This is a genomic window from Paraburkholderia sp. (assembly GCF_047605525.1).
Taxonomy (GTDB): domain Bacteria; phylum Pseudomonadota; class Gammaproteobacteria; order Burkholderiales; family Burkholderiaceae; genus Paraburkholderia.
Window position 1 is genome coordinate 57,097 of record NZ_JASGFN010000013.1, and the last position, 187,166, is coordinate 244,262.

Annotated in this window: 166 protein-coding genes and 2 pseudogenes (1 of these 168 running past the window's edge); 104 read left to right on the forward strand and 64 right to left on the reverse strand. The window is 63.8% G+C overall.

Annotated features, from left to right (window positions below):
• Both QM685_RS19480 and argE read left to right on the forward strand, forming a co-directional pair.
• A protein-coding gene (locus QM685_RS19480; protein ID WP_415118308.1) for a DUF1028 domain-containing protein crosses the window boundary here: on the forward strand, nucleotides 1-188 show its 3' portion. 499 nt of this gene lie to the left of the window's left edge; the window shows 188 of its 687 coding nt (coding positions 500-687); the start codon falls outside the window, past its left edge; the stop codon is at nucleotides 186-188.
• Complete coding sequence (argE, locus tag QM685_RS19485; protein WP_415118310.1) at nucleotides 181-1,344, forward strand: acetylornithine deacetylase; 1,164 nt, start codon at nucleotides 181-183, stop codon at nucleotides 1,342-1,344. The genes QM685_RS19480 and argE overlap by 8 nt, the downstream gene beginning before the upstream one ends.
• A gap of 43 nt (nucleotides 1,345-1,387) precedes the next feature.
• On the opposite strand, the gene QM685_RS19490 is transcribed toward argE, so the two are convergent.
• Together QM685_RS19490 and QM685_RS19495 are read right to left on the reverse strand one after the other, a co-directional pair.
• Entirely contained in the window at nucleotides 1,388-1,957 is a 570-nt protein-coding gene (locus tag QM685_RS19490; RefSeq protein WP_415118628.1) for a YdeI/OmpD-associated family protein, read from the reverse strand.
• An 82-nt stretch (nucleotides 1,958-2,039) separates the two neighbouring features.
• Complete coding sequence (locus QM685_RS19495) at nucleotides 2,040-3,248, reverse strand: cytochrome P450 (protein WP_415118312.1); 1,209 nt, start codon at nucleotides 3,246-3,248, stop codon at nucleotides 2,040-2,042.
• A 434-nt stretch (nucleotides 3,249-3,682) separates the two neighbouring features.
• Here QM685_RS19495 and QM685_RS19500 point away from each other — a divergent pair, with 434 nt between their 5' ends.
• From QM685_RS19500 to QM685_RS19510, 3 genes are all read left to right on the forward strand, one after another.
• A complete protein-coding gene (locus QM685_RS19500; RefSeq protein WP_415118314.1) occupies nucleotides 3,683-4,192 on the forward strand; it encodes a cytochrome P460 family protein in 510 nt (169 codons plus the stop codon).
• A gap of 135 nt (nucleotides 4,193-4,327) precedes the next feature.
• On the forward strand, nucleotides 4,328-5,617 hold the full coding sequence (locus QM685_RS19505) for an MFS transporter (RefSeq protein WP_415118316.1): 1,290 nt from the start codon (nucleotides 4,328-4,330) through the stop codon (nucleotides 5,615-5,617).
• Nucleotides 5,618-5,719: 102 nt separating this feature from the next.
• Nucleotides 5,720-7,231, forward strand: a complete 1,512-nt coding sequence (locus tag QM685_RS19510) for a M81 family metallopeptidase (protein WP_415118318.1) — start codon at nucleotides 5,720-5,722, stop codon at nucleotides 7,229-7,231.
• A gap of 101 nt (nucleotides 7,232-7,332) precedes the next feature.
• On the opposite strand, the gene cobF is transcribed toward QM685_RS19510, so the two are convergent.
• Both cobF and QM685_RS19520 read right to left on the reverse strand, forming a co-directional pair.
• A complete protein-coding gene (gene cobF / locus QM685_RS19515) occupies nucleotides 7,333-8,094 on the reverse strand; it encodes a precorrin-6A synthase (deacetylating) (protein ID WP_415118320.1) in 762 nt (253 codons plus the stop codon).
• A gap of 51 nt (nucleotides 8,095-8,145) precedes the next feature.
• The gene (locus QM685_RS19520) at nucleotides 8,146-9,357 is read right to left on the reverse strand and encodes an HD domain-containing protein (RefSeq protein WP_415118322.1); all 1,212 of its coding nucleotides are present in this window, start codon (nucleotides 9,355-9,357) and stop codon (nucleotides 8,146-8,148) included.
• Nucleotides 9,358-9,750: 393 nt separating this feature from the next.
• On the opposite strand from QM685_RS19520, the gene QM685_RS19525 reads away from it, so the two are divergent.
• From QM685_RS19525 to QM685_RS19540, 4 genes are all read left to right on the forward strand, one after another.
• Nucleotides 9,751-17,661: a hemagglutinin repeat-containing protein gene (locus tag QM685_RS19525; protein WP_415118324.1), complete on the forward strand. Its 7,911-nt coding sequence runs from the start codon at nucleotides 9,751-9,753 to the stop codon at nucleotides 17,659-17,661.
• 74 nt (nucleotides 17,662-17,735) lie between these two features.
• Nucleotides 17,736-17,951 (forward strand): hypothetical protein, encoded by a 216-nt coding sequence (locus QM685_RS19530; protein ID WP_415118326.1) that lies wholly within the window; start codon nucleotides 17,736-17,738, stop codon nucleotides 17,949-17,951.
• Nucleotides 17,952-18,154: 203 nt separating this feature from the next.
• On the forward strand, nucleotides 18,155-18,592 hold the full coding sequence (locus tag QM685_RS19535; protein WP_415118328.1) for a hypothetical protein: 438 nt from the start codon (nucleotides 18,155-18,157) through the stop codon (nucleotides 18,590-18,592).
• A 72-nt stretch (nucleotides 18,593-18,664) separates the two neighbouring features.
• Entirely contained in the window at nucleotides 18,665-20,407 is a 1,743-nt protein-coding gene (locus QM685_RS19540; protein WP_415118330.1) for a ShlB/FhaC/HecB family hemolysin secretion/activation protein, read from the forward strand.
• A 65-nt stretch (nucleotides 20,408-20,472) separates the two neighbouring features.
• Here QM685_RS19540 and QM685_RS19545 read toward each other — a convergent pair whose 3' ends face one another.
• Nucleotides 20,473-21,381: a LysR family transcriptional regulator gene (locus tag QM685_RS19545; protein ID WP_415118332.1), complete on the reverse strand. Its 909-nt coding sequence runs from the start codon at nucleotides 21,379-21,381 to the stop codon at nucleotides 20,473-20,475.
• A 127-nt stretch (nucleotides 21,382-21,508) separates the two neighbouring features.
• Between QM685_RS19545 and metE the strand changes: the two genes are divergently transcribed.
• The 3 genes from metE to QM685_RS19560 all read left to right on the forward strand — a co-directional run bounded on the left by metE (nucleotide 21,509) and on the right by QM685_RS19560 (nucleotide 25,961).
• Nucleotides 21,509-23,803, forward strand: coding sequence for a 5-methyltetrahydropteroyltriglutamate--homocysteine S-methyltransferase (metE, locus tag QM685_RS19550; protein WP_415118334.1), 2,295 nt, complete (start codon nucleotides 21,509-21,511; stop codon nucleotides 23,801-23,803).
• A gap of 113 nt (nucleotides 23,804-23,916) precedes the next feature.
• Nucleotides 23,917-25,164: a serine hydroxymethyltransferase gene (glyA, locus tag QM685_RS19555; RefSeq protein ID WP_415118336.1), complete on the forward strand. Its 1,248-nt coding sequence runs from the start codon at nucleotides 23,917-23,919 to the stop codon at nucleotides 25,162-25,164.
• Between the two features lie 116 nt (nucleotides 25,165-25,280).
• Nucleotides 25,281-25,961 carry an epoxyqueuosine reductase QueH gene (locus QM685_RS19560; RefSeq protein WP_415118338.1) on the forward strand — a complete coding sequence of 227 codons (681 nt, stop codon included), beginning with the start codon at nucleotides 25,281-25,283 and terminating at the stop codon, nucleotides 25,959-25,961.
• A 65-nt stretch (nucleotides 25,962-26,026) separates the two neighbouring features.
• Here QM685_RS19560 and QM685_RS19565 read toward each other — a convergent pair whose 3' ends face one another.
• The 8 genes from QM685_RS19565 to QM685_RS19600 form a co-directional block, all read right to left on the reverse strand.
• Nucleotides 26,027-26,389, reverse strand: a complete 363-nt coding sequence (locus tag QM685_RS19565; protein WP_415118340.1) for a RidA family protein — start codon at nucleotides 26,387-26,389, stop codon at nucleotides 26,027-26,029.
• Nucleotides 26,386-27,819, reverse strand: coding sequence for an FAD-dependent oxidoreductase (locus tag QM685_RS19570; RefSeq protein WP_415118342.1), 1,434 nt, complete (start codon nucleotides 27,817-27,819; stop codon nucleotides 26,386-26,388). Before QM685_RS19570 ends, QM685_RS19565 begins: the two co-directional genes overlap by 4 nt.
• Nucleotides 27,816-28,124, reverse strand: coding sequence for a (2Fe-2S)-binding protein (locus tag QM685_RS19575; RefSeq protein WP_415118344.1), 309 nt, complete (start codon nucleotides 28,122-28,124; stop codon nucleotides 27,816-27,818). The genes QM685_RS19570 and QM685_RS19575 overlap by 4 nt, the downstream gene beginning before the upstream one ends.
• Complete coding sequence (locus tag QM685_RS19580; RefSeq protein WP_415118346.1) at nucleotides 28,102-29,205, reverse strand: NAD(P)/FAD-dependent oxidoreductase; 1,104 nt, start codon at nucleotides 29,203-29,205, stop codon at nucleotides 28,102-28,104. Before QM685_RS19580 ends, QM685_RS19575 begins: the two co-directional genes overlap by 23 nt.
• On the reverse strand, nucleotides 29,202-29,996 hold the full coding sequence (locus QM685_RS19585; protein WP_415118348.1) for an ABC transporter permease: 795 nt from the start codon (nucleotides 29,994-29,996) through the stop codon (nucleotides 29,202-29,204). Before QM685_RS19585 ends, QM685_RS19580 begins: the two co-directional genes overlap by 4 nt.
• Entirely contained in the window at nucleotides 29,993-30,910 is a 918-nt protein-coding gene (locus QM685_RS19590) for an ABC transporter permease (RefSeq protein ID WP_415118350.1), read from the reverse strand. Before QM685_RS19590 ends, QM685_RS19585 begins: the two co-directional genes overlap by 4 nt.
• A complete protein-coding gene (locus QM685_RS19595) occupies nucleotides 30,907-31,971 on the reverse strand; it encodes an ABC transporter ATP-binding protein (protein ID WP_415118352.1) in 1,065 nt (354 codons plus the stop codon). The genes QM685_RS19590 and QM685_RS19595 overlap by 4 nt, the downstream gene beginning before the upstream one ends.
• An 87-nt stretch (nucleotides 31,972-32,058) precedes the next feature.
• On the reverse strand, nucleotides 32,059-33,087 hold the full coding sequence (locus tag QM685_RS19600; protein ID WP_415118354.1) for an ABC transporter substrate-binding protein: 1,029 nt from the start codon (nucleotides 33,085-33,087) through the stop codon (nucleotides 32,059-32,061).
• Nucleotides 33,088-33,227: 140 nt separating this feature from the next.
• Here QM685_RS19600 and QM685_RS19605 point away from each other — a divergent pair, with 140 nt between their 5' ends.
• The gene (locus QM685_RS19605) at nucleotides 33,228-34,127 is read left to right on the forward strand and encodes a LysR substrate-binding domain-containing protein (RefSeq protein WP_415118356.1); all 900 of its coding nucleotides are present in this window, start codon (nucleotides 33,228-33,230) and stop codon (nucleotides 34,125-34,127) included.
• Nucleotides 34,128-34,261: 134 nt separating this feature from the next.
• Here the strand turns inward: QM685_RS19605 and QM685_RS19610 are convergent, their stop codons facing one another.
• Complete coding sequence (locus QM685_RS19610; RefSeq protein WP_415118358.1) at nucleotides 34,262-35,236, reverse strand: Bug family tripartite tricarboxylate transporter substrate binding protein; 975 nt, start codon at nucleotides 35,234-35,236, stop codon at nucleotides 34,262-34,264.
• A gap of 44 nt (nucleotides 35,237-35,280) precedes the next feature.
• Nucleotides 35,281-36,180, reverse strand: coding sequence for a TauD/TfdA dioxygenase family protein (locus tag QM685_RS19615; protein ID WP_415118360.1), 900 nt, complete (start codon nucleotides 36,178-36,180; stop codon nucleotides 35,281-35,283).
• Nucleotides 36,181-36,585: 405 nt separating this feature from the next.
• Between QM685_RS19615 and QM685_RS19620 the strand changes: the two genes are divergently transcribed.
• Complete coding sequence (locus QM685_RS19620; RefSeq protein WP_415118362.1) at nucleotides 36,586-37,344, forward strand: SDR family NAD(P)-dependent oxidoreductase; 759 nt, start codon at nucleotides 36,586-36,588, stop codon at nucleotides 37,342-37,344.
• A 54-nt stretch (nucleotides 37,345-37,398) separates the two neighbouring features.
• Here the strand turns inward: QM685_RS19620 and QM685_RS19625 are convergent, their stop codons facing one another.
• Nucleotides 37,399-38,124 (reverse strand): alpha/beta fold hydrolase, encoded by a 726-nt coding sequence (locus QM685_RS19625; RefSeq protein WP_415118364.1) that lies wholly within the window; start codon nucleotides 38,122-38,124, stop codon nucleotides 37,399-37,401.
• Between the two features lie 384 nt (nucleotides 38,125-38,508).
• Here QM685_RS19625 and QM685_RS19630 point away from each other — a divergent pair, with 384 nt between their 5' ends.
• Together QM685_RS19630 and QM685_RS19635 are read left to right on the forward strand one after the other, a co-directional pair.
• The gene (locus QM685_RS19630) at nucleotides 38,509-39,483 is read left to right on the forward strand and encodes a Bug family tripartite tricarboxylate transporter substrate binding protein (protein WP_415118366.1); all 975 of its coding nucleotides are present in this window, start codon (nucleotides 38,509-38,511) and stop codon (nucleotides 39,481-39,483) included.
• Nucleotides 39,484-39,635: 152 nt separating this feature from the next.
• Nucleotides 39,636-40,535, forward strand: a complete 900-nt coding sequence (locus QM685_RS19635; protein ID WP_415118368.1) for a TauD/TfdA dioxygenase family protein — start codon at nucleotides 39,636-39,638, stop codon at nucleotides 40,533-40,535.
• Between the two features lie 21 nt (nucleotides 40,536-40,556).
• On the opposite strand, the gene QM685_RS19640 is transcribed toward QM685_RS19635, so the two are convergent.
• Nucleotides 40,557-41,534, reverse strand: coding sequence for a Bug family tripartite tricarboxylate transporter substrate binding protein (locus QM685_RS19640; protein WP_415118370.1), 978 nt, complete (start codon nucleotides 41,532-41,534; stop codon nucleotides 40,557-40,559).
• 159 nt (nucleotides 41,535-41,693) lie between these two features.
• On the opposite strand from QM685_RS19640, the gene QM685_RS19645 reads away from it, so the two are divergent.
• Nucleotides 41,694-42,596 carry an SMP-30/gluconolactonase/LRE family protein gene (locus QM685_RS19645; protein ID WP_415118630.1) on the forward strand — a complete coding sequence of 301 codons (903 nt, stop codon included), beginning with the start codon at nucleotides 41,694-41,696 and terminating at the stop codon, nucleotides 42,594-42,596.
• A gap of 27 nt (nucleotides 42,597-42,623) precedes the next feature.
• Here the strand turns inward: QM685_RS19645 and QM685_RS19650 are convergent, their stop codons facing one another.
• Together QM685_RS19650 and gcvA are read right to left on the reverse strand one after the other, a co-directional pair.
• Nucleotides 42,624-43,526 carry a TauD/TfdA dioxygenase family protein gene (locus QM685_RS19650; RefSeq protein WP_415118372.1) on the reverse strand — a complete coding sequence of 301 codons (903 nt, stop codon included), beginning with the start codon at nucleotides 43,524-43,526 and terminating at the stop codon, nucleotides 42,624-42,626.
• A gap of 226 nt (nucleotides 43,527-43,752) precedes the next feature.
• Entirely contained in the window at nucleotides 43,753-44,685 is a 933-nt protein-coding gene (gcvA, locus tag QM685_RS19655) for a transcriptional regulator GcvA (RefSeq protein WP_415118374.1), read from the reverse strand.
• A gap of 400 nt (nucleotides 44,686-45,085) precedes the next feature.
• Here gcvA and QM685_RS19660 point away from each other — a divergent pair, with 400 nt between their 5' ends.
• The 7 genes from QM685_RS19660 to QM685_RS19690 all read left to right on the forward strand — a co-directional run bounded on the left by QM685_RS19660 (nucleotide 45,086) and on the right by QM685_RS19690 (nucleotide 52,794).
• Nucleotides 45,086-46,060 carry a peptidyl-alpha-hydroxyglycine alpha-amidating lyase family protein gene (locus QM685_RS19660; protein ID WP_415118376.1) on the forward strand — a complete coding sequence of 325 codons (975 nt, stop codon included), beginning with the start codon at nucleotides 45,086-45,088 and terminating at the stop codon, nucleotides 46,058-46,060.
• A 120-nt stretch (nucleotides 46,061-46,180) separates the two neighbouring features.
• On the forward strand, nucleotides 46,181-47,683 hold the full coding sequence (locus tag QM685_RS19665) for an aldehyde dehydrogenase family protein (RefSeq protein ID WP_415118378.1): 1,503 nt from the start codon (nucleotides 46,181-46,183) through the stop codon (nucleotides 47,681-47,683).
• Between the two features lie 230 nt (nucleotides 47,684-47,913).
• Nucleotides 47,914-48,699, forward strand: coding sequence for a 2-keto-4-pentenoate hydratase (locus QM685_RS19670; RefSeq protein WP_415118380.1), 786 nt, complete (start codon nucleotides 47,914-47,916; stop codon nucleotides 48,697-48,699).
• Nucleotides 48,700-48,777: 78 nt separating this feature from the next.
• Nucleotides 48,778-49,662 (forward strand): isocitrate lyase/PEP mutase family protein, encoded by an 885-nt coding sequence (locus QM685_RS19675; protein WP_415118382.1) that lies wholly within the window; start codon nucleotides 48,778-48,780, stop codon nucleotides 49,660-49,662.
• Nucleotides 49,659-50,159: a tripartite tricarboxylate transporter TctB family protein gene (locus QM685_RS19680; protein WP_415118384.1), complete on the forward strand. Its 501-nt coding sequence runs from the start codon at nucleotides 49,659-49,661 to the stop codon at nucleotides 50,157-50,159. Before QM685_RS19675 ends, QM685_RS19680 begins: the two co-directional genes overlap by 4 nt.
• Nucleotides 50,160-50,165: 6 nt before the next feature.
• Nucleotides 50,166-51,725 (forward strand): tripartite tricarboxylate transporter permease, encoded by a 1,560-nt coding sequence (locus QM685_RS19685; protein WP_415118386.1) that lies wholly within the window; start codon nucleotides 50,166-50,168, stop codon nucleotides 51,723-51,725.
• Nucleotides 51,726-51,813: 88 nt separating this feature from the next.
• On the forward strand, nucleotides 51,814-52,794 hold the full coding sequence (locus QM685_RS19690) for a Bug family tripartite tricarboxylate transporter substrate binding protein (RefSeq protein WP_415118388.1): 981 nt from the start codon (nucleotides 51,814-51,816) through the stop codon (nucleotides 52,792-52,794).
• A 45-nt stretch (nucleotides 52,795-52,839) separates the two neighbouring features.
• Here QM685_RS19690 and QM685_RS19695 read toward each other — a convergent pair whose 3' ends face one another.
• Complete coding sequence (locus QM685_RS19695; RefSeq protein WP_415118390.1) at nucleotides 52,840-53,712, reverse strand: SMP-30/gluconolactonase/LRE family protein; 873 nt, start codon at nucleotides 53,710-53,712, stop codon at nucleotides 52,840-52,842.
• Nucleotides 53,713-53,878: 166 nt separating this feature from the next.
• Nucleotides 53,879-54,769: a LysR family transcriptional regulator gene (locus QM685_RS19700; protein WP_415118392.1), complete on the reverse strand. Its 891-nt coding sequence runs from the start codon at nucleotides 54,767-54,769 to the stop codon at nucleotides 53,879-53,881.
• A gap of 342 nt (nucleotides 54,770-55,111) precedes the next feature.
• Between QM685_RS19700 and QM685_RS19705 the strand changes: the two genes are divergently transcribed.
• The 5 genes from QM685_RS19705 to QM685_RS19725 all read left to right on the forward strand — a co-directional run bounded on the left by QM685_RS19705 (nucleotide 55,112) and on the right by QM685_RS19725 (nucleotide 60,092).
• Nucleotides 55,112-56,008, forward strand: coding sequence for a TauD/TfdA dioxygenase family protein (locus QM685_RS19705; protein WP_415118394.1), 897 nt, complete (start codon nucleotides 55,112-55,114; stop codon nucleotides 56,006-56,008).
• A gap of 120 nt (nucleotides 56,009-56,128) precedes the next feature.
• Nucleotides 56,129-56,983, forward strand: a complete 855-nt coding sequence (locus QM685_RS19710) for an SMP-30/gluconolactonase/LRE family protein (RefSeq protein ID WP_415118396.1) — start codon at nucleotides 56,129-56,131, stop codon at nucleotides 56,981-56,983.
• 68 nt (nucleotides 56,984-57,051) lie between these two features.
• Nucleotides 57,052-57,906, forward strand: a complete 855-nt coding sequence (locus QM685_RS19715; RefSeq protein ID WP_415118398.1) for an oxidoreductase — start codon at nucleotides 57,052-57,054, stop codon at nucleotides 57,904-57,906.
• A 106-nt stretch (nucleotides 57,907-58,012) separates the two neighbouring features.
• Nucleotides 58,013-58,981: a Bug family tripartite tricarboxylate transporter substrate binding protein gene (locus QM685_RS19720; protein WP_415118400.1), complete on the forward strand. Its 969-nt coding sequence runs from the start codon at nucleotides 58,013-58,015 to the stop codon at nucleotides 58,979-58,981.
• A gap of 142 nt (nucleotides 58,982-59,123) precedes the next feature.
• A complete protein-coding gene (locus QM685_RS19725; RefSeq protein WP_415118402.1) occupies nucleotides 59,124-60,092 on the forward strand; it encodes a peptidyl-alpha-hydroxyglycine alpha-amidating lyase family protein in 969 nt (322 codons plus the stop codon).
• Nucleotides 60,093-60,121: 29 nt separating this feature from the next.
• Here QM685_RS19725 and QM685_RS19730 read toward each other — a convergent pair whose 3' ends face one another.
• Nucleotides 60,122-61,093 carry a Bug family tripartite tricarboxylate transporter substrate binding protein gene (locus QM685_RS19730; RefSeq protein ID WP_415118404.1) on the reverse strand — a complete coding sequence of 324 codons (972 nt, stop codon included), beginning with the start codon at nucleotides 61,091-61,093 and terminating at the stop codon, nucleotides 60,122-60,124.
• 311 nt (nucleotides 61,094-61,404) lie between these two features.
• Between QM685_RS19730 and QM685_RS19735 the strand changes: the two genes are divergently transcribed.
• The 3 genes from QM685_RS19735 to QM685_RS19745 all read left to right on the forward strand — a co-directional run bounded on the left by QM685_RS19735 (nucleotide 61,405) and on the right by QM685_RS19745 (nucleotide 63,659).
• Nucleotides 61,405-62,394, forward strand: a complete 990-nt coding sequence (locus QM685_RS19735; RefSeq protein ID WP_415118406.1) for a peptidyl-alpha-hydroxyglycine alpha-amidating lyase family protein — start codon at nucleotides 61,405-61,407, stop codon at nucleotides 62,392-62,394.
• A 62-nt stretch (nucleotides 62,395-62,456) separates the two neighbouring features.
• The gene (locus QM685_RS19740; RefSeq protein WP_415118408.1) at nucleotides 62,457-62,816 is read left to right on the forward strand and encodes an NIPSNAP family protein; all 360 of its coding nucleotides are present in this window, start codon (nucleotides 62,457-62,459) and stop codon (nucleotides 62,814-62,816) included.
• A gap of 6 nt (nucleotides 62,817-62,822) precedes the next feature.
• Complete coding sequence (locus tag QM685_RS19745; protein WP_415118410.1) at nucleotides 62,823-63,659, forward strand: 2-keto-4-pentenoate hydratase; 837 nt, start codon at nucleotides 62,823-62,825, stop codon at nucleotides 63,657-63,659.
• A 156-nt stretch (nucleotides 63,660-63,815) separates the two neighbouring features.
• Here the strand turns inward: QM685_RS19745 and QM685_RS19750 are convergent, their stop codons facing one another.
• A complete protein-coding gene (locus tag QM685_RS19750; RefSeq protein WP_415118412.1) occupies nucleotides 63,816-64,976 on the reverse strand; it encodes a porin in 1,161 nt (386 codons plus the stop codon).
• 62 nt (nucleotides 64,977-65,038) lie between these two features.
• Nucleotides 65,039-65,896 carry an SMP-30/gluconolactonase/LRE family protein gene (locus QM685_RS19755; RefSeq protein ID WP_415118414.1) on the reverse strand — a complete coding sequence of 286 codons (858 nt, stop codon included), beginning with the start codon at nucleotides 65,894-65,896 and terminating at the stop codon, nucleotides 65,039-65,041.
• 459 nt (nucleotides 65,897-66,355) lie between these two features.
• On the opposite strand from QM685_RS19755, the gene QM685_RS19760 reads away from it, so the two are divergent.
• From QM685_RS19760 to QM685_RS19785, 6 genes are read left to right on the forward strand one after another with little or no spacing between them, the layout of a single operon-like run.
• A complete protein-coding gene (locus tag QM685_RS19760; protein WP_415118416.1) occupies nucleotides 66,356-67,264 on the forward strand; it encodes an NAD(P)-dependent oxidoreductase in 909 nt (302 codons plus the stop codon).
• A 53-nt stretch (nucleotides 67,265-67,317) separates the two neighbouring features.
• Nucleotides 67,318-67,899 carry an amino acid synthesis family protein gene (locus QM685_RS19765; protein ID WP_415118418.1) on the forward strand — a complete coding sequence of 194 codons (582 nt, stop codon included), beginning with the start codon at nucleotides 67,318-67,320 and terminating at the stop codon, nucleotides 67,897-67,899.
• A gap of 17 nt (nucleotides 67,900-67,916) precedes the next feature.
• Nucleotides 67,917-68,909 (forward strand): 2-hydroxyacid dehydrogenase, encoded by a 993-nt coding sequence (locus QM685_RS19770; protein WP_415118420.1) that lies wholly within the window; start codon nucleotides 67,917-67,919, stop codon nucleotides 68,907-68,909.
• A 59-nt stretch (nucleotides 68,910-68,968) separates the two neighbouring features.
• Nucleotides 68,969-69,844, forward strand: a complete 876-nt coding sequence (locus QM685_RS19775; protein WP_415118422.1) for an MBL fold metallo-hydrolase — start codon at nucleotides 68,969-68,971, stop codon at nucleotides 69,842-69,844.
• Complete coding sequence (locus tag QM685_RS19780) at nucleotides 69,841-70,254, forward strand: tripartite tricarboxylate transporter substrate-binding protein (protein WP_415118424.1); 414 nt, start codon at nucleotides 69,841-69,843, stop codon at nucleotides 70,252-70,254. Before QM685_RS19775 ends, QM685_RS19780 begins: the two co-directional genes overlap by 4 nt.
• Complete coding sequence (locus QM685_RS19785) at nucleotides 70,197-70,640, forward strand: tripartite tricarboxylate transporter substrate-binding protein (RefSeq protein ID WP_415118426.1); 444 nt, start codon at nucleotides 70,197-70,199, stop codon at nucleotides 70,638-70,640. Before QM685_RS19780 ends, QM685_RS19785 begins: the two co-directional genes overlap by 58 nt.
• A 44-nt stretch (nucleotides 70,641-70,684) precedes the next feature.
• Here the strand turns inward: QM685_RS19785 and QM685_RS19790 are convergent, their stop codons facing one another.
• Entirely contained in the window at nucleotides 70,685-71,707 is a 1,023-nt protein-coding gene (locus QM685_RS19790; protein WP_415118428.1) for an amidohydrolase family protein, read from the reverse strand.
• A 114-nt stretch (nucleotides 71,708-71,821) separates the two neighbouring features.
• On the opposite strand from QM685_RS19790, the gene QM685_RS19795 reads away from it, so the two are divergent.
• The 6 genes from QM685_RS19795 to QM685_RS19820 all read left to right on the forward strand — a co-directional run bounded on the left by QM685_RS19795 (nucleotide 71,822) and on the right by QM685_RS19820 (nucleotide 77,858).
• Entirely contained in the window at nucleotides 71,822-73,066 is a 1,245-nt protein-coding gene (locus tag QM685_RS19795) for an acyl-CoA dehydrogenase family protein (RefSeq protein WP_415118430.1), read from the forward strand.
• Nucleotides 73,067-73,078: 12 nt separating this feature from the next.
• On the forward strand, nucleotides 73,079-73,993 hold the full coding sequence (locus tag QM685_RS19800; RefSeq protein WP_415118432.1) for a VOC family protein: 915 nt from the start codon (nucleotides 73,079-73,081) through the stop codon (nucleotides 73,991-73,993).
• Nucleotides 73,990-74,490 carry a flavin reductase family protein gene (locus tag QM685_RS19805; protein ID WP_415118434.1) on the forward strand — a complete coding sequence of 167 codons (501 nt, stop codon included), beginning with the start codon at nucleotides 73,990-73,992 and terminating at the stop codon, nucleotides 74,488-74,490. Before QM685_RS19800 ends, QM685_RS19805 begins: the two co-directional genes overlap by 4 nt.
• Before the next feature lie 63 nt (nucleotides 74,491-74,553).
• Nucleotides 74,554-75,825, forward strand: coding sequence for an MFS transporter (locus QM685_RS19810; RefSeq protein WP_415118436.1), 1,272 nt, complete (start codon nucleotides 74,554-74,556; stop codon nucleotides 75,823-75,825).
• A 22-nt stretch (nucleotides 75,826-75,847) separates the two neighbouring features.
• Complete coding sequence (locus tag QM685_RS19815; protein WP_415118438.1) at nucleotides 75,848-76,711, forward strand: fumarylacetoacetate hydrolase family protein; 864 nt, start codon at nucleotides 75,848-75,850, stop codon at nucleotides 76,709-76,711.
• 22 nt (nucleotides 76,712-76,733) lie between these two features.
• Nucleotides 76,734-77,858 carry an amidohydrolase family protein gene (locus QM685_RS19820; RefSeq protein ID WP_415118440.1) on the forward strand — a complete coding sequence of 375 codons (1,125 nt, stop codon included), beginning with the start codon at nucleotides 76,734-76,736 and terminating at the stop codon, nucleotides 77,856-77,858.
• 74 nt (nucleotides 77,859-77,932) lie between these two features.
• Here QM685_RS19820 and QM685_RS19825 read toward each other — a convergent pair whose 3' ends face one another.
• Nucleotides 77,933-78,697, reverse strand: a complete 765-nt coding sequence (locus QM685_RS19825) for a MarR family winged helix-turn-helix transcriptional regulator (RefSeq protein ID WP_415118442.1) — start codon at nucleotides 78,695-78,697, stop codon at nucleotides 77,933-77,935.
• A gap of 106 nt (nucleotides 78,698-78,803) precedes the next feature.
• On the opposite strand from QM685_RS19825, the gene QM685_RS19830 reads away from it, so the two are divergent.
• Together QM685_RS19830 and QM685_RS19835 are read left to right on the forward strand one after the other, a co-directional pair.
• Nucleotides 78,804-79,931, forward strand: coding sequence for a porin (locus QM685_RS19830; protein WP_415118445.1), 1,128 nt, complete (start codon nucleotides 78,804-78,806; stop codon nucleotides 79,929-79,931).
• 135 nt (nucleotides 79,932-80,066) lie between these two features.
• Nucleotides 80,067-80,843, forward strand: a complete 777-nt coding sequence (locus QM685_RS19835; protein WP_415118447.1) for a glutathione S-transferase family protein — start codon at nucleotides 80,067-80,069, stop codon at nucleotides 80,841-80,843.
• Nucleotides 80,844-80,889: 46 nt separating this feature from the next.
• Here QM685_RS19835 and QM685_RS19840 read toward each other — a convergent pair whose 3' ends face one another.
• The 3 genes from QM685_RS19840 to QM685_RS19850 all read right to left on the reverse strand — a co-directional run bounded on the left by QM685_RS19840 (nucleotide 80,890) and on the right by QM685_RS19850 (nucleotide 84,497).
• The gene (locus tag QM685_RS19840) at nucleotides 80,890-82,524 is read right to left on the reverse strand and encodes a bifunctional 3-(3-hydroxy-phenyl)propionate/3-hydroxycinnamic acid hydroxylase (RefSeq protein ID WP_415118449.1); all 1,635 of its coding nucleotides are present in this window, start codon (nucleotides 82,522-82,524) and stop codon (nucleotides 80,890-80,892) included.
• 86 nt (nucleotides 82,525-82,610) lie between these two features.
• Nucleotides 82,611-83,585, reverse strand: a complete 975-nt coding sequence (locus tag QM685_RS19845; RefSeq protein ID WP_415118451.1) for a VOC family protein — start codon at nucleotides 83,583-83,585, stop codon at nucleotides 82,611-82,613.
• A gap of 63 nt (nucleotides 83,586-83,648) precedes the next feature.
• Nucleotides 83,649-84,497, reverse strand: a complete 849-nt coding sequence (locus tag QM685_RS19850) for a fumarylacetoacetate hydrolase family protein (RefSeq protein ID WP_415118453.1) — start codon at nucleotides 84,495-84,497, stop codon at nucleotides 83,649-83,651.
• A 175-nt stretch (nucleotides 84,498-84,672) separates the two neighbouring features.
• Here QM685_RS19850 and QM685_RS19855 point away from each other — a divergent pair, with 175 nt between their 5' ends.
• Together QM685_RS19855 and QM685_RS19860 are read left to right on the forward strand one after the other, a co-directional pair.
• Nucleotides 84,673-85,374 (forward strand): TetR/AcrR family transcriptional regulator, encoded by a 702-nt coding sequence (locus QM685_RS19855; protein ID WP_415118455.1) that lies wholly within the window; start codon nucleotides 84,673-84,675, stop codon nucleotides 85,372-85,374.
• A 676-nt stretch (nucleotides 85,375-86,050) separates the two neighbouring features.
• Nucleotides 86,051-86,605: a hypothetical protein gene (locus QM685_RS19860; RefSeq protein WP_415118457.1), complete on the forward strand. Its 555-nt coding sequence runs from the start codon at nucleotides 86,051-86,053 to the stop codon at nucleotides 86,603-86,605.
• 639 nt (nucleotides 86,606-87,244) lie between these two features.
• Here the strand turns inward: QM685_RS19860 and QM685_RS19865 are convergent.
• Nucleotides 87,245-88,216 (reverse strand): GlxA family transcriptional regulator, encoded by a 972-nt coding sequence (locus QM685_RS19865; protein WP_415118459.1) that lies wholly within the window; start codon nucleotides 88,214-88,216, stop codon nucleotides 87,245-87,247.
• A 143-nt stretch (nucleotides 88,217-88,359) separates the two neighbouring features.
• Here QM685_RS19865 and QM685_RS19870 point away from each other — a divergent pair, with 143 nt between their 5' ends.
• A complete protein-coding gene (locus tag QM685_RS19870) occupies nucleotides 88,360-89,037 on the forward strand; it encodes a DJ-1/PfpI family protein (RefSeq protein ID WP_415118461.1) in 678 nt (225 codons plus the stop codon).
• Between the two features lie 234 nt (nucleotides 89,038-89,271).
• Complete coding sequence (locus QM685_RS19875; protein WP_415118463.1) at nucleotides 89,272-89,724, forward strand: zinc-finger-containing protein; 453 nt, start codon at nucleotides 89,272-89,274, stop codon at nucleotides 89,722-89,724.
• A gap of 52 nt (nucleotides 89,725-89,776) precedes the next feature.
• Here QM685_RS19875 and QM685_RS19880 read toward each other — a convergent pair whose 3' ends face one another.
• The 5 genes from QM685_RS19880 to QM685_RS19900 all read right to left on the reverse strand — a co-directional run bounded on the left by QM685_RS19880 (nucleotide 89,777) and on the right by QM685_RS19900 (nucleotide 94,429).
• Nucleotides 89,777-91,108, reverse strand: coding sequence for an MFS transporter (locus QM685_RS19880; RefSeq protein ID WP_415118465.1), 1,332 nt, complete (start codon nucleotides 91,106-91,108; stop codon nucleotides 89,777-89,779).
• Between the two features lie 78 nt (nucleotides 91,109-91,186).
• Nucleotides 91,187-91,939, reverse strand: a complete 753-nt coding sequence (locus QM685_RS19885; protein WP_415118467.1) for an SDR family NAD(P)-dependent oxidoreductase — start codon at nucleotides 91,937-91,939, stop codon at nucleotides 91,187-91,189.
• Nucleotides 91,940-92,005: 66 nt separating this feature from the next.
• Nucleotides 92,006-92,386: a RidA family protein gene (locus tag QM685_RS19890; protein ID WP_415118469.1), complete on the reverse strand. Its 381-nt coding sequence runs from the start codon at nucleotides 92,384-92,386 to the stop codon at nucleotides 92,006-92,008.
• Nucleotides 92,383-93,273 (reverse strand): alpha/beta hydrolase, encoded by an 891-nt coding sequence (locus tag QM685_RS19895; RefSeq protein ID WP_415118471.1) that lies wholly within the window; start codon nucleotides 93,271-93,273, stop codon nucleotides 92,383-92,385. Before QM685_RS19895 ends, QM685_RS19890 begins: the two co-directional genes overlap by 4 nt.
• A gap of 40 nt (nucleotides 93,274-93,313) precedes the next feature.
• On the reverse strand, nucleotides 93,314-94,429 hold the full coding sequence (locus QM685_RS19900) for a porin (RefSeq protein WP_415118473.1): 1,116 nt from the start codon (nucleotides 94,427-94,429) through the stop codon (nucleotides 93,314-93,316).
• 197 nt (nucleotides 94,430-94,626) lie between these two features.
• Here QM685_RS19900 and QM685_RS19905 point away from each other — a divergent pair, with 197 nt between their 5' ends.
• From QM685_RS19905 to QM685_RS19940, 8 genes are all read left to right on the forward strand, one after another.
• Entirely contained in the window at nucleotides 94,627-95,358 is a 732-nt protein-coding gene (locus QM685_RS19905) for a GntR family transcriptional regulator (protein ID WP_415118475.1), read from the forward strand.
• 260 nt (nucleotides 95,359-95,618) lie between these two features.
• Nucleotides 95,619-96,668 carry a taurine ABC transporter substrate-binding protein gene (gene tauA, locus QM685_RS19910; protein ID WP_415118477.1) on the forward strand — a complete coding sequence of 350 codons (1,050 nt, stop codon included), beginning with the start codon at nucleotides 95,619-95,621 and terminating at the stop codon, nucleotides 96,666-96,668.
• Entirely contained in the window at nucleotides 96,665-97,444 is a 780-nt protein-coding gene (locus QM685_RS19915; RefSeq protein WP_415118479.1) for a taurine ABC transporter ATP-binding protein, read from the forward strand. The genes tauA and QM685_RS19915 overlap by 4 nt, the downstream gene beginning before the upstream one ends.
• On the forward strand, nucleotides 97,444-98,340 hold the full coding sequence (locus QM685_RS19920) for an ABC transporter permease subunit (protein ID WP_415118481.1): 897 nt from the start codon (nucleotides 97,444-97,446) through the stop codon (nucleotides 98,338-98,340). Before QM685_RS19915 ends, QM685_RS19920 begins: the two co-directional genes overlap by 1 nt.
• Before the next feature lie 169 nt (nucleotides 98,341-98,509).
• Nucleotides 98,510-99,439, forward strand: coding sequence for a TauD/TfdA dioxygenase family protein (locus tag QM685_RS19925; protein ID WP_415118483.1), 930 nt, complete (start codon nucleotides 98,510-98,512; stop codon nucleotides 99,437-99,439).
• Nucleotides 99,440-99,487: 48 nt separating this feature from the next.
• On the forward strand, nucleotides 99,488-100,540 hold the full coding sequence (locus QM685_RS19930) for an ABC transporter substrate-binding protein (RefSeq protein ID WP_415118485.1): 1,053 nt from the start codon (nucleotides 99,488-99,490) through the stop codon (nucleotides 100,538-100,540).
• 85 nt (nucleotides 100,541-100,625) lie between these two features.
• On the forward strand, nucleotides 100,626-101,456 hold the full coding sequence (locus QM685_RS19935; RefSeq protein ID WP_415118487.1) for an ABC transporter ATP-binding protein: 831 nt from the start codon (nucleotides 100,626-100,628) through the stop codon (nucleotides 101,454-101,456).
• On the forward strand, nucleotides 101,453-102,331 hold the full coding sequence (locus QM685_RS19940; RefSeq protein ID WP_415118489.1) for an ABC transporter permease: 879 nt from the start codon (nucleotides 101,453-101,455) through the stop codon (nucleotides 102,329-102,331). Before QM685_RS19935 ends, QM685_RS19940 begins: the two co-directional genes overlap by 4 nt.
• Nucleotides 102,332-102,390: 59 nt before the next feature.
• Here QM685_RS19940 and QM685_RS19945 read toward each other — a convergent pair whose 3' ends face one another.
• Entirely contained in the window at nucleotides 102,391-103,188 is a 798-nt protein-coding gene (locus QM685_RS19945; protein WP_415118491.1) for a sulfotransferase family protein, read from the reverse strand.
• Nucleotides 103,189-103,639: 451 nt separating this feature from the next.
• Between QM685_RS19945 and QM685_RS19950 the strand changes: the two genes are divergently transcribed.
• Nucleotides 103,640-105,046, forward strand: coding sequence for a selenium-binding protein SBP56-related protein (locus QM685_RS19950; protein WP_415118493.1), 1,407 nt, complete (start codon nucleotides 103,640-103,642; stop codon nucleotides 105,044-105,046).
• Nucleotides 105,043-105,750 carry a hypothetical protein gene (locus QM685_RS19955; protein WP_415118495.1) on the forward strand — a complete coding sequence of 236 codons (708 nt, stop codon included), beginning with the start codon at nucleotides 105,043-105,045 and terminating at the stop codon, nucleotides 105,748-105,750. The genes QM685_RS19950 and QM685_RS19955 overlap by 4 nt, the downstream gene beginning before the upstream one ends.
• A 28-nt stretch (nucleotides 105,751-105,778) precedes the next feature.
• Here QM685_RS19955 and QM685_RS19960 read toward each other — a convergent pair whose 3' ends face one another.
• Entirely contained in the window at nucleotides 105,779-107,023 is a 1,245-nt protein-coding gene (locus tag QM685_RS19960) for a DUF1479 domain-containing protein (protein WP_415118497.1), read from the reverse strand.
• A gap of 103 nt (nucleotides 107,024-107,126) precedes the next feature.
• Here QM685_RS19960 and QM685_RS19965 point away from each other — a divergent pair, with 103 nt between their 5' ends.
• The 3 genes from QM685_RS19965 to QM685_RS19975 all read left to right on the forward strand — a co-directional run bounded on the left by QM685_RS19965 (nucleotide 107,127) and on the right by QM685_RS19975 (nucleotide 109,081).
• Nucleotides 107,127-108,119, forward strand: a complete 993-nt coding sequence (locus tag QM685_RS19965) for a helix-turn-helix domain-containing protein (protein ID WP_415118499.1) — start codon at nucleotides 107,127-107,129, stop codon at nucleotides 108,117-108,119.
• Between the two features lie 122 nt (nucleotides 108,120-108,241).
• The gene (locus tag QM685_RS19970) at nucleotides 108,242-108,394 is read left to right on the forward strand and encodes a DUF6496 domain-containing protein (RefSeq protein ID WP_415118501.1); all 153 of its coding nucleotides are present in this window, start codon (nucleotides 108,242-108,244) and stop codon (nucleotides 108,392-108,394) included.
• Between the two features lie 24 nt (nucleotides 108,395-108,418).
• Nucleotides 108,419-109,081 (forward strand): UdgX family uracil-DNA binding protein, encoded by a 663-nt coding sequence (locus QM685_RS19975; protein WP_415118503.1) that lies wholly within the window; start codon nucleotides 108,419-108,421, stop codon nucleotides 109,079-109,081.
• Nucleotides 109,082-109,117: 36 nt separating this feature from the next.
• Here QM685_RS19975 and QM685_RS19980 read toward each other — a convergent pair whose 3' ends face one another.
• Nucleotides 109,118-110,023, reverse strand: a complete 906-nt coding sequence (locus QM685_RS19980) for a DUF72 domain-containing protein (protein WP_415118505.1) — start codon at nucleotides 110,021-110,023, stop codon at nucleotides 109,118-109,120.
• A 117-nt stretch (nucleotides 110,024-110,140) separates the two neighbouring features.
• Here QM685_RS19980 and QM685_RS19985 point away from each other — a divergent pair, with 117 nt between their 5' ends.
• Nucleotides 110,141-110,764 (forward strand): zinc-binding dehydrogenase, encoded by a 624-nt coding sequence (locus QM685_RS19985; protein ID WP_415118507.1) that lies wholly within the window; start codon nucleotides 110,141-110,143, stop codon nucleotides 110,762-110,764.
• A 21-nt stretch (nucleotides 110,765-110,785) separates the two neighbouring features.
• On the opposite strand, the gene QM685_RS19990 is transcribed toward QM685_RS19985, so the two are convergent.
• Nucleotides 110,786-111,286, reverse strand: coding sequence for a MarR family winged helix-turn-helix transcriptional regulator (locus tag QM685_RS19990; protein ID WP_415118509.1), 501 nt, complete (start codon nucleotides 111,284-111,286; stop codon nucleotides 110,786-110,788).
• Between the two features lie 213 nt (nucleotides 111,287-111,499).
• Between QM685_RS19990 and QM685_RS19995 the strand changes: the two genes are divergently transcribed.
• A complete protein-coding gene (locus QM685_RS19995; RefSeq protein ID WP_415118511.1) occupies nucleotides 111,500-112,585 on the forward strand; it encodes a Rieske 2Fe-2S domain-containing protein in 1,086 nt (361 codons plus the stop codon).
• Nucleotides 112,582-113,547: a PDR/VanB family oxidoreductase gene (locus QM685_RS20000; RefSeq protein ID WP_415118513.1), complete on the forward strand. Its 966-nt coding sequence runs from the start codon at nucleotides 112,582-112,584 to the stop codon at nucleotides 113,545-113,547. The genes QM685_RS19995 and QM685_RS20000 overlap by 4 nt, the downstream gene beginning before the upstream one ends.
• A 38-nt stretch (nucleotides 113,548-113,585) precedes the next feature.
• On the opposite strand, the pseudogene QM685_RS20005 reads toward QM685_RS20000, so the two are convergent.
• Nucleotides 113,586-113,854 (reverse strand): annotated as a pseudogene (locus QM685_RS20005) (hypothetical protein); the annotation flags it as partial.
• Nucleotides 113,855-114,243: 389 nt separating this feature from the next.
• On the opposite strand from QM685_RS20005, the gene QM685_RS20010 reads away from it, so the two are divergent.
• The 7 genes from QM685_RS20010 (at nucleotide 114,244) to QM685_RS20040 (ending at nucleotide 120,848) form a co-directional block, all read left to right on the forward strand.
• On the forward strand, nucleotides 114,244-114,402 hold the full coding sequence (locus QM685_RS20010; RefSeq protein ID WP_415118515.1) for a hypothetical protein: 159 nt from the start codon (nucleotides 114,244-114,246) through the stop codon (nucleotides 114,400-114,402).
• 53 nt (nucleotides 114,403-114,455) lie between these two features.
• Complete coding sequence (locus tag QM685_RS20015) at nucleotides 114,456-115,211, forward strand: 4'-phosphopantetheinyl transferase family protein (protein ID WP_415118517.1); 756 nt, start codon at nucleotides 114,456-114,458, stop codon at nucleotides 115,209-115,211.
• A 197-nt stretch (nucleotides 115,212-115,408) separates the two neighbouring features.
• Nucleotides 115,409-116,416 (forward strand): cytochrome c oxidase subunit II, encoded by a 1,008-nt coding sequence (coxB, locus tag QM685_RS20020; RefSeq protein WP_415118632.1) that lies wholly within the window; start codon nucleotides 115,409-115,411, stop codon nucleotides 116,414-116,416.
• A gap of 29 nt (nucleotides 116,417-116,445) precedes the next feature.
• A complete protein-coding gene (ctaD, locus tag QM685_RS20025; protein ID WP_415118519.1) occupies nucleotides 116,446-118,443 on the forward strand; it encodes a cytochrome c oxidase subunit I in 1,998 nt (665 codons plus the stop codon).
• 1 nt (nucleotide 118,444) lies between these two features.
• Entirely contained in the window at nucleotides 118,445-119,086 is a 642-nt protein-coding gene (locus QM685_RS20030) for a cytochrome c oxidase subunit 3 (RefSeq protein WP_415118521.1), read from the forward strand.
• Nucleotides 119,083-119,496: a hypothetical protein gene (locus tag QM685_RS20035; protein ID WP_415118523.1), complete on the forward strand. Its 414-nt coding sequence runs from the start codon at nucleotides 119,083-119,085 to the stop codon at nucleotides 119,494-119,496. The genes QM685_RS20030 and QM685_RS20035 overlap by 4 nt, the downstream gene beginning before the upstream one ends.
• On the forward strand, nucleotides 119,496-120,848 hold the full coding sequence (locus QM685_RS20040; protein WP_415118525.1) for a c-type cytochrome: 1,353 nt from the start codon (nucleotides 119,496-119,498) through the stop codon (nucleotides 120,846-120,848). Before QM685_RS20035 ends, QM685_RS20040 begins: the two co-directional genes overlap by 1 nt.
• Before the next feature lie 12 nt (nucleotides 120,849-120,860).
• On the opposite strand, the gene QM685_RS20045 is transcribed toward QM685_RS20040, so the two are convergent.
• Both QM685_RS20045 and QM685_RS20050 read right to left on the reverse strand, forming a co-directional pair.
• Complete coding sequence (locus QM685_RS20045) at nucleotides 120,861-121,250, reverse strand: Fis family transcriptional regulator (RefSeq protein ID WP_415118527.1); 390 nt, start codon at nucleotides 121,248-121,250, stop codon at nucleotides 120,861-120,863.
• Nucleotides 121,251-121,443: 193 nt separating this feature from the next.
• Nucleotides 121,444-122,184, reverse strand: coding sequence for a 3-ketoacyl-ACP reductase (locus tag QM685_RS20050; RefSeq protein ID WP_415118529.1), 741 nt, complete (start codon nucleotides 122,182-122,184; stop codon nucleotides 121,444-121,446).
• Between the two features lie 410 nt (nucleotides 122,185-122,594).
• Between QM685_RS20050 and QM685_RS20055 the strand changes: the two genes are divergently transcribed.
• Entirely contained in the window at nucleotides 122,595-124,292 is a 1,698-nt protein-coding gene (locus QM685_RS20055; protein ID WP_415118531.1) for a Na/Pi cotransporter family protein, read from the forward strand.
• Between the two features lie 348 nt (nucleotides 124,293-124,640).
• A complete protein-coding gene (locus QM685_RS20060; protein ID WP_415118533.1) occupies nucleotides 124,641-124,913 on the forward strand; it encodes a hypothetical protein in 273 nt (90 codons plus the stop codon).
• A 161-nt stretch (nucleotides 124,914-125,074) separates the two neighbouring features.
• On the opposite strand, the gene QM685_RS20065 is transcribed toward QM685_RS20060, so the two are convergent.
• The 5 genes from QM685_RS20065 to QM685_RS20085 all read right to left on the reverse strand — a co-directional run bounded on the left by QM685_RS20065 (nucleotide 125,075) and on the right by QM685_RS20085 (nucleotide 130,053).
• Nucleotides 125,075-125,476: a DUF3597 domain-containing protein gene (locus tag QM685_RS20065; protein WP_415118634.1), complete on the reverse strand. Its 402-nt coding sequence runs from the start codon at nucleotides 125,474-125,476 to the stop codon at nucleotides 125,075-125,077.
• Between the two features lie 117 nt (nucleotides 125,477-125,593).
• Nucleotides 125,594-126,466 carry an isocitrate lyase/PEP mutase family protein gene (locus QM685_RS20070; RefSeq protein ID WP_415118535.1) on the reverse strand — a complete coding sequence of 291 codons (873 nt, stop codon included), beginning with the start codon at nucleotides 126,464-126,466 and terminating at the stop codon, nucleotides 125,594-125,596.
• 56 nt (nucleotides 126,467-126,522) lie between these two features.
• Entirely contained in the window at nucleotides 126,523-127,950 is a 1,428-nt protein-coding gene (locus QM685_RS20075) for an MFS transporter (protein WP_415118537.1), read from the reverse strand.
• A gap of 71 nt (nucleotides 127,951-128,021) precedes the next feature.
• A complete protein-coding gene (locus QM685_RS20080) occupies nucleotides 128,022-128,726 on the reverse strand; it encodes a GntR family transcriptional regulator (RefSeq protein WP_415118539.1) in 705 nt (234 codons plus the stop codon).
• Nucleotides 128,727-128,958: 232 nt separating this feature from the next.
• Nucleotides 128,959-130,053, reverse strand: a complete 1,095-nt coding sequence (locus QM685_RS20085; RefSeq protein ID WP_415118541.1) for a porin — start codon at nucleotides 130,051-130,053, stop codon at nucleotides 128,959-128,961.
• Between the two features lie 973 nt (nucleotides 130,054-131,026).
• On the opposite strand from QM685_RS20085, the gene QM685_RS20090 reads away from it, so the two are divergent.
• The 5 genes from QM685_RS20090 to QM685_RS20110 all read left to right on the forward strand — a co-directional run bounded on the left by QM685_RS20090 (nucleotide 131,027) and on the right by QM685_RS20110 (nucleotide 137,255).
• Nucleotides 131,027-132,793 carry a tannase/feruloyl esterase family alpha/beta hydrolase gene (locus tag QM685_RS20090; RefSeq protein WP_415118543.1) on the forward strand — a complete coding sequence of 589 codons (1,767 nt, stop codon included), beginning with the start codon at nucleotides 131,027-131,029 and terminating at the stop codon, nucleotides 132,791-132,793.
• 583 nt (nucleotides 132,794-133,376) lie between these two features.
• On the forward strand, nucleotides 133,377-134,726 hold the full coding sequence (locus QM685_RS20095; RefSeq protein WP_415118636.1) for an MFS transporter: 1,350 nt from the start codon (nucleotides 133,377-133,379) through the stop codon (nucleotides 134,724-134,726).
• A gap of 82 nt (nucleotides 134,727-134,808) precedes the next feature.
• Nucleotides 134,809-135,834 (forward strand): amidohydrolase family protein, encoded by a 1,026-nt coding sequence (locus tag QM685_RS20100; protein WP_415118545.1) that lies wholly within the window; start codon nucleotides 134,809-134,811, stop codon nucleotides 135,832-135,834.
• A 2-nt stretch (nucleotides 135,835-135,836) separates the two neighbouring features.
• On the forward strand, nucleotides 135,837-136,520 hold the full coding sequence (ligK, locus tag QM685_RS20105; RefSeq protein ID WP_415118547.1) for a 4-carboxy-4-hydroxy-2-oxoadipate aldolase/oxaloacetate decarboxylase: 684 nt from the start codon (nucleotides 135,837-135,839) through the stop codon (nucleotides 136,518-136,520).
• A gap of 72 nt (nucleotides 136,521-136,592) precedes the next feature.
• The gene (locus tag QM685_RS20110) at nucleotides 136,593-137,255 is read left to right on the forward strand and encodes a substrate-binding domain-containing protein (protein ID WP_415118638.1); all 663 of its coding nucleotides are present in this window, start codon (nucleotides 136,593-136,595) and stop codon (nucleotides 137,253-137,255) included.
• 34 nt (nucleotides 137,256-137,289) lie between these two features.
• On the opposite strand, the gene QM685_RS20115 is transcribed toward QM685_RS20110, so the two are convergent.
• Together QM685_RS20115 and QM685_RS20120 are read right to left on the reverse strand one after the other, a co-directional pair.
• Nucleotides 137,290-138,264 carry an ATP-grasp fold amidoligase family protein gene (locus tag QM685_RS20115; RefSeq protein ID WP_415118549.1) on the reverse strand — a complete coding sequence of 325 codons (975 nt, stop codon included), beginning with the start codon at nucleotides 138,262-138,264 and terminating at the stop codon, nucleotides 137,290-137,292.
• Nucleotides 138,265-138,360: 96 nt separating this feature from the next.
• Entirely contained in the window at nucleotides 138,361-139,293 is a 933-nt protein-coding gene (locus tag QM685_RS20120) for a GlxA family transcriptional regulator (RefSeq protein WP_415118551.1), read from the reverse strand.
• An 828-nt stretch (nucleotides 139,294-140,121) separates the two neighbouring features.
• Between QM685_RS20120 and QM685_RS20125 the strand changes: the two genes are divergently transcribed.
• The 6 genes from QM685_RS20125 (at nucleotide 140,122) to QM685_RS20150 (ending at nucleotide 148,808) form a co-directional block, all read left to right on the forward strand.
• A complete protein-coding gene (locus tag QM685_RS20125; protein ID WP_415118553.1) occupies nucleotides 140,122-142,449 on the forward strand; it encodes a polysaccharide biosynthesis tyrosine autokinase in 2,328 nt (775 codons plus the stop codon).
• A gap of 58 nt (nucleotides 142,450-142,507) precedes the next feature.
• A complete protein-coding gene (locus tag QM685_RS20130; RefSeq protein WP_415118555.1) occupies nucleotides 142,508-143,626 on the forward strand; it encodes a glycosyltransferase family 4 protein in 1,119 nt (372 codons plus the stop codon).
• A gap of 19 nt (nucleotides 143,627-143,645) precedes the next feature.
• Nucleotides 143,646-145,133: a hypothetical protein gene (locus QM685_RS20135; RefSeq protein ID WP_415118557.1), complete on the forward strand. Its 1,488-nt coding sequence runs from the start codon at nucleotides 143,646-143,648 to the stop codon at nucleotides 145,131-145,133.
• Between the two features lie 69 nt (nucleotides 145,134-145,202).
• On the forward strand, nucleotides 145,203-146,213 hold the full coding sequence (locus tag QM685_RS20140) for a glycosyltransferase family A protein (protein WP_415118559.1): 1,011 nt from the start codon (nucleotides 145,203-145,205) through the stop codon (nucleotides 146,211-146,213).
• Between the two features lie 23 nt (nucleotides 146,214-146,236).
• Nucleotides 146,237-147,553, forward strand: coding sequence for a lipopolysaccharide biosynthesis protein (locus tag QM685_RS20145; RefSeq protein WP_415118561.1), 1,317 nt, complete (start codon nucleotides 146,237-146,239; stop codon nucleotides 147,551-147,553).
• Nucleotides 147,554-147,614: 61 nt separating this feature from the next.
• On the forward strand, nucleotides 147,615-148,808 hold the full coding sequence (locus QM685_RS20150; RefSeq protein ID WP_415118563.1) for a glycosyltransferase family 4 protein: 1,194 nt from the start codon (nucleotides 147,615-147,617) through the stop codon (nucleotides 148,806-148,808).
• Here QM685_RS20150 and QM685_RS20155 read toward each other — a convergent pair.
• Nucleotides 148,784-150,067 (reverse strand): O-antigen ligase family protein, encoded by a 1,284-nt coding sequence (locus tag QM685_RS20155; RefSeq protein ID WP_415118565.1) that lies wholly within the window; start codon nucleotides 150,065-150,067, stop codon nucleotides 148,784-148,786. The two genes, QM685_RS20150 and QM685_RS20155, sit on opposite strands and share 25 nt — an antisense overlap.
• A 640-nt stretch (nucleotides 150,068-150,707) precedes the next feature.
• On the opposite strand from QM685_RS20155, the gene QM685_RS20160 reads away from it, so the two are divergent.
• From QM685_RS20160 to QM685_RS20175, 4 genes are read left to right on the forward strand one after another with little or no spacing between them, the layout of a single operon-like run.
• The gene (locus QM685_RS20160) at nucleotides 150,708-152,228 is read left to right on the forward strand and encodes a mannose-1-phosphate guanylyltransferase/mannose-6-phosphate isomerase (RefSeq protein WP_415118567.1); all 1,521 of its coding nucleotides are present in this window, start codon (nucleotides 150,708-150,710) and stop codon (nucleotides 152,226-152,228) included.
• A 41-nt stretch (nucleotides 152,229-152,269) separates the two neighbouring features.
• On the forward strand, nucleotides 152,270-153,652 hold the full coding sequence (locus QM685_RS20165) for an undecaprenyl-phosphate glucose phosphotransferase (protein WP_415118569.1): 1,383 nt from the start codon (nucleotides 152,270-152,272) through the stop codon (nucleotides 153,650-153,652).
• Nucleotides 153,653-153,654: 2 nt separating this feature from the next.
• Entirely contained in the window at nucleotides 153,655-154,716 is a 1,062-nt protein-coding gene (locus QM685_RS20170) for a sugar-transfer associated ATP-grasp domain-containing protein (RefSeq protein ID WP_415118571.1), read from the forward strand.
• Nucleotides 154,717-154,766: 50 nt separating this feature from the next.
• The gene (locus QM685_RS20175) at nucleotides 154,767-155,114 is read left to right on the forward strand and encodes a hypothetical protein (RefSeq protein WP_415118573.1); all 348 of its coding nucleotides are present in this window, start codon (nucleotides 154,767-154,769) and stop codon (nucleotides 155,112-155,114) included.
• A gap of 12 nt (nucleotides 155,115-155,126) precedes the next feature.
• Here the strand turns inward: QM685_RS20175 and QM685_RS20180 are convergent, their stop codons facing one another.
• The 6 genes from QM685_RS20180 to QM685_RS20205 all read right to left on the reverse strand — a co-directional run bounded on the left by QM685_RS20180 (nucleotide 155,127) and on the right by QM685_RS20205 (nucleotide 160,692).
• Nucleotides 155,127-156,023, reverse strand: a complete 897-nt coding sequence (locus tag QM685_RS20180) for a DMT family transporter (protein ID WP_415118575.1) — start codon at nucleotides 156,021-156,023, stop codon at nucleotides 155,127-155,129.
• Nucleotides 156,024-156,125: 102 nt separating this feature from the next.
• Entirely contained in the window at nucleotides 156,126-156,524 is a 399-nt protein-coding gene (locus QM685_RS20185; RefSeq protein ID WP_415118576.1) for a hypothetical protein, read from the reverse strand.
• Between the two features lie 31 nt (nucleotides 156,525-156,555).
• Nucleotides 156,556-157,227: an RraA family protein gene (locus tag QM685_RS20190; RefSeq protein ID WP_415118578.1), complete on the reverse strand. Its 672-nt coding sequence runs from the start codon at nucleotides 157,225-157,227 to the stop codon at nucleotides 156,556-156,558.
• Entirely contained in the window at nucleotides 157,224-158,276 is a 1,053-nt protein-coding gene (locus tag QM685_RS20195; protein WP_415118580.1) for an amidohydrolase family protein, read from the reverse strand. Before QM685_RS20195 ends, QM685_RS20190 begins: the two co-directional genes overlap by 4 nt.
• Before the next feature lie 53 nt (nucleotides 158,277-158,329).
• The gene (locus QM685_RS20200; protein ID WP_415118582.1) at nucleotides 158,330-159,652 is read right to left on the reverse strand and encodes an MFS transporter; all 1,323 of its coding nucleotides are present in this window, start codon (nucleotides 159,650-159,652) and stop codon (nucleotides 158,330-158,332) included.
• Between the two features lie 140 nt (nucleotides 159,653-159,792).
• A complete protein-coding gene (locus QM685_RS20205) occupies nucleotides 159,793-160,692 on the reverse strand; it encodes a LysR family transcriptional regulator (protein WP_415118584.1) in 900 nt (299 codons plus the stop codon).
• 231 nt (nucleotides 160,693-160,923) lie between these two features.
• On the opposite strand from QM685_RS20205, the gene QM685_RS20210 reads away from it, so the two are divergent.
• On the forward strand, nucleotides 160,924-162,240 hold the full coding sequence (locus QM685_RS20210; protein ID WP_415118586.1) for an MFS transporter: 1,317 nt from the start codon (nucleotides 160,924-160,926) through the stop codon (nucleotides 162,238-162,240).
• Between the two features lie 5 nt (nucleotides 162,241-162,245).
• On the opposite strand, the gene QM685_RS20215 is transcribed toward QM685_RS20210, so the two are convergent.
• On the reverse strand, nucleotides 162,246-163,169 hold the full coding sequence (locus tag QM685_RS20215; RefSeq protein ID WP_415118587.1) for a LysR family transcriptional regulator: 924 nt from the start codon (nucleotides 163,167-163,169) through the stop codon (nucleotides 162,246-162,248).
• A gap of 142 nt (nucleotides 163,170-163,311) precedes the next feature.
• Here QM685_RS20215 and QM685_RS20220 point away from each other — a divergent pair, with 142 nt between their 5' ends.
• The 5 genes from QM685_RS20220 to QM685_RS20240 are packed head-to-tail and all read left to right on the forward strand — an operon-like array spanning nucleotide 163,312 to nucleotide 169,228.
• Nucleotides 163,312-164,649, forward strand: a complete 1,338-nt coding sequence (locus QM685_RS20220) for an MFS transporter (RefSeq protein WP_415118589.1) — start codon at nucleotides 163,312-163,314, stop codon at nucleotides 164,647-164,649.
• A 27-nt stretch (nucleotides 164,650-164,676) separates the two neighbouring features.
• Nucleotides 164,677-165,852 (forward strand): L-rhamnonate dehydratase, encoded by a 1,176-nt coding sequence (locus QM685_RS20225; protein ID WP_415118591.1) that lies wholly within the window; start codon nucleotides 164,677-164,679, stop codon nucleotides 165,850-165,852.
• A 44-nt stretch (nucleotides 165,853-165,896) separates the two neighbouring features.
• The gene (locus QM685_RS20230) at nucleotides 165,897-167,219 is read left to right on the forward strand and encodes an MFS transporter (RefSeq protein WP_415118593.1); all 1,323 of its coding nucleotides are present in this window, start codon (nucleotides 165,897-165,899) and stop codon (nucleotides 167,217-167,219) included.
• A gap of 37 nt (nucleotides 167,220-167,256) precedes the next feature.
• A complete protein-coding gene (locus tag QM685_RS20235; protein ID WP_415118595.1) occupies nucleotides 167,257-168,258 on the forward strand; it encodes a 4-hydroxythreonine-4-phosphate dehydrogenase PdxA in 1,002 nt (333 codons plus the stop codon).
• A gap of 4 nt (nucleotides 168,259-168,262) precedes the next feature.
• Nucleotides 168,263-169,228, forward strand: coding sequence for an amidohydrolase family protein (locus QM685_RS20240; RefSeq protein ID WP_415118597.1), 966 nt, complete (start codon nucleotides 168,263-168,265; stop codon nucleotides 169,226-169,228).
• 22 nt (nucleotides 169,229-169,250) lie between these two features.
• Here QM685_RS20240 and QM685_RS20245 read toward each other — a convergent pair whose 3' ends face one another.
• On the reverse strand, nucleotides 169,251-170,267 hold the full coding sequence (locus QM685_RS20245) for a LacI family DNA-binding transcriptional regulator (protein WP_415118599.1): 1,017 nt from the start codon (nucleotides 170,265-170,267) through the stop codon (nucleotides 169,251-169,253).
• Between the two features lie 204 nt (nucleotides 170,268-170,471).
• Here QM685_RS20245 and QM685_RS20250 point away from each other — a divergent pair, with 204 nt between their 5' ends.
• The 6 genes from QM685_RS20250 (at nucleotide 170,472) to QM685_RS20275 (ending at nucleotide 178,271) form a co-directional block, all read left to right on the forward strand.
• Nucleotides 170,472-171,623 (forward strand): ABC transporter ATP-binding protein, encoded by a 1,152-nt coding sequence (locus QM685_RS20250; RefSeq protein WP_415118601.1) that lies wholly within the window; start codon nucleotides 170,472-170,474, stop codon nucleotides 171,621-171,623.
• 120 nt (nucleotides 171,624-171,743) lie between these two features.
• A complete protein-coding gene (locus QM685_RS20255) occupies nucleotides 171,744-172,997 on the forward strand; it encodes an ABC transporter substrate-binding protein (protein ID WP_415118603.1) in 1,254 nt (417 codons plus the stop codon).
• A 103-nt stretch (nucleotides 172,998-173,100) separates the two neighbouring features.
• Entirely contained in the window at nucleotides 173,101-174,006 is a 906-nt protein-coding gene (locus QM685_RS20260; RefSeq protein ID WP_415118605.1) for a carbohydrate ABC transporter permease, read from the forward strand.
• Nucleotides 174,007-174,058: 52 nt separating this feature from the next.
• Entirely contained in the window at nucleotides 174,059-174,910 is an 852-nt protein-coding gene (locus QM685_RS20265) for a carbohydrate ABC transporter permease (RefSeq protein WP_415118607.1), read from the forward strand.
• Between the two features lie 61 nt (nucleotides 174,911-174,971).
• Entirely contained in the window at nucleotides 174,972-176,936 is a 1,965-nt protein-coding gene (locus tag QM685_RS20270; protein WP_415118609.1) for a beta-galactosidase, read from the forward strand.
• A gap of 144 nt (nucleotides 176,937-177,080) precedes the next feature.
• A complete protein-coding gene (locus QM685_RS20275) occupies nucleotides 177,081-178,271 on the forward strand; it encodes an arabinogalactan endo-beta-1,4-galactanase (protein WP_415118611.1) in 1,191 nt (396 codons plus the stop codon).
• A gap of 37 nt (nucleotides 178,272-178,308) precedes the next feature.
• Here the strand turns inward: QM685_RS20275 and QM685_RS20280 are convergent, their stop codons facing one another.
• The 5 genes from QM685_RS20280 to QM685_RS20300 all read right to left on the reverse strand — a co-directional run bounded on the left by QM685_RS20280 (nucleotide 178,309) and on the right by QM685_RS20300 (nucleotide 183,796).
• Nucleotides 178,309-178,641 (reverse strand): hypothetical protein, encoded by a 333-nt coding sequence (locus QM685_RS20280; protein WP_415118613.1) that lies wholly within the window; start codon nucleotides 178,639-178,641, stop codon nucleotides 178,309-178,311.
• A gap of 195 nt (nucleotides 178,642-178,836) precedes the next feature.
• Nucleotides 178,837-180,195 (reverse strand): MFS transporter, encoded by a 1,359-nt coding sequence (locus QM685_RS20285; protein ID WP_415118615.1) that lies wholly within the window; start codon nucleotides 180,193-180,195, stop codon nucleotides 178,837-178,839.
• Between the two features lie 419 nt (nucleotides 180,196-180,614).
• Nucleotides 180,615-181,601 carry a succinylglutamate desuccinylase/aspartoacylase family protein gene (locus QM685_RS20290; RefSeq protein WP_415118617.1) on the reverse strand — a complete coding sequence of 329 codons (987 nt, stop codon included), beginning with the start codon at nucleotides 181,599-181,601 and terminating at the stop codon, nucleotides 180,615-180,617.
• A 29-nt stretch (nucleotides 181,602-181,630) separates the two neighbouring features.
• Entirely contained in the window at nucleotides 181,631-182,371 is a 741-nt protein-coding gene (locus QM685_RS20295) for a class I SAM-dependent methyltransferase (RefSeq protein ID WP_415118619.1), read from the reverse strand.
• A 339-nt stretch (nucleotides 182,372-182,710) separates the two neighbouring features.
• Nucleotides 182,711-183,796: a tartrate dehydrogenase gene (locus QM685_RS20300; protein WP_415118620.1), complete on the reverse strand. Its 1,086-nt coding sequence runs from the start codon at nucleotides 183,794-183,796 to the stop codon at nucleotides 182,711-182,713.
• 132 nt (nucleotides 183,797-183,928) lie between these two features.
• On the opposite strand from QM685_RS20300, the gene QM685_RS20305 reads away from it, so the two are divergent.
• Nucleotides 183,929-184,852, forward strand: coding sequence for a LysR substrate-binding domain-containing protein (locus QM685_RS20305; protein WP_415118622.1), 924 nt, complete (start codon nucleotides 183,929-183,931; stop codon nucleotides 184,850-184,852).
• Between the two features lie 9 nt (nucleotides 184,853-184,861).
• Here QM685_RS20305 and prpR read toward each other — a convergent pair whose 3' ends face one another.
• Nucleotides 184,862-186,808 carry a propionate catabolism operon regulatory protein PrpR gene (gene prpR, locus QM685_RS20310; protein WP_415118624.1) on the reverse strand — a complete coding sequence of 649 codons (1,947 nt, stop codon included), beginning with the start codon at nucleotides 186,806-186,808 and terminating at the stop codon, nucleotides 184,862-184,864.
• 237 nt (nucleotides 186,809-187,045) lie between these two features.
• Between prpR and QM685_RS20315 the strand changes: the two are divergent.
• A pseudogene (locus QM685_RS20315) lies at nucleotides 187,046-187,166 on the forward strand (2-methylcitrate synthase); the annotation flags it as partial.

The following is a 187,166-nucleotide window of genomic DNA, read 5'->3' on the forward strand; positions in this document are numbered from 1 at the left end:
CCGCGCTCCGGATCGTCGATGCGCCTATCTGGCCGGTCGTCGATCTGCGCGTCGACTGGGCGGACGACGATCCGATCGGCCGGCTCGACGCGCTGTGGCAGGCGTATCGGCCGCAGATGCAGGACTATATCTCGCGCGCGTTGAATCCGACGGCGGCGCCCAGCTACGGCGTGCCCGGCGATGAGTGAGCTGTCCAGCCGTGAGCTGCTGGCGCGGCTGATCGGATTCGCGACCGTCAGCCGCGATTCGAATCTGGAACTGATCGCGTTCGTGCAGCAATACCTCGCGGATTTCGGCGTGCAAAGCGAGCTGTTCCACAACGCCGCGCGCACCAAGGCGAATCTGTTCGCCACCATCGGTCCGGCCGACCGGGGCGGCATCGTGCTGTCCGGCCACACCGATGTGGTGCCGGTGGACGGGCAGGCATGGACCGTGGAGCCGTTCCGTCTCACCGAGAATGACGGACGCCTGTATGGACGCGGCACGGCCGACATGAAGGGCTATCTCGCGTGCGTGCTGGCCGCGGTGCCCGGCTTCCTGAAGCGGAAACTGGAACTGCCGGTGCATCTCGCGTTCTCGTATGACGAGGAGGTGGGCTGTCTCGGCGTGCGGCCGATGCTGGCGGAACTCGGAAAGCGCGCACCCCGGCCGCGTTTATGCCTGATCGGCGAGCCGACCGGACTGAAGCCGGTGCTCGGCCACAAGGGCAAGCTCGCGATGCGTTGTCACGTCAAGGGCGCGGCGTGCCATTCGGCGTACGCGCCGCACGGCGTCAACGCGATTCAATACGCGGCGCGCCTGATCAACCGGCTGGAAGAGATCGGCGACGAACTGGCGCGGCCCGAACATCACGATGCGCGGTTCGATCCGCCGTTCTCGACGGTGCAGACCGGCGTCATCAGCGGCGGACGCGCGCTGAACATCGTGCCGGCCGAATGCGAGTTCGATTTCGAGGTGCGGGCTTTGCCTGGCTTCGATGCCAACAGCGTGGCCGACAAGCTGCAAGCCTATGCGGAAGCCGAACTGCTGCCGAGGATGCGTGAGGTGCAGCCCGATACGGATATTCGCCTGCAGGCGTTGAATGCCTATCCCGGGCTTTCGACCTCGCCCGACAGCGACGCCGCGCGCCTGCTCGCGATGTTGAGCGGGTCGAACGAATACGGAACGGTGGCGTTCGGGACGGAGGGCGGACTGTTCACGCAGGCGGGCATTCCGACCGTGGTCTGCGGACCGGGCAGCATGAATCAAGGTCATAAGCCGGACGAGTTCGTCACGGTCGAGCAACTGGGCCGCTGCGATGCGATGTTCGCGCGACTGGGGCAGCATCTCGGGAGCGCGGGCTAGACAGTGTCGTCATGAGATTGCGCGTTCCCTACGTAAACAGACCTTAGGGATAGAAGGTTTCGCCACGGTTCAGCATGTCGACGAATTCCTCGATCTTGCGCGCCCGTGTTGCGGGCTTTTTGGCATTCTGTATCCGAAACAGGATGGCGTAGCGGTTGCGGCTGTTCAGTGTTGCAAAAAACGTCCTGGCTTCGGGATTGGCGTCCAGGGCGACCCGCAGGTCGTCCGGCACCGTCGAGTTGCTGGCGGACGCATAAGCCATGTCCCAGCGACCGTCTTTCCTGGCCTTCTCGATTTCCCGCATGCCCGGCGCACGCATTCTGCCGGCGGCGATCAGTGCTTCAGCCTTGTCCTTGTTGAGCCTGGACCAGATGCTTTTCGCGGAGCGTCGAGTGAAGCGCTGTAACCAGTATTCCTCGCTGTCGGCCTGCTTCCGACCATCAATCCAGCCATAGCAGAGAGCGCTCTCCAGCGCCTGTGCGTAAGTCAAGGTCGGTTGTCTGGCGCCCTTCTTCGCGAGGCGCAGCCATGTCCCGGTCGAAGTCCCCTGGTTTTGCGCCAACCAGTTTTCCCATTCGTTCTGGGTAGCAAATGTCAGATGCGATTCAGTCATGGCAATGAACCGGGTGGTTGAGTTCATGATCGGTCAGCCATCTTCACCTGGTCCGGCAGCGAGCGTGCGTTCATCCTGCGCATCACGTTGCCGCGGTGAGCATGCGCAGCGACTGCACCCCGCGCAGGTTATTGCGCGGATGCCATGCCAGCCGATTCAGATCCACCGGCTGCATGGCGGGAAAGCGGGCAAGCAGGTCGCCGAGCGCCACTTCCATTTCGAGCAGCGCGAGCCGTACGCCGAGGCAATGATGAATACCGCTGCCGAACGCCAGTGACGGCACGCTGGCGCCGCGCTCGAAATCCAGTCGATCGGGGTGGGAAAACACCGCGGGATCGCGATTGGCCGCTCCGGTCAACATGAACACGAGGGTGCCGGGCGCCAGCGTGACGTCGTGGATGACTACTTCTTCGAGCGCCGTGCGCACCAGCATCTGAACCGAGCCGTCGTAGCGCATGCATTCGGCGACAGCCTTCGGGATCCATGCCGGCTCGCGCTTGAGCAGTTCGAGCTGGGCCGGATGACGGAACAGTGCGATGACGGCATTGCCGATCATGTTCGACGTGGTTTCGTGGCCGGCAATGAACAGCAGGATCACGTTCGAGATGATTTCGGCGTCGCTCAACGTCACGCCCGCGTCTTCGACGCTCACCAGCGAGGAAACGATGTCGTCGCCCGGATTCATGCGCCGTTGCTCGACCACATTCCGGAAATAGCGTTCGAGTGTGAGCGCCGCGTCGTTGGCCGCCGCCAGTGTCGCTTCGTCGAGCGGAGCGAGATCGAATGCGGACACGAGTCGGCTGGCGGCTGCGCCGAGCTTTACGCCATCGGCGGACGGAATAGCCAGCAGACGGCAGATGATTTCGATCGGCAGGGGCAGCGCATATTGGCTGACCAGATCGAATTCGCGCGCGGCACCGATGCGATCGAGAAGATCGCGACTGGTGGCCTCGACGATTTCTCTCAGCTTTTCGATCTGCCTCGCATTGAAGGCCTTCATCAGAAGCGTGCGCAGCCTCGTGTGCGAAGGCGGGTTCATCATCAGAAACGTGCGGCTCAGCGCCTGAAACACCGGGTGCTGGGTGGCGGCGTCGCCGTAACGCGTGCGCACGCTTTGCAGATAGGTCTTGCCCATGCGCCGGTCGCGCAGCAACGCATCGATGATCTCGAAGCGCCCCGTGACGAGTAGGGACGGCGCCACCGGCAGCAGCGGCCCCGCTTCACGCACCTTCTCATACACGGGATAAGGATCGGCGAAAAAGGCGGGCGAGGAAAAAGTTGCGAAATGCATCGTGCGGAATGTCCCAGGAAAGCGATTGACGGTCGGCGACGCCGGCGCTCCAGCGAGAACAGTGAGTGAGCCCAATTATTCCACTGTCCGCGGCACTTTTGTCAGTGCCACGCGCGCAACACCTCTCCGCGTTTCCTTTCTCTTTGTATCGCAAGGTATCCGCAACGTAGAACGATACATAACGTTGCATTCAGGGGCCATTGCGGACACAAGCCAGATACGTGCGCCGGGTCTAATGCGTCGGTGCCGGTCGGGCTGGCGACTGCCGGGACTTCTTTTCAAAGCTCTTTTACATAAAGGAACGAGCCATGTCTGATCGGATCGACACGCGGCGCCGTCGGCTGCCCGGCACGACCGCGGGAGGCATCGAAAGCGTTTGCCGATGCCGTGATCGACGTTGCGCGTGTCCGACCGGACGCGAAGGAGACAGGCAAATGCGAAGCATTCGGACTGCACATGTCGTGCTCGGCGCGGCGCTTCTGCTCGGCGCGGTGGCGGATCAAGCACTGGCGCAAAGCGCGCCCTCGGCGCCGTCGCCGATTTATGGCGTCACGATTCCGGACGGTTACCGCAAGTGGCAAATGATCGCCCCGGCCGAAGAAGCCGCGCCGCTCGACGAACTGCGCGTCGTGCTCGGCAATCCCGCCGCGGTGAAGGCGATCGAAAACGCGACGCTGCCGTATCCCGACGGGACGATCCTCGTCAAGCTCGCGTACAAGCGCAAGCAGTCGCCGGAATTTCCATCGGCGACCATTCCCGGCGCGCCCACCACGGTCCAGGTGATGGTGAAGGACTCGCGTCGCTATGCGTCGACGGGCGGCTGGGGTTTCGGCCGTTTCGTCAACGGACAGCCGGTCGACGCGGCGCAGCATCAGACCTGCTTCGCCTGCCACGCAGCCCGCGTGAAGGATCGGGACTACGTGTTCACGCGTTTTGCACCGTGACTTCGCGAGGCCGGCGACTGTGTTGCTCATCAAGCAACGATATGTGAACTTAGTTGCTCTTGTTAGTCCTGGTTTGCGCTGCCAACATGAACTCGACCTGCATGACGGATCCAGCGAGGAAACCAGGAGACACACATGTCAGCAATCTATCCATCGGCCGCCGGCAACCCTGCGTCAGCGCTCTTCAGCAAGCTCAACTGGCGGCTCCTGCCGTTTCTGATCGCCTGCTACATGTTCGCGTACCTGGACCGCGTCAATGTCGGCTTCGCGAAGTTGCAGATGCAAAGCGATCTGGGTTTCTCGGATGCCGCATACGGGGTGGGCGCGGGCATCTTCTTTATCGGCTACGTTCTCTTTGAGTTGCCGAGCAATCTGATGCTGCCGAAAATCGGCGCCCGGCGTACGTTCAGCCGCATTCTCGTGCTGTGGGGGATCACGTCGGCCTGCATGCTGTTCGTGCGCAGCGTGCCGGCCTTCTATGCGATGCGTTTCCTGCTCGGCGTGTTCGAGGCGGGCTTCGCGCCCGGCATGATCTATTACCTGTCGTGCTGGTACGGCCCCGCCCGCATGGCACGCGCGATCGCGCTCGTGTTCGTGGCTGGCCCGCTCGGCGGCATTGTCGGCGGCCCGGTGTCCGCGTGGCTGATGACGCGTCTTGCCGGCGTCGGCGGGCTGGCCGGCTGGCAATGGATGTTCGTTGTCGAAGGCCTGCCCTGCATCGTGCTCGGCCTGCTGACGCTGCGCGTGTTGCCGGACCGGCCAGCGGACGCGCGCTGGCTCGGCCGCGCCGAACAGCAGTTGCTGGAAGACGAGACCGCGCCGACCCCGCATCACGCGGATTCATTCAAGGCGGTGCTGAAAAGCCCGCGCGTCTATGCGCTCGCGTTGGCCTACTTCAGCATCATTTTTCCGATCTACGCGATCAGCTTCTGGCTGCCGACGCTGCTCAGGGAGCAGGGCGTGAACGACACCCTCCGCCTCGGCTGGTACACCGCGATTCCCTACGTTGCCGCCGCTGTCTGCATGTATCTCGCGGGGCGCCGCTCCGACCGCATGGGCGAACGGCGTCTCCACTGCGCGATCCCGGCGCTCGGCGCCGCGCTGTGCCTGATCGCGACGGTTCTTGCCGACGGCAATCTGGCGCTCGCGCTCGTCGCGCTGACGTTGGGAACCGCGTGCCTGTGGATGGCCTATACGGTGTTCTGGGCGATTCCTTCGGAACTGGTCAAGGGCACCGCGGCGGCGGGCGGCATTGCGCTCATCAACACCGTCGGTTTGTCCGGCGGATTCTGGGGCCCCGCGGTGCTCGGCTGGACCAAAGGATGGACGGGCAGCATGCATGCCGGTCTCTTCGTGATGGCGGCGAGCGCCACGGTGGCGGCGCTTCTGATCCTGACGGGCAAGCTGACGCTCAAGCAGGACTAGCAGCCATCGAACCGCTATGCGACGGCTTCTTTAAAGACAAGGAATCGTTATCCGACTACAGCGGCGCCGCGTTGCGGTGTCGTTCGAAAAAAGGTGAAGCACATGAAAATCCTCATCGCCGGTTTCCAGCACGAAACCAATACCTTCGCGCCGACCAGGGCGTCGTGGTCGAGCTTCGTTCAGGGCGAAGGCTTCCCGCCGATGGTTCGGGGCGCCGACGTATTCGGCCTGCGCGACGTCAATGTGCCGATCGGCGGATTCATCAAGGTCATGGAGGCGAACGGGCACGAACTCATACCGGTGATCTGGGCGGGCGCGAGCGCATCGGCCCATGTGACGACGGATGCGTTCGAGCGGATCGGCGGCGAAATCATCGCCGCGGTCGGGAAGGGCGGTTTCGATGCGATCTATCTCGATCTGCACGGCGCGATGGTGACCGAGCAGCACGACGACGGCGAGGGCGAACTGCTCGAGCGGGTGCGGCGGATCGTCGGCGACAGGATGCCGGTGGTCGTGTCGCTCGATCTCCATGCCAATGTCACGGCGCGCATGTTCTCTCTCGCCAGCGCGCTGGTGGCCTACCGCACCTATCCGCACGTCGATATGGCGGAAACCGGCGAACGGGCCGCGCGGATTCTCGACGACCTGATGCGGGAGCGGCGTCCGCTGCATGGCGCGCTGCGGCGCGTGCCGTTTCTCATCCCCGTGAACGGCATGTGCACGCTGGTCGAGCCGGCCCGCGGGATGTACCGGTTACTGGCGGAGATCGAGAAGCGGTCGGTCGTTTCCGTGTCGTTTGCGCCGGGTTTTCCGGCGGCCGATTTCCCCGAGTGCGGCCCGACGCTCTGGGCGTATTCCTTCGACGAGGCCGCCGCCGAACGGGCCGCCGACGCATTGCTGACCCGGATCGCCGGCGAGGAAGCGCGCTGGGACGTGCCGTTCCTGACGCCCGACGAAGCCGCGCTCGAAGCGATCCGCCTGAGCGCGACGGCGACGCGGCCGGTCATCATTGCGGACACGCAGGACAACCCCGGCGTGGGCGGCGACTCGAACACGATGGGGCTCGTGCGGGCGTTGCTGCGCAACGGGGCGACCGGCGCGGCGGTCGGCGTGATCTGGGATGCCGACGCTGCGGCCGCCGCGCATCGCGCGGGTGTGGGCGCGCGCATTTCGCTGTCGCTGGGCGGCCGCTCCGGTGTGCCCGGCGATGCGCCGCTGCGAGCCGGGTTCGAGGTCGAGCATGTGTCGGATGGGCGCTTCCGTTTCGACGGCCCGATGCTCAACGGCATGCAGGGCGAGTTGGGGCCGACCGCCTGCTTGCGGATCGACGGCGTGAGGATTGCGGTGAGCACCGTGAAGATGCAGGTTTTCGACCGCAACCTGTTTCGCGTGGCGGGCATCGAACCCGAACGGATGAAGATCCTCGTGAACAAGAGTTCGGTTCACTTTCGCGCCGATTTCCAGGCGATCGCCGAGGCGATTCTCGTCGCCAAAGCACCGGGCCCGATGGCCGCCGATCCGGCCGACCTGCCGTGGGAACGTCTCGCTCCCGAGATGCGCGTGCGGCCGCTGGGGATGCCCTTTGGCGCGTTGAACCGGGTGAGCGCCGGCTGAACCGTCGAATGCCTGATCGAAAAACCCGTCGACGCGCTGGGGCTCGAGACGTGGATCAAACGCGCGCCTGGGTATGGTGGTTGATGAATCGTCACCCACCGCTATTCATCTTCCGCGTCGCCGCGCCGTTTCAGCAGATAGGTGTCCATGATCCAGCCATGCTGCCGGCGAGCTTCTGCTCGAATACGCTCGATATCGTCCACGACGTCGCGCAGCCTGCCGGCGATCAATAGCTCGTCGGGCGTGCCGACATACGCGCCCCAGTAGATGTCCAGGTCTTCGTCGATCAGCCGGCGCATTGCGTTCTGCGCATCGAGCATCACGACAACGCTATCGACATGGTTCGGAAATCCTTCCGCGATGCGCCGGCCGTTCGTGATCTCGATGGAGTGCCCGATCGCATTGAGCGTGACCCGGTGCTTTGCCGCCAGCGCCTGCACGCTGCTGATACCCGGAATCACCTCATATTCCAGCTCGTGCCGGCCGCTGCGGGAAATGGCGCCAACGATCCGTATCGTGCTGTCGTACAGCGATGGATCGCCCCAGACCAGAAAGGCGCCGCACTCGCCGTCGGACAATTCTTCTGAAATCAGCCGCTCGAATACCTGTTGCTTGTCGCGATTCAAATCTTCGACGCTGCCGGCGTAATTGCCGGCTTCGCGCCGGCGCTCGGGGCTGGTGGCCTCGACGATGCGGTAGCGGTGCTCCTTCACATAACGCTCGATGATTTCCTTTCTTAGCGCGACGAGTTTTTCTTTCGTGGCGCCTTTGTCCATGACAAAGAAGACGTCCACCTGATTGAGAGCATTGACTGCCTGAATGGTCACGTATTCAGGGTTTCCGGCCCCGATGCCGATGATCATTATCCGTTTCATGGAATGACTCCAGCTTTTCAACGAGCAATGGCGCGAAAATCAGACCCGCTTCAGCACGAGCTCACACGGCACGCCAAATTGTTTTTCGCAAACGACGGCCGCCCGTTTGACCGCGTGAGCCGGCACGAACACATAGAACCGCCACAGATCCGCGTAGCGCTGCTGCAATGCGCCTATCTCCGCCGAGGTCGCGTTACCGGCATCATCCAGGCGCTCCACGCCCCGAGTGGTTTCGACCGGTACCGCGGCCTCCTTCATCGCCGAAAGCGCCGGGCAGTACAGCACGACGTCGGAGAACGGCAAACCCAGCATGTGCGCCAGTTCCACTTCGGCTTGCCGGCGACTCGCGCGCGACAGATGGTAACGCGCCACCCATTGCTCGCGCTCCGGGAGCGGCACGCTGGCGCCGGAGACGACGTAACCGCGCTTCAACAGGTCCCGGCTCAGGCTACGCCGCGCCAGCGCGGCCGCATCGGCCACGCCGCAATGCTCGAGCCGCTCGAGCAAGGTCCAGTCGTTTAGCGACAGCAGATCCTGTTCTGCCAGCACGCCGTGGTCCACTGCGATCTCCACCGCCTTGGAGATCATCGCGCCCGCTACCACCTTGGTGTGATGGTAGTAAACGCGCTCGGTGAGAAAGTACCGGAGTCTGAGCACGCCGATAATTTCCGAGCGCGCATCCGGCCGATCCATGCCGTGCCTGGCCAGCCTGATCACCAGCCGATCGCCGTTCTCGGCGAAGCAACTGAATATGCGGTCGTCGTAGGTCTGCGAGAGCCCGGTAAAGAAGCTGTCGCGACGCAGATAATCGAGCAGGTCCGCGTCGATACTGCCCGAGACGATATCTTTCGCCCAGGCCGGCGCGCTCTGTGGTGAAGGCAGGCCAAGCAGGCTGCCCACGATATCCCGAATGCCCAGCCGTGCCAGAGCCTCGCCAGGCTCGCCCGAGAACATCTGTTGCAGGCGCGTTCCTTTGTCGTGTCGCGCAAAGAGACGCCGCTCGTCTTCCAGCGTGTGCCCGAACGGCACGTGAGTGACATCGTGCAGTAATGCGGCCACGCCGATTGCCTGTTCGAGGTCGGTGTCGACAGAAAGACCGGAACGGCGCAACGCTCCCACGATCCGATGCGCGAGCGCGCAGACGCCAATGGAATGATCGAAGCGCGTGTGCAGACCGCCCGGATAGACGAGGTACGCGGTGCCGAGCTGCTTGATGCCGCGCAGCCGCTGCATCGCGGGCAGGTCGAGCACCGCCGCCTCGAGACTGCCTAGTTCGATATCGCCGTGGATCGGATCGCGTAGCAACATACCTGGAATACTCCGCTTGCAAGGCAGGCCGTTCGGCCGGTGAGTGGGGTGAATCCCGACGCTGCGCCTGACGGTCGGCGTATTCGTCAGCGAGCCATTACGTTAGCCGGCCAGAAGCAATGAAGGCGGTTTGATGCCGCCTTTTTCAATTGCGCGGCGAGAAACAGACGTTTAGTCATTTTACATATTTCATCTGCATATATTGGCGATGCGTGTCCATCAGACACGTCCTGTTTTCAGTTTCCGTTGTTGCTTCGCACTGCATTGACAGTTTTTGACTTACCCGGGCGGCGGCTCGAAGTATTTTCCTGCAAGTCAAAAAACACGCTACGCGGAATGAATAAGAACATGTTCAGGCTGCTTTTCAGCCGGTGCCGGGGTATGCCCGTCGCTGTTGCGGAAACCGCCATTGCCTACGGCAACGCGAGTCAGAACGAAGTCCGTTTTCCAGCCGCACCGCGGCCCATCACACTGTTCGCCATGCGTCGCGCCGCGTTTGCCGCGCTGGTGCTGTGCGGATTCGCACCTGTCCTCGCGGATGCGCAGATCGTCCCTTCAGGCGCGCACGCGCCGAATGTCATCAGCACGGCAAATGGCTTGCCACAGGTCAATATCAATAAGGCTTCGGGTGCGGGCGTTTCCCTGAATACGTACTCGCAATTCGATATACAGAAAAACGGCGCGATCCTGAACAATTCGCCCGTTATCACATCCAGTCAACTCGCCGGGCAAATCAATGGCAATCCGAACTTCGGGCCGCATGATGCCGCGAAGATCATCATTAACCAGGTCAACAGCAATAACCCTTCGTTGCTGCGCGGCTACGTCGAGGTGGCCGGACAGAAGGCCGCTGTGGTGATAGCCAATCCGTCCGGACTGGTCGTGGACGGCGGCGGCTTCATCAATACCTCACGCGGTATTCTCACGACCGGCAATCCGTTGATCGACGGCAGCGGGAATCTCACCGGCTTCAATGTCACCGGCGGCACCATCGCGGTCCAGGGTACGGGCTTCAATGCCTCGAACGTCGACCAGGTGGACCTGATCGCCCGCGCGGTGCAGGCCAATGCGGCGATCTACGCGAATACGCTGAACGTTACGACCGGCGCGAACAGGGTCGATTACGCGGGTCTGAATGCGACGCCCATCGCAGGGACGGGGGCCGCGCCGGCCGTGTCGATCGACGTGTCGCAGCTCGGCGGGATGTACGCGAACCGCATCACACTCGTGAGCAACGAAAACGGTGTGGGCGTAGCGAACGCCGGCACGATTGCCGCGCAGGCCGGCGAGCTCACGCTGACCACTTCGGGCCAGCTTGTGCAGACCGGCCGGATGACTGCCAGCGGTAATGCAGGCATCAATGCGGCCAGCGTTGCCAATAGCGGCACGATCTACGCGCAGCGGAATACCGTCATCGGTACGGCGGGCGCGCTGACGAACAGCGGCGCGATTGCGGCACAGCGAAATACCACGATCAATGCGGGCTCCGTCAGTTCGACCGGCGCGCTCGGCGCGGGCGTGAACAATGACGGCTCGGTCGGCAATGCAGGCGACCTGGATGTTGCGACTTCCGGCCAGTTGAGTGCGACCGGCGAGGACGTTGCGGGTGGCAATGCAACGCTGACGGCACACGCAGGCGATCTGAACCTTGCGGGTGCGACCACGAGCGCAGGGGGCACGGTCAATGTCCAGGCAACGGGCGCGCTGGTGAACGATCACGGCACGCTCACGGGCGGCGCGGTGACGCTCAACGCGGGCAGCCTGTCGAACCAGGGTGGCTCGATTGTCGCGCCGGATCTCGCGCTCACCATCGGCCGCACGCTCGACAACAGCGGCGGCGACATCGAGGCGAACCAGCTTGCGCTGGGGGCAACGGACCTGCTGAATCGCGGCGGCACGATCACGCAGTATGGCGCGTTGCCGATGAGTTTCGACGTCAGTCGCACATTCGACAATTCGAATGGCGGTTTGCTCCAGACGAACAGCACGAACCTGACACTTGCCCCTGCGGCGCTCGACAATGACGGCGGTACGATCCTCGATGCCGGAACGGGCACGCTGACGATTGCGCCAGCCAACGGCGCGGGCGCTATCTCGAACATCGGCGGCCAGATCATCGCTGCCGGCCGGATCGTGGCGCAGGCGGGGAGCCTGAATAACACGAGCGGCGTACTCGCCGCACAAGGGAACATCGCGGCGAGCATCGCGGGCGATGTGCGCAACACGCAGGGCGCGATACGCTCGCTCGCGTCCCTGTCACTCATCAGTGGCGGTGCGCTGACCACGACGAACGGACAGATCCAGTCCGGTACGGGCGTGGCAGGCGACGCCAGCACGCTCGCCATCCAGGCCGCGTCCATCGACAACACAGGCGGACTCGTCAGTAACCTCGGCACGGGCGATGCGACCGTGCAGGGTGGCAACCAGACCGTTAACAGCAGTGGCGTGATAACGGGTCACGGCGATGTCGCCATCACGGCAACCGGCACGCTTACGAACACGAACGGGCAGATCGGCGCGACGCATGATCTGTCCGTGAAGGCAGAGACACTCATGGGCGGCGGCGCGTACAGCGCGGCCCATGACGTGGCGGTGACCATACAGGGCGACTTCGCGTCGAGCGCGGATTTCCAGTTCGGCGCCGGTCACGACCTGGCCTTTACCCTGCCCGGTACGTTTAACAACGGCGCCACACTGGAAGCGGTCAACAACCTTGGCATCAACGCGGACGATATCGAAAACAGCGGCGTCATGATGGCCGGCGGCACGCTCATCACGCACTCGAACACACTGGAGAATACGGGGGCGATGGTTGGCGGCAGTGTCTCATTCAACGCAGCGCAATCGATCACGAATGTCGGACCCGCTGCGCTCATCGGCGCGACGGACAGCAACGGCACGCTCGAACTGCTCGCGCCCGACATCGGGAACCGCGACGACACGACCCTGACCGATACGCAGGCGACCACCGCGATCTACGGTCTGGGCAAGGTCGTGCTGGCGGGTGGCAGAAATGCGGACGGCAGCTACAGCAGCGCGAACCTGATCCGCAACCAGTCGGGGCTGATCCAGTCGGGCGGCGACATGGTGCTCGACGCCGCCCAGGTCACGAACACCCGCACGACGATGACCACGACCGGCTTTAACCAGCCAGTCGATCCGGCCATGCTCGCGCAGCGCCGCATCAGCCTGTCCGGTTGTACCGCAATCGACATGGCTGCGTGCTCCGGTCAGCAGGTGGGCTGGCCCGCCCAGCCGGATCCGAACCTCATCGGCGGCGCGTACATCGAGCCGCCGCACGGCGGCCAGTGGAATAGCGGCTACCAGTACACGACCTATACGGGCGTGGCACTGGCAAACCTGATCGCGTCCATCAGCCCGCAGGCGCAGATCATCGCAGGCGGCGATCTGGACGCGTCGAACGTGGGCCTGTTCCAGAACGACTGGAGCGCGGTCGCGGCAGCGGGCAACATTGCCGCGCCCGTCACGCTCGACCAGAACAGCTGGCAGGGCCAGACGGCGCCCGCGGTACAGGTGACCTATTCGGGCTACTACCACTACAACAACTACGACAACTCCGAACGCGACTGGACTTTACCGTTCGGCGATGCGCCGTTTGCCGGCTCCCATCCGGGCGGCTACAGCCAGGCGGCACCCGCCGATATCCGCTATTACGCGCTGCCGGGCTACGAATCGACGTTTGTCGCGGGCGGCACGCTCTCCGGCACGGGCGTGAGCATCGACAACACGGCGGGTAACGCGACCATTCCGTCGCCCGGCCTCGTGCCGGGCGAGTCGGTGAAGGGTGTCGATATCGGCGCGGTCAGCGGTGCGGGGCCGGTCGATCCGGTCATCGCGAGCGCGACCGCGGTGAACGTCCTCGGTCACCTGACGATTCCGCAGGGTGGGCTGTTCAGGCGGGATACCGCGCCGGACGCGCCGTACCTGATCGAAACGAATCCGGCCTTCACCAGCCGGGGATCGTTCATCTCAAGCGACTACTATCTCCAGCAGCTTGGCCTGAATCCGCAGAACGTGGAAAGGCGCCTGGGTGACGGCCTGTACGAGCAGCAGTTCGTGCGCAACCAGATCACGTCGCTGACGGGCAACGCCGTACTGGGTCCCCATACCGACCTCCAGTCGATGTACCAGTCGCTGCTTGACGCGGGCGCATCGCTCTCGAAGTCGCTCGATTTGCCGCTCGGCATGAGTCTGTCACCGGACCAGGTGGCGGCGCTCACCAGCAACGTGATCATCATGCAGACGGAGATCGTCGACAGGCAGTCCGTGCTGGTGCCGGTCGTCTATCTCGCGAAGGCGAGCCAGCGGAACATGAACGGGCCGCTGATCGCCGCGACCGACATCGACCTTCAGAACGCGCAGACCTTCACGAACAGCGGCACGGTACAGGCAGGCAATGCGCTGTCGATTCAGGGCCAGCAGATCGGCAACGCGTTCGGCACGCTGCAAAGCGGCGGCCTGATGTCGCTGACGACCACCGGCAATGTCGATCTGACTTCTGCGACCGTGAACGCCGGCAGTCTCGCGCTGAACGCGGGCGGCGACCTGATGCTCAATACGGCGGTGAAGACTGTTGATCAGGTGAGCGCGACGGGCGCGACGCGCACCACGATCACGCTCGGCCCGATCGCGAACCTGAACGTGGCGGGCGATGCGGCCATCGTGACGGGCGGCAATGTCGAGCAGAACGCGGGCAACCTGAACGTGGGCGGGTCGCTCGGCATGAGCGTCGGCGGAAACTGGGATCTCGGCTCGGTACAGACCGGCGAGCACAAGGTGGTCGCGCGCGCCAATGGCATATCGGACACGAGCATCAGCCGCACGACCGGCAGTTCCGTGAATGTCGGGGGCGTATCGACAATCGGCGTGGGCGGCGACCTGACGGCGACGGGTGCGGATATCAGCCTGGCTGGCGGCGGCGTGATTGCGGCAAAGGGTGACGTGACGTTGCAGGCGGCGAAGGCCACGTCGACCATCGACAGCAACAGTTCGGGCAGCGACAGTCACGGCAGCTATTCGGAGTCGCTGCACCGGTCGGCCGATGTGCTCACGGCGACCACGCTCAATGCGGGCAATTCGCTGACCGTGGCGTCGGGCCACGATATCAACGTCACCGGCAGCACGATCAATCTCGACCAGGGAACGGCGACGCTGGCGGCAGCGAACAACGTCAATATCGGCGCGGCCACCGCGACCTATGTCGACAATTCGCAGGAGCAGCACAGCCACGGCAATGTGGTGAGCGGCAAGGAAGTCTCGAGTTCGCGCGATACGACGACGACGCTTTCGCAGGGCAGCATGATTTCGGCAGACGGCGTGTCGATCTCAAGCGGCAACGATCTCAACGTGGCGGGCAGCACGATCGTCGGGACGAACGATGTCGCCCTGAGCGCCGCGCATGACGTGAACATCACCACGACGCAGGATACGAGTCAGGGCAGTTCGTTCCACGAGGAAAAGAAGACGGGCTTCGGCGCGATGAGCGGTGGTGGATTGAGCCTCAACTACGGCACCAGCGACACGAAGGAGACCACGCACGACAGCAGCGTGACGAACAACGGCAGCCTCGTGGGCAGCACGAACGGTAACCTCTCGATTCAAGCGGGCCACACCCTGCACGTGACGGGCAGTGATCTCGTGGCAGCCCGGAATGTCACGGGGACGGCGGCCAGCGTGATCATCGATGCGGCCACCGGCACCGCGCACCACGACGAAACCCGGGAGGTGAAGCAGAGCGGTTTCACGCTCGGCCTGTCGGGCAGCGTGGGCGATGCGATCAACGGTGCGTACCAGCAGGGCCAGGCGCTCGCGAGCGGCAACAGCAACGGACGCGCGGAGGCGCTGCATGCGATTGCGGCAGGTGGCGATGTCGCGATGGCGGGCATCGGGGCGGCGGGCCTCGCGGGCGGGGCGGCAGGGCCGAACGCGCCGGGCATCGGCGTGCAGTTGAGCTTCGGTTCCAGCCAGAGCAAAAATACGTTCACCGAGGACCAGACGACGCAGAAGGGTTCGAACGTTCAGGCGGCCGGCACCGCGGCCTTCGTGGCGACCGGCGACGGCACGCCCGGCAGCGGCAACCTGACGGTCGCGGGTTCGAACGTGAGCGCGAACGATGTCGTGCTCGCCGCGAAGAATCAGGTCAATATCGTCAACACTACGAACACGGACACGACTGCCAGCACGAACAGATCGAGCAGCGCGAGCGTCGGTGTGTCGTATGGCACGCAGGGTTTCGGCGTCTCGGCGTCAATGTCCAATGCGCACGGCGATGGCAACAGCGACGCCGCGATCCGGAACGCCTCGCACGTAAGCGGCGCGAACAGCGTGACCGTCGTCTCTGGGGGCGATACCAGCATTATCGGATCGCAGGTCAGCGGCAACCAGGTGACCGCGCAGGTTGGCGGCAACCTGAACATCCGGAGCGTGCAGGATACGACAGTGAGCACCGCACACCAGAGCAGCGCGGGCGGTGGCTTCAGCATCAGTCAGGGCGGCGGCAGCGCGAGCTTCAGCGCGCAGAACGGGCACGCTGATTCGAACTACGCGCAGGTCAACGAACAGGCGGGCATTCAGGCGGGCAGTGGCGGCTTTGATATCAACGTCAGGGGCAATACGGACCTGACCGGCGCGGTGATTTCGAGCACCGCCGATGCGTCGCAGAACAGCCTCACGACAGGCACGCTGAGCTACAGCGATATCCGGAACCAGTCGCATTACAGCGCGTCGAGCAACGGTGTCAGCGCGGGTGTGGGTGTTGGCAATACCGGCAAGGCTCTGGGGCCCGGTTCGGTAAGCGGCTCGGGCGGCGTTGTGCCGATGATGTCGCAGAACGGGAACGGCGACGAAAGCGTCACAACGCGCAGCGCGGTTAGTGCGGGTGCAATCAATATCACGGACGGTGTGAAGCAGACGCAGGACGTGGCGGGCCTGAGCCGCGACACGACGAACACCAACGTTATTGTGTCGAATACGCCGGACGTCAATAACCTGCTTTCGCAGCAGGCCGATACGATGCAGGCGGCGCAGGCGGCGGGCCAGGTTGTGGCGCAAGGGATCGGTGCATATGCCGATGCGCAGCGCCAGTCGGCGGTTGACCAGGCCACGGCAGATGCGGCGAATGGCGACTGGGCCGCCTATGCTACTGACGTGGTCAACGCGAAGCAGTGGGATGAGGGTGGGGACAGTCGCGCGATATTGCAGGCGGCAGGTGGCGCGCTCATCGGTGGCCTCGGGGGCGGCAGCGTATTCACCGCGGTCGGCGGCGGACTCGGCGCGGGCCTTGCGTCAAAAATGGCGAATCAACTGGATAGCCTCTCAAAGGGCGTTGCGGCGGAGACCGGTTCGGGCCTTCTGGGCAACCTTGCCGGGAACGTGGTGGCGAACGTGGGCGGCGCACTGGTCGGTGGAGGAACAGCGGGAGCGGTAACCGCAACGAATGTGGATCTCTACAATCGTCAACTGGATACCAGGGAGAAATCCCTCGCGCAGCAATTGGCCGATGCGAGCGACGGAAAGTACACTGTGACGCAGATCGAGGACCAGATGCGTCAGATGGATATGAGCGCCAACGGCACAACTACGTCGGGCTCGCCCGCTACCTTGGTAGGCCAGACGCCCAGCGATTCCGGCGCGCGGTGGATGTCTGCCGGTACAACTGCAAATGGACAGCCGGTCCTGACGCAAATACCTGCGCCAACTGATTCCGCATTGCAAAGCTATATTCTGGCGAACTACAACAGCGTTTCACCGGGACAAGTGCCTGGCGAATTTACGTACCCGTCGAGTAACAGTGGTGGTTCGATCAACGTTACGGGACCGTTCACGAACTTCGATCAATCGGATCTTAATTACGTGCGCAGCACTACTGCAGACGCGGCTTCGATGGTTTCGACCAATGCGGGACGAGTTAGCGCTGCTGCTGCGGCGGCCTCAAAGATTCCTTCGCCTTACTCAGGCATTCTAGAAGGAATCGCTTTTGGAGCAACGGTTACAGGTGTCACCGCAGACGCAATACAGCAGCTTGTGCAACCAGACGTTGGACAGTACACCTTCTCAGGAGCGGTGGGAGTTGCCAATGCAAAATTGTCGGACAAAATTCCTGCACTTGGCCCAGCATTTAACGAAACGGCGAATGCAATTACAAACAGTAGCACGGGAAAGAATGTGCAGACGGCGTTGGATGGCTATTGGAATAGCTTTTACAACTACTGGAGCGAGAAGCAGTGAGGATTAAGCCAATTGAGGACGGGAACCTGAAGGGTTGGGTTAGAACGGGTCTGATATGCATTGGGTTTCTTATAATGTACCTAACTTACAAGTTTGTTCCACCGGCACCATTTGGTGGATTTATTCTTCTATTCGGATTTGCTATTGCACTTGTTGGTGGTTTCACATCGAGAGCGCATCTTCTTCATATCAAGCCCTTCGATAACAGCTACAAGAAGGCACGCAAGAGCTACGAAGCTCCGGACATGGACGGCGAGGCTAATGGTGATAGCTCTGAAAAGAAGAAATGAACATCCCCACAGGAATTTTTGTGGCTTACCTGGACGTCTTTCGCGCATGGAGCGGGAGGGAGGCCGCCCTTGGCGGAAACGCAACTGCCAAGACGCCCCCGCCGCGGACCAGTCGAATGGTTTCGGGATTCGGCGCTAAACCACCTTCCTTCCAGCGGAAAAGCTGACGCTACTCACCACATTTTTGCTTGAATTTTTCAAACATGGACAGAATTCCACTCTTCCCGCTGAACCCCGACCACCGCGATTTGTTCGTATTCGCGCAGATTTCGTGCTACTTGCTTGCGGCCATCCAGTTTCTCAGCTTAATCGGCATTCCTACCACTCTCGCACCGATTTTCGATCTGCAACATACAACCCTACCGGATCGTATCGTGGTGATGCTGAATGCTGCGGCAACAAATGCAATTTTTGCAGTGGGCTACTGCCTCCTCGCGCGTTTGCTGAGAAACTGTACGCTACTGACGTGGCGTGTAGCCGTTGCTCTGTTCAGCGTCAATGCGTTGCTCATCGGCATATCTCTGCTCGTAAAGCCAGCGCTTCTTGGTTTTTGCACGGCAGCCTTGACAATTGGAGCTGTGGCGACGCTCTACGCTGGTCGCCACAATGTTATTTCAATAATTCAGAATATCGAAATATAGTAGGTGTGGTTTTCGTCCAATCTCCGCACCCAATCGGGTGTGAAGAGACCATCAAGCTATAACCCAATCATTATGAACGTCAGAAAGAGGCTGGCGGCGGTGCCGCTCACAGCCGTGCTATCGCTCGCCCACGCGCAGCAGACCGCGCCCGATGTAGCAGCAGCGGCCCGCACGAACGCCGGGCAGCAACAGCAACTCCAGCAGCAACGCGACGCGCAACAGCGCGCGGCAGCGGTCGCCGCGCCCGTTGTACGCTCGGCTACGCCCGAAGCAGGAGAATGGCCGGTACTACCCGTCGAAACACCGTGCTTCCATATCGACTCGTTTTCAGTCGAGGTGCCGGACACACTGCCCGAGGTAGCCCGCGCAAAAGGCGCATCTGCGCTACCAACGGACCCCTTCGCGTTCCTCTATGACTGGCTACGTCACTACGAAGGCCAATGCATCGGCAACCAGGGCCTCGACATGCTGACCAGGGGCCTGCAACGCGTGATCCTGAGCCGCGGCTACATCACGACGCGTGTCCTGTTGCCTGCGCAGAACCTGTCGAAAGGCACCGTGAAATTCGCCCTCATCCCTGGCGTCATCCGCAATCTCAAGTTTGCCGACCCGCATACGCGCGGCACATGGAAAACCGCCTTCCCCGCACGCGAGAGCGACGTGCTCCAGTTGCGCGATCTCGAGCAGGGGCTGGAACAGATGAAGCGCGTCCCCAACCAGGACGCGACCATGCAGATCGTTCCCGGCGACTCTCCCGGCGAGAGTGACGTGGTGATTACCGTCAAGCGTTCGAAGCCCTGGTCGCTCGTGGTCTCGGCGGACAACGCAGGCACGAACGAAACGGGCCGCTACATCGGCAACGTAACACTTGGCCTGTATAACCCCCTCGGCCTGAACGACATTCTCTCGGCAGGCTTCAACCAGGATCTGCAATTCGGCAATCACGACCTCGGCACACGCGGCTGGAACGCCTCGTATTCGGTGCCGTGGGGTTCCTGGACCGGCACGCTGTATGGCTACACGAACACCTATCACCAGCAGATCGCGGTGGTCAACGGCACGTTCGTGGCGAACGGCAATGCGCAGACGGTGGGCCTGAAACTGGAGCGGGTTATTCACCGTAGCCAGAACGATGTGTCGGGTGTCGAGTTCCAGCTCATCAAGCGCTTTGGTGCAGGCTTCGTCGAGGACACCGAAATCCCGCAGCAGCATCGCGACAACACGTTCATCGAGGCGGGCATCACCAACCGGCACTATTTCGGCGCGGCGCAATTCGACGGCACGCTTGCGTACCGCCAGGGTATCGGCGCGTTCGGGGCAATGCCCGATATGCCCGGTGGACCGACCTACTACTTTCATATGGCGACGCTCGACGCGAACCTCTCGGTGCCGTTCAAGCTAGCAAGTCAGTCGTTACGCTACGTCGGAACCCTGCATGGGCAATTCACCAACGGCGAATTGAACTACCTCGACGACCTGACTATCGGTAGCCGCTATACGGTACGCGGCTTCAGCGGCCAGACGATGCTCGCGGCGGAAAAGGGTTTCTACTGGCGCAACGAACTCCAGTATCCACTCGGACAAACGGCGCAGGTTCTCTATGCGGGCCTTGATTACGGCCGCCTATGGGGGCCTTCGGCCGCCAGTCTCGCCGGTACGCAACTCGCGGGCGCGGCTATCGGCCTGAAGGGTTCGGTGCCGGCGCGCGTTGGCAGCTACAGTTACGACGTGTTCGCGGGTACGCCGGTCTACGCGCCGTCCGGCTTTCCAGCGTCAAGCGTCACGCTTGGTTTTCAGTTGACCGGACAGTTCTGAGGAACCCGATTCCAGCCGTAACCTGCACGCACCCGATAGCGCAACGCATGGGTTAGCCGCCGCCCCTAACGTCGGACGCGCGGCGCACTGTCTTTCGAACTGCGCGCGAGTTCAACGAAAGCGTGCAGATAGTCGATGCCGGAATCGGCCTCCCGCGTGCCCAGAAAGATCTGCTTCGAGATTCCGCCGCGCCCGAGTTTCAGGCTGACCAGCGGCATGCGGTCGGCGTATTCGTCGGCGAGCCATCGCGGCAACGCGGCGACGCCGCGGTTGCTCGCGACCATCTGCAACATGATATCGGTGGTCTCGATGGTTTTGTGGCGGCGAGGCATGACGTTCGCCGGCCGCAGGAACTGATTGTAGATATCGAGCCGGTCTGTTTCGACCGGATAGGTAATCAGGATTTCGTCGACGAGTTGTTCGGGCTTCACATACCGTGCATGCGCAAGCCGATGCTGTTCCGAAACCACCAGCACCTGCTCGTAATCGAACACCGGATCGAAGCGCAAGCCTGGCCGTACGAGAGGGTCGGGAGTGACGAGCACGTCGATGTCGTAACCCAGCAGAGCCCCTATGCCGCCGAACTGGAAGCGCTGCTTCACGTCGACGTCGACGTCGGACCAGCGCTGCAGATAAGGCGAGACCACCTTCAGCAGCCACTGGTAGCACGGGTGGCATTCCATGCCGATGCGCAGCGTGCCCCGCTCGCCGCTCGCGTACTGCTTCACGCGCGCTTCGGCGTGCTCGAACTGCGGCAGCATCCGGTTGGCGAGATTCAACAGATATTGCCCGGCCTGGGTGAAGCGCAGGTTGCGTCCGTCGCGATCCCAGATCGGCGTACCCAGTTGCTGCTCCAGTTTCTTCACGGTATGGCTGAGCGCCGACTGCGTGAGATGCAACGCAGTGGCCGCCGCCGTCAATGATCCCTGCCGCTCTATTTCACGAATGACGACCAGATGAAATCGTTCCAGCATGATGAGGCCCGCCAGGATTGAACATGAAGAAAGTTAATGGATTGATGAAATAATGCCATTATCTTTCATGGGACAACGATCTTATCATTGCTGTCAGGACTTTCAATCATCGCAAATGGCAGCGCTCATGATCACGACACACAATCTCGGTTTCCCGCGCATCGGCGCAAAGCGCGAACTCAAGTTCGCTCTCGAAAGCTACTGGAAAGGCCAATCGTCGCGCGACGAGCTGAAGACGCTGGGCGCGCAGTTGCGTCAGCGTCACTGGGAAAACCAGCGCGGCCTCGACCTCGCGCCGGTCGGCGATTTCGCGTTCTATGACCAGGTGCTCGACATGAGCTTCACGCTCGGCAACCTGCCGGAACGCGTGCAGGACTTTCACGGCGACGCGCTCGACAACTATTTCCGCGTCGCGCGCGGCCGCTCGGCGCAAGGCGCCGAAGAGCACGCCGCATGCTGCGGCGGTGTCGCGGCGGGCGAAATGACCAAGTGGTTCGATACGAACTACCACTACATCGTGCCGGAATTCACCGCATCGACGAACTTCTCGCTTGACGCGTCGCGTCTCGTCACGCAACTGGCCGAAGCGCGCGCCGCCGGCGTGAATGCGAAGCCGGTGATCATCGGGCCCGTCACGTATCTGTGGCTCGGTAAGGCGAAGGACGATTCCGACCGTCTCGCGCTGCTGCCGAAGCTGCTGCCGGTGTATGGCGCGCTGCTCGATACGTTCGCGGCGCAGGGCGTCGAATGGGTGCAGATCGACGAGCCGGCGCTCGTCACCGAACTCGACCCGGCGTGGCAACAGGCTTTCGTGACCGCGTACGAAGCACTGGAAACGCGCCGCGTGAAGCTGCTGCTCGCAACCTACTTCGGTCAGTTGCAGGACAATCTCGCGCTGGCGTGCAAGCTGCCGGTCGACGGCCTGCACATCGATGCGATCAATGCGCGCGACGAAGTCGCGAAGGCCGCGCGCGAACTGCCGGCCGAGCGCGTGCTGTCGGTCGGCGCGATCAACGGCCGCAACATCTGGAAGACCGATCTCAGCGCCGCGCTCGAATGGCTCGAACCGCTCGCGAAAACGCTCGGCTCCCGTCTGTGGATTGCGCCGTCGTGCTCGCTGCTCCACGTTCCGGTCGACCTCGACAGCGAACAGAAGCTCGATCCGGAAATCCGCTCGTGGCTCGCGTTTGCGCTGCAGAAGCTCGACGAACTGAAGGTGCTGGCAGCGGCGCTCAATCAGGGACGCGCCGCGGTCGCCGACGCGCTGGCCGCCAACGCCGCCGCAATCGAAAGCCGCCGCACCTCGCCGCGCGTGCACAATCCTGCGGTCAAGGCGGCAGTCGCGAAGATCGACGCGGCACTCGGCAAGCGCTCGAGCGTGTACGGCGACCGGGCGACGAAGCAGTCCGCGATCCTGAATCTGCCCGCCTATCCGACCACGACGATCGGCTCGTTCCCGCAGACCGCGGAAATCCGTCATGCTCGCAGCGAATACAAGGCCGGCAGGCTCGACGAAGCCGGCTACAAGGCCGCGATGCGTCGTGAAATCGAACGCAGCGTGCGCGAGCAGGAATCGCTCGGGCTCGACGTGCTCGTGCACGGCGAAGCCGAACGCAACGACATGGTCGAATACTTCGGCGAGCAGTTGAACGGCTACGCGTTCAGCCAGTTCGGCTGGGTGCAGTCGTACGGTTCGCGTTGCGTGAAGCCGCCTATCCTGTTCGGCGACATCAGCCGTCCGAAGGCGATGACGGTCGAGTGGATCACCTACGCGCAGTCGCTCACGTCGAAACCGATGAAGGGCATGCTGACCGGCCCGGTGACGATCCTGAACTGGTCGTTCGTGCGTGACGATCAACCGCGCTCGCAGTCGTGCTACCAGCTCGCGCTCGCGATCCGCGACGAAGTGCTGGACCTCGAAAAGGCCGGTGTGCGCGTGATCCAGATCGACGAAGCCGCGCTGCGCGAAGGTTTGCCGCTGCGCCGCGCGCAATGGAACGAGTACCTGCGCTGGGCGGTGGAGTCGTTCCGCATCACCGCGAACGGCGTGCGCGACGAAACGCAGATTCACACGCATATGTGCTATTCGGAGTTCAACGACATCATCGCGTCGATCGCCGATATGGACGCCGACGTGATCACGATCGAGACCTCGCGCTCGGATATGGAGCTGCTCGATGCGTTCGACAACTTCAAGTACCCGAACGAAATCGGGCCGGGTGTCTATGACATCCACTCGCCGAACATTCCGAGCGAGCAGCACATCGTGCAATTGATGAAGAAAGCCGCCGAGCGCATTCCGGCGGAGCGCCTGTGGGTGAACCCGGACTGCGGTCTGAAGACCCGCCAGTGGGAAGAGGTGATTCCGGCGCTGACGAACATGGTGAGCGCGGCGAAAACGCTGCGCGGCCACGCGCAGTAACGGCGGCGTCCAGTCCGCGGTGTGCCGGCCGGCGCATCGCGGACGCCATTTCTTTCACACTCTCGTCCTGGGCTGGTCCCGGGACGCTTCATTTGATCCATACGCCATCCATCATGTTTGAACGCAGCCGCTATACGATCGAGCAGATCGATCCGGAAATCCATGCCGCGATCCAGAAGGAAAACCAGCGTCAGGAAGACCACATCGAGCTGATCGCTTCCGAAAACTACACGTCGCCGGCCGTGATGGCCGCTCAGGGCTCGCAACTCACGAACAAGTACGCGGAAGGCTATCCCGGCAAGCGCTACTACGGCGGCTGTGAATATGTCGATGTCGTCGAGCAGCTCGCGATCGACCGCGTGAAGCAACTGTTCGGCGCCGAAGCCGCCAACGTGCAGCCGAACTCGGGCTCGCAGGCCAATCAGGGCGTGTTTTTCGCGATGCTCAAGCCCGGCGACACGATCATGGGCATGAACCTCGCCGAGGGCGGCCACCTGACGCACGGCATGGCGCTCAACATGAGCGGCAAATGGTTCAACGTCGTCAGCTATGGGCTGAACGCGCAGGAAGACATCGACTACGACGCGCTCGAAAAGCGTGCGCATGAAAGCAGGCCGAAGCTGATCATCGCGGGTGCGTCGGCGTTCGCGTTGCGGATCGATTTCGAGCGCATCTCGCGTGTCGCCAAAGCGGTCGGCGCGTACTTCATGGTCGATATGGCGCACTATGCGGGCCTGATTGCCGCGGGCGTCTATCCGAACCCGGTACCACATGCCGATTTCGTCACCACGACCACGCACAAGAGCCTGCGCGGCCCGCGCGGCGGTGTGATCCTGATGAAGGCCGAGTTCGAGAAGCAGATCAACTCGGCGATTTTCCCGGGCATTCAGGGCGGTCCGTTGATGCATGTGATCGCCGGCAAGGCTGTTGCGTTCAAGGAAGCGCTGTCGCCGGAATTCAGGTCATATCAGCAGCAGGTCGTCGACAATGCGCGCGTGCTGGCCGAAACGCTGATCGCGCGCGGACTGCGCATCGTGTCCGGCCGCACGGAAAGCCACGTGATGCTGGTCGATCTGCGCGCGAAGAACATTACGGGCAAGGAGGCAGAGCGCGTCTTGGGCGCGGCGCACATCACGGTCAACAAGAACGCGATTCCGAACGATCCGGAAAAGCCGTTCGTGACCTCGGGCATCCGCCTCGGCTCGCCGGCCATGACGATGCGCGGCTTCCGCGAAGAAGATGCCCGCCTCACGGGCAATCTGATCGCCGACGTGCTCGACAATCCCCATGACGAAGCGAACCTCGCGCGCGTGCGCGAGCAGGTCGCCGCATTGACGCGGCGCTTTCCGGTGTATCGTTGAATGGTGCGGAGCGGCCATCCGCTTCCCGTGTGTCGAGGCCGGCACGTGTTTGCGCCGGATATCCGGTGCGGCATCGAAACAGCACGGAGCCGGCCCCTTCAGAGGAGGGAAACGCCATGACATCGACGTACGAAAGAAAACCGCTTGCGCTGCCGGGCGGTCATCGCAAGGTTCTGCTGCATTCGTGCTGCGCGCCGTGCTCCGGTGAAGTGATGGAGGCGATGGTCGCGTCGGGCATCGACTTCACGATCTTTTTCTACAACCCGAATATTCATCCGCGCAAGGAATACGACTTGCGCAAGGACGAGAACATTCGCTTTGCGGAGAAGTTCGGCATTCCGTTCGTCGATGCCGACTACGATCGCGACAACTGGTTCGCCCGCGCGCGTGGGATGGAAAACGAACCCGAGCGCGGTATCCGCTGCACGATGTGCTTCGACATGCGGTTCGAGCGCACCGCGCTCTACGCGCATGAACATGGCTTCCCGGTGATGACCAGTTCGCTCGGCATCTCGCGCTGGAAGAACATGCAGCAGATCAACGATTGCGGTATTCGTGCCGCCGGCCGTTATCCGGGCTTGAGCTATTGGGACTACAACTGGCGCAAGGGTGGCGGCTCGGCGCGCATGATCGAGATAAGCAAGCGGGAGTCGTTCTATCAGCAGGAATACTGCGGCTGCGCTTACTCGCTGCGCGACACCAATCTGCACCGCAAGGCGAATAACCGCGAACCGATCCGTATCGGTGTTCAGTTCTATAGTCAGGACGACCCGAAGGACAACGGACAGGGTGACTGACGGTTGCGCCGCCGTATCCGGCGGCGAATACACTCCACCGGAACGGACACGAGACCGGCATGTCGTCAGGCCACGGCCGTCACGCTGAACTCCACCAGCAACTCCGGCAATCCGAGCGTCGCCTGCACCGTGCAGCGGACAGGCAGGTGTTCGGGATCGATCCAGTCTTGCCAGACGGCGTTCATTCGGTCGAACAGCGCCATATCCTTCAGATAGATCGTGACCGACAGCAGCCGTTGCCTGCTGCTGCCCGCCTGCTGCAATAACGCATCAATGCGTCCGAGCGCTTCGGAGGCCTGCTCCTCGATGGTGCGCGCATGCGCGGCGCCAGACGACGTTTGTCCAGCGAGAAAGAGAAGATTGCCCGCGCGCACCATCTTGCTCATGCGCGCATTGCCGGCGGTTCTTACGATAGGGGACGCATTCATTTGGGTACGAACTCCGTGGGTTGTGCCGCGTTGAGATCGGGGGTATGAGACGCGGCGAGATCGCCGAGGCTCACCGGTTTGATAGGCGGCCGGATACGGTAGTAGCCGATGTCCGCCACGGGTTTCGCGTGTACTTCGGCGAGCAGTTCGGCGACGGTCAGCCCGCATAGACGTCCCTGGCATGGCCCCATTCCGCAGCGGGAGAACGACTTGCTCTGGTTGGGTCCGGTGCAGCCGAGACGGGCCATTGCCCGGATGTCGCCGGCGCTGACTTCCTCACAGCGGCAGACGATGGTTTCGTCGGCGGGGCGGCGAAATGTGTCGGCCGGACGGTAGAGCGTGTCGAGGAAAGGGCGCACCGCGCGGTGCCGGTCGAGTTGCCGCCGCAACGGCGCAGCCTGCTCATCGCGCGCATCGCGGCTCAGCGCGCCAAGCCGATGCGACACGGTCAGCGCGGTCAGCGCACCCGCCGTGCGGGCCGCGATTGCGCCTTGGATGCCGCCGCCGTCACCCGCAATGAAGAGGTTCGGCACCGTCGTTTCGCCCCATGCATCGGTGCACGGATGCCAGCAAAGCTGGGCTTCGTCCCAGCGATGATCGCAGCCGATCGAGCGGGTGAGCTGCACGTTGGGCACAACGCCCTGATGCAGCAGGACGACGCTCGCCGCGAGCCTCGACGTGCGCCCCTTCGCGGTGTATTGCACCGATTCCGCGCGCCCATCGCCTGCCACTGAAAGCCCTGTCACCCGGCGAATGTGCGGAATGCCGCTGCGCCGGATCGCGTTCAGCAAGCGCCGGCCCTTCGCCAGATACGCGGGTGTACGCAACGCGCCGGGCAGCTCCGCGAGCGCGCGCCAGTAGTTGCGCGCGGGCGTCGTATCGAGGATCGCCGCCGGCGTTCGGTCCGCCTGAATGAGCTGCCACGCAAACAGATACATCAGCGGTCCGCTGCCCGCCAGCACGACCGGCCCAGCGGGCAGCATGGCTGACGATTTCAACAGCGTCTGCGCGGCGCCCACTCCCATGACCCCAGGCAGCGTCCAGCCCGGCAGCGGGCACGGCCGTTCGTAGGCGCCGTTGGCGATGACCACGGCTTTCGCCCGTATCTGTCCGCTTGCCGCGGCGTCGCCGCGACGTGTGAAGCTGATTTCCAGCGCGCGCGTGATTTGCCACGCGAGTGTGTCGGGCCAGTAGCGCAGCGGCGCTTTAGCGAAGCGCGCGACCAGCTCCGCGCCGTCGGTGTAGTCGTCGCCGAGCAAGGCCGCGTCGGGCAGCGGCGAGCGGCCGACGTTGCGATAGATCTGGCCGCCCGGCAGCGGGTTTTCGTCGAGAACCAGCACGTCGAGGCCCGCCCGCGCCGCGTCGAGCGCACACGCCATGCCGGCCGGGCCCGCGCCGACGATCACGAGGTCCGCCGTTTCGATCGTCATACGAGGGCCCTCGCGCCAGCCATGGCTTTGACTTCCATTCCGTCGCGCACGCGCACCATGCAGGCCTGCTGGTTCGGCAGGCCATCGATTTCGACGAGGCAATCGAAGCACACGCCCATCATGCAATACGGCGCGCGCGGCGCCGCGCCCACCGGCGTGTGACGGAAGACGCCGACTCCGGCATACAGAAGCGCGGCTGCCACGTTGACGTATTCCGGCACGTCCACATGGCGACCGTCGACGACGATCCGCACCGTGCGGGTCGGGGCACCGTCGATCCGACTAAACAGCGAAACGTTTTGCATAGAAGTAGTCCAGAAGGGAAGGACGTTGACCGCCGAGCAGCCACGCCACGAGCAATTCGCAATGCGCGGCCGCGAGCGTCACGCCGCTATGGCAGGTGGCGATAAACGCACCGGGATGCGTGACCGATTCTTCGTAGACGGGCATGCTGTCGGGCGTCATCACGCGGAGCGCACCCCATGCGCGCACGACCCGAACGTTTTTCAGCAGAGGGAGCTGCGTGACGGCCTTGCGGGCGATGTGCGCGACGATCTCGGGCGTCACGCCATCGTTCATGCCGACGTCTTCCGCGGATTCGCCGAGCAATACCGATCCCTCCGCCGTCTGTCTCACGGAGAGCGTCGGGTACCGGAGAAACGGACGCACGCGCTCCGTCACGAGGATCTGGCCGCGCAGCGGAACGACCGGCGCGCTGAGTCCGACCATCGGCGCGAGTTGCCGGTTGCCGAGACCCGCGCACAGCACGACGCGCCCGGCCTCGAGCGTGCGCTTGCCGGTGTCGACGCGAAAGCCGCCGTTCGCGCGTTCGATCGACTGCACCGGCGCCTCCGGCACGTAGTCGCCGCCGGCCCGCGCGAATGCGAGGAACAGCGCACGCAGCGTGTAGAGCGGGCTCACGTGGCCGTCGTTTTCCGAGTAGACCGCGCCGGCCACGCTCTGGCCGATCTCCGGGATGCGTTCGGCCAGTTGCCGGCGGTCGAGGACGTCATAGGTGAGACGTGCATCCCGCGCGTGTAACTGGCGCAGCGTATCCACGCTGCCTTGCAGCGCGTCGTCGGTCATCGCGATGCTGATGCCGCCCGCGCGCGAGTAGCCGAGATTGAGCGACGATGCTTCTTCCAGCTCCGCGGCGAACGCCGGCCACAGCAGCGCGGATTCGAGCGACCAGCGGCCGTAGTCGACCTGCTTCCTGCCTTTGCCCGAGACCCAGATCAGGCCGAAGTTTCCGCGCGCGGCGCGCACGCTGGAATCCTCTCCATCGAGCACGATCGTTTTCTGGCCGCGCTTCGCGAGCCCATAAGCGATCGCCATGCCGACCAGACCGCCGCCGACGATCGCAAAGTCATATTCCCGTTTCATCAATGCTTCCCCATCAGAACCTTGTCGAGCCCCACGAGCCGGTCGAGCGCGAACATCAGGCCGAGCGTGACGGCCATGATCACCGTGGCGACCGCCGCGACCATCGGATCGACGGTTTCAGTCATGCTCATGTAGATGCGCACCGGCAGCGTGATCGTGGTCGGCGCCGCGATGAAGATCGTTGCGGTCAGTTCGTCGAAGCTGCTTGCGAAACCCAGCACCCAGCCGGCGGCAATACCCGGTATCAACGCCGGCAACGTGATGCGCCGGAAGGTGGTCCATGCATTGGCGCCGAGCGAGACGGCGGCGTGCTCGGCATCGCGCGTCGTCGCGACCAGCGACGCCATGATGAGCCGCAGGCAGTACGGAAACACCAGCATCACGTGCGCCATCACGAGCGAGACGAACGATCCGGACACGCCGATGCGCGTGAACAGTTGCAGCAACGCCACGCCGATCACGACGGGCGGAATCATCAGCGGCGAGAGCAGCAGCGAATTGATCGTGTCGCGACCGGCGAAGCGATAGCGCGTCAACCCCAGCGCGGCCGGCACGCCGAGCATCGCCGCGAAGGTGGCGGAGAGCGTCGCGAGCCACAGACTGTTGGCAAACGCCTGCGTGAAATCCGGGTTGTCGATGAGCGCGCTGAACCAGCGCGTCGAAAAATGAATGGTCGGCACGCTGATCAGATTGCCCGGCGTGAAGGCGACCAGGCAGACGATCACGAGCGGCGCGATGAGGAATACGGTGAACGCGGCATGGAAGCCTAGCGCAATAGGACCGTTGCGATTCATGATGCGGCCTCTCCCAGGCGACGCTTCACGCGTCGCTCGATAACGCGGCTGTACAGCGCGATAACGCCGAGATTCAGCACGAGCAGGCAGAGCGCGATCGCCGCGCCCATCGGCCAGTTCATGCTGTGCAGGAACTCGTCGTAGGCCGCCGTCGCGACGACTTTCAGGCGCCGCCCGCCGATGAGCGCGGGGGTCGCGAATGCGCTCGCGCTCAGTGCGAACACGATCAGGCTGCCGGACAGAATGCCGGGCGCGGTCTGCGGCAGGACGATGCGGCGCCAGACGGTGAGCGGGCCGGCGCCGAGCGAAATAGCCGCATTGGCGATCTGCGGATCGATGCTCTGCAGCGAGGTCCAGACGGACAGCACCATCAGGGGCACCAGTGCGTGCACCAGCACGATCACCACGGCCGGAAACGAGAACAGCATCTGCGGCGCCGCGTCGACCAGATGCAGCCCGACGAGCAGCCGCGCGACGACGCCCTGACCGTCCAGCAGGATCGACCAGCCGAGCGTGCGCACGACGGCTGAGATGAACAGCGGCCCCAGCGTGAGAATCAGGAAGAAGGCTCGCCAGCGAGCCGACATGCGGAAGATGAACCAGGCCTCGGGTACGCCCAGCACGATCGTTCCGGCGGTCACGCTGAGCGCGAGTCCGAACGTGCGTAGGAATATCTCGTGATAGTACGGATCGGCGACGATCTGCGCGTAGTTATGCCACGAGTAGACGTCGAGCATGCCGCCCGAGGCCGCGTCGAAGCCTTGCAGGCTCAGTACGCCGACGAGCGCCATCGGCACGATGAGCAGCAAGGCGAAGAGGAGCGTTACCGGCGCGACGAGGAGCGGGCCGTTCGGCAGCCTGTTGCGCGTTGCGTTCGCCCGCAGCGGCCGGATCATGGGGCGGGCGGCGCTCATTGCGGCGCCCCGGCGGGGTGCGGTGCGAGCGGACGCAGCGCGGTGCTGGACCAGTCGAGGCCGACCGGGTCGCCGACCTGTGCCACGTGGCCGCCACCGTTCGCCAGTTGCACCTGCAGCTCGCCGATATCGGTGTGCACGCTGACCGACCAGCAGTTGCCGTGAAACGCGCACGCGCTGACCCGGCCGTCCACGTGTCCCGCGCCGCTTGCGACCAGCTCGATGCGCTCGGGCCGCAGCGAAAACGCGTATTCGCCGCAGGCATGCGGCGCGTCGAGCGGCAAACTCGCGGGCCCCACCTTGAACACCCGCGCCACGCCGTCGTAGGTCACGTGTCCGCGCAACACATTCGCACGACCGATGAAGTCCGCGGCGAAGAAACTGCCGGGATCGTCGTAGACGCCGGTCGGGGTATCGAAACGGACCACCGTGCCCTGGTTGAGCAGCGCGACGCGGTCGCTGATTGCCAGTGCTTCAGCCTGGTCGTGCGTGACCATGATGGTGGTCGTGCCGACCTTCCGCTGGATGGCGCGTAATTCCGCCTGCATGTCGTGGCGCAGTTTCGCGTCGAGATTGGACAGCGGCTCGTCGAGCAGCAGCAACGGCGGCTCGATGACCAGCGCACGCGCGAGCGCGACTCGCTGACGCTGCCCGCCGGACAGTTCGCGCGGGTACTTCGATGCATGGCGGCCGAGTTGAACCAGCTCGAGCGCATCGACGCACCGGCGCTTGCGCGCGGCCCGCTCGACGCGCCTCATCTGTAACCCGAACTCGACGTTCTCCGCGACCGTCATGTGAGCAAACAGCGCGTAACTCTGGAACACGATGCCGAGGCCGCGCTTCGCGGGCGGCGTGCCGACCAGCGAGCGGCCTTCGAGGCTGATGTCGCCGGCCGTGGGTTCGACGAAGCCGGCGATCATCTGCAAGGTCGTCGTCTTGCCGCAGCCCGAGGGGCCGAGCAGCGAGACGAACTCCCCGCGCGCGACGTCGATGCTGAGGCTGTCGACCACGACAGTCTCGCCGTACTGCTTGTTCAGGCGTTCGATCCGTAAATAAGTCATGACCTGGTTAGACCCTGGAATTGCTGTAGCGACGACGGAAATGCACCTTGGGGGCGTCGCCCGCCGCCTTCGGATACCGGCAGCCGGTCAGCGTTCTATGTCACGGTTCCATTGCTGCGTCCACGTCGCGCGCTTGTCGTTGACCACGTTCCAGTCGACTTTCAGCATCTTCGCGACGGCATCCGGAGAGGCCACGCGCGCGGCAACCGTCGGCGTCAACCGGGTGAGTTTGTTGACCGGAGCGACACCTTCTTCGTCCGCGTAAAGCGCCTGGATTTCCGGCGACAACGAGAACTGGATGAACTTCTGGGCGAGATCGTTCGGCGCGTCGTGTTTGACCGGGCACATGCTCAGACCCAGTACGACCGCGCCTTCCTTCGGCGCGACGAACCTGACCGGCACGCCCTGGTTGCGCAGCGCCTGGGTGCGGCCGTCACCCCATGCGGCAAGCGCAATGCTGTCCGTCTGGAACAGCTCGGAGATTTTTCCCGGCGATGGATCGAACGACAGCACGTTCGGCGCGATCGATGTCTTCACTACGTCGAAACCGGGCTGGATGTTTTTCTCGCCGCCGCCATTCAGACGGGCGAGCACGATCAGTGTCTGCAGACCATAGCCGTTGCTGATGGTGGGAAACGCGACCTTACCCTTGTAGCGCGGGTCGGCCAGGTCGTGCCACGAGGTCGGCGGCGCCCATCCCTTCGCGGCAAACAGGCGTTCGTTGTAGACGAGACCAGTCGCATTCAGCCCGAACGTCACCGCCTTGTTGCTCCTGAAGCGGGCTACGTCGAACAGGTTCTGGTAGACCGGCGCATCGGTGAGGGTGTCGCAAAAGCCGAGCTGGATCGCCTGATACATCGGACCGTCGTCGAGAATCGCGACATCGAGGCTTTGCTTGCCTTTTTGCGCCTGAAGCCGCGCCATGGTCGTCGTGGAGTCGCCCGGAACGACGACCACCTTGACGTCGTTGGCCTTCTCGAACGGCGGAATGATCTTTTGCCGCAGGAGCTGTTCGAAGGATCCGCCGAACGCGCCGACGTACAGCGTCGTTTCAGCGTGGGCCTGCGCGGCGGCAAGAACACCGGCGAGCATGATCGGGACGATATGTTTGCGCATTGAAGTCTCCATCGATATCGAAATGTTATGCTGCTGTTTATCCGGCTTGATCCGCCGATGGAGACAGTTTTGTGCGCCGAATTGATGCGGTCAAATCAGAAATTTGTTAAAAGCAATGCCTGAATGTTATGGGGTAGGGAATGAAAAACCGGCAGCTCGAGGCGTTCCGGGCGGTGATCCTGCGGCAATCGATCACGCGGGCAGCGGAAATGCTGCACATCACGCAGCCCGCCGTGACACGCCTGATCCTCGATCTGGAGGCGGAAATCGGCTTCGTCCTCTTTACACGCGAGAAAGGCAGGCTATTTCCCACTTCGGACGCGTTGCTGCTCTATCAGGAAGTGGAGCGCTCATTTGTCGGCGTCGAGCGTATCGCGCACGCGGCGCAGCAGATTCGCTCGCTGACAAGGGGGTCGCTGAACATCGCGGCGGCGCCTGCGCTGGCGTTGAATCTGCTGCCGGAGTGGATTACCGATTTCACCCACGCACACGAAGGGGTGACTGTGTCGCTGCTCATTTACGGGACGAGGCTGGTCGGAGAGCTCGTGGCGAGCGAGCAGTGCGACATCGGATTCGTGACCTACACGACGTGGCAGCCGGGGGTGCGGCTCGAGACGCTGTTCAGCGCCGATATGAAATGCATCCTGCCCAAGGGGCACCGGCTTTCGCGCAAACGGGTCATCGTTCCCGAGGACCTGGCCGGCGAGAAGTTCATTTCGTTTCCGCGCGAATACGACACGCGCCGCATCGTCGACGATATCTTCGCCGCGCGGAAGATCGAACGCGTGATGAGCGCGGAGTGCCAGTTATCGGCCGCGATAGCGACGTTCGTGGCACGAGGCGCTGGGGTGTCGATCGTCGATCCGGTGTCCACCGACTATCTGACGGACGATGTGTCCGTCCATGACTTTGCGCCTGCGATCCCGTTTGAATACGGTGTCGTGACGTCCGACCGGCAGCCACCGTCGCGTCTCACGTGCGCTTTCGCGGAGTTCGTGCGAGAGAGAGTGCGGGAGCGAACAGGTCATTCTCGTGCGTGATTCGTCACCGGCGCTTGCGCGATGGCGCGTTTGCGGGATGCGTGTCCCGCGAGGATCATTCTCGCGTTGCCGGGCGGGTCCGGCGACGTACGCAGGGCAGCAGTTGAAAGCTGAAAGCGGATTGCCGTGAAGCATCAGTTCAGCGTGCCGACACCCGCATCCTTCAGGATCTTTCTCCACATGTCCGTCTCGACGCGGATGCGCTTGCGTAGTTGATCGGGCGTGCTCGGCGCCACGGTGATGCCGCGCGCCCGCGCGTACGCCTGGATACTGGGCGCGGCGAGTGCCTTGACGAGCCCGTCGTGCAGCTTGTCGATCACGTCCTGCGGCGTGCCGGCCGGAGCGAGCAGCGCGTGCCACGTCGTCATGACATAGCCCGGCACGCCGGATTCGGTCATCGTCGGCACATCGGGAATCGGCGCGAGCCGACTCGGTCCCGTCACGGCCAGCGGCCGCACCGTGTTCGCCTTGATGAAGCCGAGCGAACTCGACAGGCTGCCGAACACGAGATCGGCCTCGCCGGTCAGCACCGGCAACGCCGTGTTGCCGGGATAGGTGACGTTGACGGTCTTCGTGCCGGTACGCGCCATGAAGAGCATGTTCGCGAGATACAGCGGGCTGCCCACGCCGGCCGTCGACACGTTCAGCTTGCCGGGGTGCTGTTTCGCGTACGCGATCAGCTCCGCGAGCGAATTGGCCGGCACCTTCGGATTGACGACGAGCACGAAGCCCGATTCGGCCATCAGCGAGATCGGCGCGAAATCTTTCTCGACCGAGAACGACAGGTCGCGATAAAGCAGCGGGTTGACGGTCAGTTGCGTGCCGAGCCCCCACAGAAGCGTGTAGCCGTCCTTCGGCGCGTGCGCGACGAGCGCGGCCGCGATATTGCCCGCGGCGCCGGGCCGGTTCTCGATCACGACGGATGTGTGGAGCGTCTTGCCGAGTTCCTGGCCCACGGCGCGCGCGAGGGGATCGGTTTCGCCGCCCGGCGGAAACAGCAGGATCAGGCGGATCGGATGATCGGGATATCCGGCCAGCGCGGGCGCGATCGCGCCGGCCCCGATCGCGCAGCACAGCAGAACGGCTAGGGCACGGCGCAGGCTGTGCATGATCGTCTCCTGTCGAACCTTTCGACGCAATCGCGTCAACCCGCTCAAGCCGCCGCGTCCGCCGGCGACGGCGCGCGCTTCCATGCCGGGTCGTCCATCACGGTCGCGCGATGCATTTCGCGGCGATCGGTCGGCGGCGAATAGCGCAGGCCGCGATGGATCAGCGTGCGGTTGTCCCACATCACGAGGTCGCGCACGGTCCAGCGATGCGTATAGATGAACTGCGGCTGTGTTGCGAACTCCATCAGCTCGCGCAGCAGATCGAGGCCTTCGGGTAGCGGCCAGCCGACGACGCGGCACGCATGCACCGACAGATAAAGCACCTTGCGGCCCGACACCGGATGCGTTTTCACGAGCCGGTGGATCGAGGGCTTCAGCGCCGCGCGTTCCTCTTCCGGAAACTCGGTGAAGCCGCACAGCGCACGTGTATGGAGAATGTCGAATTCCGCCGACAGATCCTCGATCGTTTCGCGCAGATCGTCGGGCAGCGCGTCGTACACGACGCGCATGTCGCCGAATTGCGATTCGCCGCCGCGCGAGGGCACCGAGTAGTTGAGCAGGAACGAGTAGCGCGCCGGGATCGGCTGATACGACTGATCCGAATGCCAGCGCCGGCTCACGAACGTGTTCATGCGGCGGTGATCGCCGGCCTTGAACGTTTCGTTGTCTTTGCCGACGTTCGAGATGTCGCTGATGCGCGGTTGCAGACGGTGTTCGTTCTGGCGCGTCGTGTACTGAACGGAAATCTGCACGGGGCCGAAGTTCTCGCTGAAGGCGAGCAACTGGTCGTCGTCGATCATCTGCGCGGGGAACACGAGTACCGGGTAGCGTGCGATCGTCTGGTCGAGTTGTTCCGCCAGTTCCGCGGTGAGCGGCTGGCGCAGATCGAGACCGTGAATACGCGCCGCGATCGGCGGCTGGATTTCCTCGATCGTGAAGTTCATGTGTGCCTCTGCTGTGGATGTCCGCTGTGTTTGCCCGCGCCAGGGGCGCCGACGGCTCTGCAAGATGGCGCTAGCGTAGGCGTGCGCGGCCCGATGCCACAAGCGAGATTAAGTCACAGCCCGTGTGATGGAGAGCATCCGGTGCCGGCATGCGGTCTGCCCGGCGGACACAGGGAACACAGCGGGAACACACAGCGGGAACACACAGCGGGAACACACAGCGGGAACACACAGCGACGGCAGGCCCACGCCCGTCACGCGCGGCGTGACTTTAACTCGCTTGTGCCGCGCTTCGGACACCGCCTAGCATCAGGAAGCGGCGCGGACCGGCATCGGCGCCATGACCGATGCACCGGTTCTACGCGATTACGCGATCACGCGATCAGCCACTTGAAAGGGGACGACATGGATCTGGAACTGCGCGGCCGCACGGCACTCGTCACCGGCGCGAGCGTCGGCATCGGCACCGGCATCACGCGCGCGCTGGCCGCCGAGGGCGTGCACTGCGCGATCGTCGCGCGCCGTCGCCCGCTGCTCGACGAACTGGCCGACAGCATCGCCGCGAGCGGCGCGCCGAGGCCGGTTCCGATCGTCGGCGACCTGACGGACGAAGCCGATCTCGCGCGCATCTTCGCCGAAGCGAACGCGGCGCTCGGACAGGTCGATATCGTCGTGAACAACGCGGGCGGTTCGCGGCCCGCCGAGCTCGACTGCGGCGAAGACGTCTGGGACGAAGCGTTCGCGCTCAACTTCACGGCGGCGCGCAAGCTCACGCATGCGGCGCTGCCGGGCATGCGCGCGCGCAAATGGGGGCGGGTGATCAACATCAGCGGCTCGATGGAGCCGCGCGGCATGAATCCGAGCGGGCCGGCCAAGGCGGCGCTGCATCTGTGGGCGAAGAGTCTGTCGCGCGAAGTGGCCGCCGACGGCATCACGATCAACACGATTCCGCCCGGCCGCATCAACAGCGAGCAGATCGCGCAGCGCCTGCATCCGACCGCCGAATCGAAGCAGGCTTTCATCGCGCGCCATGTTCCGATCGGCTATTTCGGCGATCCGATCGACATCGGCTATCTCGCGGCGTTTCTCGCTTCGCCGCGCGCACGCTATATCACCGGCGACGTGATTCCCGTCGATGGCGGCATGCATTACTACGCGCATTGAGCGTGAGCCGCCGGCACATGACGCTTTTCGTCGTCGACCGTGCCAGCGAACGCGCTAGCGGCTGTGCTCGCGCAGGAACGCCCGCACCCTGGCCACCGCCGAGGGCACGACGTCGGCGGGTTCCTTCCAGGGGGTGACCGTCAGCGCATGCGGGACCAGTTCGGCGAGTTCACGCGCGATCACGGCCGGATGTTCGAGGTCGTTGCCGGGCAGGATCAGCATCGGTGTCTTGCACGATGCGACGAATTCGCGTGTGACGCTGAGCACGAATTCACCGCTCCACATGCGCCGGCCGAAGTCTTCGAGTTGGGCCGGCGCGAAGCCGGCGCCTCCGGCGAGCAGATCGTCGGCCCATTTCCGCCATGAATTGGGCATCGTCCGGCGGTTCGCTGTGTCGATGCCGATCGGCTGCTGCAGCACCAGCGAGGCGACGCGCTCGGGCGCGAGACGGGCCAGGTTCAGCGCATACGACGCGCCGATACAGCAGCCCATCACATGGCAGCGTTCGATGCCGAGATGGTTGAGCAATCCGAGGTGATCGGCCGCGTACTGGTCCCACGGATTGCCGTCTGTCAGCGGACCGCGCGAGGCGCCGGCGTTGCGCTGGTCGAGCGCGACCACGCGAAACTCGTCGCCAAAAATCTCGGTGGGGTTGAACGCCATGCGCTGCCAGTCGGCGATCGTCGCGCGCATGCCGCCCGGCGGCAGCAACAGCAACGGAAAGCCGCGGCCACGCTGTTCATAGTGGATGAAGACATCGCCTTTCTGATAGATCGTCATGCGGTTCCCCGTCGGGTGCACCGGCGCGCTTCGATCTGCATGAATCCGCTTCCATGCGCGAGCCGGTTTGCAGTTCCTGGCTGGTTGTTCCCCGCTGAAGATCACATGTCGGCGCGCTGGACGGCAAGAGGTTTTTTTGCACGCCGCTCATGATCTTTCGATACATCGCGAACGGGTATGCGGTCATCGCACATCGGTCGTGACATAAACGCGCCTGTCCCCCTTCTTGCAGCGCCTTACGATGGCGCACGCCCGTTTGCACGGCAGCAGACGCGGCGCGCACGGCGTGCGCATCGACGCGTCGGACCATTACGAAGACGAAGCGCTTGCCGCGGCATGCATCGACACACATCGGCACGCCGCGGCAGCGCAAGGAGGCGCGCGATGATTTCGCGGCGGGATGTGCTGGGCGCGCTGGCCGCGTTCGGATGCCTCGGCTGGGGCCTGTGCGCGCAGGCAGCCGGCTACCCCGATGCGCCGGTGCGTCTCGTGCTGCCGTACACGGCCGGCTCGGACGACGTGCAGGCGCGGCTCGTCGCGCGCACGCTGGGCCGCTGTCTCGGCCAGCCGGTCGTGGTCGAGGCACACCCCGGCGCGGGCGGCAACATCGCCGCGCACTATGCCGCGCACGCCGCCGCCGACGGCTACACGATGCTGTTCGCGATCAACAGCCTGCTCGAGGTCAACCCGCTCATGTATCGCGATCCAGGATTCGACCCGCTCGCCGACTTTACCCAGATCAGCCCGCTCGCGGAGCATCAGTTCATGCTCGTGGTCAATCCGCGCGTGCCGGCGAATACGGTGCGCGAGCTGATCGACTACGCGAAGAAGAATCCGGGCAAGCTGACCAACGCGACCGCCGGCGCCGGCAGCGCGCTCTATCTCGCGGGCATGCTGTTCATGACGCAAGCGGGCATCGGAATGGTCAACGTCCCCTACAAGGGCGGCGCCGACGACACGCTGGCCGTGCTCGCCGGCGACGTCGACATGGAGTTCGGCGGCATCCCGAACGTCGCGCCGTACGTGAAGGACGGCCGCCTGCGCGCGCTCGCCGTGAGCGGCACGCAGCGCTCGCCGCTCTATCCGGACCTGCCCACGGTCGCGCAAGCCGGCGTGCCGGGGTTCGACTTCACCGCGTGGAGTTCGCTGGCCGTGCCCGCCGCGACGCCCGCCTCCGTCGTGCGGACCTTGCGCGCGGCCGTGGCGAAAACGATGGCGGACGCGAACCTGCGGCGCGATCTCGACAAGCTCGGCTTCGTACCGCTGGCGGGTTCGGGCGACGACCTGCGCCGCCGCATCGAAACGGAAAGCGCGCAATGGCGCCAGGTGTTCGAGCATGCCGGCATCGAGCCGTCGTGAGCGCGGCGCCATTGCCTTGTTCCCCCCTGCGCTCGGGTCTTGCTGTCCATCCTTCTCACAGGCCGTGTGATCTAAATTAGCTTGTGAGCGCGGCGCGCCGGCCTCTACGATAGCCGCAGCGAGTTCCCACCCCACGGGATCGAGGAGGACATATGGGTTTTACCGTCGAAGTCGTGCACCCGCTGCTTGCCGCGCGCATTCATGGACTGGACCTGAGCCATCCCGTGTCGCTCGAAGACGTCGAAGCAATCGAGCAGACGAGCGGACGCTACCCGGTGCTGATCTTTCCGAAACAGCAGATCACCGACGATCAGTTGCTGGCTTTCAGCGCGAATTTTGGACCGGTGCATACGGCCATGTCGTATCAGACGCGCAAGGACGAGCATCGCCTGCAGCCGAAGATCACCGACATCTCGAACGTGGGCAAGGACAACCAGACCTTCCGGCGCGGCGACCATCGCCGCATGAACACCTTCGTCAGCAAACGCTGGCACACCGATGCATCGTATGAGCCGATCCCGGCGCGCTATTCGTTCCTGCTCGCGTATACGGTCGCGAAGCAGGGCGGCGAGACGCAGTTCGCCGACATGCGCGCGGCCTACGACGAGATGCCGGAGGATCTGCGTCCCGTCGTCGAGAATCTGAGTTGCGAGTACAACATCCTGTGGGCGCGCATGCTGAGCGGCTATACCGAGTTTCCCGACGACGAGCGCGCGAAGCTCGCGCCGTCGCAGCATCGGCTCGTGCGCCGTCATCCGGTCTCGGGCCGCAAGTCGCTGTATCTGTCCGGGCATGCGACGCATATCGTCGACTGGCCGATTCCCGAGGGACGCGATCTGTTGCGCGAGCTGATGGAGTACGCGACGCACCCGCAATTCGTCTATACGCATCGCTGGTCGGTGCGCGATCTGGTGATGTGGGACAACCGCGTGCTGATGCATCGCGGCCGCCGCCATATTCCGGAATCCGATCCGCGCGAGATGCACCGCGCGACCGTGATGGACGATCCGGCGTGGACGCGCGAACGGCGCGCGGAGAGCGTGCGCGCGTGAGCGGTGGCGCGGGCTGCCGGTTTATTGCGGCTTGATGCCGGCCATCTTGAAGAGTTCGCGCCACATCGGCGCTTCGGCCTGAATGCGGCGCTCGATTTCTCCGGGCGAACTGCTGAGCGGCGTGAAGCCGAGCTGTTCGAGGCTGTGCCTGACGTCATCCTCGGCAATCGACTTGACGACCGCGTCGTGCAGTGTCGCGACGACGGCAGCGGGTGTCGCCTTCGGCACGGAGATGCAGTTCCATACCGCGAACTCATAGCCGGGCAGTCCGGCTTGCGCGATGGTCGGCACGTCGGGCAGCACCGCGACGCGCTGCCGGCCCGTCACGCCGAGCGCGCGCAGCTTGCCGGTGCCGAGGTGCGGCAACACGTTCGGCACGCCGCCGAACTCCATGTCCGCGAATCCGCTCAGCACCGCGACCGTATCCTCGGCGCCGCCCTTGTACGGCACGTTCTCGATGTTCACGTGCGCTTTCGACGTAAATTCGAGCGCCGCGAGATAGAGGTTGCTGCCGATGCCCGCGGTCGCGTTCGTCAGCTTGCCCGGATGCGCGCGCGCGTATTCGATCAGCTCGGGCACCGAGCGCGCCGGCACGGAAGGATTGACGACCAGCACGAACTGCTGCTCCGACAGCAGGCTCACATGCCGGAAGCCGTCCGGCGAAAAACCCGGTTCGCGGTAGAGCAGCGGATTGGCCTCGAAGATCGCGCTGATGCCGAGCAGCATCGTGTAGCCGTCGGGCGCCGAATTCGCGACGTAGTGGGCCGCGATGTTGCCGCCCGCGCCGGGATGCGCTTCGACGACCACGGGCTGCTTCAGATACCTCGAAAGCGCTTTCGCGACGATGCGCGCCTGCACGTCGTCCGATCCCGCCGCATACGGATTGATGAAGCGCACGGGGCTCGACGGATAGTCGGCCGCGTGCGCGTCGCGCGGCCATCCGGCGCCGAGCAGCACGGGCGCGGCGAGCGCGGCCAGAAAATCACGTCGTCTCGTCATCGCGGTTCGTCTCCTGCTGGTTCGGCGCGGCACGCATTGCGATGATGCTAGGCAGCCGGCCAGCCTCGTGACAAGCGAGATTAAGTCACGTGAAAGGTGACGCAGGCCGTGCAAAAAAGTCTCTTGCGGCTGTCCGTGCGCCATGCGAGCGTGTCCGGCATGTTCAGCGTCCCCAAAATCCAGACCGAAGTCTTTGCGCGACTGCCCGACAGCCTGCGCGTCGTCGATCGACCGGAAGTGCGCTTTGGCGTCGCGCGCGATTCGTTTCTCGAGGGCCCGGCATTCGATCGCGACGGCCAGCTCTATTGCGTCGACATTCCGTATGGACGCATTTTTCGCGTCGGGCGCGATGGCCGCTTCGAAGTCGCGTGCCAGTACGATGGCCGGCCCAATGGACTCGCGATTCATCGCGACGGGCGCATCTTCATCGCCGACCAGTTGCGCGGCATCCTCGTGCTCGATCCCGCGCGCGGCGTCGTCGAGCCGGTTGTCGAACGGGACGGCTACGAACCGTTTCGCGGCCCGAACGATCTGCTCTTCGATCGCCGGGGCGACCTGCTGTTTACCGACCAGGGCCAGTCGGGATTGGACCGCCCCTATGGAGTGCTGTACCGGCTGCACGCCGGCGGCCGGCTCGAACGTCTGCTCGAACATATCCCGAGCCCGAACGGGCTTGCGTTGAGCCCCGACGAACACACGGTGTATCTGGCCGTCACGCGCGCCAACGCGATCTGGCGCGTGCCGCTCGACGGCTCCGGCAACGGCGCGGTCGCGCGCGTCGGCAACTATATCCAGTTGTCGGGGGGCACCGGGCCGGACGGCATCGCGCCGGCGCACGACGGCGGTCTCGCCGTCGCGCATATCGGCCTGGCGGCCGTATGGCTGTTCGATCGACTCGGCGAACTGATCGCGCGGGTGCAGTCATGCGCGGGCGCGCAGCCGACCAACGTGGCGTTCGATCCGCGCGACGACAGCATGCTCTACATCACCGAAGCGGCGTCGGGACAGATCCTGCGCGCGCGCGTGCCGATGCACGGCGCGGCGCTGTATTCGCATGCATGACGGCCCGCACCGGTATGGCAAGCGCATTCAGACCACACTCGCCGTCTCGACCTTCGCCTTGCGCGACCACGTGAGATCGTCGAGCGTCGTTGCGCGATGCATCTCGCGCACGTCCGTTTCGGGGATATGCGGACGGCCGCGATGCATCAGTGCGCGGTTGTCCCACATCACCAGATCGCGTACCGACCATTCGTGCGTGTAGACGAACTGCGGCTGTGTGGCGAACTCCGTGAGTTCGCGCAGCAGGTCGCGTCCTTCGGGTTCGGGCCAGCCCACCACGTGCGACGCGTGGCTCGACAGGTACAGCGATTTGCGGCCCGAAACCGGATGCGTGCGCACGAGCTTGTGGATGCACGGCGCGAGCGCGCGGCGCTCTTCGTCGGGGAAATCGTGGAAGCCGGCCGCCGCGCGCGACTGCATGATGTCGTAGTGGCAGTCGAGGTCTTCGACCACCGCGCGCAGGTGCGCGGGCAGTTCGTCGTAGGCCGCGCGCATATCGGCGAACTGCGTCTGGCCGCCGAGCGCCGGCACGACGTACGACAGCAGCATCGAATAGCGCGCGGGCAGTGGCAGATACGACGCGTCCGAATGCCAGCGCCGGCTCGTCAGGTTGTTCATGCGGCGGCGGTCGCCGGCCCTGAAGGTCTGGTTGTCCTTGCCGAGGTTCGAGATGTCGTTGATCATCGGCGCGAGACGATGGTCCTCCGGCCGCGTCGTGTACGACACGGCCACCTGCAGCGGGCCGAAGTTGGCGGCAAACGCCAGCAACTGGTCGTCGTCGATGTACTGCCGCGGGAAAATCAGCACGGGGTAGCGGCCGCTGATCTGTTCGATCTCCGTGATCCGTTCTTCGCTGAGCGGTTGCGACAGATCCAGGCCATGGATTCGCGCGGCGATGAACGGATGGGCGGCTTCGACGGTCAGGCTCATGATGTTCCTTGTGACGGATGAGGTCCCCCCGCCCGCGATCATCCGCACACGATGCTATGCACAGGCCGCGGCGAGGACTGGTGTCATCGTAGGTGCCGGTGCCTGTTCGTCACAAGCGAGATTAAGGAACAGCGCGTGTGAGGTGGCTTGTCGTGCGCGCAAGGTGAGGCGGCGCGCGAACGGCAATCCGCCCGCGCGTGCGGTGCGAAGAGATCGACGCGCGCCGCTAAAGCACGTCGGCATGCTCGCCGTATTCGACTTCAGCGACCGTCTTGCGCACTTCGGATTTCAGCCACTCGGAGAAATGCACGATCGCCGGCTGGCCCGATTTCATTTCGGTATGGACGAGGTAATACGAGCGCCCCGTCTTGACCCTCTGCTGGAATACCGGCTGCAGACGCTTGTTGCCGATGTCCTCCTGCACGAAGATCGTCTGCGCCATCGCGAGCCCGAGGCCGTCGATGGCCCCCTGATACGCGAGCCCCGAATACTCGAGCCGCAGTCCCTTGTAGCCGTCCACGCGGGTCGCGCCGTTCGCCTTGAGCCAGCGCTGCCAGTCGTCGTAGCGCGCGGCGGCGTGCAGCAGCAGGAACGGTTCGAGATCGTCGGCGGTGTTCAGTTCGTGTCCCGCGAGCAGCGCCGGACTGCCGACCGGAATCAGTTCCTCGTAGAACAGGTGCTCGCACACGAGCCCCGGCCATTCGCCCGTGCCGAGCCAGATCGCGACGTCGATGTCCTCGTCGTTCGGCGAGACCGGCTCATGCGCGCTCTCCACCTGCAACGTGATCTCCGGATACATCTTCTTGAAACGCGCGAGACGCGGAATCAGGAAGCGCATCGCGAAGGTGGACAGCACGCCGATGCGCAGCGACGCATTGTCGGGCTGCGCATAGAAATACTCGGCGGTCGCCTCCTGGATCTGATCGAACAGGATCTGCAGGCGCGACGCATAGGCGGCCCCGCGCTTCGTCAGCACGACCTGCTGGTGACCGCGCTCGAAGAGCTTCGCGTTGAGGTAATCCTCGAGCTTCGACACGTGCCGGCTGATGGCGCTGTGCGTGACGCACAGTTCTTCGGCGGCGCGGGTCATGCTCTGGTTGCGCGCGGCCGATTCGAAGGCGCGCAGCGCGTTGAGGGAGGGTAAGCGGCGTTTGGGCATTGTGTGTCTCCTCACCATGCCGTGCGGGACAGATGCTTGCGCGTGAAGAGCAGGGACGTGACTTCGATGAACGGGGCGCGCCAGCGGATCCGCATGCGTGCCGGCTGGATTCGGCATGCGCGTGTGACAAAAACAGACTCGCACTCGCGCACGCAATAATCAAGGTAGGGTTTCCATTGACGGGGTTATGGACAGGCCTTCCGTCGAGAATGGTCATAGCCACTGTTCCAAAAAGTGTCTTGCCGCGCGTTCCGGCAGCGTGTGATTCTTGGACATGGCAAGCAATATGGCGCGCGCCGCGACGAAGAGCGGCATCTGCCGCGCGCATGCAAACACGCCCATCGCGAACGCGCGTCCTCTCGCTCGAATCGACGCGCCGTTCAGACAGGAAATCGAACCCATGAGCACAGTCGACGCAGTCGTAGGCAGCGGAGAATTCACCTATCGGATCGTGGAAGACTGGGCGAAATTGCCGGACGGCTGGCAGCTTCATGACGTGGCGGCGGTGGGTGTCGACAGCAAGGACCAGGTGTTCGTGTTCCATCGCGGCGAGCATCCCGTGATCGTGTTCGATCGCGCCGGAAATTTCCTGCGCGCGTGGGGCGACGACCTGTTCGTTCACGCGCACGGCATCCATATCGGGCCGGATGACATGCTGTATCTGACCGATGACTACGATCATTGCGTGCGCAAGTGCGCGCCCGACGGCAAGCTGCTGCTGACCATCGGCATTCCGGGAGAGCCGGCGCCCTACATGAGCGGCACGCCGTTCAATCGTTGCACGCATACCGCGCTCTCGCCGCGCGGCGACATCTATGTGTCGGACGGCTATGGCAATGGCCGCATCCACCAGTATTCGCCGGACGGCAGGCTGCTGCGCTCGTGGGGCGAGCCGGGCTCGGGCAAGGGGCAATTCAATCTGCCGCACAACATTTCCTGCGACGAAAACGGCTGGGTTTACGTCGCCGATCGCGAGAATCATCGCATCCAGGTCTTCGACGGCAACGGCCGTTTCGAGACGCAGTGGCACAACCTGCACCGGCCCTGCGGCATGTACATGCCGGTCGGCAAGTGTCCGCTGTGTTATGTCGGCGAGACCGGTCCTTATTACGCATTCAATCGCGGCGCACCGAATCTCGGTCCGCGCGTGAGCATCCTGTCCAACAAGGGCGAACTGCTCGCGCGCATCACGACCACGCCGGCCGCCGGAACCGGGCCGGGACAATTCCTCGGACCACATGGGCTCGCGGTCGATTCGCACGGCGACATCTATGTCGGCGAAGTGTCGTATACGGCGTGGCCATCGCTCTTTCCCGGCGTCGACGCGCCGGCGGGGCTGCGCTGCCTGCAGAAGTTCGAAAAGATTACGGCTTGACCGCCACTGCCGCCGCGCTGCCGGATGGCCCGGCGCCGTGCCGCGCCACGCGTGGACCCGAAACATGGGCGCGCACGGGCGTCGGCTTCGCGGGGCGCCATTACTCGTAACGGAGGCACTATGCAAACCCTGACTACCCCGCTCACGGAACTGCTCCCCGAAGTCTCACGCTTTCTCGACAATGAAGTGCTGGCGGGCGTGGTCGGCGGCCGGGACGTCACCGCGGCCGATGGCGCGACCTTCGAGACCCTCGATCCGGGCACCGGCGAACGGCTCGCGACGGTGACGGCGATGAGCGCGGCCGACGTCGACCGCGCGGTCGGCGCCGCCAATGAGGCCTTCGCGCGCTCGGGCTGGGCCGCGATGCCGGTCAACGAGCGCGCCGTATGGCTGCACCGGCTCGCCGACGAAGTCGAGAAACGCAAGGCAATCATCGGACAGATCGAGGCGCTCGACGCGGGCAAGGTCGAGCAGCAGGCGCAGGGCGACGTGCAGACCTTCGTCGATACGATGCGCTATTTCAACAACCTGTCGCAGAACGTGCGGCGCCGCTCGGCGGTGCCGGTGTCCGGCTACGAAGCATGGACCACGCGCCAGCCGTGGGGCGCATGCGGCTTTATCGTGCCGTGGAATTTTCCGTTCGTGCTGATCGGCTGGAACATTTCGCCGGCGCTCGCGGCGGGCAACACCGTCGTCATCAAGCCCGCCGAGGACACGCCGCTGTCGGCCATCTATCTGGCGCGGCTCGCCCGCGAGATCGGTTTTCCGGACGGCGTGATCAATGTCGTCACGGGCTACGGCGAGACGGCGGGCGCCGCGCTCGCCGGTCATGCGGGACTGCGCCGCATGTCGTTTACCGGTTCGCCCGAAGTCGGACGGCTCGTCGCCGAAGCTTGCGGACGCAACCTCGTGCCGTGCAAGCTCGAACTCGGCGGCAAGGGCGCGGCGGTCGTGTTCGATGACGTCGACATCGAGGACACGGCGAACAAGCTGGCGCGCGCAATCACGTTCCACTCGGGGCAGGTCTGCTGCGATGCGACGCGCTGGCTCGTGCAGGAATCGATCTACGAGCGTTTCGTCGACGCGAGCGTGGCCGCGTTGCAGCGCACGAAGATCGGCTACCAGCTCGACGCCGGCGCGCAGATGGGGCCGGTCGTCAGCGCGAAACAGCGCGAGCGCGTGCTCGGTTATCTTGAGCGTGGCCGCCAGGAGGGCGCGCATACGGTCCTCGAAGGGGGCGTCGCGAGCGTGCCCGGCCGCGGTGGGTTCTACGTGAAACCGGCGTTAATGGCGGGTTCGCTCGGCAACGTCGCGGCCCGCGAGGAAATCTTCGGACCGGTGGCCTACCTCGCGCCGTTCAAGGACGAATCGCAGGCCGTCGAGCTCGCCAACAGCACCGACTACGGGCTCGCCAACAGCGTGTGGAGCCGCGACCTGACCCGTGCGTCGCGCGTCGCCGAGGCGATGGTGGCCGGCAATAGCTGGATCAACGCGCACAACCTGTTTCCGCTCGGCGTGCCGTATGCCGGTGTGAACAGGAGCGGCATGGGCGGCGGCGTCAACAGCGTGGAGACGCTTTTCGATTATTGGCGCAGTCAGTCGATGGTGCGTCCGCTCAACTGAGGCGTCGCTCGAACGCAGGGGCGCTCGAAATTCGCACGGCCGCTGTGACATAAATAACGTTGCGGCGGCATCCCCGCTTGCGCACACTTGACCAGAACCGGCCTATCGTCACCTCGGCAGGTGCGGCAGGTGCGATAAGCGGCACCCGGCCGGAAGCGGGCAAGAAGCAGAAAGACGCAGAAAAGACGTGGCAGCAAGCAGAAAAAAACAGGGAAAACTCGGGAGACAGAGTGGCTATTCCAGACACAACCCCAGATGTAACCCCGGCAACCCGTATCGCCCACACCGTCGCCTCGCTGCTCGGCGCCCGGCGCACGAGCAGCACGCTGGCGATGCTCGCGCCACCCTATGCGCCGAATTCGCCCGAGGAAGCCTTCGCGGTGCAACATGAGATGACGCGCCGGCTCGGTGCGCGTATCGGCGGCTGGAAGGTCGGCTACGCACCCGGTGTGCGCCTCACGCATGCGCCGATCTACCAGGATGCCTGCGTCGCGAGCGGCGCGTCGGTTCATCTTCCTTATGCCGACGCGCCTGCGATCGAGGGCGAGGTCGCCTTCGTGCTGAGCCGCGATGTGCCGCCGCGCGCCACGCCGTATTCCGATGAAGAAATCGCCGACGCGGTCGACGAAGTGTGCGCCGCGATCGAAGTCGGCGCGCCGCGCCTGCGCAACTTCATGGAAGCACCGATCGAGCACAAGATCGCCGACAACATGGGCAATGGCGCACTGGTCCGCGGCAGCGGCACACGCGCGTGGCGTGCGATCGATCTCGCGGCGCTGCGTGTGCGCGTCGAGATCGACGGGCGCGTCGTGACCGATCTCGTCGGCGGCAACAGCGCCGGCAACCCCTTCGATGCGCTGGTCGCGCTGGCTAACGCGCCGCACCGGCGCGAACCGTTGCAGGCGGGCCAGACCGTGATCAGCGGCACCTGCACGGGGCTTTATGCGGCTCATGCGGGCAACCAGGCAAAGGTCGTGTTCGACGGGCTCGGCGAAGCTCGCGTGACACTCGTCTAACCCCACGCGCGGGCCGCATCAGCGACAGGCGACAGACAACATGCGGTGCGCGCCGAACCGGAAAGAGGAACGCTTCCGATGGGATCCCTGACTCAACGCCAGCGCCTGCGCGCGATCCTGGAGAGTGAACGGTGCGTGACCATGGCGACGGTGTTCGATCCGGTCTCCGCGCGTCTGGCCGACCAGCTCGGCTACGAAGCCGCGCTGATGGGCGGATCGCTGGCCTCGTACGCCGTGCTCGGCGCGCCCGACCTGATCCTGCTCACGTTGAGCGAGCTCGCCGAGCAGGTGCATCGCTGCACGCGCGTCTCCGACGTGCCGCTCGTCGTCGATGGCGACCACGGCTATGGCAATGCGCTCTCGGTGATGCGCACGGTGCACGAACTCGATCGCGCGGGGGCGGCGGCGCTCACCATCGAAGACACGCTGCTGCCGCGTCCGTTCGGCTCTTCCGGCGCGGTGCGGCTGTCGCCGTTCGACGAAGCGGTGGCGAAGATCGAGGCCGCCGTCGCCGCGCGCGGCGATTCGGACCTGCTGGTGATGGGGCGCACGAGCGCGGCCACGGTGAACGGCATCGAGGATGCGCTCGCGCGCTTCAAGGCGTTCGAGGCCGCCGGCGTCGACGCGCTGTTCCTGCCGGGGCCGCGCAGGCGCGAGGAGATCGACGCGATTTCCGCGGCCGTGAAACTGCCGCTTCTGATGGCGGGCGCGCCGGCGCCGCTCTGCGATTCCGCCTACCTGGCCACTCGCCGCGTGAAGGCGTGGTCGGCCGGCCATCAGACGTTTTCGGTGGCGCTCAGGGCGCTTCACGACAGCATGCAGGCGGTGAAGGCCGGCGCGCTCTCGCTGGAGCTGCCCGGCCAGGCGTCGAAGGCCTTGCTCGAGGAGGCCACGGGCGTACCCGCGTTCGACGCGCTGACGCGCCGCTTCCTCGGCGCATCGCAGCAGGAGAGCACACGATGAGCGCGCAGACGGCACGGACGGAAGAGGGCGGCGCAGTCGAATACGTCGATACGAAACGCCGGGACTACTACAGCGGCATGCTGATGCTGCTGGTCGGGCTCGGTGCGATATACGGCGGCGTGCGCTACAGCATCGGCAGCCTGAGCCAGATGGGGCCGGGCTTCTTTCCGGTCGCGGTCGGCGCGGCGCTCGCCTGCACGGGCATCGCGATCGCGCTGGTGGCGAAATACACGCCCGCGCAGCAGGGCGAGCGCAAGCTGCCGCCCGAACCCAAGGCGTGGTGCTTCATCCTCGGCAGCCTCGTCGCGTTCGTCGTGCTCGGCCACCACGGCGGCCTTCTGCCGGCGACTTTCGCGGTCGTGTTCATCTCGGCGCTCGGCGATCGCCAGAACACCGTCTGGCGGGCGCTGCTGCTCGCGGCGGCGATGACCGCGCTGTGCGTGGCGGTGTTCTGGTGGGCGCTGTCGCTGCAGTTTCCACTGTTTCAATGGGGCTAGACGATCATGACCCAGTCTCTCGTCGATCTCTGGTACGGCTTCGGCGTCGCGCTCCAGTGGCACAATCTCGCGTGGTCGTTCTTCGGCGTGGTGGTCGGCAACCTGATCGGCGTGCTGCCCGGCATGGGCCCGCTCTCCGCGATCTCAATGCTGCTGCCGCTCACCTACACGCTGCACCCGGTGCCGGCGATCATGATGCTGGCCGGCATCTTCTACGGCTCGCAGTACGGCGGCGCGATCGGCGCGATCCTGCTGAACCTGCCGTGCCACCCGCCGCACGCGGTGACCTGTCTCGACGGCTATCCGCTCACGCGCCAGGGCAAGGGCGGTACCGCGCTGGGCATCGCGATGATCTCGTCGTTCTTCGCGGCCTCGTGCGGGATTGCGCTGATGGTGTTCGCGTCGCCGCTCCTCGTCAGCATCGCCTTCAAGTTCGGGCCGGCCGAACTGTTCTCGATCATGCTGCTGGGCCTGCTCGCGGGCGGCACGATGTCGCGCGGACCGGTGTTGAAGGGCGTGGCGATGACGCTCTTCGGTCTGTTGATCGGCATCGTCGGCACCGACGTCAATACGGGCACGATGCGCTTCACGTTCGGCTTTCCGCGGCTCGGTGACGGCGTCGAAATCGTCGCGCTCGCGCTCGGCCTGTTCGGCGTGGCCGACTTTCTGCGCAACGTCAACCGGCTGCAGGTGGTGAGCGGCGGGGCACGCGTGGGTCTGCGCGACATGCGGCCGAGCTGGAAGGAGCTGAGGCAGGCGTTCCTGCCGATGGTGCGCGGCACGTCGGTCGGCGCGCTGTTCGGCGGCATGCCGGGAACCGGATCGACGATTACGACCTTCATCGCCTACGCGCTCGAGCAGAAGATCTCGCGCAATCCGAAGAAGTTCGGGCAGGGCGCGATCGAAGGCGTGGCGGCGCCGGAAGCCGCGTCGCACTCGAAGACCCAGGTCGACTTCATTCCGACGATGAGCCTCGGGATTCCCGGCGACGCGGTGATGGCGCTGATTCTCGGCGCGCTGATGATCCAGGGCATCCAGCCCGGCCCGCAACTGATCACCGAGCACGCCGATCTGTTCTGGGGGCTCGTCGCGAGCTTCTGGGTCGGCAACATCCTGCTGATGCTGCTGAACGTGCCGCTGATCGGCATCTGGGTGAAGTTTCTGCGCGTGCCGTATCGCTATCTGTTTCCGTCGGCGCTGCTGTTCATCGCGGTCGGCGTGTACAGCACCAACAACAGCCTGTTCGAAGTCGGCGAGGTGCTCGCGTTCGGCGTGATCGGCGCCGTGCTGCTCGCGCTGGAGTTTCCGGTCGCGCCGATCCTGCTCGGCTTCGTGCTCGGTCCGATGGTCGAGGACAACTTCCGGCGCGCGGTGCTGCTCTCGCGCGGCGATATCGGCATCTTCATCCAGCGGCCGATCAGCGCGGTGTTCATCTGCGCGTCGGCATTGCTGATCCTGTTGCAGGTCGGCTTCGCGATTCGCGGCGCGGTGCGCCGGCGCAAGGCACGGCCCAGGAAATTTCGTGTGACGGGGTCGTCGCGGCCTACCTCGCAGGACAACCTGTAAGCAGGCCCATCCCGAATGCGGCGGCGTTGCGTGTGGACGGCCGTCGTCATACCGACAGGACACACCGAACAGGTCCGGAGACAAACCCATGCTGACGCGGCGCCGGCTTCTGATATCACTGGGGTCCCTCGGTGTTGCGCTGCTGCCCGGCTGGCTGCCGGCGGCGCGCGCCGACTATCCGGACAGCCCGATTCGCATCGTCATCGCGTTTCCGGCCGGAGCGGGCGAGGCCGAGGCACGCATCGTCGCCAAACGGCTCGGCGAGGTGCTCGGGCAGCCGGTGATCGTCGAGGCGCATCCCGGCGCCGGCGGCAACATCGCGGCGGCCTACGTCGCGAAATCGCGCGGTGACGGTTATACGTTGCTGCTCGGCGTGAGCACGTTCTTCGAAACGAATCCGCTGATCTACAAGGACATTGGCTATCAGCCCGCCGATCTGCAGCCGGTCAGCGTGATCTCCGAGCAGCCGTTCGTGCTGGTCGTCAATTCGTCGCTGCCGGTTCATTCGCTGCGGGAGCTGATCGACTATGCGAAGCAGCGTCCGGGCAAGGTGACCAATGCGACCGCGGGGCTCGGCAGTCCGCTCGACCTGATCGCGAAGGAGTTCATGGTGCGCACCGGCGCGCGGATCCTGAACGTGCCGTACAAGGGCGGCGGCGAGGACACGCTGGCCGTGCTCGGCGGGTTCGCCGACATGCTGTTCGGCGGCGTCGCCGATGTGACGGGCGGCATCCAGTCGGGCAAGATGCGCGCGCTGTGCGTGACGGGCAACCGGCGTCTGCCGCATTTCCCCGACCTGCCCACTATCGCCGAAGCGGGCTTGCCGGGCTACGACTTCACCGTCTGGAACTGCCTGTCGGTGCCGTCGTCGACGCCGCCCGCGATCGTCGAAAAACTCCATGCGGCAATCGTGACGACGATGGCCTCGCCCGACGTGCAGACCGGCTTCGACCGGATCGGCTTTTTCCCCACCAGCAGTACCGGCGAAGAATTGTCGAAGCGGATCGTGTCGGAAACCGAAGTATGGCGCGCGGTGCTGAAGAAGTCGGGAACGTTGCAGCAGCAATGAGCGTGGGCTGAATCGCGTGCGTGGAAAACCCTCGACCCTCACCCGTCACGACAGATCGCAGGCGAAGGTAGGCTCCGCGAGCCCGCGCACGCCGGGCTTGATCGCGAGCAGGCTGCCCGCCAGCGGTTGCCTGGCCAGCTCTTCCTGCGACAGGCGCTGCGACGCGGTCGTGATGTACAGGATGTCGAGTTCGGGGCCGCCGAACGTGCAGCTCGTCGGATTCTGCACCGGCATTTCGACGACGCGCTCGATGCCGCCGTCCGGCGCATAACGCGTGACGCGCCATCCGCCGTATTCGGCGAGCCAGATGAACCCGTCTTCATCGACGGTGGCGCCGTCGGGCACGGCGGGCAGCGTGGTTTTCGCGAACTCGCGACGCTCGCCGGGTTCACCGGAGCCGGGATCGAGCGGATACGCGAAGATCGTCTGCAGATCGGAGTCGGCGCAGTACATCGTGCGGCCATCGGGGCTGAAGCAGGTGCCGTTGGGCACGCGCACGCCGGTCGCGACACGGGTGGCGCCGCGGCCGTCGACGCGATACAGCTCGCCGACCGGTTCGCGCGTGCGGTCGTTCATCGTGCCGACCCAGAAGCGGCCCTGCCGGTCGCATTTACCGTCGTTGAAGCGCAACGCGGGATCTTCGGCGCGCTGCTTCGCAATGCGCGTCAGCTCGCCCGTGTGCGTGTCGAGATAATGCAGCGAGCGCGACGCGACGAGCACACGGCCGTCGCCGCACAGCGCGATCGAGCCGACGAGGTCGGGCATCGGCCAGTAGCGCATCGCATCGGTGGCCGGATGCCAGCGCTGGATCGCCGGCCGGCGGATATCGATCCAGTACAGCGCCTGTTCGGCCTCACTCCATAACGGGCATTCGCCGAGGATGTCTGTGGTTTGCGTGACGCGTCGGATGGCGCTCATGTTGGCCTCGCTGCGCAGGGATCGGAGGGCGGTGGAGCGTGCGGACGGGATGGCTCCGCGGTCCGATTCTACGAGCCCGTCACGGGCACTCAAGCGCAATAAACGCACACACGATGTGACCTCGTGGCGTGTTCGCGAGACCGGCATGCGAGACCAGTACTCGAAGTCAGTGACGCGTGTGTTCGCCGCGCAGGATCTCGACGAACTTGTCCGCGTGGTTGCCTTCGCGATCGAACGCGGAGCGCACGATGCACGGCGTGAGCGTGATCGCCTGGGCCAGCGGCCGCACGACGAGATCGGGCCATGCCCCCGCGCTCGCGGTGTATTCGTCGACGATCGCGATGCCGGCGCCCGCCCGCACGAGCGAGCACGCGACGTCGGTCTGGAATACGTCGATGCGCGAGCGCAATTCGAGCCCGGCGTCGCGAAAAGCCGCGCTCACGATCTTGCCGAACAGGATGCCCGGGTGATGAGCGATCAGCGGATAGCGCGCCACGTCGGCAAGCGTCAGCGACGGCCGGTGTTCGAGCGCATGTCCCTGCGGCAGCACGCAGGCCATTTTGCCGGACGTGAACACCTCCACCTTGAGATTGACGTGCTGGATCGGCATCACGGCGACCGCGACGTCGACCTTGTTGCTGAGCACTTCGATCGCCATGTCGTTGAGGAGCGTCGTGTGATAGACGATGCGGATCTTCGGATAGCGCGCCACGAAGCGGGAGATGGCAAGCGGCATCATCGAGTAGCTGAGGCAGGGGCTCGATGACAGGTTCAGCGTGCCGGTCGCGCCCTGCGCGAGATCGCGTGCGAAGTTGTTCACCTGGAGGGCATGCTCGTAGAACTCGTCCACCTGACGGAACAGCGCGATGCCTTCGGGCGTGGGAATCAGCTTGCCCCTGGCACGGCTGAACAGCTTGAGTCCGAGTGTTTGCTCGGTATGCGAAATGATCCGGCTGACCGCGGGTTGTGAAATGAACAGCAGTTTCGCGGCGCCGTTGATCGACCCGGTCAGCATGACCGAGCGGAAAATTTCCATCTGTCGCAGCCGGAAGTTCATGGTGCCTCCATGCGTACGGGGAAGAGCGACTCGTTCCATTCGATGCCTGCCGGGCCGTGTGCGCCCGCTGCACATCGGCTGTGATCAAAGCGCACGCGGCCTGCGTGTTCATCGATAACTAGCGTACAGCACTGTAGGTGCGCGTCCAGTCGGGTTCGTGCTGATACGCGTTCGAGCGGCCGATGCCGAACGCCCGCACGTCACGCGCGCTGTGAATAAATCTGTCTTGTGAGGACGAAATCGCCGCGCCTACGATAACGATGTTCCGGTGTGCGACAGAAAACCCATGCAGGCGATACGCATCGCAGCAGTCCAATGGCAAACGTAATTGAGGAATGACCCATGAGTCTTGACATCGAAGCCGTGCATCCGACGGTCGCCGCGCGCATCCATGGACTGGATCTGACCCGGCCGCTGAGTGACACGCAGATCGAAGAGATCGAGCAGGCGAGCGGCACCTATCCGGTCCTGATCTTTCCGGGCCAGTACATCGACGACGACCAGTTGCTGGCGTTTGCCGCCAGCTTCGGCCCGCTGCAGCCGGTCGTGTCGTTCCATACCGCGGTGGCGGATCACCGGCTCTCGCCGATGGTCTCCGACATTTCGAATCTGGACCGCGACAACCGCACGTTTCCGGCCGGCGACCGCCGCCGCATGAACTTCCTCAGCAGCCGTCGCTGGCATACGGACGGTTCGTATCTGCCGACGCCCAACCGCTATTCGATGCTGCTCTGCTACACGGTCGCGAAGCTCGGTGGGCAGACGCAGTTCGCCGACATGCGCGCGGCGTACGACGCGCTGCCCGGGGAATTGCGCGAGATCGTCGAGGACCTCGTGCTCGAGCACGACGTCATGCATTCGCGCGCGGTGGCGGGCTTCACGGAGTTCGACGAAGCCGAGCGCGCGCGCTTCACGCCGACGCAGAAGAAGCTCGTGCGCCGTCATCCGATTTCGGGCAGGAAGTCGCTGTATCTGTCCGGTCACGCATCGCATGTGGTCGGCTGGCCGGTGCCCGAAGGGCTCGATCTGCTGCGCGAACTGACCGAGTTCGCGACGCAGCCGCAGTTCGTCTATACGCACCAGTGGTCCGTGCGCGACCTCGTGATGTGGGACAACCGCTCGCTGATGCATCGCGCGCGCCGGCACTATCCGGACACCGACGTGCGCGAGATGCATCGGGCCTCGACGATCGACGACCTGTCGTGGTCGCGTCCGAAGCGTAGCGAGACCGTCGAGTAGACGCGGCGAACAGCGCGGCAAAAGCGCCGCAAGAAGCGCCGCGTCGCGATCCTCCCGGCGGCGGCCATGCCGTCGGGAATCCGGACTGCAAGGTCCTTCTCTCATCCAGCCGAGGTCACCATGCCGGGACCGCACACCCAAACCATTCTCACTGGTCTGTCGTTCGCCGAGGGCGCGCGCTGGCGGGAAGACAGACTCTGGTTTTCCGATCTCTATACGCATTGTGTGCAGACCGTCGATCTCGATGGACACACGCAGGTGATCGCGCAAGTGCCGCAACGTCCGTCCGGGCTCGGCTTCCTGCCCGACGGCACGCCGCTCGTGGTGTCGATGCTCGATCACCGGCTGCTGGCGATCGACAGCGACGGCTGCACGCGGCTCGTCGCCGATCTCAGCGAAGTCGCGGGCGGTCCGTGCAACGACATGGTGGTCGATCGCCACGGCCGCGCGTACGTCGGCAACTTCGGCTACGACAAGAACAACGGCGCCGAATCGCGGCTCACGCGCATCATCCGCGTGGACCCGGACGGCTCGATTCATCCGACCGGCGCCGAGGTCAGTTTTCCGAACGGCATGGTGATCACGCCCGACGCAAAACATCTGATCGTCGGCGAGACGTTCGCGCACCGGCTCAGCATGTTCGATATCGATGCGCGGGGTGATCTGCACGGCCACCGCTATTTCGCGGAGCTCGAAGGCTGCAATCCCGATGGTCTCGCGCTCGATGCCGAGGGCGCGGTGTGGGTCGCGGATCCGTTCGGCAAGCGTGTGCTGCGTGTGTTCGAGGGCGGGCGCATCGAACGCGAGATCACCTTCGAGCCGGGACGCGGCGCCTATACGTGTGCGCTCGGCGGCCCGCGGCGGCGTACCCTCTACATCGTGACCAACACGTCGAGTGGCCCGCAGATGGCGCAACTGCGCGAATGTTGCATCGAAACCGTCGAAGTCGACGTACCCGGCGCGGGCTGGCCATGAGCATCGGTGCATCCGGCACGGTGTGTGCGTTGCGATTTCGCGCGATCCCGTATTGAAGGAGCGTTTACATGTCCGATTCGAATGATTCCACGCTGGTCTGGCTGATCACCGGCTGTTCCACTGGCTTCGGCCGCGAACTCGCGAGCGCCGTGCTCCGGCATCGCTGGCGCGCGGTCGTGACGGCGCGCGACCCGGCCACGATCGCCGCGCTCGCCGATGCTTTTCCGCAGCAAGCCATCGCGACCCGGCTCGACGTCACGCGCCCGGACGAAGTCGCGGCGGCCGTCGCCCGGGCCGAAACCGCATTCGGCCGGATCGACGTGCTCGTCAACAACGCCGGCTACGGCTATCTCGCGGCCGTCGAGGAAGGCGAGGACGACGAAGTGCGCGCGATGTTCGAGGCGAACTTCTTCGGCGCGGTCAACATGATCAAGGCGGTGCTGCCGTCGATGCGCGCGCGGCGCTCGGGTCATATCGTCAACGTGACGTCGGTGGGCGGTTTCATCGGCAATCCGGCGAGCGGCTATTACGCGGCGACCAAGTTCGCGCTGGAAGGTCTGAGCGAATCGCTCGCGCGCGAGACGGCCGAACTCGGCATCAAGGTGACCGCGGTCGAGCCGGGGCCGTTCCGCACCGACTGGGCCGGCCGCTCGCTGAAACAGACCAGCAGGCCGATCGAAGATTACGCATCGATCGCGGGCAAGCGGCGCGTGCAGGTGGTCGAGCGCAACGGCAAGCAGCCGGGCGATCCCGCGCGGGCTGCCGAAGCGATCATCGCCGCCGTGCAGTCGCCGACGCCGCCCGCGCATCTGGTGCTCGGGCGCAGCGGTCTGGAGATGGTCCGCGGCAAGCTGGCGCGCGTGGCCGCCGATCTGGACACGTGGGAAGCGACCACGCTGTGGGCCGACGATCCGGTGACATGAGGTCCGCACTGCCGTAGCCGATGCGCCGGATCGCGTGAAAAGGCCGGGCCCGCGCCGCGTACGGTCTGACTGACTACTACAATCACAAGACTGGAAGGAGGCAATCATGATGAGGAGACGCAGGTTCGTGGCGGCGCTCGGCGCGCCGGTGCTGCTCGGCTGGATGCGCGTGGCGCTGGCGGCGTTTCCGGACAATCCGATCCGGCTCGTGGTCGGATTCCCGGGCGGCTCGGGCGAGGCCCAGGCGCGTATCGTCGCGAAGACGCTCGGGCAGATTCTCGGCCAGCCCGTGATCGTGCAGGGGCAGGGCGGCGCTGGCGGCAACATCGCCACGGCCTATGTCGCGAAGTCGCGCCCCGACGGCTACACGATGCTGCTCGGCGTGAGCACGTTCTTCGAGATCAATCCGCTGATCTACCGCACGCCCGGTTTCAAGAACAGCGACCTGAGGCCCGTTTCGCTACTGTCGGAACAGGAGTTCGTGCTGACGGTGCGCCCGCAATTGCCGATTCACTCGGTGAAGGAACTGATCGACTACGCGCGCGCGAACCCCAACAAGCTGACCAACGCGACGGGCGGCCTCGGCAGTCCGCTCGACCTGTGCACGCGCGAGTTCATGTCGCGCACGGGCGTGAAGATTCTGAGCGTGCCCTACAAGGGCGGCGGCGAGGATACGCTCGCGCTCCTCAGCGGCTTTGCCGACATGATGTTCGGCAGCGTCACTGACGTAACCGGCAATCTCGAGTCCGGCAAGCTGCGCGCGCTCGGCGTCACGGGCATCAAGCGGCTGAAGAATTTTCCCGACGTGCCGACCATCGCCGAGGCCGGCGTGCCCGGCTACAACGTCACGATCTGGACCTGCCTGTCGGTGCCCGCCGCCACGCCCGCCGACGTCGTGGCGCGGCTCCAGGACGCCTCCGCGAAGGCGATTGCCGACCCGGCCTGCCGCGCGAGCCTCGAGCAGATGGGACTCTTTCCGCTGCATCTCGACGGCGATGCGGTCCAGCGCCGCATCGAACTCGAAGTGCCCATGTGGCGCGAGATATTCCGCAAGGCCGGCGTCGAACCAACATAGTCTTCACGGCCGCGCGAGCGCATGAGCGCGGTCATATGCGTTGTGAAAAAAAGTGGCTTGCGAGGCTTCCACTCGAATGTGATCGTTGAGAGGCGTGAGCAGCGTGCTTTTCCACTTGACGGTCCACTTGAGGACAACGCAAATGAGTCGACTTTATGGAAGCGGGGAATATACGTATCGGATCGTCGAGAACTGGGCAAAGCTTCCGGACGGCTGGCGCTTCGGCGACGTGGCGGCAGTCGGTGTCGATCAGGACGATCAGGTTTATGTGTTTCATCGCGGCGAGCATCCCGTCATCGTGTTCGATCGCGGCGGCAACTTCCGGCGCTCATGGGGCGACGGCATCTTCACGCGCCCGCACGGGCTGCATATCGGCCCGGACGGCGCCATTTATCTGACCGACGACGGCGATCACTCGGTGCGCAAATGCACGCCCGAGGGCAAGGTCCTGCTGACGCTCGGCACGCCGGGGCTACCCGCGCCGTTCATGAGCGGCACGCCGTTCAACCGCTGCACGCATACCGCGCTCTCGCCGCGCGGCGACATCTACGTGACGGACGGCTATGGGAACGGCCGCGTGCACAGGTATTCGCCCGACGGCAAGCTCATCGGGTCGTGGGGCGAACCGGGCTCCGATCCGGGCCAGTTCAATCTGCCGCACAACATTGCCTGCGATGAAGACGGCTGGGTCTACGTCGCCGACCGCGAGAATCATCGCATCCAGGTCTTCGACGGCGAAGGGCGCTTCGAGACGCAATGGCACGATCTGCACCGGCCGTGCGGCATGTACATGCCGGCGGGCAAGTGTCCGCTCTGTTATGTCGGCGAGACAGGACCGTACTGGAGCTTCAATCGCGGCGCACCGAATCTCGGTCCGCGCGTGAGCATCCTGTCGAACGATGGCGAACTGCTCGCGCGCATCACGAGTACGCCGGCCGCCGGAGCCGGGTCGGGACAATTCCTGTCGCCACACGGACTCGCGGTCGATTCGCGCGGCGATCTCTATGTCGGGGAAGTCGGCTACACGGCGTGGCCGTCGCTCTTTCCCGGCGTGCCGGTGCCCGGGCAGGGCCTGCGTTGTCTGCAGAAGTTCGAGCGGGTCGACGCTTAGGTTTCGTGCACCTCATGCCGGTGCGTTGCTCACATCGGCGTAATCCCCGCCTTCTGGAAGATCGAGCGCCACGTCGCACTTTCGGCGGCGATGCGTTGCGCGACGGCTTCGCTCGTGCTGCTGACGGGAATCAGGTTGATCTGCGCGAAGCCCGTCTGCACTTCCGGGTCCGCCATCGTCCTGACGAGTGCCGCGTTGAGCTTGCCGACGATGTCGGGCGGCGTCGTGACGGGCACCGACACGCAGCTCCATACCGAGAAGTCGTAACCGGGCACGCCGGCTTCCGCGATGGTCGGCACGTCCGGCAGATTCGCGAGGCGTTTCGAACCCGTCACGCCGAGCGCGCGCAGCTTGCCGGCCTTGATGTTGCCGACCACGTTCGGAATGCCGCCGAACTCGAGATCCGTGAAGCCGCTCATCACGGCGAGCGTGTCTTCGCCGCCGCCCTTGTACGGCACCGGGGTCATCTGCACGCCGGTGCGCGACATGAACTCGCGGTTCGCGAGATCGAGCGGGCTGCCGGGGCCCGCGGTCGCGACCGTCACCTTGCCCGGATTGCGTCGCGCATAGTCGATGAGTTCGCGCACGTTGGCGACGGGCAGCCCGGGCCTTGCGACGAGCAGGAACGGTTGCTCGGACAACAGGCTCACCGGCGTCAGGTCGCTGAGCTTGTAGCCGATGTCCTTGTAGATGAGCGGATTCGTTTCGAAGAACGTGCTCACGCCGAGCAGCATCGTATAGCCGTCGCCGCGCGCCTTGGCGACGTAGGCGGCGCCGATGTTGCCGCCGGCGCCGGGATGCGCCTCGACGACGATCGGTTGTCCGAGGTATTTGCCGAGCGTCTTCGCGACGAGGCGCGCCTGGGCTTCCTGGGTGCCGCCCGGAAACGGAATGATGAGACGGATCGGGCTGTCCGGCCAGGCCGCCCATGCGTCGCTGCTTGCCCATGCGGCCAGCACGGGCGCGCCGAGTGCGGCGAGGAAGGTGCGTCGTGAAATCATGGCTGTGTCCCCTGCGTGGGTCGGTTTGTATCGCTTGTCGCGCCGCTTGTTGTTCAAGCCATGCTATCGGCGGATGTAAGGTATTTACAAGCGAGATTAAGTCACAGACCGCATCACAAATCCGGACCCGCGACAGCGGCCTGGGCGCGATGTTTTCGGGCCGCGCGAGAGACGCTTCAGGTCATACGGGACGTGCAAAAAAATCTCTTGCGACAGTGCTTCGCGACGTGTGACTGTTACGTATCCCCGATGCGGCGCGAGAGATTCGCGCGCCGCATTCATGCGAGCAACTGTCTGCGAGGATCGCACTCATGGCAACCATAGTCGGCGGCGGCGAATTCACCTACCAGACCGTGGACGGCTGGGCGAAGCTGCCCACCGGTTGGGAAATGGGCGAAGTCGCCGCGGTGGGTGTCGATCGCCACGACAACGTCTATGTGTTCAATCGCGGCATGCATCCGATGATCGTGTTCGACCGCAACGGCAACTTCCTGCGCTCGTGGGGCGAGGGTGTGTACGTACGCCCGCACGGCGTGCATATGGGCCCCGACGACACGATCTATCTGACCGACGACGGCGGCAGCGCCGTTTACAAGTGCGATCTGCACGGCAAGACGCTGATGACGATCGGCCTGCCCGGCAAGCCGACGCCGTTCATGAGCGGCCAGCCGTTCAATCACTGCACGCACACGGCGCTCGCGCCGAACGGCGACATCTTCGTGTCCGACGGCTACGGCAACGCGCGGATCCACAAGTACACGCCGGACGGCAAGCTCATCAAGTCATGGGGCGAGCCGGGTTGCGAGCCGGGCCAGTTCAACCTGCCGCACAACATCTCATGCGACGAAGACGGCTGGCTCTATGTCGCCGATCGCGAGAATCACCGCATCCAGATCTTCGACAGCGACGGCCGCTTCGAAACGCAATGGCACAACCTGCATCGGCCCAACGGCATGTACATGCCGCGCGGCAAATGTCCGCTGTGCTATGTCGGCGAAACAGGACCGATGTACGGCTTCAATCGCGGCACGCCTAATCTCGGGCCGCGCCTGTCGATCCTGTCGAACAGGGGCGAGGTGCTGATCCGCATCCAGAGCACGCCGTCGGCCGGCACGAACCCGGGGCAATTCCTGTCGGTGCACGGCGTGGCTGTCGACTCGCACGGCGACATTTACGTGGGCGAGACGTCGTACACGTCGTGGCCGCTGCTGTTCCCGGACAAGCCGATGCCGGCGCGGCTGCGCAGCCTGCAGAAGTTCGCGCGCATCGCGCCGCAAACCGAAGCGCCGGCGCGGAGCTGATCCTCCGTCCAGCCGGCGGCGCCGCGTGCGATGCGACGCGCGCGCTGCCAGGGAGACCACCCATGATTGTCGAAGAACGTATCTACGACCTGCGGCCGAACTCGGCGGCCGAATTCGCCCGCCATTTCGAACGCGAGGGCATCGCGATCCAGCGCCCGATACTGGGCCGGCTGGTCGGCTATTTCTACACGGAAATCGGGCCGCTCAACCAGGTCGTTCATCTGTGGGCATACGAGGACCTCGAAGACCGCGCGAAGCGGCGCGCGGTGCTCGCTGCCAATCCGGTCTGGCGTGACTACGTGAAGCAAAACATCCAGCCGCTGCTCGTGCGGATGCAGAACAAGATCCTCGTTCCGATGTCGTTCTCGCCGCCGCTGCCGCCGCTCTGGCAGGCCGGCGACGCAACGGAACAACAGCGGTGAGCGCGCGTGTCCGTCGGGATCGAACCACCGGGCAGCGACCGGACTGAAGGCGCCGCGGACGTCGACGTCGGCTCGCCACAACGGGTGGCCCGCATTGCCGGCGCGCTGTTCGAGGCGCGCATGCGCCGGGCGAAGCTGGCCGCATTGCCCGATTGCGCGGGGTCGCTGTCGCTCGCTGAAGCGATGGCGGTGCAGTACGAGGTCGGCCGTCGGCTTGCGCGCAATGTCGCGGGCTGGAAGGCGGGACTGGTGCCGGGCGTGCGTTTCACCTGCGCGCCCGTGTATGCGTCCGACGTGCTGCGCAGTCCCGCTGTGTTTCGTCTGTCGGACGGCGCCGCGCCGGGCGAAGTCGAAACGGCGTTCGTCGAAGGGGAAATTGCTTTCCGGCTCGGCGAGGATTTGCCGGTGCGCGCGCGTCCTTATCGGGAATCCGATGTCGTCGCGGCGATCGAAAGCTGTTGCGCGGCCATCGAAGTCGGCGATCCGCGCATCGCCGGCTTCGATGCGGCGCCGCTGTCGCACAAGCTCGCCGACAGCATGGGCAATGGCGCGATCGTCTGGGGCAGCGGCACGCCGCACTGGCGCGATATCGATCCGGCGGCGCTGCGCGTCGTGTTCGAGATCGATGGGGTCGGGGCCGTCGAGCGCATCGGCGGCGGCAACGGTGCGCCGCCGCTGACGACGCTCGTGGCGCTCGCGAATGCGGCCGAGCGTCGACTGCCGCTGCGGGCTGGGCAGACCATCATCACCGGCAATTGCACGGGCCTCAATCGCGTCGCGAGTGGCGCGACGGTTCGCGTGGTGTTCGACGGGCTCGGCGAGGCGCGGGTGCGGATCGATTGAAGTCGAAGGGCGGTGCGGGTGGTGCGAAATCCACCTTCGCCTTTACCCGGAACGCCGCGGACTTTCGCAGCGGTGCCGGGTTGATCGTAAGCGCGTTCTTCGATGCTTATCAGGTGGTCTCCTCGCGAACGGGTGGCGCACAAGCGTCGGACAGCCTCAGAACTGATGGCGGATAGCTAACCGCACCACGCCCTGATGATCGACGGTCGCGGGCGTGAGGAAATTCAGCGCGGCGACGGCCGGCTTGCCGTTCGAATTCACGCCCGACGCGGTCTGATACGACAGCACCATGTAGAGGTCCGTCCGCTTGGATAGCAGATAGTCGGCGCCGAGCGAGTACTGGTTGTAGGTTGCGCCTTCATCGCCGCCCACCGACGCACGCCGCGTGTAGTTATACGCGGCGGAAGCCGACAGCGACGGCGTGAACTGATAGCCGAGATCGGCTTCATAGGTGTTGAGCGACGCGGTTCCCCTCAATGCAGCCACCGCGCCGGGGTTGCCGGGATCGGCGCCGAGATCGGTGAAGCGTGCGTTCGAATAGGTGCCGCCGAACCAGAGGCTGCCGAGCTGGTAGATAGCGCCGGTCGAGAAAATTTTGAGGCTCCCCGCCGACGCATAGGCGTTGTAGATCGGCGAGGTGATCGCGGCCGGTGCATTCGCGCCGTTGTTGTATGCCGAGATGAACGGATCGCGCATGTCGGTGAAGGCGACCGCTGCCTGCAACGGACCCAGCGCATAGCCGATCCCCGCGCCCCAGCCGGAATTCTTGGCGAAGTTCCCGCCGACGCCGCCGAAGCTGTACAAGCCGCCGAACGTGAAGCCGTGATAGCTCACGCTCTGATACTTCAGCGAGCTGTTGACGCGGAACGTATTGTTCAGGTTATCCACGTCGCCCGCATGCGCGATGAAGCCGCCGCCCCATCGACCCGATGCGACGATGTTGGCGCCGACGAAGTCGAACACGGTGCTGTACTGGCGCCCGGCTGTTATCGTGCCCCACTGGGTGGAACTGATCCCGACATACGCGGCGCGGCCGAACAACAGTCCGTTCTGGCCGAGCTTGCCGTTCGTGATGTCGAAGCCGTTTTCGAGGCGGAAGATCGCTGTGAGGCCGCCGCCCAGATCCTCGCTGCCTTTCAGGCCGAAACGGCTGCCGTACCATTCGCCGCTGACCATGTTGAACTGACGACCGCCTCCGGCGTTGCTGACGTAGTTGACGCCTACTTCAGCGATCCCGTACAGGGTCACACTGCTTTGTGCTTGAGCGGCGCCGGCGGTGAGCGCAAGCGCAAAGGTAGCCGCACACTTCATCTTCATTGAAGGTCTCCTGAATATTGGTGTTATATGGCGATGCGCGAAGTGCCACGTTCATGACGGGCTCATGGCCAACCCGAGCCGGGTACGTCGACTTCGATGGTTTCGATCCAGCACTCGCGGTGTTCGGCCATGCGCGGTCCACTCGCGGTGTTGGTCACGATGAACAGCGTGCGTCGTTGCGGGCCGCCGAGCGCGCACGTATAGGCGCCGCGTCCCGGCTCGAAGGTGATCTCGCGCTCGATGCGCCCGCCTTCGAACACACGCAGCACACGCTTGCCGAACGGATCCGCGACCCACACCGCGCCCTCGGCATCGAGCGCGAGACCATCGGGATTGCAGCCTTCGAGCTCCGCGAAATAGCGGTGGCCGTGCAGATCACCCCGCGCATCGATATCGAACATGCTGAGCCGGTGCGCGAACGTCTCGCCGACGATCAGATGTTTTGCGTCGGGCGTGATCACCATGCCGTTCGGAAAACTGACCTCGGCGCCGGTCGGATGAATCGAGCCGTCCGGGTCCACGCGGATGATGCGCGTGAGCCGCGATTCGGCGCCGTTGTTCTTGTCGTAGCCGAAGTTGCCGACGTACGCGCGGCCGTGGCGATCGACCACCATGTCGTTGCACGGACCGCCCGCGACTTCGCTGAGATCGGCGACGAGCCGCGTGCAGCCGTCGCTGTCGATCGCCAGCAGCCGGTGATCGAGCATCGACACCACGAGCGGCGTGCCGTCGGGCAGGAAGCCGAGCCCGGACGGACGTTGCGGCACTTGCGCGATCACCTGCGTGTGTCCATCGAGATCGACGGTCTGCACCCGATGCGTATAGAAGTCCGAGAACCACAGCTTGCCGTCATGCCAGCGGGCGCCCTCGCCGAAAGACAGACCTCTGAGTAGAACCTGCGTCGATGCCGTGCTTGTCATGCGAGTTCCCGGTTAACCAACTGTGTCGCTTGCGCGCGCGAGATGTCGCTGTCGTGGGGCGGAACCCTTGCTGACAAGGGATGCGGGCCTTGCCGACGTCGCCCTGTAAGCAGGTTGTAGTCATGCTAGGTAAGGGCCCAGATATGTACAAAGCGAGTTTTAGTCACACGTGATGTGACGAAAGAGACGGTCGATCGATCTCGTGAACCCGCATCGGAACCGGCGAAACCCAATGCCGGCGTGCTTCGCGGCGCATCGGCCGGGGCGGCGCCGCGGCGTGCGCCGCTGGCAGGTCTTAACACGATGCTATATCCCACCGCTAATTTGGCATGCGACGAGGCGGGTCATCCTCCCTAAGATTGGTCTGCACATAAACACAAACGGCGTGGGTGTGTCCGCCCGCGGGACAGCAGCACGCTCAGGCGAGCAACGCTTCTTTCTCCTGGAGTCATCAAAGTGATGATCGGTCTGATCGGATTGGGCAACATCGGGCAGCATTTCGCGACGCGGCTGTTGGCGGCGGGGCATCCATTAGTCGTCTACGACACACGGCCGGAAGCCGTCGAGCGCTTCGTCAAGCTGGGTGCGCAGGCAGCGGGCAGCGCACTGGATCTGGCGTCGATGACGGATGCCGTGTTTCTGAGCCTGCCGCTGCCATCCATCGTCGAGCAGGTGGCGACGGTGCCGGGCGGCATGATCGACAGCACGCGGGCGCGCATCGTGGTCGATCTGTCGACGACGGGTCCGAGCGTCACGAACGCCATCGCGCACGCGCTCGCGCAACGGCGGATCGAATTCCTCGGCGCGCCGGTCAGCGGCGGCACGGTCGCCGCGGAGAAGGGCACGCTGACCATCATGGCCGCGGGTCCTCGTCACGTATTCGACACGATGGAGCCGTGGCTCCAGGTGATCGGCAAGAACCTGTTCTACCTCGGCGAAGGTCATGGTCTCGGCCAGACCATGAAGATCATCAACAACACGCTGTGCGCCGTCGGCATGGTGGCGAGTTGCGAAGCGCTCGTGTTCGGCGTCAAGGCCGGCCTCGATTCGGCGACCATGCTCGACATCCTGAACGTGTCGAGCGGCCGCTCGTTCGCGACGCTCGAAAAGATCCCGCAATGCATCCTGCACCGCGATTTTCCGATGCGCTTCACGACCGAACTGATTCACAAGGACATCAAGCTGTGCATCGAGGAAGCGGAGAAGATCGGTGTACCGATGTGGGTCAGTCCGGCGGCGCGCTCGTTCCTCGCGTTCTCGATCACTCAGGGCGACGGCAACCGCGACTACGCTCATACGATCGAGCATTTTGAAAAATGGGCCGGCGTGCAGTTCGGTGCTGAACCGGACACGCCGGCCAGTCCCTGATTGCACACGCCGCGCGCGCGGCGTGTGCTGTTTTTCCGTCTGGAGAATATGTCATGTCGCTGATCAGGATTCGCAAGAAGCTGCTCAACATCGAGACCGTCTATCACGAGGGCGGCCCGAACCAGCCCACGCCGCTCAGGCTCGGCGCGATTGCCTGCGTGATCGCCAATCCGTTCGCGGGACGCTACGTCGAGGATCTGAGCCCGCTCGTGCGCGCCGCGCGCGAGATGGCCGACGAGATGGTGCCGGAGCTGATCGCCGCGCTCGGCGGCAATGACAAAATCGAGGCCTACGGGAAGGGGGCCATCGTCGGGCTGAACGGCGAACTCGAGCATGGCGCGATCTGGCATGAAGCGGGCGGCTGGGCGATGCGCGCCGTGCTGACGGAAGCGCGCTCGATCGTGCCGGCGGCCAAGGTGGTGGCGGCGGCCGGATTTCGTTTGCAGGTCCCGCTGCATCATATTCGCGCGGCCTACGTGCGCAGCCATTTCAATACGATCGATATCGGCGTCGTCGATTCGCCGAGGCCCGACGAGTTGCTGTACGTGCTCGCGATGGCGACCGGCAGCCGGATCCACGAGCGCCTCGGCGGGCTGCGCGTTTCGGAGATTTCGGTCAACGACGGTCAACGCTGAGTTTGCATGACCGTCCGATGAACGACGCCATTTCTCCATCCCACCCGCGCGCGGTCGCGCTTGTCCTCGTGTTCATTACGGAAGCGCATCGCGAGCTGGTGAGCCGGTCTTTCGAGCTGATCTATGCGCCGAATGCCGGTCTCGGCGCGGATCGCTCGAACGGCGCGCGCCAGATCGCCGCGCGCGGCGACGAGATACAGGTGGTACTGACCAACGGCACGAACGGCATCACGACGCAGGAAATCGATGCGATGCCGAATCTGCGCATCGTCTGCACGCTCGGTGTCGGTCACGAGAACGTGCCGCTCGAATATGCGCGCCAGCGCGGCGTCGTGGTCTGCAATGCGGCGAATACGAACGACGATTGTGTCGCCGATCATGCGATGGCGATTCTGCTCGCCGCCGTGCGCGGAGTGCCGAAGCTGAACCGCCAGTGCCGCGACGGCATCTGGCGTGACGACATTCCACGTCCGCCGCACGTGTCGGGGCGGCGCATGGGGATTTTCGGGCTCGGTGCGATCGGTCGCAAGATCGCGAAGCGGGGCCTTGGCTTCGACCTCGAGATCGGCTATCACAACCGCACGCCGCGCACCGACGTACCGTACCGCTACTTCGAGGACCTGCCGGGCATGGCCGCGTGGTGCGATTTCCTGATGGTGGCGGTACCCGGCGGCGCGGCGACTTACCACATGGTCAACGAGACGGTCCTCGATGCGCTCGGCCCCGAAGGGGTGCTGGTGAACGTCGCGCGCGGCGGGGTCGTCGATACGGCCGCGGTGGCGCGTGCATTGCGCGACGGCCGTCTCTACAACGCGGCGCTCGATGTGTACGAAGGCGAGCCGACTCCGCCGTCGGAGCTGTTCGAGTTCGAAAACGTGGTGCTGACGCCGCACGTCGGGGGCATCTCACCGCAGGCGATCCATGCGTCCGTGCTGCGCTTCATCGACAACGCGACGCGTCATCTCGCCGGGCTGCCGCTGCTGACGCAGGTCAACCGCGCCGCGCCATAAACGCACCGATTCGATAGCGGCATGCGCGCAAGCGGGGTCGACGAGGCAGGCAGCAAACCATGAACACGATTTTCCGCATCGACGACATGACGATTCATCGCATCGTCGAATACCAGGCAGGCATGGTGCCGGTCACGTCGATGTTTCCGAACCTCACGCCGGACGTGCTGGCCGATAATCGCGCATGGCTGCAATCGCTTGGCGCGCTGTCGGAAGATGACCGCGTCGTGCTGTGCTTCCAATCGTACCTGATCCGCACGCCTCGCTTCAACGTGCTGATCGACACCTGCGTCGGCAACGACAAGGAGCGCGCGTCACGGCCGCACTGGCATCGCAAGCGCGATGACGCCTATATGCGCGGACTCGCGCGTACGGGTCTCGGCGTCGACGATATCGACTTCGTCATGTGCACGCATATGCACGTCGATCACGTCGGCTGGAATACGCGGCTCGAAGACGGCCGCTGGGTGCCGACCTTCCCGAATGCGCGCTATGTATTCTCGAAGAAGGAACTGGCGTACTGGACCGAGCAGAATGCCCGCGAGCCGGTCGCGCATGTCGTCGATAGCGTGCTGCCGATCGTCGCCGCCGGTCGCGCCGAACTCGTGACGAACACGCACGCGTGCTGCGATCATGTCCGTCTCGTGCCGACGCCGGGGCACACTATCGATCATGTCGCGATCGCGCTCGGACGCGGCCGCGACGCGGCCATCGTGACCGGCGACCTGATTCATTCGCCGCTGCAGTTGCGGCATCCCGAACTGCGGATGTGGCGCGACTACGATCCCGCTCAGGCCGTGGCGACGCGGCGTCATTTTCTCGATCGCCTGACCGAGCGCGACACGCTCTGCTGCACGTCGCATTTCCCCACGCCGTCGGCGGGTTATATCAGGGCGCGCCCGCGGTTGCCCGGTTACGAACTGGCCGCGCCATGAGCGATCGAACGAGCCCGACGATTCGTGGCACGCGTTCATTGCGCGGCATGCTGGCGAGCCTGCGCGTGTGGAGCGCGAGAGCCGCTGCGTCGCGCGCGCCGCTGATCGCGATGACGATCGCCACGGCGGCGCTGATGAACTGGGCGCCGCGCGCGCGGGCCGCCTATCCCGATGCGCCGATCAGGCTGATCATCGCGTTCCCCGGCGGATCGAGCGAAGCGCAGGGGCGTATTCTCGCGCAGGCGCTGGGCAAGTACCTCGGCCAGCCTGTCGTCGTGCAGGCGCAGCCGGGCGCCGGCGGCAATATCGCGGCGGCCTACGTGACGAAATCGCGCGGCGACGGCTATAGGGCGTGCGCTTTCTCGACGTGCCGTACAAGGGCGGCGGGGAAGACACGATGGCCGTGCTGAGCGGTTTTGCCGACCTCGAATTCAGTGGCGTGACCGACGTCGCCGCCCATATCGAAGCGGGCAAGCTGCGCGCGCTCGCGGTCACGAGCAGGGTGCGCGCAAAACGGCTTCCCGATGTACCGACCGTTGCTGAGTCGGGCGTGGCCGGTTACGAATTCACGACGTGGAACGCGGTGTTCGTGCCGGCGTCGACACCGGCACCGATCGTCGCGCGTTTGCATGCGGCGATCGTGAGCGCGCTCGAGGAACCGGAAGTGCAAAGCCGCTTCGAGCAGATCGGCTTCGTTCCGGTCAGCAGCACCGGCGAAGTCGCCGCGCACCGTCTTGCCACCGAATCGGCCGGGTGGCGCCGCCTGTTCCAGCAAACGGGCGTGACGCCGAATTGAGGCCCGAGGCGAACGCAGTTCGCGGAGCACACGCGCCTGAATCTTCATCGCATGCCCAGCCACGCAGCAGCATTCCGCCATCGCAACGCCTCCTCGATAGCCGCCCCTAGACCGAGCGATGTCACTCGCGCGGCGGGATCGGCATCCATGATCGCGAACGGGTAGTCGGTGCCAATCATTACGCGATCGTCACCCACCATTTCGATAAGCGCGCGGATTGCCGTCGCGCTATAGAGCAGGTCGTCGTAGTAAAGCGCGCGCGCTACATTGACGGGCGCAATGGGGATCGCATCGCGCAAGGCCCGCTGACATTCCCATGAGTACTGCATGCGCGGCAGCAGCGCCTGAATGGCTCCGCCGCCGTGACTCAGCGCGATGCGCAAGCGCGGAAATCGGCTCAGCAGTCCACCCGTGATGATCGACGCCGTCGCGAGGCCGATCTCACCAGGAAACGCGACGATCTGTTCGAGCGACGCGGGTCCCACGAGCCGATCCATGCCGGCCGGGCGCAGCGGATGGACGAAGATCGCCGCGCCGCACGCCTCGGCCGCCTCGAAAAAAGGCCAGAAACGAGGATCGCCGATCGGCACGCCGTTCACGTTGCTGCCCACCTCGATACCTGCCAGTCCCAAGGTGCCGACAGCAAATTCCATTTCCCCGATCGCCCGATCGATGTCCTGCAACGGCGCCGCGCCCAGCGCGCTGAAGCGGTCGGGCGCCTGCGCGACCATGTCGGCGAGCGTCTCGTTCAGATAGCGCGACAGCATCGCGCCGTCTTCCGCGTCGAACCAGTACGACAGCAGTTCAGGCATCGGCGACAGCACATGGCGCTCGACGTCGAGCCGCGCCATGTCCGTGCGCCGGACTTCGGTGTCCCATGCCTGATTCGACACCGTTCGATACACGCTGCCCGAGATCATCACGTGCCGATGGCAGGGCTGGGCCTCGCGCATCGACGGCCACGGCGCGTCGGGCTGCTTGCCCACGTATGCGGGGAAATCGTGCGGCACGACATGAGTATGGACGTCGATGCAGCCGCGGCACGGATGCTGAACGCGAGTGTTCATTCGGGTATCTCCTGGGCATGTAAGCGGGATTTAACAGTTGCAAAACCAACTATTCTCGGTTTTAATTCGAGCACGGATTGGTTGCTTTTGCAATAGTTTTGGAGAGTCGGAAAAATGACATTTACCTCAGATGTGCTCGAGCGCCAGTCGGCGCCGCCTGCTGTTGCCGCTTCAGATAAAGACCCGTTTGCGCGCCTGTTCGATGCAGCCGTCGAACTGCGTACGCTCGTCGCGCAACGTGCCCGCCAGACCGAAGCGGAGCGCCGGGTGTCGGTCGAGGTCACGCAACTGCTGAAGGAAGCGGGCCTCTACCGGGTCGTGCAACCGCGGCGTTTCGGCGGTTATGAAATGAGCCTCGAGAACTTGCGCCAGCTTGCGTTCGAGATCGGCTGCGGATGCACCTCGACGGGCTGGTGCTATGGATTGAGCGCGGCGGCGTCGTGGGTGCTCGGCATGTTTCCCGAAGCGGCGCAGCAGGATGTCTGGGGCAACTGTCCCGATGCGCTGCTCGCTTCCTGCATCGCGCCGACCGGCAAAGCCGTTCCGACGGATGGCGGCTATCGGCTGAAGGGCCGCTGGAGTTTCGGCAGCAATAGCGACAACGCGCAATGGCTGTCGCTGGGCGCGATGGTCGAGCAGCCGGAAGGCGCCGCGCCGCGGCCGATTTTCCTGCTGGTGCCGCAGGGTGAATATCGGATCGTCGATACGTGGCACACGGTCGGTCTCGCCGGCACGGGCAGCAAGGACATCGCCATCGACACCGACGTGTTCGTCCCGGCGCATCGCTGCGTGGCGTTCGCGGAGGTTCTCGATCAGCAGGCGCCGGGCGCGGAGGTCCACGATTCGGCGCTGTATCGCGTGCCTTTCCTGAGCGGCTTTCCGCCGTTGCTCGCCAATCCCGCCGTGTCGGCCTTGCGCGGCGCGCTCGACGAATTCGTTGCCGGCATTGCGGCGCGCGCCACGCGCGGCGCGTTTGCGGGCGGCGGCGCGTCGCTTGCACAGTTCGGCCACGTGCAGGCGGCCGTGGCCCAGGCCGAAGCCGCGGTCGATGCCGCGCAATTGATCCTGCGGCGCGATTTGCAACTCGCCACCGAACTCGTGAATGCCGGCGCGAAGCTGAGCGCGGAGCAGCGCATCACGCTGCGGCGCGGACATGCGTACACGGTGCGGCTTTGCGTCGAGGCGATCAACGGGCTGTACGACGTCGTGGGCGGAACCGGCATTCAGCTCGACAACAGCGTGCAGCGCGCCTGGCGCGATATCAATGCCGTCGCGCATCACATCAGCGTCAACTGGCAGGCGGTGTCCACGATGTACGGACAGATGCGCTTCGGCTTGCCGCCGCGCGGCCAGTATTGAAGGAGAAAGACGATGGTCCGATACCGCAAACTGGGGCGCATCGAACTGAACGTGACCGCGCTCGATCGGGCCCGCCGCTTCTACGAGGACGTGGTGGGACTGCAATACGTGGACACGGACACCGATGGCGGGGTTCGTCTGCGCTGCGATCACGAGCATCATAGCCTCGTGCTTTACGAGGCGCGCGAAGCCGGCCTGCGCTGCGCGGGTTTCATGCTCGAGGACGTCGCGCAGTTCGAGCCGCTGATCGGGCGTCTCGTCGATGCGGGTCTCGACGTGCAGGAAACCGGTCAGGTCGCGTGCGCGTCGCGCGCCCAGTCGCGGGCCGTGCGCGTGTTCGAACCGCTCGTCGGCGCAACCGTGGAGTTCTACGTGCCGTCGCGCGATTGCGCGCGTCCGTTCCAGCCGTCGGTCGCGCGTATCCAGCGGCTCGGGCACGTCGTGTTCAACACGCCCGACGCCGCGCGTGCCGTCGCATTCTGGCGCGACGTGCTGAATTTCAGGGAGTCCGACTCGGTCGGCGAATTCATCACGTTCATGCGTTGCTGGCCGAATCCTTATCACCACGGCATCGGCATCGCGAAGTTCGAGCGCCACGCGTTGCATCACGTCAATTACATGGTGACGGAGATCGACGACATCGGCCGCGCGCTGTCGCGCCTGAAGGCCGCCGGTTCGGACGTGGTCTTCGGGCCGGGGCGGCATCCCGCGTCGGACAGCGTGTTTCTATATTTCCTCGATCCGGATGGCTTGACGATGGAATACAGCTTCGGCATGGAGGCTTTTCCCGAGAGCTTTCCGCGCGCTGCCCGGCGCATCGAGCCGTCGCCGATCGCGCTGGACTACTGGGGGTCCGCGCGCGATCCGCGCTGCTTCACGGGCGCCGGCGCGAATGCGAGGCCTGAATTCAGCAAGGAAAAAGCATGAGCACTTCATCTGTCGATAGCCGCGAACTGCGCAATGCGCTGGGCCGCTTCGCCACCGGCGTTTGCATCGTCACGACGCGTTCCGCGCACGGGCGCCGCGCCGCGCTGACCGTCAATTCGTTTTGTTCGGTGTCGCTCGATCCGCCACTCGTCGCGTGGTATCTGAACGCCCGCGCGCCGAGCCTGCCGGTGTTCAGGGAGTCGGGCTACTTCGCCGTGCACGTGCTGGCCGCCGACCAGCAGGAGCTCGCGAATCATTTCGCGCGACCGTCGGAGGACAAGTTTGCGTCGTTCGGCGATCGCGTGGAGAGCGGGCTCGGCGACGTGCCGGTACTCGGCGATACGCTCGCCCGCTTCGAATGCCGGACCCGGACCATCGAGACGTACGGCGACCACGTGATGATTCTCGGCCACGTCGAGCGCTTTTCGTACGGCAGCGAATCGCCGTTGCTGTTCCATGCCGGACGATTCATCGAGCACGGCGCCGCCGCCGCATGACCGCTCACCGTCGGCTGCCCCGGCGCGGAAGCCGACGATAACAAAAAGCATCTGGAGACAATCATGCGAAGCATGTTCAGGAATCGATGGTGGATCGTGTTCGGCTCGGTCATGGGACTGATCGTCGGGAACGTCACCATCCTGCAGTTTTCGGCCTCGGTGCTGATGAAGCCGATCATGGCGGAGCTCGGCTGGAATCGCGGCCTGGTGTCCGCCGCCGTCATGCTCGGTTCGATCTTCGCCGCGGTGGCCACGCCGGTCGCCGGCAAGCTGATGGACCGCCACGGCGTCAAGCGCATCGCGCTCGCGGCCATCACGCTGTTCGCGCTCGCGATCGCCGCGATGTCGCTGGCGCCGGCCAGTCCCGTGGTGTTTCTCGCGATGTTCTCGCTGGTGGGCCTGTTCAGCGCGGGCCAGGCGCCGCTGCCGTATGCGAAGGCGATTGCCGCGGCCTTCGACCGGCGGCGCGGCCTGGCGATGGGCGTCGCGATGACCGGCGTGGGACTGGGCGCGGCGCTCGTGCCGCGGCTGACGCAGCTTTATCTCGACCGGTTCGGCTGGCGAGGCGCGTATGTCGCGGTCGGTCTGACGGTGTTTGCGATTGCTTTTAGCGCCGTCGCGCTGTTTATCGGCGATGGCGGCGGCGCACGCCGCACCGCCGGAACAGCGGCAGCGGCGCGCGCCGCGAGGCTGCCGGGGATGGACGCGCGCGAGGCCGTCCGCAATCCGCAGTTCTGGCGGCTCGCGGTCGTGTTCCTTTGCATCCCGCTCGTCGCCAATGGGGTCATCGTGCACCTCGTGCCTTTGCTGACCGATCGCGGCATTCCGGCGGACCGGGCAGTCGCGCTGTTCTCGGGCATCGGCGCGTCGCTGATCGTGGGACGTCTGCTGTGCGGATTCCTGCTCGACCGTTTTTTCGGGCCGTACGTGGCGGTCGCGTTCGTCGTGCTGCCGGCCATCGGCGTGCTGACGCTGCTGGCGAGCCGTGACCCGACGTTCACGGCGTTCGGCGCCGTGCTCGTCGGGCTGGGCATGGGCGCGGAGGTGGATCTGATCGCGTATCTGCAAAGCCGCTATTTCGGTTTGCGCGCGTTCGGACAGATTTACGGCTATCTGTTCGCCGTGTTTACCGTCGGCAGCGGACTGGGGCCGTTCGTGATGGGTGCCGCGTATGACGCGGTGGGTGCCTACCGTCCGGCGCTCATGGCGTTCGTCGCCGTGCTGGGCTGCGCCGCATGGCTGCTGCTGCGGCTGCCGCGCCGCTATCCGTATCCGGTGATCGCTCATCGGGGCGATCAGGTCAATGCAGATCCGTCGCCCGCCGGCGTCGCGTAATTTCCTTTCTCTTTCGACACTCATGAAACTCGTTACTTATCGGTATCAGGGCAAGGTCTCCATCGGCAAGGTGGAGGGCGACCACGTGATCGATCTGCCCGGCAACGACACGAGCTTGCCCGCGACGATGCTGGCGCTGTTGCAAGCCGGTCCGGACGCACTGGCGCGTGCGCGCGCCGTGCGCGGCGATCACGCGGTGCCGCTCCCGCAGGTCGAACTGCTCGCGCCGCTTCCCAATCCGTCGAAGTTCCTCGCGATCGGCATGAACTATCGCAAGCACGTCGCCGAGGCGGCCAAGGTCGGCGTGCAGACACCGCCGACGCAGGTCTGGTTCAACAAGCAGGTGTCCTGCATCAATGGTCCGTTCGGCGCCGTGCATCTGCCGGCCGTATCGGACAAGCTCGATTACGAGGTCGAGTTGTGCGCGGTGATCGGCCGGCGTTGCCGGCACGTGAGCCGCGAAGAGGCGGCGTCGGTCGTCGCCGGCTACATGGTGTGCAACGACGTGTCGGTGCGCGACTGGCAGCTCGCGACGCAGACCATGACGATCGGCAAGTCGTTCGATACCTGCGGACCCACGGGGCCGTGGATCGTCACGCCCGACGAGATCGGCGACCCGCACGCGCTGCGCTTGCGGATGTGGGTCAATGGCGAGTTGCGGCAGGACGACGTGACCGGCTCGATGATCCATGACATCTACGCGCAGATTGCTCATCTCTCCACGGCCTTCACGCTCGAACCGGGCGATCTGCTCGCCACCGGAACGCCTTCGGGCGTGGGCGTCGCGATGAATCCGCCGTCGTATCTGCGGGCCGGCGACATCATGCGCGCGGAAATCGACGGCATAGGGGCGATCGAGAATCGCGTCGTGGCCGAACCGGTGTGATCCATTGACCGACGGAAAAGACATGCATCAGGACAACACGGATCCGCGCTCCGAAAGCGGGCGTGCCGCGAGCCCCGGCCGCCGCAGGATCGGCAGGCTGATGGCGGGACTGCTCGCGAGCAACGTCGTGCCGGCGATCGCGCAATCGACAGGCGGCACGGATGCGGCCGCGGCGCCCGCGTCGGTGCGGAAGATCGATGTGCATCATCACTTTTTGCCGCCGGTCTTCCGCGCAACGATGGGTGAGGCGGCTATCGGCGCGCCGGCGCCGAATCGCGTCGCGCCGCAATGGCGCGTTGCCGATTCGCTCGCGGTGATGGACCGTCAGGGCATCACGACGGCCGTGGTGTCGGCACCGCCGCTGTGGATGCCGGACATGGCGAAGACCCGGCGCCTCACGCGCGCGTGCAACGAATACTCCGCCCGGATGGTGGCCGATCATCCGGACCGTTTCGGCGCCTTCGCCGCGCTGCCGTTGCCCGACGTGAAAGCAGCGCTCGAGGAGATCGGCCATGCGCTCGACGTCCTGAAAGCAGACGGAATCGGTCTGATGACCAATTACGACGATCGCTATCTCGGCCACGCGGATTTCACGCCGGTGTTCGACGAGCTGAATCGCCGCAAGGCGGTCGTCTATGTGCATCCGACGTCATGCACTTGCAACCGCGGCCTGTTGCCGGACGAGCCGGACTCGCTGATCGAGTTTCCGCACGACACGACGCGCGCGGTTGCGAGCCTGCTGTTCTCGGGCACGTTCGGGCGTTGCCCGGATATCCGCTTCATCTTCTCCCATGCGGGCGGGACCGTGCCGTTTCTCGCGCACCGCATGGCGCTGCTCGGCTCGCTCGACAAGGGGCTCGCGCGGCACGTGCCGGAGGGCGTGATGCCGATCCTGCGCCGTCTCTATTACGACACGGCCATTGCCGCGAATCCGCTGTCGATGGCGGCGCTGCTCGAGCTCGTCACACCCGCCAACGTGTTGCTCGGCACCGACTTTCCGTTCGTGCCCGAGCACGGCGTGCAGGCGACGCTGGCTGGTCTGCGAGACGTCGGCTTCAGTGATGCGGAGTTGCGCGCGGTCGAAGGCGGCAATGCCGCGCGCCTGCTCGATCGCGTGGCGCGCGAGGGCGCCCGTACGGTCACCTAGTCGTGGAGCCGTGCCGGTGTGCGGCTCGGCGCCGCGATGCCGATCGTCCGTTGCGCGTCGCGCGTGCCCGCTATTCAATCGGACGCTTCGTCGGACGCTTCGTCGCGCGCTTCGCGGCGGCGCACCCGGCGCGCGACGGTCAATTTGCGGTTGACCGCGGACGTGTCCCCGGAGCTGTCGACGAGGTTCGAATAAACCGCCCGAAGCGTCTTGAGCGTAATGGCGAATTCGTTGGCGGTGACGCCCTTCATCGACAGGCGCTCGATCTCCCACGCGCGCGGCGCGAGTTCGGCGACGATCGCCGCGCCGGCGGCGGTGATGGACAGATGAATGTTGCGCCGGTCGGACGGCGACTCGCTGCGTCGAATGTAGCCCTTGCTTTCCAGCGCGCTGACGGCGCGCGACAGATAGGACAGCTCGGAGCCGGTATGGCTGGCGAGATCGGACAGGGTCTGGTGATCTTCGTGCCGCAGCGCGGCGAGCACGCGCCAGGTTTGCAGGTTGATGTTGCAGGACTTCAGGTCGTCGCTGAAGCGGGCGGCGATGATGCTGGCCGCGCGGTTGAGCAGGTAGCCGACCGAGTGATCCAGATCGTGATCGGGGCGCTCGGCCGGCAACGGCTGAGTCGTGCTGGAGGGCGATTCTTGCCGGCTGGCCGGCCGCGCGCGCGGCGCGCCGGAACGTGGCGAGGATTTGGGCATGGATGGCTTTTGATGCAGCGGGGTCGAACCACAATGATAGCTTAAGCAACCGCTCAGACGAATTGCAATTCTCGCGGCGCCGGTCGGACAGATCGCCCGATGCCGGGGCCGAAAAATAAAACAGCAACCATCTTTCATGGTCGACCGGCGTAAGCGCTGAAGCGCTTACGCCGGTCGACCGCGATGAACGCATGGGACCGGAGTAAGCGCTAAAGCGCTAACTCCGGTCGACAAAGGAGACGACATGAAACTTAAATTTTTATCCGGGCTGGCATTCCTCTCGATCAGTTTTGCTGCTCATGGGCAAAGCGTGACGCTGTACGGCGTCGTCGATACGGGTGTCGAGTTCGTCAACCATGTTGGCGCGGCAAGCAACACGCTTGTCCGCATGCCGGCCAACAGCGGGCTGGCGCCGTCTCGCTGGGGCCTGCGTGGTGTCGAGAATCTGGGCAACGGTCTGCAGGCGATTTTCGTGCTCGAAAACGGCTTCAATACGCGTGGCGGGGACCTCGGGCAAGGCGGTCGGCTGTTCGGCCGGCAGTCGTGGGTGGGCCTGTCCGGCGGGTGGGGCACGTTGTCGTTCGGACGGCAATATACGATGACCACCTACGCGCTCGTCGACAGCGAAATTTCCGGGCCGGCGATGTACAGCCTGGGTTCATTGGACAACTATCTGCCCAACGCGCGTGCCGATAACAGCGTCGCATACAAGGGGCGTTTCGGTCCCGTTACCGTGGGCGCGATGTACTCGTTCGGACGCGATTCGACGGGCACCGGGAACTCGCCCGGGCAAGGCACGTGCGCGGGGCAGGTCGCGGGCGACTTCCAGCAGTGCAGGAATATCTCCGCGCTGTTGCGCTACGACACCGCGCACTTTGGCGTGACGGCTTCCTATGAAGAGCAGCGCGGCGGCCAGAACGCGGTGTTCAATTTTTTCGACGGCATTGCTCCCGCGCCGCTCGGCCGCAACGGCAAGGACGCACGCACGCAGCTCAATGCGTATGCGAAGTTCGGCGCCGCGAAGATCGACGCGGGCTGGCTGGGGCGACGTGTCGACCCGGGCGAGGGCGGCAGTGCGGCGGTGCGCTCGAATCTGTACTTCGCGGGGATGTCGTATCTGATCACGCCGGCTTTCGAGGTGGATGGCGAAGGTTTCCGGATGATCAACGCGCAGCACGACACGCGCGCCACGATGGCAATGTTGCGCGCCGCGTACTTTCTGTCGAAGCGCACCCTTGCGTACCTGCAATGCGCGTATCTGATGAATAGCCGGCACGCGGCCTACAGTGTCAGCACCGGCGGCCCGGGCGCCACGCCCGGCGTCGGCATGAACCAGACCGGCGCGATGGTGGGCCTGCAGCATAGTTTTTGAAGCGGGTACCGTTTTGCGTGCTGGCGAAGCGGGAGCCGGACCATCCGGTCACGTGTTCCCGTTGCATCACGCTGGAATGTGGAGCGGCGTTGCCGGCAGCAAGGTTTTCGCTGCTCAGACCCAGGAGGAGCATTCATGGTGGAGCTATACCATTTCTGGAGTTCGATCTGCTCGGTCCGCGTTCGCATGGCGCTCGAGGAGAAACAGGTGCCGTGGACGAGCCGATACGTGGACCTGTTCAAATTCGAGCAGTTGCGGCCGGAATACCTCGCAATCAATCCCGAAGGCGTGGTGCCGACGCTGGTCCACGACGGTGAAATAATCCGCGACTCGACCGTCATCAACGAATACATCGATGCGGCATTCGACGGCATCGCGCTCATGCCCGCGGACCCGCTCGAGGCGGCGCGCGTACGGGCCTTCATCAAGGCCTGCGAAGACCGCTTCGAAGCGATCGTCAAACTGACGATGGTGAAGTACATCATTCCAAAACTGCGCAACCGCTGGGGCGACGAAGCGCTGCGCGAACAGGCCGCGCGCAGGCCGACGAAGTTTCTCCAGGACCTGCATTCGCGCGGCGTTCGCGGCGAGATCGGCGAGCAGGAACTGGCGGAGGCGGGCGCGAGGATCGAGGTGCTGCTGGATCACCTGGGGGAAACGCTCGTCCCCGGACGCTGGGTCGTCGGCGATTTCTCACTGGCGGATATATGTATCGCGCCTTTCATGTTCCGGCTGTCAGCGCTCGGGCAGGACGAGTTCTGGTCGGCCGCGCGGCGCCCGAAGATTCATGCGTGGTATTCGGCGTTATCCGCGCGCCCGTCATTCAAGGTCGCCACGAGTTGGCCCGATGAGTCCGGCGGCGGTTACGAAGAGGTCGGACTGCGTCGACGTTGCGGCGACGATGCGTGTTGACAGATGCGCAGCAGAAGCGATACCCCCGCTTCCGCTGCTTTTCCAGCTACGCCGCGGCGCCCGTCCGTTGCAACTCGCCGGCCGGCAGACCGGTGAGCGAGAGTCCCGACGCCAACTCCGCGACGAGAGCCGGCAGGTCGAAAAGCTCGCGCACTGCGCCGAACACGTAATAGTCGGGACGCACGATCATGGCCCTGGCGCCGTGCTCGTTGAAGAACCTGGCGTACTTGCCGCTGACATCGAAAAGCACGCGTCCCCGAACCGCTTTGCGCGGGTCGGTCGTGATGCCGATCGCGTGTCCGCCGATTTGCGCCAGTGCGGCACGCGACGCCGCGTCGAGGTGCGCTTGCGGATCTGCATCGAGCGCGAGAACGTGGAATCCGTTCTGGACGGCATCGTCATAGCGCAGTGGTTCACCACCCGCAGTCACCTGCCCATGCACGCTCAGAAGACCCGCCGCCGTGCCGCAGCTCAGCTCTCCGTTTGCGCAGATGAGTCCGTCGGTCAGCCCGGGAAAGGGCGGCAGCGTGGGGACCCGTCCCGACAGATAGGCTTCGTCGCGACGTGCGGCTTCCGCCGGATCGGAGATGCATACGACCTTTCCCATTGCGATGGACGCGTCGATGACGGCGCGCACCTGCGGACGACGCTCGGACGTGTAGCTGTCGAGCAGATCGCTCGACGCCTTACCCTTGAGGATCAGGTCGAAGCGCCACGCGAGATTCCACGCGTCGCGAATGCCCGAGCACATGCCCTGTCCCATGAACGGCGGCATCTGATGCGCGGCGTCGCCGGCGAGCACCGCTCGCCCGCTGTGCCAGTTTTGCGCGATCAACGAGCGGAACCTGTACACCGCATGGCGGATGAGCGTGGCGTTCCGGGGTGTCACCCAGGGCGCGAGCAATTCCCAGACTTTTTCGGGCTTCTGCAGATCTTCGATGGTTTCGCCGGGCAGGCGCATGAACTCCCAGCGGCGATAACCGGGGCCGCCGGGCACCATCGTTGTCGGACGCGCGGGATTGCACCACTGGCCGATGTCGGGGACGTCGAGCACGACACCGTCATGCGGCTTGATGTCGATGACCAGCCAGTCTTCCTGGAAGCCAAGATCGTCGAACGGGATGTCGAGCGCCTTGCGCACGAAGCTGTTTGCGCCATCGGCACCGACGACATAGCGCGCGCGCACGGTCTGGACTTCGCCCGTGGGCAGCCAGGTGCCGCCATCCATCCTGCCTTCGCGCAGCGTCAGTTCGCAGCAGTCCGGCAGTTGCGTGAAGCCGGTCGCTTCCCAGCCTTGCTGAATCGACACGCCCGGCAGCGATTTCGCCTTGCGATCGAGCAGCGCCTCGAGCGAGGGCTGATTGAACAGATAGCCGACGGGGCCGTCACTGATGGATTCCGCGGACCAGTCGATTTCAACGAGCGTCTTCCAGTCGGCGTTGAACCACTGATAGGTCGCGGACGGCTGCGAGATGTTCGCGACCTCTTCGCCGATGCCCATTGCGTGGAACACGCGGCGGATCTCATGGTCATGGAACACCGCGCGTGGCAGAGGGTAGAGCGCGGGCCACCGGTCGAACGCCGCGACCTTGTATCCGCGCGCGCCGAGCAGGATGGACAGGGTCTGTCCCACCGGTCCGTATCCCACGATCGCGACATCGAGAATGTTTTCGTCAGCCATGATGTTTACCTTCGAAAAGACGAGTTATGCCCTGGCGCCGGGCAGTGCCGGCAGCCATCGAATCAATACGGTGGAAATGGGAAGCGTCAGCCTTCGGGACTGGCGGCGGCTACTTCGCCGTTCGCTTCAGTGTTGTGGATGAAGTTGTCGGGCACCGCAGGCCCCCACAGATAGAGCGAGTCCTCGGGCGCGAAATCGCCGGCCGGCCACGCATGTCCCGCTGACACGAAGTCGATGTCGGCCGAGTACTCGCAGAACGAGCCCCACGGGTCTTCAACGTAGTGAAAATAGTTCGACCCGAGGACGTGGCGGCCGGTCCCCCAGCCCTTCACGTAGCCGGCGGCCGCCATTTGGGAGGCGCCTTCGCCTACCTGATTGATATCCGCGACGTCCCACGCGGCATGATGCCAACCGCGCGCCGTGCTCTTCGCGAAGGCAACCAGATGATGATCGCTGCCGTGCGGAGCATGCGTAAACGCGATGATGTCGATGGACTTGTCGGAGAGCCGCAGGCCGAGCGTCCGCTCGTAGAAATCGACCGCTCGCAGGACGTCGGGCGTGAACAGCAGCACGTGGGAGAGCCGGCGCGGCCGGACCTGGGTGGATGCCGAGCGGGTGTGCGAACCCCGTTCGTCGGCGGCGCTGCCCGAAACGACGCACGGTGTTTTCGCCCAGGGGCTGGTCTTGGGGCCGGCTTTTACCTGGATCAGGTTGCCATCGGGATCGTGAAACCAGAAGCCCGCGCCGTCTCGCGCAGCAGCGCTCGTCGCAAGCTGCGCGCCGGCCGCCTGGGTGTGCTCGCGCAGTGCATCGAGGTCGTTCTCGAAGCAGTTGAAGCTCAGGTACGCGAGCGATTTTTTCGAGGCGGGCAGCACGCGAGCCCAGCGATGACCATCCGCCGCCCGCAGTTCCAGTTCCTCGCACGCCGCGCCGGCGCGCCTGACGTCGAGCCCGAATGCCTCGAAGAACCGGGCGGCTACGGCAACCGAAGGAACATTGAGTGCAAAGTGATCGATTGAATGCACGGCCGCACCGCGCTGCGCGACTACAGGCTCCGTCATCACTGTCTCCGTCAAATGTTATAGGTGCTGCCGCCACGTTGGCCGGCGGCAGTCAACGGCGGCTTATTGCGCCGCCTCGTCGACGATCACGTTTTTCAGCGTGCCGATTTTCTCCACCGTAACTTCGCAAACGTCGCCGGCTTGCATCAGCAGTTTGGGATTGCGCGCCCAGCCGATGCCCGAAGGCGTACCGGAGACGATGACGTCGCCGGGTTCGAGCGTGATCGCTTCGCTGATGATGCTGATCAGGCTCGCCACGTCGAAGACCATTTCGTCCGTGTTCGCCGACTGGACCCGCTCGCCGTTCAGCCGCGTTTCAATGCGCAATCCTTTGACGCCCGGCGGCAGTTCGTCCGCGGTCACGAGGTCCGGACCGAATGCGCCGGTGCCGTCGAAGTTCTTGCCGACCGTCCATTGCGGGGTTTTGAACTGATATTCACGTACGGAACCGTCATTGAAAACAGAGTAGCCCGCAACGTGCGCAAGCGCGTTCTCCTTTGCGATGTGACGGCCGCCTTTGCCGAGCACGACCGCGATTTCGCCTTCGAAGTCGAGGCCCGCCGAATCGCTGACCGCCGGCCGGACCATCGGTTGCTCGTGCGCAATGAGGCTGGTGTGAACACGGAAAAACAGGGTGGGGTAGTCGGGCTGTTCGTATTTGCTTTCCGACGTGTGGTCCGCGAAGTTCAGGCCGACGCAGATGATTTTCGGTGGACGCCGCAGCGGCGGCAGCCACGTCAGGCCGGCCGCGGCTACGATCTCGTCGCTCGCATTCTCTCTGGCGTACTGGAGCAGATCGGTGCCGCGCGCGAGCAGCGATTCCAGTGTTTCTTCGCCGATCACGCGGATCTGTTCGCCTTCGCGGACGCCGAGCGTCGGCTTGCCATTTTTCTCGAAACTGACCAATCGCATTGCTATCTCCGATAAGTTTCCTCGCGCTGTGCGCGGGAAATCCAGGGTTCGATTTGACACATTTGTCAATTTGAATTCTATGTGTTTTGACAAAATCGTCAACTAGAATCGATCCAGGAGAAACCCGCAGCCGACGTGGGTAAAATGTGCCGCTGAACCAACAGGAAACGAAACAATGAGAGAGCTTCGCGCCGCGAACTATCAGACACGGGTCGGGGCCCAGAGAAGGGAACGCACGCGTGCCAGGCTTATCGAGAGCGCGCTTGGGGTCTTCGCGGAGAAAGGTCCCGATGCGCCGGTGATCGACGACTTCATCGCGGCGGCGGGCGTTGCGCGGGGCACCTTCTATAACTATTTCCGGACGACGGCGGAACTGCTGTCGGCCGTCGCCGGAGAAAGCAGCGACGAAGTGCTGGGCGTGATCGATCCGATCGTGCGCGAGATCGAGGATCCGGCGCATCGGCTGGTGACGGGCTCACGGCTTTATATGCAGATGGCGTGCCGTTATCCGATGTGGGGGGCTTTCATTACGCGCGTCGGCACCAAGCGCGGAGCACGGGGCAAGCTTCTCGACGAGTATTTGACGCGCGACCTGCAACTGGCGATCGATACGAAGCGGTTCAACGTCGCGGATGTGGTGGTTGCCCGGGATATCGCGCTCGGCGCGATCCGCTATGGCATCGAGACGCTTCTTTCCGGAGAAGCGCCGGCGGACTACGCGGAGCAGGTGATGTATGCGTTGCTGCAGGCGTTCGGCATCGACACAAAAGAGGCTAAGGCACTGGCCTATTCGGCATTGGAGAACTGTCCTGGACCTCATGGCCCGATATTCGATCGGGTTGGCCGGGCCCGCGGCGGTCACGCTGTCGCGACGTGACGGAGCAAGACTTCTAAGTGGGACTTGTAGGCGCGACAGCCGATTGCGTTGAGCCGGCGCGAAAGACAGTCGCGTAAATCAATGTCTTCCACGCGACGTTCCAGACAAGCGGTTTCTCGGGAAAGCGGTTGATGAATCGCGGCTTCGTTGTGCGCTGCCGGACCTGCATTTCGCTCATCGCGAACCGGTGCCGACCGATCGGCGCTGGCGAGGCTGTCCGCTGGACGCCAGCGCATTCGAACGATTGTTCGACGATGGATGACGCCTCTATCGGATGACCGTTCGCCGCGAGCCGAATGAATCTTCGAGCGACGAAACGTTGACTTCGCAACGGTCGAGCGTGCCGATTGAAGATCGATGGCACGGCGCTTGGATCTTGCAAGACTTGCCGGGATTGCTGTAACAGGCAGCCTTCTGCAAGTCGCTTTTGCCGGTCTTGTGTTTCTGAGAGCGCTTCCAGGAAGCGTCACCTGTCGTTCGGCTTCAACTTCGATCACGAGCCTGGCCAGGGAAAGCCCGCGTGCGTGGCTGCGCATGCGAGATGCCTTGCATATCGGACTACCGGTACGCAAATGACTGACTACAATGTGTGAATGCAGCGAGGCGACAAAGGCAGTCTGTGCAGTCGGAACGGTTAGTCATGTGACGTTTCAATTCCTTCACGGGAGGCATGCTCATGACGTGTCCGAACGAAAGGATTGTCGGTGCGGTATTTTTCATGCTGAGTGGCTACGCGTTCGCGGGCGGGCTTGCCACTGACTTGCCTGAGACGATGGTCGTTGCGAATATCGTGCCGATGCCTATTGATGTGGTGCCGCCGATTCCCGAGCCGCAGCGCTATTTTCAGCAGCAGCGTTTTGCGATGGAATATCAGGCGAATCACGGTAAGCCGTTTTATGCGCAGGTTGAGAGTTTTTATAGTGCGGATTTGACGCGTGATTTTCGGTTTGATGGCACGAAGACGGCTGGGTCGTTGGAGGCTGATGGTGTGGCCGGGTTGGCGACTGTGGCCGGCGCGCGGCCGGCTGGGAATCCGCTTCAATTCAGCGCGGCTGCCGGGCCGCAGTTGTCTATCGTGCAGATGAACGGGTCTACTTTGTCGATTGGGGCTTCGCCGCAAAGGAGGTTGTCGTTGATCGTCGATGATTGGGTTTTTACCGGGACGGCGAGAGTGGCGATTTTTCATTCGCATGATACGGGGGCGACGCTTATTGTGAAGCATGGGTTTTGAGTTTTGTTTTTCTTTGGGGTGTTGGTCTTTTCTTGTGTTGGCCTTTCCTTGTGTTCGTGTCGGTCTATTGGCGTTGCCCCTGTGCGGGGCGGCACCTACTTTCTTTGCCGCTGCAAAGAAAGTAGGCAAAGAAAGCAGCTTTATACCGCTAATGCTTAAGTGGGCACCCCGGCCCTCTGCCGGTAGTGGTGCATCTGGAATCTGTGTTCCCGCACACTCCGCTTCAGTGACAAAGCGCTCATCCACTCCCACTTCGCACTGCGTGCGTCGCGGACGGGTCTGCCTGGGAAACCTGCGAGATGGCCCGCGCAGCGGGGGCCGTCGGCTGCGCCTCGGCGAGGCGCCGGAAAACAACCGATGGTTCTTGAACGGGGCTTCGGCGCGCGCAGCGCCGCCGGAAGAATGATGGCCTTGTCACGAAAGCGGAATGTGCGAGGGCACGGATTCCAGATGCACCACTGCCCCTTCCAGGTCAGGGGACCCACTTAAGGATTGGCGGTGTAAAGCTGCTTTCTTTGCCTACTTTCTTTGCAGCGGCAAAGAAAGTAGGTGCCGCCCCGCACAGGGGCAACGCCAATAGACCGACACGAACACAAGGAAAGGCCAACACCATAAGAACACCACCCAAAACAAAACCCATCAAACCGAAAACCGCTCCCTATACACCTGCGGCGCCACACCCAACACCCTCCCAAAACCACACCGCATCGTCTCCTCACTACCAAACCCACAACGCGCCGCGATCCGTTTAACCGACCAGCCAGTCTCGCACAGCAACCGCTGTGCCGCCTCCACACGCAATTGCTCCACCGCGCGTGCCGGCGTGCGGCCCGTTTGCGTCTTGTAGTGGCGCATGAAACTGCGCTCGCTCATATGCATCCGCCTCGCGAGCGCCGGGACCGAAAGGTCGGACGCAAGATGCGACGCCATCCATACGTGCAGTTCGCCGAAGCGGTCGTCGCCGTTTTGCAGCGACAGCATCGCGCTGAATTGCGATTGGCCGCCGGGGCGTTTCAGAAAGACGACGAGTTCGCGCGCGACGTCGAGCGCCATCGCGCGACCGTGATCTTCCTCGAGCAATGCCAGCGCGAGATCGATGCCCGCCGTGACGCCCGCCGATGTCCAGATCGCGCCATCGCGGATGAAGATCGGATCGGTTTCGACACGCAGCCGCGGATAGCGTTGCGCGAGCTCGTCACAACGCGCCCAGTGCGTAACGACGCGCCGGCCGTTCAGCAACCCGGCCTCGGCGAGCAGGAACGCCCCCGAGCAAACGGATGCGACGCGTCGCGCTCGCGCCGCGTGTCGTTGCGTCCAGCGGATCAGACGCGCGTCCGTCGATGCCTCGTTCACCCCGAAGCCGCCGGGCACGATCAGCGTATCCACCGGGCCCCTCACCGCGCGGAAAGAATCGGCGAGCAGCGCGAGGCTGGCGGATGAGGTCACCGGACCGGCTTCGGCCGCGACGACGCGAAGCGCATAGAGCAAGGGGAGGCCGCGCTGCGCGGCCAGTTCGTTGGCGGATGCGAAAACCTGCAGCGGGCCGCTCACGTCGAGCAGTTGCACGTTGCGGAAAGCGGGCAGCACGACGGAGCGAGGTTCGCTGGACATGGCGATAGGAGCGACGTGAGCGCGTGGCAGAAAACAAGGGGTAAATGACAGTACCGCCAAAGCCTACCTGCATAGAATCGATCCGTCCACTCACGAAATCGGTCGCGGGTGGGAATCGGTTTCTCATTCGACAAGGTATTCCCATGACACTGCAAATCGGCTTTCTGGTGTTCCCGCGGGTACAGCAACTCGATCTGACCGGCCCGCATGACGTGCTCGCTTCGTTGCCCGGCGCAACGGTGCATCTGATCTGGAAAACGCGTGAGCCCGTCGTATCCAGCAGCGGCCTCGTCCTGACGCCCGATGTCACGTTCGAAACCTGTCCGCCGCTCGACGTGATCTGCGTGCCCGGCGGCAGCGGCGTGACCGATCTGTTGCAGGACGCGCCGACTATCGGGTTCGTGCGCCGACAGGCCGCGAGCGCGCGCTACGTCACGTCGGTCTGCACGGGCGCGTTATTGCTTGGCGCGGCGGGTTTGCTGCGAGGGCGGCGCGCGACCACGCATTGGGCGTTTCACTCGCTGCTGGAACCGCTCGGCGCGATTCCGACGCGTGCGCGAGTCGTGCGCGACGGCAATCTGATTACCGGCGGCGGCGTGACGGCGGGCATCGATTTCGGTTTGACCGTCGCCGCCGAACTGGCCGGAGTGGAAGAGGCCCAGGCTATCCAGCTCGAGCTCGAATACGCGCCGGCTCCGCCATTCGATGCGGGAGATCCGGACATCGCGCCGCGAGCGGTGGTGGAGACGGTCAGGCAGCGGTCGGCAGCCGGGTTGGCACTGCGGAGCCGGATCGTGACGGACATCGCCGCGGGTCGATGACGTATGGCTTCTCCGTTATCGCCGCGGCCGGTCCCACGTGGCCGGCAGCGGCAATTTCGTGCTCAATTGCAGCACGCCTCATCCGGCAGTAATCTCCGCACGAGCGCGCCCGGGCGTGCGCACGTTGCCTGTTCATATCGGCGCGGGCATTCCATTAAACTGCGTAGCTATGACCCCTCCCGCCAGTCAGACTCAAACGATGACTTACTCCGAATCCGCCCAGGAGAAGTTCCGATGCGCGTAGGCAAGCCAGTCCCGGCATTGCCGCAGCCGTCATGCGACTACTGCGGTGTCCGTGCGTCGATCACGCGGTATGGCGACGAATCCTATCCCTATCGCAAGGATCAGGGCCCGCTGTGGATTTGCACCGCATGTCAGGCGTGGATCGGCATCCATTCGCGCAGCAGGCGCAATGTGCCGCTCGGCCGTCTCGCCAACGCGGCGTTGCGCGACGCGAAGAGCCGACTGCACGATGCGCTGGAACCGCTGGTCGCCGGCAAGGTGCGCCGCGACGGCGTCAACGCGTTCGAGGCGCGAGCAAAGGCGATCCGCTGGGTGGCCACCGAACTGGGCTTCGATCCCTTGCCGCCCAGCATCCACGCGCTCACCGCCGAACAATGCGAGCAGGCGCTGCGCTACGTCGAGGCTTTCATCGAGTCGCGGCGTTCGGGTCACGGCAGCGTGTGATCCGGTAATCGGGCGGCTATGTGCCGTGCCCGATACTCCGGCCGCGTTCCCGTCACAATTCCTCGGACGCCAGCGCGAGCGCGCCCGGCGATACTTCCGTTTGTCTGAACCGGTCCGGATACGGCAGCAGCGCGGCGAGCAGTGCCGCAATGCCGATGCTGGCCGCCATCACATACGTCGCGGCCGTGAAGTCCGGCGTCATGCCGCGGATCCAGCCGATCAGATACGGCGCCGCGAATCCGGAGAACGCGCTGAGCGTGTTGATCAACGCGAGTCCGCCCGCCGCGCCGGCGCCGCTCAGGAAAGTCGACGGCACCGCCCAGAACACGCTGAGCGCGCCGACGATACCGGTGGTCGCGAGGCAAACGAAGCCAAACGAAAGCAGCGGATCGGCCGAGGTCATGGCGCTCGCAACGAGGCCGAGCGTGCCGATCGCGAGCGGAATCGCGAGGTGCCAACGGCGTTCGCGGGTGCGGTCCGAATGCCTGCCGTTCATCAGCATCGCGATCGTCCCGAGCAGAAACGGAATCGCATTGACGAAGCCGATCTGCACGAGCGAGAGGCTGGACATCTGTTTGATCACCTGCGGCAACCACACGGATACGCCGAAGAACCCGATGCCGATCGAAAAGTACAGCAGCCCCAGCAGCCAGACGATCGGCCTCGTCATCGCCACCCGGAAGCTGGAGGTGCCCAGCTTCCCGGCGGAGTCGTGATCCTGCTTCATGCGCGTCACCAGCCAGTTGCGTTCCGCGTCCGACAGCCATCCGGCGTCCGCGGGACGGTTGGTGAGATAGAAGAAGGTGACGACGCCGAGCACGACGGCCGGCACGCCTTCCACGATGAACATCCACCGCCAGCCGGAGAGGCCCGCCACCTGATGGGTCATCGACATGACGATGCCCGACAGCGGCGCGCCGATGACGATGGAAAGCGTGTTGGCGGAGTAGACCTGGCCAATGGCCTTGGCCCGGTATTCCGCCGGGAACCAGTAGGTCAGGTAATACATCACGCCCGGCAGAAAGCCTGCTTCGGCGACCCCGAGCAGAAAGCGCGCGCTGTAGAGCTGATAGGGACTATTGATGGCGGCCTGGCTGATCGACACGAGCCCCCACGTGAAAATGATCCGCGCGATCCATGCGCGCGCGCCGAAGCGGCGCATCAGCATGTTGCTCGGAATTTCGAACAGGATGTAGCCCACGTAAAAGACGCCGGCCGCGAAGCCGAACATCGGCGGCGTGAGGCCGAGCTCCCTGTTCATCTGCAGCGCGGCGAAGCCGAGGTTCGCGCGGTCGAGGTAGTTGACGAACCAGATAATGAAAAGCAGAGGAATCAGGCGTGACGTCAGCTTCCTGATGGTCGATCTTTCGAGCTCGTGTTCCACGATCGCTCCATGAATTGATAGGTGAAAAGCGCGGCGGTCCAGGCCGGTATGAGTCAGGATGTCCGGATACCTGAGTGCCTAGATACCCAGTCCGCCAAGCGACTTGCCGCCGTCGACGAACAGCGTCTGGCCCGTGATAAAGCGGCTCGCCGGAGAAGCAAAGAAAGCGATCGCCTCCGCGATGTCGAACGGCGACGCGGCCGCGCCGCTCTGTTCGAGCGCGACGGCCGCGGCGTACTGATCGGCCGGCATGCCGCGGGTCATCGGCGTATCGGTGAAGCCCGGCGCAATCGAGTTGACGCCGATCTGCCGCGCCTTCAGCTCCATGGCCATCGCGCGCGTGAGACCGATCACGCCGGCCTTGGACGCGACGTAGTCCGCGAATCCCTTGCCGCCGAGCGCGCCGCGCGACGACACGGTGACGATGCGGCCGCCCGGCTTCATGCGACGCGACGCTTCCTGCGCGCAGACGAACACGCCGAGAAGATTGACGTCGAGCGTGCGCCGGAAATCGTCGTCGGTGATGTCGTCGAAATAGCGGGCCGCATAGATGCCGGCCGCGCAGACCATTACATCGACGCGGGGTTGCGCGTCGAGAATCGTCGCGATCCGCCGCCGATCGCAGACATCGGCGACGGCGCCTTCGACGCTGAGCTCGCGTGCGCGGAGCTGGTCGACAGCCCGTTCGACGGCATCCGCGTTACGGTCGATCGCGACCGTGTGAAAGCCGGCTTTCGCGAGTACTTCGACGGTGGCGAGACCGATGCCCGAAGCGCCACCGGTGACGAGCGCCGTTTGCTTTTCGCCGGCTGGCGTGTTGTCTGATTGCATGATTGACGACCTCTTAGCTAAAAATGGATTCGGATTAGTCAGCGCGGGGCGGACGATACGGCTTGCTCATGTCCCAGGTACCGCCGCATAGACCACCATTTCTATCCGCATCCCCGGTGCAACCAGCGAACGCACCGCGACACTCGAGCGGTTCGGATACGGTGGCGCGAAGAATTCGCGGTAGACGGCATCGACCGCGGCCATGTCGTTCTCGTCCACCAGATAGATCAGCACCTGGGCGACGTCGCGCATCCGCGCGCCGGCGGCCTCGACGGCACGCTGCACGTTTTGCAGGGTGATGCGCGCCTGCTGCCCGATGGGCCCGGTATCGATCGACCCGTCGGGGAGAACCGGGCCGTGGGTCGTGAACAGCAGGCCGGCTGCCTTGACCGCCCATGAAAACGGCTGGGCAGGCGGCGGCAAACCGATGTCGATGTTTTCCTTCATGCGTGGCTCCCTTTAATCAACTGTGCCAGCCGCCGGTACCAGGCACTGTCCGCATCGCGCAGCGTGGTATGGGTGGCGAAGTGATCGAGCCCATGCTCGACGTGCAGCCGGAAATCCGCCGGCTGCCGCGCGAGCAGCGCGGCCATCCGCTGATTCGCGCGGATCACGCGTTCGCTGTCGAATTCGCCATAGGACAGATACATCGGCACGGTATTGCCCGCGGTCCAGCAAAGCGGGCTCATCAGCGCGTCTTCCCGCGCATCGCGCAACACCATCGTGTAGATGCGCTCTTCCATGCTGCCCGGCGCGGGCTCCGGATGATGCAGGTCCATCACGCCGCTGATCGGCAGGCAGGCGCGGATGGCGCCCATGTCGAGGCCCGCCTGTTCGATTTCGCGGCGTCTGAGCGCGGCGAGCGCGGCGAGTTGCGCGCCCGCGGAATGCCCGGCGAGATACAGACGGCCGGCATCGCCGCCGAAACCGGACGCGTGGCTGGTCACGTGACCCAGCGCGGCCAGCGCATCGTCGAACGCGGCGGGCAGGCGGTGTTCGGGCGCGAGCCGGTAAGTCGGCGCGACGAGCACGATGCCCAGCCGGGTGACCGCGCGCGCCATGAACGACACGTACTCCTTGTAGCCATTGGTCCAGCCGCCGCCATGCCAGAACACGAGGATCGGCGCACGGCGCGCGTTCGTTGGGCTGAACACATCGTACTTGTGTTGCGCATCCGGACCATACGAGCAGTTCCGGATGACCGCGATGTTTTCCGGCTGCGCCTCGGCCGACCATCCCAGCACGGTCGTTTCGTAGGTCCGCGCTGCTTCGAACGGCAGCGGCATCTGCGGGAGAAGAGGCTCCCGGATCGGGTTTCTGACTTGAGGGTTCATGCTGATCACGTCTTTGCTCAGGATTGCAACGGGTGCCGGGTCAGAACTTGTGGCGTATGCCGATCGACGCGGAAAACTGCTGTCTGGAACTCGACGGCGAGTTGTCGTAGATCTGCGCGAATTGCGCATCGCCGGCGGCCTTCTGGTAAATGCCGACGAGGAACAGGTCGGTGCGCTTCGACAGGAACCAGTCGACGCCGGTCTCCACCTGATGCCACTTCGGCGATTTGCCGGTCGGCTCATAGCGCCCGTCGGTATAGATGTAGCCGAGGCCGATCAGCACCGTCGGCGACAGATAGTCGGTCACCGTCGCCTCGTAGTTGCTGAGGCCGAGGCTCGAATGGTCCAGATAGTCGAACCGGGTGTGCGTGTACAGCAGCGAGAATTTCATCTGGCCGAGCGCGTACGAGCCGCCCGCGCCGTACATCTGCTGCTTGCCGACCGCGGCGCCCGTCGCCGGATTGGTGCCGAAAGGCGAGGTGAAACCGTAGTCGCCCGACACGGCGCCGCCTGAATTGCCCGCATCGTTGGGCGAAAGCAGCGAGTGGTATGCGATGCCGAGATTGACCGGCCCGTTCGCATACGTGAGGCCGGCGTTGAAGTCGCTGTTGTCCGCGAAGCCGCCTGCCTTGTTCGAAAACGAGTACGAGGTCAGAAACTTCAGGCCGGAGATCGTCGGGCTCTGGTACTGCGCGTTGTTGTTGAGCCGGAACGTCGGGAACAGGTTGTCGTTGTCGCCGATCGGCGGCCCGTACGTCGCGAATTGCTGCGCGCCTTCGAAGCCGCCGAGGGTTTGCGACATCGTGTCGTACTGGCGGCCGAACGTCAGTTGGCCGAAGCGGTCGTTCGCCACGCCGACGAACGCCTGCCGGCCAAACAGGCGGCCGCCCTGGCCCAGCGTGCCGTTGGTGATGCTGAAGCCGTTCTCGAGCGTAAAGATCGCGCGGGTTCCGCCGCCCAGGTCCTCGCTGCCTATCAGCCCGAACCGCGAGCCCTGCTGGATGCCGCTCGCCATCTGTAGCTGCTTCTCGCCCCCTGCATTGTTCGTGTACATCAGCCCTTCCGAAATCAGCCCGTACAACGTCACGCTGCTCTGCGCGCACGCGGGACCCGCGATGACGGCCGACACACAGGACAGCAACAGATAACGCTTCATTCCCCTCTCCAATCAGTTTCGTTCTGGTGGCGCGCGATGCCCGGTGCATCGCGTCATGACGAACGGTATTGTTTACAAAAACTCATGTCTATATAAATTTTGTGTTTTACACAAAATTAGTGGTTTACACGGAATATTTCATAACGTGTAAATTTGTGAGATGATCGCGAGAACGACGGTGCTGGGAGAGAACTCAGATGGGGCATATGGGGCAACCTGCGCAACGCGCGCGGCCGCGCCCGCAAACGCAGGCGCAGGTGGACACGGGCAAGGCGACGCTGGCGGAGCATGCGTACGACGTTCTGCAGAACGATCTGCTGGCGGGACTGTTTCAGCCCGGCGAGAAGCTGCGGCCGCAGGCGTTGCAGGAACGCTACGGCGTCGGCATCAGCCCGATCAGGGAAGCGTTGATGCTGCTTAGCTGCGACGGCCTTGTCGCCAATGAAGGTCAGCGGGGGTTTCGGGTCGCCGAAATGTCCAAGGAAGACCTGCTCGACATCATCGAGACGCGCAAGAAGATCGAGACGGAGCTGCTGACCGATGCGATCCAGCATGGCGACGAGGATTGGGGCGCGGAGATCTCCGCGGCGTTCTACAAGCTCGTGCACACGCCGCTTCCCGCCGCGGAAGACATCGAAGCGGGGCATCGCTGGGAGCTCGCGCACCGGCGCTTTCACTTTGCGCTGCTCGCTGCCGCGCGCTCGAACTGGCTGCGTCGCATCGACGAACAGCTCGTGCGGCATTCGGAACGCTACCGGCGCATGCGGATCGTCGATCCGCTGTCGCGGGAAGTGCTCGCGCGCGACATCGTGAACGAGCATCAGGAGTTGATGGACGCCGTATTGAAACGGCAGACGGAGCGCGCATGCGAACTCCTGAGGGCGCATATCGACGAGACCGCCCAGGCCGTTTCGAAATTCTTCGAGTGACAGGGACAGGGGAAGGGACGCGGCCGGATGGCCGCGTTTGGGGTGAGCGCCCGACGTAACGAAACGGTCCGCGCATGCGAACTGGTGGAAGTTCGGAAGCTCGGAATCGACGCAGTTTTGCCGTCATGGCGGTGACGGAAGTGGAAAGAGCAAAACCGCGGCGGCGTGATTTGCTATGCACGAATCGTTGGAACCGGGCCGGTGAAAAGTGCCTATAGTCGAAACCCTCACCGATCCTCGAGCCAGCCCCCATCCTTCCAATGAATCACTCTCTTATTCACGCGCGGCGCGCGCTGCGCGCCGTGGCTTTCGTCGCGGCGTCGACCGCGTTGACCGCGTTGACGTCGTTCGCTTCATCCGCGCGGGCGCAGACGCACGAGGTCGTCATCGGCTATCAGGACATGGTCGTGCCGTGGCGCTACGCGCAGGCGACCGGCGCGGTCGAAAAGGCGACCGGCTACAAGGTCACCTATCGCAAGCTCGGCAGCGGCGCGGACGTGGTGCGCGCGCTCGCGTCCGGCTCGATCCAGCTCGGCGAGGCGGGTTCGAGTCCGATTGCGGCGGGCCTCTCGCAAGGCGTCGATCTTTCGCTCTTCTGGATTCTCGACAACATCAACGATGCCGAAGCGCTCGTCGCGCGCGACGGCTCGGGCGTGACGAAGCTGACCGATCTGAAGGGCAGGACGATCGGCGTGCCGTATGTGTCGACTTCGCATTTCCATACGCTCGTCGCGTTGCAGCAGGCGGGCGTCGATCCGTCGACGGTGAAGATACTGAACCTCCGTCCGCCCGAAGTGGCGGCCGCATGGCAACGCGGCAACATCGACGCGACCTACATCTGGGACCCGGTGCTGGCGAAGGTCAAGCAGAACGGCAAGGTGCTGATCACGTCGGGCGAGGTCGCGAAGGAAAGCGGCAAGGCCACCTTCGACGGCTTCGTCGCGTCGCGGCAATTCGAGCGCGACAACGCGGCCTTCATGGCGGGCCTCGTCAAGGTGCTGGCCGATACCGACGCGCTGTATCGCGATCACAAGTCCGAGTGGACCGCGAATTCGAAAGAGGTTCAGGCGGTCGCGCGGGAGTCGGGCGCCACCGCCGCGGACGTGCCCGCGAGCCTCGCACTGTATGCGTTCCCGAGCGCGGCGGAGCAGGCCTCGCCGACCTGGCTCGGCGGCGGCAGGCAGTCGGGCGCCGCGCAATCGCTCGCGGCCACCGCCGCGTTTCTGAAGACGCAGGGCACGATCCAGAACGTATTGCCCGACTATTCGGCGGCGGTCAATCCACGCTTCGCGCAGCAGGCCGCGCGATGAGCATGCTCGACATCCGCGGATTGCGCGTGACCTATCGTGGCGAGTCCGAGCCCGCGTTGGCGGGTGTCGATCTGTGCATCGAGCGCGGCGAATTCGTGGTCGCGCTCGGCGCGTCGGGTTGCGGCAAGACCACGCTGCTCAACTGCATCGCGGGCTTCATCGATCCGGGCGAAGGGGAAGTGCGCGTCAACGGCGCGCCTGTCGTGGGACCGGGCGCGGAGCGCGGTGTCGTGTTCCAGAAGCACGCGTTGATGCCGTGGCTGAACGTGCTCGACAACGTCGCGCTCGGGCTGCGGTTTCGCGGCGTGCCGCGTGCCGAGCGCGACGAACTCGCGCGGCGCACGCTCGCGCTAGTCGGGCTCGAACGTCATGCGAACGCGAAGATTTACGCGTTGTCGGGTGGCATGCAGCAGCGCGTGGGCATTGCCCGCGCGCTGGCGAGTGATCCCGAAGTGCTGCTGATGGACGAGCCGATGGGCGCGCTCGATGCGCTCACGCGCGAGACCGTGCAGGAACTCGTGCTCGACGTATGGGCGCGCACGCACAAGACGGTGTTTTTCATCACGCACAGCGTCGAGGAGGCATTGTTTCTCGCGACCCGTCTCGTGCTGATGACACCCGGACCGGGGCGCATTGCGGAGGTGCACGAGTTGCCGTTCGCGCGCGAGTATCTGGCGACGCGCGATGCGCGCGCGGTGAAGTCGTCGCCGGCTTTCATAACGTGGCGTGAGCGTTTGACGCGGCGTCTGCACGACACGTTGCGGGAGGCGGCCTGATGAGTGCGATCGAATCGTCGCGGGAGCGCGCGGGTTCCGCCGGTCTCGGGCTCGCGCCGCACGGTGGCGCGAAAACGAACGGCCAAAGCCGCCGGCGCGGCCGCAAACCTTATCGCGGCATGCCGGGCGAGGGACCGACCGCCGCGCTCAGTGCGCTGTGCATCGTCGCGTTCGCGCTGCTCTGGTGGGCCGCGACGCACCTGCGCTGGATACCGCCGCTGTTCCTGCCCGCGCCGGACGCGGTCTGGCATGCGTTCGTCGACGCATGGAACGGCCGCATTCAAGGCGGCTTGCCGTTGTCCGAGCATCTGATGTGGAGCGCGATACGCGTGTTCGGTGCGTTTGCGCTCGCGGCGCTCACCGCTGTTCCGATCGGAATTCTGATGGGCGTGAGCCGGATCGCGCGCGGGCTGCTCGATCCGCCTATCGAGTTCTATCGTCCGCTGCCGCCGCTCGCTTATCTGCCGCTCGTCGTGATCTGGTTCGGCATCGACGAAACCGCGAAGATCATCGTGATCTGGCTCGCGTGTTTCGCGCCGATCGCGATGGCGGCGCGCGCCGGTGTACGCAGCGCGAGCATCGAGCAGGTCAACGCGGCATGGTCGCTCGGCGCGAACTTTCGCCAGGTCGTGTTGCACGTCGTGCTGCCCGCCGCGTTGCCCGAGATTCTGACCGGCTTGCGCATTGCGATAGGCTTCGGCTGGACCACGCTCGTCGCGGCCGAAATGGTGGCGGCGACGGCGGGGCTCGGACAGATGGTGCTCAACGCATCGAGCTTTCTGCGCACCGACGTCGTCGTGATGGGCATCGTGCTGATCGGCCTCATTGCGTGGATCTTCGACCTCGGCATGCGCGCGCTCGAGCGCCGGCTCGTGCCGTGGAAAGGCAGGCAGTGAACGCGCACCGCCGCGGTGCGTTGCAGCGCCCGGTTTATCACTCCAGCAGATAAACGTATCGGATTTGCTTCGTTGGCATTGCACGCGCGGGCCGGTAAATTCGTCGGACTGATCGCGCCGCTCGGACCCCGCTGAGCGCGCGCTGAACCGTTTCGATGAAGAGCTTCCTGTGACGATTCCTGCTTTTGCCGCGTACGATACGCCCGCTATTCCGAGGGCCGGCGATGCCGGCCGCGCGCCTTCCGGCCAGCGCATCGAGATTCGCGCGTTCGATGGTCCGCTCGGCGCCGAAGTGCTCGGCCTCGATTTGGGCCAGCCGCTCGCCGACGAAGATTTCGCCCGTATCCACCGCGCGCATCTCGATCATCACGTACTGGTGTTTCGCGATCAACGCATCACGCCGGAACAACAGATCGCGTTCAGCCGCCGCTTCGGTCCGCTGCAGATTCACGTGCTGCATCAGTTCCAGCTACCCGGCCATCCCGAGGTGCTGGTGGTGTCGAACATCGTCGAAAACGGCCGGCCGATCGGCCTCGGCGACGCCGGCCACTACTGGCACTCCGATCTGTCGTACAAGGAAAAGCCGAGCCTCGGCTCGCTGCTGCACGCGCAGGAATTGCCCGCGGAAGGCGGCGACACGCTGTTCGCGAACATGCATCTCGCGTGGGACACGTTGCCCGCGCATCTGCGCAACGCGGTGGAAGGCCGAACGGCGGAGCACACGTATCTGGCGAAATACGCGGAGTTGCAGAAGCGCAGCCCGTGGCGCCCGAACCTGTCGGCCGAGCAGATCGCGCAGGTGAAGCCGGTCGTGCATCCGATCGTGCGCACGCATCCGGAGACCGGGCGCAAGGCGCTCTTTGTCAGCGAGCATTTCACGACGCGCGTGATCGGTTTGCCGGAAGACGAGAGCAGTGCGCTGCTCGCGGAAATTTTCGCGCACAGCGTGCGGCCCGAACATCTTTACCGGCATCGCTGGGCCGCGCACGACATGGTGTTCTGGGACAACCGCGCGTTGATGCATCTCGCCGCCGGCACGCCCGATCATCTGCGCCGCAAGCTTTATCGCACGACGATCGAAGGCGATGCGCCGTTCTGAGCGCAAGCTTTTCCGTTCCATCCACACCGCATGCCGACTGGAGTTTCAATGCCGAGCCGCTTTCGCCCGACCGCCGCACGGCCGTCGTTTGCCCGCCGTTTTACGGCCATACTGCTGAGCCTGTCGATCGGCGCGGCGGGCGTCGCCGTCACGGCGCCCGTGCATGCCGAGGGCGAGATCCGCGTGGCCGAGCAGTTCGGCATCGTGTATCTGCTGCTGAACGTCGCGCGCGACCAGCATTTCATCGAAACCGAGGGGCGTAAGCAGGGCGTCGATATCAAGGTCGACTGGGTCAAGCTGTCGGGCGGCGCGGCGGTCAACGATGCGTTGCTGTCGGGCGCGATCGACATCGCCGGTGCCGGCGTCGGCCCGTTGCTGACGATCTGGGACCGCACGCGCGGCAAGCAGAACGTAAAGGGCGTCGCGTCGCTCGGCAATCTGCCGTACTACCTCGTGAGCAACAATCCCGACGTGAAGACGATTGCCGATTTCACGCAGAAGGATCGCATCGCGGTGCCCGCCGTGAACGTTTCGGTGCAATCGCGCGTGCTGCAATACGCGGCGGCCAAACGCTGGGGCGACAAGGATTACAACCGGCTCGACAAGTTCACCCAGGCATTGCCGCATCCCGACGCGGCCGCGGCGATCATCGCGGGCGGCACCGAAATTACCGGGCACTTCGGCAATCCGCCGTTTCAGGAGCAGGAACTTGCCGGCAATCCGAAGGCGCATATCGTGCTCAATTCGTACGACGTGCTCGGCGGCCCGAGTTCGGCGACGGTGCTCTATGCAACGGAAAAATTCCGCCGCGACAATCCGAAGACGTATCGCGCATTCGTCGATGCGCTGGCCGACTCGGCGCGGTTCATCAACGCGAATCCGCAGGCCGCGGCGGATATCTATATCCGCGCGAATCAGTCGAAGATCGATCGCAACCTGCTCGTGAAGATCATCACGAACCCGCAGGTGCAGTTCAAGATCGTGCCGCAGAACACGTTCGGGCTCGCGCAATTCATGTATCGCGTCGGCGCCATCAGGAACGAACCGGCGTCGTGGAAGGACTATTTCTTCGACGATCCGGCGACGGCCGCGGGGAGTTGAACGTGAAATCACCTGTTTTCGCCGCGATATCGGGCACGCCGAAGCGCTTGTGCGCCGATTCGACCTACTCGCAGGGGGCGCTCTGATGGTGGCCAATCCCACGCTTCTGTTTCCAGATCGCGCCGGGCAGGGCGCCGCGGCAACCAGCGGCAAACTGCTCGCGGTCGAGCACGTGAACCTCGAATACCGCACGCGCGAGCGGATCGTGCGCGCGACCCATGACGTGAGCTTCGACGTCTACGGCGGTGACCGCTTCGTGCTGCTGGGGCCGTCAGGTTGCGGCAAGTCCACGCTGCTCAAGGCGGTGGCGGGATTCATCGAGCCGAGCGCCGGCAGCATTTCTCTCGACGGTCAGCGCGTGCGCGGCCCCGGTGCCGATCGCATCGTCGTGTTCCAGGAGTTCGATCAACTGCCGCCGTGGAAAACGGTCGTGCAGAACGTCGCATTTCCGCTGCGGGTCGCGAAGAAGCTGTCGAAAGCGGAAGCCAGCGAGCGCGCGCTGCATTACCTCGAGAAGGTCGGGCTTGCCGCGTTCGCGCATGCTTATCCACACACGTTGTCGGGCGGCATGAAGCAGCGGGTCGCGATCGCGCGCGCGCTCGCGATGCAGCCGCGCGTGCTGCTGATGGACGAACCGTTTGCCGCGCTCGACGCGCTCACGCGCCGCAAGATGCAGGAAGAACTGCTGCGGCTGTGGGAGGAGGTGAATTTCACGCTGCTCTTCGTCACGCATTCGATCGAGGAGGCGCTGGTGGTGGGTAACCGGATTCTGCTGCTGTCGCCGCATCCCGGCCGCGTGCGCGCCGAGCTCAACAGCCATCAGTATTCGCAGGACAGCTTTGGCCGCGCCGATTTTCAGCGCAGCGTCGCGCGTATTCATCACCTGCTGTTCGACGACCCGGAGGCCGTGCAATGAGTTCTCCCGCCACGTTGCCGCCTCCGGTTCGCGCCGAGTATGAGCGCCCGCTCGAGACGCCCGGCGATCTCGCGCTCGAAGCGCCGTTGCCCGCGGCGAAGCGGCTATTCGCGCACGGCTGGCTGCGCAAGACGCTGATCGCGCTGGTGCTGATCGCGGCATGGGAAAGCGCCGCGCGCGTGATCGACAACGATCTGTTGCTGCCTACTTTCGGCGCGACGTTCAGCGCATTCGTGCAGGGCGTGTGGTCGGGCGAGTTGCTCGTCAAGACGGCCGTGTCGATGTCGGTGCTGCTGCGAGGCTATCTGCTCGGCGCCGCATGCGCGTTCGTGCTCACGTCGCTGGCTGTTTCGACGCGGGTGGGGCGTGATCTGCTGTCGATGCTGACCGCGATGTTCAATCCGCTGCCGTCCATCGCGTTGCTGCCGCTCGCATTGTTGTGGTTCGGCCTCGGCACCGGCAGCCTGTTGTTCGTGCTCGTGCATGCGGTGCTGTGGCCGCTTGCGCTCAATACGTATGCGGGTTTTCAGTCGGTGCCGGCCACACTGCGCATGACGGGTCGCAACTATGGGTTGACGGGGCTGCGGCATGTGCTGCTGATCCTGGTGCCGGCGGCGCTGCCGTCGATACTGGCCGGTTTGCGCGTGGGCTGGGCGTTTGCATGGCGCACGCTGATCGCCGCAGAACTCGTGTTCGGCGCGAGTTCCGGCAGCGGCGGTCTTGGCTGGTACATCTTCCAGAATCGCAACGAGCTGTATACGGACCGCGTTTTCGCGGGCCTCGCCGCGGTGATCGTGATCGGTCTGCTGATCGAGCATCTGGTGTTCGATACGCTCGAACGCGTGACCGTCCGGCGCTGGGGCGTGCAGCAGTGATGCTGCCGGGCGGGGCTTCAATGAGCGTTCGTCGATGACCTGCTCGCAAACGCGACGCGTCAGGCCGCCGCGTAGCCCAGATGCGTCGCCGCCGTGCCCGCCAACGCGAGCAGCTTTTCGTCGTCCGCCGGAGCGTCCGGTACGACATACAGATCGGCGATATCGGTTACCGGATCGCTGAACGGCGTCGGGCGACGGCGCTGCGCGACGAGAAAATCGCTGATCGGCGCTGCATCCGCCACGTCGAGAAACCGGCCGATGCCGGCCGCCGTCGCATGGGGATCTTCGATGAGCGAACGGTACGAAACGGTGAGGCCACGGTCCGCGGGAATCTCGTCGAAGAACTCGATGATCTCGCTCACATACTGTTCCCACACGCGTATCCCATCTTCGATCGACCCGATCCAGTGCTTATGTACCAGCGAGTTCGCAACGTGACGTGGATCGCGATGGATATGAATGAAGCGCGCCTGCGGGAGCAATTCGCGTATCAGCCGCAGACACGATCCTGAGCGCGGCTGGCGCGCGATCGAACCCGTACGTCCGGACAGCACGGTGGGATCGGCATAGGACGGATGCTTGTCTCCCCAGATCGGCGCGGTGACGCCGAGCTCCTCGCGATAGAACCGTTCGACCCACGGGCCCAGCGTGCGCCGGCTGAAGCCGGAAAAACGCTCGCGGCAGCCTACGCCGAGCAGGTCGGGGCGCTGGGCGCCCACTTCCAGCGTGTGCTTGAGCAACGCAAAGATCCGGCATTCATTGGTCAACTGGATCAGCGGATGCACGTTCAGCACGGAACACAGAAAGGTCGTTCCGGACCTTGGCGAACCAACGATGAAAAGCGGAGAAGAGGCCATTTGTCTTCCTGACTATCCGTCATTCAGAGCATACGCAACGGAGATGGCGCGAAGCTGACGCGCCGATGGCCTTTCTGTTCAGGTTCACGCGTTGGCGGCTCGATGCCGCGACAGGCGTGGCCTGCGCGGTATCGACTGCCGAAGAAAAAGAGCGCCGGTGATACGGATGAAGCGCAACATACGGAGGGATGCAAGCGCAGGCACAGCGTTTATCGCCACTGCTGATAACGGTAGCGGATTTGCTTGGTTGGCGCGGCCTGCTCGCGTCGGTAAATTCGTCAGGCGGCGCATTCGACTACGAGAAAATTTCCAGTTGCCGCGAGCGCCGCCTTGAACTACAAATTTAAAGTTATGCGCCGCTTCCGGATTGCGCTGCGCGCAACGCGCAACGAGCGCCCGATGCATGCAAGCCGTTCCTGGCTGCCGGTCCATCGATAAGGAGAGTTCCGCCATGGGAATGCGTCCAGATCCTACCTTTCATGCATCGCCGAAGCTCGCGATGGATGCGCCAGCGGAGGAGTACGCATACACGGCGCTGCTGAGTCCGGATTTCTCGCAGCCCGACGCGCTCGCGGTGATCGACGTGAAGCCAGGTTCGCCGACCTATAGCCAGGTCGTCCATACGGTGCCGGTGCCGTACAAGGGCGACGAATTTCATCACTTCGGCTGGAATGCCTGTTCGTCCGCGCTCTCGCCGTTGACCGGCCACGCGTTTCTCGAGCGCCGCTATCTGATCGTCCCGGGCATGCGCTCCTCGCGCATCTATATCGTCGATACGAAACCGCATCCGACTCAGGCGAAGATTCACAAGATCATCGAGCCGGAAGAAATCTTCCGCAAGACCGGTTATTCGCGTCCGCATACCGTGCATTGCGGACCCGAGGGCATTTACGTGAGCACGCTCGGCGGCGCGGGGCAAGACGGCACCGAAGGGCCCCCCGGCATTTTCATCATGGATTGCCAGACGTTCGAAGTGCTGGGCCGCTGGGAGATCGAGCGCGGCTTGCAGGAAAAGCACTACGACTTCTGGTGGAACCTGCCGCGCGACTATATGGTGTCGAGCGAATGGGCGTTGCCGCCGCAATTCGAAAACGGTATCGTGCCCGAAGATCTGCTCGCGAACCGATACGGGCATCGCATCCACTTCTGGGATCTGCGGGGGCGGCGCAACGTGCAGACGATCGACCTCGGCGCGAATCACCAGATGGCGCTCGAAGTGCGGCCCGCGCACGATCCGAGCCGCGAACACGGCTTTATCGGCGTGGTCGTCGATACGACCAATCTCGAAGGCTCGATCTGGACGTGGTGGCGCGAGGGCGGACAGTTCCACATCGAAAAGACGGTGACGATTGCGCCGGAGCCCGCCTCCACCGAGCAGCTTCCGCCGCTGCTGCAGGGCTTCGGCGCGGTGCCGCCGCTCGTCACCGACATCGATCTGTCCATCGACGATAAATTCCTCTATGTCGCCTGCTGGGGAACCGGCGAGATGCGCCAGTACGACGTGACGGAGCCGCGCAAGCCGAAGCTCGCGGGATCGGTGCATATCGGCGGGATTGCGCGGCGCACGCCGCACCCGAGCGGCAAGAGGTTCGCGGGCGGTCCGCAGATGGTCGAGATCAGCCGCGACGGCAAGCGCGTCTATTGGACCAACTCGCTCTATTCGACCTGGGACAACCAGTTCTACCCCGACGGCGTGCCCGCGGCGCAGGTGATGGCGCACGCCGATCCGCGCGGCGGCCTCGCGCTCGCCGATGATTACTGGGTCGCGTTTCCCGATGGATATCGCGCGCACCAGATCCGGCTCGAAGGCGGCGACTGCTCGACCGATTCATTCTGCTATCCGTCGGTGGGCGTTTGACCGGCGTCGTGTCGCCGCAAACCGGCCTGTGGCTCGCCGTTCTCGCGAGCGGTTTGTATCACGGGCTCAATCCGGCGATGGGATGGCCGCTCGCGGTCTCGAACGCGTTGATGCAGCGGCGCGCGCGGGCGTTGCTGGATGCGCTCGTCTATCTCGCGGCGGGGCACGTGCTCGCGATACTGTTGATGATGCTGCCGTTCGCGTTGCTCGCGAGCGTGATCGCGTGGCAGCGTGAGATACAGATCGGCGCGAGCGTGCTCGTCATCGGCTTCGGTCTCGTCCTGCTGATACGGCGCCGCCATCCGCGCATGCTCGCGAGAATTCCGCCGTCGCGTCTCGCGCTATGGTCGTTCGCGGTGGCGATCGCGCACGGCGCGGGTTTGATGCTCGTACCGATTTATCTCGGGCTGTGCCGCGTCGAAGACGTCGATACGGCGCACAGGGCGGCGCGGACGCTGATCGAAACCAGCCTGCGGATGGCGCTCTCGGTTTCCGCCGTTCATGCGGCCGCGATGATGATGGCGGGCGGCTTGCTCGCGTGGCTGGTGTATCGCTATCTGGGACTCAGGTTCGTGTCGCGTAGCTGGTTCAATCTCGATGCGGTGTGGGCGATGAGTCTGATTCTGGTGGGCGGGGTGGCGCTGGCGGCGAATGTTGGGGCAGGCGGCGGCGTTCTCGGCGTACTCGACTCCGCATTCGCGTAAAACATGGCGCCGGTCCGAAGTGATCGACCTACAAATTCACTCCCATCTGCGCTTTCCCGAGCGCCGTCAGATCGTCAACCGTCGCGCGCCCCGCAAAATCCACCTCGAAATGATCGGCCGGAAAATCCGGCGGACTCATCCCCTCGACGAAACTCGACAATTGCCGCTTCAGATACGCATCATTCTTCGCGCACGCGGGCGCCGACGCGATATACATCACATTGCTATACCCGTTACCCCGATGCGCGTCTTCAACCGCGTGAATGACGTCGCTATGCCAGAAGACCGTATCGCCGGGCTGCATCAGCGGGATCGACGAGAGCGCCTGAAATAGCGGCGCATGGTATTCGGGTTTGATCGACAGCGCGCGCCCCGGCATCGCGCCGCACAGATCGTCCTCGGCTACGTCGTCCTGAAGCGCGCGCAACAGGATATAGACCATCGCGTTCGCCATCGGCACGAGCTGCAACGTGCCGTCACCGGGACCTTGCTGCGTGAGCGCGGTCCAACCCTGAAAGGTTCGGAACATCGAGCAGACCGCGGGTGAAGGGATTTCCTCGACTTCGGTTCGCCAGGCTGCGTCGAAGGGATCGTAAGCGCGCCAGTTTCCGGAAAACACATGTCGATAGACGTTGCGGAAATTCGCTTCGATCCAGCGTTCGACCGAGCCGCCGTCGCAATGCGCGGACAGGCCCAGCGATTCCGAACCGGGCGGTCTGCGACGCAGGCGGTCGGCATAGACGGGCACGCGATCGGGATCGAAATGCACGCGGCCTTCGCTCGCGGTACGCCACAGGCGGTTCAGGAATACGCGTGCCTGCGTGAGTGAGGGCGACTGTCGGGCCAGCACTTGCGGCTTCGACCAGTACACGCCGTAAATTTGTGGTTTGCTCGAAGCCAGTTGGCCGAAGTACTTGTCTTCGGCGCGATTGAGCAGCTTCGCATCGAGCTTGTTGCGCTCGACATAGTCGGCGATATCGCGATCCCACTGGTCGACGAGCGCACGATCGAAAACCTTGCGGATCACGCACGCGCCGCGTGCCTTCACGAGCGCGATCTGTTCGGCGCTGACGCGATCCGTCGCAATGTCGTCGAACTGGATTTCGGGGATCACCGGCTCGCCGCGATCCCGCAGGTCGGCGATATGCCGCGTTTCGCGGGTCATTGCCGCTTCGACCTCCGCGAATACCTCGCGATAGTTGGGCAGCATCGCGCGCAGTTCCCGTTTGGCGTTTCTGATCGCCGCGGGCAGGTCGTCGATTCGTAAGGCCATTGCGTCGTCTCCGTGTGGTGATAGTCGTGGCAACGGAAGAAGCGTATCGCGGCGGCGGTGAGATGAGTGATACGATCGAGCCAATCTCTTTGCAAATCCGGTCATGAAAGCTGTCAGGAAAGCCGCGTACGAGCATGTCGATTTCGGCGAGCACTGTTCCGTGCGGGTTTACCATCGGCGACTGCCGAGAATTCCGTTCGAATGGCACCATCACCCGGAATACGAATTGACTCTGACGATGAACAGTCAGGGCAAGCGGTTCATCGGCGATTCGGTGGCGGCTTACGGCGGCGATGATCTCGTGCTGGTGCCGCCCAATCTGCCGCATACGTGGTCGTCGAATCGCTCGATCGATTCATCGGCCGCTCAGGTGGCAATCGTCGTCTGGTTCGACGGTGCGTGGGTGCGCCGCCTTGCCGACGTTTGTCCCGAGTACGGCGGTTTGTGCAATCTGCTGCGGCGCGCTGCCTGTGGGCTCGCTTTTGGACACGACGCGGGAATGCATCTGCGCGGTGAACTCGACCGGCTGCTGTCGGCCGATCCGCGCGAGCGTCTGAAGGCGGTGCTCGATGTGCTGGACTGGTTGTCGGAAGCGCCGGGCACGCCGCTCGCGTCGCCGAGTGCGTTCGACGCGCACACGGGCACGCCGTCCGGTCATCAGCCCGATCAGCTCAATCGCGTGCTCGCGCTGATCGACACGCAGTTCGCGCATCCGCTGCGTCTCGCGACGCTCGCAAAAGCCTCGGGCCTGTCCGGGCGGTCGCTTACGCGTCACTTCACGCAGCATCTCGGCGAGAGCGTCGGGCGCTATATCACGCGTGTGCGAATCGGCCATGCGTGCCGGCTGCTCACCGGTACGGGACTGCCGATATCGGTGATTGCCGCGCGCTCCGGGTTTGCAAACGTCGCGAATTTCAATCGGCAGTTCAAGGCTGCAAAGGCATTGACGCCGGCGGCATATCGGCAGCAATTCACCGGCACGCGACAGGCCGAAGACGAAAGCGTGCCGCCGCTCACCGAGCGCTCACCGTCGTTGCGAGGCAAGCGGGTGAGCGGCACGAGCAGGCGTGGGAGTGCGGGCCGGCGCCGCGGCTGAGGTGAGGGCCACGGTGGTTTGGCACACCGTATGCTCAATCAAAATCCAATACGGCGGCCACGTTACCCAGTGGTGCCGCATTTCCGGTTCAACCTCGGTTCAACCTGTAACTGGAGAAGATCATGCCGCTCAAGAAAGGTACCTCGAAGCAGACTGTGTCGCACAACATCAAGACGGAAACGAAACAGGGCAAGCCGCACAAACAGGCAGTGGCGATTGCGCTGAATCAGGCGCGCAAGTCCGGCGCAAAGATTCCGAAAAAGAGCGACAGGTAAGCCGGCGAAGTCGAGCCGATACTCATGACCGAAAGGCAATCGAAGAAGCGCGCGCACGGCGGTGCGTCAGCGGAGCAGCCGGATGTCGAGCCCGATCAGCAGCCGGCGACGCTGAACGATTGTCATCGCTGCGCGCTGTGGCGCAATGCGACGCAGGCAGTGGGCGGAGAAGGGCGGCGGCATGCGTCGATCATTCTGGTGGGCGAGCAGCCGGGGGACAGCGAAGATCTGCAGGGCAAGCCTTTCGTCGGACCGGCCGGCGCACTGCTCGACAAGGCGCTCGAAGAAGCCGGCGTGAAGCGTCACGACGTCTACGTCACGAATGCCGTCAAGCATTTCAAGTGGATCGCGCGAGGCAAGCGTCGCATGCACAAGACGCCTGCACAGCGAGAAATAGATGCATGCAGCTATTGGCTCGAGCAGGAGCTCAGCATGCCGGACGTACGCGTTATCGTTGCATTGGGCGCGACCGCGTTGAAAGCGGTGCTCGACGATTCGCACGCGCGCCTGCAGGACGCGCTCGGTAGAACGATCGAGCGCGGTGAGCAACGCGTTGTCGCGACCTATCATCCTTCATTCGCGTTGCGCGCGCCGGACCCCGATACCCGTCGCGACGTGTATGACAACATCGTCGCGGCACTGCGGATGGCGGAAAAGCTGGGGCAGCGCGGTAAGCGGTCGAGGTGATCGGCGCCATTCTGACGGAGCGGTGGATATGCACTTTCACTGCACGGGTCGCGAGGGCGGCAAACCAGGCTGTTTTATCAACCGCTGTGCGTCGAATGGCGCCTGCGCTTTGGTATCGTTGTCGAAGTAGCAGTAAACGTCGCGGGCAGGCCGCCGGGGTGGCGCTAGATCGGGCGCAATCAGCCGCGCGTCGGCGGGCTGCGCGCCGACGCGCCATGCGTCGATTCGTGCAGCCCAGCGTTGCAGTGCGTCGTCCGTATAGGCGCCGGCATACTTCGCTTTCGTGCCGTGCAGCCGGATGTAGACGAAATCGGCGGTGAGATCTTCAGCCACCGGCCACGGTTCGGTGGAATCGGAAACGACGAGCGCGACACCGTATTGCCTGAGCAACCTCACGAATGCAGGATCGAGGAAGCTCGCATGACGTATTTCGACCGCATGGCGCAACGGCCGTTTGCGTCCGACCGCGAGATAAGGCGTTTTGACGCGCTCATCATGTCGCCTGGCCAATGCAACGGCGCTTGCCGTATCCATTGGCAATACGCGCAGGAAGCGTTCCATCGCGTCAGGCTCGAAGCGAAACGAGGGCGGAAATTGCCACAGGATCGGGCCGAGCTTTTCGTTCAGCGCGAGCAGTCCCTGGGCAAAGAAGTTCGAGATTCCGGCAAGCGCGCTGTCGTCGCGAAACCGCAGTACATGCGTCAGATATCGCGCGCCTTTGATGCCGAATACGAAATCGGAAGGCGTTTGCGCATACCAGCGCTGCCAGCTAGCGAGCGATTGCAGGCTGTAATGCGTGCCATTGATTTCGATAGTGCGAAACGACGCTGACGCGAATTGCAATTCCGCGGCGTGGGTCAGATCGGCAGGGTAAAAGGTGTCGCGCCAGCCCTTGTAGCGCCAGCCGGAAATGCCGATGCGTACGTCGCCGGTTTTCTTCATCGCTGTCTTGCAGGCACCTCTAAATACCCGACTTCCAGTGCGGCGCACGCAAGAAACGCCATTCGCGCTTGCCGGTGCCCAACTCATTCACGGGTGGATTTCGGAGGAATCGGATTCTTGTCCTGCGCCGATTCCAACTCGTTCTCCGACTCAGTGTGTTTGAGTTTTTCTTCCCGGTCCTTTCTGCTTTACACCGTGTCCGATGGGATCTTGCCGGACTTTTCCTGTTCGGCTTTCTCGTTCTTTGCGCCCGTATCGTGCGGGTGTGGTGACCTGTTTTCCATGACACTCTCCTTGCGCTGCCGTTCCAATCCTTCAGATGGCGATACACATCCGGATACGAGTACTCCGCATATGCCGTGCCTCGACCAACGAAGCACGACGATTGTGATCTCCACGCCATTTCAGTTCCCGCTGAAATGGCGCTTTTATCGATGTTTTCATACTCAGGCGGCCGGTTTCAGTACGACTTTTTGTCCAGCCTTCAGCCTTCAGGCGCCTTTTCCGCCGGTCATTTCCAGAATTTTTTCCGCGGATGCGCCGTGGTTATCGTCGATCGGAATCGCGCCGATTTTCCCGGCGAGTTTCAGCCGGCAATTGAGCGAGATCGCGGCGTTGATCGACGCGGGGAACGTGCGTCTCGCGGTCGCGAAACGCTATGCGTTCGATGCGTCGGCAAAGGCCCTCGACCGGCTCGCGAAAGGGCATGTGCGTGGCAAGATCGTCGTGGAGATGGCGTAGCGCCAGGGTGGTGGCGTTGCATTAATTGGAATCCGTATCGTCACTCGCGCTACGCAACGGTGCACGGCTTTGATCGTTATTCAGATGCACGAACTTGCGCAATAGCCTCAATAGCTCCTTCGCATCCTCTTCTCCCATGCCGTCGAGCAAGCCGTGATTCAGCGCATTGACGCCCGGTATCAATTGATCGAGCAACTTCTCGCCGGCCGGCGTCAGCAAAAGACGGCGCTGCCGGCGCGGTAGAACTTCGCGCACGATCCAGCCCTTCGCTTCGAGCCGCACGGCGATATCGGCGGTGGTGGACGTGTCGAGGCCAACCCGTTGCGCGAGCGTGACCTGATCCAGTCCCGGCAATTCCTGAAGCATTCTGAGGACCGCGTATTGCACGGGCGTCACTTCACGTCCCAACAGATCATGAAACATGGACACGGAAATCTGATGCGCGCGTCTGATCAGATGGCCAGGCTGGTCATACAGGTCGATGCTGATGGCTGAGGTGCCGGTGTCGGTTGAAGTGGCCATAAAGATGTGTGAAAGCGATTGCTTGCAGCGGAAAACAGCAGTCGTGTTAGTTGATTGAAAGTTTGTCTAAGGGAAAACCTTCATTTAATCACCAAAGGTTCATTAAGTACACTGAATCTCAATGAGTGTACGGAATGACCTGAATTTCCCATAGCGCGGCTAAAGCCGCAATTGAAACATTCGCACGCGCAAATAATCAGGAGTGAGACTGACATGTTCCCCAGGAATGCGTGGTACGTCGCATGTATGCCCGATGAAGTCGCGGACAAGCCGCTAGGCCGTCAGATCTGCGGCGAGCCCATGGTCTTCTATCGAAACGCAAGCGGCGACGCAGTCGCGCTCGAGGACTTCTGCCCGCACCGCGGCGCACCGCTTTCGCTTGGTTTCGTGCGCGACGGTACCCTCGTGTGCGGGTATCACGGCCTCGAAATGGGATGCCAGGGTAAGACGACCGGCATGCCGGGTCAGCGCGTCAACGGCTTTCCGTCTATCCGCAGCTATCCGGTGATCGAGCGCTACGGCTTTATCTGGGTATGGCCGGGCGACCCGGCGCAGGCCGATCCCGCGAAGCTGCATCATCTGGAATGGGCTGAAAGTTCTGAATGGGGCTATGGCGGCGGTCTGTATCACATCCGCTGCGATTACCGGCTGATGATCGATAACCTGATGGATCTCACGCACGAAACCTATGTGCACGCCAACAGCATCGGCCAGAAAGAGATCGACGAAGCCGCGCCGAAGACGGTTGCCGAAGGCGATACCGTGCGCACGAGCCGCTTCATGGAAAACGTGGCCGCACCGCCGTTCTGGAAGATGGCATTGCGCGGCAACGGTCTTGCCGACGACGTGCCGGTCGACCGCTGGCAGATCTGCCATTTCACGCCGCCGAGCCATGTGCTGATCGAAGTTGGCGTCGCGCACGCCGGGCATGGTGGCTATCATGCGCCGGCGGACAGGAAAGCGTCTTCCATCGTCGTCGATTTCATTACGCCGGAAACTGAAACGTCGATCTGGTATTTCTGGGGCATGGCGCGTAATTTCCGTCCCGACGATTCAGCGCTGACGGCGAGCATCCGCGAAGGGCAAGGCAAGATCTTCAGCGAAGATCTGGACATGCTCGAGCGTCAGCAGCAGAACCTGCTCAGATGGCCCGAGCGCAATCTGCTCAAGCTCAATATCGATGCGGGCGGCGTGATGTCGCGCCGCGTGATCGATCGCCTCGTGGCACAGGAGCGCGCATCCGCGAGCACGCGGCGGGTTGAAGTTTCGCGCGTCATTCCGGTGCGGACGGCAACATGAATCATCCCGTGCTGAACGTGGTCGTCGCGCGCCGGCGCGACGAAGCACTCGATATCGCGAGCTTCGAACTCCGCAGCGAAGACGATGTCCCATTGCCCGCTTTCGATGCGGGCTCGCACATCGACGTGCATCTTCCCAACGGCCTCGTGCGTCAGTACTCGCTATGCAACGATCCGCACGAAACGCACCGTTATACGATCGCGGTATTGCGCGACGAAGCAGGACGCGGCGGCTCGAAGGCGGTGCATGACCTGGTTTGCGAAGGCGACCGCTTGCAGATCAGCGCGCCACGCAATCATTTCGCGCTTGCGCGTGAGGCCGGCCATCATCTGCTGCTGGCGGGCGGCATTGGCGTGACGCCGATTCTCTGTATGGCGGAACATCTCGCATCGGCCGGCGAGTCGTTCGACATGCACTATTGCACGCGCTCGAAAGAACGCACGGCATTTGTCGAGCGTATTGCGCAGGCGGGTTTTGCGAAATCGGTCCAGTTTCATCACGACGACAATCCGGGTGGCTCGACGTTCGACATCGAACAGGCACTGAACCGCGCGCCGGCCGGCACGCATCTCTATGTTTGTGGTCCGCGCGGCTTCATGGACTTCGTGCTCGATACCGCGCGAGCAAAGCAGTGGCCGGAAGACCGGCTGCACTACGAGTTCTTCGGCGTGCTCGCTAACCAGCCGGCGATGGGTGGCCGTTTCCAGGTGCGTATCGTGAGCAGCGGCGCGACGATCGACGTGCCGCCGGAATGCACGGTCGTGCAGGCGCTTGCCGCCAATGGCATCGAAGTCCTGACGTCGTGCGAGCAGGGCGTGTGCGGCACCTGCCTCACGCGGGTTATCGCCGGCGAGCCCGAACATCTGGATTCGTATCTGACCGATGAAGAGCGCGCGGCGAACGATCAGTTCCTGCCGTGCTGCTCGCGCGCGAAATCTCCGCTGCTCGTGCTCGATCTGTAGCGCGGCGACAGGTATACAGCCCGCTGTCTCACTTGCTGCTAACCGGTCACGACCGGCGGCCGTACCGGCACGCGCACCGGCCGGACTTCCTCGACGATACGTCCGTCCTCGATACGGATATAGCGGTCGGCCGCGCTGAAGTAGCGGTCGTCGTGCGAAATCACGATCAGCGTTTTGCCCTGGCGTTTCAGTTCAGATCGGGCAGGATTTCAGTGTAGAAGATGCGCCGGAACGTCGGATCCTGATCGGCGGCCCATTCGTCGAGCACGATCACCGGGCGGCGTTCGAGGTACGCATGCACGAGCGCGGGCTCGCAGGTCGAGAAGCGCGCGGACAGACTGGCGATGCGCGCGAATGCGACCTGGGCGCGTCCGATCGACGGCAACGCGCCGACGATTTCCTGGATCGGCCCCTTCATATACAGCAGCACGAGCACGAAGCCCGTCATCACCGCGCGGTCCGCATCGGGCGAGCGCGTCTGCAACGTGAGTATCAGCCCGACTACGACGAAGAACGGCAGCGAGCCGAACGCATTCGCGCTGACGAACACATTCGCGGCGCGCACGCGCAGGCGGAAGCGATCAAGCGCCACTATAATCTGCGAGGCTGTCGTCAGTCAGGACAGCTCTGGCACAAGAATGGACAAATCTGTCCTGTTCTATGTATGAAATCGCGCTTCATGGTTTTAATCCGGTCATGAGCAAACCCAAACTGCAAACTTTCGGCGACCGTTTCGCGGCCCGCGAAGTGATCGCGCAGGATCCCGGTTACGCCGACGTGCGGACCTTCACCGTGATGTTCCGGCGCGCGTTCGGCAGCACGTCGCAACAGTTCCGGCAGCGGTTTCGCGTGTAGTCGATTTTTCGTCACCAACCGTTTTGCCACTATCACCACGCTGGAATGATTCGATGACCGCTGCCGCCATACCGGATTTCGATGTGCGTCCGCTCGCCGTACCGCGTGCGTCCGGCGCCGGTATCGAGATCTTCTGCATCACGTTCGACTTCGGCGTGACGCTCGAGCATCCCGCATTCGCGGTACTGTCCGCTGACGAACATGCGAAAGCCGCGCGTTTTCTGCGCCATGAAGATGCACTGCGTCATGCGGTGACACGCGTCGTATTGCGTCGGTTGCTTGCAGAACGAACGGGCGTGAAGGCGGATGAATTGCGTTTCGAGCCAGACGCGGCGGGCCGGCCGCGCCTCGTGTCGACGCAAGGCGCGCCGCGCAACGAGCCCAACGCGTGGCCCGATTTCAACGTATCGCATTCGGGCCAACACGCGCTGATCGCCATCGCCGCGCAAGGGCGTGTCGGTGTCGATATCGAGGCCGCCCGCCAGAACATGAACTGGCAGGCGCTGACACCGGCGGTGTTCGCGCCGCGCGACGAAGCCTGCGTATCGGCGTTGCCGGTGCATCTGCGTGCCGACGCGTTCTACGATGTCTGGACCGCGAAGGAGGCGATGTTGAAGGCGCTGGGTGTCGGTATCGGCGATGGCATGACGTGGTTTTCGGTGCTCGGTGACGGGCGCCGGGAGCCGAATGTCGCGCTGAGCGACGAACGTGCGCGCAATGGACATGCGATCACACAGCTCGATGCGCTCTGGCTTCAGGTATCGCCCGGCTATTCCGCCTGCGTGGCGTGGTCGCGCGACGCCGTTTAGCGAAGCTATAAAACGCCCCCGTCCAGCCGGAATGGCCGCGCACCGCGACACCACGCGGACGCGGCCTGTTTTTTGCTCATCTTCTCTCGCGTCGTATCGAACGCAGGTGCGAGCGTGCCGTTCACGGTCGCCACTTTCAGAGGAGCCCCCCAGTGTCAGCAGCGCGGACGTCCGGAACCCCAGGCCGATATATCGGCCTGGGCGGTTTCACGTTGTTACCGGCACTGTCCGTGAATTCCGCGCACGCGAGTCCGGCGGCTCCGCTCAATTACTTCCTGCATGCGGCGGGCCCGGCCGCCGGTCCGACGATGCGGCTCGGCTGGGTGCTGACCGCGGTCGCGACGCTGGTCACGCTGATCATCGCCGTGCTGCTGGTCGGCGCGATGGTGCGCAAGCGTCCCGGCGCGGCACCGGACTCGCTCAACGCGGAGCCCGGCGGCATGCGCTGGATTTACATCGGCACGGGCGTGTCGTCGATCGCGTTGCTGGCGATACTGGTGTATGTGCTGGTCACGCTCGAATCGGTCGCGTCGCCGGCCACTTATCCGCAACTGACGATCACCGTCACCGCCTACGACTGGTGGTGGAAAGCTGACTACACCGACGATCCGAACCCGGCCCGCAACTTCAGCACGGCCAATGAGATTCATATTCCGGTCGGCGAGCCGGTGAAGATCCAGCTCAAAAGCGCGGACGTCGTCCACGCATTCTGGGTGCCGCAACTCGCGGGCAAGACTCAAACGATCCCCGGGCAAACCAACGAGCAGTGGATTCAGGCGGATCGTCCGGGCATCTATCGCGGACAATGCTCGCAGTTTTGCGGCGCGCAACATGCGCATATGGCCTTCGAAGTCATCGCGCAGGACGCCGCTGCGTTCAACGCATGGCGCGACGCGCAGGCACGCGCGGCGAGCCCGCCCACGGGCGACGCCGCCGTCGCGGCCGGCCAGCATCTGTTCGGCGAGCGCTGCGCCGGTTGCCACACGATTCGCGGCACGAGCGCCGACGGTCTGCAAGCGCCCGATCTCACGCATCTCGGCTCGCGCCGCACGATCGCGGCGAGCGCGCTCAGCAATACGCCGGACCATCTGCTCGACTGGATCGAACACGCGCAGCAGATCAAACCCGATGCATTGATGCCCAGCATCGCGCTGACGGCGAACGAGGCCGCCGCCTTGTCGGCGTATCTCGCGACGCTGCATTGAAGCGCGTCGAAACCAGGGAGCCCCGTTCAATGTCCGATCGACCCGCGACCACTTCGATGCCGGCACTCACGCGCATACCTCGACGTCGCCGCGTCGAGCGTGGCAGCGACGCGGAGAAGCGTCTGCGCGAAATCTGGGAAGCGTCGCCCGGCTGGCGCGGCTGGCTATCCACGGTCGATCACAAGACGATCGGCTTGCGCTACCTCGTGACCGCGTTCGTGTTTCTGCTGATGGGCGGTATCGAAGCGCTGATCATGCGGGTGCAGCTCGCGCGTCCGAACGCCACGCTGCTCACGCCCGAGCAGTACAACCAGCTCTTCACGATGCACGGCGTGACGATGATCTTTCTTTATGCGCTGCCCGTGCTGTCCGGCTTCTCGAACTATCTGTGGCCGCTCGTGCTCGGCGCGCGCGACATGGCGTTTCCGCGCCTGAACGCACTGTCATATTGGGTGTTCCTGTTCGCGGGCCTTTTCCTGTACGCGAGTTTTCCGAGCGGGCAGGCACCCGACGCGGGCTGGTTCAACTACGTGCCGCTATCAGGCCTCGAATACAGCAGCGGACCGAATATCGACGTCTACGCGCTCGGCATGGTGCTGCTCGGCATTTCGACGACGGTCGGCTCGATGAACTTCGTCGTGACGTTGCTGCGCATGCGCGCGCCGGGAATGTCGCTCGATCGCGTGCCGGTGCTCGTGTGGGGCACGCTCACCGCGTCCGGCGGCAATCTGCTCGCGGTGCCTTCGGTGAGCCTCGCATTCCTGATGCTGTGGATGGACCGGCGCATCGGCACGCATTTCTTCGACGTGTTGAACAGCGGCCGGCCGCTGCTCTGGCAACACCTGTTCTGGATCTTCGCGCATCCGTGGGTCTACGTAGTTGTGCTGCCGGCGATGGGCATCGTGTCCGATGCGTTGCCGGTGTTTTGCCGCCGGCCGCTGGTCGGCTACGGACCGGTTGCGTTGTCGACGGTCGCGACGATGGTGATCGGCTTCGCGGTGTGGATTCACCATATGTTCGCGACCGGCATCCCGGCGCTCGCGCTGTCGTTTTTCGGCGCGGCCAGCATGGTGATCGCGGTGCCGAGCGCGGTCGCGACGTTCGCGTGGATCGCGACGATCTGGACCGGCCGTCCCGTGTATCGCGTGCCGTTCCTGTTTTTCGCGGGCTTCGTGCTGCTGTTCGTCGTGGGCGGCGTGTCCGGCGTGATGACGGCCGCGGTGCCGTTCGACTGGCAACTGACCGACACGTACTTCGTCGTCGCGCATCTGCATTACGTGCTGCTCGGCATCAACGTGTTTCCGGTGATCGGCGGCATCTATTTCTGGTTTCCGAAATTCACCGGCAGGATGACGAGCGAACGCCTCGGCAAGATTGCGTTCTGGGTACTGTTCGTCGGCTTTAACGTCGCGTTCTTTCCGATGCATATCGCCGGACTGCTCGGCATGCCGCGCCGCATGTACACCTATCCCGCCGATATGGGCTGGAATACGGTGAATCTCGTCACCTCGCTCGGTTCGTTCCTGTTCGCGGCCGGCGTGCTGATCTTTCTGATCGATCTGCTCGTGAGCCTGAAACGCGGCCGGATCGCCGGCGACAATCCGTGGGACGCGCCAACGCTCGAATGGTCGGTCAGCTCGCCACCGCCACCCTATAACTTCGCGGTAGTGCCGACGCTCGCGAGCCGTCATCCGCTATGGGAAGGCCGGCTCGATGAACCGGGCGGCGTGATTGCGCCGCGCTCGCAACTCGACGAAGGTTATCTGCTCGCGCAAGGGCGCGAAGCGCTCGGCACGACCGCGCTCGAGGCGATGCCCGACATCATCCTGAAGATGCCGCAGGACTCATGCACGCCGTTCTGGCTCGCGGTATTCGCCGCACTGTTTTTCGTGGGGCTGGCGCTCGGCGCATGGTTTTTCGCCGCTGCGATGCTGGCCGGCTGCGCGGTCTCGATCGTCGTCTGGCTATGGCCGGAGCGCGCATTGATCCAGCGCGAGCCGGTCGCGGTCGAGGACGCGGGAGGCTGATATGAGCGATGCACTCGACTTCGATCCGTCATCACGCGAATCCGCCGGGCCCGCGCGCGCGTTGCCCGTGGGCAGCGCGGGCGAACGCTCGAGCGGCTGGTGGGGCTGCTTCACGCTGATCGCGACCGAAGGCGCGTTATTCGGCTATCTGATCTTCTCGTATCTGTACCTGGCCTCGCAGAGCCAGCAGCATTGGCCGCCCGAAGGACTGCCGAAACTCGGGCTCGGCGCCGCCAATACGCTCATTCTGTTATCGAGCAGCGGGTTCGTCTGGCTATGCGAGCGCTGCGTGCGCCGCAGACGGTTGTGCTGGGGTGTCGCTTCGATGGCGGCGGGCATCGTGCTCGGCTGTATTTTCATGGGCATTCAATTGCGCGAATGGCACAACCATCCGTATGGGTTGACCTCGCATCTGTACGGGTCGTTGTACTGCACGATCACCGGCTTCCATATGGCGCACGTCGCGGTCGGGATCGTCGTGCTCGCGCTTTTGCTGCTGTGGACGGCACTCGGCTATTTCGACGAAAAGCGCTGCGCTGCACTGTCGATCGGCGGGCTTTACTGGCATTTCGTCGACGTCGTCTGGCTGTTCATTTTCAGCACGCTGTATCTGACGCCCTATCTGTTCCGGGAGTGGTCATGAACGGGCAGACGGAGTCGCGCGTCGCGATGCGATATGTGCTGACCGGTCTGCTGACCGCCCCATGCGCATGGCTATTGCAGATGATGGTGACGGAGACACTCGCCGCGCAGACCTGCTATCCGTACAACCATCCGCTCGGCATGCCGCTCGTGCCGTGGATGCGGCCGGCGCTCGTCGCGATCAGCGCGTTGTGTCTGGTGGCGGGCGCGTTCGGCACATGGGTCGCATGGCGCAATCTTCGCCGTATCGCGCCGATGAAGTGGGGCGCATGGAGCGGCGCGCGCCGCACCCGCGCCGAGCTCGACTGGTTTCTCACGCACGTGGCGGCGATGTGCAGCACGCTGTTTCTGTTCGCGTTGATTTCGACCGATGTCGCGGTCGCGATCGTCTCGCCGTGCAGGTGGTGGTGATGAAACGCAACGTTCGACATGTGATCGAACGGCGACGCGGCGCAATGGCGGCGGCGTGCGCATGGCTGCTCGCCATGACGGCAAACGCCGCGGCAAACCCACCCGCAACCCCACCCGCCGACAGCGCGCAGATCGAACGCGGCGCCTACCTCGCCAAAGCCGCCGACTGCGCCGGCTGCCACACGGCGCCGCCGCGTGTCTCCCGTCCGGGCGCCGCGCCGACGCCAGCGCCCCCGTTCGCCGGCGGTCTCGGCATGGGCTCGCCGTTCGGCACGATCTATTCGTCGAACATCACGCCGGATCCGCAATCCGGTATCGGCCGCTATAGCTATGACGACTTCGCGCGCGCATTGCGCGAAGGAATCGCGGCGGATGGCCGGCGGCTTTATCCGGCGATGCCGTACCCGTCATTTGCAAAGATCACGGACGACGACATGCATGCGCTGTACGTGTACTTCATGCACGGCGTGCAGCCGGTCGCCGTGCCCGCGCCCCGAACGCGTCTGCCGTTTCCGTTCAGTCAGCGCTGGGCGCTGACGTTCTGGGACTGGGCCTTCGCGGCGAAGGACCGCTTCGCGCCCGATGCGAAGCACGACGCGCAATGGAATCGCGGCGCATATCTCGTGCAGTCGCTCGGCCATTGCGGCGCGTGCCACACACCGCGCGGCCCCGCGTATGAAGAGCGCGGCTACGACGAATCGAGTTCAGCGTATCTGACGGGCGGCACCAATGATCACTGGTTCGCCCCGAATCTCACCGCGGACCCGGGCTCGGGGCTCGGCCGCAGCTCCGCCGCCGAGATCGCCGATTTCCTGCGCCGGGGTCACGGCAACGGCCTGATTGCGTTCGGCAGCATGGTGCAGGTCGTCGAAGACAGTACGCAGTATCTGAACGATGCGGACCTCGCGGCGATTGCCGCATATCTGAAGAGCTTGCCGCCGCGCGCACCGGGCGGCTATTTCAACGAACGTTCGAGCGCCGCGCGGCAAACCGCGCTGGCGCTGAAGACGGGGGACGTGGAACGGCCGGGCGCGGGGATTTACGCGTCCTATTGCGCGCGTTGTCATCAGATGGACGGTGTGGGCGTGCCGCAAAAGTATCCGCGTCTTGCGGGCAATCCCGCGGTGCTGTCGTCGTCCAGCGCGTCGCTCGTGCGTCTGCTGATCGAAGGCGGCGCCAGTCCGCGGACGGAGTCGGGTCCTCAGCCGCGCAAGATGCCGTCTTTCGCCGGCAGGCTGACCGATACCGAAATGGCTCGGGTGCTGACTTTCGTGCGCAATACATGGGGAAATACGGCGGGGCCGGTGACCACGCGCGACGTGTCGAGCGTGCGGCGTGCATTGCATAAATAGCGTTGTACCGTGCTACAGCGTGTTGTCCTTGCCGTCGCGCCCGGCATTGGCGGTATTGAAGAGCTGCTTGAGCCTGGCGTTGACCGCGATCAGCTCCTGAACCGGCGCCGCCGCGAGTTGCTGATCGAATAGCGTGAGAACCTGGCCGAGGAGCGCATACGCGTCGTTGTCGACGACGCAGGTGCCAGTTTCGAGTCCGGCCTGACGGCAGCGCAGGATCACGCTCTCCGCATCGCGAAAGAGCTCGGGCACCGCGGCGCCATAGCCGCGTTGATTGAGCAGCATCGCCATATAGATGGCCTGCGCCATGCTGCCGACATGATACTGATTGCCGACGCCGCTGCGCAGCGCCTCGAGCGTCATGTGATAGTCGAGCGAGATTTCGCCCGCTTTTGCAGGCACGATCGGCTGCTGCATCGCCTTCGGGCGCGACCGTGGCGATTTCGCCGGTGCTTCGCGATGGGGGCTCGCTTTTCTGGCCATAAGCATACTGACGCGGCCGGCTCGCGCCGGGCCGCGACATCATCACGCAACCTGAAGATGTCCATCGCAACGGAAAACAATCGCGCCGCATGACAATGCGGCGCTGTTTCCGCTAGCCCATATGGAGACCGCCGTTCAACGAGAAATCAGCTCCCGTTGCAAAGCCCGCCTGATCCGACGCGATCCAGGCGACGATCGACGCGATTTCTTCCGGCGTGCCGAGCCGGCGCACCGGAATCGTCGCGACGATTTTCTCCAGTACTTCAGGACGGATCGCCTTGACCATGTCGGTGCCGATATAGCCGGGCGACACGGTATTGACCGTCACGTTCTTGGTGGCCACTTCCTGCGCGAGCGACATCGTGAAGCCGTGAATGCCGGCCTTGGCGGTGGAGTAGTTGGTTTGCCCGAACTGACCTTTCTGGCCATTGACCGACGAGATGTTGACGATGCGGCCCCAGCCTCGCTCGACCATGCCTTCGATGACCTGCTTGGTCACGTTGAACAGGCTCGTGAGATTGGTGTCGATCACCGCGATCCAGTCTTCGTGCGTCATCTTGCGGAACATACCGTCGCGCGTGATGCCCGCGTTGTTGACCAGCACGTCGATTTCGCCGACTTCCTTCTTGATTTTCTCGAACGCCTTCACAGTGGATTCCCAGTCCGCGACGTTACCTTCCGAGGCGATGAAGTTATAGCCTAGCGCTTTCTGTTCTTCCAGCCATCGGGCTTTGCGTGCCGAGTTCGGGCCGCAGCCCGCGATGACCGTGAAATTATCTTTATGCAAGCGCTGGCAGATGGCGGTTCCGATGCCGCCCATGCCGCCGGTTACGTAGGCAATACGATTTGCCATAAGTCCTCCTTCTTCTGGGGTGAATTAGAGCGGGTTTGTCTGGAGGATGGAGATATTATTGGCACCCGCCAGCGGGCGGCACGATGGGCATTTTTACCTACGGGTTAACTGCCAATCCGGCGGCGGAATCGTTGATTGACGCTGCAATGATTGACGTAGATTACGAAATGAATACCATCCGAAGCCACGCACCGCGTCGTCCCCATCCCTTGCCTGAGTGCACGCTTGCTTTTACCCTAAGGCCTGTTTACCTATGGAACACGCGGGCGTTCCATAGGTAAACAGGCCGTGGCCTCAAATACCGGCTCAGGACACGACGCAACAGGTCTTCGTTGCGCCAGCATCGGTCCGGGCATCAAGCCGTCCGTCGTTCTTTCCGTGCATTCGCGCCATTCAAAAGGCACCCCAGGATGACTTCCTATCTGGTAGAGCTGGACCCGGTCAGGCTGAACCTGGTCGAGATATTCGGGCTATTGATCGGCGGCCTCGCTCTTTTTCTTCTCGGGCTCGAGTTCATGACCGGCGGCCTGAAGGCGATCGCCGGATCGAGACTGCAGTCGCTGCTCGGCGTGCTGACCGCAAGCCGGTTTCGCGGCGTGGCGGCGGGCGCCGTCGTGACCGCGCTGCTCAATTCGTCGACCATTACGACGGTGCTGATGGTCGGCTTCGTGTCCGCCGGATTGATGACGCTGACCCAGGCGGTACCGATGATCATGGGCGCGAACATTGGTTCGACCATCACCGCGCAGATCATCGCGTTCGACGTCTCGCGGCTCACGCCGTTCATGCTCGCCATCGGCTTTCTGCTGCATGCATTCGGCAATCGCGAACTGCTGGTCCAGATCGGCCGCGTGGTCATGGGGCTCGGGCTGCTGTTCATGGGCATCCAGTTGATGGGCGAGGCGACCCATCCGCTGCGCACGTTCCAGCCGTTCATCGACGCGATGCAGGACATGCGCAATCCCTTGGTGGGCATCATCGTGGGCGCGGTATTCACCGCGATCGTGCAAAGCTCCGCGGCGACCCTCGCAATCGTGATCGCCTTGAGCGGACAAGGTCTGATGCCGCTCGAAGCGGCCATCACGCTGATTTTCGGCGCGAAAGTGGGCACTTGCGGCACCGCGCTGCTCGCGTCGATCGGCAAGACGCCCGAAGCGGTGCAGGTGGGCGTCGTGCATCTGGTCTTCAATCTGCTCGGCGTGGTAGTTGGGATTTTCCTGATTCCGCAGATGGCGGAGCTCGTGCGCTTCATCTCGCCGTCCTATCCGGAACTGGAAGGCGTGGCGCGACTGGCGGCCGAGGCGCCGCGTCAGGTCGCCAATGCGCACACCATCTTCAGCGTGGTGAGCACGCTCGTGCTGATCTGGTTTACCGATCCGATTGCGCGGCTCGCGCAATTCATCGTGCCCAAGCGCGCGCAGGCGGCGAGACCCGCGGGCGATGCGCTTTACCTCGACCAATCGTCGCTGACCGTGCCCTCGCTCGGATTGCAACGCGTGCGCATCGAGCTGACGCGCCTCGGCAACCAGGTGCTCGATATCGTGCAGCGCGGTTCACAGACGGTCTCGAACGGCACGATGGAAGAGATCAATCTTTTGCTGGATCAGGACAAGGAAGCCGACCAGCTCGCGTCCGAGATTCTTCACTACATCGGCCAGTTGTCGCAGGTGCAGCACTCGGAGGACGAGGGTCAGCAGATGGTCGGCTTCACGCAGGTCACGAGCAACCTCGAGAGCATTAGCGGGATTGTCAGCACGACGCTGATGACGGTCGGCCAGCAAAGACTGATGCAACAGATCGACCTGCTTCGCCTGCGCGACGAGGCAACCACGCAGTTCACCAGCGCGGTGATCCGTAATCTCGAGCGGGCGATCCGCACGATCGGGCAGCCGGTTGCGGAAGAAGTCGCGAAGGTGATCGACGAGAAGCCGGGCATCGACAAACTGGCCGTGGCGGCGCGCCAGGTCGTGCTCGCGAAACTTCAACTGGCGGACAAGGCGGACGTGGTGACGTTCCGGCTCGCGATGGATCTGATCGAGCAGGGCCGGCAGATCACGCAATTCGCGAGGGCCATCGCGAAGAACGTGGAAGCGCTTCACCCGCGCTAGCGACAAGGTCAACGATTGTCAGATCCGTGCGGAATTGATGGGAAACCCACTGACGTTCGCATCGCGCCGAAGATAAACTCTACCCGTGTCACGTTGATGACACGCCTGAACGGAGAGTTGTTTTTGCCCGCCTTCCCCTGTGCGGGCTTTTTTCCTCTCTGATATGTTGTGGTATCGGTAGTGAAGCGCCGGGCCGCGAATGCGAGTATGACGTGACTGTGCTGCGATTGTGCGTTGACACACAATAGCTTGCACAATAAGCAACGCCCAGGACGAATTAACACACGTCCCGCCCGGAATTTGATAGCCTGTGTCGCAGCAGAGCATTGAACCAAGGAGGGCTTCACCATGATGAGGTGGCTTGCTAACTGGGCTTCACAACATGCTCCTACTCCCGAGAAACAGGCCGAACGCGCGCTCAATAACCTGCGCATGGAACTGTTTCAGGCCGAGCAGCTTGTGCTGGATGCGCAACTGCGCGCCGATTACTACCGGGCTCGCCTGACCTTTCTCGAAGAAGTCACGAGAAAGGGTATCGAACAGGTATCGGACGAACGCAAGGGTCCGCCAGAGTCCACGTTGCCATTGAGGCCGGGACTCAAGCTCACCGCGGCGCAATAGCCGCGTGTCTTCCATCGCAATGAGTTCGGGCACGTTCGTGCCCGCTCGTGTCCGTGTACCGCGCTCGTGCATCGAGCAGCGTGGCGGCACGTCTGCCGTCTGCGTTTCAGGTTGTCCGGCCGGGTACTCCCGGCGGACAACCGGGCCTCGATGAAGAACGCTTAATTTGCCAGATCCGGCGGCAGCTTGCCGCCGTTTGCCGCGAGCGCCTGCATCACCTGCTTGTGCAGCCAGATGTTCATGCTCGCCGAGTCGTTCATATCTCCGCTGTACTTCAATTCCTGTGCGAGCTGCTTGCGGTGTTCGAGGCTGCTGTCGACGCCGAGTGCCTTCATGGTGTCGACAATCGACGTGCGCCAGTTCAGTGTTTGCCCGCTTTCGCTGACGAGCTGGTCCATCACGGCGGCCACGTCGACGTCGGTCAGCGGCGCGGGCGCGGCGGGCGCGCCGGGCGTCGCGGCTTGTGCGGCGGCCGGGTCGGGGGTGGGGTCCGCCGCGGGGGGAGGTTGGTCCGGCTTGGCTTTGCCGAACAGCTTATGCACGATGTCGCCAAAAATACTCATTTCCAGATCCTCCGCAGATAAATGACAAATGCGAGCGCGGGGGCGTTCGCAGGACATGCCTTCGCTATGCTACGCGATCTGCCTGCGCGACGAACGTGAAATTTTGTTAGCGCGCTTTCATTCGGCGTGCTCGCGATCGAACTGCCAGACCGCGGGGAAGCCCATCAGCGTGCACATCCGCGCGAACGGATACATGCTGTTTTCCGCCTGCGCGGTGCCACGCCGCGCCTTGATCTGACCGTAGATGTCCTGAAGCGCCTTCGCCGCCGCAAGAAAGCCGGACGCCGGATAAATCGCCAGCGAAAAACCGAGCGTCTGCAATTCGGCGGGCGTCAGTTGCGGTGTGCGACCGCCTTCGACGATGTTCACGAGCAGCGGCGTATCGAACGTGCGTGCGATGGTCTCCAGCTCCTCGACGCTTTCGGGCGATTCGATGAACAGCACGTCGGCGCCGGCCTTCGCGAAGGCTTCGCCGCGCCGCAACGCTTCGTCGAGTCCGAGCGACGTGCGGGCGTCCGTGCGCGCGACGATCTGGAAGTTGGCATCTTCGCGCGTTTCGGCCGCCACCTTGATCTTTTTCACCATGTCGTCGAGCGCAATCACCTTGCGGCCCGGCGTGTGTCCGCATTTCTTCGGAAACTCCTGATCTTCGAGCTGAATACCCGCGGCGCCCGCGCGCTCGTAGCCGCGCACCGTATGCGCGACATTCAGCAGCCCGCCGTAACCGGTGTCGCCGTCGCAGATCAATGGCGTATCGGTCGCGCCGCAGAACGCGGTGACGCGATCGGCCATGTCCGTATAGGTCGCGAGGCCCGCATCGGGCAAGCCGAGATACGACGCGACGGTGCCGAAGCCGGTCATGTACAGGCAGTCGAATTGCATCGAGTCCGCCATTTTCGCGGAGATCAGATCGAATATGCCGGGCGCGGTGACGATTTCCGGTTGCGCGAAACGCGCCTTCAGTCGCTGACGTTTGTTCTGTGCGTTCATGCTGTTTCCGTTTGATGACGATGAATGTTCGCGAGATGTGCCGGGCGGATCTCAGGTCAATGACGTGGTTCGCGGGCGACGGATGCGCCCGCGAGCGTGGCGTCCGTGTCGACGGTCGGCGGCGGCGCGATGTCTTCGAGCGAGCGCCGGTTCGTTTCGATACCGAAGATCGCGAGAATCGCCGCCATCGCAACGAGCACGCCGATGATGACCGACAGCACGTCCCTGATGCCGCCCGATGCATACATGACGACAACGAGTTGCGGCGCGAGAATGCCGGCGATGCGTCCCGCGCAGCCGGCAATACCGTTCGCCCGCATGCGGTTCTCGGTGGCGAAAAGCTCGGGAATATAAGTGGCGATGCCGAGCGCCACCATCAGATAGGTGAGCGTGAAAAGCAGAAAGCCGAGAACGGTGGCCATCGCGACACTCGTCGAATGCCCGTACGCCCAGCCCACGGCGGCGGCAATGACGGCAACCGCGATCAGACCGTTCTTGCGGCCGGTGCGATCGGCAATCAGCACGCCAAGGAACGCACCCGCGGGGCCGCCGAGCGACATCAGCGTCGTATAACCGAGCGACGAAGCCATGCCGAGACCCTGCTTGATCAGGAACGTCGGCACCCAGACGATAAAGCCGTAGATCACGACGTTCACGCCGATCTGCACCGCGACCGCGAGCAGCGTGCGGCGAATCTGCGGACCCTTGAACAATTCGAAAAGCGTGGTGGAGCGGGTCGCCGACGCAGCCGATTCGAAAGCAGCCGGCGTGAAAGACGGCAAGGGCTGGCCTTTTGCCGCTTCCGTTTCTGATTCCGCTTCCGCTTCCGCCGCGCGAAGAATCGCATCGGCTTCGGCATAACGGCCTTTCGATTCGAGCCAGCGCGGCGACTCCGGCATCTTCTTGCGGATGACCCACACGACGAGCGCACCGATGCCGACGATCGCGAACATCGCGCGCCAGCCGATCGTCGGAATGATCAGATAGCCGATGAACGTCGAGAAGAACAGCGCGGAGTTCGTGATCAGCGACAGATACGCGGACCATTTGCCGCGCACGGCCGGCGGAATGAATTCGCCGACCGAACCATAGCCGACGACGATCTCGGCGCCGAGCCCGAGGCCCATGAAGAAGCGGCAGATGATCAGCCACGTCATGTTCGGCGCAACCGCACCGGCAATGGAAGCGAGACCGAAGATCGCGAGATTGAACTGATAGGAGAACTTGCGGCCTTTCGCGTCGCCGAGCAGGCCCGCGGTGAACGCACCCAGCAGCATGCCGACGAATGTCGACGACAGAAACGCCGCGTTCAGTTGCATCGTCGACCAGCCGCTCTTCGCAAGCGCGCCGAGCACGCCGCCGGCGAGGTAGATGTCGAACGAGTCGAGAAACATGCCCGCGCCGATCAGCCAGAGGATGCGCCGGTGAAAACCGGAGATAGGCAATCTGTCCAGTCTTGGACCGGCGTTCACTGTGCTCGGCATTTCACGTCTCCTGCGTCGTGATGGGACGGCTGTTCTGTTCGTGTGGCTGCAATGCGCGGTGCGGCGACAATCTACGGCGAAGGGTGCTCTCTTTGATAGCGGTCGAGCACCGCTTTTTCGCCGGCCAGAATATGGCAACGGGTAATCGCTTCGGCCCAGGCGGCGTTGCGGTTCTCGAGTGCCTGAACGATTTCGACATGCTGCCGCGCGCTGCTTGCGCGGTGTTCGTCGTCGTAGGAGTCGAAGGTCCACTTGATCAGCGGTGTTTCCTTCATCGACGTCAATGAACGGTCGAGGCGCGCGTTGCCCGCGGCCGCGGTGATGATCGAATGGAATTCGCCGTTTGCGGCAAACCACGCTTCTGTCGTTTCGGGTGTGGAAGGGCGTTGCGTGATGGCCGACATCTGCCCGGCGAGCGTGCCGAGCCGCGCGATTTCCGCGGCGCCGATTTTCAATGCGGCGCGACCGGCCAGAAATGGCTCGATCAGAAGACGTGCTTCGAATATTTCGCGCGCGTCCTGCAACGACCATGCTTTGACTCGCACGCCATAGTTGGGCCTGATTTCGACCCAGCCTTCGGCGCCCAGGCGCCGCAGTGCTTCGCGCACCGGCGTGCGGCTGACGCCGAGGCTCTTCGCCAGTTGTTCCTCGCGCAGATATTGGCCCGCGCCATAGCGATTGCCGGCGAGCGACTGCTTGATCGCGAGGTAGACGTCGTCCGGCGATCGGGCCGATGCAGCCTGTATTGTATGCAAAACACGCTCTTTCGCTGTCATGGCGGCGCCAATTACGAGTTGAGTGGCTACATTGTATGCAAAGTGTGCGAATGCAGGCTTGGTGGTTTCCCTGGGCGTGTGACGTAGTGGGGTTTGTCGCGTCGTCCGGGAATGGTAGAGAGACGAAAGAAAAATGGCCGCAAGGGCGGCTTGCCCTTACGGCCATTCATTCACTCATTAGGGTTCGCGACGATTCGACGCCGTGACCTGTTTCCCTTCGCTGCTTCGAAAATCAGAACCGCGTATGCAAGCCCACTCGCGCGATGGCCTGGGTTTGACCGCTCGATGCGCCATCCGTGCTGTTCATGCCGTTGATCTGGGCGAAGCCGCCCGAACTCGCGCGCTGATAGAGGCCGAGTACATAGACGCTCGTGCGCTTCGACAGCGAGTAGTCGACAATGGCCGCCACCTGGTGCGCGTGATTGTTGTCGACGACCGAATTGCCCTTCATGTACATATACGACGCGCCGGTCGCGAGTGCCGGCGTGAAGTGGTATTGCGCGCCGACCGAGCCCTGGTACACCGAGCCGCCATTGGCGGAGTTGTGGACGGTCGTGAAGAGCGCGTTCGTGAACCATGCGCCGAACTTGTAGTGCGCGCCGACACCCCAGTTGCGCACACTCACCTGCGGCGAACCCGCGGTGTAGTACTTGATGTTCGTATAGGCGGCATTCGCGCCGAATGAACTGGCCGCGTAATTGAGGGCGAAGCTCGTCGAATTACCCGCGCCGATCGAGCCCGCCACGTTGCCGAAGCCATACATCGCGCCGGCACTGAAGCCGTTGAATACCGGCGTCACGTATTTGACCGAATTGGCGATACGTTCGCCGGCCATGCGGTCCCAGTCGAATGCGCCGGTCGGATTCTGCGGCAGATCGAGCTTCTGGAACGGACCGGCGCGGAAATCGTAGAAGTGCCCGGAGATCTCGGCGGGATCGTTGCCGCCGAAATAGAGCGCGTCCGTCATGAAGTCGTACTGGTTGCCCAATGTGAGCTTACCGGCGCGCTCGTTGACGAGCCCCACCAGCGACGTGCGGCTGAACAGGCTCGCATTCGGCATGAATTGCCCATTGTTCACCTGGAACTGGTTCACGAGTTCGAAGATCGCCTTGGTGCCGCCGCCGAGATCCTCGACGCCTCTCATGCCCCACAGGTTCGGACCGTTGACACCGTCGTCCATCTTGACGTTGCTCTTGCCCGACTGGTTGCTCACGTACGTGACGCCCGTGTCGATGAGGCCGAAGAGCGTAACGCTGCTCTGCGCATGCGCGGCCGCCGACATTAAGGTACTCGCGAAAATGGCGAGCGCGATGGGTGTTTTCTTCATCGAAATGATCTCCTTTGTTATTTGGCGATACGAAGTGAGGCGATGCCGGGCAGCCGTTCGACCGGAAAAGCAAAGCGGGCGGCTGCTGAACGGGGCTCAATATAGTCGGCGCGATGTTCGCGAGGAAGTGGCCGACGTGGGCCTGAAAACGCAATGAATCGGGCAGCGTGCGGCGAGAAATTCCGGGGTTTACGCGAACTCTCGACACTGCGCGCGTGCGGCGCCGTTTCGTCGCGCGCGTGCTAGTGCGTTGAAAGATAAGAAAATTATTTGCGCATGCGGATCAATGGAGGTTCGCGCTACGCAAAGGCGCGAACAAAAGTCAGCAGGAATTGGATCGTGTTCCACCGGCCGGCGATAAATAAAAGAGAAAGCTCTTTGGGGTACTTCGCAATGCGATTCCGGATAGCGTTGGGTCCACGCCACAGCATGTCATCGCATGCATGAGTGCGGCGGGACTTTCGTTGCTCGCGCAAAGAGAACTTCACGCGGTCATTTACCTGTCAGTCGCGTGCACTGGGCGCATGCAAAGCAATGAGCCGGACTCCCGGTGCAATGCATTTCAATTTCTTTCTTTTCACATCTAAAAAAATTATTGCGTGCTGTCGCGTGTGCTACCGGCTGCCGCGAGTACTGACTGATTCGATAACGCGCAAGCCCTTGCGCGGCGGGCATGTACGCGATGTCGATCGTCATCGCGACGCACTCGCCGGCACGGCATGGACCTGTCCGTATCGCTGATCGTTGTGGTTAACCCGTGATTTCCCGTCATTTCCGCTCTGGCTAACGTCGCGTCGAAACCCGAAGGCACGTACCGAAACATGGCCAAAGTCGACGAACCGAGACGTTTCCGAGAGACGAAGTACTAAAAGAGGAGAGGTGAATTCATGAAGGTGAGCAAAACAAGCGTCATTCAGCGCGCAAACGCGGTTCCTGTATCCGGAACAAAAAATAACGCAGCAGGAGAACGAGTATGAGAACACTGCATTCTCTCGGCCTGCTCTCGAGCGTCAAAAGTCGGGCGATCTCGCTGCTGACGCTTCTGGGCGTTTGCGTGACCGCCGCGCTCGTCGCTGCATGCGGCGGCAGCGGCAGCAGCGGCGGTCTCACCTATACGCCGCTGTCCGTCGTGACGCCGGTCGTCGATTGCTCGAAGCTCGCGTCGATCGATGTCACCGACATCGGCGGCGCGGGCAGCGCGATTACGTCGGCGAGCGTGACCAACGCGACCGTCAATGGCGCGAGCGTCGCCTTCTGCACGGTGAAGGGCACGCTCGCACCGTCGAATACGTTCGAAGTCGCACTGCCGGTCAGCACGTGGACGCAGCGTTTCGCGGAACTGGGCTGTGGCGGCTTGTGCGGCAATCTGAGCGACCCGACCCAGCAAAGCTCGTTCAGCTTCAGCTACACGTGCCCGCTCGTGCAGAAGGGCGGTTTCGTCACGGCCGCGACCGATATGGGCCACTCGGGCCAGGATGCGAGCTGGGCCTCCGACCCGCAAAAGCAGGCCGACTTCGCTTATCGCGGCCAGCACATCACGACGCTCGCCGCGAAGAAACTGATCAAGGCCTATTACGGACAGACGCAGAAGTACTCGTACTTCATCGGCTGCTCGGACGGCGGCCGTGAAGCACTGATGGCCGCGCAGCGCTACCCGACCGATTACAACGGCATCATCGCGGGCGCGCCGGCCGCGCATTTCCAGATCCAGAACTCGCTGTATCACGGCTGGAGCGTGAAGTCGCAGAGCACGACCGGCACCAGCGCGGGCAATGCGGTGCTGTATGCGGACAAGGCGGAAGTGCTGCACAAGGCCGTGATCGCCGCCTGTGGCGGCGGCAGCGGCGCGGCCGATAGTCTGATTGCCGATCCGCGCACCTGCCATTTCGATCCGGCGACGATCCAGTGCGCGAACAATGCGACGAGCACGAGTAACTGTCTGACCGCGGCGGAAGTCGCGACCGCGAAGGCCATCTACAGCGGTCCGACCGATGCAACGACCGGCGAACGCATGCTGGCCGGTTCGCCGCAGTATGGTTCGGAAGCGAACTGGATCGGCGTCGAGGTGCCGACCTCGAATTCGACGGACGCACCCGTGTCCGTCACGAAGCTGTTCAGCTATTCGATCGTGACCGGCGCATACAACCTGATCTTCACCGGCTCGCCGACGATGCCGACCATCGACACCTTCGGCTATCAGGATGCGAGCTTCTATCCGACCTATCTGAAGGCGAATCATCCGTTCATCGACGCGACGAGCCCGGACCTGTCCGCGTTCCAGAATGCCGGCGGCAAGCTGATTCTGTGGCACGGCTGGGCGGATCAGCATATCTCGCCGCTTTTCACGATCCAGTACTACGAAGCGATGCAGAGCACGATGGGTGAGTCGAACGTGAGCCAGTTCGCGCGACTGTATCTGGTGCCTGGCGTCGCGCATTGCGGCGGCGGCGAGGGCTTCCCGAACATCGACCTCGTGTCGAAGATCACCGACTGGGTCGAGGACGCGAAGGTACCGAATTCCGTGATGACGTATCAGACCGACGCGTCGAACAACGTGACGGCCTCGCGTCCGGTCTATCCGTACCCGGCGGTCGCGAAGTACACCGGTTCCGGTGACTGGCATGACGGCGCGAACTACACGCAGGGCGCGCCGCTCTATAGCGCGTCGACGGGCGCATGGGCGGGTTCGAGCTTCTATACGCCTTATGCGCCGACGACGCGGGGTGTGGCTGCACCGTAAGCCGGTTGCCACGTGGTGACCGGTCGTAATCGACCGGAGAGCCGGCCCTATGGGCAGGCTCGTTCGCGAAGCGGAATGACCGTGAAAACGGTTATTCCGCTTTTTCTTTGAGTTCTTTATTGACGCTGCGATCGCAATGAAATCGCAGCGGAATCACCACCGCGTCGCCCGAATTTCCGCCGTCCCACCAAACTCGACGGCTCTCACAGCCGTCTATGCGAGTTCGTTCCCGCGTCATCTGTTCTGTTTATGAGGGTGTACGCGGGCGGGCGTTCGCGCAGTCCGCTTTCAGGCCTCTCCGGCTCACTCCAGACGCTTATCCGACGGCCCTTTGCACGGATCGGCGCGGTGTTGCCGGTGCCATGCGGAACGGCAAAAATGCGGCTGCTCGCTCCAATCCTATGGTTAACCCGCGCTTTGGGACGCGAATGGCGAAAAGTACCTTCACGCCAGTGATTTGAGCAAGGCAACCGGCGACCCATCGACATGACGGTTATGGGACCAACGAAGAGTTCGAAGCGATCTGCTTCGAACGCGCGACGAGACCAGTGAAGGAGACAGGAGAATTCAGATGACGAGTGGAATCACAAACGGTAAAAAGATTGACATCAAGGCGTTCATCGACGAACGGCCTATTTCGGCATACCAGTGGCTACTGGTCGTGCTGTGCTTTCTGATCGTGACCGCCGACGGCATGGACGTCGCGATCATGGGCTTCGTCGCGCCGTCCATCATTCACGACTGGGCGATTTCGCGTCCGGCGTTCGGTCTCGTGATGAGCGCGGCGCCGATCGGTCTGGTGATCGGCGCATTGGCGGCGGGACCGGCGTCGGACCGCATCGGCCGCAAGTGGGTGCTGATTACGTCGGTGTTCCTGTTCGGTGTGTTCACGATTACGACCGCGTTCACGCAATCGCCGGTGGAGATGGCGACGCTGCGTCTGCTGACCGGTATCGGTCTCGGCGCCGCGATGCCGAACTCGACGACGCTGCTGTCCGAGTACGCACCGCAACGCAAGCGCGCGTTGCTGATCACGGTGATGTTCACGGGCTTCAATCTCGGCTCCGCATTGATCGGTTTCGCGGCCGGCTGGCTGATTCCGGTGCATGGCTGGCGCTCGGTGCTGATCTTCGGCGGCGCGTTGCCGCTCGTGCTGATCCCGTTCCAGATCTGGCTGCTGCCCGAGTCGGCCCGTCTGCTCGCGGTGCGCGGCGCGCCGTCGCAGCGTATCGGCGCGGTGCTCGGCCGCGTGTGCGGCGCGCGTTTCACCGGCGACGAAGTGTTCGTGTCGAACGAACCGCCGTTGCCGACGCGCAAGCCGATCGGCGTGCTGTTCTCGCAAGGCTATGGCTCGATGACGATCGCGCTGTGGGTCACGTATTTCATGGGCCTGCTCGTGATCTATCTGCTCACCGGCTGGCTGCCGACGCTGATGAAAGACGCGGGTCTGTCGGTCACGACCGCGGCGAACATCACGGCGATGTTCCAGATCGGCGGCACGATCGGCGCGGTTCTGGTCGGCTGGATCATGGACAAGGCGCGCCCGGCGCCGGTCATCAGCGCCGCGTATATCGGCGGCGGTCTGTGCGTGCTCGCGCTGGGCTATATCGGTGCGTTGTCGTCGTCGCTCGCGTTGCTCGTGTTCGCGGCGGGCTTCTGCATGAGCGGCGCGCAAACCGGCCTGAACGCCTATGCGCCAGGCCGTTATCCGACCGTTGCACGTGCAACCGGCGTGAGCTGGATGCTCGGCATGGGCCGCTTCGGCAGCATCTTCGGTTCGGCGATCGGCGGCGCGCTGCTCGGCCTCGGCTGGCAGTTCGGCGCGATCCTCGCGATGCTCGCCATCCCAGCTACACTGGCCGCTATCGCCATTCTGGTGAGTCAGCGGGCGGGCGGCGCGGGCGCGGCGGTTCATCCGAATGCCGCGCACTAATGAACGGAAACCAGCGAACGGAGCGCGGCGCGCGCGAGTCCCTCGCGCGCCGCTGCTTGAATTCATTTTCTGAGGAATCACGGTGATCATCGACATTCATGGCCACTACACCACCGCGCCGAAAGCGCTGGAGACGTGGCGTAACCGCCAGATCGCAGGTATCGGGAATCCGTCCGGGATGCCGAAGGCGTCGGAGTTGCGGATTAGCGACGACGAGTTGCGCGAGTCGATCGAAAACAACCAGTTGAAGCTGATGCGCGAACGCGGGCTCGATCTGACGATCTTCAGTCCGCGCGCCAGCTTCATGGCGCATCACATCGGCGACTTCGACATCTCGAGCACGTGGGCCGCGATCTGCAACGAACTGTGCTGTCGCGTGAGCCAGTTGTTTCCGGAGCATTTCGTGCCGGCCGCGATGCTGCCGCAAAGTCCGGGTGTCGACGTGGCCACCTGCATTCCCGAACTCGTCAAATGCGTCGAGCAATACGGCAATGTCGCGATCAACCTGAATCCCGATCCGTCCGGCGGCCACTGGACCAGCCCGCCGCTGTCCGACCGCTACTGGTATCCGGTCTACGAGAAGATGGTCGAGTACGACATTCCGGCGATGATTCACGTGAGCACGAGCTGCAATGCGTGCTTCCACACCACCGGCTCGCATTACCTGAACGCGGATACGACCGCGTTCATGCAATGCCTGACCTCGGATCTGTTCCGCGATTTCCCGACACTGCGCTTCGTGATTCCGCACGGCGGCGGCGCGGTGCCGTATCACTGGGGGCGCTTTCGCGGCCTCGCGCAGGAACTGAAAAAGCCCTTACTGAAGGATCATCTGCTGAACAATGTGTTCTTCGACACCTGTGTCTATCATCAACCGGGTATCGATCTGCTCACGCGCGTGATTCCCGTCGACAACATTCTGTTCGCCAGCGAGATGATCGGCGCGGTGCGCGGCATCGATCCGGAGAGCGGGCACTATTTCGACGATACGAAACGCTATATCGAAGCAACGCATGTCGATGCACAGGCGCGTCAGAAGATCTATGAAGGCAATGCGCGGCGCGTTTATCCGCGTCTCGACACCATGCTCAAATCGAAGGGGTTGTAATCATGTATGAACTCGGAGTCGTCTATCGCAACATCCAGCGCGCGGACGCCGGCGTTGCCGCGCAACTCGGCCCGCTCGGATCGGCCACCGTGCATGAGGCCATGGGGCGCACCGGTCTGCTGAAGCCGTATATGCGGCCGATCTATGCCGGCGCGCGCGCGAGCGGCACGGCGGTCACGGTACTGCTGCAACCGGGCGACAACTGGATGCTGCACGTCGCGGCCGAACAGATCCGGCCGGGCGACGTCGTCGTTGCCGGCGTCACCGCGGATTGCACGGACGGCTATTTCGGCGATCTGCTGGCAACGAGCTTCAAGGCGCGCGGCGCGCATGCGCTGATTATCGACGCGGGTGTGCGCGACGTGAGCGTGCTGACCGACATGAAATTTCCGGTCTGGAGCAAGGCGATTTCCGCGAAGGGCACCGTCAAGGCGACACTCGGGTCGGTGAACATTCCGGTCGTGTGCGCGGGCGCGCTGGTCACGCCGGGCGACGTCGTCGTCGCGGACGATGACGGCGTGGCCGTGGTGCCGGCGGCGGTCGCGCAAGCGGTGCTCGAAAAGGCGGCCGCGCGCGAGGCCAACGAAAGCGCGAAGCGCGCGAAGCTCGCCTCCGGCGTGCTGGGTCTCGACATGTACGACATGCGCGGACCGCTCGAGCAGGCCGGACTGCGTTACAAGGATTGAAGCGTGGTTGCAGCGACCAACCGCCGAACCCTGTTTCAAATCGCGCACGCGCCACTCACCGGCATTTCGTCGATGGCCACGCGCCGGGTACTGGCCGAACTCGCCGCGTCGTATCAGCGGCAGACCGCGCAGGCGGTGGCGATCGAGTCGGTCGGCGGTGTCGATGCGGCACGCCGCGTACAGCAAGGCGAGGCATTCGATATCGTCGTGCTCGCCGCGCACGCGATCGACCAGCTCGCCGTTACCGGCCATGTCGATCCGCGCAGCCGGGTCGAACTGGCGCGCTCCGGTATTGCGGTTGCGGTAGCGGCAGGCGCCGTGCATCCGGACATCGGCAGCGAAGCGGCGTTGCGCGACGCGATACTCGGCGCGCGAAGCATCGGTTATTCGACGGGACCGAGCGGTACGCACCTGAGCGAACTGTTCGAACGCTGGGGGATTGCCGGCAGCATTGCGCCGCGCATCGTGAAGGCGCCGCCGGGCGTGCCGGTGGGCGCGCTCGTCGCGCGCAGAGAGGTCGAGCTGGGTTTCCAGCAGTTGAGCGAGCTGATTCACGTGCCGGGCATCGACGTGCTGGGCGCATTGCCGCCCGACGTTCAGGCCATGACCACCTTTACCGCTGCAATATGCGCGGCGGCGCGTCAGCGTGAAGCGGCGCAGCGGTTGCTGTCGTTTCTGGTTTCGCGCGAGGCGGACGGCGCGAAGCTCGGCAACGGTATGACGCCGGCGCGATAAGCGGCGTGGCCGGCGGTATCTGTTACCCGAGCTGTTACGCGAGCAGCTTTCCCCATTCGTAGTCGATGCTGTCCGGTGTAAAGGGCAGCACTCCCGCGCCGGGCGTAAACGTCAATTCACCGAAATAGACGAGATTGTCCGGCGCGTACAGATCGACCCGAACATAGTCGAAGTCTTCGCATAGCCGCATCGCGACGTCCAGCACATCCTGCAGATGCCGCGGACGAGGGGCGGGCGTCGCGCTGCGCTTGTAGGGGCCGATCGCGATATCGAGGTGATTCCATTCGACGTCGTACACGTCGCCATGCGTATCGTTGCCGAACCGGTCCGAGATTACGAGGATGTAGATGATCGGCCGCCCCGGCCTGCCGCCGAAGCAGTGCAGCTTGAAATCGGCCGGTATCTGACCGCGCTGGTCCAGCAGCAGATGTTCGAAGAAGATGCGCGGCCTGATCGTCCGATAGTGCCGCTCGCGCGCAATGTTGTAGAAGTCGGTGGTAAGCCACCGTTCCGCGAGTACCCGCAACGCTTCGAAAGACGTTTCCGATTTGTTTCTGACGACCTCGACGAAGCTGCTGCCGTGGTTGGCTTTCATCACGAAAGCGTCGGGCAGCGCATCGAAAACTTCCGGCGTGAACGCATCCGGCGCCGCGATCAGCGGTATCAGATACTTTTCGCCGATTTTGGCGGCAATGTATTCCCGCACCAGAAGCTTGTCGCTCAGATGGATGTAGCGAGGATCCGGCCGCAGGTTGCGTTGCAGGATCTTTTCATTGAAGGTGACCGGATGAATCAGATTCGGGTACCGGCCGATACATTTGTGATGTAACAGGCTTACAAACAGCGAATCCGGCAACAGGGATTTCGCCGCTTCCTTGAGCTTTCTCGCGGTAGAAGGCGGTTGTGTGGCCGAGGAATGCGCATCGGCATGCGGATCCGAATGAGACTCCGAATCCGGCGCGGAGACCGCATCCTCGCCCGCGAATTCGGCGGATTTGGTGATCGTCATGTGCTAGTCCGTAAGCGGTCGAGGCGCGGCGTGGTCCTCGGAGAATCGAAGGAATCGAAAGCAAACAACGAAAGCAGCGAACAAAAAATTAAAGGGTTAAAGCGTCGCGGTCGCCTGCCGTAACATCTCGGTCGCGGCGTGCCAGGTTTCCTCCGGTGTCTGCCAACGCTCCTCGGAATCCACGTGCTGTTGCGCGCGAAATTGCGTCGGCGACATGCCGTAGCGCTCCTTGAACAGCCTTCCCAGACGATTGCCGTCGCCCATTCCACAGCGGCGCGCGATCTTGTCGACCGGCAAATCGGTGTTCTTCAACATGGAGCGAACAATTTCGAAGCGGGTGCGCAACAGGTATTCGAGCGGCGTCATCCCGAACTCGCATTTGAAGCGGCGCTGAAAGTTACGCTTGCTCATCGCAACGGATTCGGCGGCCTGCGCAACCGAGATCGCCTTGCTGTAGTTTTCCTTGATCCAGCGAGCCGATTCGCGAATCTTTTCGGTCGTGGTCGTGATGTTCGCATCGTCGAGCTCGGATCTGCTCTTTTCGACGTAGCCCACTTGCAGAATGCGGCTGATCTTGCGCGCAGTATCGGAGTTCACGTCACGCTCTATCTGCGCAATCGCGAGATCGGCAGGCGTGACATTACTCTGGGTCCGCGCTGCGTCGCCGCTGTCATCGAAGAGAAATATCGGTACCGTGGACTGAAGCGGGTCGTTGCAGACCACGGCAAGATTCGCACCTTGTTGCATGCCGAACGATGCAATCGACCCCTGCAGCGAAATCCACGACAGAAAACGATCGTTGGATTCCGCCACTTCCGTGACGTCGCGGCATGCGACAAAGAACGCATGGAAATCGGACAGGCAATATCGTTCGAGGCGTTGCGTCCAGATCGAGATGCCGGACGAACTGGTCACGAGACCGCCACCATCCGACAGCACCGAAAACCGGTAGGGCGGTTCTTCACCGGCGGCTTTCCTGAACTCATTGGCAAGGCGGAAGGCGTCGCCGATCGCGCCTGTACTTGCCATCGAACAATCCTGAAAGACGAACAGACCTATGTGCTTCATCACGCGCGCTTCTCCATTCTCCATCCAGACGGGGAAAATCTACGCATTGAGATTAGCGCATCGAATTGCATGAGACGAGCTTGGCCGGCAGGCGCGGGTGTTTTGGCGTAATCGTCCGGATCGAAGAAATTGTTACCTCGCATTTTCATGAAGTGCGCGCCGATATTCAGGCCTGCGCAGCAGTTTTTTCCCATTCAATTCGCGGGGTTTTTGCGCATTGTGCAGTGCCAGAAAACGTTAAATGTGCCGTGTAACAAGGAAAGAGAGGGCAGCACCCCGATAAACCGTCCATCACTCGCACATAAACCGTGCGCCGCGCGTTCTGTCGCGATGTATCGGCCGCTCCGTATAAATCTGTTACACCAATTGCAGATCGCAACAACGCTTTCCAACGGTGTTTACTTCCGTAAAGCGCTCCACATAATCGGCCAATAACACCCGAATTTATGCCGCGTGCGATTGCGCACTTCTTTTGCAGTCTATGCTTCACTGCACCATCCATCGACAAATTGTCATCGCGATTCGAGGAATCGGGACGTCGCATTTCGAAGCCGCGAAAGAACAACGGCATTACCGCAGTGGATAAGCAATAGGCGTATGCAGCTCTCCGTCGTTCGAGAGGTCCCGAACGCGGTTCCCCGACCTAACCCGACCCAGTAAACACGTCGCTTTCGCCGTGCTGTCAGCCAATTCAGGGCCTACCTGGCCGGTGGCGGCGTAAAAGGCGACATGACGGCGCAAAGCGAGCTCGCGCTCTGCTCTGCGCATCAACCTGCAAGGATGAGACCGGTGGACTACTATCCGCAGAACTCGCTCTATCCCGCCATCGATACCGAGCGCCGTCAACTCAGTGCCAGCGGGATGCTCACGCTGATGCGCGACCACATCTGGGAGATCGTCGTCACGACGGTCGTCGTCCTGACGCTGGCTGTCGCGTATCTCCTCATCGCAACGCCCATCTACTCCGCCGACGTGATCGTGCGGGTGGACCCGCCTGAGCCGAATGCGCTCGGAATCGCGCTGCAGAACCAGGAAGAGCTTCCGCCGGCCGCGCCGTCGCCGGTGACTGAAATGGCCGTGATGGAGAGCCGCTCGGTCCTGCAGCCGGTCATCGATCAATTCCGTTTCGATGTGTCGGTGACCCCGCACAAGATTCCTGTTCTCGGCGACATCGCTGAAAAATTCGCCACCCCGGGCGAGCCCGCGGCGCCATGGCTGGGCCTGAGTTCCTTTGCATGGGGCGGAGAGCGGGTCCGGATCGGCACGCTGGACGTGCCGCGCGACCTCGAGGAAGAAAAGCTGACGCTGGTCACGCGCGACAACGGCGCGTACGAGTTACGCGGACCGTCCGGTGACGTGCTGTTGACGGGTGTCGTGGGCGAGGCCGCCAAGGGTAACGGTGTATCGATGCTCGTGAAGGAACTCTCCGCGCGGCCCGGCACCCGCTTCGAGGTAGTCCGCTGGAACGAACTGGACGCGGTCAAGCGCTTCACGAAACAGCTAAAAATAGGCGACAAGGTCAAGGACTCGGGCCTGCTGGAGATCCAGTATCGGGACAAGAGCCCGGACAAGGCCGCGGACGTCGCCAATGCATTGGGGCAGCAGTACCTCGCTTCCGCGATTGCGAGCCGGCAACTGAACGATACGAAAACGCTGGCGTTCATCAATGGCGAGCTGCCGCATCTGCTGGCGGACCTGAAGAAGACCGAAGAAGCGCTGAAGAACTTCCGCTCGAACTCGCAATCGATGCAGCCGACCAACGAGGCGCAAGCGTATCTGCAAGGCGGCCTCGATCTCGACAAGCAGATCGCGACCCTGCAATTGCAGCGCACGCAATTGCTCGAGCGCTACACTGAGCAGAGCCGCTGGGTACAGAACGTCGACGCGCAGCTTGCGCAACTGAAAGAAGCGAAAGGGAAATTCGACGACCATTTCAACGGCATGCCGGCTTCGGAGCGTGAGAGCGTCGATCTGATCCGCGCGCAGAAGGTGGCGGAAACGATTTATCTCGGCATGGTGCAGAAGGCCGAGCAATTGCAGGTTCGGCGCGCCAGCACGACCGGCGGCGCGCATATTCTCGATCAGGCGCTCACGCCACATCGCCCGGTGATGCCCCAGCCGATACTCGTGCTGGCTGGCGGGCTGGTACTGGGTATCGTGTCCGGAGTCGTGCTGGTCTTCATGCGCCGCCACGTGATGATCGGCGTGACGGACCCGCGCTATATCGAGCGGCAGATGAGCGTACCGGTGTTCGGCGAAATCCTGTTCAGCCAGCAGCAACTGCTGATGGACCGCACGGCGAGCAGCGTCGGGCACAAATCGCTGCCGGCGATGGCCGCGCGCGCCACCCCGCCGCTGCACAAAGGCATGCAGGACCTTCAGTTCCATGCCGGCGACAACAACAGGATTCTCGCAGCTCGCTTCCCGCATGACACGTCGGTCGAAGCACTACGAGCGGTGCGCACCGCGGTGACACGCGATCTGGCACATGCGCGCAACAACATCGTGATGGTGATCGGTCCGACGCCTTCCGCGGGCAAGAGCTTCGTGGCCGCGAATCTGGCGATTCTGCACGCGGAAATCGGCTCGCGCGTCGTGCTGATCGACGCCGATATGCGGCGCGGCCATCTGGCATCGCTATTCAACGAGAGCAATCGCGGCGGCCTCTCCGAAGTTCTGTCGGAGCGCATGCCGCTGCGCAATGCATTGCGGGCGACCGGTATCGACGGCCTGACGTTCCTGTCGTGCGGCATGCGTCCGGAGAACCCCGCGGCGCTGCTGATGAAGCCGCGCCTGAAGGAAATCCTGGATCGGCTTTCGAGCCAGTTCGATCTGGTGATCATCGACACGCCGCCGTTTCTCGCCGTCACCGACGCTTCGATCATCGCGAACGAAGCCGGCTCGTCGTTGCTCGTATTGCGCTCCGGCATGCAAAGCGAGGAGGAAATCGCCGACACGGTCCGCAAGGTGGAGCGCGCGGAAGGGCGTATTTCGGGCGCGGTCTTCAACGGCATTCCATTGCGTCGAAGCACGAAGAAATACGGCTATGAAACGAATTACGCCAGCGACTTCGGCGAAGAAACCGGGGCCGCGCCTCAGGCACCGCATGGAGCATGACCCTGTCGAAAGCGAAAAGTAACGCAACTGCTCGCGACGGCGTAAAACGGAGAACCTGATGGCTTTTGCAATCAACGGAAAGTTTACTTCGCAACCCATCACGGGGGTTCAGCGCGTTGCCTATGAACTGACCCGAGCAATGCAGATGCGCGCCATGCCCGGCGACGAACTGGAAGTATTCATGCCGCAGAACGCCGTCGCGCCCGGGGCGTTGCTCAAACGGCAACGGCGTTTTCCGTGGCTGCGCGGCACGCTGTGGGAACAGATCACGCTGCCGATCGCCGCGCGCGGCGTGACGCTGCTTAATCTGTGCAATACGAATCCGCTGTTCAAGCGCGGGCAGATCGTCATGGTCCATGACATGGCGGTGTACGACGTGCCGCAAGGCTTCTCGAGGAAATTCCGCTTCTGGTATCGCGTGTGCTTCACGCTGCTGCCGCGCACGCATCCGACGATTCTGACGGTGTCGACATTCTCGAAGAGGCGTATCTGTCATCACCTGAAGATCGACGAATCGCGCGTGAAAGTGGTGACGCCGGGGGCGGATCATCTCGACCGGATCGTCGCGGATCAAGCGGTGCTGGAGCGTCTCGAGCTGACGAGAGACGCTTATTGCGTGGTAGTAGGCAGTCTCGATCCGCGCAAGAACCTGCACGGCGTTCTCGAGGCGATCGGGAGGCTCGAACATCTGGGCGCGGTCAAATTCGTCATTGTCGGAGGAAAGAACTCGCGCGTTTTCCATAGCGATGGCGTGGACGACCACGCCGTGCGTTCGCAACGGGTCGTGTGGGCGGGTTTCGTGTCGGACGCGGAATTGAAGTCGCTGTACGAGAACGCCGGTTGCCTGATTTTTCCGTCGCTCTACGAGGGATTCGGCTTGCCGCCTCTCGAGGCGATGTACTGCGGCTGTCCGGTCATCGCTTCGGCGCGTACCTCGATACCGGAAGCGTGCGGCGATGCCGCGATGTACTGCGACGCGGCTTCCCCGGACGACATGGCCGCGAAGATCGCACAGATGATGAGCGACGCCGATCTTCGGCAAAGTTACCGCGCCGCCGGATTACGGCATGCGCGCGAGTTTCGCTGGGAGCGCTCGGCGCAGAAGGTGCTTGAAATCCTCGACGGACTGACCGGCAGCCGGCTGGCCGATCTGGCGCCGCGCGCGTCGACGAGCTAGCGCATGGACGGGCACGAACATGGATCGCGTCAAGACCCGTGCCGGCAGAAGGCGTGCATTGCGCGTATTCGCCGCGCTGGCCGCCGAGGCGGCCGTGCCGTTGTCGCACGTCACCTCTGCGCATGCTTTGATACCGGATACGCCGCCGCCGCGTGCCCGCGCCCGCATGATGACGGACCTGATCGGCACCAATGGCTGGGCCGGCTCGGCCGCCGACATCGAAATGTGGCGCGCGATGGGCATCAGTTGGGGACGTGGCTCGGTGGGCCCGGGTCAACCTGATCGGCCCGGCGAGATCATGCGCATCGACAGGACCGGCTCCAGTTTCGATAGCGACCTGCCGTCGGTGCTGATTCGAAACGAACGCAACGGTATTGGCTCGCTGCTGCTGCTCGGCTATACGCCGACATGGAATGCGAGCGTGCAGGGGGATTCCAATTCGGCGCCCGTGGATCTGGACGCATGGAAGCAATACGTCGATGCGGTGGTTCGAAAGTACTCGGCACCGCCTTATAACCTGCGCTATTTCCAGATCTGGAACGAGGCCGCCGGCCAATTGTCCGGCGGCTTGCCGCAAGCCACGTTCTGGCACGGCCCGGATTTCAGCAAGGACGAAAAGCGTTCGAAGCCCTATGAGCGCGCGATGCAGGATTATGTCGAGCGAATTCATATTCCGGCGGCGCGGATCATTCGCGGTTATCACGCGTATGTGGTTTATGGCGGCTGGCCGGACCAGGGTGGTCTGGACAACTACCGGCGCTGGCTCGAGTACCGGAGCCCGGTATTGAAGGAGCGCATGCTCGATTGGGTCGATTACATCGACACGCATTATCTGCCGGTGTCCGACCTCGAATCGCTGTATCAGCAGTACGTGAAGAACGGTCCCGCGCGCGGTATCTGGCAAACGGAAATCGGCGACGAGTACATGAAGGATCCCCATTACCTGCCGCGCTATTTCTTCGATTTCGCGGTGTGGGCGCTCGGCAGGAATTGGGACGATCCGGACAAGTATCTGTCGATGATCTATCACTGGGACGGCTATGAGTCTTTCCGTCTCACGCATCGCGGTCCGCCCGCGCGAACTTACAACGTGTCCGGTCGAAGTCTGATCGTGCTTCGCCAGACGGCGGGCGGCCAGCTCGCGAGTTTCCCGAAGCAGGTACAGGGTGGCCCGGCCGTTGCTGCGAATACCTTGCTTTCCGGTCATGACCTCGTGATGCAGGTGAGCGCGCCCGCGGGCTGGCAAACCGTTGCTGTTCCCGGTCTTGCATCCCTGCGCTCAGGCACGGTGCGGACCGATTTCATCGACGCGCTCAGCGGCGCCGCGAGTGCGCCGGGCGATATGGCGGTGAGCTGGGAAAACGATCTGATGAAAGTGCGATTTCGAGTACCTGACCGGGTCAATGGCGAAAGTAAAGACGAAAGTAAGGGCACGGGCGCCGGCAATACCCCGCCGAAGCACCTCGCTTATCTGGTCGTGCGCGGTGCCGCGCAACGAGTTGTGTAGCCGTATGTCGAGAGCTTTACGAGCGCCGGGAGCCGGCGGATCGAACCTGACGGATAGCGTTGAGGCATCATGAAACACGTCACCATTGCAATTTGCAATTACAACTACGAGCGCTATCTGGCCGCGGCAATCGACTCGGCGCTTGCGCAGGACTATCCGGCGACGAAGGTCATGGTCGTCGACGATGGCTCGACCGATGGCTCCCGTGCGCTGCTGGAGAGCTACGGCAATCGCATTCTGTCGATCTGCAAGGAAAACGGCGGCCAGGTGTCCGCGTATAACCGTGCGATCGGTTTTCTCGATACCGAGTACGTGATTTTTCTCGATTCGGACGACGTGCTGTATCCGGGCGCGGTTTCTGAAGTCATGCGACTGTTCGAGTCCGGCGCGTGGGCCAAGGTGCAATTCCGTCTCGACGTGATGGACGGCGAGGGCGCATTGACCGGCGCCTATGTGCCGAACAGCGAGCCGCCGCACGACTGCGGCCGGCTATTGCGCGGCGGCTGGCTCTATCCGTCGCCCCCGGCATCGGGCAATGCTTACCGCGTCAGCGCGCTGCGGCAGATCTTTCCGGTGCCCGAAGAAGGCGTGAATCGCTACGGCGCGGACTTTTACGCGATCTACGGCGTTGCGCTGACCGGGCCGATTGCCACCGTGCCGAAGTCTTTAGGCGGCTATCGCGTGCATAACGCGGGTAGCGAAACGGTGTCGTTCGCCAACTCCGAACAGCTAATGAAAGCCCCGCGTGCGTTCAACATGCGTTGGGCGATTCTGCGGAACATCGCGCGCGACCGCCTCGACATAGAGCTTCCGCCGGCATTTCTCGACTTCTCGCACGAGAAAGCCACGTTCTGCTCGAGCGTTTACCGCGCGAAGCTGTTCTCGCGCTGGCACTGGATGCTCAGCGACTCGGGCAGCTATCTGCACACGATCGTCGCGAATCCATTCTGGAGCCTGAAGAAAAAGCTCGGCACGCTCGTGCTTTCGAGTCTGTGTCTCGTGCCTTACTCGCCGCTGTCCGACTTCGCCGTGCGTTATATCGCCAATCCGCTCGCGCGTCGTCGCGTGGCGGGACGCTGAAGGCCGGCGTGAAGGAGGACGGCATGGATAGACGAACGAGCGCCAACGTAATCGCGTTTGTGTACGGCGGATACCTGATGAGGTACGTGTACCTCATCATCGTCGTGCCGTTCTACGGCCGTGTGCTCGGCGTCGCCGAGTACGGGCGGGTACTAGCGTCGATGTCGCTGATGAACGTGATCTGGATGCTCGTCAGCTATGGATTCACGTTCGTCGGGATGCGTGAGGTATCGAAAGCGCACTCCGCGCGGGAGTGCAATGAAATCTATTCGCTGCACGTCAGCGCGAGGCTTTTGCTGGCGTTGCTCGGCGGGGTCATCGGCCTCGTGGCGACGCTGAGCTCGCCGGTGTTGTCGGAGCGGCCCGTGATCGGTCTGCTCGCGACCTTGCTCGGTATCGTGTCGGCGCTGAATCTCGGCTGGCTGTTTCAGGGGCGTCAGTACTTTCGAACCCCGATCATGATCGAGGTGTTCGGCTTCGCGGTAAGCCTCGTGCTGGTGCTGAGTTTCGTCAGGGGACCCGACGACGCGGTATGGGTACTGGCGAGCCTGCTGATTGCCGGCGTGGCCTCGTCGATCATTTCATATGGCCTGACGACCTGGCAACTCGGCTTGCCGCGTCTCAGGTTATCGGGGGTCTGGCCGCTGGTGCGCAGCTCGACGATGCTGTTCTGCTATTCGTCCGGTTCGGTCGTGCTCACCGCGTCGTCGACGTATCTGTTGACGTTCCTGTCCACGCCCGCGCAGGTCGGCTATTTCGGCGCGGCGGAGCGTTTCGCGACGATCGGACTCAGTCTGATGGGCCCCGCGTCGCAGGTATTTATTCCGACGATATCGCGGCAACTCGCGCACGGCGACAAGGAAGGCGCGCACGTGACGACCCGTCGTGGCGCGATGTTGCTGCTGGGCTATGGGCTGCTGGTGTTGTGCGGCGCGCTGACGCTGTCGCCTTTCGTGCTGCCTTTGATTCTCGGGCCCGCATTCGAGCCGAGCGCGCACGTGTTGCAGGTATTCGCATGGATGTTTCCGTTCGCGGCCTTCAATGAGTTCGTCGCGTTCTATGTATTCGTGCCGCGCAGGAAGGACCGGCTGCTGGCGATTGCCGGCGTTGCGTCGGGTCTCGTCAATCTCGGCTCCGCGGTGGTGCTCGCGCCTCATTTCGGCGCGATGGGCATGGCCTCCGCGCGGGTGATCGGCGAGGCGACGCTGGCAACGATCCTGCTAGGCGTGATGATCCGTCTCGAACTGATCGGTCTGCTGCCGGGCGCCGAGCGGGCACTCGAGCGGGTTCGGATCGCGTGCGGGTTTCGCGCGCAGGCGCAGGCCGGAAAGGACGATTGAGGACGATTGACGCAGTGCGCGGGTTCACCGGGGTAAGGTTGGAATGTCACAGGAGGTCGAAGTGAAAGTCGCTATTGTTCACGATTGGCTGGTGGTGTCGGCGGGTGCCGAGAAAGTACTGAAGAACATCATCGAATGCTTCCCCGATGCGGACATCTTCTCGATTGTCGATTTTCTCGAAGACCGCGAGTGCGTGAAAGGGAAGTCCGTCACCACGTCGTTCATCCAGAGGATGCCGTTCGCGCGGCGGCGCTATCGCGCCTATCTGCCGCTGATGCCGATCGCCATCGAGCAGGTCGATCTGTCCGGCTACGACCTCGTCATTTCCAGTTCGCATGCGGTCGCGAAAGGCGTGCTGACTGGGCCGAACCAGGTGCATATCAGCTACGTTCATTCGCCGATCCGCTATGCGTGGGATCTGCAGCATCAGTACCTGAGGGAATCTCATCTGGACAAGGGAATTCGTTCGGCGCTCGCGCGGGTGCTGCTTCACTACATTCGCGGCTGGGATTCGCGCTCGGCCAATGGCGTCGATCATCTGGTCGCCAATTCGCAGTTCATTGCCCGGCGCATTCGCAAGGCGTATCAGCGCGACGCGACGGTCATTTATCCGCCGGTCGATCTGGCGAACATGAAGATCGGGATGCAGAAAGAAGATTTTTACGTCACGGCGTCGCGCATGGTGCCTTACAAGCGTATCGATCTGATCGTGCAGGCCTTCTCGCAGACGCCCGAGCGCAAGCTCGTGGTAATCGGCGATGGTCCCGAGATGAAAAGGATCAGGGCCGCCGCCGGTGACAACGTGCAGATCCTCGGGCATCAGCCGTCCGACGTTCTGATCGATCATTTGCGGCGGGCCCGCGCGTTCGTGTTCGCGGCGGAGGAAGACTTCGGCATTTCCGTGGTGGAAGCGCAGGCGTGCGGCACGCCGGTTATCGCATTCGGCCGGGGCGGTGCGCTCGAATCGGTGGTGGGCCTGCCGCTCGAACGTGCCACCGGGGTATTCTTCGGCGAGCAGACGACCGGGTCACTGCTTGCGGCCGTCAATCGCTTTGAAAGCAATGCGGGCAGTTTCGACCCGCGCCAGTGCCGCAAGAATGCCGAGCGCTTTTCATCGGAGAACTTCAAGAAAGCGCTGACGAGTTTCGTCGATTCACGGCTCCCGTACGCATGCGTCGAACAGTTTTTGCCGTATCCGGCGAGCGGACCGTTACCGGTCGAGGCAGCACGTCATCTCGCCGACGTCACGCCCTGAGACGGGCGCTGGCTGACGACAGCCGCCTTGCGCGCCACGCGCGGATCGAACGTGGCCACTCTCGCCGCGAGCGGACGCGCCGCGATCAGAAGAGAGATGACCAGAGAAAGAATCAGAACATTCGACGGCGTGACCAGCCGATGTTCGGTTGCCGACATGACGAGCAGGCACACCGACGAAATCTCGACGAACCGGTAAGCCGCGAAGTTTCGTCCGCCGTCGACCAGTGCGGAAAACGCCGCGCCCTGTTTGCTCCAGTCGATCAGCTTCCAGAAGAAAGCGAGGATCAGCGACAACCCGACCACGCCGAGTTCGGCGAGGATATTCAGGTACGAGTTGTGGGCGTGGGAGTCGCTGTGTTCGATCACGACGTCGGACGGCACGCCGAGCAGATGGAAGTACGACGCGATGCTGCCGATGTGATCGTCGAATGAGCCGAAGCCGAGACCGACGATCGGGCTCTGTTCGAAATACGCGAGCGCGCGCGGCCACAGCCATTCATAGCGGATGTCCAGATTGGCGACCTTGGCGTCCTGATTGTGGATCGAGAACGTATAGCCCATGTAATCGACGGTCGGGTCGGTATGGTAGAGCGCCACCGCAATGGAGGCGACCAGCATCGCGGCGACCAGCGACGCGAGCATCCAGCGCTTGCGGCCGAAATACAGGTACGGCAGCACCGCCGCGGCGCCCAGCAGCGAGCCCCGGCTGTAGGTGGAAAAGAGCATCAGCGCATTGCAGGCGAGCAGCGCGACCATCCATTTGCTGCGTTTTTGCAGGTAGCAGGCCACGCCGAGGCAGAACAGCATCGCGAAAAAGCCGCCGGCGGCGTTGCGGGCGATGAAATAGCTGCCGAAGCTGTCGTCGGGATGGGTGAAGATGCCGAGCAGGCCGTTGTCGACGATGTAGTAAGCGTACATCGGCAGATTGACGAGCACCGCGAAGGTGAAGAATGTGCGAAGTACCTTGTTCAGATCCCACCGGTGCGCGTACAGACACCCGGCAAAAATGGGGGCATAGGAAATGAAGAAATTGCCGTCGCGGCGGTAAAAATCGAATTCGACGAGCGATTGCGGATCGTAGAGGAGCGTCGAAATAATGGCGAAAACTGTAAAAGCAGTGAGCGGCGCGATAAACGCGGGATAACGGCGGCCGAAAAAGCGCCATGAACAGAACAGCAGAGGAACAAACCCGATCGCGCTGATCGGCACCAGATTCGTGACGGTCAGAAACAGGGCGAGTAGCGAGATATAAGCCATTGCAACTCCAGAAAAGCGGATGGCGCACCGTTGAAGATCGAGCCGTGCGCTGGACGATGGCATGAATTGAAAGACGGGAAGCTCGCGCGGCTTGCGCGATGGACAACGTCGTTGTCCTGTTCCTGCATGAATGTATCGGGACGTTCATGTGAACGGTAGCACGTGTAGTGCCCGATTTCCAATCTTCCGCGCCTGTCTGCAATAGAAGTGCAAGCTCGTTCGTCTACAGCGGAAACAGGGCCGGCATGCAGAGCCAAAACCTCCGCTGTTCGCGCCACAAACACGGTAATGGAGTGGGCTCTGACTAAGATTGTTCACATGAGGCGCGACGTCGATCGAAGTAGCGAACGCCGTTGCCCATTCGCTCTTTCGTTTCTTTCGTTTATCCGGTCGTGGGTTGTCGAGCAAGACCGCTGCGATCCGGCCAGCCAGTTTCCGTACTTCCCGATCGAGCCGGAATCGTTGCCGGCGCATGCATCCTTCACTGCGAAACTGAACGGCTGGTCTGGTCCATCCGGCGAGGACGTCCGGTTATCAATCACTTGAGGCGGTATTGGCGCAATCCGCGTCGCCACGCATTTTCGCGCTGGCGCCGTTAAAGCGTTATTGGCGAGCCTGACTCAATGCGACGGAGTTGGAAATGGACAAAGTTAATGCGGCAACCGCCGCAATGGATATCGAAACCACAGGGTCGAATTCGGCCCCGGTCGATTTTCCGCCTCTCGTGCAGGTGATTCTCGCCGGTGGTTCAGGCACTCGCCTGTGGCCGGTGTCGCGAGAGCAGTTTCCGAAGCAGTTGATCGACGTGATCGGCAATCAGACGCTGCTGCAGGCCACCATGGGACGCATGGCGGGCTTTGAAGGCGCGTGGGACATTGCGGCCGATCCGGTTATCGTGTGCGGCGCGGAGCATTATTTCGCCACTTACGAACAGGCGCGCGAGATCGGCGTGAACGCGCGCATCGTGGTCGAACCCGCGCGTCGCGACACCGCGCCGGCGCTGACGCTCGCCGCGTTGAGCGCCTGCGCGGACAACGAGGACGCGATCCTGATCGCGATGCCGGCCGATCACGCGATAGCGAATCTCGAAGCGCTGCACCACGCGATCGACACGGCGGCGGCCTACGCGCACAAAGGGGCCATCGTCGCGCTGGGCGTGCCTCCTGAACGGCCCGATACGGGCTTCGGTTATATCCGTCTGGGCAGTGCGTTGCGCGACGGCGCGCGCCATATCGAGCGCTTCGTCGAGAAGCCGGCCACGGAACTCGCGGCCCAGTATGTCGGCTCGGGCAATTACTGGTGGAACAGCGGGATCTTCGTCGTGCGCGCGTCGGTGTGGCTGTCGGTCATCGAGCAGTTCCAGCCCGACATGCATGCCGCTTGCTCTCATGCGTGGCGGGACGCCAGGAAGACCGACGAATGCATGATTCCCGAAGCCAGCGAATTCCTGCGTTCGCCGTCCGACTCGATCGACTACGCGGTGATGGAGCAACTCGGCAAGCCCGGCTCGAACTTCGCCGGTGTAGTGGTGCCGCTCGAGGCGGGCTGGTCGGATCTCGGCTCGTGGGACGCGGTCTGGCAGGCGATGGAAAAGGACGAGTGCGGCAACGCGTCGAACGGACGCGTGCTGTTCGAAGGTTCGACCGCGACCTACGCCCGCTCGCAAGGCGGCCGGCTACTCGCCTGTGTCGGCACGAACAATCTGATCGTGATCGAAACCGATGACGCGGTGCTCGTCGCGGACCGCTCGCACGTGCAGGACGTGAAGACGCTGGTATCGCGCATACGCAGCGAGAAATCACCGGAGGCCGATGCGCATCGAAAGGTCCGCCGTCCGTGGGGCTTTTACGATTCCGTCGATCAGGGCGACCGCTTTCAGGTGAAGCGCATCGTCGTGATGCCGGGAGGGCGGCTGTCGTTGCAGATGCACCACCATCGCGCGGAGCACTGGGTGGTCGTAAGCGGCACGGCGCTCGTCACGCGTGGAGAAGAGCAGTTCCTGCTCGGCGAGAACGAGTCGACCTATATCCCGCTGGGGGTTCGCCATCGGCTCGAAAACCCGGGCCGGGTGCCGTTGCAGATCATCGAAGTTCAGTCCGGCGCCTATCTCGGCGAAGACGACATCGTCCGGTTCGACGACCAGTACGGACGATGCGGCTGATGCGGGTGAGTCGAACGGACACGTGTTCTGAGGAGGCTGCCATGCGATTGCTGACGGGTCTACTGGCGAGATTGTTCGACGTCGCAATGATCGTGGCGGGCGCGTTCGCGGCCTCGCAGATCCGCTTCGACGGCGGCTCGCAACGGAGTTTCTATTTCGCGTTCGTCGCCTTCGCCGCGGCGTTCGCGCTCGCGGTGTTTCCGGCGCTCGGCGTATATGAATCGTGGCGCGGCCGCTCGAAGAGGGCGCTGGCCAGTCACGTCGCGCTCGGCTGGCTCCTCGTGCAGGCCTGCGCGATGGTGCTGATGTTCTCGCTGCATCGGATCGATTTCGTCTCGCGCCTCTGGTTCGTGTACTGGACCGGCATGTCGGGTGCCGCGATGATGGCCGGCCGGATGGTCACGCACGCGTTGCTCGGCCGCATGCGCCATGCGGGGATGAACCTGCAGCAGGTCGCGGTGGCCGCGTGCGGGGATCATTGCGATGAAGTCATCCGCAAGATAGCGATGTCGCCGGCAGCCGGCTTTCGTGCGAACGCGCTGTATAGCCTGCATCCGGGCTGCAGAATCACGATGCGCTCGGCGGTGCAGGTCTTCGAGGAACACGACGCTTTCGCCCGTTACGTCAGGGAGCACAAGATCGGCGAGGTCTGGCTGGCGTTGCCGCTCACGGAAGAACGCGCGATTCTCAGGCTGGTTGCGGAGTTTCGCAACGACCTGATCAATATCCGCTTCATGCCCGACGTGCGCGCGCTTGCGCTTTTCGAAGGCAGCATGACCGATCTGCTGGGCTTGCCGACGATCAATCTCGCCGCCTCGCCGCTGCCGCCCAATGCGTTGTTGCAGAAGGAACTGTTCGATCGTCTGTTTGCGCTTGCAGCCCTGGTTGCGATCTCGCCGATCCTGCTGGGCTGTGCGATTGCGGTCAAACTGAGCTCGCCGGGGCCGGTGTTTTTCAGGCAACGCCGCAAAGGGGCCGACGGCCGCGTATTCACGATCTACAAGTTCCGCACGATGCGGTTGCACGAGCAGAAGCCCGGCGTTCTCGAACAGGCGACGCGCGGCGATCCGCGTATTACCCCGGTCGGCGCATTCCTGCGCCGGACCAGTCTCGACGAACTGCCGCAGTTTTTCAACGTGCTGCGCGGCGATATGTCGGTGGTGGGGCCGCGTCCTCACGCGCTCGAACACGACGATCTTTACCAGAACATCGTGTCCGGCTATATCCATCGCTACCGTATCAAGCCCGGCATTACCGGCTGGGCGCAAATCAACGGGTTTCGCGGCGAAACCGACCGGCTCGAAAAGATGGAAGGCCGCGTCGCGCACGATCTGTACTACCTGAGGAACTGGTCGTTCTGGCTCGACGTCAGGATCATTCTGGCGACGATCTTCAAGGGCCTTCATCATCCGAACGCGTACTGAAAATGACAATACCGAGCGTCGAAGACGTCGTGAGGCGATCCGCGAAGCGGGCCGCGCAATACAAATTTCATCTGGACCACGGTGTGCAGGCGAGAAAAGTACTGCGGCTACTCGAGGAAAAATACGGCAAGGCCGACCCGGCGAACCTGAGACTCGCGGATGCCTATGCATTCGACGTGTTCGGAGATGCGATCTACGCGCCGTGGCTGCGGGTCTATACGGCATTCAGCGGAACCTTCAAGGAAGGCTGGATTCCGGACAACTACTATGCGAGCGTCGTGGTGCCGCATATGAAGGGCTGGTACGGCAAGATATCGAGTCTCAAGCCGATGACGCGCCTGATCTTCGACGGCGACGCGTTTCCGGACGTCGCGTATTTCGCCAATGGCCTGTTCTTCACGGACAGGAGCGTCGTGGTGCCCGAGCGCGACGTGAAAGACGTCGTCTTCGAGCATGCCGAGCGCGTGGTCTTCAAGCTGGACGGCTCGCGGCAGGGCAATGGCGTCCATATCTTCGACAGAACCAGTTTCGATCACGAAATCATCAAGTCGCTCGGCAATGGCGTGATACAGAAATTCATCATTCAACATCCTCTGTTCAATGCGTTTGCGTCCAAACCGGTGGCGACACTGCGCTTTACGACCGTGGTGGACGACGCCGGCCGCATTTCGATTCGCGCGTGCTTTCTGCGTCTCGGCAGAGCGGACGACACGCATATCCTCACCGATCGCGAAGTGTGCGTGCCGGTCAGGCTCGCGACAGGCGAACTGTGCGACGAAGGCTATATGAGCGATTGGGGCGCGACAGAAGCGCATCCGGATTCGGGCGTGCGCTTTGCGGGCGTGACGATTCCCGCATTCGCGCAGTGCGTGGAGACCGTGCTCCGGCTGCACAGGAAGATTCCATTTGCACGCTGCGTGGGATGGGACGTGACCGTCGACGCGGACAACCGCGTGCAGGTGATGGAGTGGAACGGCGAACACAACGACGTGAAGTTCAGCGAGGCCACGCAAGGCCCGTGCTTTTCGGATCTGAAGTGGGAACGGCTCAGGGCCGTTCGCTGAGTTTGCGCGGCGGACAATAGACCGAAGCGGCACGCAGCAGGAGACGCGACGTGAGCGAACAGTTATGGTGCGTCCATATAGAAGGGCTGAACGACTTCATTGCGGTCGATTCCGAGGAATCGGCACGGTACGAGGCGGCCACGATCAACGCGTATATCGATAACGCCGGCAAGGACTCGCGTGCGGCGCTGATGCGCGCTGTCGCGATCGAATGGCCGTTTAGCGCGGCAGGTCACGCAAGGGCGCTCGACGACGACTGGCATGACCTGCAGCGCATGTCGCACAGGCGGCAGGGAGAACATGGCGCGAATCGTTCCGGCGGCGTGCTGGCCGACATTACGCGGCGCGTGAAGAAACTGTTGACCGTCGCGCATGCCGGCAGGGAAGACGACGCGTAAGCGACTTTCATCTCAGCGCGCGGCGCGCATATCGGGACGCTTGCGTCGGAGTGCGAGCGCGACGCCGCTCAAGGTCAAGGCCATCGCCGCGATTTCCCTGAAGCCGAGCGGTTCGCCAAGAGAAAGCGCCGCCGCGACGATACCCATGATCGGCACCAGCAGCATGCCGATCGATGCGACTTCCGGCGGCAGATGGCGCAGCGTCGCGAACCACGCCAGATAGCAGATGCCCATCGGCACCAGCGTCATATAGATCATCACCGCGCGTCCGGCGGTATCGAGCGCGTGAAAGTCCGGATGTTCGATCAGCAGTCCGACGATGGCCATCGGCACGCAGCCGATGCCGACTTGCCATGCGACGAGCGTGAGCGGCGGCACGGGAATCGGCGTGCGGGTGACGACGGTGCCGAGCGCGAACAGCACGGCGGCGAGCAGCGCGAACAGAATGCCGGCGAGCTTGCCGCTGTCGAACGCGAAGCCCTGGCCGCCGAGCAGCACGACGACGCCCGCGAGTCCCAGCGCGAGCGAGATGAAGCCTTCGGCGGATGGCCGCCGCGACAGAACCGGCCACGCGAGCAGCATCGCCCAGATCGGCATCGTATAGACGAGCAGCGCGCCTTCGCTGACGCTCAGCCATTTCATCGACAGCGTCGAGAAACCCATCCACGCGAATACGTTGGTGCTGGCCGCGAGCAGCACGCGTGGCAGCAACTGACGGGGGATCACGATGCGCTCGCCCGAACAGCGCGCGATCACGATGAGCAGCAGCGACGCGACGATACCGGCGACGCCGCGCGAGAACAGTGGAGGCCACTCGCGCAGCAGGATTTTCATCGCGGGCCAGTTCAGGGCCCAGCCGATTGCGGTCACGAGCAGAAAAAACACCCCGGCCCAGCGCGTGGACTTCATTGGAATTGTGTCGACGGTTGCAAGGCCGTCATGTTACCGCGCGCGGCGCTTTTCTTACTGTTCTTTCAACACGGGCGTTCGTTGCATGTTCAACCACGGGCGCTATTCAGGAAGGGGGATGTCCTCGATCAATTCCGGATCGAGCGCGCGAATCCTGCGATCGACGAAGTATCCGCCGCCTTCGACATAGCGCAGATAAAGACGCCCGCACGACGAGCATTGCCAGACGCCGCAGCGGTTGTACGGGAAATAGCGCGGAGCGACAGGCGCGTGCGCGGACCAGTAGGTCGTCTTATTGGGGAGATACTCGCTGAACGTCGGTTCGGGGTCGTCTTCCGGCATCAGCGTGCCGATTTCCTCGAACAGCGTTTCGTCGAGCGAGAGCGGCTGCGATTGCCAGCCGTCGAGCGGGGTGCGTGTGCATTCGCAAGGTGCGGTGGCGCGCCGTTGCGCCGCGCGCGCGAGTTCGAGCAGGGTTGCAGCGTTCAGATGTTGCGCCATGTGGCTGATAGCAGGTGTGATAGCAGGTGATTCACGATCCGTTCATCATCCGGTCCCGTTGCGTGGCGACCCATGCGCGATCGAACGTGCCGTTCGCAATCGACGCAAGCGCGGCCGCTTCCTTCGCCTGCTGCCGCCGCGCGCCTTCGATGACCGCGTCGACGTCGGCGGGCGGGATTGCCAGCACACCGTCCTCGTCGCCGACGATGATATCGCCCGGATGCACGACCATGCCACCCACCGTGACCGGCACGTTGATTTCGCCCGGACCGTTCTTGTAGGGCCCGCGATGCGTGACGCCGCGTGCATACACCGGAAAATCGCGTTCGCGCAGCGCGCCGACGTCGCGGATCGCGCCGTCGATCACGAGGCCCTGTACGCCGAGGCTTTCCGCGAACGTCGCCATGATCTCGCCCATCAGCGCCTGCGTGAGATCGCCGGCGCCGTCGATCACGAGTACGTCGCCGGGCCGGCAGAATTCGAACGCGCGATGAATCGCGAGATTGTCGCCGGGTCGCGTATGGATCGTCAACGCGGTGCCGGCCATCGGCTTTGGCCGATGAAACGGCCGCAGGCCGACTGTGCCGCTCGCGCGCGCCATGTTGTCGCTGAGCAGCGACACCGCGAGTTCGCGTAACGCTTCGAGCGTGGCCGCGCTGGCCTGTGGCGCGCACTCGTATTCACGCCATCCCAGTGGATTCATGCGGTTGCTCCCCGTGCGGTGAAGTGCCGATCGGCTTGCCGGTCGAGTTGACGCGACAGCCGCGCATAGACACTGCGCGCGTTGTCTTCGTAGATGCATTGCCGGTCCGCGTCGCTGAGCCATTCGATGGCGTCGATATAGCGGCGCGTGTCGTCGTAGTAGTGACCGGTGCGCGGATCGATGCCTTGCACCGCGCCGATCGTTTCCGACGCGAACAGGATGTTCTCGACCGGAATGACTTTCGCGAGCAGTTCCGCGCCGGGCTGGTGATACACGCAGGTATCGAAGAACACGTTTTTCAGCAGATGTTCTTCGAGCAGCGGCCGCTTCATGTCCTGCGCGAGTCCGCGATAACGCCCCCAGTGATACGGCACCGCGCCACCGCCGTGCGGAATGATGAAGCGCAGCGTCGGGAAGTCCGCGAACAGATCTCCTTGCAATAACTGCATGAATGCCGACGTATCGCCGTTGAGGTAATGCGCGCCGGTCGCATGGAAATTCGGATTGCACGACGACGACACGTGGATCATCGCGGGCACGTCGAGGTCCACCATCGCCTCATAGAGCGGATACCAGCTGCGATCCGTGAGCGGCTGGCCGCTCCAGTGACCGCCGGACGGATCGGGATTCAGATTGCAGCCGACGAAGCCGAGTTCTTCGACGCAGCGCCGCAATTCGCCGATGCAGTTGGCGGCCGGTACGCCCGGCGCCTGCGGCAATTGACACACGCCGACGAAATTGCGCGGAAACATTTCGCACACCCGATGCACGAGGTCGTTGCATGCGCTCGACCAGTGCGCGTTCGCGTCGGCGGTGGCGAGGTGGTGGCCCATGCCGGCCGCGCGCGGCGAGAAGATCGTCAGGTCGGTGCCGCGTTCCTGTTGTACCCGCAACTGGCCGTTTTCGATGCTTGCGCGAATCTCGTCGTCGCCGATAACAGGGCGCGGCGGCGGCGCGACACCGTCTTTCAGCGCGGCGATCTGCTGCTTGCGCCACGCTTCGTGCTGCGGCGGAGAGGTCGTGTAATGACCGTGGCAATCGATAATCATCTATGCAATGTTCCTCTGCGGTTGCGTTCGTTACGTTCGCTTCGACCGAAGCTTCAGGTTCGCGGCGCGGCATCGCCGGTTGCGAGCGGCGCGAGTTCGTCTTCGGCGGGCGTGACGCGCATCACGAGCGCGATGATCGTCGCGACGACGAGAAACGCGGCGATCGTCAGCAACGCGAGCTTGAAGTTGCCGGTCGCGTTACGCACGAGTCCGATGCTCCACGGCCCGACGAGGCCGCCGAACTGCGCGATCGTGTTGATCAGCGCGATCGTCGCGGCGCCCGCCGCGCCGGTTCTGAACGACGACGCGAGACTCCAGAACAGTGGATTGCCCGCGTAGATGAACAGGCCGGTCACGCACAGCAGCGCATACGCGATCACGGGATTCGGCGCATACGCGCTGCCGGCAATCGCGAGCGCGCTCATGCCGTACACGAACGCGAGGTGTTTCTTGCGGTCGCCGGTGCGATCGGAACTGCGGCTGATCAGGAACGTGCCCAGGACACCGAGCAGCGGCGGCGCCGCCGACAGAAAACCGACTTCGATATTGCTCAACTCGCCGAGACTCTTGACGATCTGCGGCAGCCACAGGAACAGCCCGTAAATGCCGACCAGCGCGCAGCCGAACAGACAGGCGAGGCTCCAGACGCGGACGTCGCCCGCCACGCGCAGCAGCGGAAAATGCCGGTTGCCGCCGACCGCCTCGCGCTCGGCGGCGAGCGTCGACTCGAGCCAGTTCTTTTCCGCGCTCGACAGCCAGTCCGCGTCGGCGGGACGTTCGGTCAGGATGCGCAATGTGAGCAGACCCAGCAGCATCGCGGGCAGGCCTTCGAGAATGAACATCCATTGCCAGCCCGCGAGACCCAGAATGCCGTTCGCGTAAGTCATCAGCATGGTCGAAATGGGACCGCCCAGCACCGCGGAAAACGAACCCGCGATGATATAGCCGCCGACCGCGCGCGCCCGGTAGCGCACCGGAAACCATTTGGTGAGATACACCGCGATGCCGGGCAGAAAGCCCGCTTCCATTACGCCGAGCAGAAAGCGCAGCACGTAGAAGCTGGTGTCGTTGAACACGAAGGCGGTGGCCGCGGCCACCGCGCCCCACGTCAGCAGAATGCGCGCGATCCAGATACGCGCGCCGACGCGATGCAGGATCAGATTGCTCGGCACTTCGAGGAGCATGTAGCCGACGAAAAAGATACTGCCCGCGAACCCGAACACGGCCGGGCTGAAGCCCAGCTCCTTGTTCATGTCCAATGCGGCGAAGCCGATATTGATCCGGTCGAGATAGTTGACGAACATCATCGCAAAGAGCATGGGCATCAGGCGCCCGTACACCTTGCGCATCGTTGCGGCTTCATCGAATGCGGTCATGCTGTCTCCTGCCATGCGGCGGCGACCGTGGCCGCCGTTGCGTTTTGTCGTAGATGCGCCTTCAATGGCGTACCGCCCATGATAGAAACGCACGGACCAGGAGTCCAAGACCGCTTGCTTATGCTTGTATAGGTTTTTGCTTATAGTGCGGGATCCCCGAGCGGCGGCGGCAGGCAGCCGAGAAAAGCGCGCAGATGGGGTGACATGTCGTCGGTGCGGAAGGTGGCCGCGAGCGTCGAGCGGTGCGACGAACCCGGTCCCGACAGATGGCGGAACACGACGTCGGTGCGTCCATGTCGCGCGACCGATTCGCCGACGACCGTCACGCCGAGGCCTGCCGCCACGAGCGCGATGGCTGTCTGGATTTCGTAAGCTTCGTGCGCGATGAGCGGCGTCACGCCGGCATCGCGATAGAGCGACTGCACCGAGCGCTTGAATTGCGCGTTCTGATGCTTCGGATAAAGGATCAACGGCGTATCGGCGAGATCGGCGATACGCACGGTTTTGCGCGCGGCGAGCGGATGGCCTGCTTCCAGCGCGACCACGACCCGCTCGCGCAGCAGCGTGAACGACGTGCAGCCTTCCACGGTCAGCGGTTGACGGCCGATGCCGATATGAATGCGCAGGTCGCGCAACGCATCGGTCTGCTCCTCGGTGAGCATTTCGAAGAGCTTGAGCTCGACCTGCGGATACGCCCTGTGGAATTTCTTCAGCGCGGGCGGCAGCACGCTGTACATCGACGAACGCGTGAAGCCGATGCTCAGCCAGCCGCGCCGGCCGATGCCGATTTCCTGCGCGGCGAGCGTCATCTGCTCCAGCGAGCCGAGGATCTGACGGGCCTCGGTGCACAGATAATGTCCCGCCTCGGTCAGCATCAGCGGCCGCCGCGCGCGATCGACCAGTTGCGTGCCGAGCCGTTCCTCGAGCGAGCGGATCTGCTGGCTCAACGCGGGTTGCGCGATATGCAGCCGTTCGGCGGCGCGGCTGAAATTGAGTTCCTCCGCGAGAATCACGAAGCATTGAAGGGCTCTGAGATTCATGTCGGTATTCCTGGTGAACGGCAACGATAGCCGGAAGCATAGCCGCGCGATCGCGCGCAGCGATAACCACGAGTGATCGGAGTATCGAAACTATTCATTGGTCAATTATCGCCTCGGTCCAGATAATGTCCGCTCAAAACCGGGCGCCGGGCCCGCACGAGCCGGCTAGCGGCATCAGCCGGCCTGCGGCCCGAGTCATACGGGCAACGCGGCGCCCATCCGGAGGAGACGATGTTTCATCGACCCAGAGTCAGCCGGACGATTCTCGCGCTCATGTGCGCGATGTCGTTCATCATGTATCTCGATCGCGTCAACCTGTCGGCCGCGGCGGGGCTGATCCGCGACGATCTGCATCTCACCAACACCAACGTGGGTCTCGTGTTCGCGGCATTCGCGTATACGTACACGATCTGCCAGGTGATCGGCGGCTGGGTCAGCGACCGCTTCGGCGCGAAGCTCACGCTCGTCACCTGCGCGAGCATCTGGATCGTCGCGACGGTCGCCACCGGTCTGGCGGGCGGCATCGTGTCGCTGTTCTGCGCGCGCATGCTGCTCGGCATCGGCGAAGGGGCGGCGCTGCCGGCCCAGGCGAGAGCGTTGACCAACTGGTTTCCGTCCAGCAGGCGCGGCTTCGTGCAAGGCCTGACGCATTCGTTCTCGCGCCTGGGCAATGCGATCACGCCGCCGTTCGTCGCGTTGCTGGTCGCGTATTCGTCGTGGCGCGCGTCGTTTCTCGTGGTCGGCGCGCTGACCTTTGCGTGGGTGGTGGTTTACGCGTGGTATTTCACCGACGATCCGCGCAAGCATCGCCATATGACCGCGCGGGAAGAACCGGAATTGCCGCCGGCCGGCAAGGTGGTGGTCGAGAAGACGCACGAGCCGACGCCGTGGCGGCGTCTGCTCAAACGCATCGCGCCGACCATGCTGGTGTACTTCTGCTATGGATGGACCGGCTGGTTGTTCTTCACCTGGTTGCCGACGTTCTTCATGCATGGCCGCGGCCTCGATCTGAAAAGCTCCGCGATGTTTTCGGCCGGCGTGTTCCTGTCCGGCGTGGTCGGCAATACGGCGGGCGGCGTGATCAGCGACCGCGTGCTCAAGCGCACCCGCAACGTGGTCGCGGCGCGGCGCAACGTGATCATCGGCGCGTTCCTCGGCGCGCTGGTGTTCCTCGCGCCGGTGATGGTGGTGAAGTCGCTGCCGCTGATGGCCGGCTGCATGAGCCTGTCGTTCTTCTTCCTCGAAATGACGATCGGCCCGATCTGGGCCGTGCCGATGGACATCACGCCGAAACACGTCGGCGTGGCGAGCGGGCTCGTGAACGCGGGCTCGGCGGTGGCGGGCATTTTCACGCCGATCGTGTTCGGCCTCGTGGTGGACCACACGGGGAGCTGGACGCTGCCGTTCGCCGGGTCGCTCGGGCTGCTGGCGGTGGGCATCGTCGCGACCTTCTTCATGCGGCCGGATGTGCCGCTCGACGCGGCGGCATCGGCCGATGCCGCGAACGGCGGCGAGCTCGAACTGGTGGAGCAGCGTTCGGGGCGTTGAGCGGCTCACCCCGCGCGAATCGAGTCGATCACCAGTTGCGTGGCCGGCGTGATGCGCCGGTTCTTGCGCAGAATCAGACCGTATGGCGCGAGCCGTCCGCGCAACGGCGTGGCGACCGTAGCGATCGCGTTGAGCGCGACGTAGTACTGCGCGACCGAACTCGGCAGCACCGCGAGCATGTCCGAGTCGCGCAGCAATGACAACGTGGTCAGGATCGACGATGTCTCGACCGTGCTGACCGGCGGCGCGACCCGCGACTCGCGGAAGGTCTGGTCGATGACCTGGCGCATCGGACTCGGATGCGGCTGGATGATCCACGGGTATTGCGCGAGGTCCGCGAGCTTCGGCCGCGTGTTCACCCGCGCGGCCGGATGGTCCGGCCGCACGACGATCGACAGCGCCTCTTCCGCCAGGGTTTCGAAGCTCAGATCGAGCGCCGGAAAGCCATCCGGTATCCGGCCGATCACGATATCCAGCTGGTCCTGCTGCAACGCCTGCACCAGCACGTCGCTGGTGTCGATCGTCACCGTCATCTGCAAACGCGGGTGCGCTTCTTTCAGCTTCACGATGGTATGGGTCAGCAATTCGGGCGACGGCGCCATCACCGCGCCGATGCGCACCTTGCCGATGGCGCCGGCCTCGATGCCGGCCAGTTCCTCGCGCAGCTCGTCGAGATCTTCGAACACCACGCGCGCATAGCGCATCACCGCTTCGCCGAACACGGTCGGCTCCATCCCGCGCGCGTGCCGCACGAACAGCGATACGCCGATCGTGTCTTCGAGTTCCTGCAAGGCTTTGGTGGCGGCGGGCTGGGTCATCGCGAGATCGTCGGCGGCGCGCCGCAACGATTCGGTTTCGGAAAGCGCGACCATCAGTTGCAGATGGCGCAGGCGCAGACGTTTGCGAATGGTGGAAGCGGGCGCGATCATTTGAGCGATAACTCCAGGGAATCAGCTGATTCGATTTATTCAGTGGTCAGTTATTGGATAGTTTCGCACACTAGCGGCTATCGAACGACCCGCGAACCGGCTTTCCGGTTGGGTCGATGACAAAAACCCAGGAGACGAAGCAATGACGATCACCGCCGGTGCGGCGCTCGACAGCGCGATTGCGAAAGCGCGCGCGAGGCTGTTGCCCTTTCTCGTGCTGATGTATGTGCTGGCCTTCATCGACCGCGCTAACGTCGGCTTTGCGAAGAACGTGCTGCAAGCCGACACCGGCCTGAGCGACGCGGCGTTCGCATTCGGCGCGGGGATCTTCTTCGTCGGCTATGCGGTGTTCGAGGTGCCGAGCAATCTGTTGATGTACCGCTTCGGCGCGCGCGTCTGGATGAGCCGCATCATGGTGACGTGGGGCATCGTGTCCGCATGCACCGCGCTGGTCCACGACGCAACCAGCTTCTACGTGCTGCGCACGCTGCTCGGCATCGCGGAAGCGGGCTTCTTTCCCGGCATCATTCTGTTTCTGTCCAACTGGTTTCCCGCCAGAACCCGCTCGCAGACGATGGGCGTGTTCTATTTCGGCTTTCCGCTCGCGCTGCTGCTCGGCAGTCCGGTCTCGGGTCTGCTGCTCGATGCGGGCAACCCGTTCGGCATGCACCCGTGGCAATGGCTGTTCGTGGTCGAAGGGCTCGCGGCGTCGGTGGTGGGTGCCGTCGCGTACTTCTATCTGACCGACCGGCCCGCCAAAGCGGCCTGGCTCGATGCCGCGCAGCGCGACGCGTTGGATCGCGCGTTGCGCGACGAAGACGCGCGCAAGCTCGCGCATGGTCCGGCTTCGGTGCTCGCGGCGTTGCGCGATGCGCGCGTGCTGTTCTGCGCGCTCATCTACTTCGCGGTTCAAATGAGCGTCTACGGCGTGGTGTTCTATCTGCCGACGCGCATCGCCGGACTCATGGGCGGCCATGTCGGCACGAAGGTGGGTCTGCTGACCGCGATTCCGTGGATCGCGGCGATCGTCGGCACCTTCTGCGTGACTCGCGTGGCGGACCGTCACGGCCATCACCGGACATGGGCGGCGGCGATGCTCGTGCTCGCCGCGCTCGGCATTGCCGCGTCGGCGCTCACCTCGTCCGTCGCGCTGGCGCTCGCGGCGTTCTGTGTCGCCGGGATCGGCTTCGTGGCCGTGCAGCCCTTGTTCTGGACGCTGCCGACCGGTTATCTCGGCGGCGCCGCGGCCGCCGGCGGCATCGCGCTGATCAATTCGATCGGCAATCTCGGCGGCTTCGTCGCGCCCAATCTGAAGGGGCTCGCCGAACACCTGACCGGTTTGCCGCAAGCGGGGATGCTGTCGCTGTCGGCCGTCGGTCTGATCGGCGCGGTATTGCTGCTCACGTTCCGGCGCGCGCCCCATACGGGCGCCACGGTTGCCAATCGTTCCGTACCGCTCGGCGAACGCCCGGGCCGTTAACTCCTCTGTTGCAAGGAATCATCGACCATGAAAATCAGGCATATCCGCACGCGTGTCTTTGAATGGAAAGGCAAGGTCGTACCGCCGCAATCGCACTTCTGCACCAACGCGGTGGACATCCTCTACGAGCGCGGCGACGCAATGGGCTCGTTCCGTTTCCACGGCTGGCTGGTGGTGGAAATCGAATGCGACGACGGCACCGTCGGCATCGGCAACTGCGCGCTCGCGCCGCGCGTCGCCAAGCAGATCATCGACGACTACCTCGCGCCGATCGCCATCGGCGAAGATCCGTTCGATAACGAGTACATCTGGCAGAAGATGTATCGCCGCACGCTCGCCTGGGGCCGCAAGGGCATCGGCATGGCGGCGATCTCCGCGATCGACATCGCGTTGTGGGACATCATGGGCAAGGCGGTGAACAAGCCCGTGTTCAAGCTGCTCGGCGGACGCACGAAAGAGAAGATCTGGTGCTATGCGTCGAAGCTCTACAACAACGACGATCGCGACGCGTTCCTCGCGGAAGCGCAGGGCTATCTCGACCAGGGCTTCACCGCGATGAAGATGCGCTTCGGCTACGGTCCGAAAGACGGCCCGCGGGGGATGGCGAAAAACCTCGAACAGGTTCGCCTGCTGCGCGAACTGGTCGGCGACGAGGTCGACATCATGCTCGAATGCTACATGGGCTGGACGCTCGAATACGCGCGCCGGATGCTGCCGCGTCTCGCCGAATTCAATCCGCGCTGGCTGGAGGAGCCGGTGATCGGCGACGACGTGGAGGGCTATCAGGAACTGAAGAAGATGAACGTCCTGCCGATTTCGGGCGGCGAGCACGAATTCACCGTGTACGGCTTCAAGGACCTGCTCGAACGCCGCGCGCTCGACGTGATCCAGTACGACACCAACCGCGTGGGCGGCATCACGGCGGCGCGCAAGATCAATGCGATGGCCGAAGCGTGGTCGGTGCCGGTGATTCCGCACGCGGGGCAGATGCACAACTATCACCTGACGATGGCCTCGACCGCGAGTCCGATGTCGGAGTTCTTCCCGGTGTTCGACGTGGAAGTGGGCAACGAGCTTTTCTATTACATCTTCGACGGCGAGCCGCAGCCGGAGAACGGCTATCTGCAACTCTCCGACGACACGCCCGGCCTCGGCATCACGCTGAGCGACAGGCATCTCGCCGATTTCAACATCATCGAATAAGACCCGCCGGCGCCCATCCACGCCAGCATCGGCAGGAGACAGTCATGCAGACGCAGACCGAAGCACGCGAGCCGCCGCGCAATGGGGCGCTCGCTCCCGAGGGTGCCGAGAGTGCCGGGAAGGCGAGCAGCGTGCGCTGGCGCATCTTCGGCGTGGTGTTTCTGATCACGCTGATCAACCTGGTCGACCGGATCTCGCTGTCGATTGCGATGCCGACCATCGCGCGCGAGTTTGCGCTGTCGCCCGCGATGCAGGGGCTCGTTCTGAGCAGCTTCTTCTGGTCGTATGCGCTGCTGCAGATTCCCGGCGGCTGGTTGATCGACCGCTTCGGGCCGCGCCGCGTGGTGGCGGGCGCGACCTTGCTGTGGGGTATGTTCCAGACCTTGCTGGGGGTCGCGTCGGGCGGTCTTTCGATGCTGCTGCTGCGGGTGGGCCTCGGCGGCGCGGAAGCGCCGCTCTTTCCGGCCGGCAGCAAGCTCAACGCATTGTGGCTGTCGCGGCATGAGCGGGCGCGCGGCGCGGTGTTGATGGATGCGGGCTCGCCGCTCGGCGCGGCGCTCGGCGGCCTTGCGATCTCGAACCTGATCCTCGCGTTCGGCTCGTGGCGCATGGCCTTCATCGTGGCAGGGTTGACGACGATTGCCTGCGGCTGGCTCGCCTGGCATTATCTGCGCGACGACCCCGCGCGGCATCCGGGCGTGAACGAGGCGGAGCTGCGGCATATCCGCGGGAGCGGCGCGCCGTCGGCGGGCGCGGCGCCGCATGACGGCAGCGGCGCGAAGCTGCCGCTGTACTCGACACTCGCGATGTGCATCGGCCGCATGAGCTGGGCGATGATCTTCTTCGGCCTGCTCACGTGGGGGCCGAGCTATCTGACGCAGGCCCGCGGTTTGAGCTTGCAGCAGATCGGCACGTCGACGTTCTTCATCTTTCTGTGCGGCACGCTCGGTTCGCTGACAGGCGGCTTTCTGTGCGATGCGTTGTGTCATCGCGGCGGCTCGCGCGGCAAGATCGTGAAGGGGATGATCCTCGTGTCCGGGCTCGTGACGCTCGTCGTGCTGGCCGCGTTGCCGGCAATCTCGTCGGCTCTCGAGGCCGTGGCCGTACTGTGTGTCGCGGCGTTCTTCCTGATGTGGGGAAGCCTCTACTGGAGCCTGCCGTCCCTGCTCGCCGCGCCGCGGCGGGTCGGTCTGCTGGGCGCGCTGATGAATTGCGCGGGCAGCATCGGCGGCATTTCCATTCCACTGATTACGGGCCTGGTGCTGCAACGCACGGGTTCGTTTGACGTGGTGCTGCATTTTTACAGCGCGTGTGCGCTGGTTTATATCATCGGCTCGATCGCGATCGATCTGCGCCGTACCTTTTGAATTCGCATTGCCCGACCCGGGAAACAGGATGAGCGACATGAAACCACGCATTGCAGTGCTGCTCGGCGACCCCGCCGGCATCGGTCCCGAACTGATTGCGCGCCTGCTCGCGCAGGCCGACAACCGCGCGCGCGCCGAGCTTCTGATCATCGGCGACCGGCGCGAACTGGAGACCGGCATGCAGATCGCAGGTCAGCGCTTCGAGTACGCCGTGGTCGACAACGCGGACGCCGCGTTCCGGCAAGCGGGCGTGCCTTCGCTGATCGATTTCCGCCTGCCCGACGACGAACCGTACGAACGCGCGAGATCCACCGAACGCGGCGGCCGCTACAGCCTCGAAGCATTCAAGGAAGCGCTGGCGCTCACGCAGCGCAATGTCACGCAGGGCATGCTGTTTGCGCCGGTCAACAAGACCTCGCTGCATATGGCCGGCATGAATACCGGCGACGAGATGGAATGGTTCGCCCGTCAACTGGGTTACACCGGCAGCTTCTGCGAATTCAACGTGCTCGACGAACTGTGGACCTCGCGTGTCACGTCGCATATGGCGTTGAAGGACGTCAGCGCGAAGCTCTCGGAGTCGCGCATCGTCGGTGCGGTGCAACTGATTCATGACGGCCTGAAGCGCGCGGGCAACCCGGCGCCGCGCATCGCGGTGTGCGGCTTCAATCCGCACAACGGCGACAATGGCGCGTTCGGACGCGAGGAGATCGACGTGATCGCGCCCGCCGTCGAGGCGGCGCGCAAGCTCGGCTACGACGCGCAGGGACCGTTCCCCGCGGACACGATCTTCGTGCGTGCGCGCGACCAGAAGGCATTCGACGGCGTGGTCACGATGTATCACGATCAAGGCCAGATTGCGATGAAGCTGATGGGTTTCTGGCGCGGCGTCACCGTGCACGGCGGCTTGCCGATTCCGATCGCGACGCCCGCGCACGGCACCGCTTTCGACATTCACGGCCGTGGCAAAGCCGACGTCGGCGCGACGCAGAAGGCGTTCGACATCGTCACGCGCATGGCGCTGGACCGCCTGGGCTGAACGCATGACGAGCGCCATCGACGCGATGCGCGAACGCTTTCTCGCCAGCGGCGACGACGCCGATCTGCCGATCGTCGACGCGCATCATCACTTCTGGGACCTGAAGCGCAACTATCATCCGTGGCTGTGCGACCGGCCGCGCATTGCGTTCCGCTATGGCGACTACGAAGCCATCTGCCGCGACTTCCTGCCGGACGATTACTTCGCGCTCGCGGCGCCGCACAAGGTGGTCGGCACCGTGATGATGGAAGGCGAGTGGGACCCGCGCGATCCCGCCGGCGAAGCAGGTTGGGCCACCGCGTTGCACGCTCGCTGCGGTTTTCCGAATGCGGTGGTCGGGCAGATCTGGCTCGATCGCGACGACGTCGCGCACGTATTGCACGCGTTCCGCTCGATGCCGCTCGTGCGCAGCGTGCGCCACAAGCCGAAGGCGGTGGCGCGCGAAGCCCATACGTCTTCGTTCGCGGCGCCGGGCTCGATGCGGTGCGAGCGCTGGCGCGACGGTTACGCATTGCTCGCGCGGACGGATCTGATGTTCGAGTTGCAGACGCCGTGGTGGCATTTCGTCGAAGCCGCCGAACTGGCGCGCGACTTCCCCGGCGTCACGATGATCGTCAACCATACCGGCCTGCCCGCCGATCGCAGCGACGAAGCGTTGCGCGGCTGGCGCGACGCGCTGACGATGCTGGCGGAGCAGCCCAACGTGCACCTGAAAATTTCGGGGCTCGGCGAACCGGGCGTACGCTGGAGCGTCGAGCGCAACGGGCCGGTGGTGCGCGACGCGCTGGCCGCATTCGGTGTCGGGCGCTGCATGTTCGCGAGCAACTTCCCGGTGGACAGCGTGGTCGTGTCGCTCGACGCACTGTTCGCGGGCTTCAAGCAGATGGTCGCGCAACGCACGCCGCGCGAGCGGCTCGCGCTCTTTCATGACAATGCGGTGGCGCTCTATCGTTTGTGCTTGTCAGTGTGACGTGACGGATGAAGCGCGTGCTTCACCGCCCGCGGCGCGGTCCTGTCGACGCACGCACCACCAGCTCGGGCGGCGGCCCGAGCACCATTGACGGCTGCTGCCGTGGCGCCTGAATCAGGTGGATCAGACTTTCAATCGACAACTCCGCGACCGCGGCGGTCTGGATCGCCACCGTCGTGAGGGCGGGGTGCACCTGATGCGCGAGTTGAATATCGGTGATGCCGATCACCGATACGTCGTCGGGCACCGGGCGCCCGAGCGTGATCAGCGCCTGCGCGGCGCCGATCGCGAGCAGGTCGTTGGTCGCGAAGATCGCGCTCAATTGCGGCCGGTTCGCCATCAACTGCATGCAGGCGGCGTAGCCGGCGTCGATCGAATCGCGAATCTGCAGCACCGCGGCGGCGTCGGCTTCGATGCCGGCCGCGCGCATCGCCGCGCGAAAGCCGTTCGAGCGCGCATCCTGCAAGCCGCCGCAGCCGTCGCCGATCAGCAGGCCGATCTCGCGATGGCCGAGTTCGAGCAGATGCTGCGCGGCCAACTCGCCCGCGCGCGCGAAATCCACCGCGATACACGGCAGCGCGGGCGGCGCTTCGGGATGCTCCCACATCGCCAGCAGGATCGGCGCGCTGTGCGTGGCCGACGCGCACAGGTCGTTGATCGTGATGTCGGTGTTCATCACCAGCACGCCGTCGGCGAGCGTGCCGGCAATCTGGTTCAGATACGCGCGGCCGATCTCGGCGTCGTCGTCGGTATTGCAGACCATCAGGAAGTAGCCGCGCTTGCGCGCCGCGCGCTCGGCCGCGAGCACGAACTCCGGGTAGAACGGGTTCGAGATGTTCGACAGCATCAGCGCGAGCGTCGACGAGCGGCCTTCAGCCAGCGCGCGGGCGTTGAGATTGGGCCGGTAGCCGAGATCGGCGATCGCCTTCAGCACGCGCTCGGCGGTTTCCGGGCGGACTTTCTCGCGATTGCGCAGCACGTTGGAGACGGTGGCGGCGGTAACCTGCGCGCGCTTCGCGACTTCGGATAGCGTGACCATGTTCGTTTATCCCATATTTAGGGAATGCAATTCAAATGTTGCAGACGATCCGCGACATTGCTAAGTTTCTGGAAAACATCAAGGAGACACCCGCCATGACTTTTCCTGTCGAACTCGAATTTAAGCGATTAAATGCCGGCCGCACAAGGGTCGCCCGTTTATTTTTCACGAAAATTTAAGCGGTTAAATCAACGTGGAGACAGCATGGCGACGATTCGTTTGACCGATGTGCAGAAGGCCTACGGCGACCATCCGCCGGTGATCCGGCGCGTGAATCTGGAGATTGCGCAGCACGAGTTCTGCGTGTTTCTCGGCCCCTCGGGCTGCGGCAAGTCGACGTTGCTGCGCATGATCGCGGGCCTCGAAGATTTGAGCGAAGGCGAACTGCATATCGGCGGCCGGCGGGTCGACGACGTGCCCGCCGCCGAGCGCGGCGTCGCGATGGTGTTCCAGAGCTACGCGCTGTTTCCGCACATGACCGTGTTCGACAACATGGCGTTCGGGTTGAAACTCGCGAAGCAGCCGAAGGACGTGATCGAGCGCAAGGTGAGGGAAGCCGCGCGGATCCTGCAACTCGAGAGCCTGCTCGAGCGTTATCCGAAGGCGTTGTCGGGCGGCCAGCGGCAGCGCGTCGCGATTGGCCGGGCGATCGTGCGCGAGCCGGGCGTCTTTCTGTTCGACGAGCCGCTGTCGAATCTCGACGCCGCGTTGCGCGGCCAGACGCGGGTCGAGATCGCGCGTCTGCATCGGCGCTTTGCGGATGCGAGTGTCGTCTACGTGACGCACGATCAGGTCGAAGCGATGACGCTCGCCGACCGCATCGTGCTGCTGCATGCGGGCGCGGATGCCGAATGCTCCGGCAGCATTGCGCAAACCGGTGCGCCGCTCGAGCTGTATCACCATCCGAAGTCGCGCTTCGTCGCGGGCTTCATCGGCTCGCCGCGCATGAATTTCATCGATGCGACCGTCGACTCGGTCGAGCCTGGCCGCGTGACGGTGGCACTTGCAGCGAGTGCGCAGAGCAGTAGCGAAAGGCTCGTCGCTCATGTGGACGGCCAGCGCCTGCAACGCGGCCAGCGCGTCACGCTCGGCGTGCGTCCCGAACATCTGCGGCTCGACGGCGACGGGCAGTCCGTTCAGTGCGCGATCGTGCTGTCGGAAAGGCTCGGCGAGCACAGCTACATCCACGCGGATTACGCGGGCGGCACGCTGATCGCGAAGGCGCCCGGCGATACGCCGTTCGGCGCGGGCGAGCGCATTCGCGTTCACGTTCCGCCGGCCGCGTGCCATCTGTTCGACGAACAGGGACTCGCATTGCGGCGCGGCACGTTCGAACCCGAACGCGCGGCCGCCTGATCGATCGTCACGGACGGCCCCGTGGATGCCGGGTCCGTCATAGCGAATTCCGCCACAGAGCGGGTTACATCGCCGGCCACGCTGCGTAGCCGGTCAACAAGGTAGACAAGGAGACACAGAATGATTGCTCTTCGCCTTCGCCGTCTTGCTCGGGTGTCGATCGCCGCCGCGCTGGTGGCCGGCGCGTTCGGCAGCGCCGCGGTCGACGCGGCCACGCTGAACGTCAATGTATCGGCGCGCGGTAATCAGCGCTCGACCTGGCAGGATGCGTTCGACCAGTTCAAGAAAGCCAATCCCGACGTCGATCTGAAAGTCACGTACATCACCGAGGAAGCGTACAAGGTGCAGATGGGCGGCTGGCTCGCCACCGATCCGCCCGACGTCGTGTCGTGGCATGACGGCGAACGGATGGCCTATTACGCGCAACGCGGACTGCTGGAAGATCTGAGCCCGGACTGGGCGAAGAACAACTGGTCGCAGCAGTACGCATCGGTCAAGGAAGCATCGACCTACAAGGGCAAGCAGTACGCGGCGCCGCTCGGTTACGACGCCTACGGTTTTTTCTATCGAAAGGATCTGTTCGAGAAGGCGGGTATCAAAAGCGAGCCGAAAACGTGGGAAGAATTTATCGACGCGACGAACAGGCTGAAGGCGATCGGCGTCGCGCCGATCGCGGTGCCCGCGCGCGATAGCTGGACACTCGCCGCATGGTTCGACTACCTCGATCTGCGCATCAACGGCAACGAGTTCCATCAGAAGCTGATGGCCGGCGAAATCCCGTACACCGATCCGCGCGTAAAGAAGGTTTACACGACGTGGAAAACGCTGCTCGACAATCACGCGTATATCGACAACGCGCTCTCTTACGACGTCGATTCGATCGCGCCGTTTCTCGTCAATGGCAAGGCCGCGATGATGCTGATGGGCACGTTCTTCTCGGCGAGCTTCCCGCCGTCGATCAAGGATCAGATCGGCTTCTTCCGCTTCCCGGTGATCGACGCGAACGTGCCGATGGCCGAGGACGGCCCCGTCAACGTGCTGCTGATTCCGGCGAAGGCGAAGAACAAGGCCGACGCGCGCAGGCTGCTCGCGTTCATGGAGACGCCGAAGATCAACGCCGAACTCGCGAAGGGCTGGGGCCAACTGCCGTCGAACAGCCAGGCGGCCGAGCCTGATGACGCGATTTCGAAGGTCGGCTTCCAGACGCTCGCGAATACGAAGGGCGGCATCGCGCAGTTCTACGATCGCGACATGCAGAAGGAAATGGCCGACGAAGGCATGAAGGCGATGCAGCAGTTCTACAGCGATCCGTCGCAACTCGATGCCGTGCTTGCTCATCTCGAAGCGACGCGCAAGCGCATCTACCAGAAGTAAGGCCGGAAGTCAGGCAAGCCACGCCGGCCGTGCAGTCGCGGCCGGGGTTTGCCCGCGCTTTCCGCTTCCAGTTTTCGCCGTCGATTTCCGCCGAGGCCGATCCATGTCTCATACCGCAGCGCGCCGCCTGACCGCGGCGCGGCCCCGTCGCGTCTCGACGACGCGCCGTCATCAGCATCGCGCCGCGTTTTTCTTTCTGCTGCCGGGCTGCGCGTTGTTCGCGCTGTGCGTGATCTATCCGATCATCAGCAGCATTTCGCTGAGCTTCTACAACTGGGACGGCATGACGCCGAAGACCTTCGCGGGTCTCGCCAATTACGTCGAGCTGTTTCAGTCCGATACGTTTTATACGGCGCTGAAGAACAACCTGATCTGGCTCGTGCTGTTTCTTCTGGCGCCGCCGCTGGGTCTGATGTTCGCGCTATATCTGAACCAGCACGTGCGCGGCATGCGCGTCGTGAAGTCGCTGTTTTTCGCGCCGTTCGTGTTGTCGGGCGTCGTGGTCGGGCTCGTGTTCAGCTGGTTCTACGACCCGACGTTCGGGCTGCTGCGGCTGATCGTCGGGCACGGCATTCCGGTGCTCGGCGATCCGCGCACGGTGACGTTCGGCATCATCTTCGCGGCGCTCTGGCCGCAGACGCCGTTCTGCATGGTGCTGTATCTGACCGGGCTCACCGGCATCAATCCCGAAGTAGTCGAGGCCGCGCGCATGGAAGGCGCGCAAGGACTGCGCCTTTTATGGCACGTGATCCTGCCGCAACTGCGGCCCGCCACGTTCATGGCGGTCGTGCTGACCGTGATCGGCGCGCTGCGCAGCTTCGATCTGATCGCGGTGATGAGCGGCGGCGGTCCGTTCGACAGCTCGACGGTGCTCGCCTATTACATGTACGACCAGGCGATCAAGTACTACCGCGAAGGCTATTCCGCGGCGATCGCGGTCGTGCTGTTCGCGATCATGCTCGTCTACATCGTGTTCCATCTGCGCCGCATGCTGCGCGAGGAACGTTGAATTCGCCGCTCATTGCGCCATTCACTTCGACGCCCCCGAGGAGTACTCCATCATGTATCCGCTTCCCGTCGAACGCTGGAAACCGCTCAATCGCGCGCTCTATAAGGCGTCGCTGCCGCTCGCGCTGGTGATCTGGCTGCTGCCGATGCTGGCCGTGCTCGTCACGTCGATCCGCTCATCGGACGAGCTGTTGCAGGGCGATTACTGGAGCTGGCCCAGGCATCTCGCGTTGATCGAGAACTACGGTACCGCGCTCACGCAAACGCCGATGCTGCATTACTTCGCCAACAGCGTGCTGATTACGGTGCCGTCGGTGATCGGCGCGATCGTGCTCGCGTCGATGGCGGGCTTCGCGTTGGCGACGTACCGCTTTCCGGGCAATACGGCGGTGCTGTTCGCGTTCGTCGCCGGCAATTTCGTGCCGATCCAGATCCTGATGATTCCGGTGCGCGACATGGCATTGAAAGCCGGCCTCTTCAACACCGTATGGGCGCTCGTGATTTTTCACGTGTCGTTCCAGACCGGCTTCTGCACGCTGTTTCTGCGCAACTTCATCAAGCAGTTGCCGTTCGAGATGATCGAGGCGGCGCGCGTCGAAGGGGCGGGCGAATGGACGATCTATCTGCGCATCGTGCTGCCGCTGATTCGCCCCGCGCTCGCTGCGCTCGGCATTCTCGTATTCACGTTCGTGTGGAACGACTACTTCTGGGCGCTGTGTCTCACGCAGGGCGACGATGCCGCGCCGATCACGGTGGGCGTCGCCGCGCTCAAGGGGCAATGGACGACCGCGTGGAACCTGGTCGCGGCGGGCTCGGTGCTGGCCGCATTGCCCTCGGTGCTGATGTTCTTCGCGATGCAACGGCATTTCGTCGCCGGGCTGACTTTCGGCGCGAGCAAGGGATAAGCGGCGATCGAATCAAACGGCTGAAGCGCAGCTCGACGTCAACTCACCACGAGACTTTCACATGCAACTTGGTGTCTGCTACTACCCGGAACAATGGCCGCGCGCGATGTGGGCCGACGACGCGCGGCGTATGGTCGAACTCGGCATCACGCACGTGCGGATCGCCGAATTCGCGTGGAGCCGCATGGAGCCGCGCGCCGGCGAATTCGAATGGCAATGGCTCGACGAAGCCGTCGCAACGCTCGCGCATGCGGGCCTGAAACTGGTGCTCGGCACACCGAGCGCGGCGCCGCCGAAGTGGCTCGTCGATGCGTATCCGGATGTCTTGCCGGTGCGCGCCGACGGCACGCGCTGGAATTTCGGCTCGCGCCGTCATTACGACATTTCGAGCGACACATATCGGCGCGAATGCGTGCGCATCGTCACCGCGATGGCGAAACGCTATGGACGGCATCCGTCGATCGTCGCATGGCAGACCGATAACGAACTCGGTTGCCACGACACGGTGCCGAGCTATTCGGAGACGGCTTTGAAACGCTTCCACGCATGGCTGCAGCAGCACTACGAAACCATCGGCGCATTGAACGACGCATGGGGCAACGTGTTCTGGAGCATGGAGTATCCGTCGTTCGACGCGATCGGCCTGCCGAACCTGATGCCCACCGATGCGAATCCGATCCATCTGCTCGACTTCCGCCGCTTCATGTCCGACGAGGTGGCGAGCTTCCACCGCGAGCAGATCGACGTGCTGCGCGAGCATGCGCCGAACGCGGATCTGCTGCACAACTTCATGGGCTTTTTCACGACCTTCGATCACTATCGCTTCGCCGCGGACAACGCGATCGACGTGGCCGCATGGGACAGCTATCCGATTGCGCGCACCGAAACGATCGCGTTGCCGGAGGAACAGAAAGCGCGTTTCGCGCGCACCGCGCATCCCGACGTATCCGCGTTCGATCACGACCGCTACCGCGCCATCGGCACCGGCCGCTTCTGGGTGATGGAGCAGCAGGCCGGTCCGGTGAACTGGGCGTCGTCGAATCCGGTGCCCGCGCCGGGGATGGTGCGGCTGTGGGCATATGAAGCGTTCGCGCACGGCGCGGAGCTGGTGTCGTATTTCCGCTGGCGTCAGTGTCCGTATGCGCAGGAGCAGATGCACTCCGGGCTCAATCTGCCGAACAACGAACTGTCGCCGGGCGGCATCGAGGTGCGGCAGGCGGCGCGCGAGATCGCGAATTCGACGGCACTGTCGATGCTCGCCGCGCCCGCGCGCGCGGACGTCGCGCTCGTGTTCGATTACGAAACGCAGTGGATGTTCGAGATCCAGCGGCACGGCAAGGGCTTCGATTATCAGACGCTCGTGTTCGACTACTACGAGTCGCTGCGCGAACTCGGACTCGACGTCGATATCGTGCCGGGCCGCGCCGATCTTTCGGCGTATCGGCTCGTCGTCGTGCCGAGCCTCGCGGTGATCGATGACGCGCTCGTCGAGCAGGTCGCGCGCGGCAACGCGCAATGGGTGTTCGGTCCGCGCAGCGGCTCGAAGACCGGCGCGTTCGCGATTCCCGGCAATCTGCCGCCCGGCGCGTTGCAGCGCGTGCTGCCGCTTCAGGTGCTCGAAGTCGAAACGTTGCGGCCGACGCTGGCGCCCGCACTTTGCATCGACGGCACGCCGGGCGTCGCGCTGCACTGGCGCGAGCACGTGCGCGCTAACGGCGCGACGCGTGTCGCCGCATGCTTCAACGACGCGTGGCCGGCCCTGCTCACGCACGGCAACGCGCGCTACGTCGCCGGGTGGCTGTCGCATGAACTGCATCGCACGGTATTGCAGCAGGCTGCGCGCGACGCGGGCCTCGATACGCAATTGCTCGCCGATGGACTGCGGATTCGCCGGCGCGGTGGCCTGACGTTCGCATTCAATTTCGGCGCGCAGCCGGTGCGGGCGCCGGCGCCAGCCAACGCGACGTTCGTGCTCGGCGAGCCACGGCTGAAAACCGGCGACGTTTGCGTGTGGCAGGACGCATGACACGCCGGTCACGCCAGAAGGAGAAGAGCGCTGTTAAGGCGGTTGTGAAACTCGCAGGTAGCAATCGAAGGTGAAGGCACGGACGCATCAACCCGGACCAGGCGGCCGGCAAAAAGCCGCCATTCAATCGATGGAGGATGACGGATGAACCGAAGAGAAATGCTGGGATGGCTCGCGGGCGCTGCCGCCGCGGCCGGGGTCGGCGCGACGGTTGGCGCGCCGGTTTTCGCCGCGGAGCGCGAAGGGCAGCCGGGGCATGGCGGCGGCCACGATGCCGCCGCGCGCGGCAACCGCTTTGCGATGGGCGCGGACGTGTCGACGCTGCTCGAACTCGAAGCGAACGGCGCGAAGTTCCATGAGCACGGCGAGCCGCGCGATTGCCTGTGGATTCTGAAGAGCCACGGCGTCGATTCGATCCGTATCAAGGTCTGGAACGATCCCGGCAATCCGGATTTTTTCCCCGCCAATCAAAGCCCCGCGGCCGGCTGGAACAATGCCGAACACGTGAGGATACTCGCGCGCCGTGCCGCCGCGCTGGGCCTGCGGGTATTGATCGACTTCCACTACAGCGACTGGTGGGCCGATCCGGGCAAGCAGTATCCGCCGCACGAGTGGGCCGGCAAGGACATCACGCAGACGTGCGCGCTGCTGTCCGCGTATACGTCGAACGTGCTGAAGATGCTCAGGCATGACGGCGTGCATCCCGAGTGGGTGCAGATCGGCAATGAAATCACCGGCGGCATGCTGTGGCCGCTCGGCAAATACGATCAGCTCGACAATCTCGCGCTGCTGCTGAAAGCCGGCCATGACGCGGTCAAATCCGTCGATGAGCGCATCAAGGTGATGTTGCATATCGACAGCGGCGGCAACAACGCGACGAGCCGCTGGTGGTTCGACAGCGCGACGCAGCGCGGCGTCACCTTCGACGTGATCGGCCTGTCCTACTACCCGCAGTGGCAAGGGTCGTTCAGCGATCTGCAGAACAATGCGAACGATCTCGCGACGCGCTACGACAAGGACGTGATCGTCGTCGAAACCGCTTATCCGTGGACGACCAGCGACGGCGATTCGGAACCGGACACGATGACCAACGTGGGCACGTCGACGTTCCCGCAGACGCCGGCCGGTCAGGCGCAATTCCTCGGCGCGGTGACGGATATCGTGAAGGCAATCCCCGACGGTCACGGCAAGGGCGTGTTCTGGTGGGAGCCGGAGTGGATTCCGACACCGAACGTCGGCTGGAAAGTCGGCGCGGGCGATCAGTGGGACAACAACACGCTGTTCGATTTCCACGGCAATGCGCTGCCGTCGCTGGACGCGTTTCGCAAACGCTGACGCATACGGTTGAACGCGCGCAGCGGGCCCGCATGCATCACTGCGCGGGCGATGCCTGCCCCTTGTGCTGGCTCACGCACTCCGACGTGATCGCCATGCTCGCCTGATCGGGCGTCATGCGCGGCGCGTCGGGGCGGTAGATCTTTTCGATGATCGCATCGACCGCCGCGCGATCGGACGGGTCTTTGTAGTAGCGGGCGGCCTGAGCGAGCGCCTGGTCTTCGGTCTTCTTGTGCGCGCGCCATGACGCGACCTGGCCGGCGATATCGCCTAACGCGAAACATTGATCGCTGACGGTCTGCGCGACGGCCTGAGCGGCCGGCTGCGCGACGCACAGCGCGACGAGCGTGGATACGACGACGCGTTTCATTACCGGAATCCTGAGATGAGACGAGCGGCGGCGCGATGACGGCGGTAAGCCGCCGTTTCGGCCTGCGCGCGGGTGAACGACCGCGTAGTGTAGCTAATCGGCCGCCAATGAAAAAGCCGCCCTGCGCATCGCAGGGCGGCTTTGCAAATCACCGTATCGTATTCACGGGTTACTCCACGAAGCGGTACTCCGTGCTCAATGTCCGAACGATTCCGCCTTCGACGCACCGGCTTCCATCGCCTGCGGACGGGCTGCCTGCTTGATCAGCAGCGCGATGCACGACAGCAGGCCGGCAACCGCGATCGTCGCGAAGATGCCGCCGAACGAGAAGTGGCGACGCGTCAGTTCGGCCACGAGGAACGAGCCCGCGATGCCGCCGAAGCGGCCGACGCCGAGCATCCACGCGACGCCCGTGCCGCGGCCCTGGGTCGGGTAGAACGCGGCGGCGAGCGCCGGCAGCGACGATTGCGCGGTATTCATCAGCACGCCGGAGACGAACACTGTGAACACCAGCGCGCCGACGTTGCCGGCCGCCTGGCCGATGAAGTACACGCTGAGCGCGGTCAGCGCATAGCACGCCGCGATGATGCGGTTCGCGTTGAAGCGGTCCATCAGCCAGCCGCACAGCACCGCGCCGACGCCGCCGAGCGGGAACAGCGCGGAAATCAGCGTCGCGCGTTGCGGCGTGAGACCGGCGTCCTTCAACAGGATCGGCATCCAGTTGATCGACGCGTAGAAGATCACGAGGCCCATGAAGTACGCGAGCCACAGCATCACCGAGCCGACGATGTACGAACGCGACAGTACGACGCCGAGACCCTTGCCGCCGGTTTGCGGCGCGGTTTCGGTCATCGTGAACGCGCCGGCCTGCGCCGCGTCGCCGGAAATGCGCGCGAGCGCCGCGCGGATCCGCTCGACCGGCTTGTTGTTGGCGACCATGTAGCGCACCGACTCCGGCATCTTCGCGAACAGCAGGAGCAACAGCAGCAGCGGCGTGATGCCGCCGAGCAGCAGCACGCTGCGCCAGCCGAAATGCGGAATCATCCAGGCGGCGAGGAAGCCGCCGAACGCGGCGCCGAGCGGGAAGCCGCAGAACATCAGGTTGATCACGGTGGCGCGGCGGCGATCCGGGCAGTACTCGCCCATCATCGTCACGGCGTTCGGCATCGCGGCGCCGAGACCGACGCCGGTGATGAAGCGCAGCACGGTCAGGTGTTCGATGCTGTTCGAGAACGCCGAGCCGAGGCACGCGAGCCCGAACAGCAGCACCGAGCCGAGCAGCATCCCGCGACGCCCGAGGCGGTCGGACAGCGGACCCGAGCCGAGCGCGCCGCACGCGAGGCCGAACAGCGCCGCGCTCAGCACCGGCGCGAGCGAGGGTTTGTCGATACCCCATTCGTTGATCAGCGAAGGCGCGATAAAACCGATTGCCGCCGTGTCAAAACCGTCCAGCAGGACGATGATGAAGCACATGAAGAAGATCAGCCACTGGAACGGCGAAAACGGATGCTCGTTGATGAAGGTTTGAACGTTCACAGCGGTGCTGCGGTTCATGATGGTCTCCTGACTGCGAAAAGGCCCGCACGACGAGCTGTTTTCTCAAGACCGTACGCCGTCTGCAGGCGGCGCACGATGCCTGCGCCACGGCAAAATGGCTGCGCTTCGGCAATAGATCATACCCGGACGGCCGACTTGCAGGAACCGCACCGGGCAGGCGATTTGTTCGCTTAAAGAACGGTGATTCTTTCAGCGAACGCGCGCCAATGTAAATAATCCGGGGGTCTCGGGTCAACGCGGGAATACCCGAGATACGAAAAAAATGGGCGCGGGCCTATGAACACGCTGGGCGGAAGAGGGGCTTCGGAGGGGGGCTGGCGCGTCGATGTGCCGACGCGCCGGGGCAAGCAGAGGCTAAGCGGGGGGAAAGCGGAAAAGAAGCGAAGAGGACGCGGGAAGGGGGCGGCTTCGGGCGATCAGACCGCCGCCCCCGGATTCGTGACCGTCTGCTCGATCTTCCCGAGCCGCACGACGGTCACGCCGGGGCGCAACTGCCGCAGCGACGGCATCACGAGCATGCAGTTGTCATAGGGCGTGCGCACTTCCTCGCCGTTCGACCAGCCGATCAACGCGCCCGCCTCGGCGAAAACCTCGAGGCCCGTGTACGGCGCCGCGAAGCGGAAGTCCATGCTGGTCGCGACGACCGGTTGCGTGACGCGCACGATATGCTGCGCCGGCGGTAGCGGCGCGAGCCAGCCGGGCGGCAGATCGGCTTCGTCGATTACGCCGGCCAGCAGCAGGAAGCGCGCGGTCGTGTCGCGCGCGACCGCCACCGCGCCGCGCTCCCAATGCTGGCCGCATTCGATCAGCAGTGCGTTCTTCGGGCTCGCCGGATCGCCGAAACCTTCGTAGTCGCGCATGCGGCGGCCTTCGGGATGCCCTTCGTCGCAGATCACCGTGGCCGGCGTGCCGAGCCGGGTGGCGAGGTCGATGCCTTTTTGCAGCGGCCCCGCGACGATCAGCGGCTTGCTCTTCTCGTGCATCGAATGCAGATCGAGCAGCGCGTCGACCGTGTCGACCACCGGGCGCATCGCCCGCGCTCGCTCGAGTTCGCTCGACGTGCGCGACGTGTCGTCGAGCACCGCGGCGGTCCAGACGCGATTGAAGTCCTGATCGACGAAGCGCGCGGCATCCGGTTTCGCGGGATCGAAGCGCCGATACGCGGCGACGTTCGCGAACGACAGCGTGAGGCGCCCGCGCCGCGGCCGCAGCGCGCGGCGCAGCAGTTCATCGACGACGATCGCTCCGCACACTTCGTTGCCGTGCGTGAGCGCGTTGATCATCACGTGCGGACCAGGCAGGCCCGAATCGAACGTGTGAACGTAGGCGATGCCGGATGACGATTGCTCGTGCGGCGCGATATCGGGGAATTCGACTTCGATCGGATAGGCTTCCATGCTCATGCAGACGCGTCCTTGCGCAAGGGGGTTGATCAGGTTTTCATGAAGACGTTGTTATGGCTCACGCCTCCCAGCCAGTGTAATTCGGAAAGGGCGAGTTCCTTCATGACCCTCGAGGGTCCGGGGTGACCGGCAAATGAAAATTTCGCGGGCTTGTAGTCGGTGTACAGGCTCGAATCGTCCATGACCAGCAGACCGCCCGGCGCGAGCGAATCGCGGCAGAGCTTGTAGTCGGCGAGGACGACGTCGTAGTCGTGATTGCCGTCGATATAGATCAGATTCCATGCCCTGGAACGGATATATTCGGTGGCCACGGCATCGGTCGACAGCGCCTTCAGAAATTGCGGATCGGACAGCCCGAAGCGCCGGTTGGACGCGAGCGTGTCCTCGAGATAATCGATGTTCTTCAGATACGTGCTCACCGTATCGCCCAGCGGAGAAAACGGCGAAATGCCGTGGATCTCGCATTCGTAGCCGCACATCTTCGCGATCAGCCCGACCAGCGACGTGACCTGTCCGCGATAGACGCCGATCTCGAGGCAATAATGCGGCCGGTATTCGCGCAGAAGCAGCCACCACATCGCATGAAACGCATCTTCTCCGAAGCCGCGATGTTGACTGGTGAAGTAGGCCCTGTGCTCGCGCAGCTCCTCGGGCGCCAGGTACTTGTAATAGTGATGCATGTAAGCGTACAGCGCATTGCGGTCCGGATATTTCCTGACCGCCTCGGTGAAGCTCATATCTTCCGCGAACGACTTGCGATAGAGCGACAAGGTTCTACGCTGAATGGCAGCTTGAAATTGGGAAACTCGCGCGGAGACTGCACCAGATACTGAGACCATTTCACTTTCCCCCTTTGAGACCGGCGCGAGCGTGCGTTTGACGAACGCCGCGCGCGGTTGAGTCCATAGTGAAGATGCCGGATCGCATCATGGAAGTGAATGGTCAATGATAGGCGACCCTGGCGGAGCGGTCGCGTCTCTGTCGATTGTGGAAAGACGAATGGCGTATCGAGTTGCCGCGCGAAGCATTATTTACTGATTCATGGCGGAAACCTGCGCGCGTGGGTGTACGTATTTACCGGCGCGTGGGCCCGCCCCGCGCCGACGGCCTCATGCGCCGAGCTTCGCCGCGATCGCCTTGCCGACGTCGCTGGTGCTCGCGTTGCCGCCGAGGTCGCCCGTATGCGGACCTTCGACGAGCGTCGCCTCGATCGCCGCGAGAATCGCGTCGTGCGCTTCGCGTTCCTTGCCGGTGGAATGGCCGAGGAAGTCGAGCATCATCGCGGCCGACCAGATCATCGCGACCGGATTGGCGATGTGCTTGCCGGCGATGTCGGGCGCCGAGCCGTGCACCGGCTCGAACAGCGACGGAAACTTGCGGTCCGGATTCAGATTGGCCGACGGCGCGAGGCCGATCGTGCCGGTGCACGCGGGGCCGAGATCGGACAGGATATCGCCGAACAGGTTGGTCGCGACCACCACGTCGAAGCGGTCCGGATTCAGCACGAAGCGCGCGGAAAGGATGTCGATGTGCTGCTTGTCCCACGTGACATCCGGATATTGCGCGGCGATACCGGCCGCGCATTTGTCCCACCACGGCATGCTGATCGCGATGCCGTTGCTCTTCGTCGCGACCGTGATCTTCTTGCGCGCGCGGCGCTGTGCGAGATCGAACGCGAACTTCAGCACGCGTTCGCTGCCGTGCCGCGTGAACACCGATTCCTGCAGCACGAATTCGCGCTCGGTGCCCTCGAACATCACGCCGCCCACCGACGAATATTCGCCTTCGGTGTTCTCGCGCACGATCCAGAAATCGATGTCGCCGGCCTTGCGTCCCGCGAGCGGCGACGGCACGCCCGCGAACAGCCGCGCGGGCCGCAGGTTCACGTACTGGTCGAACTCGCGGCGGAACTTCAGCAGCGACCCCCACAGCGAGATGTGATCGGGCACGGTGTCGGGCCAGCCGACCGCGCCGAACAGGATCGCATCGGCCGATTGCAGTTGTGCTTTCCAGTCGTCCGGCATCATCTTGCCGTGCTTCGCGTAGTAGTCGCAGCTTGCCCACTCGATGTGCTGGTATTCGAGCTCGATGCCGAAGCGTTGAATTGCGGCGTCCAGTACACGCAGCGCTTCGGGCATCACTTCGACGCCGATGCCGTCGCCCGGAATGACGGCGATTCGATAGCGGTTCGACATGCTGTGGTCCTCCTTGGATGGGTCGGTGATTCGATGGTGCTTGTTTCCGCTTATTCTATTCCTGCTGTTTGCGCCTAAAATGCAAGCTTTGGTTAAGCCACTATGCACGATTCGTGCATAAAGAGCGTCCTCATGAATAGCGTCCCGTCACCCGATCTCGGCGATCTGCGCGTGTTCTGCGAAGTCGCCCGCAAGTGCAGTTTCAGCGCGGCGGCCGAAGCGCTGTCGGTGTCGGCGGCCTACGTCAGCAAGCGGATCAACGTGCTCGAGACGACGCTCGGCACGCGCCTGCTGCATCGCTCGACACGCCGCGTGGCGATCACGGAGGCCGGCGAGCGCGTCTATACGTGGGCCGAAAAGATTCTCGACGACGTCGACCAGCTCGTCGAAGACGTCTCGACGACGCGCCGCATTCCGGGCGGCAAGCTGCGCATCTCCAGCAGCTTCGGCTTCGGCCGGCGCTTCGTCGCGCCCGCGCTCGCGAGTTTCACGGAACGCTATCCGCAACTGAGCGTGCGGCTCGATCTGTTCGACCGCCTGGTCGACGTCGGCGGCGAGGGCTTCGACCTCGATATTCGCATCGGCGATGAGATCGCGCCGCATCTGATCGCGCGGCGGCTCGCGTCGAATCACCGCGTGCTGTGCGCGTCGCCCGACTATCTGGCGCGGCACGGCACGCCGCGGCAACTCGCGGATCTGTCGTCACATGCGTGTCTCGCGATCAAGGAGCGTGACCATCCGTTCGGTCTGTGGCGGCTCGCGGTGCGCGGCGAAGCGGTGTCGATCAAGGTGACGGGACCGCTGTCGACCAATCACGGCGAAGTGGCCGTGCAATGGGCGCTTGCCGGGCGCGGCATCGTGCTGCGTTCGTTGTGGGACGTGCAGCCACTGATCGCGAGCGGCCGGTTGCGCCAGGTGTTGCCCGAGGTCACGCAGCCGGCAAACGTGTGGGCCGTCTATCCGGAGCGGCTCGCGCAGTCGGCGAAGGTGCGCGTGTGCGTGGATTTTCTCAGCGAGGAATTCGCGCGGCCCGGCATCGCGCGGACGGGGGGGTGATGCGCCGGCCTAACGCGCCGCGCTCAGCCTGCGCCACAACGTGGTCTTGCTGATGCCGAGCGCGGCGCAGACCGCATCGCGATCGCCATCGTGAGCCGCGAGCGCCGCGCGGATCTGATCGGCTTCCACGTGACGGCTGCGCTCGCGCAGCGTGAGCGCGGCCGGTTTCGCGCGGGCCGCGGGCTCGACGATTTCCGGCGCGACCGCGCGCAGCATGTCGCGCGTGACGGCGGGCGCATCGGCATCCGCATCCGCCAGTTCCACCGCGATCCGCTCGATCACGTTCTGCAATTCGCGCACATTGCCCGGCCACGCATGGCGCCGCAACGCCGCGCCGAGCCCCGCGAGCATACGCTCGGCGGCATTTGCGTCGGGCACGCGCGCCATCAGCCCCGGCTCGCGCGCGGCGGCCTGGCGCAACAGCTCGGCGGCAAGCGGCAACAGGTCGTTCGGACGCTCGCGCAGCGGCGGCAGCGCGATGCTGAGAATGTCGAGCCGGTAGTACAGATCGGCGCGAAAAGTGCCGGCCGCGACGCTGTCGGTCAACGCGCGATGCGTCGCCGCGACGACGCGGATATCGACGCGCGTCGGCTCGGTCGACCCGAGCCGCACGACTTCGCGCTCCTGCAACACGCGCAACAGGCGGCTCTGCAACGACAGCGGCATCTCGCCGATTTCATCGAGAAACAGCGTGCCGCGATGCGCGACTTCGATCAGCCCCGCCTTGCCGCCCTTGCGCGCGCCGGTGAACGCGCCTTCCTCGTAGCCGAACAGTTCGCTTTCGAGCAACGCTTCCGGAAACGCGCCGCAATTGATCGCGACGAACGCGAAGTCGCGCCGCGCGCTCAACTGATGCATGCTCTGCGCGACCATCTCCTTGCCGGTGCCGCTCTCGCCGAGAATCAGCACGGTTGCGTCCGACTTCGCATAGCGCCGCACGAGCGCGCGCACGCGTTCGATCGATGCGGACGCGCCGACGATATCGTCGAGCCGGTAGCGCGCGGAGAACTGCTGCACGCGCTGGCGCGAGCGCAGCGTGCGATCGAGCCGTTCGACCGCGCGCGATTCCTGGAACGTGAGCACGGTGGCCGCCGCGCCGCCGCTGCTCGCGAGCGGTCCGCGATGCACGACGTAGCTCGCGCCGCGCACCGTGCAGAAGCTGTCGCCGTCCGTATCGGGCAGGCTGCCCGCGAGGTCCGGCGCGAGATCGAGCAGCGCGCGGCCCACCGCTCTGGCCGGATCGATGCCGAGCACGCTCGCGAGACGCTGGTTCATCACTTCGACGCGGCCTTGCGCATCGAGCGCGACGACGCCGTCGCGCAGATGCTGCAGCAGCGTGTCGAGCCGCTGACGGCGCACGGTTTCGCGGCGCGTCGCCTGGGCGACTTCGAGCGCGGTGTCGAAGCCGGTGCGCACCGACGCGCGCGAGTAGAGAAACACCGCGCCCATGCCGGCATTCGCGGCGAGATCGGTGACGAAACCGGGGCCAACCACCACGTCGATGCCGCGATCGCTGAGATCGAGCACGACGCTCTCCGCGTCCTGCACCGACTGATACGACGCGAACGTGATGTCGAGCGCGTAAGCGGTCGCGAAGCGGCGCACTTCGTCGGGCGTGTCGCCGTGCGTGACGAGCGCAACGCGCGCGCCTTCGCGGCGCGCGCGAGCGAGCGCATGCATCATGTCGTAGCCGCTCGGGTTGATGCGCACGACCGGCACCGATACGCGCGTCTTCAGGTACGCGCCGTTCGAGCCGCCCGCGATCACGACGTCGGGGCGCCCGGCGCCCGCGCTCTCGATTTCGCGCACCGCGTCTTCGAAGCCGTGCGACACGATGCGCAGATCGGCGCGTTCGACGTATTCGCCGGCGATATCGAAGAACAGATCGCGCAGGCGGCTGATCGAGAGCGCCCAGATACGCGGACGTTGCGGCGATTCGTAAAGGGACGTGCTCACGGTGTTCAGCTCGCGGCGGATGGGAGAGAACCCCATTATGAACGGATTCATTGCATATTTGAAATCACGATTTCATTTATGAAATGAAACGCGATGCGCGGCGAGGGCGCGGTTGCGGGCAGAGTGTCGTCGAATCAGGCACTTAGCGGGCAGCGCGCGGACTGGCCCGTTCTTTGCGTTAGACGCTGCCGTCCAAAGCCGTGACCCAAGCCACCCCCCCAATACTGGAGACAATCGATGAGCGAAGCAGACAACAGCACGCCGAACGCGGGCGCATTCAAACCGAAGAAGTCCGTCGCGCTGTCCGGCGTGACCGCGGGCAACACCGCGCTGTGCACGGTCGGCAAGACCGGCAACG

Coding starts and splice junctions, on each gene's coding strand:
- QM685_RS19645 (WP_415118630.1), top strand. CDS start 41,694: ATGTTCAGCGTCCCCAAAATCCAGACCGAAGTCTTTGCGCGACTGCCC.
- QM685_RS19810 (WP_415118436.1), top strand. CDS start 74,554: ATGCGAAGCATGTTCAGGAATCGATGGTGGATCGTGTTCGGCTCGGTC.
- QM685_RS20070 (WP_415118535.1), bottom strand. CDS start 126,466: ATGAACGCACAGAACAAACGTCAGCGACTGAAGGCGCGTTTCGCGCAA.
- QM685_RS19790 (WP_415118428.1), bottom strand. CDS start 71,707: ATGAACACTCGCGTTCAGCATCCGTGCCGCGGCTGCATCGACGTCCAT.
- glyA (WP_415118336.1), top strand. CDS start 23,917: ATGTTTGAACGCAGCCGCTATACGATCGAGCAGATCGATCCGGAAATC.
- argE (WP_415118310.1), top strand. CDS start 181: ATGAGTGAGCTGTCCAGCCGTGAGCTGCTGGCGCGGCTGATCGGATTC.
- QM685_RS19815 (WP_415118438.1), top strand. CDS start 75,848: ATGAAACTCGTTACTTATCGGTATCAGGGCAAGGTCTCCATCGGCAAG.
- QM685_RS19590 (WP_415118350.1), bottom strand. CDS start 30,910: ATGAGCGCCGCCCGCCCCATGATCCGGCCGCTGCGGGCGAACGCAACG.
- QM685_RS20225 (WP_415118591.1), top strand. CDS start 164,677: ATGAAAATCAGGCATATCCGCACGCGTGTCTTTGAATGGAAAGGCAAG.
- QM685_RS20255 (WP_415118603.1), top strand. CDS start 171,744: ATGATTGCTCTTCGCCTTCGCCGTCTTGCTCGGGTGTCGATCGCCGCC.
- QM685_RS20090 (WP_415118543.1), top strand. CDS start 131,027: ATGAGAACACTGCATTCTCTCGGCCTGCTCTCGAGCGTCAAAAGTCGG.
- QM685_RS19945 (WP_415118491.1), bottom strand. CDS start 103,188: ATGGCCTCTTCTCCGCTTTTCATCGTTGGTTCGCCAAGGTCCGGAACG.
- QM685_RS19935 (WP_415118487.1), top strand. CDS start 100,626: ATGGTGGCCAATCCCACGCTTCTGTTTCCAGATCGCGCCGGGCAGGGC.
- QM685_RS19795 (WP_415118430.1), top strand. CDS start 71,822: ATGACATTTACCTCAGATGTGCTCGAGCGCCAGTCGGCGCCGCCTGCT.
- QM685_RS19525 (WP_415118324.1), top strand. CDS start 9,751: ATGAATAAGAACATGTTCAGGCTGCTTTTCAGCCGGTGCCGGGGTATG.
- QM685_RS19705 (WP_415118394.1), top strand. CDS start 55,112: ATGAGTCTTGACATCGAAGCCGTGCATCCGACGGTCGCCGCGCGCATC.
- QM685_RS19870 (WP_415118461.1), top strand. CDS start 88,360: ATGACACTGCAAATCGGCTTTCTGGTGTTCCCGCGGGTACAGCAACTC.
- QM685_RS20055 (WP_415118531.1), top strand. CDS start 122,595: ATGACTTCCTATCTGGTAGAGCTGGACCCGGTCAGGCTGAACCTGGTC.
- QM685_RS19965 (WP_415118499.1), top strand. CDS start 107,127: ATGAAAGCTGTCAGGAAAGCCGCGTACGAGCATGTCGATTTCGGCGAG.
- QM685_RS20170 (WP_415118571.1), top strand. CDS start 153,655: ATGACAATACCGAGCGTCGAAGACGTCGTGAGGCGATCCGCGAAGCGG.
- QM685_RS19570 (WP_415118342.1), bottom strand. CDS start 27,819: ATGACGATCGAAACGGCGGACCTCGTGATCGTCGGCGCGGGCCCGGCC.
- QM685_RS19585 (WP_415118348.1), bottom strand. CDS start 29,996: ATGAATCGCAACGGTCCTATTGCGCTAGGCTTCCATGCCGCGTTCACC.
- QM685_RS20210 (WP_415118586.1), top strand. CDS start 160,924: ATGTTTCATCGACCCAGAGTCAGCCGGACGATTCTCGCGCTCATGTGC.
- QM685_RS20085 (WP_415118541.1), bottom strand. CDS start 130,053: ATGAAGAAAACACCCATCGCGCTCGCCATTTTCGCGAGTACCTTAATG.
- QM685_RS20060 (WP_415118533.1), top strand. CDS start 124,641: ATGATGAGGTGGCTTGCTAACTGGGCTTCACAACATGCTCCTACTCCC.
- QM685_RS20120 (WP_415118551.1), bottom strand. CDS start 139,293: ATGGCAAGTACAGGCGCGATCGGCGACGCCTTCCGCCTTGCCAATGAG.
- QM685_RS19875 (WP_415118463.1), top strand. CDS start 89,272: ATGCGCGTAGGCAAGCCAGTCCCGGCATTGCCGCAGCCGTCATGCGAC.
- QM685_RS19660 (WP_415118376.1), top strand. CDS start 45,086: ATGAGCACAGTCGACGCAGTCGTAGGCAGCGGAGAATTCACCTATCGG.
- QM685_RS20040 (WP_415118525.1), top strand. CDS start 119,496: ATGAAACGCAACGTTCGACATGTGATCGAACGGCGACGCGGCGCAATG.
- QM685_RS20115 (WP_415118549.1), bottom strand. CDS start 138,264: ATGACGATCACCAAATCCGCCGAATTCGCGGGCGAGGATGCGGTCTCC.
- QM685_RS19735 (WP_415118406.1), top strand. CDS start 61,405: ATGGCAACCATAGTCGGCGGCGGCGAATTCACCTACCAGACCGTGGAC.
- QM685_RS19860 (WP_415118457.1), top strand. CDS start 86,051: ATGACGTGTCCGAACGAAAGGATTGTCGGTGCGGTATTTTTCATGCTG.
- QM685_RS20280 (WP_415118613.1), bottom strand. CDS start 178,641: ATGAAACGCGTCGTCGTATCCACGCTCGTCGCGCTGTGCGTCGCGCAG.
- QM685_RS20035 (WP_415118523.1), top strand. CDS start 119,083: ATGAACGGGCAGACGGAGTCGCGCGTCGCGATGCGATATGTGCTGACC.
- QM685_RS20305 (WP_415118622.1), top strand. CDS start 183,929: ATGAATAGCGTCCCGTCACCCGATCTCGGCGATCTGCGCGTGTTCTGC.
- QM685_RS19865 (WP_415118459.1), bottom strand. CDS start 88,216: ATGTCCAGCGAACCTCGCTCCGTCGTGCTGCCCGCTTTCCGCAACGTG.
- QM685_RS20290 (WP_415118617.1), bottom strand. CDS start 181,601: ATGAGCATGGAAGCCTATCCGATCGAAGTCGAATTCCCCGATATCGCG.
- QM685_RS20205 (WP_415118584.1), bottom strand. CDS start 160,692: ATGAATCTCAGAGCCCTTCAATGCTTCGTGATTCTCGCGGAGGAACTC.
- ctaD (WP_415118519.1), top strand. CDS start 116,446: ATGTCCGATCGACCCGCGACCACTTCGATGCCGGCACTCACGCGCATA.
- QM685_RS19565 (WP_415118340.1), bottom strand. CDS start 26,389: ATGAATGCGTCCCCTATCGTAAGAACCGCCGGCAATGCGCGCATGAGC.
- QM685_RS19505 (WP_415118316.1), top strand. CDS start 4,328: ATGTCAGCAATCTATCCATCGGCCGCCGGCAACCCTGCGTCAGCGCTC.
- QM685_RS20180 (WP_415118575.1), bottom strand. CDS start 156,023: ATGAAGTCCACGCGCTGGGCCGGGGTGTTTTTTCTGCTCGTGACCGCA.
- QM685_RS19825 (WP_415118442.1), bottom strand. CDS start 78,697: ATGAAAGATGGTTGCTGTTTTATTTTTCGGCCCCGGCATCGGGCGATC.
- QM685_RS19895 (WP_415118471.1), bottom strand. CDS start 93,273: ATGAACCCTCAAGTCAGAAACCCGATCCGGGAGCCTCTTCTCCCGCAG.
- QM685_RS19540 (WP_415118330.1), top strand. CDS start 18,665: ATGAACGTCAGAAAGAGGCTGGCGGCGGTGCCGCTCACAGCCGTGCTA.
- QM685_RS20065 (WP_415118634.1), bottom strand. CDS start 125,476: ATGAGTATTTTTGGCGACATCGTGCATAAGCTGTTCGGCAAAGCCAAG.
- QM685_RS20135 (WP_415118557.1), top strand. CDS start 143,646: ATGGATCGCGTCAAGACCCGTGCCGGCAGAAGGCGTGCATTGCGCGTA.
- QM685_RS19890 (WP_415118469.1), bottom strand. CDS start 92,386: ATGAAGGAAAACATCGACATCGGTTTGCCGCCGCCTGCCCAGCCGTTT.
- QM685_RS19575 (WP_415118344.1), bottom strand. CDS start 28,124: ATGCAAAACGTTTCGCTGTTTAGTCGGATCGACGGTGCCCCGACCCGC.
- QM685_RS19855 (WP_415118455.1), top strand. CDS start 84,673: ATGAGAGAGCTTCGCGCCGCGAACTATCAGACACGGGTCGGGGCCCAG.
- QM685_RS20275 (WP_415118611.1), top strand. CDS start 177,081: ATGAACCGAAGAGAAATGCTGGGATGGCTCGCGGGCGCTGCCGCCGCG.
- QM685_RS20145 (WP_415118561.1), top strand. CDS start 146,237: ATGGATAGACGAACGAGCGCCAACGTAATCGCGTTTGTGTACGGCGGA.
- QM685_RS19960 (WP_415118497.1), bottom strand. CDS start 107,023: ATGGCCTTACGAATCGACGACCTGCCCGCGGCGATCAGAAACGCCAAA.
- QM685_RS19595 (WP_415118352.1), bottom strand. CDS start 31,971: ATGACTTATTTACGGATCGAACGCCTGAACAAGCAGTACGGCGAGACT.
- QM685_RS19850 (WP_415118453.1), bottom strand. CDS start 84,497: ATGCGATTGGTCAGTTTCGAGAAAAATGGCAAGCCGACGCTCGGCGTC.
- QM685_RS20250 (WP_415118601.1), top strand. CDS start 170,472: ATGGCGACGATTCGTTTGACCGATGTGCAGAAGGCCTACGGCGACCAT.
- QM685_RS19760 (WP_415118416.1), top strand. CDS start 66,356: ATGATCGGTCTGATCGGATTGGGCAACATCGGGCAGCATTTCGCGACG.
- QM685_RS19665 (WP_415118378.1), top strand. CDS start 46,181: ATGCAAACCCTGACTACCCCGCTCACGGAACTGCTCCCCGAAGTCTCA.
- QM685_RS19530 (WP_415118326.1), top strand. CDS start 17,736: ATGTACCTAACTTACAAGTTTGTTCCACCGGCACCATTTGGTGGATTT.
- QM685_RS20270 (WP_415118609.1), top strand. CDS start 174,972: ATGCAACTTGGTGTCTGCTACTACCCGGAACAATGGCCGCGCGCGATG.
- QM685_RS19805 (WP_415118434.1), top strand. CDS start 73,990: ATGAGCACTTCATCTGTCGATAGCCGCGAACTGCGCAATGCGCTGGGC.
- QM685_RS19640 (WP_415118370.1), bottom strand. CDS start 41,534: ATGACGAGACGACGTGATTTTCTGGCCGCGCTCGCCGCGCCCGTGCTG.
- QM685_RS19610 (WP_415118358.1), bottom strand. CDS start 35,236: ATGCACAGCCTGCGCCGTGCCCTAGCCGTTCTGCTGTGCTGCGCGATC.
- QM685_RS20235 (WP_415118595.1), top strand. CDS start 167,257: ATGAAACCACGCATTGCAGTGCTGCTCGGCGACCCCGCCGGCATCGGT.
- QM685_RS20245 (WP_415118599.1), bottom strand. CDS start 170,267: ATGGTCACGCTATCCGAAGTCGCGAAGCGCGCGCAGGTTACCGCCGCC.
- QM685_RS19975 (WP_415118503.1), top strand. CDS start 108,419: ATGACCGAAAGGCAATCGAAGAAGCGCGCGCACGGCGGTGCGTCAGCG.
- QM685_RS20300 (WP_415118620.1), bottom strand. CDS start 183,796: ATGTCGAACCGCTATCGAATCGCCGTCATTCCGGGCGACGGCATCGGC.
- QM685_RS20140 (WP_415118559.1), top strand. CDS start 145,203: ATGAAACACGTCACCATTGCAATTTGCAATTACAACTACGAGCGCTAT.
- QM685_RS19625 (WP_415118364.1), bottom strand. CDS start 38,124: ATGACGATCTATCAGAAAGGCGATGTCTTCATCCACTATGAACAGCGT.
- QM685_RS19715 (WP_415118398.1), top strand. CDS start 57,052: ATGTCCGATTCGAATGATTCCACGCTGGTCTGGCTGATCACCGGCTGT.
- QM685_RS20130 (WP_415118555.1), top strand. CDS start 142,508: ATGGCTTTTGCAATCAACGGAAAGTTTACTTCGCAACCCATCACGGGG.
- QM685_RS19500 (WP_415118314.1), top strand. CDS start 3,683: ATGCGAAGCATTCGGACTGCACATGTCGTGCTCGGCGCGGCGCTTCTG.
- QM685_RS19630 (WP_415118366.1), top strand. CDS start 38,509: ATGATTTCGCGGCGGGATGTGCTGGGCGCGCTGGCCGCGTTCGGATGC.
- QM685_RS19800 (WP_415118432.1), top strand. CDS start 73,079: ATGGTCCGATACCGCAAACTGGGGCGCATCGAACTGAACGTGACCGCG.
- QM685_RS19700 (WP_415118392.1), bottom strand. CDS start 54,769: ATGAACTTCCGGCTGCGACAGATGGAAATTTTCCGCTCGGTCATGCTG.
- gcvA (WP_415118374.1), bottom strand. CDS start 44,685: ATGCCCAAACGCCGCTTACCCTCCCTCAACGCGCTGCGCGCCTTCGAA.
- QM685_RS20230 (WP_415118593.1), top strand. CDS start 165,897: ATGCAGACGCAGACCGAAGCACGCGAGCCGCCGCGCAATGGGGCGCTC.
- QM685_RS19950 (WP_415118493.1), top strand. CDS start 103,640: ATGGGAATGCGTCCAGATCCTACCTTTCATGCATCGCCGAAGCTCGCG.
- QM685_RS20075 (WP_415118537.1), bottom strand. CDS start 127,950: ATGCCGAGCACAGTGAACGCCGGTCCAAGACTGGACAGATTGCCTATC.
- QM685_RS19930 (WP_415118485.1), top strand. CDS start 99,488: ATGCCGAGCCGCTTTCGCCCGACCGCCGCACGGCCGTCGTTTGCCCGC.
- QM685_RS20050 (WP_415118529.1), bottom strand. CDS start 122,184: ATGGCAAATCGTATTGCCTACGTAACCGGCGGCATGGGCGGCATCGGA.
- QM685_RS20200 (WP_415118582.1), bottom strand. CDS start 159,652: ATGACCGCATTCGATGAAGCCGCAACGATGCGCAAGGTGTACGGGCGC.
- QM685_RS19680 (WP_415118384.1), top strand. CDS start 49,659: ATGAGCGCGCAGACGGCACGGACGGAAGAGGGCGGCGCAGTCGAATAC.
- QM685_RS19690 (WP_415118388.1), top strand. CDS start 51,814: ATGCTGACGCGGCGCCGGCTTCTGATATCACTGGGGTCCCTCGGTGTT.
- QM685_RS20260 (WP_415118605.1), top strand. CDS start 173,101: ATGTCTCATACCGCAGCGCGCCGCCTGACCGCGGCGCGGCCCCGTCGC.
- QM685_RS19620 (WP_415118362.1), top strand. CDS start 36,586: ATGGATCTGGAACTGCGCGGCCGCACGGCACTCGTCACCGGCGCGAGC.
- QM685_RS20240 (WP_415118597.1), top strand. CDS start 168,263: ATGACGAGCGCCATCGACGCGATGCGCGAACGCTTTCTCGCCAGCGGC.
- QM685_RS19635 (WP_415118368.1), top strand. CDS start 39,636: ATGGGTTTTACCGTCGAAGTCGTGCACCCGCTGCTTGCCGCGCGCATT.
- QM685_RS19720 (WP_415118400.1), top strand. CDS start 58,013: ATGATGAGGAGACGCAGGTTCGTGGCGGCGCTCGGCGCGCCGGTGCTG.
- QM685_RS19830 (WP_415118445.1), top strand. CDS start 78,804: ATGAAACTTAAATTTTTATCCGGGCTGGCATTCCTCTCGATCAGTTTT.
- QM685_RS20190 (WP_415118578.1), bottom strand. CDS start 157,227: ATGAATCCACTGGGATGGCGTGAATACGAGTGCGCGCCACAGGCCAGC.
- QM685_RS19600 (WP_415118354.1), bottom strand. CDS start 33,087: ATGCGCAAACATATCGTCCCGATCATGCTCGCCGGTGTTCTTGCCGCC.
- QM685_RS20000 (WP_415118513.1), top strand. CDS start 112,582: ATGAATCATCCCGTGCTGAACGTGGTCGTCGCGCGCCGGCGCGACGAA.
- QM685_RS19685 (WP_415118386.1), top strand. CDS start 50,166: ATGACCCAGTCTCTCGTCGATCTCTGGTACGGCTTCGGCGTCGCGCTC.
- QM685_RS19765 (WP_415118418.1), top strand. CDS start 67,318: ATGTCGCTGATCAGGATTCGCAAGAAGCTGCTCAACATCGAGACCGTC.
- QM685_RS19675 (WP_415118382.1), top strand. CDS start 48,778: ATGGGATCCCTGACTCAACGCCAGCGCCTGCGCGCGATCCTGGAGAGT.
- QM685_RS19995 (WP_415118511.1), top strand. CDS start 111,500: ATGTTCCCCAGGAATGCGTGGTACGTCGCATGTATGCCCGATGAAGTC.
- QM685_RS19615 (WP_415118360.1), bottom strand. CDS start 36,180: ATGAACTTCACGATCGAGGAAATCCAGCCGCCGATCGCGGCGCGTATT.
- QM685_RS20165 (WP_415118569.1), top strand. CDS start 152,270: ATGCGATTGCTGACGGGTCTACTGGCGAGATTGTTCGACGTCGCAATG.
- QM685_RS19900 (WP_415118473.1), bottom strand. CDS start 94,429: ATGAAGCGTTATCTGTTGCTGTCCTGTGTGTCGGCCGTCATCGCGGGT.
- QM685_RS20010 (WP_415118515.1), top strand. CDS start 114,244: ATGAGCAAACCCAAACTGCAAACTTTCGGCGACCGTTTCGCGGCCCGC.
- QM685_RS19545 (WP_415118332.1), bottom strand. CDS start 21,381: ATGCTGGAACGATTTCATCTGGTCGTCATTCGTGAAATAGAGCGGCAG.
- QM685_RS19835 (WP_415118447.1), top strand. CDS start 80,067: ATGGTGGAGCTATACCATTTCTGGAGTTCGATCTGCTCGGTCCGCGTT.
- QM685_RS19535 (WP_415118328.1), top strand. CDS start 18,155: ATGGACAGAATTCCACTCTTCCCGCTGAACCCCGACCACCGCGATTTG.
- metE (WP_415118334.1), top strand. CDS start 21,509: ATGATCACGACACACAATCTCGGTTTCCCGCGCATCGGCGCAAAGCGC.
- QM685_RS19750 (WP_415118412.1), bottom strand. CDS start 64,976: ATGAAGATGAAGTGTGCGGCTACCTTTGCGCTTGCGCTCACCGCCGGC.
- QM685_RS19840 (WP_415118449.1), bottom strand. CDS start 82,524: ATGGCTGACGAAAACATTCTCGATGTCGCGATCGTGGGATACGGACCG.
- QM685_RS19495 (WP_415118312.1), bottom strand. CDS start 3,248: ATGCATTTCGCAACTTTTTCCTCGCCCGCCTTTTTCGCCGATCCTTAT.
- QM685_RS19775 (WP_415118422.1), top strand. CDS start 68,969: ATGAACACGATTTTCCGCATCGACGACATGACGATTCATCGCATCGTC.
- QM685_RS19780 (WP_415118424.1), top strand. CDS start 69,841: ATGAGCGATCGAACGAGCCCGACGATTCGTGGCACGCGTTCATTGCGC.
- QM685_RS19905 (WP_415118475.1), top strand. CDS start 94,627: ATGGGGCATATGGGGCAACCTGCGCAACGCGCGCGGCCGCGCCCGCAA.
- QM685_RS19605 (WP_415118356.1), top strand. CDS start 33,228: ATGAAAAACCGGCAGCTCGAGGCGTTCCGGGCGGTGATCCTGCGGCAA.
- QM685_RS19920 (WP_415118481.1), top strand. CDS start 97,444: ATGAGTGCGATCGAATCGTCGCGGGAGCGCGCGGGTTCCGCCGGTCTC.
- QM685_RS19990 (WP_415118509.1), bottom strand. CDS start 111,286: ATGGCCACTTCAACCGACACCGGCACCTCAGCCATCAGCATCGACCTG.
- QM685_RS19970 (WP_415118501.1), top strand. CDS start 108,242: ATGCCGCTCAAGAAAGGTACCTCGAAGCAGACTGTGTCGCACAACATC.
- QM685_RS19560 (WP_415118338.1), top strand. CDS start 25,281: ATGACATCGACGTACGAAAGAAAACCGCTTGCGCTGCCGGGCGGTCAT.
- QM685_RS20155 (WP_415118565.1), bottom strand. CDS start 150,067: ATGGCTTATATCTCGCTACTCGCCCTGTTTCTGACCGTCACGAATCTG.
- QM685_RS19940 (WP_415118489.1), top strand. CDS start 101,453: ATGAGTTCTCCCGCCACGTTGCCGCCTCCGGTTCGCGCCGAGTATGAG.
- cobF (WP_415118320.1), bottom strand. CDS start 8,094: ATGATCATCGGCATCGGGGCCGGAAACCCTGAATACGTGACCATTCAG.
- QM685_RS19915 (WP_415118479.1), top strand. CDS start 96,665: ATGAGCATGCTCGACATCCGCGGATTGCGCGTGACCTATCGTGGCGAG.
- QM685_RS20215 (WP_415118587.1), bottom strand. CDS start 163,169: ATGATCGCGCCCGCTTCCACCATTCGCAAACGTCTGCGCCTGCGCCAT.
- QM685_RS19770 (WP_415118420.1), top strand. CDS start 67,917: ATGAACGACGCCATTTCTCCATCCCACCCGCGCGCGGTCGCGCTTGTC.
- QM685_RS19650 (WP_415118372.1), bottom strand. CDS start 43,526: ATGAGCCTGACCGTCGAAGCCGCCCATCCGTTCATCGCCGCGCGAATC.
- QM685_RS19755 (WP_415118414.1), bottom strand. CDS start 65,896: ATGACAAGCACGGCATCGACGCAGGTTCTACTCAGAGGTCTGTCTTTC.
- QM685_RS20265 (WP_415118607.1), top strand. CDS start 174,059: ATGTATCCGCTTCCCGTCGAACGCTGGAAACCGCTCAATCGCGCGCTC.
- QM685_RS19820 (WP_415118440.1), top strand. CDS start 76,734: ATGCATCAGGACAACACGGATCCGCGCTCCGAAAGCGGGCGTGCCGCG.
- QM685_RS19490 (WP_415118628.1), bottom strand. CDS start 1,957: ATGACTGAATCGCATCTGACATTTGCTACCCAGAACGAATGGGAAAAC.
- tauA (WP_415118477.1), top strand. CDS start 95,619: ATGAATCACTCTCTTATTCACGCGCGGCGCGCGCTGCGCGCCGTGGCT.
- QM685_RS20185 (WP_415118576.1), bottom strand. CDS start 156,524: ATGGCGCAACATCTGAACGCTGCAACCCTGCTCGAACTCGCGCGCGCG.
- QM685_RS19730 (WP_415118404.1), bottom strand. CDS start 61,093: ATGATTTCACGACGCACCTTCCTCGCCGCACTCGGCGCGCCCGTGCTG.
- QM685_RS20080 (WP_415118539.1), bottom strand. CDS start 128,726: ATGACAGCGAAAGAGCGTGTTTTGCATACAATACAGGCTGCATCGGCC.
- QM685_RS19725 (WP_415118402.1), top strand. CDS start 59,124: ATGAGTCGACTTTATGGAAGCGGGGAATATACGTATCGGATCGTCGAG.
- QM685_RS19695 (WP_415118390.1), bottom strand. CDS start 53,712: ATGAGCGCCATCCGACGCGTCACGCAAACCACAGACATCCTCGGCGAA.
- QM685_RS20195 (WP_415118580.1), bottom strand. CDS start 158,276: ATGATTATCGATTGCCACGGTCATTACACGACCTCTCCGCCGCAGCAC.
- QM685_RS19510 (WP_415118318.1), top strand. CDS start 5,720: ATGAAAATCCTCATCGCCGGTTTCCAGCACGAAACCAATACCTTCGCG.
- QM685_RS20285 (WP_415118615.1), bottom strand. CDS start 180,195: ATGAACCGCAGCACCGCTGTGAACGTTCAAACCTTCATCAACGAGCAT.
- QM685_RS20015 (WP_415118517.1), top strand. CDS start 114,456: ATGACCGCTGCCGCCATACCGGATTTCGATGTGCGTCCGCTCGCCGTA.
- QM685_RS20220 (WP_415118589.1), top strand. CDS start 163,312: ATGACGATCACCGCCGGTGCGGCGCTCGACAGCGCGATTGCGAAAGCG.
- QM685_RS20160 (WP_415118567.1), top strand. CDS start 150,708: ATGGACAAAGTTAATGCGGCAACCGCCGCAATGGATATCGAAACCACA.
- QM685_RS19845 (WP_415118451.1), bottom strand. CDS start 83,585: ATGACGGAGCCTGTAGTCGCGCAGCGCGGTGCGGCCGTGCATTCAATC.
- ligK (WP_415118547.1), top strand. CDS start 135,837: ATGTATGAACTCGGAGTCGTCTATCGCAACATCCAGCGCGCGGACGCC.
- QM685_RS20110 (WP_415118638.1), top strand. CDS start 136,593: ATGGCCACGCGCCGGGTACTGGCCGAACTCGCCGCGTCGTATCAGCGG.
- QM685_RS19740 (WP_415118408.1), top strand. CDS start 62,457: ATGATTGTCGAAGAACGTATCTACGACCTGCGGCCGAACTCGGCGGCC.
- QM685_RS19885 (WP_415118467.1), bottom strand. CDS start 91,939: ATGCAATCAGACAACACGCCAGCCGGCGAAAAGCAAACGGCGCTCGTC.
- QM685_RS20030 (WP_415118521.1), top strand. CDS start 118,445: ATGAGCGATGCACTCGACTTCGATCCGTCATCACGCGAATCCGCCGGG.
- QM685_RS19710 (WP_415118396.1), top strand. CDS start 56,129: ATGCCGGGACCGCACACCCAAACCATTCTCACTGGTCTGTCGTTCGCC.
- QM685_RS19980 (WP_415118505.1), bottom strand. CDS start 110,023: ATGAAGAAAACCGGCGACGTACGCATCGGCATTTCCGGCTGGCGCTAC.